Below are 230,686 nucleotides of genomic sequence, written 5' to 3' on the forward strand. Positions count from 1 at the left end.
CACCAACAGGATATTACTTACCGGCTGTTTAAGGTAGATGATTTTTATGTGGAGGCAAGGATCAATCCGCTTAGCTTCACCCGGCATTTTACCGCCTATGCTACACTGGAGGAAATTATGCCCCTCTATTCCGATGCACCATCGAATGACATCTGTGCCATAGAAGCGGCTTCTTAATAAAACATTTTGCAGCTTTTTCTAACTACCTGCCTGCTTCAGACCGGCTCTATAATCAATCTGCCCACACTTGGTTTTTTAGAACCCTTGCGTATTGTATTTGCTTGAACCCGCTTAGCGCGATATTGAAAAACAGGTAAATGACCGGCATTGACTGCATTCTCAATAAATACAAATCGTTTGTTTTTCAAATTTTCATACATTTATCCGGAATCTCGAAAACCTGAATAGGTTGGGCATTAGGGCTACCAATCGTCGTAACCTTTGCCTTATTAAATATTAATACCTTTTACTATTTGTAATTATGAGCCTGGATGTGATGCTGGCAGATATATTTCCTTCGGACCGGATAAAAATGAACCTGATCGATCTCGTAGCCTATGCTTCGGACGCCGGCTTTTACAACCTGCGTCCCAGGGCTGTAGTGTTACCGGTTTCGGAGGAGGAAGTGATTCGGTTATTTAAACTGGCTCATGAACAAAATATCCCGGTAGTTTTCAGAACAGGGGGTACCAGCCTTTCCGGGCAATCGGTTACGGATGGCATACTGGTAGATTTAAGCCAGTACTGGCGGAAAGCTACCGTGGAAAACGAGGGCGGCTCTATAAGGGTACAGCCGGGAGTAATAGGTGCAGTAGCAAACGTTTATTTAAAGAAGTTCGGCAGGAAGATCGGGCCTGATCCTGCAAGTATCAATGCTGCTATGATAGGTGGAATTATCTCCAATAATGCCAGCGGTATGTGTTGTGGGGTATCCAATAACTCCTATCACACCGTTCAATACCTGCGTTTCACCCTTCCCGACGGAAAAACCTATAGTACCGAAGTAAAAGAGGACTATGCACGTTTTTCTGAAGAATGCCCGCAATTGTCGGCTCAGCTGTCGGCTATCCGGCAGCAGGTTTTAGGCAATGAGCAGATCTATAGTAAGATCAGGAAAAAATATCTCACTAAAAATACAGTTGGTTATTCTGTCAATGCTTTTATTGATTTTGCCGAACCGTTAGACATATTGGCACATTTGCTGGTAGGGGCCGAAGGCACCCTGGGTTTTATATCAGAAGCGGTTATGCAAACCGTACCGGATTACCCCGAAAAAGCAACCGGTTTATTGTACTTCCCTGATATCTATACGGCCTGCCAGGCAATTGTTCCTATAAGTGATACGGGAGCTGTTGCTATCGAACTCATGGACCGGGCTTCGCTCAGGTCCGTGGAGCATGTGCCGGGTTTACCCACCATTATTAAAGATCTGCCCGAAGGAGCAGCGGCGCTCCTGGTGGAGTATGGCGCGCCTTCTAAAGACTACCTGAACGAAAGCCTGGCTGGTTTTCAACAACAGGCCGGTAATTTTTCTCTGTTGGAACCGGCGGCTTTTACCAGTATTCCGCAACAACAGGCGCTTTTATGGAAAGTGAGAAAAGGTATGTTCCCGTCGGTGGGTGCGGTGAGAAAAAGTGGCACTACAGTGATACTTGAAGATGTGGCGTTCCCGGTTGCGATGTTGGGAGACGCCATTGTTGACTTACAAAGCCTGTTTCGCAAGTTTGGCTATCACCAGGCTATCATATTCGGACATGCCAAAGACGGCAATATTCACTTTGTAGTTACCCAATCATTTAACAGTGAGACAGAAGTGCAGCGCTACGAACAGTTTATGGCTGAAATAGTGGAGCTGGTAGTAAACAGGTATGACGGAGCTTTAAAAGCAGAGCACGGCACGGGTAGAAATATGGCGCCCTTTGTGGAAACCGAATGGGGCGGAGCCATCTATGAGATCATGAAGACAGTGAAAAATCTTGTTGATCCTTATAATATTTTGAACCCCGGAGTGATCATCAATCCTGATCCACAGGCGCATATTACGCACTTAAAAGAGCTGCCTTCTGTAGAAAGCGAAGTGGACAAATGCATTGAATGTGGTTTTTGCGAGCATAAATGTCCCAGCAGGGATTTAACCCTGACACCAAGACGGCGTATCGTGGTGAGGCGTGAATTGGTTAAATTAAAGCAGGAGGGCAACGCAGATTATAAAAAACTACTGGATCAATACAAGTACCAGGGACTCGATACCTGTGCGGTTGATGGCTTATGTGCCACCGTATGCCCGGTGGATATCAATACCGGAGACCTGGTAAAACGCCTCCGGAAGGAGAATCACGCTGCCTGGAACAATAAGTTAGCGTTGATGACCAGTAAGAATTTTGGCGTTGTATTGAAAACTGTAAAAACTGCCGTTCGTTTGGGCACAGCGGTTAACCATACTTTTGGAGCGAATACGATGACCAAAGCCACCCGGATGATCAGAAAAATAGCACCGTCATTTCCTTTATGGTCACCCCAGCTTACCGGGGCTCCGTCAACCGGTTCAATAAATACAACCGGAATAGATGCCACAACCAAAGTGGTGTATTTTGCCAGTTGTATTTCCAGGGTTATGGGCGACAAGCTGCATCCTAAAGCCAGCATCATGGAGCGGTTTGTTAATGTATCTCATAAAGTGGGAGTGGGAGTGATACTGGCGGGCAACAGTGGTAAAAACTGTTGCGGGCAGATTTACTCATCCAAGGGCTTTACGGAAGCGCACTCACATATGGTAAATGCCACCATCAGCGAATTATGGGCGCATACCAATGAAGGAGCATATCCTGTTGTTTTAGATATAACTTCCTGTACCTATACACTATTAAATTGCAGATCTGCTTTGACAGACGAAAACAAGTTAAGATTTGATCAGATGCGGATCCTCGACAGCATCGATTACCTGTACGAGTATGTTTTGCCCAGGGCTGGAGCCGTAAAACGGAAAAATCACATCGCCCTGCATCCTGTTTGTTCTTCTTATAAAATACCGGGTTTGGATGATAAATTTAGGAAAGTGGCTGAGTTTTTTTCTCATAAGGTAACCATTCCAACATTTGCTGGTTGCTGCGGCATGGCTGGAGACAGGGGTTTTCTCTTTCCTGAGCTAACCCGGTCTGCAACTGCCCTGGAAGCAACAGATGTGGTGGACAGGAAATTGGAGGGCTGCTATTCCTCCTCAAAAACCTGTGAGATTGCGATGTCAGATAATACCAAAAAGAATTACCAGTCTATACTGAACCTGGCGGATGAATGCCTTGTTTTATAATCTTAATGATTTGAAATCTGCAATTTAACTTGATATTGAAAAATCCTGAACCTAGATGAAATGGTTTATTAGTTTACGTCTAAATAATTATTAGATATAAATAAACACAAATTACTGATTTTATTAGAATTAAAATTATTAAGTAAAGTATTATTACGTATGTCAACACTAGATATTGGGCATCGTTTATTTTGCGAAGAAAATTCCTGAGCAGAACAAGGCCTGCCCGTTAAGCCTCCATTTCGACCTGGCGGCATATCTGGGACATAGGTATATCGTCCGCCCCCTTCAATTAAAGACAACTGATAAAGGAGCTGATAAATTATCAAAATAGTAGTGGCATACTTATACGGCCTGCACAATGCACTGCTATTTTAATAACAGAGCCGGTTAACCATGCCGTCGGCTCTTCTTCCCGATTTCTTCCTGTTTTATACTTTTATTTCGTAACCTGAAATGGATGGGCCATCTCAGTGAGGTGGGAATATTGCGGGTTAACCATATATTTCGAAAGACTATAACTGGCGAATAGTTTGGCGTCCGATCTGTTGTTCATAAGTTCAGTATTAAATCAACTATAATTTTAAATGAAAAAATCTATTGTTTGCCTCTTTACATTAGCTCAGCTTCTTTGCCTGAAGCCTGATGTTTTCTCACAAAATGCGGCAACGGCCGGTGTTAGTAGCCCGGCCGGAGGGCCTGAAGTTGGACAAATACCACCACATCCGCCCCGGCTGCCTGAAGGAGCTATTCCTGCATTTCCCGGGGCATGGGGCGCCGGGATGTTTACTACCGGCGGACGGGGCGGTAAAGTGATAGCCGTTACCAATTTAAATGACAGTGGTCCCGGAAGCCTTAGGGCGGCATTGGAAGCGCAAGGACCGCGCATTGTGGTGTTCCGCGTTGCGGGTACTTTGAAAGTAAACGGCGATCTCAATATCAATCATCCAGATATTACCATTGCGGGGCAGTCGGCGCCTGGCGATGGCATCTGCATTGCAGGCACGCTTAATATTAACACCCATAATGTTATTATACGGCATTTGCGGGTACGGCGGGGTGTACCAACCGGCGGACAGGGAGATGATAATATCGGTGGCAATCCGCATCACCATATTATTATAGATCATTGCTCCACCAGCTGGGGAATGGATGAAAACATTTCCCTTTACAGGCACATGAGACCCTCGCTTGACGGAAAAACTCAGATCAAGGATCCTGCTGAAAACATCACCATTCAATGGACGATTTCCAGCGAGGCGCTGGATGCCAGAGGACATGCTTTTGGCGGCACCTGGGGCGGTAATCCTTCCACCTTCCATCACAACCTGTTTGCCAGCAACACTGCGAGAAATCCGTCGATAGGCATGTCGGGCATGTTTGATTTCAGGTATAATGTTGTTTTTAACTGGCGGCATCGTTCTATAGATGGAGGAGATGAAACCTCTACCGTCAACCTGATCAATAATTATTTCAAACCGGGTCCCGCGACCAACGAGGGCATGCGTGCCGTCTTTGCCCGAATAGAAGAGCGTAGCATGTATTCTCCCGGCAGCGCCTGGGCAGAAGGTGGCTGGTATCCAAAAGCAACGAATCGCCCTGGCAAATGGTATGTTGCCGGTAATATTATGCACGACAATAAGGAAGTAACGGACAATAACTGGGTGGGCATGCGCTCAAAAAACCCCGTTAAAGCAGGCGACAATAACCAGCAAAACCTGGCCAGGGTTAATACACCGTTCGAAGGATGGCCGGTAGCTCCACACCAACTGGCGGGTGATGTCTTTGGATCAGTGCTTGCAAAGGCAGGTGCTACTTTGCCAAAAAGAGATGCCGTTGACACCCGTGTTACAGAAATGGTGCGCACCGGTAAACCCACGACAGCAACCGGCATCATAAAAGATGTTTCTGAAGTGGGGGGATACCCCAATCTTAGTTTCGACCCGGCTAAAGTGCCTGTTGATACTGACGGCGATGGTATGCCGGATGAATGGGAAACTAAAAATGGCCTGGATCCAAAAAATGGTAAAGACGGCGCCCTGGACGCTGACGGCGATGGCTATACCAATGTAGAAGAATTCCTGAACGGAACAAATCCACAACAGAAGATCAATTACCGTAACCTGGGTAATAATATTGATACGATCAGCTAAGAAAACACTCTTCGCTTCACGTTATAAAACATATAAAATCCTCCTGTCGTTCCGCAATGGCAGGAGGATTTTTTAAGCACTACTTTTTGAGACTTGAAAAAGCGCCAAAAACAAAGTATCATAAAAAGCTGACACCAATGAGCCGAATAATAACCGGTAACCCGGGATTAGATTTAATAGGAATTATCGATTCCCGGAAAAACGATGAATAGTCCAATGATCCTATTTTCTGAAGCTGGTATCATTGTACTTTATATTACAGCATTGAAACTGCAGTCGTTACTGCACTGCCTCCACATGTTTAGCAGTGATATAGAGATTGCCTGCATCGTCCTTCCAAAAAGATCCCTTTGCTTTAATTTTTTGACCCACTTCGAACCTTTTAAAGGTGCCTCCTGATTTTTGTAAGTTGACTATGCTGATAGTTATGACATAGCTCTTATTATCCTTGTCGTTTATCGTTGCCATATAGCCGTCCTTTCCGTTTTCGATTTTTACAATTTCTCCGGTCACTTCCATTTCTTTCTGATCCGCCGTTTGAGCAGCCGCCGTCGCTTTTTTTTGATTATTACATGAAATCACTGTTCCCACTGTTATTAACAATCCTATCGATATAAAAAGATTTTTCATGACTTTTTTTTCAAAGATATAGGTTCAGCTAAATTCGTTGCACACAATTCTGTTAAACAATAATTGCACCGGCCATTCTTTCTACAGACCTTTCTTTTTTTGATACCAAACGATATTAAGAAATCGGCGATTGATCAACAGGTAGTTGATCTTAAGATAATCAGTAGCTGTTGAAAAAACCAAGCATGGTGGTAAGCGCTTCTTTGCTATGCATTCGCTCACCGTTATCAAGCGATTCTTTCGCCATAACAGCAGCTCTTTTACGCATATGGATCTCGTAATACGAAATAGCTTCCTGTAAGGAACTGAACTTATCTGATGTTACAGTTTGGCTTAGTTCAAGTGCGTCCAGCATAGCCATATTAACACCTTCGCCGGCAAAAGGCGGCATGACATGCGCTGCGTCGCCCAGCATCGTAAGATTGGGCAATGCATTCCAGGTCTGGTCCAGGGGGATACAATAAATCGGCCTGGGTATAAAGGGCAGAATCGTATGATTCAGTAATGCATCCCATACACTACTCCATCCCGCATATTCCTTTTTAAACCAGTTAAATACCTGGGTTCTATCCCAAAAGGCCAGGCCACTCTTCACAACCCAGTCGGGGTCTGCTTTAAAGCTTAAATAAAATCCTATTTCACCGTTGCCTTTTTGTCCCATCAAGATATTTTTCTCATTACCGAACGCCATTATTTTGCCTCCGTTCAGCATAGCGTAAATAACAGGTACATTTTGCCGGGCGTTCTCAATAGTTCCATCCAACATGGTAATGCCTGAGTAAAAAGCTTTACTATCGGTGATATAAGGCCGGATCTTTGAGTGGGCGCCGTCTGCAGCAATGACCACATCTGCCTCAACTATATTCCCATCTTTGAATTCCAGCTGCCATCCAGTATTCCGGGGCTTCATGCCAATAAAATGGCTGTTCCACATTACGGTACCGGGTTCTAAAGAGTTCAGCAAAATCTTCCTTAATGTGCCCCGGTCTATTTCGGGCCGGAAATGCGCATGCCCAAAGTTGCTCCCGGGCTTTATTTCGTGGTCGCTGTAAAATACTTCAGCCTGTTCATTCATTATCTTCTCCCGGTCAGCGCCAGGCAGAAAGTTATTTTTAAATGCGTCAAGGAGCCCGGCTTTTGTTAAAGCTGCTAATCCTGATTCATCATGCAGATCAAGCGGCGCTCCCTGCACCCGGGCATTTTTGTCCAGGTCTCTTTCATATACTTTTACATGGCAACCTTTTAATTGCAAGAGCTTAGCTAAAGTTAGTCCGCCAGGTCCGCCGCCAACAATGGCAACTTGTTTATTATCCAATAACATAATGCATCTTTTAAAATACGATGCAAATTACTTTAGCCCGAGAGCAGAAAATTGTATAAATCGGCCGTTTTGATTTTTGTTTAATTCTTTGGGAGAAACACCGGAAAGCTTTTTTACTTCACGGATAAAATGAGACTGATCGGCAAAATTTTGTTCCGGAAATAATTTCCCTTCTTTGATATGTTCAAATGAGGCACGGAACCGGAGGATATTGCAGTAATTTTTTACAGAGAGACCAAACCGGTCATTAAAATAGCGGTTGATCTGCCGGCTGCTCCAATACACTTTCTCTGATAATGTCTTTACAGATATGTCGCCTTTAGTGCTATACAGTAACTCAAACAGTTCCTCTTTCCTGGGATCTACTTCGGCCGGTAATAGCGATTGTATGTATGGGGTAGCTTTTTGACAGAAGAGATCAAAATCATTTAAAATAGTTTCGTTAAAACCCCAGAAATCAGTGGGCAGGAATTGAGCATAGTCTAATATACCGGCGATGCTATCTCCAAACAGGTATTCTATTGCAGGAAGCTTAAAGCTTATCGCAAACATCACTGTCTGGCTTTTAAGTATAGCTTGCTGCGGAAAGGTTTCAATACCTGATCGTATAATACGGAACAGATCAGTGGAAGACCGGAAGAAGGTAAGATCTGCCCGTCCATCGGGTAAAACAACAATTTCTTTATCGCAATTAGAAAGATTACGCAGTTCCCAAAAACTTTCTACGAACGCTGCGACAGACGGATCGGGCCGCTGTAAACGGAATTGGAGATCACTACTCATAATTGTGCTGGTAAATAAAAAGGCATACCAATACTTTTGTAAGCTAAAGTAAAGATAAAACCGGGAGAAGCCCGATAACCCTGTTGAACCGGCCGTTAAATGAATATTTCAATGGATGATCCGCAGTAACTGGGCAAATAAAAAAGAGGAGACTGATCTCCTCTCGTATATATAAAACCGATGGTTGCTTATCGGTCGCCTCTTGTATACTTTGTAACCAATTCGGTGTCGCCGGCATCGTTGGCATTGATATGGGTATAATGGATGCTATCTTTCAAAACAATACGATAGTGAACACCATTTTTATTACTCACTTCTGTTACACCATGTATTTCGTTATTCTTATAATCTCTTTTTACATTGTAAAGAACATTAGAAGGAAGCTGCTCCTCTTTGTAATAACGGATCGTCTGCAATAACCTGCCTTTAGCATCAATAGTTACACGTGTTTTAGTACCGTCGTTTTCAAAAAAAGCTTCATAGTTATTGCCGGCGTTGCTCCATGTAATATTATTTACATTTTTAAAAGTAGCGACAAAAGTTTGTTGCGCTTTTTCGTTTACCGCCGGTTCCGGAGTTGAAGCGGCAGCGTTGAAACTCACTGTTAAAAGAACCGCAGCAGATAAGATTAAATTTTTCATTGTATTTGTTTCGTTGTTTGTAGTTATCAATTGTTTCACAAACATACAATGAGCCAATGCCCCGGGTCAATAGCAAAAGGATGAACAGTAACAGTTTTACCGGCGAATAGCGGTTTTGTCGAGGCGAAAAGCATGGGACAATATTCATTTAAGCAAATCAGAGTGCCTTGCCAGCCTCCAAAAATCAGGAGGTACTTTTAAACGGTTGAAGCAGGACAACAGATAAAAGCAAAAGAAACCTGAAAGTAGGGTTTAATAATTACCGAACGGAAGCCTGGGTTTTGCTCATCTACTTTGCTTTCTCCCAGGATTTTATAGAACCATGCACTGGTTTCTCCGAACATAATACGACTACGGGAAAGCCTTGCTGTTTCAATTTTCCATGTTTCATATAGTGTGGTAGCGCCATTAGCGAGCCACCGTCCCAGGAGGAATAGCTTTTTTGAGTCGCTACTTTAAAAGCGGGATCTGCATATCCATTATTACCTAAAGCTCCCAATAAAGTATTAGACCCCAGCAGACATCAAGCACCCAGTAAACAATATGATAATATAAAATTAATCCTGGAATGCACAACCACTGCTTAGCTTCGCGGTGTTTATTAATATTGCCGGTATGAAAAGTCTATCGCTTTATCAGCTTTGAAGCAGCGATTCAACCTGGTAATATTATTTTAATGTATCGGTAATACTGATCGGTTTCGTTGTCAAAAAAGGAACGATTATATGCAAGGATACGCACAGTTGTTACACTATTATAAACCCAACTTTGTGGCACCAGACGAACAGATTTATTTGCTCCGAGAGCAGTTAAGACAGGCAGAAGAAGAATATATGCGCCTGTGGAACCAACATAAATTATTGAAGCTTTCTTACCGTTTTTTAAAGAGTGGAAAGATGAGTCACGATACTCTGGCACCAGCATCTATCAGTGACAATTTTCAGGCATTTCTTTATGGAACCGGGAGGGGGTTGCCACTGGAGTTTCAAAAGCCCGTGCGTAGAAGAAATAATAATAAAAAGAATGAAGCCGTATGCAAACTCGTAAAAAAGAAATAACTCTCACGCTAATTCCTTAAATTTGAATGATCTAACAGGCTGCTGACCTGTAACGATGCTTGCAAAAATGTTGTCCCTGAACAAGCTGATCAAACAATCGGCTGAAAGGGTATTATTTTCTACATTTTTGACTGTAATATGCCTGGGTCTTTGTGGGATATTATCCGATGGAGATGCTCAAGGCGGGTTGTTAAAGCTGCATCATAATGATGCCTCAATCTTTAGATCTCGCGGGTAATGCAGGTTGAAAATATTGAACAATTGCGTCAACATACATGCATCACATGAAGATAATTGTCGTAACACGATATAAAACCTGGAAACGAAAAACCCACTTTGTATATGAAGAGCCGTCGGGTATTCGAAAAAACAAAAAAATAATGACAAGGTTTGAAAAGGACAATCAACATGCTCTTTGCATTTTTATTATGCAGCCCCGTATGGGCATTATCAGATATAAAGCCGGTATATCTCCGGTGTAACTACAAAGTAAATCCATTTATTGACACCAAAATTCCCATGCTCAGCTGGGAGCTGGTATCCAATCAAAACAACCAGGTGCAGACCGCCTACCAGGTGATGGTAGCATCTTCATTGGCGTTACTCAACAATGAAACTCCTGATATCTGGAATAGCGGTAAAACAGAAGGCAATCAAACCAACCAGGTTGCTTACAATGGTAAGCCACTTTTTTCAGCCGGTATATACTATTGGAAAGTGCGTAGCTGGGATAAAGATCGGAATGCCGGTCCCTGGAGTATAGTAGCGTCATGGGAAACTGGACTTTTCAATAAGCTGGAATGGAAAGCTGATTGGATAGGATTTGAGTTGGACAGTTTAAATACTAATAAAGATTATCACCTGCCGCCTGCGCCTTACTTGAGAAGGGAAGTGAGGTTAAAAACCGGTATTAAGCGTGCCAGGCTATACGTTACTTCTTTAGGCCTAAACGAATTTTATGTCAATGGTACACGTATAGGTAGTGATTATTTTTTACCCGGTTGGACAGACTATAATAAAAGACTTTATTACCAGGTGTATGATGTTTCAAAGAACATTAAAGCGGGAGATAATGTTTTGGGTGCCGTTCTATCGCCGGGATGGTATGCGGGGTACGTGGGTTATGCATTGTTAGTAGGCAGTCCGCAGGTACGTGGCTTTTACGGGAACACGCCGCTTTTAAGAGCAAGTGTTTGGGTGGAATATCATAACGGTGAAAGAGAGATAATAGCAACAGATGGCTCCTGGAAAGCCAGTGACGGTGCTTTACGGGAAACAGATATATTGAATGGGGAAACCTATGACGCACGACGTGAAGTAAAAGGTTGGAGCCAAACGGGGTTTAATATGCTAGACTGGAAACCCGTTACAATTTACGCTGACAAAGCTGACAGGGAGTTACAGGTATATCCCGGAAATCCTGTCGCAATATTCGATACCCTTACTGCAAAGAAAATTACGAAAGCCAGGAATGGCAGGTATATTGTAGACTTTGGTCAGAATTTTTCAGGCATCATCAGACTGAATGTGAAAGGGAAAACGGGTGATAGCATCATTATCCGTTATGGAGAAATGTTACACCCCGATGGAAGGTTGATGACCGAAAACCTGAGAAGAGCAAGAGCTATCGATACCTACATAATAAAGGGCGATGAAAATATGGAAACCTGGTCTCCGCAGTTTACCTATCATGGTTTTCAGTTCGTAGAGATCGCGGGATTAAAATATCAGCCGACTATCGAGACCATTAAAGGTTTGGTATTAACCTCATCAACACCCGGTGCAGGAACCATGGAAACGGATAATGCCATGATCAATCAGCTTTATAAAAACATTGTATGGACCCAGCGGTCTAATTATTTTGATATCCCTACCGACTGTCCTCAAAGAGATGAACGCCTGGGGTGGACAGGTGACGCACAGGTTTATACACGGTCTGCCATTTATAATAATGATATCTCAGCTTTCTTTCTAAAATGGCTGCAGGATCTGAATGATGCGCAGTTTCCCAATGGCGCCTATCCCATATACGCACCCATGCCGCTTACGGTAAACGGCTTATCAGCCATACGATCAACAGACAGTTATTCGCCAGGCTGGATGGAAGCCGGAATCATTTGTGCCTATGAAATGTACCAGGCTTATGGTGATACCGGCATTATTAAAAAGTATTGGCCCGGCATGAAACGTTTTATGAGTTTTTTGGACCAAAAAGCAGGGGGAGACCATTTATTCAAAGAAAGGGCGTTTGAAGAAATATCGCCTAAAGGCGGATTTGGAGACTGGTTGTCTGTAGGAAAAAAAACATCACCCGACCTGCTGGCTTCTATTTATTACTTCTATTGCAGCAAGCTGATGGAAGAGATGGCGGCTGCCATTGGAGCCGACAAGGACAAACAACAACTACAACAAAATGCGCAACGGATCCGGGCAGCTTTTGTAAAACATTATACCGACGGGGCCGGCAATTTTAAAGTAAATCCTGAAATTTATGGGGATGTAACCGGTTATGTGGAATATAGCAAGGAGAAAGGGTTTCACGGACATACCCAAACAGCCTACGCCAATGCCATTTATATGGGATTGCTACCTGCCGATTTCATAAAGATTGCTGGTAATAGTCTTGCCGGCTTACTTAACGAAAATGATTGGAAACTGGCTACCGGGTTTCTGGGTGTAAAACCTTTGCTGCCGGCACTTTCATTAACGGGCCATACAGGGCTGGCCTACCACCTGCTACTATCAAAAGAATATCCATCCTGGGGTTTTGAAGTGATAAATGGAGCCACTACTATCTGGGAAAGATGGAATAGTTATATCAAAGAAAAAGGTTTCGAGAATAATGCAGGCATGAATTCATTCAACCATTATTCCTTCGGCTCGGTAAATGAATGGATGTTTGAATATATGGCCGGTATAAAACCCGCAGCGGCGGGTTTTAAAAAAATCATTATACGGCCTGAAATAGCCGATAGCAGCATCAACTATGTGAAGGCATCCTATCATTCCATAAATGGCAAAATTGAGTCATCCTGGAAGAAAGTAAACGGCAAACTGATAATGGATATAATTATACCTGTTAATACAAAAGCAAAAGTATTGATACCTGCCAGCTCCGTTGGCTCTGTTCGTGTAAAAGGAAAGAATGATATAATGTTGAAAAGCTCAGATGTCAGTAATAGGGTGGAAGCGGATTTAGGATCGGGTAAATATCAGTTTGAAGTCACTGGTTTCGCTACTCCTGAGTAGTACTTTAATGTCTTAAGCTGAAACTGAAAGAGGAGACCTCTATCTCCTCTTTTCTTGTATATATAAAAACCATGACGGTTGCTTATTTATCCCCTCGTGCATATTTCGCAACTAAGGCGGTATCACCAGCCTGGTTAGCATTGATATGCGTATAGCTTTCAGCGTCTTTCAAAACAATGCGATAGTGAACACCATTTTTATTGCTCACTTCTGTTACCCCGTGTATTTCGTTATTCTTATAATCATTTCTTACATGGTAAAGAACATTGGAAGGAAGCTGCTCCTCTTTGTAATACCGGATGGTTTGCAATAACTTACCTTTCGTATCAATAGTTACACGTGTTTTGATACCGTCGTTTTCAAAAAAAGCTTCATAGTTATTGCCGGTGTTGCTCCATGTAACATCATTTACATTTTTAAAAGTAGCTACAAAAGTTTGCTGCGCTTTTTCGTTCACCACCGGTTCAGCAATTGAAGCATTGGCGTTAAAGCTTACAGTTAAAAGAACCGCTGCAGATAAGATTAAATTTTTCATTGTATTTGTTTTGTTGTTTGTAGTTATTAATTGTTTCACAAACATACAATGAGGAGATGCCCTGGGTCAATAGCAAAAGGATGAATAGTAACAGTATTACCGGTGAATGGTAGTTTTGTCGAGGCGAAAAGCAGGGTATCTGCTAAACCCCGGGTACCTGCCGGCCGGCCAGGCGGGTTTCCGGGATAGACTTGAAATGATTTATAAAAGAAGTACAGCTAAAACTAAAATCGAGATGGCATCACATTCCCGGATATGGTTTGAGGCAATCTTAGCTAAATGCCGTTGCTCCATAGGAGCAACCTCGTTATAGCCTCATAATGGTTACAAATATTTTACGTGCCGTAGGTACGCAACCATTGCCTGTTCCATTTCATTGGCGATGGATCTTACAACACAATATATCTTCCCGTAGCTTTTAAACAGGCAGCCGCTACGGCATAAACGTTAATTCTAATAACATATTTCAATAAATAGGCCTACGGCATTTATATTAACCCGGTGCTATTCCAATTTTTGCTTCATTATCATTTTAAATTCTTGGCGTCTTGTACTTAGTTGTGCCAACAAAAACAATCCTGCAAGGAACGCTGGAATTCAGGGCAATAAATCTGAATTTTATCCGGGGCTACACTAGTTCCCGCTCTGGTGCCTTTTGAATGATCCTTAGTTTTGCAACGGCCTTTTTCTTCTTCTTTTTCTTTTTACCCCACCAGATGTAAAATCCTGTGATAGGAAGTGAGGCGGCTATTAAACCCGTAAAGAATACCAGGGTACGACCCGCAAACCCGCCAATACCACCTGTATGAATATCATAGGTCATTCTGTTCGCTTTTTCACCGGCATTGGCGTCTTTGTATAATCCCCAGTTAGAGGCGGTAAAACGCCGGGCGGTATATTGGTCAAAATACAGGTTATCTGCAGGAGCATATTTACCTTCTTTTAAATACATGATCACGTTGACAGAAGCGCTATCCGAATCGGGTAACCTTACCTGGTAATGCTCAACACCGGGGTAACTTTGTGTAGCGGTTTGAAGTATCTGATCAAGCGCCGGTCCGTCAGTGTTTACTCCGGGGTTTGCGGAAACGAATTTGGGAGGCGTGGGTCTTTCCTTACCACCGCTAAATAACCAGTACTCGGCTTTCATGACGCTTTCGAAGCTCCAGGCCAGGCCTGTGGCAACAATGAAAAACAACACCCAGCTGGCGTAAAAACCGAGCACTTTATGCAGATCATAGTTCAAACGCTTCGGAGACGCGTTCCACTTAACGGTATAGCTGCTTTTCCGGGCATTTTTGTTACGCGGCCACCAAAGAATAAGTCCGGAGATTACAATAACAGTGAAAAGAATCATACAAACAGCTACCACTACTTTACCTATTTGTTGCGGTAGCCATAAATACATATGACCACGTAAAATAAACCGGAAAAACTCGGTCTCCGTATTGCTGGTTTTTAATACCTCGCCGCTGTATGGATTCAGGTATACTGCCCAATAATAGGGATCACTACCTCTTTTAATAAAGTGTACAGTTACCGCACGATCTTTGGCGTAATAAATAATTCTTGTAGGTTTTTTACCCGGTAATTGCTTTGCGGCGATTTCACTTAACCGGGAAATAGGCAGGTAGGCACGGGATTCTTCTTGTACAGTAAGATAGGGTTGCGTCAATCTGGACAACTCTGGCTGGTAGGCATAAATCGCGCCGGTGAGCCCCATAATAAAAAACACCAGCCCGGACACCAGTCCGAGCCAGAGGTGAAACCATTGAATAATCTTCTTAAACCGGCTTTTAGAGTTTGAACGAGACACTGGCTATAAAATTTGATGGTTTTTGCGGCGTTCCGTTATTATTCCAGTAACGCTCGTTGGAAAGGTTATTCCCTTTCAACGCAAAACGGTATCGCTGTGTATCATAAAATACCGACCCGCTCAATAATGTGTAGCCGGGAACCTTAAAGCTATTTGCCCCATCGTACCAGGAGTCTCCCACATAATTCACACCGGCGCCAAAACCTAATCCTTTTACTTTGTTTTCGGGTATGGTATAACTTACCCAGAGATTACCGATATTTTTAGGACTAAAAATCACGTTTTTACCCTGCTGTGCTGCCGGGGCGTTACGGTAACGGTTTTCGTTAAAGCCATAGCCCGCAACAATATTCATACCGGGTATAGGATTGGCAATCACTTCGGCTTCCACACCGCGGCTGCGCTGAGTGCCGTCCTGGAAGGTGAATTCTTTGCCTTCAATTGTTTCTTTGCGAGTCGAGTTGGTAACGCTGATATCATATACGCTTACGCTTCCCGCCAATTTGGTGTTAAATAAGTCGAATTTTACACCGCCCTCCAATTGGTTCCCGTATTGCGGCTTTAATACCAGGATCGTATTATCCGGCTGTGGTGTCGGCGGAAGGTTTACAAAACCGTTCATATAATTACCAAATACGGATAATTTGTTTGGAATAACCTGGTATACCAATCCAAACTTAGGGGATAATGATGTTTGATCATAAGCCCCCGTATACAAACCCGTTAACACGTTAAAAGTGCCTTTGGTGGAATAGCGGTCTACCCGCAGGCTTAGCATGGCTAATAGATGGTCTGTAATATTGACTACGTCCGAGGCATAAATACTGGCATTTTTAGCCACAGTTGACGTAGTAATAAAACCCTGCCCGGATGAAATCGAGTCAATGGCAGGACGGCTCATACCGGGTACCGGCCGGTTTAAGTTAATAGTGCCAAAATTAACGGTGGCACGATACAGATCATTATAGTTATGGTTATAATCAATACCGACTACCATGCGGTTACGAATAGAACCGATCTTAAAATCTCCTATAAAATTTTGCTGTACTTCTATATTGCCAAAAGTTTCCGGGGTTTGGTTTCGCACCACACGGCTGACAGTTGAGTCGGTGATCATATTTAAAGCAGTCCAGTAGAGGTTCTTATAATAACCAACAGAGTACAGGTAATTGGTTTGTGATTTCCATTGATCGGAAATTTTATATTCTACCTGTGCCTGTATATTATTGATACCGTTATTTACATCGATACTGTTGTTGATATATGATTTTTTATAATCAAGTGGCAGGTCTTTGAAATTGCGCGCTGTGGTATTACCTATTCCAAATGAAACAACTGTATAATTTCCACGCGTCATTTCCATATCCAGTGTCAACTTCAGCCGGTCGTTCACCTGGTAAGAAAAAGTAGGAGCAATGGTATAGTTTTTATTAAATCCCTGGTCCTGGAAGCTTCCTTCCGATTGTGCAGCAGCATTGATGCGGAATAAGGCGGTTTTCTCTTTATTGATAGGTGTATTAATGTCTGCTGTTACGCGGCCAAATTCAAAGCTACCGCCGGCAACGCTGATCTCGCCGCCAAATTCTTCATAAGGGCGTTTGGTCACGTAATTATAAACACCGCCAAAAGTTACGTTCCGGTTACTTCCGAACAGCGTGCCGGATGGCCCTTTGATGGACTCTATACGCTCAAGAATTGCAGGGTTGAGCGGCACAATGGCGCTGGTAGCCATCCCATTTCTCATACCAATGGTGGTAGAAAAACCTCTCATGCTTAAACCCATCGATCCTCCTGCGGAGAAATTGGGTACAGAGCCGGGTATATTGCGATAGAGGTCGGTGCGTTCAATAATCAACTGCTCCTGTATCAAAGCACGGCCAACAACATTATAGACCTGCGGATTTTCCAGGTTTTTTAACGGCATACGTGCTACGTATTCGCTTGATTTATAAACAAATTTATTTTTGGAATTCGTTACAATCACTTCCTGCAACTGGCTATTGGATATACTGATCTGAAAATCAGCAGTCGTAGTTTGTCCGGAGTTAACGGTAACTGATTTTTTCAAAGTTTCATAACCGACAAAAGAAGCTTCCAGTTCATAGTCGCCGGCCGGTAGCTTATTGAGCGTATAAAAACCGGCCTCATCACTGATCACATTTCTGCTGGTGCCTACCAGGGTAATTGTTACATAGGGGGCTGGCTGGTTATCGCTGGTGATTACCCTTCCTTTTACAGTTCCCGACTGAGCTACAGCAGCACTACCCGCCATCATCAAAACAAATAACATCATCCATTGGTACCTAAACCCAGATCGTTTCATCAAAGTGATTTAAAGATTCTTAAAAAATTTTCCGAAGGTATCGAACCGCTGAAATAAGCATTTACGAAATGCGGAAATTTTAAAATGACATTGTAGAACATTATCAAACCGGAATCACCGGATTGGGGCGAAAAGCATCGCCTTTGCAGACAATGATTCTAAACTTTTGAAGAAATTTCACTTATGACCTGGTTGCAGTGGCGGTAACTTTTTGTATCCCTTTATCTTGAGCCGGGACTTCAATAGAAGCATTTTGAATATTTACTATTATTTAATAATAATCAATAAATTAAGCCCAACACCTCTATTAAAACTATCGATAACAATAAAGGAGACACCATTTGCTGCGACATTGTCTATTGTACCAATTACAGTAAATAACTTACCACCGGCCACTGCTTCTATATCATCGCTGAAAGACCAGAACCGGCTTTATTTGTTTTTGAAAGTTATCTTCGTATCAGACGGTAAAAATCAAAATAGCGTAGTAGGACAGGCTGAGACCGGCGAAATAAAGTTTTCTCAACTTTTACTTCAATATAAATGAATCTATTAAAAAAGGCTTTCCCATTGATTCTAATCCTGCTTTTTACAGCAGGAACGGGCGCAGCTCAAAAAGATTCCATTACTAAAGTATTTATTATACGTCATGCGGAAAAAGCTGATGACGGGTCAAAAGACCCGCCTTTATCAGAGGCAGGGAAAAACAGGGCCGCCGCTCTGGCTAAAACATTCTCAAAAACCCGTATCGATGGGATTTACAGCACACCTTATAAAACCAGGGAAACCGTGAGCGTTTTAAGCGCTCAGACTGGTGTATCTGTTGTAAACTATAATCCCATGGATACAGAAGCAATCTGGTCGCTGGTGCGCAATCAAAAAGGGAAAAACCTGTTATTTGCAGGGCATTCTAATACAGTTCCTTTAATATTGAACCGGCTCACCCAAAGCGAGGGGTACAAAGATTTACCGGAAACCAAATTTGATAATATCTGGATCCTTTTGCTAAAAGGTACTGAACTGGTAGACCTGATCCATTTAACCTATTGAATAGGGATTGCTTTCATCTGTAGTTACTGGCAGCTCATGTAAAAACAGGCTACCAGCCCGATAAGTATTTTCAAAATCCTGTTTAAAAGCATTTCTCCTTTATTAAAGAGCTCAGGCCTCTCCATTCCATTCCTTATAAAAGCGCTCCAAAAATGCTTCCAGGTAACCATGCCGTTCCAAAGCAATTTGTTTAGCGGTTGCCGTATTCATCAAATCTTTTAGCTTCAACAGCTTATCATAAAAATGTTGGAGGGTGGTCTGATCCGGCTGTTGAGGATTGTGAATCTCTCTTTGTTTGCTGCCACCAAAAGCAAAAACTCTGGCTAATCCAATAGCTCCAATAGCATCCAGTCTGTCGGCATCCTGTACAATTTTAGCTTCGATGGTCTCCGCTATTTTCCCCTTGCTAAAAGAAACCTGGGAAACAATGGCTGTAACCTGTGAAGTTACATGCTCAGGTACGTTCAATTGATTCAGCATCGCTGTTATTTGTTCTTCAGACCGGTCCACTCCATTATTGAGCTTATGGTCTCCCACATCATGCATCCAGGCAGCCAGCTCCGTCAGGAAAAGATTCGCATTTTCCTGGCGGGCTATTCGCAATGCCATTTTTACGACCCTTTCCAGGTGAAAAAAATCATGCCCCGTACCTTCACCCGAAAATTCCCGGTACACATAAGTTCTTACGGCGTCTAAAATTAACTGCTCATCCATAGCCGGTAAAGATAGGGCTCTGCAAAACAACCTGTACAATAACCACTCTCTTTTCAGGGACTAGCGATCTCTCTGGTATCCCTTTTCCTTTTCCTTTAAAAGCAGTGTTTTCAATGCGGCTACTTTTTCCGGTTTTTCATCGGCGAGGTTCCTGGTTTCCGCCAAATCCGTTTTGAGGTGGTACAATTGATCTACAGAAGCATTGCCCGATTGGGTTCGGGTTAATTCATAAAAAGCAGGAGATGCATTAGGAGCAATATATTTCCATTCGCCATCAGAAACAGAGAGTGATGTGGATGATTCTATAATGTATTGCCTGCCTGTATTACTGGTTCCTAACAAGGCTTTAAGCTGGTCCTGGCTGTCTGTAACCTGCGCGGGTAGCTGTTTTTGCCCTACTAATGCCGCAAAAGATGCCAAAAGGTCTACCTGGGAAATAAGCGCCCCGGATGTTCCGCTTTTTACGTGGGCGGGCCAGCTTACAATAAACGGCACCCGGGTACCGCCTTCAAAATTACTGTATTTTCCGCCCCGGGTATGCAGGGGTCCCCATGGCTTATGATCACCTAATAATGCTTCAGCTCCGTCCTGGTAGCCGTCATCTATCACCGGGCCATTATCACTGCTGATAACAAGGAGCGTGTTGTCGAACAAACCGTTCTCTTTTAAAGTCCTTATAATTTCGCCTACAGTCCAGTCAAACTGGAGGATCGCATCACCCCGGAATCCCATGCCGCTTTTTCCCGCAAAACGGCGATGTGGATACCTGGGAACATGAATATCATTGGTACCCACATAAAGGAAGAAGGGTTCTTTTGTATGCTTTTTAATAAAACCGGTTGCTCTTGCGGCAATAGTGTCCGCAATATATTCGTCCTGCCATAATGCTTTACCGCCACCTTTCATGTAACCAATACGGGAGATACCATTAACAATCGCCTGGTTATGTCCATGATTCGGTGAGGGCTTTAATTTAGTAAGCAGTTCAGGGCGATCTTTACCCAGGGGTTCGCCCGGGAAGGGTTCTTTATAGCTTACCGCAATAGGTGCAGAGGCATCATGATTAGCTACGCGCTGGTTCTCTACCCAAACGCAGGGTACCCGGTCGCCGGTAGCTGCCATCAGAAAGGAATAGTCAAATCCAATATCTACAGGCCCGGGGGTAATGAAGCCGTTCCAATTCTGGTCTCCTTGCTGATCTCCCAGGCCCAGGTGCCATTTGCCGATAGCCCCGGTTGTGTAACCAGCCTGGCGGAACATATCAGCCATGGTAAACTGCTCGGGGCTTATCACCATTCCCGCATCTCCTGTTGCAATTCCTGTTCCTTTTTTGCGCCAGTTGTATTCACCTGTAAAAATCGAATAACGGGAGGGGGTACAGGTAGATGCAGTTGTATGGGCATCTGAAAAAACCAGGCCTTTTCTAGTCACCTGATCGATATGGGGTGTATGAACAGCCTTTGCACCATAGCAACTTAGATCACCGTAGCCTATATCATCAGCGATGATCAGGATAACATTTTGTGGTTTTACATGATGTTGGCTATAGGAAAAAAAGGAGGATAACAATAGTCCTGCTATTAACGGGATCTGCTTATTTATTGTAAACATTAGGCCGGATACTTCGTGAGTGAATAAAAATTTATAACTACCAATTAATAGTTGGGTCGATACAAGACAAGCGATAAAACAAATGTAATTCTAAAAATATTGTTTTATCGCCTCAGACAGGTGCAAACGATTGCGCTTTTTATTTGTAACTTTTTACCTGGCTCAAACGATACACATAAGGAAAGCCGCCATCTGTATTAAAAAAGATATTACATGACGGTGCTCCGGGCCAAATTTCACCAAATGGTGAAATCCAGCATGATATTTTCTAATTTCGCTTTCTAAAAAGTTAACTGACTTGTCAGAACTGCTACATAACCAATATGCTATATAAGTACATCTTGCTGAGTTTAACGCTTGTTTTAAGCGCCTGCCTGCCCGTTTTTGCCCAAAAAGCCGCCATTACCGGTACTGTGAAAGACACCAGTTCGGGTATCAACCTGCTCAATGCCAGTGTGGTATTATTGAACGGAAAGGATTCTTTTATCCTGAAAGATACCCGCGTGGACAGAGAGGGTAAATTCTCTTTTCAAAACCTGTCGGACACCGCACAATACGTTTTGTTTTTTACCTACCCCCGGTACGTAGATTACTCTCATAAGGTAGACATGAAAAATAGTATTAAAGGCATATTGAATATGGATAATGTGAGCCTGATACCCAAAGAAAAGTTATTGGAGCAGGTGATTGTTTCCTCCAAGGCGGCTGCTATAAAAATAAAAGGAGACACTACCGAGTACCTGGCCGATAGCTTCAGGGTTCAGCCTAATGCCTCTGTGGAAGATCTCCTAAAAGAGTTACCGGGTTTACAGATTGACCAGTTTGGTAATATTACCGCACAGGGACAAAAGGTAAAAAAGGTTTTGGTAGATGGAGAAGAGTTTTTTAGTGATGATCCAACCCTGGTTACCCGCAACCTCCGTGCTGACATGATTGATAAAGTGCAGGTATTTGATAAAAAATCGGATGCCGCGGCTTTTACAGGTATAGAAGATGGCGTGAGAGACAAAACCATTAACCTGAAAATAAAAGAAGATAAAAATCATGGCCTTTTTGGCAAGGCCGAAGCCGGAGCGGGTACTAACGGGCGGTACAATGCGCAGGGCGTAGCCAATCTTTTTAAAGGCAAAAGGCGGATGTCCGCTTATGGAACTGTAAGTAATATTGGCCGTACAGGATTAGGTTCTGCAGATAAAGAAAAGATCGGGGACGATGACCAGGGTGGAGAAAACTATTCAGGAAAGGGCTTACCTAAAGCCATATCGGGAGGCGTACACTATGATAAAAAATGGAATACTGATAAAGAGTCTATCAACGGTAATTATAAATTAAATCTCCTGGATGTGGAAGGGGAGGAAGTGACCAATTCACAAAATAATATTCCTACAGGATTGATACTAAGTAACGCCAACAGTAATTTTAATAATTCGAGCGTTAGTCATAAAGCCAATGCTAAATACATTCTAAAATCTGATACCACTTCTACTTTTACGGTTTTCGCTGATGGTACTATCAGTAACAGTAAAAACTCCAACAATAGTCGTACGAACAACCTCAGAGGCGATAACACGCGGCTGTATGATAATACCAGCTCAGGGTTTAACGATTATGATATCAATACGTTAAACCTGAATCTGTCCTGGGAGAAAAAGCTGAAGAAATACGGGAGAACTATTTCCGTTTATTCGAGGAACAACTTCTCCAGCGATGCTTCAAAAGGGGAGAGCCGATCCAACAGCAATTTCTTTGACATAAACAATAACCCGGACAGCTCGGCCCTTCTGCATTTAAGGAGAATCATGAATGATGACTGGCGTACGTTAAGTTTGAATGTAAACTATACAGAACCCCTGACCTCAAAATTATCTTTGATAGTAAACTACACTTTTAATAACGAGGACAACAGGGACGATAAGCGATCTTTTAACCTGGCTGATCATCCCTCCGGTGATGTGATTGATACGGCTTTCAGTACCAAGATGAATGCAACGGTTTGGGGCAACCAGGCTGGCGCGGCATTGAATTATGCCTTCAAGAAAATGACCGTTAAAATAGGCAATAATGTAAAGCGGATAACTATGGATATCGAAGATAATTATACCTTGCTTCAGCTGAACCGGTCTTTCACCAATTGGTACCCCAGCGCCAGCTTTAACTATAAATTCAGCAATTACAAAGCCATTAACATCAGTTACAACGGCTCATCGCAAAATCCGGCACGTAACCAGCTGATGCCCTTTAGGTACAATAATTCCCAGCTCACTACTTATGAGACAAACACCCATCTGGAAAACAGTTTCAATAACAGCTTTAACGGTTACTTCTATGCAAGCAAAATTGTAACAAATGTCTATTACGGAGCTAATTTCAATTATACACTTACTTCCAACCCTATCACCCAATCTATCTTAGTAAATCCTTCAGGCGCTTATACTTACCGCTTTGTAAATATGGATGGGTATACGAATAATAACTATTATCTAAATACTTATTACTCTAAAAAAATTAAAGGAGTAGATATACAAACAGGAGTGGGCCTGAACTTTAGCGGGGGAACTTCTTACAGCCCTATTAATAATGAGATCAACAAACTCAACTATAATACGTCAGCCTTTGCTGTTGAGTTGCACAAAACAAAATTCAAAAGTTATTCCTTTTACTTATTGGCGCAGATTGGCTACACCATCAATAAGTCATCTTTACAGCCCGAAACAAAGAATAATTACCTTTTTACTACTGTTAACCCTTCGTTAGATGTATACTTCCTGAAGAAGTTCCAGTTGCATACCGATGCAGTATACCTGTGGCAGGAAAAGACACAGGCTTTTGCCAATGATTTTAACCGCACCATCTGGAACGCATGGATCGGCAGAAATCTTTTAAAGAACGATCAACTCACGGTAAAGATCTCCTGCAATGATATTCTAAACCAGAATAATGGTTATGAGCGAACAGCCACCAATACTTTTTTCTCGGAGAACCGGTATAGCACTATCCGCCGGTTCTTTATGATCGGTGCCACCTGGAGCTTTACAAAATTTAATAATCTTAAACAATAGGTGCTGATAACTGTATCAATTGCTATCACTTACCCAAATCAAATTCATGAAAAAAATTGCACTATATATTCTTCTGTCCTTTTCTTCGTTTCCCGTGCATGCACAATATGCAGCCTTCATCAATAGTGGCAAAATCCGATACGAGCGTAACGTAAACACATTTGCTGCAATGAATATTTTTCTCAGCGAGACTAAGCAGGTGCCTGAAGACCAGATACCTGCTTTTATGCAGAAATACCGCAGTACATCGCCCCAGTTCTGGAAAGATAGCTTTGATCTCTTTTTTAATAATAACTATAGTCTTTATCAGCCTGTAAATCCTGATATCGATTTTTCAAAAACCTTTGCCATTCCTGTTGCTTACAAAAACCAGGTATACAGCGATTTTGAACGGGCGGAAGTTACAACGGTAAAGCAGGCTTTTGAGAAATCTTTTTTTGTAAAAGATTCGTTGAAGAAAATCAAATGGAAATTAACGGATGAGACGAGGGAGATAGCGGGTTATCAATGTCACCGTGCCAACGCTTTATTTTTTGATTCCATTTATGTAGTTGCTTTTTATACCGACGAAATACTATCAAGGGGTGGGCCTGAGTCTTTCAATGGTTTGCCCGGGATGATTTTGGGATTAGCCATTCCACATCAGCACATTACTATTTTTGCTACCAGCGTCACCGGCTTTGACACGGCACCCGACAAATGGAAATTGCCGGTTCAGGGCAAAAATATTGTAACCAACAATAAAGACTTTAATGCGGTTACCTCCAAAATGCTAAAAGACTTTAATCTCACTTCACCCTGGGTGCAATTCTTTATGGACCTGTAACTCCTTAGTCTGGGGCTTGCTATATCGATTTTTCATATTTTTAAAAAATATTCAAAAAAGACAATCCTTTCAACACCCTAACATTTGTTTTGTTTGCAGATTATGATTTTATTGAACAATTTCTAACAAGATGTTTTCTTCGTTTAATACTCTTTAAGCAAAAACTTAAACCCATCTTCGCCGAGCATATACATTTGTAGCTTTCATAAAATTCATTTTAAAAGCTATATGAAGCATATTAATACGCCGATAAACCTAACTAACGCTGAACTGAAAAAATGGGTAAGTAAAATGGCTGAGCTTTGTAAACCATCACAGGTTTACTGGTGCAACGGCTCTGACGAAGAATATAACCGCTTATGCAATGAAATGGTAGAGACTGGGACCTTGATCCGTTTAAATCCTGAAAAAAGACCTAATTCCTTCCTGGCCCGTTCACACCCTTCCGATGTGGCAAGAGTAGAAGACCGCACTTATATCTGCTCTTTAGCGCCGGGTGATGCGGGGCCTACCAATAATTGGATGGCGCCGCGCGAGATGAAAGAAATACTGGAGCCTAAGCTGGACGGATGTATGCGGGGGCGCACCATGTATATCATTCCTTTTTGTATGGGTCCGATAGGTTCCCCTATTTCGCAGTTTGGCGTACAGATAACCGACGCTCCTTATGTTGTGGTCAACATGAACATTATGACACGTATGGGGGCAAGAGCACTGGAAGCAATGGGTAACCGGGAGTTCGTTCATTGTTTACATTCGGTAGGAATGCCGCTTACTGGCGGGCAGCAGGATGTGCCGTGGCCCTGTTCTCCTGACCCTAAAGACAAGTATATTGTTCACTTTCCGGAAGAGCGATTGATATGGAGTTATGGTTCTGGTTACGGCGGTAATGCTTTATTGGGTAAGAAATGCCTGGCGCTGCGTATCGCATCTACATTGGCCCGTGAACAAAACTGGCTGGCAGAACATATGCTGATATTAGGCGTAGAGTCTCCCGATGGCAAAAAGGATTATGTATGCGCAGCCTTCCCATCGGCCTGCGGCAAAACCAACTTTGCGATGATGATACCGCCCAAAGCCTTTACCGATGAAGGCTGGAAGGTAACTACCGTAGGCGATGACATTGCCTGGATCAAACCAGATGAACAGGGAAGGTTGCATGCCATTAACCCGGAGGCAGGTTTTTTTGGCGTAGCTCCGGGTACTAATTTCAAAACCAATCCGAATGCGATGGAAACCATCAGCGCCAACACTATTTTTACGAATGTGGCGCTTACCGACGATGGTGACGTTTGGTGGGAAGGTATGGACGGGGTTCCGCCTGCCCACGCTATTGATTGGCAAGGCAATGACTGGACACCGGCCAGTGAAACCAAAGCAGCCCATCCTAATGCGCGCTTTACAGCTCCCGCAGCCCAATGCCCGTCCATAGATAATCAGTTTGATGATCCCAGAGGTGTGCCTGTTTCAGCATTTATATTTGGTGGACGCCGTAACTCTGTAGTACCGTTGATCATGCAGTCTTTTAACTGGTCTTTTGGTGTTTATATGGCCGCCACCATGGGGTCGGAAATGACTGCCGCAGCTTTTGGAAACATCGGCGAAGTACGCAGAGATCCGTTCGCTATGTTACCTTTTTCGGGCTATCACATGGGCGATTATTTCGGACATTGGCTGAATTTTGGAAGACAGATACCCGAACCTCCGCGTATTTTTTCGGTCAACTGGTTCAGGAAAGAAGAAGATGGTTCATTCCTGTGGCCGGGCTTCGGTGAAAATATGCGGGTATTAAAATGGATAGTAGAAAGAGCTCGCGGTAAATCGAAAGGAGTGGAAATGCCTTTGGGCTGGATGCCTAAATATGAACATATCGACTGGCGCGGTATGGAGGACTTTACGGAGACCGATTTCGAAAATGTAATGAGCATTAACAGGGATCTCTGGATCAAAGAAATTGCATCGCAGGATGAATTGTTCTTTAAACTATATGATCGCCTGCCTAAAGAGATGACTTTTATCAGGGAGCTTCTATTGTCTAATCTCTGGAGGTCTAATAAAAAGCAGAAGAAAGCAGCACAGGCCTAATATATATATTATAATAAAATAGCCCACGGGTTTAAACCGCGGGCTATTTTATTATGTTTTACTTCAATTATACTCTTTCAAAATGATTGAAGAAGAAATCGCCTTCGATCTTTGCGTTCTCGTCGCTGTCACTTCCATGAATGGCGTTTGCTTCAATAGATTCTGCAAATACCTTACGGATAGTTCCTTCTGCTGCATTTGCAGGGTTAGTAGCTCCGATCAGGTCACGGAAAGAGGCTACCGCGTTTTCTTTCTCTAAGATTGCAGCAATAATGGGCCCGCGGCTCATAAATGCTACTAATTCACCGAAAAAGGGTCTTTCTTTATGTATGGCGTAAAACTCACCCGCTTTTTCAGCAGAAAGTTGGGTTAATTTCAGCGCTACCAGTTTAAATCCTTCCTTAGTGATGCGATCTAAAATAGCTCCTGCATGGCCATTTTCCATAGCGTCAGGTTTGATCATCGTAAATGTACGGTTACTCATATATTCATTTTTGGGTCGCAAAGGTAAAGAAACTTAATATTTCTTCATGACCTTAATTTGCCTATTTTTGCCGCACTTTTGTATGAAGCCTATACATAACATATTTCCATTGATAACGCAGCCTGCCCGGGTTGTTATTACCATGCATCAAAAACCTGATGGCGATGCCATGGGTTCGGCATTGGGTTTGTGCGGCTTTTTGAAAAGGCTTGGTCACGAAGTAGCCGTTATTTCTCCTACTAACTGGGCAAACTGGTTGAACTGGATGCCTGGTTGTGACGGCGTATTGAATTATGAAAAGCATCATGACCGCTCTGCTGAACTTTTAAGTAAGGCCGACTACCTTTTTTGCCTGGATTTCAATATTTTTCACCGCACTAAGAATCTGGCTCCGTTATTAGCCGATGCCACTTGTGTCAAAGTACTTATTGATCATCATGAACAACCTGATACAGCAAGTTTTAACTATGGCATCAGCGACATAACCAAGAGCTCTACCTGCGAAATGGTATATGATTTTATCGAAGCGAGCGGTAACGATAAGCTGATTGATGCCAATATTGCCAGATGCTTATATGCTGGGGTAGTTACAGACACAGGGTCTTTCCGGTTCTCTTCTACACATGCATCTGTGCATCAAATGGTGGCCAGACTAATGGAAACAGATTTTGATCATGCGCTCGTTCACAGTAATCTTTTTGATAACTTCCTGGAAAACAGGTTGAGGTTTATAGGACACGTATTAAGTAACCGGATGGAGTTTTTTTACGAGTATAATACGGCTTTGATATCCATTACCAAACAGGACTTGCTTAAATACTACATTAAAACGGGAGATACCGAAGGGCTGGTCAACTATCCAATGTCTGTGAAAGGCATAGAACTGGTAGGGTTTGTAATAGACAGGGATGAGGAGCGCAAATGGAGTTTTAGAAGTAAACGCCATTTTGATTGCAATACATTTGCGCGTAAATATTTTAACGGAGGCGGCCACTATAACGCATCAGGAGGAAATAGTAAAGACAGTTTAGCCCAAACAGTCGAATATTTCAAACAGACCATCAAAGAAAATGAACACCTGCTGGTCGAAGTAAAATCGTAAATTATAATTAACAATAACAACAAATGAAACGTTCACAAATCTTAGGAGCATTGGCTTTTGCAACATTAGCGTTTGCAGCCTGTAATAATGCTGACTACCAAACCAGCGCTAGCGGTGTAAAGTACAAAATCATCGACGGAGGAAGCAAAGACAGCTCTAAAGTTGGAGATGTTTTAAAAATGCATGTCATTCAGAAAATTGAAGGTGCGAAAGATACTGTACTGACAGATACTTATGGAAAACTACCTGCTTTCGTTAAAATTCAGGATGCGGCGATGCCCAACGCCTACGGCCCTGATGAGTTTTTCAAAAAACTAAAAAAAGGAGATAGTCTTGTTACTGTATTATATGTAGACTCTTTAATTAAAAAAGGATTGGCACAGGAAGCACAGTTGCCTCCGTTTATGAAAAAAGGTGATAAAATACTTTTAACATTTAAAGTATTGGAAGTATTTAAAAATGACAGTTTAGCTCAGGCTGACTATCAGAAAGAAATGGAAAAAGACGCTCCCCGTCAGAAGAAAGAGCAGGAAGAGATGATGAAAAAAATGATGAAGGATCAGGAGGACGCACGTAAAGCTGATGAAGCTGCACTTGAAAAATCCGGAGAAAAAGCGAAACAGGTTAAGGCGGTACAGGATTTTTTAACTGCTAAGAAATGGGCAGCTACCCAGACTTCAGTGGGTACCTTCGTAAAAATTGATCAACAAGGTACCGGTACGCAGGTTGCTGACGGTAAATTTGTTACGGTTAAGTATAATGGTAAAAAAGTAAGCAACGACAGTACGTTTGATGCAAACCAGTTTACGGTACAATTAGGTGTTCAGCCTTTTATCAAAGGTTTTGAAGATGGTTTAAGACAGTTCAAACAGGGTGGTAAAGGAACAATTGTTATACCTGGCTACCTGGCTTATGGCAAAGAAGGTAACGGTGGTGTTTTCAAACCATACGAGCCGTTATACTTCGATGTTGAGATTTTAGAGGTAAGCGACAAAGAGCCAGCTGCTCCACAAATGCCTACACCTCAGGCACACGGGCCAAACGACGGCCACAATCACTAATTCGTTAGACAAGAATAAATAAACAGGAGCCATCGCGAAAGCGGTGGCTTTTTTGTGCAGGATACAGCATGACAGTTTAGATAAATGCAACGGGTATTTTTAAATGTTGATGCCGATTGCGTGCCGGGATATGAAGCAACTCAATCATTCCGGCTGATCTATAAAACTATTCTGGTGAAATATATAGCGTTAATAATCTTTTTATGGGGCATAAGTCTGACTTCCTCATCTCAAAGGATAATGGAAAACCTGAACCGCGGCCTGGTTGCCATACCCGATGATAGTGGAAAAGTATTCGTTTCATGGCGCTTGCTGGCATCAGATCCCGACGCAATACGCTTCAATATTTACAGGAAAACCAATGGTTCGCCCGTCAAACTAAATCAGCAACCCATTTCCCAAACAACATCCTTCGTCGACGACTGGAAGGATACCATTTCTGAACGAACTTACATTGTAAGAACAGTTCTCCACAATACTGAATCAAAATCTGAAGATCACTTTGTATTAAAAAATGCATCCCGGCCTTACCTGTCCATCCCCCTTCAGATACCGCCGGGATATGCCGCGAACGACGGCTCTGTCGGGGACCTTGATGGTGACGGGGAATATGAGCTCATCGTGCATATTGCCGGCCGAGGTCATGATAACAGTCATGCCGGGTTTACCGACGAGCCATTAATACAGGCTTATAAATTAAACGGGCAATTATTATGGACCATTAACCTTGGTAAGAATATAAGAGAGGGCGCTCATTACACCCAGTTTATGGTATACGACCTGGATGGCGATGGGAAAGCAGAAATAGCCATGAAAACAGCAGATGGTTCTAAAGATGCCCGGGGAAGGGTGATTGGAGATGCAACCAAAGACTGGAGAAATGATAAAGGGTATATACTGGCTGGTCCTGAATATCTTTCGGTATTTAACGGATTAACGGGAGAATTAATTCATACCACTGATTTTATACCGTCACGTGCGCCAACGCTGAATCCAACAACTGCCGAACTAAAAGCGATCTGGGGTGATGGCTATGGCAATCGTATGGACCGTTTCCTGGCTGCTGTGGCGTACCTGGACGGCAAACATCCCAGCTTGATCATGTCGAGGGGATATTATACCCGTACGGTGATCGCCGCCTGGGACTTAAAGAACGGGAAGCTGGAAAAGCGCTGGGTCTTTGACAGCGATGAGCCGGGAAACAAAAAATACGCAGGACAGGGTAATCACAACCTTTCTGTGGCTGATGTAGACGGGGACGGAAAAGATGAAATTGTTTTTGGAGCCATGTGCATCGATGATAATGGTAAAGGGTTGTACTCTACCGGTTTGGGTCATGGTGATGCCTTGCATGTATCGGATCTGGATCCTTCGATTCCGGGCCTTGAGGTATTTGATATACAGGAGCGTTTCGATGATGCCGGTGCCAGTTTCAGATCGGCAGCAACGGGTGCCGTATACTGGAAAAAAGCTTCGGTGAAGGCCGGAGATGACGGCGAAGGACCCGGACGCGGCCTGGCGCTGGATGTAGATCCCAGGTATCCCGGTTTTGAATGCTGGGTAGCCGGTGCAGGTATACGGGGTATGTTCGACAGCAAAGGCAATAAAATAGCAGACCGTACTCCTTCCTGTAATATGGGTATTTACTGGGACGGTGATGTATTAAGCGAGTTATTGAATGGAACTGTTATTGATAAATGGGATTACCAAAACGCGAAACCTGTACGAATACTCAATACAGCCGACTTTCAATGCCGTAGTAACAATGGAACAAAGTCTAACCCGGTTTTATCAGCAGATATATTGGGCGACTGGAGAGAAGAAGTCATTTACCGCACGGCTGATAATAAGGAACTTCGTATCTTCTCAACAGCGATACCTACCGAACATAAATTCTATACGCTGATGCACGATCCGCAATATCGGGTCAGTATTGCCTGGCAAAATGTGGGCTATAACCAGCCTCCACATTTGGGCTTTTTTATGGGTGCCGGAATGAAGCCCCCGCCAAAGCCTGAGATTGTTTTTCCAAAGAAAGCCAGGTAGCTATCTTTATTATCATATTTATTACGCACCATCATGTTTATGAAAAAATTAGTGACCGGTATTTTAGCATTGGGCCTGGGTTTTCAGTTATTTGCGCAGCTTAAGGCTCAGTATACTGCTGATAAGGTGGCAGGCATGGAAGAAACCATTATGCAGGTTTTGGAAGCGAAGCATCGCTTAGAGAATAAAGCTTATCAAAAAGAGAACGAAGAGGTAAGAAAGGTGCAATATCTTATAGCAGTTAGAAAAATAAAAGCCGCCCCCGGATACCTTTCATTTATTGATAAAAGTATTACCGAACGCGAAAAGGAATTGTCAGGAAAATGGATGGACTATAAATATGTCTCTCCCTTGTCGTCTATACATCATAAAAGCAATATGATCAATAGATGGCAGTATCTGAAAATTGTAAGGTATTCAATATTTGAAGTGAAAGCTGATACTTTATTATCACTTGATAAGATTCCTTTTATGAGAGAGGCATATCAGAAAGAAGTAGCCCGCGAGCAGAAACGTTCTGCGGAAACAATAGAATTCCTGAGAAAGCGTTCCGTTCTTAAACTATAATTTTGGCCAGATAAGTTGTAAAATGACGCTATTGGTTGATCGCTGTAAATTAATTTGGCATTACAAATATTATGACAGCGCTGTTACTTATTCTTAAGTCAGCCAATCTAACAAGTTCTAAAACACATTATCAATTTCCGGGCGACTATACTGTTCCTGCGCATCGCTTATTTTCGGCAAACCAAAGTAGAAATATAAGCGCCGTTTAACCGGTGCATTGAAAATTGTATTTTCACTTTGGGGGCCTAATGCTTTTGTATTAGGACTTATATTTAAAGCGAGTTTGGTGCCCATTGCCGGTATAGCATCGAGAAAAGAGATATCTCCTTTAGGAAGTTCGGGGAAAGGCTTTGCACCGCTTAAACCGTAAAAGTTAAAAAGACGTACCGATAAATTTTCATCCTCACTGGCTACATAAAACCTTCCTTCTACCGTATTAAACTCCATCCAGGTAATATCACTAAAATAACCTTTAAACTCAGGGTATACCACCGGTGAATACCCGGTATGTGTGTTATTAAAAAAGTTCTGCCATACGTTAATGGGCGTACCGTGCATACGGTTCTTCCATTGGCGATAAGGTCCTTTGCCCAACCATTTGGCTGCCAGCACAAAATTTTCGGGATAACTAAAACTTACGCCGGCAAAGGGATAAGCTCCTTCAATTTGATACTCGTAGTCAAGTGACACCCAACCGTTCGCCTGCAGGGTCCATGTTATGGAGCGCATATTACCTTCGCAGGTGAAGATAGCAGAAGACTCCTTGCCGGTATTTTTAATAGCAACATTGGTAACCTTTGTATCGCCGTTCAGTAAAACAGGACCATTTTTGAAAGAAAGATTATCCATACCGGCTTTGGGATTTTTTATGCTTTCCAGCAAGCCTGTATTTTTATTGATGGTAACCTCTAGTCCATTATTCGTTAAGCTAATGAGTGAATCCATCTCTGTCGCCCGGGTAGGCTGTACTGCAAAATTCCAGATACCGGTCAGCAGATCATTATTCGTTTTTAGCTTCCAGCTCCATTGATACAATTCTTTGCCAAACCGGTCTTTGACTTTTAGAAGCAATGCATCGTAAGTACGAAAATTAGCAGGCAGGCTCAGTTGAAGCGGTCCTTTAGCCAAAGGCAGGATGGATGGGGCTTTCGAAAAACCAGTCTGCTCTACCGTATATCCGGTAAACACCATATCAAAGATACCGCGGAAATTAACTAATGCCCACTCATAAGTGCATTCGTTAAGGTTGGTGAAGTGATAACGATTTTCCAGTTCAACAACGCCATTAAAATTATGGGGTAATTCTTTCATCGATATTCTTACGGGGCTGAAAATCTCCCGCAATGCATAAAAGCTACCTTCTTTTTCGCGATGTGGGCCCAATATGCCGTCATTGGCATTCAAACCATTGGCATCAATAATATTACGCATGTCTGTACGTACCACACCCTCGTCTACAAAAGCCCACAAGAAACCACCGCCGCTTCTTTTAGCATTCCAATGCAACTCCCAAAAGTCGTACATAGCAGAACCTGCGCCGCCATCATCCTGGGCATGCAGGAACTCAGTAGGCATATAAATCAGGCTGTCGTTTAAAATGCTTTGCGTACTGTAATAATCTTCGTAGTGATTACAATCTATACCATTAAAATCGTTGCCGGGGCGATGATGCGGATGTATCACCGGGCGGCGTGAAAAATCCCAATTTGTGAATTCAGCATCTAATGCTCTATTCGTCCCCCCCTCGTTACCATTGGCCCAGAATATAATAGAAGGATGATTCAGATCCCTGGTGACCAGCTCTTTTACCAGGGGTGTTCCTGCCTCTGTATTGTAGGCTTTTTGCCAGCCCGCTAACTCATTAACTACATAAAGGCCCAACGAGTCGCACAGTTCCAGGAACCGTTTATCAGGAGGGTAATGAGAGCATCTCACCGCATTCATGTTCATTTCCTTAATTAGCTGAACATCCAGTAATTGGAGACTATCATTCAGTGTTCGTCCGGTTTCGGGCCAGAAGCAATGACGGTTAACACCTTTCATTTTCACCTGAACATCATTTACATAAATACCGTCCCCGGGTCGCACTTCTATAGTTCTGAATCCGAACTTCTCTTTTAGCTGGTAGATGGTTTTATTATTTTGTTTCAGGTAAACATGTGCGGTGTACAGGTTGGGCGTTTCGCTGGTCCATAGTTCCGGATTTTTTAAAGCAGATTGCAAAAGCACTGCAGAATCTCCTTTATTGACCCTGGCTGTTGTACTGGCAACTGTAATGCCTTTCGCATTTTTTATTTCGGTAACAATAGTGCCTTGCTGCAATAGATTTTTGGTATAGGCCATCATGCGAAAACTGCCGTCTGCTTTGGCGTCAATACCTACATAGTCGATATGTGCTTTATTAACCGCTTCCAGGTATACCGGTCTGAAAATGCCACCAAATACCCAATAGTCGGCTAATCTTTCCGCATTATTTACCGAAATGGTGGAAGACATTTTACTTACCTCTGCCTCCAGTAAATTATTACCGCCATAATGGAGCTGATCTGTGATATTGTACCGGAATCGATAAAACGCTCCCTGGTGTTTGGCTCCCGCTGATTGACCGTTTATTTTAACCTCAGTGTCCGTCATGCTGCCTTCAAACACGATGAATATCTCTTTTCCTTTCCAGGAAGCGGGTACATGGAACCGGTGCCGGTATTTGCCTTTTTCATCAGCAAAGCGGAAGTTCTTTCCATAGGTTTTATAATCGCGCCCATAGTTATAAGTGCCAAATCCCTGCTGCTCCCAGCAAGACGGGACCTGTATGGTCGTCCAATAGCCGCTGTTTCGTCCACCGGTACAAAAGAAGTCCCAGGCGACGGTATTATTGTTACCCGTGCCGGATAGGTATAACTTTTGTTTTTCCTGGGCAAAACCTGCCTGGCACATTAATGATACTATAAAATATATCAAAACGCAACGGATGCTACAATTCATTTACAACATAATAAAAGTGATCGTATAGTGCGGCAAAGCAGTTATTTACTTTATTCAATATCCAGAGCCCACCTTAAAGGAGAGCCCAGCTTTCTTGCCACTTTCAGCGAACAATCGTTATCAATAATGGTCGCTTACAGGCTAAAGTAGATAAGGTTGGCAACTCAGCCATCCTGATGTATCCTGAACCCATCTCTTATAATGTTAAGGAATAGCAGAAGTTTAATTATAATAAAAACTAATATAATAAATTTTGATAAAGAGTCATTTTTTGTGTTTTCATTACAAAATTTAACAATTATTAACTTTTTATTAAATCAATTTGTAATTTAGACGGGTGGGGTACAAACTGGAACAAGACTATCTATTACAAAATGAGGTTTCACAAGGCAATGAGCAGGCCTTTGCTATTTTGTTCGATCGCTATCATCAGCGCTTATTTCATTTTATTGTAAATCTGGTAAAGTCCAGGGAAGTGGCCGAAGAGTTGGTAATGGATGTATTTTTGAAGCTTTGGCTCTCCAGGGATATGATCAGCACTATTGAAAACTTTGATGGTTTCCTTTTCAAAATTGCATATAATAAAAGTATAGATTTTTTTCGCGCTGCCGCCAAAGACAAAACAGTGGCCGATATCATTTGGGAGCGGATACAGATTCCTGCCCAATCTTACGCGGACGCACCCTTGCTTATGCAGGAATACGAAACCAAGCTTCGCGAAGCTATTGATCTGCTTCCGCCAAAACGCAGGCAAGTATTTGACATGAGCAGAGAAGATGGTCTTTCTCACAACGAAATTGCGGATACCCTGGGTATTTCTAAAAATACAGTGGCCAATACTATAGTAGAGGCCAAACAATTTATAAAATCCTACCTCGAAAAGCATTACGGCCTTGCAGGCCTTGTAGTGTTATTAGCTTACCTTCTGAAAGAAAAATAATTTTTTTTCAGGGGTAGTAGTAGCCGGTTATTCTTTCGTTATTTATGATAAGCGGCGTCAGTTGCTTTAAAAAATGGAGCATAATAAGGATACATATTTCACCGTACTTATAGATAGGTATATGAATAATACCTGTTCCAGGGAAGAAATGGATGAAGTGCTGATGCTCGCCGAAAAAGATCCTCAGAAACTCTACGGGGCACTGAAAGAACATTGGCAGGGGCTGCAACCGGCAAAGAACGGAGAAATATTATCAGTTGCTCCTGTTTTTGATCAGGCTGCAAGTATAGAAGAGGCAGCTCATGCACAAACGCAGCAAGATACCGGGAGCGACGTTGATCTACGACGCAAAAAAATTGGGCGGAGATATCGGATGAGCATAGCAGCAATAGCCGTCATTACAATAGGAATAGCCGCGTACTTTCTGAATCATCAATCTGCTGATAGGGCAGTGGCTCAGCGGCAAGTAGTTGCAGATGTGGCTGCGCCAGCCGGAACTAAAGCCACAGTACGCCTGGCCAATGGACAGACAATCGTTCTTGACAGTTTATTGTCTGGTACTTTAGCGGTTCAGGAAGATGCTAAATTAATAAAGAACGCTGACGGGCAATTGGTTTATGAAGCTCAAGCTGATCCGGCAGATCATACACCTGTTTATAATACACTGGACAATCCAAAAGGCAGTCGCGTAGTGGATATGACCCTGGCAGATGGTACGCATGTATGGTTGAATGCCGGATCGTCCATCACTTTTCCTGTAGCGTTTACCGGCAGTGAAAGAAGGATACAGTTAAAAGGGGAGGCTTATTTAGATGTGAGCCACAATATGGCCAGACCTTTTATTGTGCAAACAGGAGACCTGATGATACGGGTATTGGGCACCGGATTTAATGTGGATGCTTACGGGGGAACAGAGCCGGTTAAAGTAACTTTATTAAAAGGGGCTGTAAAGCTTTCTAACAAAAACACAAGCAGCCTGCTGAAGCCCGGCCAGCAGGCCAGTGTAAAAGAACAAATAAGCGTCAGCAATAATGTAGACATGGATAATGTGCTGGCCTGGAAGAATAATAAGTTCATATTTGATAACAGTACTATACAACAAATAATGCGGCAATTGGAACGTTGGTATGATATTGAAGTAGTGTACCAGGGAGTACCAACCACCGAAGCATTTATAGGCTCAATATCAAGAGATGTAAAGCTTTCACAAATACTCTCATTGTTATCCGAAACTAATGCAGTGCATTTTGAACAACAGGGAAAAAAAGTGATAGTAAAACGATAGGCAGTGCGGTACACCAGGCCGAAGTGTAATATAAAATGAGATGAACCAATATTGCGGCCCTGCTATTCCGGATTACGATCCGTTATAATACAGTGTCAGCAAGCATTAGAGGGAGCTGTAGCGTTTTCATGAAAATAAAAAGGAAGAAAAATAATATGTCTACTATTTTGGTAGACTAAACAATAATAATATATTTGCATTGTCAAATTGCAAACAATACAACTAAACTTAAAGCAGGGTAGGCCCACAAAGCTTTTATATAAATTTTGACAACCAGCCCTTACTTCATAGGGAAGGATTCATAAAGAAAATTGACCAGGATAGTACACATCTGTTCAAACGGGTGCATCCAGCAAACAATTATACAGCACAACCTTGTTAACTATACCCCTTGGTGTATGGTAACGGGAGCTCAACGCAGATAATATCATTAATAAAAATATAGCCGGCATGTTACGAGCATGCCGGCCTTGGATCAGTTTCTAAAAAATTAAATAACGGCTAATTACTTATTTATTAAAAACCAACTGCAAAAGTATGATTTTTCTAACACGCGGTAATGGGCGGTATACTGCCACGACCCTGGTATGTCGAAGACGTCTCATTACGCTTAAAGTTCTGCAAAGAATGAAATTGACAATTCTGCTGCTGACAGCTGTTTTTCTGCAGGTATCGGCAAATGGTATTTCTCAAAACATTAACCTCCGGGTAAAAAATGTACCCCTGGAACAGGTTTTTAAATCGATCGAACAGCAAACAGGCTATGGTTTTTTATACACAACCAAAACCATGCAGGGCGCCGAAAAGGTAAGTCTCAACTGGAAAAATATTCCGTTACAACAAGCGCTGCAGCAGTTGCTCCGGAACCAGGGGATGAGTTTCAGCATTCCTGCCGGCGGCAATACGATCGTTATCAAGAAACAGGGAAAAGTTACAGAACCCGCATCGGTGCCAGTTATTCAACCTGCTGCTATAGCGCCTCCGGTGCAACAGTTTGTTGAAATAAAAGGTATTGTAAAAAGCGAAGATTCGGGTGAGCCGTTAATAGGCGCTACTGTAACAATTAAAGGTACCAAAACGGCGACTCTTACTGATATTAAGGGTGAATTTGCGATCAGTGCAACTCCGGGCACCATATTAGTTATTACTTATGTTGGATTTGTTGACAGGGAAATCACGGTTAGAAAATCCGACTTCTATGAAGTAAAATTAACGACCAGCCCCAACTCGGTTAATGAAACAGTTGTTACCGGGGTTTACGTCAGACCTAAATCTAACTTTACCGGCGCTTCCAGTTCTTTTACTTCAGAAGATATTTCGCGCGTAAGCAACTCCAATATACTGAATGCACTTCAATCACTTGATCCTTCTTTCCAGTTAATGGAGAACCTGAACCTGGGTTCTAACCCCAATGTGTTGCCGGATGTAGTATTGCGAAGTGGTAACAGTTTAATAGATCTGGGAGGTAATTCAACAGTTCCATTCGATTATGCCAACGGCGCCAATACACCGCTCTTTATACTGGATGGTTTTGAAGTGCCGCTACAGCGTATCAATGACCTGGATATGAATCGTATAGCTAAAGTAGATATCCTGAAAGATGCCGCCGCTACTTCAATTTATGGTTCCCGGGCCGCCAATGGCGTAATTGTAATTGAAACCGTCCGACCTAAAGAGGGAAAGTTAAGAGTGTCTTACATTGGTAACGTTTCTGCCGAAATTCCTGATCTGTCGAGTTATAACCTCTTAAATGCCAGGGAAAAGTTTGACCTTGAAAATAAAATTGATGCCTACTCATTTTACGACTGGAATTTCAGGGACGAGCAGCTAGGATTTTTTTATAACCAAAGACTGGCTGCAATTGAAAGAGGAGTCAATACAGACTGGATCTCTCAGCCGGTGCAAACGGGTATCGGAACCAAACATGCTGTTTATGTTGAAGGAGGAGCTAACGACGCATTATACGGCGTTAACCTTAGCTACAACCGTATCACCGGTGCAATGAAAGGCTCTGACCGTCAACTTATTTCGGGGAATACCTTCCTTTCTTACCGGGTTAAAAAATTTCAGTTCAGGAACGACCTGACCGTTAATGCTAACACCGCCAATAATTCGCCCTATGGCTCATTTACTCAATACACGCGGTTAAATCCTTACTGGACGCCCTACGACAGCGTTGGAAACCTGAAAGTGTATCTTGAAGATATAAGGGATAACGCAGGTAACCGGCTTACCAATTTTGACCAGTATGACAATCTGGATGGCTGGCCGTTGGGCAGGGCCACCAACCCGCTATATAATGCTTCATTAAATATAGTGGATAAAAAGACCTATCAAAATCTGGTTAACAATTTCTCTGCTCAATGGCAGGCTGCACAATGGCTCCGCTTCACCGGCCGTTTTGCCTACCAGTACCAGGCGGACGAAAGCGATATCTTTCTTCCTGCACAGCATACGTCTTTTGTATCGCGGCCTACATTTGAAAAAGGTTCCTATACAAAGGGATATGGTAAGAAGCAAAGTATGGAAGGTATGATAACCGCTGACATGAATAAGCTGATTGGTCAGCACCAGTTTTTTGCTACACTGGGAACTAACCTTCAGCAACTCAAATACAATACAGAAACTTTCCGGGTGGAAGGCTTCCCCAATCCGAGGCTGGATCAATTGGTACTGGGTAACCGTTTCCCACAGGATAGTAAACCAACGGGCACGGAAAGCCTCACAAGGTTGTTCGGGTTACTGAGCAATTTGAGCTACTCTTATGACAATCGGTATTTGCTGGACTTTTCATTCAGAACTGACGGCTCTTCGCAGTTCGGTTCACTGAAACGTTTCGCCCCGTTCTGGTCTGCAGGTGCCGGCTGGAACATCCACAATGAAACGCTCGTCAAAGAGCTCGGATTTGTTGATCGCCTGAAGCTACGTTACTCTTTTGGTTACACCGGTTCGCAGAACTTTGAAAGCTATAAAGCTATATCCACTAGCCAGTATTACACATCAAGTGACTACAGAGGTGTGATCGGCACCTACCTCCTGGGCTTTGGTAACGACGCACTGGCCTGGCAAAAAACAGCAAAGAGCAACTTCGGCGCAGACATATCATTATTTAAAAAGCTGGATATTACCGGTAACTACTTCATAGAAAAAACACAGGGCAGTATTGCCACGATCTCAACAGCTCCATCTACCGGTTTTGCCTCTTATGCGGAGAATATGGGAGATGTAGTAGGACGTGGCTGGGAGCTGTACCTGCGATACAACATTCTTAATAATAATGTAAAGCGTAATAACTTATCTGTTTTTGCCAACCTGTTTTCAGTAAAGAATAAAATTGAAAAAGTTTCCAGCACCATCGCTGCAATGAATGCAAGAGCCGATACCGCAAGATCGAGCAGACCGATTACCCGGTACGCCGAAGGGCAAAGTACATCAGCCATCTGGGCAGTACCTTCATTAGGTATAGACCCTGCTACAGGCTACGAGATCTTCGTTAAAAAAGATGGCAGCCTGAGCAATATCTATGATCCGCGCGACCAGGTAATTATCGGAGACAGCAGGCCCAAAATAGAAGGAACCTTTGGTACGAGCCTGGAGTTAAATGGTATTGGATTCAACGTATTTTTCCGGTTCCGTTATGGTGGACAAGCTTACAACCAAACATTGGTGGAACGTGTAGAGAATGTGGCTGCAGCTTACTATAATGTAGACCGAAGAGTATATGAGGATCGTTGGCAGCAACCCGGTGATGTAACGTTTTTTAAAGGCCAGGCGATTACCGAGCCAACCTATACCACTTCTCGTTTTGTACAAGATGATAACCTGATGGCATTGGAAAACCTGACAATGTATTACCGGTTCTCCGACGATTTAAATAAGAAACTGGGATTGGAAAATACAAGGATCAGCTTTTTTACTTCTGATGTATTCCGTGTTTCAAGTATCAGGAGAGAACGTGGCCTGGACTATCCTTTTGCAAAAACATTCAGCCTGCAGATTCAAACCTCATTCTAACATTATAATAAATTTTTACAATGTCTTTAAAAAATAATTCTAAAAAGTTGTTTGTACTGCTGATAGCAGCCGCTCTTGTTCAGGGTTTGACCGGCTGTAAAAAATGGCTGGAGGTAAACCCCGCTACCAGAATATCGGAGGATGAGCAATTTTCTTTACAACAAGGTTATTTTGATGCTCTTTTCGGCACTTATCAAAAAATGGCGGAGTTGAGTGCATATGGTGGTTTGGGCACCTATCGTTTTATCGACGTCTTAGCTCAGTACTATGAAAATAAATCAGGTCAAACCAACACTTTTTATGGCCAAACCGCCCGGTATGCTTACGCTTCTGATGTCAATTCGCAGCAAAATGTGCGTGCTTCCATCAATTCAATATGGTCGGGCTATTATGGGGCCATTGCTCAGGCCAACTACATATTGAAGAACGTGGCGCAGAGAAACGTGCTGACAGGTACCGCCCTTAATATTGTAAAAGGAGAGGCTTTAGCAATAAGGGGCGCTGTTCACTTTGATCTGTTACGCATGTTTGCACCAGCTTCGTTGAATGGTGCTAACGACACTGCCAGGGCCATTCCTTACATGGAACAGTTTACGATTTTACCCCAGGCAAGATTATCATTGAGCGAGGTGCTGACCAGATGTGAAAATGATTTGAAAGAGGCTGAGCAGTTACTGGCCGTATATCCGGCAATTGATCAGATTGCAGCCAACCAGGGCGCTACCTCTGCTGATCTGTTGCTGGCATATCGTCAAAATCATATTAACTACTGGGCTGCAAAAGCGATCCTGGCCCGTCTGTACTTGTTCAAAGGCGATAAGACAAATGCGTTGAAATATGCAACAGAAGTGATCAATAGCCACAACTTTAACTTCATCAATCCGGGCACCCTTTCTGTAGATGCAGCTACTGACGCTTCTGATCTCACGTTCACGCCTGAGCATATTTTTTCACTCAGTGTATCTAATCTTAAACTGGCAGCTGACCAGTATTTTAAAAGCTCACAAACAGCCGCAGCTGATGCAGATGATTTGTTTTCAACAAAAACCAAGCTAGCTGCCATGTATGAAGGAACGCTTCCTGATTATGGCACCGACATACGAAACCCCGACGCCGCCAAAAGTTTATGGAACCAGCTTACTACTACTATTGTATATTCTAAAAAATATTATTCAGACAGAACCGCCAATGTGAAGCAACGTTTGGTACCCATCGTTCGCCTGCCTGAGATGTATTATATAGCTGCGGAAGCGGCCCCAACCGTGGCTGCCGGCCTGGGTTATCTTAATGTGGTGAGGTTGGCCAGGCTGATACCTGCTTTAAGCATTGATGTAGTCAATACACCTGCATTACTCGATGCTGAACTACAAAAAGAATATCGTAAAGAATTGTACGGGGAAGGGCAACTATGGTTCTGGTATAAAAGAAAAAACATTACCACTATCCCTGACGGAGTCGGGAACCCAATGACGCAGGCTAAATATACTTTCCCGTTGCCACTGGGCGAAATTGAATTTGGAGTTAATTAATCCTGATCATTTACAAATATTATTTAATGAAAAAGACATACCTGAGAAGAATTGTTTATAGTGTTTTGCTGGCATTATCATTAACGTCCTGTAAAGAAGATCAATCGCTGGTATACAAGCAGGACGCGCGTATCTATTTTAGGGAAGGAGTTAGTGTAGAATACTCATTTACTGCAGAGCCGCCAAGCGTTATTACAGACACGCTCTTCATTCCTTTACGTATCATGGGTTCAGCTACCGATCGTGACAGAACATTTAAAATCATTATCGACGACAGCTCTACTGCAAAACCAGGCTATCATTTCCAGTTTGGTCCTTTGATTATCCCGGCCAATACCTACGAGCTTTCTTTACCGGTATATATATATCGCAGGGCCGGTCTGAAAGACAGCGTTGTAAATGCCTATTTAACCATAGGAGAATCAGTCGACTTTAAACCGGGCTATATCGATAAATCGAATTCCATAAACCCATATAATAAACAGCACTACCGAATATCCTTACATGATCAGCTGTTGAAGCCTTCTACCTGGGACACGCGCTGGGCGGCCTATTTCGGTACTTATTCAAAAACCAAGCACCAGTTTATCAATCAGATTTATGGCAGTGCCAGCTGGCCGGCTGTAAACTTCCCGCAGGATATCAACTTCGTGGTGCAAACTATGAAACTGGCTTTGTATAACTATGAGCAGGCCAATGGCCCTTTAATTGACGAAAATGGCGAGCGTGTTGTTTTCCTTTAACCCCAAATTATTAAAAATGAAAGCTGATTTTATAAAATACATTCAGATAGCAATACTAATGGCCGCTACGGCGCTCACCGGCTGCTACAAAGACAAGGGCAATTATGACTATAAAGACATTAACGAAATAAGGGTCACGGATATAAATGCCGCTCAACGCATTTATGTGAACCCCGATGACACGTTGCGGCTAAACCCCTCTATAGTTCAGTCACAGCCGTCTGATGATCTGTCCTATGCCTGGTTTATGTATAATAATTCCCCCAACAGCTCTTATGTAATGCCCCGGGATACTATTGCAAGAACGCCTAATCTTGCGTTTAGAGTAACCGGTGATTTATTTGTTTTGGGAGAAAACTACAGGGTAACACTAAAAGTTACAGACAACAAAACCGGTATTTCAGCGGTACGGCAGTATGATATAACAGTAGCCAATAAATACGCACAGGGATGGATGTTTTTAGAGGAAAAGCCTACAGGTGCTGATCTCTCAATGATATTGCCTGACAACAGCGTGGAACACAACATCTATTCCCTGTTAAATCCCACAGCAGCTTTGGGAAAACCCAAATCGATAACAGCTACAAATTTTGATGTAACCGATGATCTCTCAACACCTAACCGGCGTATATATATTCAAACTGAAAATGATGCTATAGAGTTGAGCAGCCTGACGCTGACTAAGAAATTTGATATCGGCTATCTTTTCTTTACCAGGCCCCAAACGGTAAAACCCTCCTTCATAGGCTGGGCTGCTTATATGTCCGGCTCCAATCCCTGGCAACGGATGGGTATTGCTATCAACAACGGGCAGGTACATACCAATATGGTGGGTGGTTTTCCGGGCATCAAAAAATGGGGTGAAGCTATTGTGAATCCGGCGGGTGTTTACGACTATGATATAGCACCCTATCTCGCGGGTGGCAGTACTTATGCAGCTACCTACCAGGTGATAGTGTATGATAAAAAATACAGGCGGTTTTATTCCGTAGGAATGAATGCGCTTACGGCCTTTCCGTCGGCAGCCAGTACGGTCTTTAACATGAATGACGTTGGTATGGACCTGCTGTTACTGGATTCTGCTAATGTCTTGGACCGTTACAATGCCGTAATGAAAGACGGTGAAACGCCTTACCTGTTACAATTCAGGACCGTAGTTTCAGCAGATGATCCGGTTGTTACAATCGCTAAAACAGCTATGAATGCCCCGGGTATTGTAAACGCCGCAGCGTTGGCCTCATCCACACTTACTCCCCATATTTTTTACGCAGTGGGAAACAAATTATTTAAATACGAGACTACGTCCAATATAACCACCGAAGCATTTAATCTTCCTGCAGCTGAAACGGTTACCAGAATAGACTATGTGCGAGCAGCTTCCGGTACAGGTTTGCAACGGTTGGTTGTCGCTACCTGGAACGGGACAGAGGGTAAGGTGTACTACTTTAACATTTCGCCGGTCGGAGACCTGGGCAGCAATTACACCCATGTATTCAACGGGTTCAAAAAGATAATCGATTTTGTTTATAAATATTAAAACACTCAAATGAAAAAAAATGCCATTTTAGCGCTCGCACTGCTGATAGCAGGAGGAATCAATGCCCAGAGCGGGGCCGGTTCAAAGGGCCAGATTTTCGGGGAGATCTTTGAAAAAGGGACTGAAGCCCAGAAAGACTCGTTGGTAAAAGCAATTGTCGCTGATGCCAAAGTCACCGAAAAAGAAGAAGACCTGCAACTCTATTATAATTTCCTGAGCTATCGCAAACAGACCGAAGATGCAGCAGCGGTTGAAAAGCGTGCCCTCAAATTGCATCCGAAAGGTAGGATGGCCAGGAGCAAGGAGATCTCCAAATATTATGATCTGAAAGAGCTGAAAGATAAAGAGAAGCTGTATAATACTATTCTGAAAAAATTCCCGATGAGTCAATTTCCTGAGGATGGAATTGTGTATGATTATGTTACGTCTGCTCTCGCCAGGGATTTAATGAAAGAAGGTAAAAAGGAACAAAGCCTGAAACTGCTCAATAATATGCAGGAGAAATTCTGGCGCGCCCAGGGCTATATTCCTATTGCAGAAGAGCTGCTGAAGCAAGGCGATACAGCCGCCGCAGTTCCTTTGATTCAGAAAAGTATTGACGATGCACTGGGCTTTATCAATAGCAATGACCAAAGCAATAAAGCAAAATTCGCAGCAGTAGGCTATCCGGGTTATGTTCAAACTTATGCAGCGGTTTTACTCGCCCGCGGCCAGTATAAAGAAGCGCTGGACTACCTGGAGCAAGCCAGGAAGATTGTACCGGATAGAACAAAAGATTTTGCACCGGGCTACGCTAAAGCACTACAAAAGGTAGGCAGGGATCTGGAAGCTTTCACTCAATATACGACCCTTTATAAAGATGGGCAGTTTGGATATGAAAAACCGTTGGAAGAGTTATACCTAAAGTTGAATAAGGGAGCACGCACAGGATTTGACGGCTATATTGATGGACTAAAAGCTGAATTAAATGATGATATCAAAAATCACCTGTCGCAGATCATCACCGAAAAGGAAACGCCTTCCTTCAAGCTGCGAAACCTGAAAGGAGAAATAGTGGATTCCAAATCTCTATTGGGTAAAGTAGTGGTACTCGATTTTTGGGCCACCTGGTGCAGCCCCTGTATTCGCTCATTCCCCGGTATGCAAAAGGCCGTAACAAAATATGAGAAAGATCCGGATGTGGTATTCTTATTTATCGATACCTGGGAGCGTGATGAAGATTATGAGAAAAAAGTAAATGAGTTTATCGACAAAAATAAATACACGTTCAATGTATTGTTTGACGACAAAAAGAATGACGATGAAATCGCGCCTAAATTTGGCATTAAAGGAATTCCTGCAAAATTTGTAATTGATAAAAAAGGAAAGACCCGCTTTTTCCTGACTGGTTCCTCTCCATACCCTGATTACATACTGATGGAATTGACTCAAATGATCGAAAGAGCTAAAAAAGGTTAAAATAATTAATTAAATATCTGGTGCTTTTTTCATGGGTCGGTTTTTTACTGGCCCATGAATATTTATACACTTCAATTCATATGAGCTTTATAAAAAATATTACGTTACTGTTGCTGGTTCCGCTGAAAGGCCCTGCTCAGGACCAGAGTATGCCGGTTGAGGGGCAGCTACAATCAGTTTATGCTAAAGTTGCTCCTGCATGTGTAAGATCTTATGGGATAGACTCGTTCTCAGGTGCGCAAAACAGCGCACAGTTTAGTGCCGTTGTTGTTAGTTCCGATGGTATCATACTAACTGTGGCTCACGCCGTCAAGCCTGGTCATTGGTATAAAATCAGTTTCCCGGATGGAAGAACCGGGACCGCGAGAGCGCTGGGACGAATTGCCACCGATCCACAAACGCTTCTCCCGGATGTGGCGATGATGCAAATGACCGGTAAAGGTCCCTGGCCTTTTGCTGAAATGGGGCGTAGTAGTTCACTGCATACCGGACACTATTGTTTCGGGATTTCTTATCCCGAAAGCCAGAACCTGCTGGCGCCAATGCTGAGACAGGGCCATATCATTCACGCATTAAACGAATGGGGGTTTGTGGAAAGTTCCTGTATTATGGAAACCGGCGATTCCGGCGGGCCTTTGTTTGATGAACAGGGGAAAGTGATTGGACTTCATTCGCGTATTGACAAAGCCGAAGGAGCCAATTATGAAGTGCCTATTGATACTTATAGAAAATACTTTACTGCATTGCAGGTAGTAAAAAATTATGACAGTCTTCCTGAAAAAACTGATCGGCTACAGGTCGACAAAATGAAGCCTGTTCTTACATCAAAAATGGAGGTACAGTCATCGGTCAATAACCTATTTGTAAAAACAAAGAGCGAAGCGGTTGTGACAATCTACAGCCCGGGAGACACCATTCTCGGAACAGTTTTTCAGTTAAAAAATGGAGCACAGGTTGTTGTCAGCAAAAGTAGCGAGGTGAGTGATTCTGCATTTATTAATTTCAAGGGTAGCAATATCCTTTTAAAACTGCTGAAGCGGGACAGGGCAACTGATCTCGTAGCATTCACTGTGTCACACCAGTTTTCGCAACCGGTTAGAGTGGACAGCTTAAAAGTACTACCTGTAACCGATAGCAGTTTGATTGGCCGGTTTCTATATACAGTATTACCTGGCAGTAAATCAAAGGCCAGTATTGGAGGATTGCTGGTAAAGGAATTGCCCAACAGGTTTAGTTCCGGAGGCTTCAATGCTAACCTGCAGGAGCTAAATGGTTGTCCTACCGTTGTTAAACTAGATTCGGGTGGTACTGCTGCCAAAGCCGGCTTAAAAGCGGGCGACTGCGTGATGCGTATTAATAATGTGAAGGTAAACGGGGCAAAGGATTTTAATAGCGAAATGATGAAATATTATCCGGGGGACAGCGTGTGTTTTACTATTGGAAGGCAATCAGATACATTAGCTCTTACATTTGTTCTTGTTCCACGTATGTTAAGAGAACAGCCTCACCCTATGAATCATTTCGAGGGCGGTAAATCTTTGCGCCGGGATGGTTTCAAAAATGTGATCCTGCATGATGCAAGAATCCGTTCCTACGAATGCGGAAGTCCCTTATACGACTTAAAAGGAGACCTGGTGGGATTGAATATTGCAAGATTTAGTCATACAACCACCATCGCTCTAAACCTTTCAGAGCTAATGTCGTTTATCAATACCATTCATTGAAGGATCATTAATCAGATGGGATAAGCGGTGACACTCTTGGTCTCTGATAAGGCAAAATAGCTGTTCACCGTAGTAATATTGGGAAGTTTTGCCAGTTTATAGCGGTAAAATTCGTGGTACTCCTCCATATCCCTGGTTGATATACGAAGAAGGAAATCGAAAGAACCGGTCATCTGGAAGCATTCCAGCACTTCAGGGAACTTCTTTACTGCTTTTTCGAATTGCTCAAGCACCTCTGTAGTATGTTGATTGAGCAGCACATGGCTGAATGTGAGAAGCCCTTTACCGATCTTTTTGCGATCAAGAACAGCAACGGATCTAAGGATCACACCTTCCTGTTTTAACCTGGATATACGGTCGTGGATCGTAGTAATGGAACGTCGTAAAGTTTGGGCAATCTGGCGATGCGTAACAGATGCATCCACCTGTAAGATCCTGAGTATTTGTTTATCCAGTTCATCTATCTCAAACATATTTTTTCACTTTAGTGTTTTATGTGCAATACCGAAAAAATTGCGAATTATATATAAATCACGAGCTCAAAGTGATTTATTTTTCGGTTTACGACGCAAATAATAAATAAAATTCCGGCATTTTACCCAAATATCAATACAAAAAATAAGTAAAAGATCTTTGAGCCGTGTTTTTGCATACCTCAAATACCCTTTCCATCACCAAAAACAAAAAAATAGCAAAAATCATGAGGCATTTATTTTTAACAGTTGTAGCATTTGCAAGTACTTTGTTGTGCTTTTCCCAGGTCAAACAGCCCGCTAAATGGAGCTTCTCCGCAAAGAAGATCAACGCAACCACCTATGAAATTCATCTAATGGCCAGCCTGGAAGGGGGTTGGCATATTTACTCGCAAACAACACCTGCGGGAGGGCCTGTAGCTACTAAACTTAAGTTTACCCCCAATCCTTTGATTACCGTTGAAGGTGTGTCAAAAGAAATAGGAAAATTAGAGAAAAAACATGAAGCCATATTCGGGATAGATGTAAAGCAGTTTTCAAATACTGTAGACTTTGTGCAGGTGGTGAAGTTAAAAGGAAAAGTAAAAACCAATATTACGGGCAGTATCGACTATATGACCTGCAATGACAGGGAATGCCTGCCACCCACCCAGCAAAAATTTTCTATCGCCCTACAATAAGTACCTTTTATGAAGAAAAGATTATTTGCATGCCTGGCTGTATGGTTACAATGCATCGTTTTTACAGCATCAGCAGCGGACACCACCGATATACGTTTTGAATATAAAGCTGAACGTATCAACGATAAAGAAGCGACGCTTTCGGTTACTGCCCGCCTGTCAACCGGTATTCAACTTTATGCAATACAGCAAAGCGACACGGACCTATTGTATTCAACCATTCTTTTTGATACTACGGCTACGAGGCACTACACCGGACCGGTAACCGAAAAAGGAGCAAAGCAGTCAGAGTATGACACATCAGTAAGTGCAACGGTTCATTTTTATACCGACTCTGTAGTCTGGCAGCAAAAAATCAATTTGGCAGAAAACGATAGTTTATTAAGCAGGGTACAGGTGAATTATTTGTATAAAAAAGGCGACGCTTATTTACCAGGTGAGGAAACCGGGAAATTTTATATCGAGCCGGTCTCAGTCGTTTCACCGGTTGCAGATATGGCCGATCGCTCACTGCTATGGATCTTTCTAACGGCATTTGGCGGTGGATTGCTGGCCTTATTAACGCCCTGTATTTACTCAATGATCCCGGTAACTGTCTCTTTTTTTACCAAGCGCAGCAAGACAAAGCTGGAAGGCAGAAAGAATGCAGTTATTTATTCCTTGTCCATTATATTCATATTTACATTTATAGGCTTTCTGATCACCCTGATCTGGGGGCCAACCGCTTTGAATGATATTTCCACGAATTGGATCTTTAACCTGTTTATTTTCCTGGTCTTCGTTGTATTTGGTATTTCTTTTTTAGGCGCTTTCGAAATAACCCTGCCTGCATCCTGGTCTAATAAGGCCGACTCCAAAGCCAACGCTTCCAGCTTTCTGGGTATATTCTTCATGGCGCTGGTACTGGTGGTAGTATCATTCAGTTGTACGGGTCCAATACTAGGTCTTTTGCTACCCGTCATTTTTAAAGGAGGATATGCCGGACCACTGGTTGGATTTTTTGGTTTTTCGCTGGCGCTTTCTATTCCATTTGCCTTATTTGCCTTCTTCCCATCCTGGTTAAATAGCTTGAGTAAACCGGGGGGGTGGATGAATACGATAAAAGTTACACTTGGATTTATTGAACTGGCCCTGGCGCTTAAATTCCTGTCTAATGCGGATCTGGCGAGGGGCTGGAGATTATTAGACCGGGAAATATTCATTGCCGCATGGATCGTAATCTTTATATTACTGGGTATTTACCTGCTTGGCAAGCTGAAGTTTCATCACGATGATGAATTGCCAAAAAATGATTTTGGCATACCCTACCTGTCTGTAACAAGGCTATTGTTTGCCACAACTTCCCTGATCTTCGCAGTATATATGATCCCCGGATTATGGGGTGCTCCTTTAAAAGGTATTTCAGCATTCGTTCCCCCAATGGGCACACAGGATTTCAATGCAGACGACCTGCCTTCCGGTTTTAATTTTTCATCAACAGGACGCACCGGCAATACGAATAGCCACAGCGCAGATGGTTTGCCTAAGCCGGAAAAGTACTATGAGGAGATGAGGAAGAATGAGCCGGATGTGGTGGTCAACAACGGTATGGTCACCTACTTTGATTATCATGAAGCGCTTGCGGTTTCGCGTAAATTAAAAAAGCCGTTGATGCTGGATTTTACGGGCATCAATTGTGTAAACTGCCGCAAAATGGAAGGCCAGGTATGGAGCGACCCAAAAGTAATGGAGCGTTTAAAAAATGATTTCGTGATCGTATCTCTTTACGTAGATGTACATAATGTTTACATACCTCAACAGGAACAATATTTTTCAAAAACATTAGACAGGCAGGTTGAAACATTGGGAGACCTGAATGCAGACATGCAGGTTACAAAGTTTGGTGCCAATACACAACCCTATTATTTCTTCCTGGATGGCAACGGGCAACGCTTGCGGCCTGATGGTTATGGCTATGACCCTGATATCAATAAATTCATCCGTTTGCTCGATGAAGTAAAGGCCACTTTTCAGAAAGGTAATCCATAATAATATTTTACCCTATCACATTAATAATATGAAAACGGCAATAGCTGAAACATCAAAAGATATAGAAGACTGCGGTTGTTATAACGGATCTGCAGGTAATGCAGAAGAGCAACTTAAAAATAAGTTAGCGCACCTTTGGCATATGGTAGGTAATACTCCCTTGCTGGAGATTTCTTATCGCTATAAGGGCAAATGCAGAAAAGTGTATGTGAAATGCGAGCATTATAATCTTACCGGTAGTATCAAAGACCGAATGGCACTTTATATTCTCCAAAAAGCATACTCGGAGAAATTAATTCAGCCAGGGAATACTATAGTAGAAGCAACCAGTGGCAACACAGGTATTGCTTTTTCTGCCATAGGCAGAGCGCTCGGTCACAACGTAAAGATCATTATGCCCAACTGGCTGAGTAAAGAGCGGGTAGACATTATAAGCAGCCTGGGCGCTGAAGTAATATTGATCAGTAAAGAGCAGGGTGGCTTTCTCGGAAGTATAAAATTGTCTGAAGAAATGGCGCAAACGGATACTTCGGTTTTCTTACCGCGTCAGTTCGAGAATCTATATAATTGTGAAGCACATGAAAAAACAACCGGCAAGGAAATATGGATGCAGCTACAGTCTATCGACAAAACGCCGGATGCATTTGTGGCAGGCGTAGGCACAGGCGGTACTATCATGGGAGTTGGTAACTATTTAAAAAGCCGCAATCCGCGTGTTCGCATTCATCCACTGGAGCCGGCTGAATCTCCCACCTTATCCACCGGCTATAAAGTAGGTTCTCATCGTATCCAGGGTATTTCTGACGAATTCATTCCAGCTATAGTAAAGCTGGATCAATTAGACAAAGTAGTTAAAGCATCAGACGGCGATTCTATTATCATGGCTCAGCAATTGTCCCGGAAACTGGGTTTGGCGGTAGGCATATCTTCGGGTGCTAACATGATAGGAGCGATTCAACTACAGGAGGAGCTGGGTGATCAGTCTGTAGTGGTAACTGTATTTAGCGATAGTAATAAAAAATACCTGAGTACCGACCTCATGAAAGAGGAACCGGTAAAAGCCGGCTATTATTCAACAGACGTTGAGTTGTTGGATTACCGGGGTATCGGAAGGTATTATTAACCTTAAATTACACAATCATGTCATACAACTGAGAGGCATTTTATAAGTTGTATGATTTACCGGGCAAGCATATCAGTTGGTTTGTTAGGTTCGGAATTGTTATTATGCCATAACCGGGATATACAAAATAACGGTTGTACCATTTTCACTGATGGTGGTGGAAATACCTGCATTTTTTCCCAACAAACTCATGCGTTCACGGCTGATGGTGCCTGACAGGGAGCGATGAGCAGCTTCACTAACCTCAGTTGTTTTTTTACCGCTGTCTGTTATAGATACCTTTACAATTTCATCTTTCAAAGAAAAATCAACATTAACCCGTCCTTCGCCAGAATTCAGGTCAATTCCATGTAGGATGGCATTTTCTACAAAAGGTTGTATCAACATGGGTGGTATCATTACCGCATCCCAGTCAGATCCCTGCTCCCGGTTAATATTGTATTCAAATGCATTTTCGAACCGCATTTGTTGAAGATTGAGATAGTTTTCCAGGGTTTCCATCTCTTCGCATAAGGGCACTAATCGTTCACGGCTTAATTCTAAACTGCTGCGGAGTAGCCGGCTGAAACGGTTCAAATATTTAATGGCAGCTTCTTTTTTATCCAGCCGCACAAAGCTTTGTACAGCAGCAAGCGTATTAAAAATAAAATGAGGCTCCATTTGAGTACGCAACAATTGCTGTTGTAATAATACCTTTTCCTTTTCCTGAACAGCGCGACGTTGGCGATAATTGTAGTAGAAAAAAAGCAGGCCCGATGCCAGCAAAACAGATACTAATATTACAATAACCAGCCATAGCCTGTTTTGCTGCAATTGTAGCTGGTTGATCTTCATATTTTCGTTTAGCGCCACAATTGACCTGTCTTTGGCCTGTAGCTGATAGAGCGCATTCATCTCTGTAACTGCCTGGGTATTTTCAGTTTCATAATTTCTTTTCTGTAAATCCAGAACCTCGCTCAAAAGGTTCAGCGCCCCTTTGTTATTTCCCTGCAGTTCGTATAAAGAAGCCAGGTTGCTTTTATAGATAACCTGTTGACCGATTGCTATGTCCTCAGGATGCTTATTCATCAACTGCGCTGCCTTCTGTAGGTAAAAGGAGGCCTGGCTGCCAGTTTTCAGCTCCACATACGCGCCACCAATATTCATGTAGTCAACAAAAAGATTGACAACAGCCGTGTTCGAGCCTGGCATGGCCTGGTACTTTTCCTCATCAATGGCACTTTTTAAAAGTTGATAGTGTAAAATAGAATCAGTTTGATGCATTGCTTCAAAATACTTCACCTTACATTCATATAGATAGCTGTCGTCGTAGCCATCAGGATATTGATGGTGCAGGATCTCCAGTTTCCTTAAATAAAAAGCAATACTATCGGCTGGCTTATGTTGCGCATTAAGCGTCTGGATAATTTGTACCAATACCCGTTGCTGGTTGATATTACCGGGTGGCAGCTGTGGCGATAATAGCAATACAGCACGATTCATTTGCTGAGCCAGCTCATATTGGTACAAAAGGGTATTGCTTTGTGCCGCAGATAAAAGCATAATGCTACGGCTAAGCGGAGAGAGGTTAATTGTACTGTCTGCCAATATAATTGTGGCTGCCTTGTTATAATAATAGTTGGCCTGATGCTCGGTAGTGTCGTTGCTTCGTATATTGCCCATGCCGTTATAAATACGTGCTTTTAATTCCAGGTTTCCCTGGGTAGGCTCAATCAGCTCCAGCGCTTTTGCTATATACCTTTCTCCCGAATCGCTACCTGCCATTGCGTACAAACGGGCAATATTGTAATTGGTTTTGGCGAAAAGTGTGGCATCCTTTTGAAGTTCGGTTGTATTGCTTAATGATAACCACACCTGTAGTAACGAATCATTGTTGGCAGGTGATGATTTTACGTCTTCCAACTCGCTTACCTGCCGCGTTAAAACCAGGATTAGAGGTGCCTCGTTGGCTTCATTTTTACAGGCGCAAAACAAAGCTACTATCAGGACGGAAAAAGCATAATAGGATCGTAATTTCATTCGGCAGGGAAAAGTTGGTTGAGAATAAAATTTTTTCTGCGAAGAGAAATGGGAATTTCCTCTTTACTCTTTAGCACAATATACTCCGACCGGTTTACGCCTGAAATATATTTTTTGTTAACCAGGTAAGATTGATGAGATCTTAAAAAATGAGGAGCTTTCAGCAATTCTTCATAAAACTTAAGTGGTTTAGACACCAGTTCTTTTTCCCCACTGTTTAAATAAAAAAAAGTATAAGGTCCATCTCCTTTACAATATACAATGTCCTGTACATTAATAATACGAACATGGTTAATTGAATGCAAGGCGATACTTTCCGGCAATACCACTTCCTCCTTTAATAATTGCTGTGTTAATGAGAGTTGCTGCATCCATTGCGAATTATTATCGCGGCGGCGGCGGTATCTTTCCAATCCCTCTTTTAATTCAACCTGGTCGATGGGCTTTAAAAGATAATCTAATGCCCCATATTTAATAGCACGTATAGCAAACTGATTGTAAGCAGTGATAAAGATAATATTCTCTGGAATGGGAGTTAGCTGTTTCAAGATATCAAAAGCAGTGCCATCGCGCAGCTGTATATCCATTAATATTACATCAGGCTGCTTTTCCTTTATAAGAGTAAGTGCTGTTTTTACACTATCACTCCAGCCAACCAGTTCAGTGCCTTCTTCCTGCTGCACGAGGTAAGTAATTTCTTTACGTACCGCGGGCTCATCTTCAATTATAGCTATAGTTATCATGCTTATTAATAGGTTGTAAAGATATTAACAGAGACGGGAGTGTGTACTTTTATTTTCACCATTAAGTGACGTATATCCGCAAAAATATTTTCGGGGCTATTCTTCCATGGGTTCAGCTCTTGAATTCACCCATTCCAGTTTGCCATTTTTAAAGCGCCACACATCATGCCACCAGCGCGCGCCGCCCCTGCAGGAGGTTGTAAGCTCTTTCTTTTTCTCGTCTACTGCTACATCACAAAGACAGCTGCATTTGACTTTTTCGTTATACTCCGGCTCCTGCAGCCGGTCAAATTGCTGGTATTTGGGATTATATAAGTAAATAACATATTGCTGATAAACACCCATTCCCGCGTCAGCAACCGAAAACCCTACATCGTCATAACCATCAAAATTATAGTCTGCAATATGACTTTGCCTGGCACCACCTGGTTGTATAATTTCTGGTAATATCAGCACGCTTACCGTTTTGTTTGGATACCTGAATATAAGGGTGTCATTATAAAAGTGATTAAATTCAACAAGGGTACCGTGAAGCAGGTATTTGCCAACACCATCATATTCTTCTTTTTTTTCCGGTTCCTCTAAATCGAATTTACGGTTGTCTCTGCCCCGCAGGTACCATGCGCCTGTAATATATCTCAGGCCCTCTCTCAAACTATAAGTACCTGAAGTTTTTCCATCAACAATCTCATTCCAAACATATACCTGCTCATCTGGTTGACCATACTCCCGGTCTGTACTATCGAGCTTATAGCTTTTTAGCCGGAGCGGAATAATGCCTTTTTGTCCTGAATATTGAACAAAGGCTCCTTTCCCTTTTGAACCGTAGTATACTTTAAGGCTAAAAGATGGTTTTGTTTTTGATTTCAGTAAAAATGGCTGAGCCATCGATTGTGTAAGGCTGCTATATATGATCAGTAATAACAGGATAATAGGTTTACTCATCAAATTTCGGTTTAAACTTTCTTTTACTTTTTTCTCTGTAGGTTATAATAAAAAATATTATTATAATAACAAGTATAGTTATTGCAATTGTGCCAATCAGCTGAAAGAAGATCCAGGAGAACTCCGCAGTATCTCCAATACAGTCAAGTGAATATCCCCAGAATGTTGTTACAGTAGCTCCTCCGGTCGCATTTATGCAGGCGCAGTACTCCGGTAACACCAATAACAGGTCGAATGCTACCAGTAACAGCAATAATGTGATTAAAATAATATTGACGACCTTAACAAATTTCATGAGCAAATATCAACGATACTGTTTTTGAATTCTGGCTTCGGGGTTGATACAAAAAAGATATAACGACAGCAGGAAAGTCCATTCTAATGGCTTCATAACAATGTAAGTAAAATTAGATGCTTTCACTGAATTGATCTTTTGAGACAGATTATAGCCATACCTGTCATAAAACTGCCTGATAGACTGATGGAAAGCCGGGGCTATGGCCTGTATATATTCTTCAAACGCATTAGCGATCATTAATTGCCGGTTGACAATTGCGGGCTGGCCATGTCTGATGCCCACTCTCAACGGTTTTACCAGCTTTGGATTACCCCGGGCTGCTACCGTACACAGGTAATGTCCGCGGTGATCAAGCGGCGGTGGATGCATTTTTTGTGAAAAGGTCCATGTGGTAGTGTCAGTGAAAACCTTTACCAGCGAGTTGAAATCCTGGCCCAGCAAAATAAGGATCAGGGTTATAATAAACCACACCGGCAGCAGCAACAGCAATGCCCAGGTTGCCTCATGATAACTGCCAGCCAACAGCGAATTACAATAACGGAGAAAGGAGTTTTTAAAAGTTCTTTGCCTGGCCAGCCTACGTTCTTCGTTTACCACGTTGGTAATTAATAGTATGCTGATCAATAAATTGAGCAGGGGAGCAGGTAGTAGCAGCGCAGTTCCATCATTACCTTTATATCTATCTATACTTCCAGTATCATGTGAGCCTACCTGTACTATTACCAAAACATTGACGATGCTACCCATAAATAACATTGCCAGCATTAATACCAATGTCAACGGTGGCATCTGTCGTCCCTTCACCCATATAAAGAACAGGGCTACATGGTATAATAAGAAAAAGGCCAGGAGACTCAGCGTATGTTGATCTCCAAATGGGGAATAACAATTATCTATCGGGTCGATGGCCTGTATATACGGACGATCATGTATCATCATCCCTAGTACAAATAAAGCAGAGAGCGCTATATACAATACCAATATTATTATTGCGCCCCCGGTTATATGAGGGAATTGTTTCTTTAGAAGCGTCAACGCGATAAGCGTACTTATTATTAATGCAATTGTGCCAAAGATCAATGTATCCACCATATCAATTGGCTTTTCCTTTTTTAACCAGGTGAATATATTTAAGGTCGCAATCTCCGAATTTCACATAATAATTCATGGCATTGCCTGTATTTTGAATAGTAATTTCATTTTCATATAATACGCCCTGAACTTCCTGGGGTAAAGCTATGTCTTCCTGTTCCTTTACTTCCTCTTCATCAAAATTTACGGCACCTTCATATTCGCTCCACTCAATATCCTTTAAAGTGATATAGTAACCGTCCTGCTTTTCATTGGGCGTTATTATAACATCGCCCTGTAATTGTTTTGTGTTGGTTTTTAACCGGTAATTAAATTGATTTTTATTTGAGTTTATATTTAATTCCATTTTGCAGCTGGTATGATCAGATTCCAATATATAGTCGCCCGCAATATCAAATAAGTATTCAACACTGTCTTGAGTAGTTGCACTGGCGGATGGGGCCTCAATCGCCGTATTTATTGTATCACGGGTATTAACAACAGTATCGTCCGGATCATTGATATGCTTTTCACCCGGCGATGTACAGCTGACTAAAAAAAGCAATACAGTGTACAGCAATAAGATTTTTTTAAGGGTCATACTCAAAGTTAGATGCATATTATAATGGCGCAAAAGGGTATGCATTTATAATAATTTATCAATCTGTTCTTTCCATTTAGAGTTGATGATTTCAAGTTCTGCAGTAAGTTTTCCTTTTTCATCATCGGGTAGGTTCTCTTTCGCCTCCATTAACCGCACAAGCCAGTCAGCATAAGCATTGGTCAACTCCGGACGTGCATCCTTATCATCTTTTTCTACCGCAGCTGAAAGTTCATTCTACAATTTTGGGAATCCAGCGATTATTTGGTTAACTGTATCATTGGAAGAAGAAGGTAGTTTAATACCCACTTCTGCAAAATAGTTTTTTGCATTAGTTTTCGAGCCACAACCTGACAAGATGATGCTCGTCAGTAATAATGCAAGAACCAGGCCTCCTAAAAATTTCATGTTGATTTATTTATGTGTTTGTAATTAGTGAACCGGCGCTGTCGAAGCAGCCCTGTTGCTATAAAGCAGGGTATCTATCTTATTCCCCATTATTTTACGGGATCCACGAATGACATGGAAGCCGGTTGCATTAACTATATTTCTTATAATAGGTTGTAATATTTGTGGTTGGTTATTGGGTTGCAGGTATACTAACAGGTTATTTTGCTTATCATAAATATCAAGTCTGTTAACATTTTTCACATTGAGTTCCAGGCGATCAATAGCATTAAAATGAATCAACAGATCTTGTTTTCCTTTTTGCCTGATTGTCATTTTCCTATCATCGATATCAACAGTCACTGTCGGATTCAAAAAGCGAAGTAAAATAAACAGGGGCGCTATTACCGCAATGCCAACAACAAAACCCGCTCCCTTGGCGCTACCCATACTGTTTACTTTATCTGCCATGCCATTAATGCCTCCAAAGAAAAAACTGGAAAGAGCGAAAATTACAATAAGGTAAATAATAGCTATGGTGATTGACCTGGGAATACTATGTTGTTTGAGATGATATGTTTTCATAACAATAGATAATATTAAGCATTAAAAGAAGATGAAATAAAAAAGAAGCAGGCTTTTTACCAGAAGGTTTTACATAGTCGCCCCGTCTGCCTTCTTCTTCAACCCAGCGATTGAGTTTTCGGGTTAATTGTAATAAAGCCAGGCTACCCGCATCCTGGTGATTGTTTGCGTACAATTTTAGTGAACTTGTATCTGTAATAGTTGTTGCAGCAACATGCTGCCTGCTGCCTGTTTACATCCTTACAAGCCGTCACCAGCCAACTACCTAGTAAAATAAAAGCTATTCGTTTCATTGGTGTCAGGGAAATGGGATCAATCTATCATTGACCAGGTCGTACTCATACAAACGATGAGTCTCTGAATCGAGATATAACCATTGAATAATATTAGAATGGGTACCCTGGTCATTAGAAAGCCCCAGCACTACATAATGTCTTCCTTTTTCATCTCTTTCCTCTATGGAGTAAACGAACGTTGTTTGTTCAGGCATTCCAAGGTGCAACAGTACCAGCGGTTGTTTGGAATATGCAATATAATATTCAACCAGGAGATAGAGATAATCTTTAAACTCATCCGTGTAGTCGGTGTTCTGCGCGTACCAGTATCGGATTGGTTTGGTATAATTTTTTCTAAAAGCGGCTACTTTGCCGTCTTTTATTTTCTTTGCACTCACCAGCCGCTCTTTAAAATCCAATCTGTCTCCATCACCTGCTATCCATATACTGTCCATTTTCCATTGTATGACCAGGGTATCTCCACGCAGGAAATCCAGTTTTCGTTCAACCAGGTCGTCATACACCAGGGATATCAGCCGGTTTTCCTTTCTTATATAAAAAAGAAAATAGTCTCCATTATCGTCCCGCTCGGCAAATGTTACCGTATCGGTAAATATTTTACCGACGGACACTTTGCTACCCGGACTCAGTTCGCTTTTGTATAGTACTTCAGATATGGCATCTTCGACCGGAAGAGAAATGACAGAGCTACTATCCACCGACTTCTTATTAGCGTCCTTATGCTGAACATTCTTACAGGAATAGAAGATTAACATCCCAAAAGGCAATATCCATTGTTTTATAAACAAAGTTTTCATTTGCCCAGTTTTCTTTTGCTTTCCATACTTTCCCAGAAATCCATCATACCTGCTTTGTTTTTGGGTTTTTCAAACCGGAAAGTAATAAAACTACCCTGTTCCTTGTTTCCTGATATAAACAAATGAGTTTCCCATCCGTCAGGCAAGGATAAATGCAAGGCCATACCTTCCTGCTTGTCTTCTCTTATACGACTTGTTTCCAGCTGATTTACCCGTGAAATGGCATTATTCATAACTGTTTTAAAAAGCGTATTGTCTTTTAAAAATTGCAGGTTATAAAGTAATGTTTCTTTGATTGCAGATGGATCCGTTTCCAATGCAGCTTTATATTTAATGGTCTTGCTAAAGTACAGATCCAGTTCTTCACATCCGCTTAATGTGGCCACAAACTTCGAACCGTCGCTCATGTGTACAATTTCGGTACAGGCTTCATTAAACCGGTCGTCTATTTCCAGCGTACTGTCTATCTTTAGGTTATTATCCTTTTTAAAGATCTGCTTTTTCATAGATGCCAGCGGGCAATAAACGTAACGGTCTTCTACGATCTTATTATCCCTGAAAGAAAAACTAACTGCTACATGTTTCAGATTGTCTTCGCCTTCACCATAAGATCGGGACATAGGGTTTTCATTGTAAGTAGCATATAATTTCCCGTCTTTTACCCGGTCTATTTCAAGGTGACCATAAGAGAATTTGCCACCTCCGAATAAAATATACTGATCAATGATCGAACGCTTGTCATCGAGCAGCACCACACGGTAATCGAAACCGTAAGCGTTACCTCCGCCACCTAACCCTTCATCTGTAAAAAGAAATACTGCATCAGGCCAGCCGTCTTTGTTAAAATCAGTAACCCATTTTTGAGAAGATTCAGCTGACAAACAAGATAAAAAATGTCCGTCTTTATCACGAAGACAGTTATCTCCGGGCTTGGTTATTCCTTCTCTGTCTTTCATTTCTATCTTTACTAATTGATCTCCTATTGTATGTAAAGTAACAGAATCCAATGCTTGTGCATGAGCACAACTAATAGAAGCTTGCAGAAAAATTATGATAAGTATTCTTAGTTGAATGTTCATGAGCGCATTAAAATTTTAGGGGTGTAATCATGGTCCTACCTATTGACAGCACTATTTATGGTGCTGTAATCTTTTAACAATTGCTTTTGCTTCTTCAGCTGAGTAATTCCCGCTGATATCGATACGACCTTTTGTTATGGGTTCTGCAACAAACGGCATCATGATTACTTTATGATCCGCTACCAGGGCAACCTGGTTTCCAACCTGATCTTTACTGAATTTTTCAAATTTAACGGCACCCACCTTATTAAACCGTATCTCTATAATTGATTCCTCGTGTGTCCCGGTTTTACATACTACTGAATCAAAATCTTTTGGCGTTAGCGATGGATTAGCTGCCAGTACTGTTAAAGTATAGTCATCATTCTTCTTTTCAATAGTATAAAATCCGTCCGGCCTGTTCACAGCAAAAGGCTTTAAAAGGGTAACTATTTCATCCGCTTTATTATTATTTATAGAATCCGGTATCGGGTCCTGGTCAGCAATTTTATTAGGATTCGTTTCTAAAAGAGGGGCCGGGCCTGTCACTATAAGAGGTATTCTTTCTTCTTCTTTTTTTTCTTCATATGTTACGAATCCCTGGTAACGATAGGGGGGGCGTGTACCTTCTCCGCAAACCACGTAAAAGATACTATTATCAGCACCATTGTCTTCTGTAAAATTTGCAGTATCCTTATTTTGTGGTACCAGTTTAATATACTTTCGAAGTAACCGGTCATCCTGGTATTGGTTGCTCCGGAAATATTCTTCGTTATCATCGGCCTGCCGGCTGATATATTCATTAGCGGCATCGTTAGATATATAGTTCAAGGAATCGGGTGATGGAAACAGACGATAGTGTTTATTGGCAAAAACAGCATGAACTGTTGTGGTTTTGGACTCATCGTACTGTTTCTTCCATTCCAGGATTTCCTGCCATTGTTTTTGTTCTTCTTTGTCGGGTACTTGTTTAATGAATCCTTCCTCACCGCCATAATTAGATAGCTGTAGTATAATTCTGCCATCAACCTTTGCAAATCTGGCAGCAAAATTTTCATACTCCCGTTTGGGTTTGTTAAATATTAGAATAAAATCATTGTATTTTTTTGCGGGCCCATATTGCCAGGATGGATTGGGCCTTCCCAAATCCCACCATACATTTTCTCTGATATAGGAGAGTGTGAAACGGGTTAACTGTTGATCGGTTTCATACACAAAAGGAGCATCAAAGCAATTGGCATCATCATTAAAAACTCTTTGCCGATTTTCTTCATTGAACTGTACAAATGTTTTACCCTCTTCAAAGCCCGCAAAATTCATCCGGGTACTGTCGCCCAGCGTACTATTATCATGAGCATACACTTCAAATAACTCAGGTTTGTCGGTTATGAATTGTAAATCATCGTCTTTAAAGCTGTAAGAACCAAATACCGCAGTTGAATATCCATACAACATAAAACGTCCATCGTTAAACAGGCAGACGCCGGAGTTACCGCCATATTTGCCGGCATACTGACGATAGCGATCCTGATTCGCATTTTGCGCAGGTGTTGCGGATACCATTATAAACAGGGAGATCAATAATAAAACTTGTTTCATACTGTTACTGAGTAGCGTTATAGTATTTCCGATGTCAAAATACTGTAAAAAATGTGATCCGTAAGCGTTATTTACAATCCGCTGAAAGCCGTTTATGAAACGTATTGATTAAAGTTATTGATCCAATTATACGTCAGGGATAAAGATATCTACAGCTCATAAGTCGAAATTATTGACTTTCCGATACATATATGGTTACAATACAATATTTTTATCGCGGCTTACTGCACAATGAAAGAGGTACAAATAACAGGATCGATCGTTTTATATAAGAATGACTATACAATAGTTGAAGCAGCTGTCAAAAGTTTTCTTTCGACGGGTTTAAATGTATTTCTCTTTTTGATAGATAATTCACCAGGCCGTGAACTCGAAGCTCTATCAGCAATTGATCCGGTGAGAATTCGTTACATCTTCAGCAACAGTAATCCGGGCTTTGGAGCAGCCCATAATACTGCCTTCCGCCACAGTGTTCAATTTAATGCTGCGTACCATTTGGTGTTTAATCCTGATGTCTATTTTGAGGCAGATACGTTGGAACAGCTTTATAATTATATGGAAGCGCACAGGAGCACCGGGCAGATAATGCCGCGGGTATTATATCCGGATGGAAGCCTACAATATCTGTGCAGGAAAAACCCAACTTTTTCCAATTTGTTTTCCCGCAGATTTTTTCCCAGGCAATTACGTGATATTCTGGCAAAGCGGATGGGAAAGTACGAATATAAAGATCATGACTATGGTCAACCCATTTACAACGTTCCGTTTCTGTCCGGATGCTTTATGTTTTTGAGAACGGAGGTTTTAAAACAGGTAGCAGGTTTTGACGAGCATTTTTTTCTTTACATGGAAGACGCCGATTTAACCAGGCGGATATTGCAAAGATCGCAAACTGTCTATTATCCCGCTGTTTCTATTTATCATCATTATACAAAAGGGTCTTATACCAATTTAAAACTAACCTGGTATCATTTGCGGAGCGCCATTACCTATTTTAATAAATGGGGCTGGCTTAACTTTAAAGGATAATGGCATCTGTCGTTCAAAGCAGCAAAGCCAACTCGCGCAACCCTTCTTCCAGTTGTTCTGCAGACAGGGCGCCATAGCTTAAACGTATGCCGTTTATAACTTTACCAAAACTATATTGGTCGGGAGTGATGATTCCGATACCTTTTTTTTGTAATTGCGTTGCTATATGAACCCAATTACATTTTCGGGAAGGAACGATCCAAAAAGCAAGGCCACCTTCAGGAATAGTGTAACAGGCCTTCTCACCGATATACTTTATCAGCAAGGCCTCCGTTAAGGCGCGCTTTGCCCGGTAATAATGAGTAGCTTTTTTTAGATGCTTCTTTATAGTGCCATCGTGAACCAATTGCAGCACCGCCTGTTCCATGATAGCATCTCCCTGCACATCGATGATCTTTCTTAAGGAGCCTATTTTTCCCATAAGCCCGGGAATGGTTGTTGCCAGATAGCCAATTCTCAATGCCGGTGCCACAACCTTACTCATAGTACCCACATACACGTATCTTATCAACTCGTCAAAACTGCATAGAGGTAACACGGGCCGGTAACCAAAATGAAACTCGTTATCATAGTCATCCTCAATAATGGTAAAGCCATATTTGTTGGACAGTTGAATGAGTTCCAGCCTCCGCTGAAGACTCATCGTTACCGTAGTAGGATACTGATGATGTGGGGTTGTATATAAAGCTTTGATCTTCCGACCCGATTGAAGCAGTTGCTTAACATCATGGGTCACCATCCCTTCTTTATCAACATTTACAGGAATCAACCGGGCTCCGGCCTGCTCAAAGGCTTTCCACGCAGGCTTGTATCCCGGATTTTCGACAACCACCCAATCTCCTTCTTTTAAAAGACATTGAGCTGTTAAGTACATTGCCATCTGGCTGCCTCTTGTAACGCATAGCTGTTGGGTGGCAACCTGCATGCCGCGGTTATGATTCAGCATACGACCCAATTCCTGCCTGAACTTCCAATCCCCCAATTCGCTCCCGTAGCCCATTAGTTGCCGGCGGGCTTTCCGGTTGAAAATTTGCCGGTAGGCCCTGGCCAGCTCAGCTATAGGTGCGATTTTACTGTCGGGATAGCCATCATCAAAGTGAATACGCGGAGACAAAGGTTCAGCAGCCATGCTATCTATTGCAACAGGTACTTTCAGATAATGCGACAAAAGGGGCAATTTGTCCGCCACGAAAGTTCCTTTCCTTTCTTTTGCTACCAGCCACTCTTCATTCAGCAACACCTGTAAAGCATCTACTATTGTATTCCGGTTGAGTTTCAGCTCCTCAGAGAGTTTCCTGCTTCCCGGCAGTGCGGTGCCCTGTTTCAGCCGGCCCGATTGAATGTCGGAGATAATAGCATCGGCGATTTGCAGATAAATGGGTTTATCGCAACCATAATTAATCTTCAGAGATAATTTCCAGGGCCTTAACATCTGGACTACCGGGTTTTATAAATTCTGTATCAGAACGGTAGTCCAAAGATAACCTAGTTTTGTATAGCAATAATGCAAGAAACAATTTTAATTACAATTATTATGACACAATCTATCTTTTATCATGCCGGCTGTCCTGTATGTATTAGTGCCGAAGAAGCTATTCTCGAACTGATCTCTTCTGATAAAATAGCCGTTGTGCACCTGGGTAACGCAAAAGAGAAAATAGCGGAAGCTGAAACAGCGGGTGTAAAATCGGTTCCGGCATTGGTACTTCCCAATGGGAATGTGCTGCATATCAATTTCGGAGCTTCTATTGAAGACCTGAAGTAATGGTTATACTCCTGTTCTGATACCAGTGCGGGAGTATTTTTTACCTTAATGACAGTTTTATTAATGAACCCTTTCGATCTTGTAATTTCCGATAAAGAACAGGTTGACTTCGATGAGATTTTCATGAGCGGTGCGAACCGGCAGCAGCTTCTTCAGCTTATTAAAGAGCATTTTTATGAAGCTGCTTTACGGGAATATGGTTTGACAATTAATAATAAGTTGTTACTATATGGTGAATCCGGTTGTGGCAAAACCCTTACCGCAAAAGCAATGGCCAAAGCCTTAGGCAAGGCGCTGTTGGTATTAAATTTAAGTAATATTATAAGCGCAAGAATTGGCGAAACCTCGCAGCATCTGAAACAGGTTTTTGATAAAGCATCGCGGGAACGCGCAGTTCTCTTTCTGGACGAATTTGACCAGATAGGAAAAGCGAGGACCAGCAATGACCGGGAAGTGGGTGAAATACGCAGGCTAACCAATACGCTTATCCAGCTGATTGATTATTATCCGGGTAATTCTTTGTTAATAGCGGCTACCAATCATAAAGCTATGATTGATCATGCCTTGTTAAGAAGATTTCAAATTACTATAAGCTACGATAGGCCCACCAATGCGGAGCTGGATCACTATTACGAACAGATAATAAGAGGATTCCCGGCCACATTGCGGTCCGTTAATCGTGTATATGGAATATCCTATGCTGAAGCAAGAGACTGTGTCCTCACCCAGGTAAAAAACAACCTTATTCGTCAACTGGAAAAAGAAAATAAGAACGCTATATGATAACCCGAAACTTACAAGCCATTAGCCAAAGAATAAAAAACGCATGTACAAAGGCAGGCCGTAATCCACACGAGGTTAAGATTCTGCTTGCTACGAAAACAGTAGCAGTCGATCGCATTCAATTAGCCCTGCAGGCGGGGTACACATTGATAGCTGAAAATAAAGTGCAGGAATTGTCACATAAATATACGGCTCTGCAGCAGTTTCATCCTACCCATCACTTTATAGGCCATTTACAAACGAATAAAATAAAAGATCTTCTAAGATATAATATAGCTTGTATTCAATCCATAGACCGCTTCGATCTTGCCTGCAAATTACACCAGCGACTACAGGCCCAGGAAAGAACCATGGATATATTGATACAAGTGAACACCTCTGCGGAGGAAAGCAAATTTGGTGTGGCCCCTGAAAGAACGATAGATCTGGTACAGCAAATCAGCAATTTAACCAGTTTGAAAATTAAGGGATTGATGACTATCGGCCTGTTATCGGCCGACAGGGAGCAGGCAAGGCCTTGTTTCCGGCTGCTGAAACAACTTCAACAACAGATCAGGGTTGTTAACATGCCGAATGTATCCATGAGTGAGCTCTCGATGGGCATGAGTGCCGACCTGGACATAGCGATCGAGGAAGGAGCCACTATTGTTAGAATCGGAACCGCTGTGTTTGGGGAAAGAAATTATCCCGACAGCTACTACTGGAACGAGTCGGCCACTATACAATAAAATTTTATCAGGCAACGAACCAATGCATATTCATTTTGTACAAAACGAAGTTTAGAAGCGCCGGAGCCTATAATCTGGTGCCCACGCTTTACACAAAGCTCTTCAGAGCATTCCATATGCGTGGCTATTTGCAATGAGCTTAAATCGTGGTTATACTACCAGCTTTTCAAAGTTTTATCAATATGAATCTTTGCCCGGTTCAGTAGCTCCAATAGACCTGCTCATCCTGTCAGGCGGGTCGTAAGGCTTGACATTTCACTAAAAAAGAGTGTCCCTATTTTGATGCTACGGTTGAAAAGAAATTAATTATTAAAGCTATAGATGCCGGAAAAGCCGTGGCAGGGGTTTGCCTGGGCGCACAATTGATCGACGCAGCTTTAGGGGCTCCGCATCGTCGGAGCTTTAAAAAGGAGAATGGTGTGTTTCGTATTCAGCTCACTGAAGCTGACTTTGAAGACGAAAAGACACACCATTTGGGTGCCTCTTTAGCGTGGCCACTGGCATGGCGATATGCCCGGTTTAGTAGCCAATAGTAAGGTATTAGCAACCAGTAAAGGCCGCCCAAGACAAATTATCGCCTACTCCAACCTTGTTTATGGGTTGCAAAGTCATATGAAATTACTCGGGAATTGATAACGATGCTAGTTAATGCGGAGACGACATCCTTAAGTGAGCATTATACCAGTAAGTTTGTACCAGCTGTCTATGCAATACTTCCCTATAATTTTACACCTATGAACGAAAAATCATGCGGCTTTCCTGATCAATTGATCGTCTCTTACACTTCTTTTTAAAATTAATGAAATATTATCCCATTAATACCTTTACTTCGCGTGGCAATTAGCCTCATCATCATGACAAAATGTTAGCTTGATTTTGAAGGTTATTTTTTTTGTTACCAAAACCCAATGCCATTCAGGCTTTCAACTTGCTTTGATTTTGTATTAACAATTTTTAAGAACTGTGGCACGGTATTTTATGTATTAGTATATCAACATAAGAAATTAACGCAAGTAGTCTAATGTATCGCATCTTTCAACCAGGTTTGCTTGATACTTTCAGTAACTGTGATAATCTGATAATTAAAAAATGAATCGAAGATATTTAAGAGCGTGTTAGTAGGGCTAATACGAAAACCCCAGCTATAAAGCTGGGGGAGGGCTTATACCTCCTGTTTCTACAGGAGGTCTTTTATAAAAACCTAATGAATGATAGGTTCTAAATTCTTCATTAGTAATTTTTTAAACAATTTCCATGCCTTTTAGCAGAAAAGAAACTTATTCGGTTTTTAATTTTATAATTGTATAAATAATAAACTATATATTATTAAATATCAATTATAAATACATTATTTTAATACATATATTGCGGATTATGAGGAGTGATAACGTTGAAATAATCAGCTGTATAATTTGATTGGCAGGCTTCAATAAAACAGCCAGGTCCCGACCAAAAGGTAACGAATTGCGGCGGCCCCGTCAAAATCAATATATAGCCTAGTCAATCCCTTTGTCTATTGATGTGAATGTATTTTAGATGCAGCCCTACCGGAGCTGTAAAAAAATAAGCCGAAACGATTATAATCTGACTGATTGTTACAGAAAGGCTGGCATGGCTGCTCACCATGGGCCGGGCAAAGCAATATCACCTGGTAATATTAAACATCTGTAAACATGGTCTTAATAGATTTATGGTAGCTCCGGTCTGTATGAGGAGGTTAAATCATATGTGATAATATTTTTATATCTGTTTGATAATAATCTCACCCTGTTATGTTTTTTATTATTTCCTTCTTAAAAAGATTTAAATCAAAACTTTGCCGATTTCAGCAGCACGAGTGAAGAGAAACGAAAAAGAGCCAGGTCGGCAAAGGATATTCCAGCCGCTATATTCAGGCAAATCAATAGCGGAGCCATCGAAACTAGCCAATCTTGTAGAATGGCCGGCGGTAGACCAGCGTATGTTGCTACAGTATCTTTTAATGGAAAATAAGCAGCTATCTTACCTGGCGCCTATTGTAAAAGCGATCGATCAATTAAAGAAGCAGACGGTTAATACGATCAACGAAGTTATTGGAAACGGGATCCTGGAAAAATGTCAGAAAAAAAGCGATCATGAATTTTTTCCGACGATAGCCACTCATAAAGCTGATGTAGTGCGTTGCTGGGCTACCTATACAATCGGTCATAATGCTGCCTTACCTCTTAAAAGCAATTCAGATCCCTCCCGGTACGTGCTGGATAGCGTAGGCAACTGGCTCAACGATGCCAGTAAATCAAAGCCCGATTTGTACAGCAACTTTGTCAGCGCTGGGAAAAAGAGAGCCCCCACAAGGCAACGGCATACATTATTAAGAAAGCCCTCCAGACCTTTAATAAATAACGACCCTTCATCAAGCCATCTTGAAACACCTGAGAAAGGCATAAAGTTTTTTTAAAAAAATATTATTATGTAGAACATAAATACGTATTTTCATCCTCTTCAAATACGCTTGTTATGAAAAGGAAGTTTTTTCCTGCCTTATTTTTGGGGGCATTGGCCATGGGCTGCATCTTTTGTCTTTCTCCCATGAACAGCGGGGCTCAACAGATTATCCAGCTGTATAATACCGTTCCTAATGCCATTGAATCAACAGAATTCATAGAAAACTGGGACACCACTTCTAATGGCAGGATACTGGTCAGGAATGTGACCCGCCCCACATTGACTGCTTATTTACCTGCAAAGGATAAGACCAATGGTACGGCAGTAATTATTTGCCCCGGCGGTGGTTACTCTTACCTGGTTATAAACCGGGAAGGCAGTGATGTTGCGGAAGTATTTGCCCGTAACGGGGTAGCAGCTTTTGTGTTAAAATACCGGCTGCCCAACGACCGGATAATGCGCGACAAAACCATCGGTCCGCTACAGGATGCGCAACAGGCCATGAAGCTGCTGAGAGAACGGGCCTCTGAATGGAATATCAACATTAACAGGATCGGTATTATCGGTTTTTCGGCTGGCGGGCACCTGGCTTCAACGGCTTCCACACATTTTACCACCGCCGTTACAGCCAACGAAAAAGGAACCAGTTTGCGACCCGACTTTTCTATACTGGTATACCCCGTTATCAGTTTTGGCGATAGCCTGAGCCATAAAGGTTCAAGAAGAGCGTTGCTTGGTAAAGATACTACCAGCTTACCGGCAACCAGGCTCTATTCCAACGAGCAACAGATCACAGCATCTACACCCCCAACCTTCTTATTGCATAGTTCAGACGATAAAATAGTGCCCGTTGGCAACAGCATTGCCTATTACCAGGCCTTAATCAGGGCGGGGGTAAAAGCCGAAATGCATATTTACAGCACCGGGGGGCATGGATATGGATTACTTAATAAAACCAATAAAGATGATTGGTTTCAACGATGTATGAACTGGATGCAGGCTAACCAATGGCTGCAACCTGAAAAATAAAGCAAGAGTATAAATATATTGTTATGAATCGGTCCCTGTTTTTTCTTATAATAACTACTTCAATGATTATTGCATCCTGCGAAACAGCAGAAAAAATCCCTGTTTTCGAATGGTCACAGTTAAGTCCCGTGCCCGATAAAGTAGGATTTGCGGGCTCATTCGCGGGTATAAGCAATAATCATCTTATTGTAGCCGGGGGGGCACAGTTTCCTGAAGGTACCCGGCCATGGTCGGGCGGAGTTAAGACCTGGAACGATAAAGTGCTCGCGTTAGCCAGCGATGTCAAAGGCTGGAAGGAGATAGGCAGGCTTCCCAGGGCGATGGGTTATGGTATTTCTCTTAACTGGAAAGATGGGGTTCTGTTAATAGGCGGAGCCAATCAAACCAAACATTTTCAGGATGTGTATTTTATAAGATATCAAAATGAACAATTATCTATTGATACATTGGCTTCCTTACCACACCCGCTTGCCAACTCCTGTGGGGTGATGATTGATAATATCGTATATGTAGCCGGCGGACTTTCATCTCCCGTTGCATCATCGGCTGAAAGCGCTTTTTGGGCGCTCGACCTTAACCAGCCCAGGGAACAGCAGCAATGGAAAAAGCTTCCTTCCTGGCCGGGCGAAGCAAGAATGCTGGGTGTAGCAGGACAGATCAATGGGGAATTCTACCTGTTAAGTGGAACCAGTTTATATATACCTGAGGGTGATTCAGTGGTGCACAGACGATATTTACGGGATAGTTTTGTTTTTAACACCGGTAAAGGATGGCGGAAAATTAAAGAACTGCCCCACCCGGTGGTAGCAGCGCCGACTCCGGCGTATACGAACGCGAATCAGCAGCTATTTATTTTTGGTGGCGACGATGGCAGCCGTGCAGAACAAAATACGATCCTCAAAGATAAACATCCCGGTTTTCGTACAGAAACGCTGATGTATGATGCACAGAAAGATAATTGGACTATTACGGGAGCGGTGTTTACGGATCGGCAACCCAATCCGGAGAACAATCCCGGTGCCAGTACCTGGGCGCCGGTAACAACTCCTCTGGTTGTATGGAACAAGCAGATTGTTATTCCCCAGGGAGAAGCCCGGCCGGGGGTTCGCACCAACAGGGTTTTAGCAGCCAATCCGCAGTAACCCTATTTTGAGCTTACAAGATTAAACAATATCATGGAACCATTAACAAAGGATACATGCAGGGGTAACTGGGGTACTCTTTTATTACCCATCAACCCCGATGATACTATCGACTTTTCGAGGCTTTCTCATGAGATAGATGTACTGATTGCCGCTCATGTTGACGGCATCTATTCTAACGGAACAGCCGGTGAATTTCACACTCAAACCGAAGCCGAGTTTGATCAGATTAGTCAGTTGCTAGCCGAAAAATGTAATGTAGCCGGGATGCCTTTCCAGATAGGTGTTTCACATTCTGTTCCGGCTATTGTACTGGACCGAATCCGGCGAACGCAAACATTAAAGCCTTCTGCTTACCAGGTTATACTACCCGATTGGGTGGCGGTAACCAACCAGGAAGCCCGGGGATTTCTCAACAGGATATCAGAAGCAGCCCATCCGGTTCCATTGGTATTATATAATCCACCGCATGCCAAAAGAGTGTTGCCACCGGCCGGTTATCAGGAATTGGTAGAGACTACTCCAGGACTGATCAGTGTGAAGCTACTAGATGGTGACGAGCAGTGGTACGAGCAAATGAAACCTCTGGCTGACCGGATTGCCGTATTTGTACCCGGGCATCATCTGGCTACGGGAGTTGAAAAAGGTGTGGCTGCGGGCGCCTATTCAAATGTCGCCTGTGTCCATCCTAAGGCCGCTCAGCAATGGTGGCAGATGATGCAAACGGATATAAATGAAGCTTTGCAGGTGCAAAATACAATCCAGTCGTTCTTTGATGCCTATATACTGCCTTATGCTAAAAAGAACTTCAGTAACCCTGCGTTGGATAAATTGTTGGCAGCTGTTGGAGCCTGGGCGCCTGTCGGTACACGGCTGAGATGGCCTTATCAATGGATCCCGGAAACAGATGTTGCGGATGTTCGTAAAGGGGCCCACCAGCATTTACCCGGTTGGTTTTTCGATGCCATTTAAATTGCTCATTTCCTGATTTTTTTTCTTGAAAAATTGTGTAATTTGAAATTAATTAATACATTTGTTATGTAGAACATAAGAACTAAACGAAGCTTGTAGATCAATAACCCCACGGACGGCCAATAGATACGAAAGATATTAACAGTAGAAGGAACTGCTTCTATAAAAAGAAGTATTGAAAAAAGATCAAACAGTATATCACTGCACTGCTCAACATCAGGCAGGTTGATAATTATTGATGGGCAGCAATGCCTGAATATATATGATTTGTTTATGAACCTTACACGTATCATCGAATTATTCTTAGCAGCAATAATGATTATCATTGCCCCGAAATCCTTCGGACAGGATATCCGTTTGAACCATAGAAATTTTATGATACCGGTTATTAAAGAGCGCGGTGTAATTATTGTATCGAGAAGCGAAATTGTAACTGATCATAATTCCCGTCCCCGTTATCTTAAACAATTGTCGTTAAACTTAAACGGCACAACCGATCTGAAAGATATCGTCAATATCAAAATTTATTGCAACTCTGATAGTACTTACCTGACTGAGGAAGTCGCATTAAAGGCCCCGCTTTTTAATAGTAGCCCAATCATTGCCGGTAACTCTATACTACTGAATGGAAACCTGAGATTATCCTCCAAAAAGAACTATATATGGATCGGTCTTGACATAAAGGAATCGGCGATAGTAGGCAATAAAATAAAAATTGGATTATCAGGGTTAGTACTTGACGATATAACCGTTGTAAAGGGTTTGTCCCAGCCCTTCACCTATCGTGTGGCTAGCGCTGTTCGGCAGTCCATGCAGGACAATGTGCATACATCGAGGATCCCGGGCCTGGCTACTGCACTTAACGGAGATCTGCTTGCTGTATACGATGCCCGGTATGAATCCCGACGGGATCTGCAGGGCGATATTGATATTGCCTTAAACAGAAGTACCGACAAGGGTATTACCTGGTTACCCATACAGAAGATCATTGATATGGGAAGGTTTAATGATCTGCCTGAGAAATTCAACGGCGTATCGGATCCGGCTATACTGGTGGATCAAAAAACAGGAAACATTTTTGTAGCAGGGCTGTGGATGCATGGCGTATTGGATGATAAAGGTAAATGGATTGAAGGGCTCACAGATACCAGCACCAACTGGAACCATCAATGGCGCAGCAAAGGTTCACAACCGGGCTTTGATATAAAGCAAACCTCGCAGTTCCTGATAGTAAAAAGTACCGATAACGGCAAAACCTGGTCGAAGCCGGTAAACCTTACCCGGATGTGTAAAAAAGAAGAGTGGTGGCTCTGGGCGCCTGCTCCCGGAAGTGGCTTTACCATGAATGACGGAACATTGGTTTTTCCAACGCAGGGGAGGGACAAAACCAGCAAGGCTTTTTCCACTATAACTTATAGCAAGGACGGAGGCAAAACCTGGGTAACCGGTACACCTGCTTATGATCTGTCAACGACAGAATGTATGGCTGCCCAGTTGTCGGATGGCTCTATTATGCTCAACATGCGAACAAATGCCAATAAGGATCTTGCCGGGACGGGCAATGGGCGCGCAGTAGCAGTAACAAAAGATATGGGGCGAACCTGGACGATGCATAAAACCTCGCGTAGTGCGCTTCCGGAGCCGGTATGTATGGCTAGTTTATATAAACATGTATACAAGGCTAAAGATGGCAGTAAAAAAAATGTACTGCTGTTTTTTAATCCTAATTCAACTACTAAAAGAAATCACTTAACATTAAAAGTGAGCCTGGACGACGGCAATACCTGGCCGGCTGAGAAATTTGTTTTACTGGATGAATTCAGTGGCAGTGGGTATTCCTGTATCACATCGGTTGATAATGATACAATAGGTATTATATACGAAGGCAGTCAGGCCCATCTGACTTTCGAAAAAATAAACATAAAAGAAATCATTCAATAAGAGGTAAGGTGCATGGGCTTTCTGCAACTTTCAGAAAACATAGATGCTGTTCTACCCACTCATAAAATACAAAAAATTAAGATGAATATAAAAAAACTCGAAGGGCTGCTTGCGGCAACGTTTAGTACATTTGACGAAAACAAAGAATTGAAACTGGACCTTGTTCCGCAAGTTGTAGAGAAGCTGATCGCTGACGGTGTAAAAGGCATTTTTGTGGGCGGCACCAATGGAGAGGGTTTAAGTCTTTCAACCGAAGAGCGTATGGCTATTACGGAAGCCTATGTGCAGGCCGCGAAAAAAAGAATACTGATATTTACTCATGTGGGACATAGTTCTATAAAAGAGGCACGTAAGCTGGCTGCCCATGCGCAGGAAGCAGGTGCAGACGCTATTTCTGCTGTGTCTGCCTTTTACTTTAAACCACAGTCTGCTGAAAACCTGGTCAACTGTATGGCCCAGATCGCAGCCGCAGCACCCGATCTTCCTTTTTACTATTATCATATACCCTCAGTAACAGGATTAACAATAGGGGTGATCGATTTCCTGAAACATGCAGAAACAAAAATTCCCAACCTGGTGGGTATCAAATACACCGCCAATACGCTACATGAATACCAGGATTGCCTGAATTATAAAAATGGCAAATACGATATTTTATTTGGATACGACGAGTTACTGTTACCCGCCCTGGCCATTGGTGCAAAAGCTGCAATAGGGAGCACCTACAGTTTTGCCGCTCCTATGTACCAGAGAGTAATAGAGCTTTTTAAACAAAAAAAGATAGAGGAAGCAGCAGCGGCTCAATTTGAATGTATAAAGATGATCAGGGCGCTGGGAAAATATGCTCCTATTCCTACTCAAAAACAAATTTTAAAATTAACCGGCCTGGATCTGGGCGGCTGCAGGCTGCCACTGGTGGCTTTGGATGAAGGTCAGTGCAACGACCTGAAGGCCTACCTGGAAGAAATATCATTTTTTGAAACCCTGGATCAGGCCCGGAAATTAAAGGTTGAGTCGGCCCTTGTTGCTTAGCAGGTCATCGTCATCAACCCGCCCTAAAAACGATATTGCATATGAATATTGAGAATCCTAAATACAAATGGACGGTAGTAGGCCTGCTCTGGTTCGTTGGGCTCCTCAACTACCTCGACCGCCAGATGCTTTCGACCATGCGGCCCGCCATGCAGATAGATATTGCCGAACTGCAAAGCGCAGAAACCTTTGGCATATTAATGTCGATCTTTTTATGGATCTATGGTTTTATGAGTCCTGTATCAGGACTTATAGCAGACCGGGTTAACCGGAAATGGCTGATCGTTTTCAGCCTCTTTATTTGGTCTGCCGTTACCTGTCTTATGGGTTTCGCTGATTCGTTTACCGAGCTAAAGTGGCTGCGTGGCATTATGGGCTTAAGCGAAGCGGTTTATATACCCGCAGCCCTGTCCCTGATAGCCGATTATCATACTTCCAAAACCAGGTCGCTGGCAATTGGTATTCACATGACCGGCCTATATTTTGGCCAGGCATTGGGCGGATTCGGCGCCACTTTCGCCAAAGAATATTCCTGGCACCAGACTTTTTATCTTTTCGGCCTGGTAGGTATTATTTATGCTATAGTATTGGCCATTCTCTTAAGAGAAAAGCGGGTAAAAGCCGCTGTAAGCACGATAGCAACAGAACCACGCAACACTAATATGTTAAAGGGTGTGGGATGGCTTTTGAGCAACCTGTCTTTTTGGGTGATACTATTTTATTTTGCAATGCCAAGCCTGCCCGGATGGGCTACCAAGAACTGGCTCCCCACCTTGTTTTCCGAAAGCCTGGGTATAGATATGGCTGTTGCAGGTCCTATTGCCACTATTACAATTGCGGCTTCCTCGTTCCTGGGTGTAATTATGGGAGGTATCATTTCAGATAAATGGGTTCAAAGAAATATAAAAGCCAGGGTATACACGAGCGCTATTGGCGTCTTTTTAACCATCCCGGCTATACTGATACTGGGCTTTGGGGATACCACTTTTGTATTGATACTTGCCGCCATCCTTTTTGGTGTTGGTTTTGGGATGTTCGATGCCAACAATATGCCCATTCTATGCCAGTTTGTGCCGGCAAGATACAGGGCAACGGCCTACGGACTGATGAATATGACAGGCGTATTTTTCGGAGCGTTTATAACCAGCGTGCTGGGCAAGTCGTCAGACGAAGGTCACCTCGGAAGAGACTTTGCATTAATGTCTGGGGTAGTACTTTTAATATTAATCATACAACTAGCCGTTTTAAAGCCGGCAGTTCAGGAAATGGAAGATTAATACCCGTTTGGAATGATTCAAAAAACAGGAATGGAAAACGATTGCTGCAGTTGCCGCTGCATAAAGTTTACAATATGATAATTCAATAAGGCATGTGATTTTTAGGAAGAAAGTATACCGGTATTTAATTTTGTAGAACATTAATACAAAATACAACTAATCCCGGATGCCGGTAACTAACTGTAGTGTTTTGTAGTCACCTGAGTTTTTATAAAGCATAATATTTTTTACATATGGAAATGGTTCGAAAACTGCACGTCATTTTATATGTGTGCCTATCTTGTAGTATATTACTGGGTTCCTGTGCCAAAGAACTTAATCAATATTACAACCCTAAAGGTTCCCTGGATAAGAATATTGTAGAAGTGCTGGAAGCAGATGGACGCTTCTCTTTATTTGTTAAAATGATCGAGAAAACAGGCCTCAGAAAAACACTGGGCGCTTCTGCCATGTACACCTGCCTGGCGCCTAACGATGAACAGGTTACTACCTATTTTTCAAAACAGGGCTATAGTGCTGTTGAATCAGTTCCGGATGCCATTTTAAGAAGATATATCAATTATCATTTTATTAATGGCATGTACTACGAGTATGATATCAATAAATTATACAACAGTGCCACTTCACTGATTAATAAATCGAGGGCAACCAATTTTAGTACCCGCACAGAGGGAACCATTCCAGGTAAACGTATCAGGCTTTTTTCCGGGCCGTTTTTACAGGGCCAGCAGGATGATTATATTACGCTTTATGGAACACCGGGCGGTGATAAAAAATTCCTGATCGAAGGTATTGTTATTGCAGAACCCGACAAAGATGCCAGCAACGGTGTAATACATGTATTAGGTGCTCCTTTAGAGATTGCACCGCGTACCGACGAAGCGTTGGCGTCAGATCCTGAAACATCCATCTTCAGCTCATGGATAGAAAAGCATGTTCAATTTGAGCTGGGGGAGAAGGATGAATTCGGATGGGTGGATACTACTTTGTACAAGTCCTTTTCATTTGGCCGGAACCTCGCCAATGAATCCGTATTATCAACGGTATTAGCGCCCACCGATGACGCGATCCGGGCTTACTTCCAACCTTATCTTCAGTATATCGATAATACGATCGATTCGGTGCCGAGGAGGGTAATGTATACCCTTATACGATCAGCTCTTATAGAAAACCTCTGGTATAAAAGCGATCTGAAAAGATTAGATCCGGATTGGAAATCGATTTCGGGCTATTCGCGTATCATCGTTGATGTTCCTTCTATTATATCCGGCTCACTTCGCGCCAGCAATAGCTTTATATATAAAGTGAACAAACTGATCGAGTCACCCGAGATGAGCAGCGTAGCCGGTGGCGTTTACCTGAGGTATAAAAAATACAGCCAGTGGTACTGGATGTTCTTATCTGCCGGCCTGAGCGAGGGCCTCTTCGATTGGCAGTATTACCAGCATAGTCCCAAAACCGTACTGATTCAATCTGATGAAGTATGGGGATTCCCCCTGGCTGAAGATATGCTGGAGGCAGACAGGTTATATCGTGTGCAACAATGCAAAGCAGGCATCTTTAATATTGATGTCAGGGCTGATGGCGGATTCAGGAAAAAATTCTACCCGACGAACTTTGGATATATTCTTTATGACAACGGAAAATTCTTTGACTATACCGGGAACAGCGTTAACCTGGTTTCACCTACGCCTGAATGGGAAGCTTCGAATGGTGCTATATATGGTATTGACGGCTTCCTGAAGCCACTCGATAAACTAAACGATACAATAACGGTATACAACCTGATGAAAAAGGACCCCGAACTTTCTCTTTATATTTCAGCACTCGACCGTTCAGGTATTGCTTCGCAGTTGCAGCTCACCGGGTTCTTTACCTATTCAGTGATCGCGCCCAGAAATGCAGCTATTACTGCAGCAGGTATCAATGTAGCAACGCTCAATGCAACTGAGCTAAGAAACTTTGTTCAGTCTTATATTATCCCCAACCGTTACATTTTTACTGACGGCGACTTTAACGGGCAAATTGCCAACAAGAACGGTGAGCTACTAACCGTAGGCGGCCAATGGGAGACCTTCGGAGTTACTAACACAGCGGGAAAAACAGTTAAACCCATTGTATCCAATACGCAGGGAAGTAATGGAGTAATCCACAAAATCAATAGTGTATTCTAAAAACTAAATGCTTTTCAAAATCATGAACGAAAACTTTTTCTATAAAGGTATATTGGTTTTGGCTCTTCTGGTAGCAGGTCTGGGATCTCAGGCGCAGGATGCTGCCGTTCTGAAGGGAGTAGTTTACGATAAGAAGGGAGGTAAACCGTTGACAGATGTATCTGTAATGATCGTAAACGCCAATAACCTTGCACTAAATGGTAATAAAACGAATGAGGAAGGAAAATTCGAGGTGGTAAATTCGAAAGGAGGCAGTAAGATCGTATTCTCGAATATGGGTTACCAAACCCAGGAAAAGGAGATAGGCGACAAAACCTTTTTTACTATCTATCTATCGGAAGACAGCAGCTCTATGGAGATAGTAAAAGTGGTTTCTACGGTGCAGAAGAAAGCCGACCTTGGTTTTTTAAGTATCGATAAAAGAGAGTTGTCCAGTGCTGTAGCTTCGGTTGACCTGGAAAATACCGAGAAGATGCCGGTTGTAAATGTGGAGCAGCTCTTACAAGGTATGGCGCCAGGTTTGCAGGTAGTATCAGCCAGCGGCGATCCAGGTGCAGCAGCCAGTATACGGATCAGGGGTATCTCCAGTATCTCGGGAATGAACGATCCCTTATGGATCGTTGATGGCGCTGAGATCATTGGTAACAATTACCAGGTAGCCAGTATCACCGATTTTGGATTCAGTCCCATTGGCGACCTGGATCCGTCAGATATTGCTTCAATCGACATTTTAAAAGATGCATCGGCAACTGCCTTATACGGATCAAGAGGGGCCAATGGTGTAATTGTTATTCAAACCAAAAGAGGTAAAAAGGGCAAGGCACAGTTACAGGTAAATACTAAATTCACCTTAACAGAAGTGCCTCGTACGATACCGATGTTGTCGGGCGATGAGCAACGTATTTATTATATTGAAAAAACTACAGGCGGGCTGGATAATGGAACTTCCTTTCCCGAGTTGAGAGGTGATCTGACCCGGTCTGATGCCTGGATATTTAATAATAATACGGACTGGACGGATGCTATAACCAGGAAGGGTATATTTCAGCAATATAATACCGCGTTAAGCGGAGGCGGCGACCGGATCAATTACTACTGGGGTTTAGGTTATGCCAACCAGTATGGAACCACCAAGGGAACGGGGTACGACCGGTTCAATACAAGATTCAACTTAAATTATAAGGTATCCGATAGATTCAAAGTTACAGCCGACCTGAACTATACGAATTCGTTAACGGATAAAAGAGGCCAGGAGCATCCTATCACCAATGGCAACCAGGAGCTCAACCCATTATTGTTGGCACGGCAAATTCCCGCCTATTTCCCGGTATACTCACGCAATGGATTAAATTATTTCCTCGACCGGAATATCACCATCTCTTCACACTCCAGGTACAACCCGCTCGCCCTCATAGACTATTCTACTTATTTTACAAGAGCCAATCGTTTTATGGCTTCTACCTCGGTAGATTTTAAAATACGGAGCAATATAGATTTCCGTGCACAGGTATCAACGGATTTCCGGGAATCGGCCGATGAATACTTCCTGCCAGGTTACGCAACAGATGCTTTACCTGGAGAGATATTATATAATGCTGGCTTGCAAACAGAAGGATACCAGCTAATGATCAACAGCAATAATCGCTTAACCTGGTCGGCTATAAAAAGGAAAGACCATCGTCTAACTTTTACCGGTGTACTCACTTACAATATAGACCGTAATAATTCTACTGAGATACAATATTATAATAGTGCCTCGCCTCAACTGAAATCGGCAGACGCCGCCGCAATTATATCAGCAGCTACGGGCAACTATGGAACTTCGAAATACCTGGGGATGTTTGTGCAGGGACATTACGCCATGAAAGATCGTTACTTCATCACAGTTACCGGAAAAACAGAAGGAGATTCAAGATATGGGGCCGATAATCCTTACTCTATTTTCCCGGCTATTGGCGGCGCCTGGGAAATAAGCAGAGAATCTTTTTTAGCGGACGCCGAATGGATCACTTTTATTAAACCGCGGTTTGCCTATGGTGTCACGGGAAATTTACCGCGATTGAATAACCTGTATGATATCGCCTATGGCACCGGAACCGGTTATCTCGGTCAAACCTATACCTATCCTTCTAAATTCGCCAATGACAATATAAGGGAAGAACGCACTACGGAATATAATATGGGTATAGACTGGAGCTTTTTTAAAGACCGGCTTACCGGGCAGCTGGATTTTTACTCCAGAACAACCAACAACCTGCTATTACAGGAGCGACTGTCGTCTACCTTAGGCTATTCATCTCAATATATCAATTTTGGTACCGTACGCAACTCGGGTTGGGAGCTAGGCGTCACCGGGATTATCCTGAAAGGCAGCGATACCAAACTGCGTTGGAAATCTTTTTTCAATATTGCCACTAACCGTAACAGGATTATAAAATTACCTGAGCTTTTTGATGCCAACGCATTTACCGTAAGCCAGTCTGGTTTTACCTCCAAGTTACAGGAAGGCGATGTAGTGGGCGCCTTCTATGGGTACCAGGCGTTGGGCGTATACTCCCGCGATGATGATGCTATTTTAAAAGATGCCGAAGGCAATACTATTTATGAGGCCGATGGTATTACGCCTAAGTATATGCGTTATGGTTCTTCTACCGGTCGCCAGTTTAAAGGAGGAGATATGATTTATTCCGACATCAACGGGGACGGGGTGATTAATGAACTGGACCGCGTGCAGATAGGTGATGCCAGCCCGCAGTTCTTTGGTGGCTGGAACAATACTTTCAACTACAGGAACTGGATCGTAACGCTAAACCTGCAATACCAAACCGGTAATGATATCATTAATGCTACCCGTCAATACATGGAACGAATGACTGTTTCTCACAACCAGTCGCAATCTGTATTAGCACGGTGGCGGCGCCAGGGAGATGTTACAGATATGCCAAGGGCCCAGCCGGATAATTCCTGGAATTCCGCTGCATCAACGCGCTGGGTAGAAGACGGATCTTACCTGCGTTTAAAGACAGTTTCTTTAACCTATACAGCCGGTAAAGAGCTGGTGAGAAAAATCGGGTTAGGTGTACGTCAACTCAGCTTTTTTGTTACGGGGTACAACCTGTATACCTGGACGCGCTACCTGGGATTGGACCCTGAGGTACCTATAACCGGTAGTGTGTATTTATTTGGTATTGATAATGCGACCACTGCTCCTCCAAGACAATATACACTGGGATTAAATATCGGGTTTTAGATAAACAAATATGATTTAACCGCTGGCAAAGCAAAAAAATAAACAGATGACAGCAAGAATAAAATACTGCCTACTGGTTTTAACAATTACCCTGTCTTTCTCCTGTAATAAACTACTGGAGGTGGATGTACCCGACAACCTCGTTCATAACGAATTCTGGCAAAACCGGGACCAGGTATTTGCTTCCTTAATGGGGTTATACACTTCTGTACAAGGTAACCTGAACTCGTACCAGGTATGGGGCGACTCGCGCTCCAGTCTTTATGAGCCTGGCCCGGGCGATGCTTTCACTACGAACCACGCTCAGTTCCTGTCGCATGATATTTACCCGGAGAACGGTTTGCTCTCCTGGAGTAATGTTTATAAATCGATCGGCTGGATTAACTCATTCATTAAAAATGCGCCACAGGGCTTAACCAATGACCCCACTTTTAAAGAAGAGGAGCTAAAAACAATGCTGGGGGAAGCCTATGGGCTAAGAGCACTGAATTATTTTTACCTGGTAAGAGCATTTAAAGAAGTACCCATCATTACAGAACCCTATGAGTCGGACAACCAGCAGGTAAATACCGTTGCTTCGGCCGAGTCTGCTGTATTGGAATTGATAGAAGCCGACCTGGCAGTTGCTTTGGCGCAGGCACCCGAAACATTTGAAGAAGTGACTTACCGTTACGGCAGGATCACTAAAAATGCAGTAAGAGCCCTATGGGCCGATGTAAAACTCTGGAAGAATGATTACCAGGGCGTATTAACCCTATGCGCGCCTTTGGATCAACAATATCAATCCAGGCTGTTAGCGCCATTGGAATGGTATAGCATTTTCAACCCCGGCAACGCTCAGGAGGCCATATTTGAATTGCAACATGTACAAACCGGACCTGCTTCACCGGTATATAATTGGTTCGCTAATTTTTCCACTACCGCAACAGGAGGTGCTACCTGGCTGGGCAATCCCGTTAACCTGATGCTGGCCAACTCGGAGATCTTATATCCAACGGCTCTGCCTGGCTATATCAGTTCAGATACCATCAGATTTAAAGACCTTGCCAGTTATCGTTTAGGACAGGCTATTGCGAACGGGTATGGCAATGGGGTAGAAGTGTATAAATTCCTGGGGCAACAGGCTTACCAGTTATCTTACCGGCCCAATAATGATCGCAGAACGGTAAATTATATTCTGTATCGCTACCGTGAGATCCTGCTGATGAAAGCAGAGGCGCTAGCCATGTTAAACCGGTACGCAGAGGCAGAAGAGATGATCAACCTGATCAGGGAACACTGCAATATTCCGAAACTGAACCCTGGCGAGGGCGGAGAAGGAGAAGAATTCTTTAGCAGGTTATTAATGGAAAGAGAAGCAGAACTTGGATTCGAAGGTAAAGAATGGTTTGCCGCTGTAAGGGTATCCAGGAGAGCGGGTTTGCAGAATGTACTGCTTAACAAATCAGCAACCAATAATTCTATGGGATACTCTTACCAGGTTACCCGGGCGAGACTGCTGAATCCGGAGAGCTGGTTTCTGCCTTATCATCGCACGGAGATTGAGAACAACCCGAAGCTTCAGCAAAAAGATTACTATAAGAATAAATAAACTGATCATGGTTAAAACCAATAGCATGAAACGTCTCTCTGTTATACTTATTGTATCCGTTATAGTGTTTGCAGGCAACTCCTGCAAGAGAGAAATGTCGGGTGCCCGCTACGATTCGAATGATGAAATGCAGATCATGGATTATATTGACACAAGACAGGACCTGAGCATTTTTAAAGAATTGACAGAATATGTCAAACAACGCAATGTTCTAAAAACTGCCGGGTCCTATACCGTGTTTATTCCCAATAATGCAGCTTTTGAACAGCTATTCAGGACCTTGTCTGAAACCGGCCAAACGGTAACGTCAATAAAAGACAAGAGCCCCGAGTTTTGGATCAATTATTTCAGGTATCATTTGCTGAATGAGAAGATCAATGCCAACGAATTCGAATTTGGCCCTTTACCAGCTCCAACGGTGTTCAACAACAAATACCTGATTGCCGATATCAGCGAATCTTATAATGCTATTAATTTAAATAATGCAGCCACTATTACCGAAAGCAATATTGAATTTACGAATGGCTATGTGAACATCATTAATAATGTCTTAAACCCTCCGGTAACATCGGTATACGAAACACTGAAGCAAAGCGGGAAGTACAATACGATGCTGAATATATTTGAAGAGACCGGTTACGCACGCTATTTGAAGGACAGCACTATAACCTTGTTTGTTGAAAGTGATGAAGCTTTGGCAAGAGCCCGCTTTAATAAGGCTGACGTGCCCAATATCGAAGACTGGGTAAAGTATCATATCCTGCCCGATTCCAGTTACTTTCTGAATATACTTAGTGGCAAAAGGTTTTATTCGTTGTATACCAAAGAGGCGCAAAGCTTCCAGGTAAATGTTTTTGGAAAGTACTTTATCAACGAAACTTTTCCCTTTGACCAATCCAAGGCATTGGGGATTGATAAGGTATGCAGCAATGGTATCTATCACACGGTGGATACTGTGCTTCAAATAGTAGCCGCCAAACCGGCAACCATCCGTTTTAATTTGTATCCACCCGGAAGTCCTTATGGCGCTCAAAACGTGTTTACAGAAGCGCCGGCTTCAATTGTGCTGAACACGGGTACTCAAAGCTATCACCAGAATAAGGAACCCAAAATTGTTGCATTCAATGCAATGCAGGTTGGCGATTACTTTTGGTTTACCGTGCCGGATGTACCCATAGGTAAGTACAGGATCAGGATGATACACCGGGGCGCAGCTACGCGCGGAAAGTTCCTGGTCATTTACAAGGATGTGCTGGTTGCTGAAAATATTAATATGGCTGTGAGCAACGGAACATTTGAAGAATGGAATTACCTGGTATATAACAATTGCGGAGAAATTAATGTAACAGAACGCTCGGATGTAACCCTCTATTTCGCATTTGCCGGATTTGGCAGCAATAATAGCCCTTCCTATTGCTGCGATATGCTCATGGATATGATAGATCTGATACCTGTAAACTAATATTTAAATAGCAGAAATGAAATACAGCTCAAAATATTTTAGAATGCTTACCTGGAGCGGCGTAGCGATACTGAGTAACTGGTTCAGTGATGCCAATGCCCAAACTGCCGATGACTCGCTGAATATCGTAAAAATGGATCAACTGGGAATACTGGCTCCGGCCGGTTCCATAAAATTCCCCCGGCAAAACGATGCCGTTTCATTTGCTGAATTACTGCCCGGAACACCGGGTGTTCAGGTTACCGAAACGGGCATTATTGCTGCGGCTCCGTTGCTAATGATCAGGGGCATTAATACAATCAACCTGAAAACAGGACCTACCATTTACATAGATGGTATCCCTGTAAAATATTCAAGAGAGCTATCTTCCTTTCTTTCCAACTATGAGCCAACCCGGTTTGGTTTTTTGAATATCAATGATATCAGATCCATTAATGTATTGAAAGATGCTAAAGATCTGTCGGCATTAGGTGGACGTGGCGCTAACGGGGCTATTTATCTTACTACAGATAGAGGAGAATTTGGTGGCACCAAAATTGAATTTACAGCTAATACCGGTTTTTTGCGCGCCAGTTATAAAACAAACAAGATGGGGGGCAACCAGTTTAAAACCTATCTTGCAGCTTATCTGAAAGAGAATGGTGCTTCAGATGACGATATTGCCGCTAACCCTATTTTCAATCCTTCATCAGCACCATACAACAACAATACCGATTGGGTGGATATGGTTACACGCCCCGGACGTTATAACGACTATCACGTCAAGCTAAAGGGTGGTTCGGGCGATGCCAACTATATGTTTAGTGTAGGTCATATGGGTCGCACCGGCACTATCGAAGAATCAAAATTTAACCGGACTACCATGAGGTTTAATCTGGATTATAAATTGTCTTCCAGGTTCGAGATTTCCAATAACCTGAGCTACTCCAATACAGGATCGAGGTATTCGGAAGAGGGATACAATTGGGGCGTACACCCATTTTTTACAGCAGTTACCAAAGCTCCTTTTATGAACAGTTATTCGTATAACGACGAAGGCGTTCAAACCAGGCTATTGGCCAATGTGGATGTATTAGGCAAAAGTAATCCCCTTGCATTAGTGCAGAATATGAGAAACAGCAATGAAGAGAACAGGGTAGATGGAATTATATCGGGCCTGTGGCATATTGAAAAAGGATTATCGCTGAACACTTCCTTATCCGTTAGTTATTATAATATGCGGGAAAGCCAATACAGACCTGCGCTGGGTATTGTAGCAGACAGGAACAGGATGAGGCAGAATGCCAACCGCAATTCCAGCGAGTTTACTTTTATCTGGAATAGCTATTTGCTTAAAACCGGTAGCTGGTCGGGCAATATCAACTACAAAGGACAAATAGGCGCATGGTTTGAAACGTATGAAGATAAAGCGTTGTATGCCCGTAAGATCAATGCAGGTACTGATGACTATGAAACATTGAAACAGGGTATTGTGGACAGTGCTTCCAATATCCGGTTCCGGTCTAATTTAAACCGGCTTTATTTCGATGGTAACCTTGATTTCTTTAACCGGTTATCCATATCCGCAAACGTAAATGCTGAGGGTTCCTCTAATTTCGGACCTAAAGGGCGATGGGCCTTGTATGGTGGAGCAGATCTGTTATTGGATCTGCTGGATCGCTCGAAACCCAACCAACTGGCATTACGTGCAGCAGTTGGCCGAACCGGTAATAATGATGTAAGAGGCTACTACCAGGATAACCTGTATTATGCGATCAGCTATTTTGGGTATGGCGGTGTATACCTGGGTAATGTAGCTAACGAATTGATCAAACCAGAATTTACCAATGCCATTGAGGCGGGTATCAGGCTAAGCCTGTTCAGGAGAAGACTGGATATTGATGCCGGATACTATCACCGTACCACAAAAAACCTGATAACCTTCCGTAATTATCCTATCGAACTGGGTATCGATCCGCAATTTGAAAATAGCGGTACTATCTCCGCAAAGGGTATCGAATTGTCGGTTATGGGGCGCATTATCGACAACAGTAAAATAACCTGGCGTCTATACGGCAACCTTTCTACATTGAAAAATACAGTCGATCAACTGGAGAATGGCGATATCATCAGGAGTATGTATAATGTTAGTGGCATTGCCCGGGAAGCAGAGACGATCGGCTCCTTTTATGGATACCGTATTAAAGGGGTGTTTCAATCGGCAGCGGATGTCAGTTTGAAAAAGGCCGATGGCACCGCATATAAACCCGGCGACTATATTGTAGAAGATCTGAATGGGGATGGTAAGATCAATGAACTCGACAGGCAAATCATCGGCAAGCCGCTACCAGACCTTTACGGCGGCTTTGGTACCGGTTTCCGCTATAAACATATTTCTTTGGATGCCGGCTTCTCTTTTGCTTATGGCCAGGACATTTATAATAGTTTTAAACAACAAATGAACTGGATGGGTGATTACTCCAACCAGTCGCCTGATGTAGCCGGAAGGTGGAAATCTGCCAGTGACCCCGGAAATGGTTTAAGCCGGGCGTCCTATGGAGATCCGTCTTCCAACGGAATGGCAGCAGACCTTTGGGTAGAAGATGGAGGGTATACCCGCCTGAAATACCTGACCCTGGGGTATGATCTCCCGCTTAAAACAAAATGGACTTTTATTAAAGGGATAAAAGTGAACATCACCGGTGAAAACCTGCTCACTTTAACCTCTTACAGTGGCCTGGATCCGGAAGTAATCTCCTCTTCGGATCCATTGCTGAGAGGGGTTGATTTTGGTGCATCACCTTTACCCAAATCCATTATACTCGGTGTAAAAGTTTCTTTATAAGAATAAAAAATATTGATATGAACCAGGAACATTTTTTTCTCAAAAAGATCAGCATTTTATGGGGGGGAGCCATGCTTGGGATTCTATGTATTTGCATTACGGGCTGCTCGGGCTTTTACGATGTAAATCCTTATTCAGTTGTAAAGGATGAGGACTTCAATAAAAACCGGGATGACCTGAATGCCGCGGCTATGGGTATGTATCAGCCGCTAACCCAGGAAGTACATAAGTTCCTACTGTGGGGAGATGCGCGTGCAGACATGGTTACAACCGGTCAAAAAGAACCCGACCCTTATATTAACGAGTTTGTGCTCAATGCGGTAAGCGTACAAAACCCTTACACCAATTATGCAGGCATTTATAAGACAATTGCACGTTGTAACAGGCAAATGGAAAAAGTATATGATGTGGCAAAACTGGATGACAGGATCCTCGACAGGGATGCCGGTGCCTTTTATGCGGAAGCCCTGCTTTTAAGATCCTATGCTTATTTTATACTGGCGAAGAACTTTAAGCAATTTCCTATTATTCTTTCAGATGTGGCAGAGAACTTTAAATATGTAAATGAGTCGGGAGATACAGTAATAAGAAAAGCCCAGTCGATGACCAATGCAGAGATCCGGAACGGGTTTTATTATATGAATAACCGGGAAGATATTTTTCGAATGATCTACAATGATGCCTTAACCGTCTTAGGCATTTTGCCTATTAACTATCAGTGGAACCGTAACACGCTTCCGGCACAGGAAAGATATGGCCGTGTATCGCAGGCAATGGCAGCAACTTTCGCTTCTGAGCTGGCGTTGTGGCTGGGTGATTACCAGGCTGCTTCAGCCTTTGCCAACTCACCGGTTCGCAATAATAACCATACATTGGGCACTTCCGGAACCTGGACCAACCAGTTTACCGGATCCTACGCTTCACTGCATTCTATGTTTTTACTGGGATACATGTATAACAATGCTTTTGAAGTAAACCGGCTGCAGGAATTTACTTCTTCAGTAGCGAAAGATGGCGGCAAATATTACCTGAAACCCGCTTCCCGGGTGATCAAAAATATTTTTTCGTACGAAGGAGGTGATATAAGAACTTCCTTCAGCTATAAAATAGTGAATGGTGATACCGTAATATGGAAGTATATAGGTTCTGACAACGTAGCCTCTATGCGGCCTGCTTTTCAAAGCGATGCCAGCTGGAACTTTTACAGGAGCGCCGATGCCTATCTTATTAAAGCTATGGCCGACCTGATGCTGAATGATTACGCCACGGCTTTCAATTTTGTGAATATGCTCAGGGTAGCAAGGGGATTAAAAGAACTGGATCCATTACAGACTAATTATCGCGACAAAGAATTTATGCTGGACCTGATTTTTAAAGAAAAAGCCAGGGAGAACGCTTTTGAAGGAAAACGATGGTATGACCTGATGTTATGGTCAAGGCTTTCGGGTAAGAATCAACTGGCCGATGCAGTTGCTGCCAAATACAGTTCACTCCAAAGTGAAAGCATAAAAGCACAATTACAAAACCAGGATAATTGGTATATACCTATCGATCCTTTGCTATGGTAAATAGCGGTTCAAATTATTCTAATCACTAAGCACAACGGTTCAAATATATAGTATGAAAAAGCTTATCATATTTATCATTCCAATCTGTTCACTTTTTTTAATCATGTTCACGAGTGGATGTTATAAGGAGCAACATTTTGATTTCCCCGGGCCTTTCGTGGATTCAAGTCGCGCGAATATAACCGATTCGCTTCCTTTTCCGTTTGATAAAAACCGCCAGGCAGGTGTTTGGCTGATGAAGGATGGCATGGCCGATCATGACAAGATTCTCTTTAAAGGCTTTACAGATTATAAGGCCATGAACGATACGGTATCCTGGGTAAAGGAGAGTTCGGGCATGCGGCTGATTCCGCACCGGAACTATTACCCGCTCAGTAATGCAGATCATCTGGGTGGTGATCCCAATAGCTATACCTACAACTGGGCTATGTCTAAATACTTTGTGCCCGTAGGAGCCGGAAAGAGCTTTTATATGTATGCAAAGGTTACGGTGGGCACCTTTAGTGGTACGGCAGCGGGCCTTGACTTAGGTCGTAGCTGGGAAACAGGGGGTAGCTTTATATTTGGATTCGATGGTAACAGCAACGTTGCACCTACCTTTTTCGTCGATCTGTATGGTAAACTGGGGGCATCCGTAAATCCAGATCTGGGTTGGCCCACAGCCAACGAAGTAATTGTACCAGGCGTACCTGCAGAAATGGAAGTAGTGATACATGACAACCTGTTTTATATGAAGATCAATGGTACATTATGTTTCCTTTTCAAGTTATCGCGTGAGAACCTATACTACTTTACCCCAACAATCAGACCCTGGAGAAATTTTATTACGGTACATGACTTTTACCTGGAAAGCAATGATATGTATACCGTTAACTATGCCATGCATGAAAATGAAAAGGAGTATGCACGTATACAGGCTCCGGCGCTGGCAAAGGCAGGCAATGAGAACCTGCTGCTTTTTGCAGAGGGCAGAACCAAACCACAAACAGCTTTTGAACGTGTGGCGCAGAACACCCTGCCAGTTGGCAACACAGATATTATTATGCGGAGATCTGTTAATAACGGCGAAACATGGGAGGATAATATCACAGTGATCGCGGGCGAAGGCTCAAACGACACTTATGGTTTTCCGCAGGTGGTTTCAACTGCTGATGGTAAAATTATTTTACATTACAACAAGCTAACAACCACTGTAGCAGCCAATGGCAGTTTTAGCTATCCTGCAGAACAAACGATGTTCCAGGTAATATCGGCCGACAATGGTGCTACCTGGTCACCGCCGGTTGATATTACAGCTCCCCTGAAAGATGTCAGCCGCGGATTTGTAAAAAGCAGTGCGGGTCATGGTATCCAATTACAATCGGCAGCCTACAATAACCGGTTGGTAATGCCCCTGATCTATGGCGGTACTTCCATTAAGATGGCCATATCAGATGATAATGGTACTACCTGGCGAAAGAGCCAGGATATTGGTGGTACCAATATCGTATCGGGTTCGGTAATAGAGCTGGCAGACAATCGCCTGATGTTAACCCTGTCGCACAGCAATACTGCACCGCAGAGCAAATTAGTTTGTTACAGCAGTGATGGGGGTGATACCTGGACAACGCCTGTAGCGATAGGGGCAGGTGTTGCAACATCCACCTTTGGTCATATGTATGGAGGAGTTACGTTAAAAGATAATGCCGGTAAACTGTACCTGATCAATCCGGTAGGCAGGGAAAAAGATCCGCAGGTGTACAACGGCCCCAACTATGGAGTTACACCAACCGTATTTGAAAGCAGCAATCATGGTGTATCATTTGTACAGACAGGAGTTTTGTTCAATAAAATAGCCTACAGAGGTTATGCGTCGCCCATTGGCAATATGGACGCGGTTTTTGCCAATGACGGAAAGGTAGTGGTTGCTGGAGAGGGTGGGGTAGAAAGCCCTCAGGAAGGTATTATTATTTACAGGAAATAAGTACAGGTAAATGCAGCTATTTAAATTATATCCCTATTTATTCACTATTCTTTTTCTGACCAGTGGCCTTAACTTGTATAGTCAACCCGTTAACAGGAAAATGAATGTGCTCTTTATCGTAGCCGATGACATGCGGCCGGATTTAGGATGTTATGGCAATAAAAAAGTGATCACCCCTAATATAGACAGGCTGGCGGACGGCAGCATCGTGTTCAACAATGCGTATTGCCAGCAGGCCGTTTGCAATCCTTCAAGAGCATCTGTATTAACGGGGCTTCGCCCGGATCAGACGGGTGTAACGGATCTGGTTACCCATTTCCGTACTAAGGTTCCCGATGCAGTTACTTTGCCACAGGCTTTTAAAAATGCGGGTTACACCACGATTGGGGTAGGAAAGATCTTTCATAATACTAAAAAGACAGTGGATACGGTTTCCTGGTCGTTACCCAATGCCGGAAATGTTTCTGTTAGCAATAAAGAATACTTCCTCGAAAGAAATAAAAAAGGAGGTAAAGCCGATGCTTTTGAATTTACCGAAGGGGAAGATGAGAAATACCCGGATGGGCAAATCGCAGGGGCGACCATTCAATTATTAAAACGATTTAAAGAATCAGGAGAACCTTTTTTTCTTGCCACAGGATTTAAAAAACCGCATCTTCCTTTTTGTGCTCCTCAGAAATACCTGGACTTATACCGGGATACCAGGTTTTCAGGTATCAGTAATAAAGAAAGACCTGCCGGGGCACCCGGTATAGCTTTTCATCAATGGCAGGAGCTCAGAGGGTATACGGATATCCCCGATCAGGGCCCGATAAGTGTACAAAAGGAACAAGACCTTATTAGGGCTCACTATGCGTGTATTAGCTATGTAGATGTACAGATTGGTAAGATCATGCAGGAATTGGATCGTTTAGGACTGAGAGAAAATACCATCGTTATTTTATGGGGTGATCACGGCTATCATTTGGGAGAGCAGGACCTCTGGTGTAAGTCCACGAACTTTGAGCTGGACACACGTATCCCATTAATAATATCGGCTCCGGAAATTACTCAAAAGACAGGTAAGACGAACGCAATAGTAGAAGCGGTAGATATTTACCCCACGCTGATCGATTTATGTGGTATTGTGTCCGCTTCTAAATTAAGTGGCAAAAGCCTGGCGCCATTACTGCTGAATCCGGGTATGAAATGGGATCATGTAGCCTACAGCCAGTTTTGCAGGCCCTATAAAGCGATTACCGCACAGCATCCTACTCATATGGGATACACCGTACGGGATAAAGATTTCAGGTATACGCTCTGGTACAACTTAAGTACCAATACTGTTGAAGCACGTGAACTGTATGATATGAGGCAATCGAACATTGAAACCGTAAATATTGCAGGACAAAAAAAATATCAGCAGGCAGAAAATAGGCTGACAAAAATGCTGGAAGCATATAAACAAAATCAATAGAACTATTTTAAAGGTCCACTAAATATTTCAAAAAATGATGAGATCAGGTATTATAACTATGATTGCTGTAGTATTAATGATGCCTTTGACAGGCTATACACAATCGAAGGGAGGCAACTCCAATATTTACAAATCGGTACTTTGGGAACAGGGCAAAGGCAAATATAAAAATTACCGGATCCCTGCAGTAATAGCTACTAAAAAAGGAACCGTGCTCGCATTTTGTGAAGCCAGGGAGGCCGGAGACACCGGCGATATCGACCTTTTGGTAAAACGCTCAAAGGATAATGGTAAAACATGGAGCGAAGAATCAGTAGTATGGAATGATGAGCAAAATACCTGCGGTAATCCATGTCCGGTTGTTGATATGGAAACAGGTCGTATCTGGCTGGTGACTTCCTGGAATGATGGTAAGGATCATGAAACAGCTATTGTTAATAAAACATCCAGATCCCCCCGTTTACCTTTTATATGCTATTCTGATGATGATGGCTTAAGCTGGTCAAAACCTGTTAGCATGGGAGCGGCAACCAGAGATACTTCCTGGGGCTGGTATGCAACCGGGCCTGGTATTGGTATACAGGTTAAAAACGGTGCCTACAAAGGAAGGTTAGTTATTCCTGCTAATCATAGCTACAACGATCCTGACGGTAAGATCAGGAAAGGACCTTATGGATATGGTGCTCATGTTTTGTATTCAGATGATCATGGTGCCAGCTGGAAAAAAAGCGAGTCTATAAAACCGGGATGTAACGAAAGCCAGGTAACCGAACTTGCAGATGGTACGCTGATGATGAATATGCGTTCTTATAACGAAAAGTTTTCAAGAGCGGTTAGCACCAGTAAAGACGGTGGCGCCACCTGGAGTGCTATAGGTCATGATTACCAGCTTACCGAATCCATCTGCCAGGCAAGTATCCTTAACTTTGGACAGGTGCAGGGAAAACCGGCCTATCTCTTTCTTAATCCCGCAGTGTCTGTCGGCAGGACGCATATGACTTTAAAAACCAGTTTCGATAATTGCCGGAGCTGGTCCAACAGTAAATTAGTTTACGCAGGCCCTTGCGGTTATTCCAGCTTGACCAGGCTGCCCAATGGCAGGGTAGGCATTTTTATTGAAGCCGGTAAGAAGAAATCTTACGAGAAAATGATCTTTGTTTCCTTCCCCGCTGAGACCCTGTTTACCGCAGGCGCTATGCTGCAGGAAAATGATATTTAAACTAATCTATCTGCAATTTACTATAATTTATGCTCCGTCTATTGGTTGTAGTTCTAATATTAGTCATAAAAACCTCATTGGCGCAACAACCTGTTGAGTCTGTTGTTTGGCCACAGGCAACACCGGGCGACGCCATTAAAGAGCATTTTGTATATGGATTAACGGTAGCCGCAGATGGTACCCTGTTGGCTTTTTCAGAAGGCAGGTTGAGCCCGGGCGATGCAAGTCCCCATCATATCGTATTAAAACGAAGCGCCGATAATGGCAAAAGCTGGCAGGCTTCCGCAATAGTGGTAAAAAGTAACGGCACCAGTTGTTATGCCAACCCAACACCGGTTGTAGATCAAAAGGGAACCATCCATTTGTTGTATGCAGAGAATTTCCGTAACGATTCTTCCGTATTGTATCATATAACCAGCAAGGATAACGGTACTACCTGGTCTGAACCAACCGTCTTAACTCGCTTATTTGACAGCGACTCTCAAAAAAGAGCTTTTCATCTGCCCGGCCCGGGTCACGGAATCCGGTTAAAAAATGGCCGCCTGCTGGTTCAGGTGTGGCATAGGCACAGTATCACCTATCCGCAAATTCAAAGAAACTATGGTGTATCCACTTTGTATAGCGATGATAATGGCCGAAGCTGGCAGAATAGTGGCTATGTACCCCTGTCAGATAGCTTGCAGGGAAATGAAAGTCGCCTGGTTACTTTGAGCAACGCTGATGTTTTGATGGACGCCAGGCCCAGCGGTGTTGCCAGGCAACAAAAAAGATTGATATCCGTAAGCAGGGACAGCGGTAAAACCTGGAGCCCGTTCTCCGAAAGTTCCAAAGTAGCTTTCACCGCGGTTGATATGGGGCTCAATACAATCCAGTACGGGAATAGCCGTTACCTGCTTTCCAGTTATCCATTGGGACCGGGCAGGCAAAACCTGGTATTACAGGCCAGCCGTGACCAGGGTAGCAGCTGGTATCAGCCAAAGTTAATTGCTAAAGGCAAGGTAAACTACTCAGATATAGCGGTTTTAAAAGATGGATCCATATTGGTTTTATATGGCAGGGGAACTCCGAAAGAAGTGGTAGCCTGCAGGTTATCTAAAGATTGGATAAGAACGCATTTGTTGGAGGTAGAAAGATAAAAAATGATATCTGCAAGCTCAGGTAATGTATCATTTCTTTTTGTCCTACATATTCATAAATAATTTTACTTTCGTTTTATTAAAAATTTTCAATATTTCGTATGGCTAATGGAAACCTCAGTAACGACATTCAAAGAATAGAGTCGGCAACAATGGCCGATATGGTGGAACTACGATTAAGAGAATTTTTAAAGAAAAAAGCTTTCAAGCCCGGGGATGCGCTTCCCAAAGAGCTGGAACTGGCTGAGGCACTGGATGTAAGCCGCAATGTAGTTAGAGAAGCGCTAAGCCGACTGCGGATGTTAGGGATGATCGAATCGAAGAAAAAAAGAGGAACCATTTTGGCCGAGCCCGATATTATGAACGGGTTTGAAAGAGTTATGGACCCTTTGTTACTGGATCAGAAAACCTTGCAGGACTTGTTTGAATTAAGACTGGTATTAGAGATGGGTTTGGCCGATCTTTTATTTGCACGGATCACCAGCAAAGGCATCGAAGAATTGGAAAAAATAGTAGAAAAAGAAGTAAATAAAATTCAGCAACCTTTCCGGTTGAAATTTGAAATTGACTTTCATAGCAAGCTATACCAGATGACCGGAAATGAAACTTTTTTCCGTTTTCAAAATATACTGTTACCTGTATTTGAATATGTGGTTAAGGAAGAACAAAAATTAACCGGTAAAGCCAAGGTTGGCAAAGTAACGCATCGTGATCTTTTGGAGTTGATCAAAAAAGGTAAACCGGAAGATTTCAGAAAGGGGATGAAAGAACACCTGGCTCCGCATTATGAAAGGGTCAATAAAAGAATAATGTTATAACACTCCAATTCGGTTAAAACCCGTGCGCATGGTAGTCATGTTCTACTGATCCATTGGCATAAAGTTTTAATATCGTATAACCTGGCGGTGTCTGTTTAAACCAACCCGGTCCTGCAGATTCATCACCTCCCGGTTCCCACCAATGACCGCTTACAGCGCCGGAGCTGCAGTAGGTTACTTTATTATAAATGGTTTCGTCCAGCAAGTGGTTATGCCCGCTAAGAAACAGTCTTACCTTATCCTTATGTTGATAAAACAGGTCTTTTAGCTTACGGAAATCACTATGTCCGCCACCCAGTAACTGAACAGTGGCGCTTAAAACAGGGTAATGCGACATCAGGGCCACATAATGACCAGCAGGTATCAATGCCAGTTCTTTTTCCAACCATTGCATCTGTTCTTCATCAAGCATAATGCCCTTATGATTACCATCCAGTATAATGAAATGCCAGTTGCCCCTTTGTACCCTGAAGTACCGGTGAGGCATATTTAATCTTTTACCCACGTAAGGCTTGCCATACATTTCGTCTTCCTGGTTGGGTGCCTTCCACCAGGGATCATGATTACCTATACAGGAGTAGATTTCATATTTTTTGTCAAGACTGCTCCAGCATTCATCCCAGATATTCCATAACTGGTGCACTCGGTCTCGTACTACGCTATTGTAGGAGGCGTCGTATATAGAGTCACCACCATTCAGGAAAAAATCAGGTTTATGTTTTTTTACGATCTGTCTCAGGCTGCTTTTAAAACGATTGGGTGCATCGTAATCGGGCCGAATATGTACATCTGTTATATGGGCAACAGTCCATAGTTTTTTTGAGTTGCCGGCTGCTTCAAGAGCATGTAAAGTGTTATTGCCGAGCGTAAGGCCACCGGCAACCATGGCCAGCGATTTTAGTGCATCCCGTCTTTCCATAATCAATACATTTGGTTACACGAATATACTTGTTTCTATAAACAGAGCTTGCAAGACCTGATCAAAGGGGTGCAATTCAAATTTTCGCTTATGCTATAGTTCCTTTTGTAGATCCTTTTGAGCCTGTCGGGAAATCTCCAGAGCGATCGTATCAATTCCTCTTTGTTTGAAACAGAATATATCACTGCTACGCAGCTCAGATAACTGAGGAGTTATTATGGCAGCCATTAATACGATGCCGCTATGCGGCAATGATCACAATAATAAAAGCAGCATAGCTGCGATATATCAGTAAAACAATAATCACAAAGGGGGTGGAGCTGCATCGCAGCTATATATTAATGATTCATGCATCCGCCCGGGGAAATCTCTACTATTTCCGAGACGCCTGCCCGTCCGGTCAGGCGGGCGTACCAGCACGGGCGGGCACTTCGGACGGCATGACTTTAGCGAAAATTTGAAATACACCTGATCAAAGAATAAAACAGCTAACTAAAAATTAATGATGATATGTTCCGAATATTTTTGAGAATAAAATGTACCTTCCTTGTGACACCGGCAATATATGGCTTAGGCGCACAATATTTTTTTACTTTAATGAAATCAAACAATGGATAATCTTCCGGCTAAAAAGACCAACGATCACCTCGCTAATGAACGAACTTTTCTCGCCTGGATAAGGACGGCGATCGGCATTATGGGTTTTGGATTTGTGGTGGTTAAGTTCTCGCTATTTGTGAAGCAGGTTTCTATAATGTTGGGCAGGGAAACCGCGATACAGCAAAAAGGTTATTCAGCCATTATCGGTGTTATATTGGTTGCCGTTGGTGCATTGACTTCATTGCTGGCTTTTATTAATTACAAAAAGGTGAAACGGCAGATCGAAACAGACACATATCATAGTTCACCTGCCTTAATCACGGGTATTACTTTTGGAATTATTCTCGTCAGCATGTTGCTTATATGGTATTTGATAAAGAGTGTTTAATACAAAAGGCCTTATCGATTTATTGCTATAAAATATAAAGGTACCCCCTTTAAGCATCTTTTTATAAGCCAATTAACCGTGAAAAGCTTTTTTTCACCCGATTCTTAATTTAGTTTTAAAATACCGTTTATCGTTTGTTTTAAGGCTTTATACTGAATTATTTAGCTTATTTTTGCCGGCTCTAGAATGGAACATTATTTTGAATTGCCCCTGAAATACAGGGAAGAAGATCGGATGCTGAAGGGAAGACTGGTAACTTTTGCTTATTCCTATAAGTTCTATATTATAATAGACGGGAAAGAACTGGTTTTTGAAAGAGATGATGAGCATAATTTCCGGGTTGTAGCAACAGAATCTCACCATGAAAACATGATAGACCGGGAATTGCTGGCGCATATTATTGAAGCGCTCGAACGACGGGCAGCCTGATTTTTCTGCAGCATTCGCAATGATTGGTCTACTGGCGTCATCGACCCCCAACGAAAAAGCTTTACCTGAATGGATGCTGCAAAATTCCATCGAAAAATTATTCATATCGACATGGATGCATTTTATGCATCTGTAGAACAAAGAGACTTTCCTGACTACAAGGGGAAACCACTGGTGGTGGGCGGTTTGCCTGAGGGGCGAGGCGGCGTAGTAGCTACAGCCAGTTATGAGGCCAGGAAGTTTGGGATACGATCAGCCATGCCGTCTAAAACGGCCCAACGTCTTTGTCCCCAGGCTATTTTTGTATTTCCCCGTTTTGATGCTTATAAGGCCGTTTCCAGCCATATCAGGGAAATTTTTCACCGTTATACTGACATTATCGAACCCTTATCTTTAGACGAAGCTTATCTTGACGTTACAAGCGACAAGCAAAATATTGGTTCCGCCCTCGACATTGCCAAACTGATCAAGCAAGCCATCAAAAGTGAGTTAGAACTGACTGCATCGGCAGGCATTTCGATTAATAAATTTGTGGCGAAAATTGCTTCTGATATGAACAAGCCGGATGGCCTAACCTTTATTGGCCCTTCGCGCGTTGAGCAATTTATGGAAGGCCTGGCAGTTGAAAAGTTTTATGGTGTGGGAAAAGTAACAGCTACGCGTATGAAAGCAATGGGATTGCATACCGGAGCAGATCTGAAAAAGCTGTCAGAAACAGAGATGATACAATATTTTGGCAAGCCGGGTAAATTTTATTACCAGATTGTCCGGGGTATCGACAACCGGGAGGTACAGCCGCAGCGCGAAACAAAGTCTGTAAGTGTAGAAGATACTTACCAGGAAGACCTCACCACCAGGGAAACCATGGCTCCGGAGTTGAGCATATTAACAGAAAGACTGGCCAAACGGCTACAGCGCTCTGGTTTGAAAGGCAAAACCGTAACAGTAAAATTTAAATTTCACGACTTTACATTGATCACCCGGAGCCTTTCAGCAAACAGTTTTATTAACGAAACAGAAGACATACAACAGGCCGTTATTACTATCCTGAACAATGCACCTATTGAAGGTAAAAGGATACGGCTATTGGGTGTAGGCCTCTCCAATTTTGAAAAAAATAAAGGCAGTGAAGATGAGATACAGCTAAAACTGTTTTAGGTAATGGTAACGGGTGCTGAAAGAGGTTCCGGCTCCTCATAGGGTTTGAAGTAAACAATAAACTCACTACCTTTTCCCAACTGGCTTTTTACCACAATACGCCCCCCGTTTTCATCAATAAATTGTTTGATCAGGAGTAACCCTAAACCCGTTCCTGCTTCTTCATTGGTTCCTGTTTGCGATATTATCCGGCCAGAAGCCTGGAACAATTTCTCCAGCTTTTTTTCTGTCATGCCCGTACCGGTATCGCAAATGTGAATGGCGGTATAATCCTGCCCAAAACTATATTTCACTTCAATCAAACCATTATCCGGAGTAAACTTGATGGCATTGCTGATGATATTTTGCAAAATGATCTGTACATGAGTGGGGGAAGCCGTAACAAATACCTCCTTATCGCATTGATGTTTTAGTACCTGCTTTTTTTGCCCGGCAGCAGCATTATATAATGAGAAAATTTTCTCTGTGGTTGCTGTAAGATCCACTTTTTCTGGTTGGGCATTGACGCCGGCCTGCAAACTTACTGCCCAAACAAGCAGGTTATTGATCAATTCAGAAACACTGATCACGTGCCGGTGAAAGTTTTCAAAAATAAAGTCTCTGTCTGCTTCTTCCAATACGCCCGACCGCAATAGTTCCATAGCCTGTATCACCGAAGTGAAAGGGCTGCGCAGATCGTGGCCAATCACCGATAAAATACGGTCTTTAACTGCGTTGATGGAAAGCAGCTTTTCTTTCTGCCGGGTAATTTCTTCATTACGCTCCTGCAACACACGGTTTAGCACTCTTTTATGACCAATATTTTGCTTCAAAAGGAGCAACATTGCTACTAATACCATCGAAAACAGCGAACCCAATACAATAACGAGCCGGTTCTTTTTTATCACCTGCTTATTCACCTCAATTTCTGTTTCGAGCTCCGCATTTTCACTTTTTTTCTCCTGCAGATGCAGGTAATTGATATTGTTATCCTTTTTTTCATTCAACAGGCTATCACGGTACGAACGGGCAATTTCCTTATAATGATAACCTTCTTTATAATTACCTAAAGCTGCGTAGCATTTTGAAAGAATATGAGCCGACCGTTCAATATCCCACTTGACATTTAATTTTCGGGCTAAATGGAAGCTTTGTTCGCCATTATTTAACGCAGCTTCATACCGCTTTAACTCATAAAGTGTTTGCGCCTTGCCGGAATAGGCAAAACTTTTTTCCCAGTCATCCTGGTAGTCTTTAAAATGTAGCGCAGAATCATAGAATACTAAAGCCTGTGCATAATTCTTTGCATTGTAGTTTAATTCTCCAATCCTGTTCAGCGACATTTGGGTGAGATGACCGTTTTTATTTTTAAGGGCCAGCCAAAGTGCCATACGCAGGTTCCCGAAGGCGCTATCAAATTTTTGAAGGTCGCCCTGGCAAAGCCCTATATTAAAATAGTTGGCAGCCATGCGTAAACTGTCCTTCGACCGCATGTTAATGATCAACGCCTTTTTAAATTCCTCAATAGCATCTTCAAACCTGTCTTGTCCCAGGTAAACCAATCCCCGCATGTTTACAGCATTAGCCAGGCCGGTAGGGTAGCTGATGTTCTTAATAATGGCTAACGACGAATCGGTATGAATCAATGATTCGAAGAACGAGCCCTTAATGTAATAAGCCTTGGCCAGGTTATTATGAGCTTTCGCAGTTTCTGTAGCTATTCCTGATTGTTTTGCTATCAATAAAGCCTGGTTGCATAAAAGTATAGCGCTGTCAGGATTTTTATAAAAGTATCCTTCAGCAAGCTTATTGACCGAGACTACCTTACCCGAGTCAGCAGGTTCACCCACCGGCTCTCCCCAGGCAGGCAATGCAATAACGAATGTAAGCAGTACAAAAAATATAGACAAGTAGTATTTGAACATGTAGAGAAGCAGTTGTTGAGAAGGAAAGAAGAAGTTATAGTGATCATGACTTCCGGTCATTCTATTTTATCAACGATAAAAACCAGTAATGCAAAAGAGGATGTCATAGCCTGTTATTGAAATTAATTACGCCGGTCTGGTAACCACCGGTTCTCATTATCAGTTTAATTTTGACACTTTGTAACAAAAATAGGTATATATAAGCTTAAGACCTTAATATATAAAGGGTAATTTGCAGAGTCCGGAAACAGTAATTAATATAACCGAGCCTGAACAGGAAGTAAACTATTGATCGCATTTCCCCGGGCTTAATTGATGCGATTGGGTTCCACATGCACCAATACATTGCCCAAATTGGGAATCTGATTTGTAAGGTAGTCTTTTAGCTGGTGAGCAATATCGTGCCCTTCCCGTACAGAGATGGCTCCGTTTACGATAGCATGAAGATCCACATGGTATCTCATTCCCGACTTACGAACAAAACATTTCTCAGTAGCCATAACTCCATCCACCTGCAGCGATTTTGCTCTTATTTCATCAACAAGGTCGTCGTAAACATGTTCATCCATAATTTCTCCCAGCGCCGGCCTGACTATATGGTAACAGTTGTATAAAATAAATGCTGATGCTGCGAGCGCCGCCCAGTCATCGGCTGTTTCATAACCTTTGCCCATTACCAGTGAAATGGTTATACCTATAAATGCGGTAATGGAAGTAATCGCATCGCTACGGTGATGCCATGCATCCGCCTTCAGCGATGAGCTATTGGTTTGCCTGCTTTTCCGGATAACGATCTGGTAAGAAATTTCTTTCCAGAGTATGATACCACCCAGTACGAATAAGGTCCAGGGTTCGGGCAACTCGTGAGGTGTATTAATATTCTGAATGCTTTCGTAAGCTATTATGGTAGCAGAAACTACTAGAAAAGCCACTACCAGGAAAGTGATCAGCGGTTCAATACGTCCATGTCCGTAGGGATGGTTCTCATCAGCGGGTCTTTTAGCATATTTGAGTCCAAGCAATACCAATACCGATGAAAATATGTCAGTTGTAGACTCAATTGCATCGGCAATCAGCGCATACGAATTGCCAAAAAAACCAGCAATGCCTTTTACTAATGCAAGAAGAGTATTTCCAGCAATACTAAAGTAAATGGTCTTTATAGCAGATTGCTCATTACTCATTTCAACAATATTTTGCGACGATAGAAGGATTACGGATAAACGGGCATGCAAGATAGGGCTTTGTGCAGTTAAAACCCTCAATAAGTAAATAACAGTTCTCCCATTAATTCCTTTTCGTTTTATGAAAAAGGAATTGTTTTTTTGCAGGAAACAATATAAAGTGAAGCTGGAATATTACCCCCACAATTTAAAATTCAGACACCCCTTTACTATTTCGAAGGGTACCAAAACTCATCAGCCCACATTAATAGTAATGTTAGAGCATTTTGGCATCCGGGGGTATGGGGAGGCGCCCGCCATCACTTATTATGATATCACCGTTGAAAAAATGATGGAGGACTTACAAGCCAAACATACCCTTATCGAAAGGTTTGCGTTTACCGAGCCCGACCGTTACTGGCATTTCCTGCATCATCTGTTACCTAAAAACCCATTTTTGGTGTGTGCGCTGGATATGGCCGCCTGGGATATTTTTGGAAAGATGTCGCGGAAACCTTTGTATCAGCTTTGGAAAGGAAATATTACCAAAAGCCCGTTAACCGATTATACTATCGGTATAGATACCATAGAGAAAATGACGGACAAACTGAAAGAACGTCCCTGGCCCATATATAAAATAAAAGTGGGTACGGCCGATGATATTGGTATTGTAAAGGCACTCCGCAACCAAACTGATGCAGTATTAAGAGTAGACGCCAATGCCGGCTGGGACCTGGAAACGGCCCTGCAACTGATCCCTCAGTTAAAAGATTTAGGGGTAGAACTGGTTGAACAGCCCCTGGCAAAGGATAACTGGGAGGGTATGAAAGTACTGTTTGAGCAATCAACACTACCGTTGATCGCCGACGAAAGCTGCGTGGCTGAGACGGACGTAGCGAAATGCGAAGGACATTTTCACGGGGTGAATATTAAACTCACCAAATGCAGTGGTATCACGCCGGCATTGCGAATGATACCCGATGCCCGTAAACGCAATTTAAAGGTAATGCTGGGATGCATGAATGAAAGTTCTGTTGGTTCTGCAGCCATGGCACATCTGGCGCCGTTGGTAGATTACCTGGATATGGATGGTCCGTTACTGCTGGGAGAAGATGTAGCTACAGGTATTGATTATGACAACGGAAAGATTATCTACAACGGGCTACCGGGTTTGGGTATAGGTTATAAAGGTTCCTTCAATAAATAAACAGATGGTTTCTTTTGTAGCCGGTTGAACATTAGCCAAGGGTTATTTTTTCTTGGAAGCTTTAGCCCTGGGATTATAATCCAGGCAAAGCCTGATCCAGTATGTAAGAGCTTTTGCGGTTTGCAATACTTCCGGTTCCACATAGCAATAACCCGGCAATTCCTTGCCTCTCATGATCATGGGCTGATAACCCGGCGCTTCAGCCAATAGGGTATTGAGCGCAGGATCATAACGGCACATGAGCCGGTTGCCGGCAACATTTACACACATTTTGCCATTTACCATAAAAGCCAGCCCGCTAAACATGGTCTTTTCTTCTACCACTATATCGGACTTTTGTTGCAGGTATTGCCTTACACGGTCGGCCAGGCGGGTATCGTATGCCATAAGTGATGATTGAGATAGCTAAAGTATGCAATTTAAGAATTAGAGATGAGCGATAGCAGACAGATATTGAACTTTACCGCAAAGACGCAAAGTCGCGAAGAAGGCAAATTATCGAAGTTCCTTGCGTCCCTGCGCCTTCGCGGTTAAAAAATTCATTTAGCTATCTTTACGCTACCCAACGGGGTACGTTCTACCTAACCCGCGAATCAGTATTTTTACCCATCGTTATGGATCAACGGGAAATCAATCGACAAAAAAACAGCCGTCTGTCGCTGGCGCTTATTGCATTAAACACATTACTGGTATTATGCCTGGTTGTAACGGGCAACCTTTCGGAAGATGAGTCAGCATTGAACCTATTGCTGGCCGGCATTATGGCTACGTTGCTGCTGGGTATTTTCGCCTTTAGCTATAAGGGCAAAGCCTACCGGTTCGGTAAGTGGTTGTTCGGTATTATACTATTGATTACGCTCGGCTACGGTGCTTTGATCTGGTATGCATTTCAGCTGGGTAAAGCTTTTCAGCATTAAAGAACAGCCATGAAGCTCAACGGCGTTAATAAATTATTTATAGCTATAGCCATTGGTTTAACAGGCCTGCATGTATACCGGGTGCTTCATTACCGGGCCTGGGATCGTTATTATTACTTTACCAATATCTGCACACCGACCGGTCATCCTGCTTATGTACGCGATGCTTACTTTATAACGGCAAATGGAGAGGGGCTTAGCACGATCCGCTACGATGAATCTAATCATTTTCAAACCAGCTGGAAGGAATTTTATTTTTTCCCCGAAACCCACGAAAAGGAGCGTTTACCCCAAAAACTGGTAGTAAAGTATGTGAGCTACCGCGAGAGAAAATTTTACAGGGACACCATCAGTCTGCCGGTTGATACAATAAAGTGGCTGACAGATCAGATACTAATGGAAAGAAAAGCCACGGATATTTACTACCGGGGCAGGGACGTGCAGGGAGTCACTTTTTTAGTAGGGATTGCCAATAATGGTAATATTTTGGTATGGTTGAAAGGAGAGGGTGTAGAACACTTGGTGATACGAACCCGAATAAAGCCTATCAGACCTGGTAAAGATGATACCTATTACGATGGCCAAACCATGACAACAGATGCTTATATAAAACTACATTTTAGGGGGTTGGATGATAGCCTCAAGGCCAGGATATATACAGGATGGCAAGCCGAAGCGAATTATAAAGATAGTTTATGATAAGGTAGTTGAAGGGCAGTCTGTAGATATCGTCCAAGGGATACCAGGATTATATCTATACGTAGTATTCAGCGCCGACACCTCACTCCGCACAGCCATTATCTGTTTAACCTTCCACCTTCTCCAGGTCACTTACTATTACATCTCGCCGTCCGTTGGCACAATTAGACAAAACAATGAACAATATAGTTCCCAGGTATTTAGTTTCTTCGTTTTAACAATAAATTATTGCTTCTAAAGCTTCAATGCATTGTTTGCTGAATGAAATATTGTACTACAGCTTAGAGAAGACGACGAATTGCCCCGGTAAATAGGAAGTTTATTCAAAACTACACCTGTACGTTACAAGTTATATCAGTCGAATCAATGAAATGACCAGTTATTATATCGTTGATGATATATGCTGGAATAATATAGTAATGGGAGAGAGCCCGCCCATTTTGCTAAAACGATTTAGTTATATTTTAAACACAAGACAACGCCAGTATGAAATTTGTACAAAAAAGTGCTTGCTTTATCGCCCTGTTTTTATTAGGAATAGGTCTTCTTTCTTCCTGCAAAGACAAGGATATCGTTTCAGGCCATCATGATCCGGGTAAGCCCACCGTATTCTCTGATTTTTCTCCTAAAGAAGGGGCCATCCGAACCCGTCTGTATATCAGCGGTGAAAATTTTGGTGATGATGTTTCCAAAATACGCGTATTTATTGGCGAGCGGGAGTTGAAAGTGATTGGTTCTACTGGTAAGCAGATTTATTGTTGGGTACCTGGTCAGACTACTACAGGCAAAGTAAGAGTAGTAATAGATGGCACAACACCTGTAGAGCACACTTTTGCAGAAGATTTCAATTATGTGATCAGTACCAACGTAGGTACACTCGTGGGAAAAGTGGATGAGAATAACAACTCCGGTATTATCGATGGCCCTTTTGAAATAGCGGGCTTTACCTATTCAGGCTATGTTACTTACGAACCTGGTAGTAACAGCGTTTTTGTAACTGAGATTGACCGCGCAGTAAGAAGAATAGATTTAGCAGGTCAGATGGTATCTACTTTAATTACCAATGGACAAGCCAGTTTTAATAAATTGCAAACAACTACTTTAAGTAGTGATACTGACACTTTATACCTGGTGGATGATAACGGCAACAGGAGCACTCCCAATAAAGTGGCGATAGCCTATTCATTGCGCTCAGAGAACTACCGCAGAGTGCATCCTATTATTTATGACGTGGGCGCTTTTGGTGTGGCACAGCATCCCGTAGACCGCGGCCTGTTTTACACGGTAACCAACGGCACACCTGTAAAAAAAGGTGTACCTAACGCAGAAACAGGTGAACTAATTCCAAAAGAACTGTTCCGGATTGGCGGAAACACTAATGGTACATTAATCTTCTTTCATCCCACCGGTAATTACGCCTACATTATGGTACAGAGTCGTATCTATAAAAGTATGTACAACTGGGAGAAAGAGGAACTGGAACCAGCCATCATTTTTGCAGGCGGTGAAATTGGTGATCTAGATGCGATAGGCACCTCTGCGCGCATCTACCGTGCCTACCAGGGAGTGTTTGTAAAAAACCCTGATTACGAAGGACAGCCTGATGAATATGATTTTTATTTCTGCGACCAGCATAATCATAGTATTCGCACACTGGCGCCTAATGGTATGGTCACCACATTTGCAGGTAAGGGAAGCCCTACCCCGGATGGAGAAAAAAGAGGTTATATCGATGGAAACCCCAGACTGGAAGCCCGTTTCGGCGAACCCACCGGCATTGACTACGACCCCGTACGCAAAATCTTTTACATAGCGGAGCGCTATAATAAACGCATACGTACGATAACCATAGAATAATAATACCTAACCATATCATTTTTTAACTGATTGCTGTGGGACAACAAAGCATAGCGCCTCCTGGTGCTGCATGTTCAGGCAATTGCAGATTATCAATTCATGAAAAAAATAATATTTATACTGATAGCAATGGTTGGGATAATGTCCTTGGGCCATACGCAGGATACAGCACGGGTTGCCGTAACAGTTTCCGGTACGGTCATAAATGAGCAGAAAGAGCCGCTTGTAGGCGTGACTGTTACAGTAAAGGATCAACCCGGGCTGGGCATTCCCACCAACGATAAAGGAGAATATACCATAAAGGCTAATAAATATCAATGGCTGGTTTTTACATCGGTGGGTTACGACCCCATGGAGGTGTTGATCAAAGATGAGCTCGTGCTGAATGTTACCTTAAAAACTGCTGATCAAAAAGCAATGGATGAAATTGTTGTTACTGCATTGGGCAGCCAAAAGAAGGTAACAGTAACAGGTGCTATAACCAGTGTTGATTTAACCACACTGAAAACGCCTACCTCAAGTATTACCAACGCGCTGGCGGGAAACGTGGCCGGTGTATTAGCCATGCAGGGAAGCGGTCAGCCAGGCAGTAATGCTTCGGAATTCTGGATCAGGGGCATCTCTACTTTTGGTGCCGGTACCGGCGCGCTCGTAATGGTGGACGGTTTTGAAAGATCGCTTACAGAGATCAATATTGAAGATATAGAAACATTCACCGTTTTAAAAGATGCATCCACCACCGCTATTTATGGATCGCGTGGCGCCAACGGGGTGGTACTGATCACTACGAAAAAAGGGAAGGCAGACAAAGTGTCGATCAACGGTAAATATGAGAGTTCTTACAGCAGGCGTACCTTCACTCCCAGGTTTGTAGATGGCAGCACTTATGCCAGCCTGGCCAATGAAGCACTTACCAATAGGAGTGAAGAAGCTTTTTACAGCCCGGATGACCTGCACCAGATCAGATATCAACTGGATCCGGACCTCTTTCCTGATATTAATTGGATGGATATGTTTCTGAGACCTGGTGCTTTTACTCAGCGGGCAACGCTCAATTTTGATGGTGGCGGCGCCCTGGCACGCTACTTTGTATCGGGCAGTTACATTAACGAAGGGGGTATGTACGAAACTGATGAAAACCTGAAAAGCTATAATACGAATGCGAATTACAAAAGATGGAACTACCGCGCTAATGTCGATATGAATCTTACTAAAACAACACTGGTTCGCATGGGCGTAAGTGGTTCTTTAGGAAAGCAAAACCTGCCCGGGGGAAACTACAGTGAGATCTGGGCTTCGCTGATGGGGCAAAACCCTATCTCCATCCCTATAAAATATACAACAGGGCAGGTAGCTTCAAGGGGTGGAGGCAATTTGCAAAATCCCTGGGTGTTAATCACCCAACAGGGATATATTGAAAACTGGGAGAACAAAGTACAGACCAATGTCACGCTTGAGCAGAATCTAAAATTCATTACACCCGGGTTGCGCTTTGTGGGACGTTTTGCATACGACAATAACAATAACAATTTTATTCGTCGTATGAAATGGCCCGAAGGCTGGATAGCCGAGCGACAGCGACTATCTTCCGGAGAACTTCGCCTTAACCGTACCATTGCCGAACAGTTAATGATTCAGCAGTCAAGCGCGTCCAGTGAAAGATGGGAAACTTTACAGGGAGAATTTCATTATACCAAAAATATTAAGCGTCACAATTTAGGTGGCGTATTGCAATACACCCAGGAGAAAAAAGTGAACACCGGTAGTTATGGGGCTGACATCATGCAGGGTATTGAACGCCGCAATCAACGTCTTGCCGGCCGTTTCACCTATAACTATCAGTCACGATACATGGTTGATTTTAATTTTGGGTATAACGGTTCTGAAAACTTCGCTACCGGTCACCAGTTTGGCTTCTTCCCGGCAGTTTCGGGTGCTTGGAACCTGGCAGAGGAACAGTTTATACAGGATAACCTGAAGTGGATGGATATGTTTAAATTCCGCTACTCCTATGGTAAGGTAGGTAACGATATCATGAGAGACGGTAACACTACGATCCGCTTTCCCTACCTCGCTGAATTTACCAGCGGCACCGGGTATAACTGGGGCGATATAGAAAGTAACAATACCTTTCCCGGCCTTTTATACAGCAGGATAGCTTCGACTGATATCACCTGGGAAGTAGCCACCAAGCACAACCTGGGTCTCGACTTTTCCTTATTTGGAGACAGGTTTGGCGGCGCTCTTGACTATTTCCACGAGCAGCGTGACGGTATTTACATGACACGTGATTTTATACCGGCAAGTGTAGGCATCATTTCAAGACCTCGTGCCAACCTGGGATCTACTTTAAGTAAGGGTTTTGACGGCCAGTTGAAATATTCACAGCAAATCAACAAAGTGAATTTCACTGTTCGCGGAACCATGGTATATAGCCGTAATGAAATATTGGAGGCAGATGAACAGTTCAGTAACTACCCATATAGAAAACGTGCCGGATACAGAGTAAACCAAAACAGGGGACTTGTTGCTTTGGGGCTTTTCAAAGACTATGAAGATATCCGCAACAGCCCTGTTCAAAACTTCGGGGGACCCAAAGTTGCGCCCGGTGATATTAAATACAAGGATATCAATGGAGATGGCGCCATTGATGACAATGATATTGTTGCTATTGGCGCTACCCGTTATCCCAATCTTACTTACGGTTTTGGGCTATCGGCCAACTGGAAAGGGTTTGATGCCAGTGTTTTGTTCCAGGGTGCCGGTAAATCATCTTTCTTTATCAATGGATATACCATTTACCCGTTTAACGAGGGAGATTGGGGTAACATTCTAACTGATTTAGTAGAATCCAATCGCTGGATACTTGGTGAAAACGAAGATCCTAATGCAGTGTATCCGAGATTGAGCTACAACGGCAATCCAAATAATTATCGCGCTTCCAGCTATTGGTTACGTGAGAGCTCCTACTTGAGACTGAAGACAATAGACGCAGGATATACCTTCCCTAAAGTTTTCACCAACAGAATGGGTATTAAAACTATGCGTTTGTACCTGCTGGGCACCAACCTGCTTACCTTCTCCAAATTCAAACTCTGGGATCCCGAGATGAACAGTACCAACGGTCAGCAATACCCGTTGTCTAAAACAATCACCATGGGTTTAACCTTAAACCTGTAATATAAAAAGCCATGACGAAAAGACAAATAACATTAGGTATTTTGCTGATAGCAGTGATCCCGGTTCTGAGCTCCTGCAAAAAGTATCTGAACGTAGAACATTACTTCGCCGACCGGCAAAGTGAAGAACGTATTTTCAAAAACAGAGATTATACAGAACAATGGCTGGCCAGTTGTTATAGTAAATTACTGAACTACAACCTTGAGATCGGACACCGGAACTATAATCTTACGAACTACTCGGATGATATGTTCTTTAACGAGTCGAGTGGTAACAATGGTTTGCAATACCGCCAGTTTAAATTCGGGGAGTATGATTATACCTGGCTACGACAGTCCTGGGGACAGTCATACGATGGCATCCGGCAGGCTTCTGTGATGCTGCACAGCATGGTTGAAGCCGGTACCTTCACCGCAGCCGAGGTTGCCGACTACAAGGCTCAGGCCCGGTTTATAAGAGCTTATCTCTATTGGCTGTTACTTCGAAAATACGGCCCCGTACCTATTATGCCTGATAAAGGCGTGAATTATGATGCACCTTATGAACAACTGTCCACACCCCGCAGTTCATACGATGAAGTGGTTAATTTTATATCAGAAGAAATGGCTGTTGCGGCGAAGGATCTTCCTTTAAAACGGGATAACCGAAATATTGCGCGGCCAACCCGCGGTGCTGCCTTAGCTACGCGCGCCAAAGCGCTTATTTATGCGGCCAGTCCTTTAGCGAACGGCAACACCGAAATGGCCGATTTTAAAGATGATGCAGGCCGGATACTCATCAGCCAGCAATACAGCGAAGAAAAGTGGGCTAAAGCAGCGGCAGCCGCTAAAGATGTAATCGACCTGAATCATTACCGCTTATACATAGCAGCTCCTAAGTTTAAAGGTACAACCGACTATCCGCCTACCATTTTTCCTCCGCATCACCCGGAATATTCAGATAAGAACTACCCCGAAGGATGGGCAAATATAGATCCTTTTGAATCTTACCGGGCTTTATTCAATGGCGATCTGTACGCGGGCGAGAACCCTGAAATGATCTTTACCCGGGGTGAAAACCAAACAGCAGAGGATTTTGGAATAATTGCCCTGGCCAGGCATCAGATGCCGCAAACTGGTGGCGGTTATAACTGTCATGGCATTACCTTGAAACAATGCGACGCTTACGCCATGAATGATGGCACGCCTTTTAACCGGCAGGCTATACTTCAAAAGTACGGCACTAATATGTTTGTACAGGCCAGTGAAGTCAACAACTTCAAACCCCTGATGGCCAACGTATGGAAGGAGTACGCCAACCGGGAGCCACGCTTTTATGCCTCAGTTGCCTATAGTGGTACATTATGGACTATGTCAAGCGCTGTTAACAATACCGCAGATGTTACCAATAAGCAAATCTTTTACTACCGTGGTGAAAATGAGGGTATGATCAACGGGGACCGTTGGTTGCCTACAGGTATCGGGATGATGAAATATATAAATCCAAAAGACAATGCTACCAGCAATGGGGGTAAGATCTTTCCTAAGGTAGAAATTACCATTCGTTATGCAGATATTTTGCTGATGTATGCAGAAGCATTGAATGAATTGGATGGCAACTATAATATTCCCGCCTGGAACGGTAGTGGCTCTCATGCCATCTCAAGGAATATTTCGGAAATGAAAAAAACGATTTCCCAGGTACGCATCCGCGCAGGAATTCCCGATCATGACATGTCTGTATATGGAAGTAAAGAAGAGCTGCGTAAAAAAATAAAACGGGAGCGCCAGATTGAACTGCTGGGCGAGAACCAGCGCTATTATGACCTGAGACGCTGGAAAGATGCCCCTGTTGATGAAGCAGAGCAGATATATGGCTACAATGTATTGATGACTAAAGACAGAGCAGCCGATTTTTATACGCCAATACGGGTACCACAGTTACAAACTACATTTTCGAAAAAAATGTATTTCTGGCCAATCGATTGGGATGAATTGCAAAAAAACAATCGGATGACCCAGGCACCAGGCTGGCCATCTTTCGATTAACTGAGAATGCAACAGCTGTGTTCATGGAATACAAAGGTTTTGTTGAAGGCAACAACCTAACAATTATAAAAGAATAACATCCACCGATTATAAAAGTCTTCATTTATCAAGGAAAAATGAAAGTCTTATCTGCAAGTGGCACATTCGACAAATTAAGATAAACATCTACGAATGAAAAAATTATACATAGGCACCGCAATAGCAGCACTGGCTTTTGGTTTTAGTGCCTGCAACAACGAATGGAAAGATGAACTCTATACTCAAATGGTATCGTTGAAAGCCAGAATAGGAAACGAGGGGGTATCGGAAGTGTATCTCCGGTATAATAAAAACGGAGAGGTAATTTATAACCTGCCTGTTATTGTGAGTGGGTCACAATCCAGTCACCAGGATATGTACGTAAAAATAGAAGTAGACCCTGATACACTTACTATTTTTAATAAAGAAAAATACCAGCAACGTACAGACCTTTACTTTAAACAATTACCGGATCAGTTCTACCAGCTAACTTCGCCTACCTGCTTTGTGCCTAAAGGCTCAATTACTGAAAATTATCCTATTAAGTTTAAGTTTGAAAACCTCGACCTGGTAGAGCGCTATGTATTGCCATTAACCATAAAAGACGATCCGTCCTACATCTCCAACTATCGAAAAGGATGGAGAAAAGCGCTGTTATACATCAGGCCATTCAACGATTTTTCAGGAAATTACGCGTCTACTTCCATGAATGTATATCTTGATGGACAGAATTCAAACCCCCTGGTGTCAAGCACAAGAACAGCCTGGGTGGTGGACGACAGATCGGTTTTCTTTTATGCCGGTGTTTTCGAGGAGCGTTCAGAAGCTCGTGCCGATTATAAAATAGTGATGGATTTTTCAGAACCCGTGGCCCAGCCTGATGGAACAAAAACCGGCACCTTAAATGTGTACGCGCCCAGCAACTCCATCAATTTTGAGCTTACAGCTCCCGCAACCTACCAGCTTCGTGAAGTAGTAGACCCTACCCGTAAAAACCTGGTGATGCAATATTGCACCGTGAACCTAAAATATAAATATGATGATATCAGCAGCGTTCCCGGGAAAAGGACAAGGTACAGGGCGGACGGTGCAATGACAATGGCCCGTCAGAAAAATATACTGATACCCGATGAGGATCAGGCGATACAATGGTAGGTAATCGTATTTGTAAAAATATTTTCTAATAAAGTTCCTATGCATGGTTCGCGCCGGTTTTACGGGCGCAGCCCGGCATAGGTTTTTGTTTTTTCAATACACGTTGGTTAAACGGTTTCGGAGGATCAAAAGCTTTTCAAACCTTCTCTTTAAAAATCACTGTATTGATAAAGCAACCTGCAAAGCACAAAAACAGTCTTTGAAAAAAGTTAGAGACCAACTATATTCATCTGCCATTTATTGGGTAACAGGGGAGTATGTTAAATACCAAACTCAAAAAAGAGAATGAATTAAAGCTGATAAAATTAACTTTACCGGTAATACTAAAATAATGCCCTAACGGGTAAGAGCATATTATGGAAAGAAGATCTTTTATAAAAAGTACCGGGCTATTAGCCGGTGGAACCTTAATGGGAGGTGTGGAATCCTTCGCCCAACATCAATCAAAGATTATAAAAATTGGCGTTGTCGGTTGCGGCGACAGGGGCAAGGGCATGATGCATGTGATACAGAACCTGAAAGATAGATTCAGGATTACGGCTATATGTGATGTACTCGACTTCAGGCTGGATGAGGCACGTAAAATAACAAAAGAAGCGCCTGTGGCAGCTTACAAAGACTATCACAAGCTAATGAATGATCAAAATATAGACGCTGTAGTGGTAGCAGTGCCGCTTAATATGCATTACCCGGTAGCAGAGGCGGTTTTGAAGGCCGACAAACATCTGTATCTCGAAAAAACAATGACCTTTGATATCGCACAGGCTTTGAAACTTGTACAGCTTTCCAAAGAACGTCCGAAGCAGGTAGTACAAGTTGGCCACCAGTATCGTTATTCACCGCTTTATTATAAAGTAAAGGATATGATAGCCAATGGTGTATTAGGCAAAGTGAACCAGATAGATTGTCGTTGGGACAGGAATGGTACCTGGCGCAGGCCTGTGCCAGATCCTTCGCTGGAGCGGCAGATTAACTGGAGAATGTATAAAGAATACTCGGGAGGATTAGTTGCTGAATTATTATCACACCAGATCGATTTTATTAACTGGGCTTTTGATACGCATCCCACCGAGTTCCATTCAACCGGCGGTATCGACATTTTTAAAGACGGTCGCGAAACCTATGACAATGTACAGGTCATGTTCCGTTATCCCGAAGCAGGCATTATCGGGAATTTTGGTTCTACCTGCGGCAACGCCTATGATGGTTATTTATTTAAAATAAAAGGAACAAAAGGTTCCATATCCTTGCTGACAGATAAAGGTGTCTTTTACCCCGAGAAAAATGCGGGACCTAAAAATGAGATTGTTGACGGGGTAACAGGCGCTTCAAAAATCACCTGGAATAAGGATGGTGGTGCACCTATTCTGCCAGAACCTACTAAAGATGGTACCTGGTATGCTTTAATAGATTTTCATAAAGCCGTAAAATCCGGAACTTTACCAGATTCTAACGTTTTCACCGGAGCCAGAACCGCTATATGTGTGCACCTCGCCAACCAGGCCTTATATAATAAGGAAATTCAATACTGGAAGAAAGCATATTCAGAATTGGATGCCTAATGTCTTATTTAAAATTAATTTTGATGCCCGGCAATGTTTCTGCCGGGCATTTGGCATTAACGATTAAGAATGGAACACATAAAAACCTGTAGGGTAACAATAAGTGATATCCCTGCATTGATGGAAATAGGAAGAAAAACCTTTCAGGAAACTTTTGCTACGAGTAATACGCCGGAGGATATGGAAAAGTACCTGGCAGAGAGTTTCTCGGAAAACAAATTGAGCAAGGAACTCAATAATGAAAATTCGCTGTTTTATTTCGCACTATTGAATGACTGCGTAACCGGGTACCTTAAAGTTAACCGGGGTATATCTCAGACAGAACTGCAGGATGAATGCAGTTTGGAAATTGAAAGAATTTATGTGTTACAGGAGTTTCAGGGTAAAAAAATAGGACAGGCATTGTATGAAAAAGCGATAGAATTGGCTGTTCAATACAAGGCAGAATATGTGTGGCTGGGCGTTTGGGAAGAAAACAAAAGGGCGCTAAGCTTTTATCAGAAGAATGGCTTTGTAGCTTTTAACCAGCATATTTTTAAACTTGGCAATGATGAGCAGACGGATATCATGATGAAAAAGATCCTGACTACAGAATAATTTTCCATTGCATCACTTTAAAGCAGATAGTTATGTATACGCCCAACCATTATAAGTTTAGCAATAACCAGGAGATGATTGCTTTTATGAAACGTTACTCTTTCGCAACTATTGTTACCAATATTGATCAAAAACCGGTAGCTACACAGCTACCTTTTGTCATAAAGGATAACGGAGACCGGCTATCATTGAGTTCACATTTTGCCCGGGCAAACGAGCAGGCTTTATATATTGATAAACAGCAGTCCTTAATTATCTTTTCTGAACCCCACGCCTATATTTCTCCGGCTCATTATGATAAAAAAGATAGTGTTCCTACCTGGGATTATATGGCGGTACATGCTTACGGGATAGCTACCACAATTGAAGATGAAGCCGGTAAATTGAAGCTATTGGAGCAGATGATAGGATTTTATGAGCCCGCTTACCAGGGGCAATGGAACGAATTACCAGATAAATTTAAAAATGGAATGCTAAAAGGAATCGTTGCTTTTGAATTGGAAGTAACAGAACTGCAGGGTCAGAAAAAGCTGAGCCAGAATAAAACTGCAGCTGAAAGACAAAGAATCATTGAGCAATTGCAGCACAGCGATTCTGGTGTAGCAAGAGATATTGCGGCCTATATAAGAGAAGTAGATTCCTAATAAAGTGTATGGGTTTTGAACAGCTTAATGCGGACTCATGCCACAGATAACACAAATATTGCAGGAGATACTTTACTTCCCCCGTCCTGGCGCCTTTACGGTCAAGCAAGCTATCGCCGCGCTCCATATAAGCGATAAGTATATCAGGAATAAGAAGGGTGGGGATACTAAAAAGCCGCTTTGTCAGGCGGCCTTCCAGTTTGATAGAAAAGTTATTGATCTTGCTGCACTTTCACAACTTTAGAGTACGATTTGGTGCCATCCTTATCAACCTGCGCAATACGAACATAATAAGGTTGATGGTCGTCGATAGCATCTCCCGATTTCGTACACCCATGTAATACGAATGCAGTAAAACCTACCGCGGCTAATCCCAATACCCAGGTCTTCTTACGAGACAGGTTAGAAAAAGGCATTAGTATTAAGCCTACGAGCGAAAAGCCAGCGAGAGGTAAAGCAGAATTGGAAGTCCACTGGTAACTCAAAACAATATCGCTGTTACCGTTGGCAGCTTGGGAGGCTATGATTCCAATTTTAGTAAATTGTTGTCCGTCGGTCGAAGCTTCTATTTCGAAATGGTCGTTAGAATTTTCTTTCTCCGTGGTCCAGCTTATACTTAACCGGTTATTTTTAGAGGATGCATTTACAGACCCGAATGTTACCGGTAACACAGCAGCCTCTTTCACCCAGTTAAACGCATCAACAGCCATATAGCGATAAGCTCCTCCAACCGTAAGCTGCAATTCATCGATAACGATGCCTGCATAATTTTGGCCATTCAGATTCGTAAGATCTATCAGGGTATAGCCATTTGTAGTGTCCGTTGAAGTGACAAACCCTGTAGTTTTGGTTTGCGTAAAACTATTAACACCTCTCGACTTCCCCGTTACAGTAAGGGTTCCTACTACGTTCTGAACAGCTGCATCAGCTGTGGCTAAGTATACCCAAAAGCGGTTTACTTTAAATAAATTCGAAGTTGTTTTAATGCTTAACGACGAATTGAGTACCGCATTAGGATCAAAAAGGCTGAGGGAGCCTGAATTATCAATGTAAGCATTATCATTTGCAGTGCCGTTCCAACCTGTATTGGGATAGCTTGTCTGGATAAAGAACCGGCCGGTATTAGAAACAATACTAAATATAACTCCATTATCAACAAATGTGGTGTTCTCATCAGTTTCCGACTCAAAATGTTCGGTAGTACTGGTTTGGGCAAATGAAAACGTAGCAACCAGCAAGCTGCCAATAGCTAATAGGAAATACTTTTTCATGGTGATGATTTAAAGGTGAGTCGCTGCAACAGAGGGGATGGCCAGTCTCTCTCATAAACAGCCGGCCAAAGTTATAAGAAAAATATTTATATCACCAAATGGTGAGTTAATATTTTGTAGTATAATATATGAAATGCAGGTTAGCAACAGATTAAGAGACATGAAGGTGCATCATAAATAAAAAACTCACTAGGATGTGAGTTAATCGAATTTATATATGAGGGAAATATATTTGATAAGATTTACCCTTCAGCTGCTGCTTTTATCGCAGCAATATCAATCTTTTTCATTGAAAGGAAGGACCTGGTAATACGGTCCAATTGTTCGGGGCTACCATTTCTCATCAGGTTTTCCATTTCTGCAGAAGTGATCTGCCAACTAAAGCCGAATTTGTCTTTTAACCAGCCGCACTGCTCCGATTCGGGAATGGCAGATAATTGGTTCCAGTAATAGTCGATCTCTGCCTGGTCTTCACAGGTTACCATCATTGAAACTGATTCATTAAATTCAAAACCGTGCTGATGAGCGCTATCCATAGCTGCCATCCAAGTGTCCTCCAGTTTAAAATCAGCAAACATAACCGTTCCGGCTTTATCCGGGTCCATTCCCTCGCTATAGTGGACGAGCATACCTTGTTCCGAGTTTTTAAATATAGAGCAGTAAAAATGAATGGCTTCCTCAGCTCTCCCTAAGGTCTTCCCGGTGAATATTAATGAAGGTACGATGGATGGCCGGGTAGCGCCGGATGGATCAGTGAGCATCAACTGCCAGCTAAGCCCATACTTATCCTGTACCCAACCATACTGCCGACTGAAGGAATATTCTCCTATTGGCATTAACGCTTTGCCTCCATCCATTAATTGTTGCCATGCTTTTTCCAAGCTTTCACGTGCGGCGCTCTCCTGTTCTTCCGGAGTCCCGTCAAAAGATAAGGGATCATAATTGATGATAAAAGACATAGACGGGTTAAACCTGAAAAGAGGTCCCGCATTGATGGCTATAAATGCTTGGTTCCAAAGCGTGAAGTGAACGATATCGCAATCACCAGAGGGTGTACCCCGAATCACAGATGCGTGAGTGATCTGCGATTGCGGAAAAACAGAAGTATAAAGATCGGCAGCTTCAAGAGCCTGCTTATCGAACCAAAGGTGTGGAATAATCTTCTGCATGGCTGGACTTTTAAATAAGAAGTTCAATAGTTATGCCATTAAAATTTTGAATTAATGATGTTCCGTGTCAGAAGAATATATGAGCTAATGATCTCACTTACTTTATACAGAACTTTGCTGTAGAATAAATTACATGTTGTTTAATTTAATATAGGCACTATAAAACACAAATTTTCAATATGTATACCAATTTATATTAAATTAAAATATAGGTAATAATTCAGGAAGATAAAATATTATTTAGTTCCAACGCATTATGAGCGGCGTACCCTTGCTCATCATTGTCGAAATATAAATAAACGTCCTTGCCTTCTTCTGACCATTTCCTGCATCGTTTAGCCCAGGTATTCAGTTGCCTTTTAGAATAGCTTCCCTGGTATTTATTAGCACTTGGACCATGTAGGCGTACATATATAAAATCAGCTGTGGACACCAAGGGTGATTGATGCCCGGCAAGTTCATAAATACAGAATGCACTATTGCTTTTGGTCATTTCTTCGTAAACTTCATCATTGTACCAGCTGGGTTCCCTAAATTCAAACACACACCGATGTTTCTTTGGTAAAGCAGCCAGAAAAGCTCTGAAGCGCTTTATGTTCAGCCGCCAGTTTGGAGGCAACTGAAATAGCAACGGACCTTCTTTATCCTTCAAATAGGCTACTCTTGATAAAAAAAGATCGATACTGTTAGGTTCAACTTTAAGCTTTTTCAGATGGGTGATATACCGGCTTACTTTTACGGCATAGGTGAAGGATGCCGGAGACTTTGAATTCCAATTTTTAAATGTGGCAGCGGCAGGCAAATGATAAAAAGAGTTATTAATCTCAACTGTATTAAAGCGCTGAGTATAATAATCGAACTCATCTTTATCCTTTAGACCCTCCGGATAAAAAGTGCCTTTCCAATGTTTATACTTCCAACCTGAAGTGCCAATATAGCATTTCCCTTTACTCATATTTCTAATCTTGCCTATAACCTGTTTAAATGTATCTTAATTACTCGAACTGTAGAAAAATGATGCCATCTTAACTACAGAAGCAAAACGATAACAGAAGGGAAATTCCTTCCCCAATAAGTACAAAAATTGCAATAGCGCGATGGCCAATGAACAAGTAACCTTTATAAATAGTCTTTACCCCTGACAACCAGCAACAGATCCTTTTCTATTATAAGGTAACCATAATCGTAACAGAAATAGTAAACCTGCCCCTTTGAGGTGGTGTATTGATGGGTCATCCACCGGAATTTAAAACCCAGATCAATTAGGTTGGATCTGAGGGTTTTAATCGTTTCCTGTTCCTTCGGCAGAAGTGATGCCAGTACCTGCCTGTTCTTTTTTAAATCGTTGTTGATATTACGAATGATTCCGCCGTTTACTCCATGTGCATGGTTGTTAAATGAATTTCGGCAGTAATCGTCGCAAAACTTCTTGTCACTTCGTCCTTTTACCTGCTTGCCACAGGCCAGGCAATTCTTAGGTTGCGTTTCCATAATCAGCATTTTGAGATAATTCTTAGGTTATAGGCGGGGTCTGATGCAAGCTATCAGATAGCCGGATCGCCGACCCCGGGAAAATATACCCGGAAGTTACGAAAATGATTACGTATTAAAAAAATACATCTATTGATTTTCAAGTCATTGATACGCAACAGCCATTTCAAACGTTTATAAGCGTTTATTGTCGTAAGTAAATGTTTAAAATACGACTAGGAGCTTTCAAAGATCGCATCTTTGTGTTGTCAATCAGCGGCGCCACTGAGAGATTGAAATAAAAAATTTTTAACCGTCCGTTTTAGCGGATACAAAACTTAAAGTTATGTACGCATTAAAAAACAAAGTTCAGTTAATTGGAAATTTGGGAGCAGCCCCGGAAGTTAAAACAATGGAAAGCGGCAAAAAAATGGTTCGCTTTAGTGTTGCCACCAGCGAAACCTATAAAAACAGCAAGGGCAAGCGGGTAAAAGAAACCCAATGGCATAATGTTGTGGCCTGGGGCCAGGTAGCCGAAATAGCCAATAAATATCTGGCCAAAGGAAAAGAAGTAGCTATTGAAGGAAAACTGATCAGTCGAAATTATACAGATAAGGCTGGCGTTAAAAAATACATTACTGAAGTACATGCCAACGAATTGTTAATGCTTGGAAGCAAAGCCGCGGAATAGTTGCGGGGCGTTCTGGTAAATTGATGAACAATAGTCTTAGAGCTAAATAGAAATGTTTCGATCGTAAAATGTTGGTAGAGGGAGCTAACCTATGACGACCACCAATGCAGCCCCGGCAATTTGCCGGGCTGCATTTTTAGCAGGAATATTAAAGTAAGTTTTATCTTACCCAAAAAAGGGAAACCTGGGTTAACAGATATCCCTACACAGAAGACAGACTTTAATAAGCAGTACTAAGTTGTTATTATTTGTGCTCAACGACTCATGCTACTGTTATATGATCGTATGATACTTTTATAGTAGTAGTTATTACGCCCAGGCATTTCAGCCTGGTCTTTACGCGAATAGTACCATTTAAAATTTCCCTGGTATACCTGATACAGCCATTCGCGTTGGAGTAAAAGATTTATAATTAAAACTACCTATATTGCTGTTGGCAGGGGCATTTCCTACCATATTTAATAAGAGCATCCTACAATAACTCCCAATGCTTTCGTAATTGCTCCCTTATTCTTTTCAATTACTTCAAAGCTGCTGATATGATAGGAAAAATCTTCTATTGCAATTAAGTCATCTTGCATATTGACATATTGCTTTTTGTCGGGCGATTTATCAACAGAAAATGGGAAATCAGCTTTTAAACGGTTTTAGTGCGGGTTCCGATTGCCTTTCTTATTTCATAATATTTTCCCATATCAGCCTCTATCACCTGAGCTTTCTTTTTGCCCTCACCTTTGCTATAATTGGACACCCCATTATTTCCCACCGCCGCCACAACGTCATTCCAGTGTTTGGTTAAAATAATAAAAGCATCCCGTAGTACCCGGTAATTGGCAGTGTAAAACCGTATGTCCTCAGCGACCATAAATGAAGGCGGCTTTGCGTCCAGGCAGGTTTGCCCGGCTTTTTCATCAGCATAGTTGAAAGATAGCCTGCCGGGAACATAATAATCCAGCTTATTACCCAAAACGTCCCCATAGTCCTTTTTATATAAAAGGCAACATCTGGTTAATTTGATTCCTCTTGTCGGTAATAGCTGTACTCTGTCCGTTCATACAGTCGACAGTCGAATTTGACACCACCTTACCATAGCTACTTGCGTTAACCCCGCCGCTGCCCGTGGCGGGGTTGGAGCTGATACCGCAGATTTATAGTGGATTTTGAGGCAGATTTTTACCTGTGCTGCCATGTCGAACGACAGCAGGCTTAAAGCAGATATAGTCAACATTCCCTTCATCTCTCTTAAGATTTCCCCAAAACTAACAGTCTGAAAGAAACAGGTAAACGCCAATCGATATTTACAGCTAACCGCTTAATATTTGTTATTCCTAAAAAATATTTCCCCAACAATGCTAACTGATACTTTCAATATAATCGCTCATCACCTGGCGCTTCCGGTCGGATACCGGTATCTTATCGCCATTGGTCATCTCCAAATATCCGTCTTTAAAGTATTTCCGAATGTAAGCCGTGTTGGCAAGATAGGATTGATGACAACGGATAAAAATGGTTTCCGGTAAAATGCTTTCATACTCTTTTAATATTTTACTTACCATTATTTTACTCCCGTCTCTTAAAAAAAAGGTCGTATAACCTTTATCGCTCTGACAATAAATAATATCATTTACAGCTACAATCTGTGTAAAGTCGAGGCTTTTCAAAGCAATTCTTTCAGTTGGAGTAATACCACTGTACCGTCCTGCTGCAATCGCTACCTGTTGTTGATTAAATTTATATGCCTGATCTTTTCTATAGCAGCAGTCTATGGTATCTTCAAAAACCGATGGATCTATCGGTTTCAGGAGGTAAGCGAATGCGCCTATGTTTAATGCATCAATAGCATACTGATTGTATGCTGTTATAAAAATAACATAGGCACTTGTTTCCAAATTACTTAACAAGGAAAAACTATTACCATCTTTGAGCTGGATATCGGCTAAAATCAATTCAGGCTGATATTTGGAAATTTCAATCTGGGCCTTACTGATCTCGGCCGAGTAACCCACCACTTGGAGGTAGGGTATTTTTTCTACCAAAGAAAGGATGTATTTTAAAATATTAAGCTCATCTTCCAGTATATATACTTTCATTGCACAGATTTAAGCGGTGATTAACGGAATAGTGATTTGAGCAACCCATCCAGATCGATCCTCCAGGGTGCTGGTCTCGAACCAGGCCTTTTTTTCCATTTGATTAAACAACAGATCCAATCTTTCCTGTATAATCACCTTAGAGAGCGATTTTTTGGGTGTAGTGAACTGCGTTTGTTGCGATTGCAAACCGGCTCCATTATCAATAATTTTTATACATAACTGGTTAGCATCAGAATTGAAATCAATACGAAGCATTCCATGATGATTGATATTCCTAAAGCCATGCTCTATACTATTTTCAACAAATGGCTGTAATAGCAAAGGAGGGATCATGACAGCCTCTACATCCACATTTCCTGTATTTATATCATATTTAAATTTGTCTTCGAACCGCATTTGCTGCAGATGTATATAGTTTTGTAAAGACACGATTTCTTCCGACAGTGTAATATATTCATTACGGTTTAATTCTAAAAAATTACGCATTAACTTTGAAAATGACACCAGGTAATTGTTGGCTTTTATCTTGTTATCACTGCTGATGAGCCCCTGCAAATTGCTTATAGCATTGTAAATAAAATGGGGATTCAGCTGCATCTGGCTTATTTTCTGTTCCAGGAGCAGTCTTTTATTTTCAATTTGTAATTGATCATTTTTCGCCTTTAAAATTTTCCTTTTGTAATTATTGTAAAGGTATAATCCCAGAATAGCAAGCAATATGGCTATAGCGATGAATATCCACCTTTGCTGAAAAATAATTTTCCGGTTTAATGCATTGGTCGTGTTCAATGCCTCAATGAGCTGGTCCTTCTTTTCGGTTTGGTACTCGGTATGTATGGCTTCAATTTTCTCATTTTCTATTCTTATTGTATTCCTGATATATATCTGTAATGCCGAATCGGAAGCTATCATGGCATTTTTATAGTCACCTTTCATCCTATACATATCTCTGAGGCCACTATAAAACGGAAGTAAACTGATATTGGGATCAAATTGGCCGGACCATTGAATACCCTTATTGTAATAATAAATAGCCGAGTCTATTTGACCGTCTTTATTAAAGCTGGTAGCCAGGTTATTGAACCAATAAGTAGAAAGCATATTGTTGCGGGAAAAGTATTCAAAAAAAACACGGCTTTTATCAAGCGCCTTTTTGGTTTGTCCCTTGAGTGCATACAAGTGCGACTCGTAATCATAAGTGCGCATTAATGCAATGCTGTCTTTAATATGGATTGCCAAGCTACGACTGCTATCCAGCGACTGACGCATGGCTAAAGTGTCTTTTCCGGATTCGGCCAGCATAAAAAAAATATCGTGATAGCGCTGCGCTATAATGGGGTGGGATTTGAAAGGATGGTTTTTGTAATAAAGATCTGTATACTCTTTTGCTTTTTCTGTGTTATGGTTATTATAATAGGCTTTGGCAAGCAGGTCGTACAACCTGTAAGTAAACGAGCTATTAGAAGTTTCGGCTTGTTTTATAACATTCAATATCCTGATCGCTAAATCCGAGGCCACAGTGCCTTGTTGATTGATAAGAATGCTCAGCTCCTGGTATTGTTTAAGTATAGTCCACTCGCCTGACCTCAGTGACATATCCATCCTGTCAAAGTATATAATAGCACTGTCGGGTTTATTTTGGAGTAAATAGTTGTATCCGCTGAAGTAGTTGAAATACAGTTCATTTTCTATGTCGGCTATTTTTACACTTTTAAGAACAGAATCCATTAGTGTCATTCGCCGGGACGTATTCATGGTGTCCATACTTAGAGCAATGTCAATGTATCGTCTTTCATTCGAAACCGAAAACTTTCTTTCCCTACTGGTGTATTTGCAGGATAGCGTAACTACCCATAAAACAAGAAACAGCGATGCTCGTATTGTGTTCCACATGGTGTGATCAACGAAGTTCAATTAGAAATTAAAATCCTCACAATATATTAAATACAATATTCATGTCCCTCAACCAGATTGTATTTGCCCGGGTTGTCAAGAAATATTCGCAACAGTACAGGTTATAACTGATATTTCCATCGAAATATCGGCTCTTATTATTTTATTATGCAAGCTTCGTATATTCACTGCATGAACGTATTACAGTTTACAATACCCGTTTCGCATGATAAATCTGTAATCAGCCAGGAGGAGCAGCTTCCTTATTTTTACCCTTATCTGCACCGTCATCTTGAGATTCAATTGACCTGGATCATAGAAGGTATAGGTAGTTTTGTGGCCGGAACTAATGTATATTCTTTTAATCCGGGAGATATCTTTTTTATTGGCGCCAACCAGCCGCATCTATTTAAAAGCGGACCGGAATACTTTACAGCCGACCCTGCCAAACAGATCCGTTCGCTTACTATTTTTTTTGACCCTACTGAAAAGCTAAAATTTCTTTTCGGTGCCCCGGAGATGAAGATGCTCAAAAATTTCCTGGATCGGCATAATAGTGGGTTTAAAATCCCAGACGCTCATAGAGATCATGTAGCCGACAAAATGCTGGCCCTGAACAGCGCCCGTAACGCTGACCGGCTCATTTATTTTTTTGAATTACTTCAGTATCTGAACGCTATCAACAAAGAGCTGGAACCCCTGTCAACCCGGGTCCCCGACAATGTGAGCGATACAGAGGGCATTCGTATAGGACAGGTTTATGATTATATCATGCAGCATTACCATAGCGATATACCCTTAGAAGATGTGGCAGCCGTATCGCATATGACGCCACAGGCTTTTTGCCGGTACTTTAAAAAACAAACCGGTAATACTTTTGTAGGGTTTTTAAATGAAGTCAGAATTAATGAAGCCTGTAAGAAACTGACTGCAGCCGATTTTGAAAGCGTTTCAACCGTTGCCTACACATCCGGGTTCAACAGTATCACTAACTTTAACCGTGTTTTTAAAACAGTAACCGGGAAGTCACCTTTGGAGTACCTGAAAGAATACCGGGAGGCCTCAGGCAATTAGTTGACACTTTACTTTAAGTTTGATAAAATATGGTTCAAAAAGGATAAATTATGTTTAGTGGCTGCGATAATGCGGTTCTATTTTTGCTCAAACAAATTTAAACGCTATGACATTTCAATGGAAAGGGGTGATGCCTGCCTTAACCACCAAGTTTACTGAAAATGATGAGTTGGATTTCGCTTTATTCGAAAAAAACCTGGATGCACAGCTGGCTGCAGGAATTGAAGGCGTTATTTTAGGTGGCACTTTGGGCGAGGCCAGCGTTTTGACAATCGAAGAGAAAGAACGCCTGATCAAATTCGCTATAGACAAAATACAGGGACGCGTACCTGTAATTTTAAATATTGCAGAAGGCAGTACCAAACTGGCTTTAGAACAGGCTGCGCTGGGAAAACAATGGGGTGTGGACGGTTTGATGATGCTTCCGCCCATGCGTTATGTTCCCGATCATCGTGAATTGGTTACTTATTTTAAGACGATAGCTGACAGCACTGATCTGCCCATCATGATCTATAATAACCCGGTTGATTATAAAACTCTGGTAACTTTGGATGCATTTGAAGAATTGACTGCCTGCAGCAATATCACGGCAGTTAAAGAAAGCACCAGGGATGTGTCGAATGTAACCCGTATGAAGACCAGGTTTGGCGATCGCTATGCTGTTCTTTGTGGAGTAGATACACTAACATTAGAGGAATTGGTAGCTGGCGCAGATGGATTGGTGGCGGGATTGGTTTGCGCATTTCCCGCTGAAACAGTGGCCTTATATAAACTGATCAAAGCTGGCCGCCTGGCAGAAGCTATAGAAATTTATAGATGGTTCCTTCCTTTACTGGAACTGGATATTCACGTAAAACTGGTACAGTATATTAAATTAGCCGAGCAACAAACAGGTATTGGAAGTGAATATGTGCGCGCACCCCGGCTTACATTAGTGGGAGAAGAAAGAGAGCGGATTCTTCATTTGATCAATAAAGGTATCTCGGATCGCCCTGATGTCAGCCACATTATTAATGGTAAAGAAGCGTTTATAGAGTCAGCTTTATTATAATGGTATTAATATTGTGGTTAGATATAACTGAATATTGAAATAGTTGGACTTAACCAATTTCTAATCAAATTACCGTCAAAAATGTTTCGGGATATAACTAAAGAAGAAATTAACAAGGTTATGGAAAGCGCATGGAGTGCTTTTCATGTTTACAGAAAACGCTCGCTCAGGGAAAGAGCCGACTTCATGCGAGCTATTGCAACGGAAATTGAAGCGCTGGGTGACGAATTAATTGCCGTAGCTGGTAAAGAAACCAACCTGCCGGAAGCCCGTTTAAAGGGTGAACGGGCGAGAACCATTTTTCAATTAAATTCTTACGCAACAGCCTGTGAAAAAGGAGAGTGGCTGGAAGCAAGGATTGATACAGCAGTACCAGACAAAAATCCTCCAAAGCCAGACATCCGTAAAATGCTGGTGCCTTTGGGACCTGTAGTGGTTTTTGGCGCCTCCAATTTTCCTTTTGCTTATTCCACGGCAGGTGGTGATACAGCAACTGCCTTTGCCGCAGGTTGCCCGGTAATTGTAAAAGCACATCCTGCACATGCTGAAACGAGTGAGCTGGTGGCTAAAGCAATTACAAGGGCTGTAGAAAAAGCCGGTTGGCCTGCCGGCATTTTTACACATGTGCATGGGACAGGTTTTGAAGTTGGACAGGCCTTAATAGAGCATCCTTATACAAAAGCGGTAGGCTTTACGGGTTCCTTCTCTGGCGGAAAGCAGTTGTTTGACTGGGCTAATGCAAGGAGAGAACCCATTCCCGTATTTGCAGAAATGAGCAGTATCAACCCCGTGTTTCTGTTGCCGGAAAAACTGAAAATTGCTGCTTCGGAAATTGCAAAACAATATGCCGGTTCTGTCACATTGGGGGTAGGACAGTTCTGTACCAATCCCGGCTTGTTGATAGGAGTGGAAGGAGAAGAACTAAGCCAGTTCACAGCCACATTGGCTGCCGAAATAGAAACCATTGCTCCGGCAACCATGTTGCACGACGGTATCAGCAAAAACTACAGCCAAAAAAGAGAGCAGGCATTGGCCCAAACCGGCGTTGATACAATATCAATATCAAAAGTTAAAGCTGCAGAAAATCAAGGGTCGCCTACTATCGCGTCTGTAAGTGCTGAAACTTTTATTAGCAACCCGGTATTGCACCAGGAAGTGTTCGGTCCCTATTCATTGATCATCCGGTGTAAAGATCTGCAGCAGATGCTTGAAGTGGCCCGGCATATCGAAGGTCAGTTAACGGCTACATTAATGGCTACCGAGGCAGATATTATCAATAACGCCGAGCTGGTAGATGCAGTTCAAAATCTTTGCGGCCGTTTTATTTTGAACGGTGTACCAACCGGTGTGGAAGTTTGTTTAAGCATGCAGCATGGCGGGCCATTCCCGGCTACCACCGACTCACGGTTTTCTTCAGTAGGTGCAGATGGCATCAAACGTTTTGCAAGGCCCGTAGCTTTTCAGAACTGGGTGAATGAATTGTTGCCAGATGAACTGAAAAATGAAAATCCTTTGGGAATCTGGAGAACAGTAAATGACGAGCTCATTAAAGAGCCTATTCATTAAAGACGTAAAAACCGGTAGGAAGGTTGGTTACTTCCCGATCCGTATGCCTATAAGTAATGAAACATATCTTTGATTGTGTAGACGCCCACACCTGCGGCAATCCCGTGCGATTGGTAAAAAAAGGCGGACCCGATTTGAAAGGGCATAATATGAGCGAAAAAAGACAACACTTTTTACGTGATTATGACTGGATCAGAACCGGATTGATGTTTGAACCACGTGGCCATGATATGATGAGCGGCAGTATTTTATACCCGCCCCATGATCCGGCCAATGATATCGCAGTATTGTTTATTGAAACCAGCGGCTGTTTACCCATGTGCGGCCATGGCACCATTGGCACTATTACCATCGCTATAGAAGAAGGATTGATACAGCCTAAAACTCCGGGTATTGTACGGATGGAAGCTCCGGCCGGCCTGGTGATGATCGGGTACAAACAGGTTGAAGGAAAAGTAAAAACGGTGAAACTGACCAATGTACCAGCCTTTTTGCACTCAGCAGAACTGATCGTAGATTGTCCTGAATTAGGCGAACTGATAGTAGATGTTGCTTACGGCGGTAATTTTTATGCCATTGTAGATGCTCAAAAAAACTACAAAGGTATAGATCACTATAACGCAGGTAAACTGATTGCCTGGGCAAGGGAGCTCCGTAAAAATATCAATGATCAATACGAATTTATACATCCCGATGATCCAACCATCAATGGCTGCTCCCATATCTTATGGACCGGGGATCCGATAGACAAAACTTCCACCGCACGCAATGCCGTATTTTATGGAGATAAAGCCATAGACCGGAGCCCCTGCGGAACGGGTACTTCAGCACGTATGGCCCAGTGGCATGCAAAGGGAAAGTTGAAAAAAGGAGATGAATTTGTACATGAAAGTATTATAGGCAGTAAGTTTATTGGCAGGATAGAGGAGGAGACTACTGTTGCCGGCAAGGCAGCTATAAGACCTTCAGTAGAAGGATGGGCCAGGCTGTATGGCTATAATACAATCTGGATTGATAAAGAAGATGATCCCTATGCGCATGGATTCCAGGTGATCTGATGAGTAATGAAGACATAAAACTATAGGACGATGAATGTTGTAATCATTGGTGGTGGTATCATCGGTTTGACCGGAGCCTATTATTTAAGAAAAGCGGGCCTGGAAGTCTCGGTGGTGGATAAAAACGATCTCACAGATGGCTGTTCATTTGGTAATATTGGCTATATATCGCCCTCTCATTTTGTTCCGCTGGCAACACCGGGCATTATAAAACAGGGTATGAAGTGGATGATGAGCTCTTCTTCGCCTTTCTACATTAAACCCCGTTTAAATGCAGACCTGGTAAGATGGGGACTGACTTTCCGTAAATCGGCGAATCAATCATTGGTGGAAAGAAATGCACCACATCTTAATAACCTGCTGCAGCTTTCGCGTCAGCAAATGACGGATCTGAAAAATGACCTGGAAGATTTTGATCTTTTAGAAAAAGGCGTTTTTATGCTTTACAAATCCGAGATCACCGGGCACCATGAGAAGGTAATGGCCGAACAGGCAAAGCAATTCGGACTTAAAACTGTTATTTGCAATAAACAACAGGTACAGGATTATGAGAGCGAGACAGAGGTAGATGTAGCGGGCGGTGTATTGTATCTCGACGATTGTCATGTAAATCCTGCCAAACTGATGCAGGCCCTATACAAACGTTTACGGGAAATAGGTGTTCATTTTTATTTGAATGCGGAGGTTACTGATTTTGAGAAAACCGGTAATAAAATTACATCGGTGGTTACCCATACACAGCCCATTCCTGCTGATGAGGTTATTATTGCCAATGGCTCCTGGATGGGTGAACTTTCGAAGCTCCTGGGCATAAGGATATTATTACAACCGGGCAAGGGGTATAGTATGGCATATGATCAGTTGGCTCATAACCTGCAGTATCCGTCTATACTGGTAGATGATCGCGTTGCTACGGCGCCCATTGGTCAATGGCTGCGCATTGGCGGTACTATGGAAATAAGTGGTCATAGTGACAATATACTTCCTAAAAGAGTTCAGTCAATTTATGACGCATTTAAAAAATACTATCCCAAAATGGATCTGGCTCAACCTGATACCCGCAAAGCCTGGTTTGGTTACCGGCCGGTCACGCCGGACGGTTTACCATATATTGGCAGGCATAATCAGTACGCGAACTTAACTTACGCCGGAGGACATGCTATGATGGGAGTAAGCTGCGCTACCGGAACAGGTATATTGCTTAACGAGATCATTCAACATAAAACTCCCAGTATTAATGTGGATGCTTTTGATCCGGGGAGATTTTAATCGGAGTCAAATAGCACTGAAAGAAATTCTGAATCCTACAAAACAACTTCTTCTCTCAAGCGAATTGATTTTGCTTTTCTCAGAAAGCACTGTTTAAATTGAGAAGACTGAATGAATGCTTTTAATTCTTCTTTTACTTTTTGTATAGCCTGTTCCTCGTTCAGTTGGCTATATACGCTTGTCGAAGGAGTAAGATAAACTTCCCTGGGATAGAAATGACCATCTTTTTCATTATAGACCGCGTCCTCCTTTCTGTTTTTTTCAGAACCCCTAATCCCCATAAAATACTGCGCTTGGTCAGTAGCTGGCGGGTTATCTTTCTTTAATAAAAAAACCTCGTAATACTGAACTCGACTATCAGGATTTTCTATGTCGCAAAGATTCTTTAACCATTCGCTAAACGTCGCAAATTTAGATGTATGGCGGGGAGGAGGTGGCGGGGGAGGCTCCTCTGTAGAATTTGCTGAAATAACTTCCTGAATACTTACCTCCTGCACTGTGTAGGGTTTTTCAATATTTTCCTTTTCATTATTGCAGGATGTATATAAAACCATAAACAATAGTGCACAGGGGATCGTGTTTTTCATTATCAGCAGAACTTAGGTTTACAATAGAATATAGTAGATACACTAATACTGTTCCTTCTCGTTCGGGAAATCGTTGGTTTTTACATCATTCACATATGATTTTACAGCCTCAGTTGCCTGCTCGAATATATTCAGGTACTGGCGCAGGAATTTGGGTTTAAACTCCGTATTAATGCCCAGCATATCATGCATCACCAAAACCTGCCCGTCGCAATGCTTTCCTGCTCCTATACCAATAACGGGGATATGTATACTTTCAGTAACTTCTTTGGCTAATTGAGCCGGTATCTTTTCCAATACCGTAGCAAAACAACCCGCTTCCTCCAGTAATTTTGCATCTTCTTTTAACTTGGCAGCCTCGGCTTCTTCTTTCGCGCGTACCGCATAGGTACCAAATTTGTAAATAGACTGGGGGGTAAGACCCAGATGTCCTATCACCGGAATTCCGGCAGATACTATTTTTTTAATTGATTCAATAGCCTCTTCACCTCCTTCGAGCTTAATGGCATGCGCCCCGGTTTCTTTCATGATTCGTATTGCCGAAGCCAATGCGATTTCAGAATTAGATTGATACGTACCAAAAGGAAGATCAACCACTACCAGGCATCGCTGTACGCCACGGATGACGGATGAAGCATGATAGATCATCTGATCCAGAGTAATGGGCAAAGTGGTTTCATGCCCGGCCATTACATTGGATGCCGAATCTCCCACTAATATCACATCAATACCTGCACTGTCAATGATGCGTGCAAATGAATAATCATATGCGGTGAGCATAGATATTTTTTCACCCGCCTGTTTCATCATCATCAGGGTATTGGTGGTAATACGTTTTACTTCTTTATTTATGGACACGATTATAAAAATTGAAAAGTGAAATTAGCATTTATTATGTTAGGAACTGGTTATTCCAGGCTTTTAATTACCTCATCATATAAGGCATGGGTCAAGCCGTCTGCCAATCCGATCTTAGGAACCAGTATTTCCTCGGCGCCTCCCCATTTTAATACATTAATATAAATGAGCAGGGCAGGAATAATCACATCGGCACGATCTTCCCGGAGTTTGTACGCGCTCATGCGTTCCTGCAAATTAAGACTGCTCATTTCTTTGTAAAAATCGCGTAGCAGCATTAGTGGCAGGGGACGCCCTTCTTTTCTTTTAGACAGCGAGAACACTTTGTTAATGTTACCGCCGCTACCAATACCCATCACTTTTTTAGCATCCTTCACCTGTGCTTTTATTGTATCCTTCATTTCCTCCCACTGTTCTTCCTTTACCTGCTGTTTTAAAAGACGGATGGTTCCTATATTAAAAGATTGCTTGAAGATCACTTTTTCATTCAGAAAAAAAGTAATTTCGGTGCTACCGCCACCTACATCTATATATAAATACAGTACATCTTTTTCCAAGCCCTCTGCAATATGTGTTTCATAAATAAGAGCGGCTTCCACATCGCCTGATATAATTTCTATATCGATACCCGTTTCCTTTTTTACCTTCTTTATGATTTCCTTTGAGTTCCGGGCATCCCGCATGGCTGACGTAGCACAGGCTTTCAGGTGTTTAATGTCATAGGCATCCAGTAAATTCCGGTAAGCCTTCATAGTAGATATTAGGCGACCTGCTCTTTCCTCCGATATCTCACCGGTGTCAAATACATCGAACCCCAAGCGCAGCGGTACCCGTATCAGGTTCGATTTGATGAATTCGGGTTGCTTTCTTTTACTAAGAAATACATCTGTGATTAATAACCTTGCTGCGTTACTTCCTATATCGATGGCTGCCAGTTTCATCCGTTCCTCTTTTATAAATTATAGCCTGATCAATAACCGGGTATACCAAAATACCCCGGGCTATCGGATCAAAAATATGAATATCTCAGTTCCTGTGACGCTGCAAATATCAGTAAGATTTATTAGCGAGATAATTATAAATTTCTTCCTGCGATCTTACTTCTTCCTTGTTCTTCCTTTTTACATACTCATTATTGAGTTCGTTATTCAAAATCCTTGCCTTAGTATTGTCTTTGAGCTGAATATTCAGAATATCGATTAATTCCTGTTTCAGGTCTTCGCTTTTAATAGGGCAGGTAGCTTCAACACGATGCTCAATATTACGAATCATCCAATCGGCTGAAGAAATATACACTTTGTGATCGCCACGATTATGAAAGACCCAAACACGGGCATGTTCCAGGTATTCGTCTATGATGCTGATGGCTTTTATGGGCTCTTTAAATTTTTTACTTTCTGACTGCATACAGAATATCCCTCTCACAATTAACTTAATAACTACCCCTGCTTTGGCGGCTTCTGTCAGTTTTTCGATCAACCTCGCATCGGCCATCGAATTCATTTTAAGGATAATTTCAGCTGCATGTCCTTTGCGCGCAGCGGCCATTTCGGCTTCAATTAGCTTATTCAATTCTGTTCGAATGAACCCCGGACTAGGTATTAAAGTTCTGCATTTTTCCAGGAAATGAAATCCCGTATCAGGCTTTTCAAGGAAATTAAAGATACGGTTCACATCTGCCATGATAAACCGGTTCGAGGTCAACAGGCAATGGTCGCCATACAGTTTGGCCGTTTTTTCATTTACATTACCGGTGCTCACAAAGCCATAATGATGCGTTTTGCTTTTGATCCGTTTCTTGATCACACAGATCTTGGCATGCACTTTCATGTCCTGGATGCCAGTTAAAACTTTAGCGCCTATGTCAGTAAGTACCTGCTGCCATTGCAAATTAGCTTCTTCATCGAAACGAGCCTTTAACTCCATCATTACCGTCACCTCTTTCCCGTTACGCACCGCATTTACCAGTGCATTTATAATTTTAGATTGCGAGGCCAGCCGATAACAGGCTATTTTTATAGAAACCACATCCGGATCAAATGCCGCCTCCCTGATCATATCAACAACCGGACTAAAACTGTGGTAAGGGAAATTCAACAATACATCGCGTTTCATCAACACATCTCCCACGCGCTCGTCCTGCAGCAGCGGATGTATAAAAGGTTGTTTACGCTTGGCTTTATGCGTGAAAACCTGCGAAGGAAAGTCCATAAAATGCCTGAAATTATGGATACTTCCTCCCGGCATCAGGTTATCCTTTTTTGTTAATCCCAGGCGTGCCAGCAGGTATTCAAGAAACCCTGGGTCCATATTCTCATCGTAAGCAAGACGAATGGGTTTACCTTTTTTACGGTTTTTAAGCCCTTTTTCCAGCTTTTGTATAATGGTAGTGGTATCAGAATTGTCAATATCCAGCTCAGCATCTCTCGTAAACTTAAAAATATGTGCCTGGAATTCGTCGTACCCCATAAAACTAAAAATATCGGGCAGGTTAAACTTAATGGCATCTTCAAGCAACATAATATCGTGTGTGCCCTCTTTTGATGGCAAAACGATAAAACGACTACCTACTGCAGTTACAGGAACTTCTATAATAGCATATTTCCTGTCAGCTTTATCAGAACTTTTAGACATCACTACTCCTAAAAAGATCGACTTATCTCTCAGGTTCGGAAATTTCTTGATGTTTTCAACCATCAGCGGCACCATATTAGCGCTCACTTCATTGTCGAAAAAGTCCAGTATAAATTTCTTTTGTTCTCCATTCAATTGCTTATCATTCTTAAGAAAAATATGCTGATTATTCATTTCTGCCAATACCTCGGCCCATACTTTCTCAAATGCCGCCTGGTGTTCTGCGTTGACACGCTGCACTTCATCCAAAATTCTCTGAGGATTTTTCTCGGCATGCATTTTCATCTTGGTTTCTATTTGCAGCATCCTTTTAAGTGACGCCACACGTACACGAAAGAATTCATCCCGGTTATTGGAAAAAATGCCCAGAAACTTAACCCGCTCTTTTAAAGGCACTGTATGATCCGATGCTTCCTGCAAAACCCTCTCGTTAAATGATAGCCAGCTAATATCTCTTGGAATAAGTTTCAACATTGTAATTTAAGTTTTCAATATATAAAAAATATCCGATAAATATAGGATACCCGCTTCTGCCTGATTGAAAACTAACTTTAAGTATTTATTATTTTTTTATATAAGAGAAGTTCCATGTAATAGTGTGTCTTTTCCTAATGAAAAACCTGCTATCCAGTGCAAAACCTTCACTAACAGCTATTGGTTTTAAATGCTTTTTTCCCTTACTTTGCACTCCACGGAGGGGTTCTTCGGACAAAAATTTAGCGAGTGGCAACAAAATTTTCTAAAGAAACATATTTATACTGGTATGAATTGATGCAATTGATTCGCCAGTTTGAACTTACAGCAGAAGAAAAGTATAAAATGGAAGGTAAAATACGCGGATTCTTTCACGCGTATGTGGGTCAGGAAGCTATTGCAGCAGGTTGCATGACCGCAACGAAACCTGATGACATGTTCATTACAGCTTATCGTGACCACGGATTAGCGATTGCTAAAGGTGTATCGGTTGATAGTTGTATGGCCGAATTGTACGGAAAAGCTACTGGTTGTGCAAAGGGTAAAGGAGGAAGTATGCACTTCTTTGGTAAAAAAGAAAATTTCTATGGAGGTCATGGTATCGTTGGTGCCCAGATCGGTACCGGTACAGGTTTGGCTTTTGCTGAACATTACAAAGATACCGACAATGTAGTACTTTGCTTTTTTGGAGACGGCGCTGCGAGGCAGGGCATTTTACACGAGAGCTTTAACCTGGCCATGCTTTGGAAATTGCCTGTAATTTACATTTGTGAGAACAATAACTATGCAATGGGTACCTCTGTTGAGCGTACCTCAAACGTAACTGATATTTATAAATTGGGTGCAGGTTTTGATATGCCATCGGCTGTGGTTGACGGCATGAGCCCTGAGTCGGTACACGATGCTATTGCTGAAGCAGTAAAACGTGCGCGTGAAAAAGGCGGTCCAACATTGTTGGAGATTAAAACCTACCGTTATAAAGGACACTCTATTAGTGATCCTCAAAAATACAGGACCAAGGATGAGGTAGATGAGTACAAATCCAAGGATCCTATCTCTATCCTGAAAAAGAATATCCTGGACAATAGCTATGCTACTGAAGAGGTATTGAATGAAATTGATGCCCGTTGTGAAGAAGTGGTTGCCAATTCTGTAAAATTTGCAGAAGAAAGTCCGCTGCCTAATGACGACGAAGTACTGAAGGATGTTTATATGGATCAGAACTATCCTTTCATTGTTGATTAATATTAAAATTTCTATCACTAATAAAATGGCAGATAACACAAACCAACAAGCTGGTAATGAAACGCTTGAACAAAACGAAACTGTTGAAAAAGCAAAGCAGGTTTGGAGCAAAAATGGCAAAAACATTTCTCTTTTCCTGGGCGTTGTGGTGGTTGCAGTGGGCGGTTTTTTTGCATACAAAAACTTTGTAAAAGGACCTAAAGAAGCCGAAGCAGCAGATAAAATCTATAAAGCTGAACAATATTATGAAATGGATTCTATCAACCTTGCTTTGAATGGTGATGGTGTAAATCCGGGTTTCATAAAAGTTGCTGACAATTACAGCGGTACCTCAAAAGGGAACCTTGCTAATTTTTATGCAGGTAGCTGTTATATTAAATTGAATCAGAATGAAAAAGCTGTTGAATATTTAAAAGATTTCAGCACCGACTCCAAACAAATTCAGCAGCGCGCTTATTTACTATTGGGAGACGCTTATGGTGACCTGGGTAAGGGAACTGAGGCCTTGGATTATTATAAAAAAGCAGCGAATCATTTTGAAGCAGACCCTCAACAAAGCTCTGATGCGTTGTTCAGAGGTGCTTTTTTAGCACAGCATGTGTTAAACAACAAAGACGAAGCAATTGCACTTTTTAAAGAATTAAAAGAAAAATATCCCCGTACACAGCAAGGTTTTGAAGCTGATAAGTACCTGGCACAGTTAGGGGTGTATAATGTTAATTAATAATGGCATCAACTGGTAACAGTAATTTATTAAATACCAATACTGGCATCTTTAAACAGGATGCCTTTATTGTTTTAGTAAAAACAGAATGGAACGCAAATATTGTAGACGAGCTGGAAGCCGGCTGTTTACGTATATTGAAGCAATATAATGCAAGGGTGGAGGTATTGATCGTGCCGGGTTGCGTAGAAATCCCTTTTGCCATTAACCGGCATTGGAACAAAGCCAAGCAACAATTCGACGAACCGCATGCTTACATCGCGCTTGGAGCAGTTATAAAGGGCGATACACCACACTTTGATTATGTATGCAAAATGGTAGCCGATGGTATTTTACAATTAAACCTGATGTTGCCCGTACCTACTATATTTGGCGTGTTAACGGTAAATACCGAAGAGCAGGCGGTCGAAAGAATAGGCGGCAAACACGGGCATAAGGGCGAGGAAGCTGCTATAACGGCGCTTAAAATGCTGGAATGATAAGAATGTACGATGTACATCCCTGGTGTACGTATAACGTAACCGTACATCAAACTTCGTACATACGTATCATGCTGTCATCAGTCAACTCTTAAACGGGTGCATAACATTTTTTTGAATTTTAGTATTTTTTTACCGCTGAGGCGCAAAATTTTACGCTAAGAACGCGGAGTTGCAGAAAAAATGTTATGTACCCCTCTTAAACTGTTAACTCAATTATGCACAACGTTCATATATTTATTCCCTGCTTTGTTGACCAGTTATATCCTGAAACGGGTTTTAATATGGTAAAGGTGCTGGAAAAGTTCGGTTGTACAGTTTATTACAACAGCAATCAAACCTGTTGTGGGCAACCGGCCTTTAATGCGGGTTTCCGGGATCAGTCAAAGGCCGTATGCAACAAGTTTATCAACGATTTTAAGGATGCTGAATATATAGTGGCGCCCAGCGCCAGCTGCGTCGGTTTCATTCGCAATTATTATCAGAAATTGTTTGATAACTCATCTCTGCATAATGAGGTGAAGTCAATGGCGGCCCGCACTTTCGAGTTTTCAGAATTCCTGCTTAATATACTAAAGGTGGATAATTGCGGCGCCGAATTAAATGGCCTTGCCACCTATCACGATAGCTGTGCCGCACTTCGCGAATGTAAAATAAAAGAGGGTCCGCGGCAATTACTGGGAAATGTAAAGGGACTGTATCTCACCGAAATGAATGATGTGGAAACCTGTTGTGGCTTTGGCGGTACTTTCGCTGTAAAGTTTCCCGGAATATCGGTAGGTATGGGGGAGCAAAAGGTAGAAAATGCCATTGCAACAGACGCCGACTATATCATTAGCACTGATCTTTCCTGCCTGATGCACCTGCAGGGATATATTAATGGAAAAGGTTACCGTATCAAACCTATGCACTTGGCCGATGTGTTGGCAAGTGGCTGGTAGCCTTTTACTTTTCTGTATTACGCGATTTCAGCTCCGCATTTATTTGTCCTAATCTCATAAAACTGGGGAGAAGAGAAAGCATGGCAACCGGAATTACAAAGATAATCATGTAGTTCCTGCTCTTCAATACAAGATAGAACAGGATCAGGCAGGCTACCAACATAACGATGCCCAGTCCAAAAGCTACCCCGGTAAGTGTTTTCTTTTGCTTAAGAAGCTCCTCTGTGGTTAAGTCAGTTACAACATTGCTCGCCTTTTTAGCCATTGTCTCATTTTTAGTTCGTGTTGTTAGTTAATGCTGCTTAAAGCCTGCTCAATATCGTAAATCACATCGTCCGGGTGTTCCAAACCCACTGAAATACGAATCAGACCAGGTGTAATGCCCACTTTAGAACGTTCTTCTTCACTTAATTTAGAATGGGTGGTGCTTGCCGGATGAGAAGCGATGCTACGCGAATCACCCAGGTTAGGCGTAAGTGATAATAATTGCAGTGCGTCCATAAATTTGCGGCCTGCCTCAACGCCCCCTTTTATTTCAAAACAAACAATACCGCCGCCAGCGCTCATTTGCTTTTTAGCTATTTCATGTTGAGGATGAGAAGGAAGAAAAGGATACTTCACCCATTCCAGTTGAGCATTCTTTTGCAGCTTCTCAGCAACCTTCAACGCATTGGCAGAATGACGGGTAATACGTACGTCTAATGTTTCAAGACTTTTGGTTAGTACCCAGGCATTAAAAGCGGAAAGAGTAGGACCCGAATTACGGCAAAACAGGTACACTTCGTTGATTAGTTCTTTTTTGCCGGCAATAACGCCACCTAAAACACGTCCCTGCCCATCAATCCATTTGGTGGCAGAATGAATCACCAGGTCAGCACCAAAATCAGCGGGGGTCTGCAAGAATGGAGTGGCAAAACAATTATCTACATTAAATATAAGGTTATGTTTCTTTGCTAATCGGCCTGCTTTTTCCAGGTCGATCAGCTCTAATTGCGGATTGGTGGGTGTTTCGAGGTAAAGCATTTTAGTATTCGGCTTTACCGAAGCTTCCCAGTTATCAATATCAGCTGCATCAACTAACGTAAATTCAATACCGAATTTCCCCAGAAACTTCGTAACAACGGTATTAGTACCGCCGAACATCGAACGGCAACACAGCAGGTGATCGCCTGTCTTCAAAAGCGCCATAAAGGAATTAAATACGGCTGCCATACCGCTCGCAACCGCAAAACCTGCTTCACACTTCTCTAACAACGCAATTTTATGCGCAAATTCATCCACGGTGGGATTGCTGTAGCGACTGTAAATATTATCGTCAGACTCATCTGCAAACGCAGCACGCATCGACTCAGCGTTTTCGAAAGTAAAGCTACTGGTCAAAAACAGGGGGGTAGAATGCTCCATTTGCTGAGTGCGTTCTGTTTGGGTTCTTACTGCAATGGTCGAGGGGTGGAGTGGTCGTTTGTTGCTCAACGTTTATTCTTTTAATTTCGGGTCTTTGATTGTTTTGCTATTCGAAACAAGTATCTATCAACTCGGTTGTTTAATAATTACCTGTGTTTTGATTTCGGCACCCGCTTTAACAAGGGTAATGGCTACCGAGCAATATTTGGTGATGGAGATCTCAACGGCACGTTTTGCTTTATCTTCATCTACATTACCAGTGATTTCAAAAATCATTTCAATATTTTTCCATAAAGACGGCTCCACATTGGGTTCACGTTCTCCGTTAACGGTTACCTCATAGTCAATAACTTCCTGGCGCTGTTTTTTCAAAATGCTGATCACATCAATACTGGAGCAGGCTGCCAATGCGTTCAGTAAAAGCTGCATAGGGCGTGCACCATATTCAAGACCGCCCATATTGGGGTTGGTATCGGTTTTCACTACTGTTCCATTCTCATTAATGGTATCAAAACCATATTCTCCACTTACCCTTTTCAATTTTACTGTATTCATCATTATAAGATTATTATTTAAAGGTTCTACTATGATCTATAAATTGATCCTTTTGCGCGTGCAAAAGTATTTCAATTAAGGCAGCTTTCCAACTAAGCAATAACCAAATTATCTATCAGCCTTACCGGTCCCAAAAATGCTGCAATCAGGGCTACCAGTGGCTTCTGTCCATCCCAATCATCCACGGGCTCCAAAGTGTATGCATCCGCTATACCTACATAATCTGTTATAAATCGCCTTTCATTTAATTTCAAAGTAGCAGCTTCTTTAATCCCCGCCATCGGTCCCGCTTTAAGCGCTCCTTTTAAGAACAATAATGTCTGGTAAATTGTTGGGGCCAGCTGTTTCTCCTCTTCGGATAGCCGGGCGTTGCGACTGCTCATCGCCAGTCCGTTTGTTTCGCGCATAGTTGGAACGATCGTCATTTCTATGGAGCCGAATGCAGGTGTTGTATCAATCAGCCTTTTGATTACCATACATTGCTGGTAATCTTTCTGGCCAAAAAACACAGCTTGAGGCTGCACGATTGAAAACAGCTTATCCACCACCTGGCAAACACCCTGGAAATGACCCGGGCGGAATGCACCTTCAAACAGGTTTTCAAGGGCTTTCAAATCATAAATTCTTGTTATTTCTCCATTTGGATACATTTCTTCAACCTCCGGATAAAATAGTACATCGCAACCTGCGTTCACCAATAGAGTTATATCTTTCTCAATCGTACGGGGATATTTTTCCAGATCCTTTTTATCATTGAACTGGGTAGGATTTACAAAAATACTTACTACACCCATATCGCAAGCGGTCTTACAGGTTTCCAGCAGGCTCAGGTGGCCCTTGTGTAACGCGCCCATCGTGGGCACAAACCCAACAGATAAACCTTTATCTTTTTGAATCTGCAAATAAGACTGAATGTCCGAAATCTTCTTAAATATTCTCATCTCTTTGTAATCATTTTTAACTGTTTAGAACGTGACCAAACGGTAAAACCGCTGGTTTTTCACAATGAATTTCCAACTATCGTTCATTAGTACAATCCATAATATAGGGCAGTTTGCCTATAAATATGTAACTTTGCAAACTTTAAAAATTGCTAAAGCATGTCAACAAAGAAAAGAATTTTATTTATTGCCAATGAAATGTCTCCCTATTTAGAGTTGACTGAATTTTCTGAAATTGTTAATAAACTGGCCATAAAAGCCAATGACAATGGTTTTGAGGTGCGTTGCATTATGCCGCGGTTTGGAGTTATTAACGAACGCAGACACAGGCTTCACGAGGTAGTTAGGCTTTCTGGTATCAATGTAACTGTTGATAACGACGACATGCCGTTACAAATCAAAGTGGCATCTCTGCCCAGCGCACGTCTTCAGGTTTATTTTTTGGAGAATGAGGAGTTGTTTAAAAGGAAAACCCTGTTTCATGATGACGAGGAAAAATGGTTTGCTGATAACGACCTGAGAACCGTTTTCTATTGTAAGGGAGCTCTCGAAACCGTGAAAAAATTTGGCTGGAGCCCTGATGTGATCCATTGCAGTGGCTGGATGACAGGGTTAATTCCGGCTTATCTGAAAACGATTTATAAAAAAGAACCCGTTTTCGCACATAGCAAAATCGTATACACTATTGGTGAGAACACTTTTAAAGAGAAGCTGGGCAAAGGATTTATACCCAAAGCGCTTATTCACCCTTCCCTGAAAGAAAAAGACCTGGAACCCTACAAAGACGGAACCAATGTAGCGCTGATGAGGGGAGGTGCTACTTACGCAGATGCTATTACTTTTGGTGCACCCAATGTGGATAAGAAATTATTGGCTGAGTTTACCAAAGTACGCGGTAAAAAAACGCTCCAGTTTAAAGAAGATTCTGATTTAACAGACTATTTACAACTGTATAACGATCTTGCGGAATAATTTTCAAAACTTACCGTATCAATTTTTCAAAAATATCTGTGTGAATAAATACATTGCATCAGCGCTGGGCATATGCACGTTGGCTATCGTTTTACTGGTTTCCTGTAACAAAATCAATCAGGCAACCGATATGGGACAGGATTTGATTCCCCCCGTTGATAATATCCATACGTTTGATACGACACTGGAGGTAGAAACGTATAATATGCTATCCGCTTTCGCTGATGATTCAGCCCGGAGTATAGCTTCTGATGATCAATATCTGGGTTTAATGACCGATCCCATCTTCGGGAAAACAGACGCCCGTATGTTCTTCCAGTTAGTACCTACAAGTGGAAAAACAAATTTGATTAACGTTCCGGGAAAAAGATATATTGACTCAGTAGTATTGCAGGTAGCTTATTTGGGCACTTATGGAGATACAACAACACCTCAGACAATCACTGTATCGGAACTTTCTACAGCTAATAACTTCAAGGCTAGCGGCAGTAATCGTGATTCTGCCTATTCGATAAGGGACAACAATTTTATCACTACCGATATATTGGGGTCCAGGCAAATTATACCACGATCTTTAAAGGACTCCAGTATCGACATCCGTGCAAAGGATACAGTACCCATTGGTAATACACTTCGTATAAAGCTGAACAATAGTTTTGGCCAGCGCCTGCTCGATTATGATACTACGGGTGTGAACGACGCCTACTCTACCGATTCAATATTTTTAACCAAGGTGGGTGGCCTTGCATTAACGTCGACCGGGGGTGGTAATGCTATTATGGGCTTTGATATAATCGATAATAGCAAAACAAGACTTATTGTATACTATCGCCACGATAATACCACTACAGCGGGTGATATAGATACCGCTGTGGCTTCCTACACTTTCGAGGGCAAGGTAGCATCTGCCAATTATATTGGCAGAGATCATAATGGCACCCAGCTTCAGGCTACTTCCGGTGACAATGTACCCGACGCTTTCGCTTATATTCAAAATAGCCCGGGTGCTTACACAAAAGTGAAAATACCAGGCCTTGCGGGAATGACCAACTGTGTCATCCACCTGGCGCAGTTACAAATGGAACAGGTATATGATCCGATGGATACACTTTTCAATGCGCCGCGACTTATGTTTCTCGATATGTTGGACGCAACCAGCAATAAATATAAAACGATACCTTATGCTATTGACAATAGTTCGTTTCAGGCGGCTAATGACCTGGCCACTGTTCTTAGCATCACACCTGCGGGTTACATATCATTCGGATCCTGGTATACTTTTAAGAAGGATCTTTCAAGCAATACCATAAAGGAATGGAAATTTAATTTAACACGTTATGCACAATATGTGGTGAAAGGAATGACGCCGGTATCTGATTTACGTCTGCATGCCAACTATTATACAGTTATCAACAACGGTAACGTCAATAGTAATGGCACAAGAGTCATCGTTCAAATAGCTTCCGGACCCGCTGCCGGCCGCGTACGCCTCGGGGGCGGTAATCACCCCACACAAAAAATGAAGCTGAGAATTGTTTACTCCAAAATCTAATACAACATTATAAATTTTATTAAAACGGGTGCGGATACTATATTTGCACCCTATTTATTTTATAGACTATAAACTCATTATTTCACAATGCCTTACTTATTTACTTCCGAGAGTGTTTCTGAAGGACACCCAGATAAAGTGGCGGACCAGATTTCTGACGCGCTGATTGACAATTTTCTTGCTTTTGATCCACAATCTAAGGTTGCCTGCGAAACACTGGTTACTACCGGTCAGGTAGTATTGGCCGGAGAAGTAAAGTCCAAAGCCTATTTGGATGTACAGGACATTGCCCGCAAAGTGATCAGCAAAATTGGTTACACCAAGAGCGAATATATGTTTGAAGCCAATTCGTGTGGTGTACTTTCAGCTATCCACGAGCAATCTTCTGATATTAACCAGGGTGTGGATCGTAAGAAGAAAGAAGAGCAGGGAGCGGGTGACCAGGGTATGATGTTTGGTTATGCTACCAACGAAACGGCTAATTATATGCCTTTAGCGTTAGACCTGGCTCATACTTTACTGATCGAATTAGCTGAGTTAAGAAGAGAGAACAAGCAAATCAAATACCTGCGCCCGGATTCCAAAAGCCAGGTTACTTTGGAATATGATGACAATAACAAACCAGTGAGAATTGATGCTATTGTTATCTCTACACAGCATGACGACTTTGATAAAGAAGAAAAAATGCTGGCAGCCATTGGCAACGATATTAAAAAGATCCTGATCCCACGCGTGATCAAAAAATATCCTCAGTATAAACATCTTTTTAACAATAAGATCAAATACCATATTAACCCGACTGGTAAGTTTGTTATAGGTGGACCACACGGTGATACCGGTTTAACAGGCCGTAAGATCATCGTAGATACCTACGGCGGTAAAGGCGCGCACGGTGGCGGTGCCTTCAGCGGTAAAGATCCCAGCAAGGTAGATAGAAGTGCTGCATACGCAACCCGACATATTGCAAAAAACCTGGTAGCTGCAGGCCTTGCGGATGAGGTATTAGTGCAGGTTTCTTATGCGATCGGTGTGGCCCAGCCAACCAGCATAAATGTAAATACCTACGGAACAGCGAAAGTTGATTTGACGGATGGAGAGATCAGCAAGATAGTTGAGGGCATTTTCGATATGCGTCCTTACTTCATTGAGCAAAGGTTGAAACTGCGTAACCCTATTTACAGCGAAACTGCTGCTTATGGTCATATGGGACGTGAAGCTAAGACAGTAGAAAAGGTATTTATTTCTCCTGATGGTAAGAAAGTTGCTAAAAAAGTAGAACTGTTTACCTGGGAAAAGCTAGACCATGTTGCAAAAGTTAAAAAAGCATTTAAGCTTAAATAAACAATGCTTAATTTATAGAGAGAGCCGCTTCTGAGTGAAGCGGCTCTTTTTTTAACAGGTTACGTTTTCAACCCTGACTTGTCTGCAGCGAACTTAAAACCCGGCCGGGTTTATTGTGTTACCAGGTAAAAATGACTTAGGCCGACTCGCTAAAACCGCTCGTCAAATAGTGCATAAACTGGTGAAAAATCATGACATATTCGGTAAATTTCAGGTATAAAAAGATTAAATTTGCCTGCATTGTAAATGCCATTTTACTTTAAATTTTAAGAACAGAAATAATTAGATGGAAGAGAATCTGGAGCCACAAGGAACACAGGATAATAACCGAATTATTCCCGTAAATATAGAAGAGCAGATGAAAACGGCCTATATCGATTACTCGATGAGCGTAATCGTAGGTCGTGCACTCCCGGATGTAAGAGATGGGTTAAAGCCCGTACATCGCCGGATATTATATGCGATGAATGAATTAGGGTTGAATGCCAACAAACCTTATAAGAAATCTGCCCGTGTGGTAGGGGAGGTATTGGGTAAATATCACCCGCACGGTGATAGTTCGGTATACGATGCCATGGTTCGTATGGCCCAGGAATGGAGCATGCGGTACAGAATGGTTGATGGACAGGGTAACTTTGGTAACCAGGATGGAGACGGACCGGCGGCTATGCGTTATACCGAGGTGAGACTACAGAAGCTGGCAGAACATATGCTGGATGATATTGAAAAAGACACGGTGGATTTTCAACTGAACTTCGACGATTCGGAAAAAGAACCTACCATCCTGCCAACACGTATACCGCAGTTACTGGTAAATGGTTCAAGTGGTATCGCAGTAGGTATGGCTACCAGCATTATGCCGCATAACCTGAGCGAGGTCATTGATGGCTGCGTTGCCTATATCGAAAATAATGATATTACGATCGACGAGCTGATGCAGCATGTAAAAGCTCCCGATTTCCCTACCGGTGGTATCATTTACGGTATGGAAGGTATTAAAGCCGGCATGCACACGGGTAGAGGCAGGGTGGTAGTACGCGGGCGTGTGCAGGTAGACACCAAACCCAGCGGACGCGAGCAGATAGTGATCACTGAGGTACCTTACCAGGTCAACCGCGATGCGTTAACTAACCGCATTGGTGAGCTGGTGAACAACAAGATCATCGAAGGTATTGTACACGTTAATAACGAATCGAACAAAGATGGTACCCGTGTCGTATTGGATCTGAAGCGTGATGCTATAGCTAACGTGGTGATCAACCAACTGTATAAGCACACCGATCTGCAAACTTCTTTTGGTATCAACAACGTAGCTATTGTTAAAGGTCGCCCCAGAGTATTGAGTGTAAAAGATATGATTTCTGAATTCGTAGAGTTCAGGCATGAGGTGGTAGTGCGTCGTACAAAATTCGAATTAAAAGAAGCTGAAAAAAGAGCTCATATTTTACAGGGATACTTAATTGCATTGGATCACCTGGACGAAGTGATTCGCCTGATCAGGAGCTCTGCAACACCTGATATCGCCAAAGAAAACCTGATCAACGCCGGCTGGGGATTAGACGAAATACAAGCCAAAGCCATACTGGAACTGCGTTTGCAGCGTTTAACCGGAATGGAGCGTGAGAAGATCAAAGAAGAGTACGAGGAGCTGATGAAGCTGATCGCTCACTTAAAAGATATTCTTTCTAATGAAACCTTACGCTTTGATATTATTAAAACCGAATTACTGGAGATCAAGCAAAAATTCGGAGACGAGCGTAATACAGAGATCACTTACCTGAATGATGAAGTAAGTATCAAAGACCTGATCAAGGAGGAAGATGTAGTTATTACTATTTCTCACTTAGGTTATATTAAACGTACCTCGGCAGATGAGTTCCGCGCACAAAAACGTGGCGGACGCGGCGTACGCGGCGGTAAAACCAGGGATGAAGATTATATTGAGCACCTGTTTGTAGCCTCTACACACCATACCCTGTTATTTTTTACAGAAAAAGGAAGATGCTATTGGTTGAACGTGTATGAGATTCCTGAAGGAGAAAAAACAGGTAAAGGACGTGCGATACAAAACCTGATGCAATTGCCGCCTGATGATAAGATCCGTGCGATCATTGATATCAAAGATCTGAAGGATGAAGAATTTGTAAAAGCGCATAATATACTCCTTTGTACTAAGAAGGGTATTATCAAAAAAACAAGCTTAAGCGACTTTAGCCGCCCGAGGCAGACCGGTGTAAACGCTATTACAATTGTTGAAGGCGATCAGTTGTTAGAAGCTAAACTAACAGACGGTACGTCGGAAATCATGCTGGCTGTGAAAAGTGGCCGTGCTATCCGCTTCTCCGAAGAAAAAGTGAGGGCAACCGGCCGTGGTGCTATTGGGGTTGGTGGTATTGAGGTAGATGATGAAAATGACGAGGTAATAGGCATGATTTGTGTATCAACAAACGCTGAAATTACGCCGGGTGTACTGGTTGTGAGTGAAAAAGGTTTTGGTAAAAGAACAGCGGTTGACGAGTACAGATTTACGAATCGTGGTGGTAAAGGTGTAAAAACCATTAACATAACGGATAAAACCGGTAATTTAGTCGGACTTTTAGATGTGTTTGAGAATGAGGACCTGTTAATAACCTGCAAAAGCGGTATTACTATAAGGATGCCGGTAAGTGGTATTAGTGAATTAGGCAGGGCAGCACAAGGTGTAAAACTGATCCGTATTGATGAAGGAGATGAGATAGCCGCTATCACCAAGGTTGACGAACAGGAAGAGGAGGAGATCGAAGAAACAGAAAATACGGAAGCCGGAACGCAGATTGAGGGTGCGACGGAGTCTCAGGACAATGCAACTTCTTCCGGAGATCAGCAATCTGATGATAATAACAATGAGGGTACAGAAGAATCAACCGAAGAAAATTAGCGTTTAAAAAATAGTAAAAATATATACGAATGAAAAAAGTTATTTTCCTGGCAACGATTGTTGCTTGTTCAACAACAGGAGCTTTTGCGCAGAAGTATGATGATATCAAAGGGCTTTTGGCACTGGGGCAAATCGCGAAGGCAAAAGAGTCTTACGACAAAAACTCTACTAATGAAAAATTCTTTACAAAGCCTGAAGGGTATATACTGAAAGCAGCGCTGTATTCGAGCCTGGCGCTGGACAGCAGTAAAGCTGCGGAAGCAGACAAAAACAGATCAGAAGCGGATGCAGCTCTGGCTAAGTATAAAGAAATGGAACCAGATATGAAATTAATGGAGGACCCTACTTACAAAAACACTCCTTATAATTTATATGCTGCTTATTTTAATGCCGGTATAGCCGATATCAACAATAAGGCTTATGAGCCAGCCTACGATAAGTTCAAAAAAACGGTTGACTATTCGGAACTTCTGATCGCTAAAAAGATCATGAACAAGCAAATGGATACTGCAGCGATCTATTACGCGGGTTTATTGGCAGAAAACACCAAGCATGCGGATGAGGCACAAAAGTATTATGCCCGCATTGCTGATGCTAAAATAAAGGAATATAATGAAGCATCTTACGAAAGTGTATACCAGGGCCTGGTTCGTTATTATGCAGGTAAAAGCGACAATGCAAATTTCGAAAAATACAAAGCCATCGGAAAAGAATTGTTTCCTCAAAGCGAATTTTTCACGTACTCAATGCTTGATTTTGCAGTAGGTGGAAGCTCTAATTTTAATGAAAGATTGGCAAGCCTGGAAAAGCATGTTGCCTCAAATCCTGAAGATTATAAAGCAAATATCACCCTGGCCGAAATCATTTATGATACATTAGATTCGAGAAAGGCTAATGCGGTACTTCCTGGTAATGCAGAAGAGCTGGAAGGCAAAATGCTGGCAGCTTTGAACAAAGCATCCAGCCTGAAACCTGAAGAAATGCAGCCTTATTTATTATTGGGTGATCACTATTTGTTAAAATCAGAAAAGTTCAGAGATGCCATGGTTACTGCTGAAACCAATGTGACCAAAAAAGGAGCAAAAGCAACAGCGGACGATAAGGCCCAGTTAGCAGAAGCTAAAAAAACCTACGGTGCTAATTACGAATTGGCAAAGAACAACTACGAAAAAGCAGCTGAGCTATTTGCAAAAATGCAGAACCTTGATGCAGGTCAAAAACGTAGCTACCGTGCTATTGCAGGCAACCTGGCTGAATATTATTCTTATAAAATCGAAGACTCAAAAGGTGCTGACAGAGACAAATACATTGCATTGGAAAAGAAATGGGATGATATCTTTAGTAAATTAAGATAGATCACCATCTTAAATAGATCAACCGCTCCGATTTGGGGCGGTTTTTTTATACTGTAACCCGAGAGAAAGCACTACTAACTACTATGTAACCCGATTGCAAACGATGACTTTATTTGCTTCTTATAATTTATGAAATATAAAAGAAAATATTTTATGAAACCGATTACAATTTATTTCCTAATATTGTGTTTCTTTTACACTGACGATTAAAGCTTGAACCACATTATTTAAAAGACAACAACAAATCAATATTCAATTATGAGCGTATTATTAGGCGATCAGGAGTACTTTAAAAGTATTCCCCAGATACAATATGAGGGTCCGGAAAGTGATAACCCATTAGCTTTTCGCTGGTATGATGCCAACAGGGTAGTGGCGGGAAAAACATTAAAAGAGCATTTTCGTTTTGCCTGTGCCTACTGGCATTCGTTCTGCAATGATGGTAACGATCCTTTTGGCCCGGGAACCCATGTGTTTGGATGGAACAGCAAAGCTGATGCGGTAGCAAGAGCCAAAGACAAGATGGATGCTGCTTTTGAGTTTATCACTAAAATGAACCTGCCGTTTTATTGTTTTCATGATATAGACCTGGTGGATTATGGAACGGATGTAAACGAGAATGATAAAAGATTACAGGCAGTAGTAGATTATGCCAAACAGAAGCAGGCCGATAGTGGTGTAAAATTATTATGGGGTACTGCCAACGTATTCTCTAATCCGCGTTATATGAACGGGGCTTCTACCAATCCTGATTTTCAGGTTTTGTCGCATGCAGCTGCCCAGGTAAAAGCGGCTATTGACGCCACTATAGAACTGGGTGGGGACGGTTATGTTTTCTGGGGTGGAAGAGAAGGCTATATGACCTTGCTCAATACCGATATGAAAAGGGAGAAGGAGCATTTTGCGCGTTTCCTGCATACAGCCAAAGATTATGCACGTAAAAATGGTTTTAAAGGAACTTTCCTGATCGAGCCGAAACCCATGGAGCCTACCAAGCACCAGTACGATTATGATTGCGAAACCGTAATCGGCTTCTTGCGCCAGTGGGACTTATTAGGCGATTTTAAGATCAATATAGAAGTAAATCATGCCACCCTTGCAGGACATACCTTCCAGCACGAACTGCAGGTGTCAGCTGATGCAGGTGTATTGGGATCTTTGGATGCCAACCGGGGGGATTACCAGAATGGCTGGGATACCGATCAGTTTCCCAACAATTTAAATGAATTAACGGAAGCGATGTTGATCTTCCTGGAAGCAGGCGGTTTGCAGGGTGGCGGAATTAATTTTGATGCGAAGATCCGTCGCGCGTCAACGGATCCTGCCGATTTGTTCTATGCGCATATTGGCGGTATGGATACATTTGCCAGGGCCTTGATCACGGCCGATAAGATCCTGTCCAATTCTGATTACCGTAAATTAAAGCAGGAGCGTTATGCTTCCTTTGATGGGGGTAAAGGAAAGGCTTTCGAGCAGGGTCAATTAACATTAGAAGATCTTCGTGCTTACGCTATTGAAACGGGTGAGCCTGCTGTAACAAGTGGCAAACAGGAGTACCTAGAGAATATTATTAACCGGTTTATATAGTTTAGAGATCATATTTCATTGTCGATGGTTCATGGCTTATAGGCTATGGACCATTCACATAAAATCAGAATAATGTTATTATTAGGCATCGATGTAGGTACTTCATCCATTAAAGTATCGGTAGTAGACGGCGCAACACAACAAACCATCGCAGCGGCGCAGTATCCGGAATCAGAGCGGGATATTATTTCTCTTCAATCCGGCTGGGCAGAGCAGTCTCCCGAACAATGGTGGAGCGATGTAAAGGAAGCTATCAAAAAAGTCAATCAATCGGGGAAATTTTATACAAAGGATATTGGAGCTATTGGCATTTCCTATCAGATGCATGGGCTGGTGCTATTAGATAAGGCCGGTAATGTGCTACGTAATAGTATTATCTGGTGCGACAGCCGGGCCGTACCTTATGGTGAAAAAGCCTTCCAGGAAATGGGAGAGGAGTACTGCCTCGGAAGACTTTTAAATTCTCCCGGTAATTTTACTGCTGCTAAACTAGCCTGGGTAAAAGAACAGGAGCCGGAACTATTTGAGCAGATCGATAAGATCATGCTTCCCGGTGATTTTATTGCACAACGGTTTACCGGGCAAATAACCACTACACCATCAGCACTATCTGAAGGTATCTTTTGGGATTTTTTGGAGAACCAGGTATCGCAAAAGTTGATGCAGCAGTTTGGTTTTAGTAGTGGTATTGTTCCCAACCTGCAACCGGTATTCTCCGATCATGGTCGTTTGACTAAAGAAACAGCTGATGAACTTTCATTAAAAGAAGGTATACCCGTTACCTATAAAGCAGGCGATCAGCCCAACAATGCGCTTTCCCTAAACGTATTCGAACCGGGAGATGTTGCGGCCACTGCAGGCACATCTGGTGTAATATATGGTGTAAGTGATGAGCTTACTTACGATCTGCAAAGCCGGGTGAATGGATTTGCTCATGTTAATCACCAACCTGATTTAACCCGTGTTGGTATTTTGCTCTGCATTAATGGTACCGGCATTCTGAATCGCTGGATCCGGAATCTTTCTGGAAATGTTTCCTATGCGCAGCTTAATGAAATGGCGGCCACGGTAAGGCCGGGCAGTGATGGATTAACTATTCTGCCTTTTGGTAACGGCGCCGAGCGTATGCTCAATAATAAAATAGTAGATGCCCATCTGCAAAATATCGACCTTAACAAACATACCACAGCCCACCTGGTGAGAGCCGCACAGGAAGGTATCGCTTTCGCATTCCGTTACGGGCTCGACATCATGCGTAGCAATGGCATGCAGCCTGCCGTGATAAAAGCGGGAAAAGCCAACATGTTTTTAAGCCCGGTATTTACCGAGGCTTTCGTAAACGCTACCCATGTACCGGTTGAATTGTATGACTGTGACGGCAGTGTGGGTGCCGCTTTGGGAGCAGGGATAGGGGCCGGGTATTACCGGCAGCCGGCAGACGCATTCCGGAAACGTCAACCCCTAAGCGTAGTAGAACCAACACAGGCTGCTTTGTATGATGAATTGTACGGAGCCTGGAAAGCAGAGCTGGAACAGAAATTAAATTCGGACTCGTTAATTTTACAGGAAGCTTAACGATACGCAATACGTATAGTATGGGTGCAACCGGAGAATTGATGACCCGATTTCCAAAGACTTTCATCTAAGAAGCCAAAAGATTTTGATAGAGTTTGTTTACCGGCATCTCTTTTTACCTACTTTTACGCACCTAATTTTATTTCCGTATGAAGAAGGGAAAAGAAGTAACGATATATGATATTGCCAGCGAGCTAAAAATATCTGTAGCTACTGTTAGCCGCGCTTTGAAGGATGATCCGGTAGTAAGCAAGAAAACCAAGAAGAAGATCTTCGAGCTGGCCGAAAAAATGGGGTATCGTACCAATCATTTTGCCCGCAGTCTTCGTACGCAGGAAACCAATACCATTGGGTTTATGATCCATGAGCTCAATAGTAATTTCGCTAATTCGGTATTATTGGGCGTAGAAAAAGTAACCACCGAAGCCGGCTATGACCTGATTATTGCCCACTCATCTGAGAGCTACGACAAAGAAGTGGCCAATGCCCGCAATCTTTTTAATAAACGGGTGGATGGGCTGATTGCCTCTTTATCTTTCGATACCAAACAATACGATCATTTCAAACAGTTTAAGGATAAAGGTGTACCGGTTATATTTTTCGACCGGGTTGAAAAAGGCAATGATAATACGGTAGTGGTGATCGATAACTATAAGGCGGGGTATGATGCTACCCAACATTTAATAGATCAGGGGTGCAGGAGAGTGGCGCATATTACATCCAACCTTAACCGTAATGTATACGCAGAGCGTTACCGGGGTTATAAAGATGCCCTGGCTGACAATGGTCTTGACCGGGACGAAAATCTCGTGTTAGTAGATAATCTAAGCGAAAAAGCTGGTATCGATTCGGCTCACAAGCTACTTAAGCAAAAGCGTAAGTTTGACGGGGCTTTTATCACCAACGATTTTGTGGCTGCCGCTTTTATTAAAACCCTGAAGGAAAACGGTATCAAAGTGCCGGAAGATGTAGCAGTAGTTGGTTTTAATAATGATGCTATCGCACATTTGATCGAGCCTTCTCTCACTACTATTAATTATCCCGGTATAGAAATGGGAGAGATCGCCGCCCGTACATTGATCAATCATATCAAAGGCGTCAGCAATTTACAACAGCTCAATACTTTGATCATTAATTCAGACCTGATCGTACGCGAATCATCGCAAAAGAAAAAGAAGGGCAAAGTATAAAGTACAAAACCATTAAGGAGTTAAGGTTAGTTAAGATTCATAATAATACCTCTTAATGTCCCTCAATACCTAAATGATTTAAGAAATGGAAACCAGTAAGGAGTTAAGATTAGTTAAGTTAGATGATAGGCGATAAATCAAGCTCTTAATGTGCCTTAATCACTTAATGGTTTAAAATAAAAACATTAAGGAGTTAAGAATAGTTAAGATTATAATGTTCGCTCTTGATGTGCCTTAATTCCTTAATGGTTTAAAACAATAACCACTCAATCATCCAGTAGCCGAAAATACTCATTTACCAGAGGCTTCATTGAGCGGGTAATATTATCGGTAAAGAAATTAATCAGTAATCCCTGAGGCTTCTGTAATAATTTCATATAGGTTAATAGTTGCGCCTCGTATACGGGATGCCACTGTTCAACCGCCTTTAATTCTACGACAACCGTATCATTCACAAGCAGATCCAACCGGAGCTCGGTATCCAGGATCATATTACCATAAGCAACGGGTACCATCACCTGGTGTATCACATCAAAGCCCTGCCTCCGGAGCTCGTATCGCAGGCATTGCTGGTAAACGCTTTCCAATAATCCGGGGCCTAATTCTTTATGTACCTGGATGGCGCAGCCGGTAATAGTATACGATAGTTGGGTTACTTCATGTTTCGTCATGGTGTTAGCTTGTAGGGTGATTCATTCGCTTGCCCTACAAATATCCCGATTTTTTAATTAAAGACTACCCGGTTGCTTTAGCCTGATTCTTCTCCCAAAACCAATAGATCGCCATTAAGTAAAAAGCATGTAACAACTGTGCTTCAATAGCGCTCCAGTTTTCAATAGAGCAGCTACCCAAAATAAGCAGGCTCATCAATGCTATAGATGCAAATAAGGTCAGTCTGATTTGAAAGCCTACCAGCAATGCCAGCCCCAGTGAGGCTTCTGCTATCGGTAAGAAATAACTGAAAGCACAATAAGGGCGGGAGGGATCGCCGATTTATCCATGGTGGTCACCATCCAGCTGCTAAAGCCGGCAAGCTTAGGCAGACGTACTAAACCGTGACCTAATAAAGAGATAGCTACCGGTAAACGCAGAAAGAAAAAAGCAGTTTTAAAATGATTCATATCGGTATTGAATTTAGAGGACAAATTAAATGGCTGTTTGATCAGGGGAGTGGTCCCTTGCTCACTTCCTTCCCATTCTTATACACTGCAAAGATCTCCCTGGTATTTTTTATGTCTTTGGATGGGTCGCTGTTTAATATGACCAGGTCCGCCACTTTAGCCGGCTCCAGCGTGCCATATTGTTGCTGAATCTTTAATGCCGTTGCCGCATTTTTCGTAGCCACGGTAATAGCTTCTAATGGTGTCAAACCGGCTTCTGTCATTAATTGCAGTTCCAGGTGTTCAGAGAAACCCTGTGCGCGTACCGGCGTAGCGCCACTATCTGTGCCCATAGCTATTAATACACCGGCTTTAAATAATTGTAACAGGTTTTGTTTCGCTGTTTCAAAAGCTTTCATGTTCGAAGCGTAGTTAGGCGCATTCTTCAAATCGTTCCGGTATTTTTCGGCAGTGATCATTTCATAAACGCCCGGCTCCAGCGATCTTTTAAAGAATTCATTATTGATCCATTCGGGTTGCTGACCATAGATATAAGCATATTCATCCAGCGACAAGGTCGGAATATAAATCACCTGCTTTGCTTTCATTTGGGTGATCGTTGAATCGTCGATTACATCGCTGCGCACACTATGGGCAATAATATCCACACCGTCGGCCACCAATTGTTTCAGATCGTTCAAATAATATACATGTGCAGCCACAGGCAGGTTCTTTTTATGAGCTTCCTGTATGATCGCTTTATAAATTTCCGGCTGCATTTTGGCCGCGTATTTCCCATTAAAATCATCTACCCAAATCTTTACCATATCCGGTTTTAGTTGCGCCAGGCTATCCACTTGCAAAACCACCTGGGCCGCGGTTGCCGGGCGAAAAACTTTATCCATGGCGAAACCCAGTGGTGGTGCACCATTGGGCGTACCAAAGCCATAACCGGCAGAATGGATTCTTGCGCCGGGGATTTCACCTTTTAATGAACGATCGCGCAAACCCGTTTCAAATAATAACGGACGATCCGTGCCCATGGCCATGATCTGCAGCACGCCATAGCTTTCATATTTTTTCAATTGAGCCAATATATTTCCCTCGGTGTAGTTCTCAGCTTTGGTGGTTGTTCCTTTTAATGTGCCGATATGCGAATGCGCTGAAATAAGCGCCGGCATGATCGTTTTGCCTTCCAGATTAATTACCGTAGCATTCTCATCCGTAATGTCGGAACCAATAGCTGTTATTTTACCGTCTTTGATCAGCAGTTTGGTGTCTTCAACAGGAGTGCCGCCATTGCCATCAATCAGCCTCACCTGTTCTAATAGGAGTACATCGCCGGTTGTATTATTTTTTTGGGGGTTATCGCCACACGAATGTAAAAGCATAACCAGCAGCAATAACCATAAATGAGCAGGAGAATTTTTCATCATTTAATTTATAAATAAACGGATAGATTTCCGGAGAACCCCACATTAATTATACTAAGATAAGGCCAGAGAGTATTTGTTGAAAAAACGCGACTGAGGTTTAAAATCTTTCCGATCATACCGGTCGAGAAAAATTGCATCAGCCGGCAAATAGTAACGCGTAACTATGTCTCTATATGTTTAAAATTAAACTTATTAAGGCAAATAAAAATGAGGCAACAAATGCTACCTCATTTCTGATTACATCAACGGGTGTATGCACCCCAAATATAAATGCCGCTTCAGCACTAGGCACTGCGTCTGCCAAAAATTAAAGACAGTACAAACAACACCAGGAACACAAAGAATAAAACTTTAGCGATACCGGCAGCAGTAGAAGCAATGCCTCCAAAACCAAACACCGCAGCAACAATTGCCACAATTAAAAAGATAATAGACCATCTAAGCATAATCGTAGGATTTAAGGGTTTACAAAAAGGTTTAATCACCTATAGACAAGAACTATTCCAATATTAGCCAGTAACAGGAGGGAAGAAACTCCGATCATATATTCCCGGTTATTTTCGTAACAACATTGATTGGCGCTAGACCTGCTGTTCTATAGTTATTTTCTCAATACTTTAAGAATAATTTTAAATTAATTTTAAAAAAATAAGTATTTCATTAGATATATTTCAAACTAAATGATTACATTTAATTACTAAACATGTAGAAGCCCGATTTTATTACACCCTTTAAACCAACTTAAATGAGCGCCAAAGACTCTAACCTGTCTAGCCCTGGTTTTCAGTATGACCTGGTGTCTGCAGTAACGCAGGATGCCTTAAACGCTAACCTGAAAGCATTCACTGCAGCTATCGGCGAAAAGGCTGAGCCATTTATCCAGTATTATAAGTACACCGACAGTTTTCATACTGAAGTCGCATTGATGACGGATGAAGAAGTACTGGCCATGACCGGCGGACAGGATATTTTTGCTATCCCCGACAAGGCACAAAGTGACTTGCCTGAATACAGTGCCTACAAAGCATTAGGAGATGCCATGGCAGCGGCCAACTTTGCTTATGCATTTAATGTTGGTTTCGGACTTCCTGCCGGCATAAGCCCGGCAAAAATGCCTGATATTATTTCCCTGTATTTCGATAGCTCGCGCGTTGAGGGAAAAGACCTGGATCAGACCGTAGAGTACAATTTATACTTTGCCTCTTTTGTTATCATGGAGATGGCCTATGGCGGCAAAGAGTGGAAGGTGCGTAAAACTGAACAACAGGATAATGAACCATGGATCTTCCGGTGGCTGGTAAACCTGAACCTGCAAATTAAGCCGGGCACCTCTTACAGCTCGCTGCCACCCAACGTACAGGAAAACCTTAAAAAGGTTTATAACATCAACCCCGAAAGCATGTTCAGCCTTCAGCAGTTATTGCTAGATCTGAACACGCCGCAACTGAACGCAGATTCTATAACCACCGTTATAAACGTACCGCCCAACAGCCCACTATATACCAGTTTATATGCTTTTTTAAACAGTTGCTGGTTTCCGTATATTGAAAATGGCGGCATTGTATTAACTAATTCGGTACAACCCGAAATTGACAATTACCCGGCTTCATCCATCATACCTACTGATCTCAACTTCGTTGTAACGCCTTATGCCGATGCTGCAAATTATGGCCTTTATACTTTGAATTATCTGGTCATGAGCCACCAGAACAAGATGCCCTCACCTATTCAGCCATTTAGCTGGAACTGGGTGGACGATAAGAGTGTACAAGGTGTAATGTCTGTAAGAAGAGCTGTTTTTGTGGATTACCTGAACCAGGTATTGTCGCCCTGCCTGAATCCCATATGCCCCAAAGTAGATGTGGTGCTGGACGATGCTATTTTTACCGTACCAGATGGGTCGATCAACCTGAAAGCAAACACCGATACGCTGCGTTATACACAAAACCAGGGAAACCCGTATTTGACATTTAGTTATAAGAGCGAGGACCAGGATGACGAATCCTTTGATTTGGTCCACAACGAAACACTCAAGGTTTGTGTGGAAGTGCATTCAGAGATCCGCTTTTTTGGCAACACGATAACCTGCGAAACGATGGCATCCGTTTATTACCGTAATATCCGGGAAGTAGCTGCCATTGATGTTTCTGATGTAACCCGGTACGAGCTGGCACAGAGGAATACCACGGTATTTACCTTGGATGCTGTGGGTACAGGCGTTATCGCTGGCAATAGTACCGCGGGACTGCTCCAGGTAAGCTGCCGTTCTACAAACGAAAATCTCATTCAAACCCAAGATGTCAATCTTCCCTATTATGGTGGGGATAACAGCTTTCTATCCAGGTACCTGACCCTCGGGAAAATTGGAGATTATGAAGCGCAGGTGACTGCATTAGCACAACAAATGAATGCATTGATGGATGCCTATACGCGGGATATTTCAAATATTATAGACGGGGAGATGGGCTTTGTATTTCCCGGGGCACAAACCTATTACTTCGCCGATCCGGCCTTCTCGGACCAGGGAGATCTTACTGTTCGTATTTCGTTTCAATAAGCTACTGGCAGTACTTATGCTGTCAGCCAGCCGGTGTTCTTCATTTTTAATTGCTTAATTACCTGAATATGTCTACAAAAATTTTTGCCTCATCAGAATTGATGAGTAATTATATGCAAGGGGAGATCATTGCGCCCGATAAAGAATTTGTTTCCATACAGTCTGAAAATGGAAACTCCTTATTATTTTCTATTGGAAGCGATGGTGTTTTTTACCTGACCGAAGAAACGGCCAACAGCGGCACGGGGTGGCAGAGAAGCAATTTGAGTAACGGGCTGAGCAGGTATTTTGAAGAGGGGAGCAGCATTGTTGCAAAAACCTTCGCCGTAGATCAAAACACTATCGACGGCTCATTTTCGGTAGTAGTAGCCGTAAACGCGGCAGGTGCTGATTATTTATTTATTGCCTCTGCTCATGCCAGGAACGATGATAGCAGCATCTCGCTGGAGTGGACCCAATTACCTTTTGATGTAAAGGGTAGTGAAAATACCGGAATAACTATATCCGGTGTATACATCCTGCAAACCGAAAAGGAACCGCTCATCGTGGTAAATGTAATACCGCCAGGAAAAAATACCGTCGAACGTTATTATATTGACAGCACAAAATCGGTGTCTGGTTTTTTATGGAATCTTTATACACTGCCCTTCAATTTAGATCCGGATGAGATAAGGATTTGTGGTGGCCGAAAGACGGGGGAGCAGCATGTAGGCGGCATCTACTGCCTGGGCAGTATCAGTGGAGTTCCGTCTTTGTATTACCAGCAAATTTTTAACCCGTATGATTTAGATCTTGCGGGTGAAACTACCCAGCTTAGTATACCCGATGCGCAAGCCCAGTGTATAGCCAGCACCCCTTCAGCAGTAATAAAAGACAATAAACATACCTATACCGATTTATATGTAAGCAGCCATAAGGGCGATCTTTATTTATTCACTGCAGATAACCAGGAAGAAAAATCCCTGGGTTTGAAGCTAATGACTAATGACCTTTTTGTATCTGCCATCAACCTTTATGCTTATACTACAAAGAACCAGGTGGTAGTATGGGGCCTCAATAAATCGCACGAGGTATTTTACACTGAATGTGATATTACAAAGGTTACCGATCCGGCGGCCTGGTCTTACCCGGTGCCTATCATGTCGGGGGTAGAACAGATTGCGCCCTATAAAAACAGGGTAAACGGCGGCAATACCTATTTTATGCATACCGGAACCGGTGCCTTAAAGAAAGCGGTACAGGACCCTTTAAGTACCAGCTGGACCACGCAGGACATCCTGCTTCCTTTAGATGCCCAAAGCAAAGCTCAAAAATGTGATTGCTATATGACCCGCATCACAGTGTGTGATGAGCAGGGTGTGCCGGTAAGCGGTGCAAAGCTCCGTATCAGTAGTGCTTACCGGGTACCGGTGTATATCAATGGGCTATATGGTGTATTGGATACGGCTCCTGTGAAGGTAACGGCGGATGCGCAGGGGGCAGTAAAACTGGTGCAGCGGGTAGCAGATCTGCAGGGCGCCCGGTTATGGGTGCAAAGCGAAGATGGTGCGGTAAACGTAGTGGTAAACCCCATGAACAATGCCATGGCGAAAGCGGCTACGCTTAATTCGGGAGCAGCCTTGCTAAACGCACAGGTAACAGATGATAAAGGCCAGCCGGTAAAACCGCTAATCAGCGTGGGCATGACTGTAGAAGAGCTGGATAGCGCGGCTGCATCCATTCAATCGCTGGTGAATGCCTATAATAACTACAATACAGGGCCGGTTGATGCAGCAAGAAAGGTTTCGGACGGTGTTGGCAGGCCAGGCTTCGCATTCAGTCCATCTGCAAAAATGTATACACTGGCCGTGCGGCCATCAGGCTACCAAATGAAAGTGGTGGAAACGGTAGGGGATACATTAGCGGATATCGGCAATGCTATTGTTGTAGCGGCCGGTGACCTGTGCAACTGGCTGCTGAATGCTACCGAATATGTGATCCAGATCATAGAAGACACCGCAGAAAAACTATGGCATTTTGTAACCACCATTGGCGGCAAAGTGTACACTTTTGTTATTGATACCGTTGAGAAGGCAATTGCTGCGCTGGAAGCGGTTTTCAACGCGTTAAAAACCAAGATCACCGAATTGATCCAGTTTTTAAAATTTATTTTTAGCTGGGATGATATTAAGCGCACCAATGATTTGTATGTAAACGTGATTAAAGTGAGTCTGAATTTTGGGGTTGAAAAAATCTGGGACATGAAGGGGGTGATTAATGATGGGATAGCGGGTGTTATAGCAAACATTAATAGCGCAGCGGGTATTACACCTTCAGCAGATGCAACGTTTATGAACCAGCCGCTTACTTATCAACAGGCAGATACCGATTATTCGGACAGTTACAAAGCCGCCAACACTTTTCTTCAAGACCATTTTATTAACAATATCGCCTATGGCCAGTTTACCGGGATAATAAAAAATATTGCTGAAGTAGCTGAAGATATTTTGGTGCCCTTGGTAGATGCTTTGAAAAAAGAAGGAAAAGTTTTTAAAATAGCCGCGGAAGCAATCAATCATCAATTATTAAGCAACGATCAGTATAAAACCATGTCTGTAGGCGACATTCTTAAGGTGCTGCTGGCAGTATTAGCAGATACGGTGCTGGCTTCTGCCGCCAATGTTGTCGATGCTTTGATCGATATCATTGTAGAAATATTTAACGATTGCATTACCCTTTTAACATCGCCTATTTGGATACCGGTTGTTTCCGATATATTGTATGCCATCTGGGATTACGAAATTGAATGGTCATTGCTGGATATTATTTGCCTGATAGGCTCCGTTCCTGCTACTTTGATCTATAAAATTGACAAAGACGCTGCGCCATTTACAGAAGACGATGGCTACAGCACGCAGCTTATTGAAGCTAAGAGTATGGAAGACCTTATTAAAGCATTTGGTACGGGTAGCTCCCCGGTTGATTATTCGAAAGAGTTTTATAGTATTATTACGCTGCCTCAAACTTTTAAAGAAACATTATTCATTTCAGGTCATATCATATCGGGAACCGCCTCGTTGATAAAGGGGCCACTGATACTTATAGAAGATGCCAGTGAATTGCCTTCAGTGCCTGTAATTACGGGGGCCAAAAATGTTTGTGATCTTGTAGCCACGGCAGGTTTCTTCGTGGTAGGGCAGCTGGCCAAGCCTTATCCGATAGCGAATGAGTCGATGTCCACTTTGTCTACGGGGCTTGCAGTTTGTGCATTCGCCAACAAGATTATATTTATGGCCGCCAAAAAAGTAGCCGGAAAAAGCCAGGCCGTAAAATGGGGCCTGGAAGAAATTAAGGCTGCTGTAGATCTTATATTAAGTTTAACCTCCGTAGTTCCGGTTGCTTATCATTACAGCGAGCTGGGCGATGTTGCATTCAATCAATTTCGTAAAATGGCTATTATGGACGACACGGCAAAGCTAACCGGTTATATTTCCAATATTGCCGGCGACATTGCAAAGTTTGATCCGGATCCGCTAACCAGTACTGTGGTGGCCATATCCAGCAGTGTGCTATCGCTGATGAACGGGAGTTTGCAATATGCTGAAAGTTTTAGCATCGATTAAAGAAGGCAGGAAGTAGGGACAGGGGCATAGAAAGCTATTTTTTATGCCGCTGTTTTTTTGATATGGATGTATAGGGGTTTGAATCTCTTAAAATTCTACTTAACATAATATAAATTATAGGACAAAACGATGGCTGCGTTTTGGCCGGACAGTTAATGCAGCCAGGTGACGTTTGTCCTATAACAATATTATGTTAAATAATCTATCAGCTTTTGTACTGCTATTGAGCATTTAATTTTCGATCAGTTCGGCTCTTCCGGTTTGTCCTATAATTAGTCGTTATGTCTGCGGGCTGCAAATCAGGTTTACAGCCTGCAAACAAACTCACATAACATTGAAAATTTGGTTTTGGAAAAATGCTTTAATGCAGCCCTTGCCCCTTGGGTAAATAGCCGTAAAGGCAGGCGCTTCATGGGCTGGTAAAAATTCCTGTGTCGAACTGAAAACTTACACAGCAAGTTTTTACTGCACCCATGTTCACGCCGTGTTTGTAGCGTCTTTAAAATTTTTGCCTTTTTGCCAACGCTTCTTTTTTCTCTTTTTTATGGTCGCTCGCTGGCCTGTAAACCTGCAATATGCCTGCTGTCTATAATTACAGGTTTCCAGTCTGGCACTCGCGGTTTGTGTTTATCGTTCTTTTGCCTTGATGCAAAAGAACCAAAAAATCAAGGCTGTGAAAAAATTGGCTAAAAATTGCACAGGAAGCCTAAACCCGCCGAACTCGCCGCAAAAGTTCGTTATAAAATTATAGAGCGTGCTGGGCTCAAACAGCGGCGGCTTTTCCGTGCCAAAGCACGGACGGCTTCCTGCACCATTTTCTTAACGCCATTTTTTCAAAGGCCGGTCCTACACGACGCCTACAAGTCGCTAACGGCGTCCAAAGTGCAATGGCTGAGCGTTTCGATGGCGTTGGTAAATACTTTGATCTGCCAGGTAGAAAAATGGTGCAAAACAGGTTTTATATCATTCATATACACAGTAAGCAATATCAACAAATCCGGGCGTGGGGTGTAATCAAAGTCGCGTTGATTGATACTAATGCTACGGGCTTTGTCTAAATTTAGGAAGCATAAAATTACTTCTCGAGTATCGCCATTGTCAGCTAGAAACTTTAACCGATCTTTTGAAACCTCTTCTGGTAGCGGTTTATAGCTCAATTGCTTTAACTTATTAGTTAATGTGGCTTTGGCTTCTGCTTGAATGCGTTCTTCTCCGGTCATTAGCCTAAAGTTCCACTTTTTTGCGCATTCCAGCAATCTCTACTTAACATAATGTAAGCCCCCTACACAATCTCAATCTTTTCCCTTTGAAACCGTTCTTGTAAGGCTTCATATTTTTGTTCTTTGGCAATTGTGATGATAAGCTGGCCTTTTTCACAGGCGATCTCTACCACATGGCCGGGTTTAAAACCGCTGTCCTGAAGCCATTTGCCGGCCAGCCGTAATGCCGGGAATGAGGTGGTTGTTCTGCTGTTGATGCCTCTGAACGCATAGCGGCATACCGTCATGCGGCGGATGGGTTTGGTAATGCGGGGTGTTTTTAGTGTTTGCATAGCTTAGCTTTTTTGTTGGTACAAAGCAACTGCCGTCATGTATTGTTTCCTACAAAAATTGATTGTGTGTTACACCCAAAAAGCTTGTATTTTATGTATCTTTAGGCTTGCATAATCTAATTTGAAAAAACTAAATTTGCTCCTATGACAACACATACTGCTATGCCGAACCATAAAGTACACGAAGGCCGCAACATTAAACGTTTCCGCGAAATGCTGGGTATAAAACAAGATGCCCTGGCTTTTGACCTCAACATGAGCCAGCAGGCCGTATCCTTGCTGGAGCAGAAGGAAACGATTGATACTCCCCTACTCCAGCAGATTTCTGCTGTGCTGAAAATACCTGTAGAGGCAATCCAAAATTTTGATGAAGAGCAGGCGATCACTATAATTTCCAGCACTTTTAATGACAATGCTCAAGTAGGTACTGTAATCAATAATTACAATCCTATTGATAAGCTGATGCAATTGCATGAGGAGAAAATAGCGCTATATGAAAGGATGTTGAAAGAAAAGGATGAGATGATGGCAAGGTTGGAGCAATTAATCAACAATAAGTAAATTAAAGTAAAACGAGGAAGCCCTCGTTTTTTTGTCTTCTCTAATGAACAGGAAACGGATGAACAGAATTGTGTTTTTTTCCAAAGAAGATGGATCGGCACCTCATTTTCTAACAAAGGCTGAAGCGTTATTGACCAATCTTGATCTTGAATCAAGATCAGAAATTAATGACTTGTTGGAACTATATCATATAAAGCTCTATTTTGATTCTGGTTTGTTTCTGCTAACGTGGAATGATGATAAGAAGAAGGCTTTTATAGAGATTATAAAAAAGGCCTTTGAGCAGTTAAAATGCTATATGCTTGCGCTTCCTGGTACAGATATAATAAGTGTAATTAAAAGTTTGGATTCTCAGGAATATTTAAAATCATTCTGGAGATTAATTAATGACTTAAGTATCTATAAAAAGATAGACCGGGCAGATTTTGTTCAAATCCTTGAAAGCAAACCTGCACAAATTAGAAAAGTGCTTTTGTATAAAAATCTTGTTGAGCATTTTCATAACGAAATAAAAAGCTTCTTATTCAACTATGATGAAGCTGCAGAATTATTGTTATCTAAATTTGAACAAGAACACAGGCATAAAGCGCCGGCTTATAATTTCCCCAATTCCTTAAGCAATACAGATAAAGAAAATATAATAGAAAAGTACATTGACGGTGAAAATGCCAATTTGAATTATCTACAATTGATAGAGCAGTCAAAAGAGTCAAATGACCTCAAGCTTTCACCTAAAACAAGGCTGAAAGCAAAGAAAAAATCAGAAGCTTTAAATAATGAAATATTAGAGAGTACTAAAGATCATTTATGGTGTATAGGTGTGGATATAGGTTTAGATTCGGGAATGAAAGAGTTTGCCGAATATTCTTACGAGGGTGATGTTTTTAGAGCAACATATAGCCGTGACTATCTTGATACGATAACCTCAGATACAGAACTTTTTCAAGTTTTCGGACATCCATTTTGCTATATTGATGAGCATGGGTTAGCGACTTTGGTTAACAAAGAAAGTGAAATGGACGTTATGGAAAGAATATTCATGAAGTCTAAAAATGCTTATCCTGACGGCATTGTATTTAAAAGAAAAGCTTTTTTAGCACAGGGGCAAATAGTACTATTAAACAATTATTTAAACCCCAAAAAGAACTCTGTAGAACAGGTTGTTAGCTCGTTTATCACACAGCACCTTAACATACATTACCGAGTACAGCATTTGCGCTTTCGGCCGTCTGGCTCACACTTATCATTTTTAGAGAAAATAAGGGTTTTAGCACCCGAGTTTGAGTCATTGTTACGGCAGTATGAAGCTTATGTAAATGATGGCTCTATTGACTTTGAACTTTTAGAATTAAATTCTACTCCCATTCGCCTTGGTGAAATACGCAGCCTGGTGAGCAAGAAATACATTTATGCCAACAGCAAATCTATAGACAGACTTTTGTATTTATTTTTCTCAGATCAAAGCTCACTTTATTATACGGATAAATATGAAGACAAATACACTAATCTGTACGATCTTTTAAAAAACGAAAATGTAAATATTACTGATTTTGAAAGCTATCAGCAGTATGAAATTAATAAACTGATCGAAGAAGATTACTTATCAATAGGTGCTGATAATACTGTTAGCATAAAAAAGGAAACATTATTATATATCGTAAGCAAACTTTACAAGGATGAAGTATTAAACTACTGGCACCATAAAAAGCCGGTTCGCGATATGATTGACGAACTTATAAATGAAAAGCAATTAGTTGCAGAGAGTTCACTGTTCACCAGACAAGAAATAAGTTTTTACAACTACTATCTCAATAAAAAGGAGTTTACAAATGGTATTGATCTAAGGAACAGATATCTTCATGGCTCAAACTCTCCTTCTGAAAAAGAGCATCAATCCGATTATTATATTCTAATGAAACTGATTATACTCACTACGCTTAAAATCGAAAATGACTTACTCATAAACGACTTTGCGGCTAAACATTTAGCTTAAATATTACTCACTTTAAATATATTTTTTATGTTATAAACCAAAAGGTTACGACCTTTTGGTTTATAACGCATCCCGGTCTCTGCCCAAGAACATTAACCAATCTTTCTTACCTTTTTTAAAGGAGTTCATCAATTGTTTCTCGATTGGAAATGGCCCCAACTCGAAATAGTAAATAATTGGTAAAACCGCTATAAAGACAAATTCTTTAAATAGACGACAATATGTATCCATTTTAAAAGCAAAAATCCATTTAAATGGATATATTTTGCTATTTTGCTCAGCAACTGAGTTTAAAAGGATCATCAAAACTATGTAAATGCGTTTATGGAATTTGAATTACACAGTTATCGTTTTGCACAAGAGATCATAGAACATAGAAATTATACCGGAGCTTTTCAGGAAATAACTGGTGTAGTGAGGCAATGCCCGCTGTTCACATTTCCCAATAAATCGAATAAGAATCGACGACTAGATGTAGTACAACAACTCTTTAATACATTTTTTGATCGTAGGTTTGCCTGCGATCTGGGTTGGTTGTTTCATCCAAATGCTACCAGTATCCAAGGTTCTGGACTTGCTGCTGATTACCGAAAAATTTTTAATGGATTAAGGATACAAGCCGAAGTTCAATTTGGCAATATGTCCCGTTGGTATAGCGACATTTTTAAGTTCCAGACTGCCTATTCACAAGATCTGATCGATATGGGCTTGTGTATTGTACCAATGTCATCTATTGCTAACAGGATGGATTCGAATGTTACGAATTTTGAGCGATGTGTAAGAGAATTACCATCGGCTAAGCTATCCATTACGTTGCCTATACTATTAATTGGTATGGAAATGGAAGCAGGAACTCCCATTGTAGATACATCGACCTCAGGCATAGCCAGGGCCAACGGGCTCATCGCCGGTGATATAAGGAATATAACAGCTAGAGGAAAAACTGCCAACCGATACAGGATCGTAAACGGCTTTCTTAACGGAGCGCCGGTGAATACAATTTACGAATCTTCAGACACTGGGCCAGTAGCCAGCCTGGCTGATCCTGAAGAATAAATGATAGGAAATAGATCCACAATCGGCTATACCAATTGTGGATCAGGTAATGCTATATGAACTACGCGTTCCTGCAAAACGGAATTAAATATGGTGCCAATGAGAATGCCAACGAACATATCTAAATGATTATCGAGGATACGTTTATTATCCATTTTACCCTTGTCGTTCTTAAGCTCTCTTTCAATAAATGAAGCTATCAAATCGGTGTCCTTAAGTTCACTTTCAAGCAATGTTCTAAACTCATTGGCGTACCGGGATAGTTCATCGGTCAAAAATATGGGACCCATAAGATCTCTATTCACATTGCTCCAGTTCAGTTGAACCTCATTTTCATTTACACCTTGTATAAACGTCTGAAAACGGGTTAAAGATGCAGGCAGACCTTCTACTGCTAACTCTTCTATCAATTCATACGCTCGTTCAAACAATTCCAGATCTAATTGTTTAGCCTTAATGGCCTTTGAAGTACCATAGAAAAAGTTGACACGCCAGCTGGTTGTCCTTGTTTCTCTGTTATGATAATTCTTAAGTTCAAATCGAACACCGCTACCAAATCGAAGGCCAGGTATGGCCAAACAGAATGATCTGCTCCATGGGTAGTGTGCTCCTGCGTTCTCCGGCACTGTTGTTATTGCTTGTTCGGTACCTAAAACAAGTCGTTCTCTTACTTGTTCCGAGTTTGTGAGCAATACTTCGCCAATTGGTGTTTCCTGCATAGCCTGGGCTATATAAAAAGTAAGCGCTGGCGGTATTGCATTTCCGATCATTTTTATTTTGCCGGCATAGGTATTACTGAAGTATTGATAGTTTATAGGGAACGATTGCAGACATCCTCTTTCACGTATTGTTAAGCGTCTGATATTTTGTTGGGCATCCTCAATGATAATACTCTCACGTGAAACCCGGGTACATAAAGCCGTTACTGTTCTTGACGGCCTATCCTGACGATCAGGAAAACTCATTCTGTTATATACAGGATGATAAGTCTTTGCATCCCGATTGATCCGTTGTTCTTCGGCTGTTAAGTTCGCTTCTAGCAGATGATCGGTCATACGCTCTTCCTCCAAAGTGAAACCATACACAGGATCTGTATAAGGAATAGTTGACAAACTTCTCAATACATCACCTAAAGTAACTCTAGGTGTCCTATTTTTATAGGCATCCAATAAGTGAAATGGCAAACGGCCTGCGATCATTCTTTTCCTATCTTGAGGTACACCAAAGTCAGACGAATTGTAAACCTTAATATCTCCAAAAAGATGCGCAAACTGGTGTAATGATCCTTCAGGAGCAAGTTCTTTTTCCAGAATTCCGGCAACTCTTGGTACATTTTCCATAGCCCAATAAATCGGCTGCATGTGCTCGACCACTTCCAGGAATTTACGTATGTCCACTAACCCATCGTTTATATCTCCTTTGCCCCCTCTATTAGCTAAAGAGAATTGCGTGCAAGGCGGGCTTCCGACCACATAATTGACAAGTTCCGGATCAGGTAACATTGCCAACTCAAGGGTACGTATATTTACCTCTTGGTGTGCTGAGTTGAAGTTCTTATTGTGCGTGTTATTGGCATCTTTCCACCATTCGTACGACGAAAGCACCTCAATGCCAGCCATTTTAAGACCCAATGTCCATCCCCCAATACCGCTGTACAGATCTATAGCTGCCATACTCTTAACTATTTATTTGATTTTATTTTTCGTAGATCCTTCTTATTCGTTCTTACATGATCGATCTTTTCTTTCGATACAGTCAAGATATACTCAAAGTCATCCTCTTCAACTAACATGGAGGAGATCTCATCGCTTAGGTAAATTCGTTTCAACTCATCTGTTGATATACCGAACAGCCGGGACACAGTCTGTATTATATCAAACACCCTTTTTTTAGGAAATTTATCCTCATTTTCAATTTTGCTTAAAACAGAAACATCCATATCTAGCTCGTGCGCAAGTTTACGTTGCGGCCAACCTTCTTTTTCTCTTAATGCTTTGATATAGGACCCAAGGCTTTTCATAAAACAAATATCTTGACTTTTTTTTATTTGACAAAAAATATCAAGTATTTTTTTATTAATACGTTTCAAGTAGGGCTATTATTTTTTCAACTTCGATTTCTGGCTGCTTTTTTATTTCACATTCCCATAGAACAAGCACTTTCCAATTAGCTTGCTCCAACTCTTCTCTTTTTTTGTTATCACGCGCTACATTCTTATGGAACTTTTCGGCCCAAAATTCAGTGTTGGATCTTGGCATAGGCAAATTGCAATGAGGGCACCGATGCCAATAACATCCATTGACGAAAACGGCAACTTTCTTTTTCAAAAATACTATGTCAGGTTTACCTGGTATTGTTGGATGAAGCCTATAGCCCTTGTAGCCTTTCTGCCAAAGTAGTTTTCTGACAATGAGTTCTGGCTTAGTATTTTTTGCCTTTATTGAGCTCATTATATGGGATGCTCCTTCGGAAGAAGGATGGGGAGATCGCTTATCTCGTATGTATTTCTTTTCACTCATTATACTGTTAACCGATCACTACCAATCCCTATTAAAATAAATGGACAAGGATTACCAACACCTCTATTTAATCTCAACAGCAATTTATCCATATGAGTAGTAGCTGCTCCATATTTAGAATAGTATATGGTAGACGCTATTTTATCTAATAATGCATCCTTAGGTAAATCAAGATGATTCCCTATATTCTTTTTGGCGGTGTCGGAAAGAGAAATTCTACTGTTTAATTGCGGTAATGTGAATGGATATATACCCTCCAAAAACCTACGGATTACATTATACAACTCTTTTTGAAGACTGGCTCCTCTTGTAATTATTATGCCTATGCTTAGCTCACCTATCTGATGTAACTTCCTAAAATTCTCCAGATCACGGTCATAGAATGGGTCTTTATTATTCCATTCTATTTCCAATCCAATATTTCCTTGTTGAAACGACTTATAATGATCTACCTCATGACTTTCCGATGTAAGTACCCTGCCTCTTACATGATGTTCACTTTCGATTTTGGTCTTGGTCCATGCATTTTGTACCAATAAACCTCCTAAGCTTTGAGTGATAGAACTGAGGCCACCGCCACCTTGGATTATTTGATCTTCTCTTATGCTGAAATGATTCAGTATAGCCGTTAATTCGGTTGTAGCATCATTAAAGTGATCTTTTATTATTGAGTCTGCAAATCTCGTAAAATATACTTCATATCCGGGTATGTTCAAAACCCGCTCATTTTTATAATAATTGGACATTAAGGGCGATTTCTTAGTATAGTGCCCGAAGGTAAATAAAAGTTCTTACATTGTTATGTGCTTCCGCGCGACGGATAGGGTCCCTCAGGCCCTATATAGTTTTTTGAAACAGAACAGTTATCACTAACACTAAAGCTACAAGGTTGCCAGTGCTGCATGCTACCCTTAGGTACTATTCGGGGCGACCCACAAAAATAAAGCAATAGAATTTGCAGACACATTATTTTTCATGAGAACTTGTCCCCTTCCCTGCTATTAATCGCGTTATGCACCGCTTCAAAAGTCAAAATTTTAAAGGATCGGCTATTGTAACATAACGCGAAATTATAGGACAAAACGATGGCTGCTTTTTGGCCGGACAGATAATGCAGCCAGGTGGCGTTTGTCCTATAACAATATTATGTTAAGTAATATATCAGCATTTCGGCTCCGTGTCAGCGTTACAGATTTTCGATCAATTCGGCTCATACGGTTTGTCCTATAATTAGTCGTTATGTCTGCGGGCTGCAAATCAGGTTTGCAGCCCGCATCGAATTCATACAACATTGAAACTTTGAATTTGGAAACGAATTTAATGCAGCCCTTGCCCCTTGGGTAAATAGCCGTAAAGGCAGGCGCTTCATGGGCTGGTAAAAATTCCTGTGTCGAACTGAAAACTTACACAGGATTTTTTACTGCACCCATGTTCACGCCGCGTTTGTAGCATCTTTAAAATTTTTGCCTTTTTGCCAACGCTTCTTTGTGGTCGCTCGCTGGCCTGTAAAAATGCAATATGCCTGTAGGTCTTAATTACATTTTTCCAGGCGGGCGCTCGCGGAGCTTGTTCATTTTCCACTTTTTGCTTGTCCAAAAAGTGGAGCAAAAAAGACCCCGGAAATCGGTTGCCAGGGCGATTTCCGGATGGAATATCTATTGAGCGGTGTGCTAGGCCCATCAACTGTGGAATATAATTGCTTGACGGATGCAGGCCAATCTTTACTTAACATAATGTATGCCACTTACACAATCTCGATTTGTTCCCTTTGAAACCGCTCTTGCAAGGCTTCATATTTTTGTTCTTTAGCAATGGTGATGGTAAGCCTGCCTTTTTCGCAGGCTATTTCTACCACATGGCCGGGCTTAAAACCGCTATCCTGTAGCCATTTTCCGGCCAGCCGCAATGCCGGGAATGATGTGGTTGTTCTGCTGTTGACGCCCCTGAATGCATAGCGGCATACCGTCATGCGGCGGATGGGTTTGGTAATGCGGTGTGTTTTTACTGTTTGCATAGCTTAGCTTTTTGTTGGTACAAAGCAACAGCTGCCGGGTTTTGTGTCCTACAAAAATTGATTGTGTGTTACACCTAAAAAGCTTGTATTTTATGTATCTTTAGGCTTGCAAAATCTAATTTGAAAAAACTAAATTTGCTCCTATGACAACACATACTGCTATGCCGAACCACAAAGTACACGAAGGCCGCAACATTAAACGTTTTCGCGAAATGCTGGGTATAAAACAAGATGCCCTGGCTTTTGACCTTAATATGAGCCAGCAGGCCGTATCCTTGCTGGAGCAGAAAGAAACGATCGATACTCCCCTACTTCAAAAAATATCTACCCTATTGAAAATACCGGTGGAGGCAATCCAGAATTTTGATGAGGAGCAGGCGGTGAATATTATTGCTAATACGTTTAACGAGAAGTCTTTTGAGAATGCCTTTGCAAACAATTGTACTTTCAATTTTAATCCACTTGATAAAATGGTGGAATTGTATGAACGTATGCTACAACAGCAAAGGGAGATGATTGATGAGTTAAAGAAACTAGTGGAAAGAAAATAATTTTATTATTTAGGGCGTGCCCCTGCCCTATTTGTTGTTGATATTTTAGTGGCAGGGTCGGGCTATCTGCTGCTACTCCGCCACAAATCCCGCCGCACAAAGCCTTCAGCGGGGTATTCGCTGCTATCCCTCACGCAGAAGAAGTACAGGTTCGATAGCATGATTAATATTTAAAACCTAATTGAACAAAATGCCAGGTAACGCTAGATTATTCCAAGAATCAATAACCCGTGAACTTACTGTTGTAAAAGACAGGGTGAGAAATTTAATAGGTGATGCTCATTGGGGGGAAGAAGGCCGGTTTAAAGAAGCCGTGTTGAAAAATGTGTTACGGCAATTTCTACCTAAAAACTTATCTGTAGGCACAGGCTTCATTTTAAAAGCTACTGGTGAGAATGATTATGACAATGTGTTATCATCCCAATTAGATATTATTGTTTATGATAATACCCTGCCGGTACTTTTTTCAGAAGGTGATTTTGTGATTACAACTTTGAAAAATGTAAAAGCAATTATCGAAGTAAAATCCAGGCTTACACCAACCATGCTTAGGCATGCTATAGAGCAGTTTGAGCATTCAATAAGCGATTTTGAAGGTCAAATTAACCGGCCCTTTTTTAGTGTAGCAGGACGTCAAAGGCCAATACCAAGTAAGACCAAAATATTTACTGGTATTTTTGCATTCGAGTTTGATGGAAATATAGATTCCCATTCAATAGATACTAGCTTAATTGATTCAAGAAGGTTAGTTAACCATATCTCTTTAGGTGAAGATTATTTTATTAAACATTGGAAGCAAACTGATGCAGGACATCTTGTCAGGAGAGTGGACTGCGCGGCCGATTTTTATAATGTATATAACCTTTACAATCTTTCTTTTTCCTATTTCATATCCAATCTTATAGATATTACTTCCGGCGGGCTGAACGACAGGTACTGGTTTTCTTTTCCTATAGAAGGCACAAAAGAAATGCAAAGGAATAGAACCATTTGTCTAAACCCTCAAAGGCGATGAATTGTATTTTTTGTAAAGGTCCTTCTGATGATTCGGTTAGTGTAGAACACATTATTCCCAAATCGTTAGGCAATACTCAATTTATTTTAGAGAAAGGATGGGTTTGCGATAAATGCAATAATTATTTCGCTATAAAAATCGAACAGCCATTGCTTCAAATGCCTTTCTTTATGCAGTATAGGCATGACTTAAATGTAAAGAGTAAAAAGGGTAAAATTCCAAGTAAAAAAGGCTTCCTTCTCGACGAAAACATATCGGAAGCTGTCTTACATAAAGATAAAAACAAACAAGAAAGACTTGAAATAGAGCCAAGCGTAATAAATGAAATATTAACAAGCGGTATAGAAGAAATCCCTCTTATTACCGTAACCTATGCAGTGCCGGTAGCAAATGAATTGGTTTCAAAATTATTAGCCAAAATGGGGATTGAATCTATAGCGCATACTGCGATGACAAACGGTTATGACGAATTTTATTATAACCAAGAAAGTTTGGACAATATTAAACGATATGTCAGGCGCGGAAAAAGAAATGAATTCTGGCCTTATGTAACCCGTAGTATCCAAATATCAACAGGCGGTGAGTTAAAAGATATAGTATCGGCATTAAAGGGACTTAACGGGAGTCTTATAATAGTTACCTCCGATCAGCAATTGCTTTTTCAGTTTCTTTTTGCAAATACTGAATTTACCATAGATCTACTCAATCCAGGCACAGAATTTATTTTACATTTTTTTTCTGTAAATGAAAATAGAAGCTTCATTGTTGAAAATGCGTTGGATAAGTTGTAGTCTAATAATCTAAATGTGCAATTATTGTTTTAAGCACCATCTCTATATTTTTTTCGATATCACACTCCCAACAGACTAACACCTTCCAACCTAGCTGCTGTAATGCTTCCTGGTGTTTTTGATCCCTGCTAATATTCTTTAATAGTTTTTCTTTCCAGAATGTCGAATTGGTATTTGGTATTCTGCCTTCGCGGCAATCGGCATGATAATGCCAAAAACAACCATGTACAAAGATGGCTGTTTTGTATTTGGGTAATACAATATCTGGTTTTCCAGGCAGTTTTTTATTATGAATGCGGTAGCGGTAGCCTAATGCAAAAAGAGCTTTGCGGAGCATAATTTCAGGTTTAGTATCCTTCGACCTGATCTTGCTCATTACTTCACTCCGCTTCTCTTTCGACCATATATCTGCCATTATTGTTTCCTTGCAAATGTTTTATCCAATTCCTTATAAAGTAACAAAGCATTTTGAAACTCTGATTTTATTTTTTCATACAGATGATTGGTTATAATCCGTATAGAATCTTTTTCCTCCATAGTCAATTTAGGATAAGCAAACTCTCCCTCATTTATGTGTTTTCTAATTTTGGTCCACCTGTCAAAAAACTTTTCCTTTTGATTATTTCTTTCGCAAATATGTGACAGGTGCTCTTCCCAGGTAGTATATCCACTATCCACCTTCTTCGTTCTTGAATTACATTTTGAGCATACTGGTACTATGTTTCCCGGATGGTGCAAACCATACTCGTTTCTGTTAAACATAATCAAGTGCTCCATTTGCAACTTAGTTTCCTTATCGCCACAATATGCACATTCATTTTGAAATATTTCATCTCTTATTTTCTCCCAATCCCGCTTCCCTTTTCCATTTCCAGTATTAAAACCGCTACCCCAGTAATATTCTCCAAGACTTGTAAGAAAAGCTCTAATTGCAGTATTGGCAATATCAGCAGGTGTATTATATAATGCCATTATTTACTTTATAATAGTTAATCAAGGTCCTTCGTATTTCTTTAGCTATCAGCTCAGCTTTTGCAGTTGGCACACCATTACTGATTAATTTAAATTTATGCGTTAATGGAATGTCAGCCGGTAAAACGTACTCGTCTGGCACTGTCTGTAGCCGCAGCCCTTCTCTTACAGTCAAGCGCCTAGGCTTAGTGGGATGAAGGTGAACTTCGTTATTACCATAAGCAACCGTGGGGCTATAACGGAATCTATGTAACCGTTTGAACGACTTCCGGTTTGTATCCCCCTCCTCAATTTGGGTAAAGCGGTCAGATTTAGGAATAAAATGCTCACATTGATTGGGATGATTGTCTGTTAAATCACCTATAACATTATCAATAAAAAGCCGTTTGTTTATATTCTGCGTAAATTCCTTTACGTCATTTCCAAATCTCCATTTCTTTGGCCAGTTCAGCCCTTTAGGATTTTCAAAAAGTGGTTTAGGCCATCTGAAAATCAGTTTATCTGAATGATTAAATTTTAAGATTGTATTGTCAAATTCTAATACATAGCCAGCTTTTTCAAGCGTGCTAATTATGGCTTTTTTAAATGCTACTAAAGCAATTCTTGGTCTGTCTTGTGGATGACCGTACTCAAGCACATTCAACAAATCATGCCAAACAAAATATCCTTCTTGCTCAATACTTTTAACAAAAGCATCAAATGATACCCGGTGTTTTTTTGTTTTATACAAGCCTTCAACATTTTCAAAAAATAAAAAATCAGGTTTTATTTTAGAAATTATGGTAAAATAGCTATGGATCAAACGCCCTCTCTCCCCTTCTATACCTCCGTTTTTTCCTCCTGCAGAGTAGTCTTGACAAGGTGGTCCTCCAATAATTCCTGATACCTGTTTATAGCTTTTTTGAAGCCTGGCTTGCTCTAGCGGGCAGGAGGCATCTGTGGGCTTGGTTATGTCATTATGGGTTACCAGATTTTTTCTTACATAGTAGTTGTTAGAATTCTGAAAGTAACTACGAAGGCCTTCGTTGTATGCTTTAATAAAGAACGGCTGAATTTCCACCGCCTCCATCACCTGGAAGCCATTATTAATGAATCCGATGTCTAAAAAGCCACCACCGGAAAAAAGTGATAATATGTTGAATGTTTTATTGTTCATGTTCTGTCCTTTCTAGTACTCCGTTTACCAATTGCAATTTTTGATTCTTATCAAAAACTATAACACCTGTCTTTAGTTCTTGAATAGTTAGTTTACGCTTGGCATGTCCATCCTCTATGAAACTAATTAGGTTTTCTGACCCTAAAATTTGAAAATTTTCATTATTTTCTGGTTTTTGTTTATTATAAAGGTCTTTATAACTAAATGCTGCTTTTGCTTTATAATCGTCAATATTCAAGTGATACTTATATTGTAATGTATATGATGCAGCACCATTTTCAGTTAACTCATATTGAAGTTTGCTTTCAATTGTTAATTTGTCGGATATGGCGTACGAAAATAGTTTTTCATATTGCGGGAGCTTAATTTTTAAATCATAAAGTTTTATGTACTTACCCTGTCTAGAAGTGTACAACCCAAAGTCTTTTATTTCTTGTCGGGAATCTGGATCTTCACATAGTTCGAAAACTAAAGTTATTACTTCGACTTCCTCTTCAATATTACCAATTAAGTTAAGATCAATTCTACCTTTATTATTCAAATAATTATTGTACAGAGAGTCAAAATAACGCCCTTTCAGCCTGCAGACTCTTCTTATTTGATGATCAAAAATTTGTCCGTCTTCTTGAAAAATGAACTTGGGGAACTTTATGGGGCCAGAAATATCATGTGACTGAATAAATTCTGCTACACCTTTTCCTGCAACTTTTGAGTATTGTGCTTTAAGCTCATCATAATACAAATCTTTTCCAGCAGGCAATAATAATGATACATCATCATCTAGATCGGTTCCAATATCAATTTTACATTTCCCCAAATCATTAAACATACATAAATCCAAAACTTGCAAATCAGCAAAAAATATATTGGGCGTCGCAATATCTATATTTATAGTTTCGTATTCATTTTCCCCTATTTTTAAAAAATAGTCAATATATATTTTTTTCTTGCCATTCTCTACTACAATTTCAAACTTATGTTCTTGTTTATTATGTTTACCAAAATTGATTTGAAAAAATTCACCAAGTTTTGCTTTCCGCTTATTAGTTTTTCCTCTCAATAATAAGTCACACAATTGACCAATTAGTATATAATACTGTCCGTTTGCTTCCCAGATGTCTCCGGGGGCTATTGGCAAATGTTTTTTATTGATACTGTAATCAAAAAGTTCGTATGTATTAAGCCCTTTTAATTCTTTACCGACTTCAGGTAAACCTGGATGATCCACTAAATAATCTCCATTAAAAAATGAAGTTAATCCCGCAATGAACTTAAAGTCATTTAACTCTCTAGAGTCAAATTCATTACGAATAGATAGTTCATTCCAGTATTTAATAGCGTCATAAGCTGAAATGCCTTCTTCGTGTGATTTGTCGATTATATACTTAATGTTCTTTTGGTTTTTAAGTACGATTTTAAGAGTATCCTCTGCACTTTTAACAGTTTTAACGCGTAATGAATTAAATACTTCTGCATATGCAGATTGCGCTAGAGCTAAAGCAATATCATCAATACTATTCGCGCCATTTTTTGAAATTTCCTGGACAAAATAGTCTTCATAATTGATTAAAGAAACAGGGCTAGCAGTGCTAGTATATAAACAGCAAATATGATTGAACCTTTCATCATTTTTATGTTCCTTAATTAAATCATTTATTAACTCTTTACCTTCTTGCATCCCACCTCCCAAGCTCTTGTCAATAATTGATAAGCAAAAATGGCTGTGAGTTTGTGAGATTGCAGCTTCAACTTCAGATTTGAATTCGTCCCATTCCGCATGAGTTGGCCGCTCTTTTCTAATTATTATTTTACATTCCTTTATTGATTGGATGGTTTCTAGTATTTCTTTATATTTGGGAACAGCTTCATGAATAAAAATGCCATTTTTTAAGAAGATGGATTTCAACTTATTGTCTTCATCAGCTTTTATAGCATCGGTAAGAAATCCTAACGGAGCCTTAATAATTTCTTCATGCCCTATTTTCTCTAAATATTTATCAAGATAGTCTGTTCCTATTTTTTCAAAGGTTTCATTGTCATGATTTTGAATATTATTCCACTTATCATTGAAATCTCTTAATTGTGAAGATAGTTCTGTATATTCTTTAAATTCCAGCTCGCCCAATATTTGAGAGCGTTTTTCTTCTGAAATTGTATAAATGCCACCTAAGATTAATTTAGGATCTTCTATATAAGAAAATTCATTCTCAATAATTAGAATTGTAAAGGCTTTTAGCGTTTTTATAAGCTCTTGCAGTTTATTCATTATCCTCAGCAGGTTGGTTTAAGCGTATTTCAAAAATATAACGGTTGCCATATTCATTCTTCATTGGTAATAATTCAATATCCCCCCCAAAAGATTTCAAGAACTGCCTCACAATATACAATCCCATACCCCGGCCATCTTCCTTTCCGGAAACCAATTCATTAAATAAAATATGCTGATACTTATCTAGCACACCTGTGCCCGTATCATGGAACTGCAAAGTGTTGGAAGAAGTGGATTTTATCACAATAGAATCATGTTCGGTTCTTTGATACTTCACATTAGCTTTTGATTGTTTTTGGCGTTGCCTGATCCAATATATGGAGTTATCTATCAGGTTATAGAAAACGTGTAGTAAAGCACCTTTAGGAACTTCCCAGGTATTATTGACCGATGAAATATCAACTTCAACTTTATGCCTTTTTAACCTGAATTTGAACCGCTCAACAATAATAGCTAATTCATCCTTTACATCAGTGGCAACCAAAGCTCTATTGCCTTCACTTTTAATAAATGTTTTATCCAGGAAAGAATAAAATTTATCCAGGTCACCCATTTTTTTGAACAAATGTTCAAACTTATTCTTAACAGGTTTTAAATGCGTTTTATTAATATCATACAGCTCATTTTCCAGGAAATAATTTTCAATAAAACGGAAGTGTTCATCATATTTCTTTTCCTCCTCTTCAGAGCTGCTTAATAAGGAATGCAGTTCATGGGTAATTATTTCTGTAACCAATCCATTGGCCATTAGTTTGTAGTTGTTATAAGCCTCTGTTTTGATTCTTACTTGCTCTTGCTTGGCAACTTCCAGCAATTGATTGGCGCTTCTCAGCGATCTTGTAGTGTCATCAATATTTTGTTCAAAATTTAGTGCAACCGGCTCCAATTTTTCAAATACCCTTTTTACAGAAGCAATTTTTTCTTCCGAATCAAGATCAATATTATCTTTTATGGCTGTAATAGCTTGTTGTATTGCCACAAGGTTCTGCTTAGCAGATTCAAATATTACTTTTGCCTTATCTACTTCCTCCTGGATTTGTTCATCTGTATTTTCAGGTATCCAGCCAATCTCCAGACTTAAGAAGCGTTTGGTTAGCTCCACAGCCAATTTTGAGAAATTGGGAGAAAAAATCTCCAGGATTTCATTCAAGACCACTCTTAAAGACTCCGCATAGATGTTTTGCGTCAAATGTTCTCTTGAGCTAGTCTCATAAATATATTCCTGTTTCTTATCATTAATTTTTATAAAACCAATTACATTGCCTAGTTCAAATCTGTAAAACTGTTGCCCAGAGGTTCTTTTTTGTTGTAACTCTAACCAGTCGTTCTCTTTATTACCTATAGTAGCTATTCTAAAAGAGTTCCGGTATAGCTTTATGCCGTTATTAGCTTCAAGAAAAGGTCTTATATCATAATTAATCCTGGTTTTAGCATCTATATATTTATTTTCTACCGCCGATTTCCTCGCCATGCTCATCAGCGTATTATCTCTTTTGAAAGAGTAGATTTTGCCATCCAGCGGTGCAAGTTTTAATATTGCTTCAATAAAGCCATTTGTATTAATAGATTTATCTTTTTTCTTCCACCTTCTTAACGCTTCAGATAAAAGAAAACTTTCGGAGAGATTCATTTCATATTCAGCCTGATATTTTTTATATAATTTTTGATATTCCGATGGAGAGCGTTTCCAATCCTGATATAACACAGTACCCAATTCTCTGTGATGGATTCTTTCTATAAACCAAGGACGGATATCAAGCTTTAAATCAAATTTTAAATCAACTGGTTTACCTGACTCATCAAAAATAAAATTCGATGTAAATGAGTGAATCGATTCCGCAACACTCAATGCTTGATAATTAAAGTCAAGTTTAACAGGTTTTTTATCGATTGATATGTCAATATTAATCAAGCTCTTTTTTTCCTCAAATGGAGAGTAGAGAAATCCAAGTGCAGTTTGTAATTCGCTTTTAACAACTAACTTCTTACCAAGGCTTTTACCCACATTACCAAACAAGTCTATCGCAAACTCTTCTTTTTCTTCAGTGTATCTGTCGAAATCAACTGGAGTGTCTGTATCGCCTATTAGCCATAATCTGGTATAGCCATTTGATTCTGCAGAATCTTCTCGCCATTCAGGTGCATCAAATTGATTATTGTTTATAAATTCAGACCACTGTACTTCAATAATATTTATGTTTTTAGTGCCTTCTTCTAAGCTTTCTACTATCAATGTAGGGGCTATGCGTTGTGCAGCCAATCTGCCAATACCTTTATCCCCTAAGATGAGTTTATCATCGTCAGAATAAGAAGAGTCTTGTTTTTCCTCTTTCTTTAAGGTTGAACCTACTTCAAAAAAGCCTTTCTGTAATACATCATAAGACATTCCCTTCCCATCATCCTCAATGACAACAATTCCATTTGGGGATTTTTCTTTGAGCCTTGTTAATATAACGGATGGTATTTCTACATTACTTCTTTTTTTATCAAAATTGTCAATCGCTGAAAGAAATTGTATATAAACATTTTCTGCTTTTGCGTCATACGAATTCTTTATTAATTCAGTAATAGCGACTTCATCTGAAGTAATTAACTCATAGCCTAAATGCCGCAGGATTCTAGGGTTGTATGTAAATTTCATATGTATTTAGCTTCACTTAAATAGACCATCTAGTATAAACTTATTACAGATAGGGTTAATATGCAAAAATAGGTAAACTTTTTTGACTCTAACATTCTCTATTTCAGCTATTTCATACCTCTGTCGATTAGAAATTGTAAATTAACTTTTCCAAGTTAATCTTATATTCAAAATTGCTTTGGCTGTTATTAACATATGTTTATTAAGTTATCTCTCCCCGCGTGAGGGATAGCAGCGGTAGCCCACAGCCACGGCCCTTAGCCGTGGCGAGGACTACAAGCGGATAGCCCGGCCCCGGTATGGGGCTTTGGGAGCAGCGCTTTATTACATTCGCCAAGGCTATAAGGTGTACCTTGCTGCACTTTTGCCCATCGGCCCCATACCGGGGACACGCCCTCAAAGAATAAAATGACAACAAAAGTACTGCGGCTCCCCTCGTCGTCTGCCTCCGGTACCCGCTTTTTTGCATCAATGGGGCACATCAAATTTAAATGCTAATTTTGTTAGTATATGATGCAGCGATCCGGCAGTGCAGACTTACCCCTTCATAACGGCCAGGTGCCGCCCTGGCTGGCTGCGCGCATGGCGGCATTGGGCAAGGCGATTGTGGAAGAAATTATCGCCGGCCAGGGTAAAAGCGCCCTGCTGTCTAAGCTAAGCGACCCCTTCTGGTTCCAGAGCCTGGGCGCGGTGATGGGTATGGACTGGCATTCGTCGGGCATTACTACCTCGGTAATGGGGGCTTTAAAAAGCAGCATCAACCCGCTGGCCAGGGAGCTGGGCATCTGCATCTGCGGCGGTAAGGGCCGCCACTCGCGGAACACGCCCCAGGATATCCTGCGCTTTGCCGAAACCACCGGCCTGAACGCGCCCGACCTGGTGCGCAGCAGCAAGCTGAGCGCCAAGGTGGATAATACGGCCGTGCAGGATGGCTTTCAACTGTACCAGCATCATTTCATATTGAGCGACGAGGGCCAGTGGACGGTGATCCAGCAAGGCATGCGCGACAGCAGCGCTACGGCCCGGCGGTATCATTGGCACTCCCCATCGGTACAATCGTTTACCGAAACGCCGCATACCAGCATTTACGGGGCCAACCAGGGTACGATCCTCAACCTGACCGATCAACTGGCGCGGCCTTTAAAAACCGCTATGATGGAAGTGGCTACTGAAAACCCGGACCGGATGCTGCCGGAGATCGCTAAGATGCGGCACCTGGTAATGCCTAGCCACCACGATGTAAGGGCAAAGGATGTGGACCTGAAGCGCCTGGGCGCGGTGCTCTGGCTGGCACAGGAAAAGCAAGTGCAGAACTTTGAAGAGCTGCTGTTGCTGGAAGGCCTGGGCCCGAAAACCTTGCAGTCGCTGGCGCTGGTGAGCGAGGTGATCTACGGGCAGCCCACACAGTTTAAGGATCCGGCGCGTTTTTCCTTTGCCCATGGCGGCAAGGACGGGCATCCCTTCCCGGTGCCTACGCGGGTGTATGATGAAACGATCGACACTTTACAGCAGGCCATAAACAGAGCTAAGCTGGGCCGGCAGGATAAAATGCAGGCGATACAATCGCTGTCGAAAATAACAGACCGGCTGTCCGAAGACTTTATACCAGATGGCAGTATTGACGAGGTGATCGCTCACGAAAGGGCGGAATCCTGGAAATATAGCGGACGAACGGTTTTTGGTAAAGCGAAGCGGCCGCAGGGACGGCAGTTGGATTTGTTTGATGACCAAGGATAGTAAGTGTGTATTTGAAAAAGTTACCAAAATTTGGTAACTTTACGTCAAAAAGAAACGTTATGGGACGCAATACCTCTGTATCATTGGGCGATTACTTTGAAGATTTCGTAGAGCATAGCATTGCAGCAGGCAGGTATAGCAATGCCAGTGAGGTAATAAGGGCTGGCCTGCGATTGCTGGAAGAGGAAGAAAATAAAGTGCAGGCGCTTAAAAATGCCATTGAAGAAGGCATTAATAGCGGCGTTGCTAAAAATTTTGATGCTAAAAAACATTTAGCCCAATTAAAATTGGCAAAGAGAAAAGATGGCTAAATATGTATTAACGAATAAAGCAGTTGAAGACCTTACCCAGATTTGGGATTATACTTATGAAGTGTGGTCAGAAAACCAGGCAGATAAGTATTATGAGTTAATTATTGCTGCCTTTGAGGAAATTGCTGAAAACCCTGCGTTGGGTAAAAGCTATGCAGCGCTGTCAAAAGAAATATTGGGGTTTAAAGTAGGCAAGCATATCATCTTTTACACAATATTGAAACCCGATGAAGTTCAAATTGTAAGAATTCTTCATTCAAGAATGGACTTAAAAAACAGACTGAGAGAATAATTGTGTTATTTTAGAGCAATACCTCAATAAAATTATTACATAACCCTCTTGTACACCGGCAATAAAAACGATTATGGCAGCCCCCAAGGAAAAGCTTGCAACAGCACTTTAAGTTTTAAATAGCCAGTGAAAATAAAAACCGAATGGATAAAAAAATTATGGATACCAGGAATCAACCCAACCCAATGAAACGCCGCGACTTTTTACAAAAAACGGCTGTACTTGCAGCTTCTGCAATCTTTTTACCGGCTTTGGGCAATCGCGCCTATAGTGCTACCAATGCTATTAAAAATAAAAGCGCCATTCCAACCGTAAAACTCAATAACGGTTTACTGATGCCCGTGTTGGGCTTTGGTACCTATTCATTAAAAGGTGATATATGCCAGCGTTCTGTGGCTGATGCTATTGCTGTAGGGTATCGCCTTTTTGATACGGCCACCAGGTACGGAAACGAAGCATTTGTTGGTGCAGGAATCAAACAAAGCGGCATCAAAAGAGAAAACCTTTTTATCACCTCAAAAGTTTGGGTTGATGATTCGGGGTATGAAAAGACAAAAACGGCTTTTGAAACCTCCTTAAAAAAACTGGGCACCGATTATTTAGATCTATATCTTATTCACCGGCCCAGGGGGGATTTTAAAGGCTCATGGAAAATGATGGAAGAGCTGCACAAAGCCGGTAAAATAAAAGCGATCGGTATCAGTAATTTTACCCCGGCTCAATATAAAGACCTGATGTCGGTGGCTACCATAAAACCCGCAGTCAACCAAATTGAAACGCATGCTTTCTTCCACGAGATGGACTCCTATAACGATTTGAAGAAAAACGGCGTACAAATGGAAGCCTGGGCACCCTTTGCAGAGGGCAGAAACGGGCTTTTCACCAATGAAACTTTGGCAGCCATCGGCAGGAAACACCATAAAACCACTGCCCAGGTAAGTTTAAGGTGGCATTACCAACGTGGTGTAGTGGCTATACCCAGAACGGTGCAAAAAGCACATATGATGGAGAATTTAAACATTTTCGACTTTAAGTTAACTCCGGCTGAAATGAAAGCCATTGCAGCTTTAGATCTGAATACCTCTCAGTTTCCGGAATGGACCTAAACCTACCGGAGCTGTTCCTTTATCCGCCTTATCTTTTATCAGGAAGAACTGAAAACTGAATACGTGCTGTTTCAGCAGCAAGTATAGTTTTCTGGTAAGCTCTGGCATGCCCTGTAAAGAAAGCACCAGGCTCCTACCCCCACATGATTTTAAATGGTAAAACCACGTCCTGTTATACTTAGTAACTGAATTAGTTGAAACCTGTGATCAGGATTTTGTGATCAAAAAAAAACGATCACAAAAATCTGATCACAAAACATTTTTTGAAAGAGGATAAACTAAAACAACAAAGGGCATCCACTTCTCCAGGACCAGTCAATTTGTTAACACACAAAGTGTAAACAGTACAAAGTGTTAACAAGCCTGGTGTTAACAAAATCAACCATTGCCAAATCGTGGGTAATTAGTCTAGCTTCGTAAAGCTTAAATACTGTACAAACCGCGGTTGGTCCGACCGGTTGATGCTGGCGGCATGGGGTAAGGTTTGCAGCCATACCACAATGTCGCCCTGGCGGCCGGGCACAGGTATGGCACCTGCTTCCCGCTCAATGGCATGCTGTGCTGCTACCGGATCGGCAAACTGCTGCTGGTAAGCCTCGTACTTTTGATGAAAGCCAGGAATAAGGCGCAACGGCCCCCGCTCTTCGGGCGTATCATCCAGGTAAATAAGCCCCTGTATATAATATTCAGGCGGGCGGCTGTGGTCGATATCCCAATGCAAGGCATGATGCCTGAACTGCCAATGTTCCGTTTCCGGCGGGTTATAGCTTACCTTATCAGTATTGGCTGCTATGTTGGGGGTTTCATACAGCTCTGCAAACAGCTGTTTTACGGCCGGGTGTCTTCGAATGGTTTCCATATCGGGTTGCTGGTATACCTGCAACATCAGGCCATGCCAGTCGCTATGATTGGGGTACCAGGTAGTCGCATTGTTGAGGTCGATGCCCTGGTAATCGCAGATAAACTGTTTCACCCGTTCACAGTGTTCAATGGGTACCAATCCGCCAATACGCAGATAGCCCTGCTCCTGCCAATGCTGCCATTGCTCCGGGCTGAGGATAGGTTGGGCTAACAGTTCCGTTTCCGCAGTTGTTACGCCATCAAAAAGGCGAGCGGCCTTGGCTACCGCATCTGCACCACGGGTGTCCTGCAGCCATTGGTGGAAATCATCAACTGAGCGGCATTCGCTATACAGGTAGCGGAAGGTTTCGAACTTGCCCAACCCGTGCAGGGCCAGCCAACGGTTTTCCGTTTTTTCATAATCTGGCATGGGTTGCTGGTGCGGCTTGCCGGCTTTTACATCAAGGTGGGCAGTTACAAAGTAATCAATGAATTCGTTATTGGTCATGGCAGCACGAATATAACGGTTAGCCGTGAGAAGCCTGCATTCTACGATAAATCGTGAGATGGTTAAAGCTAACCTCAAACTGAAGTCCTGATTTACTGACATTTTCTCTTAGTTAACAGCTGAGCTGTTAACAGATGACCCGCCCTGAAAACAAGGCCATTATATGGGGCCGAAAAATGCATTCGATCGCCTGATTAATATGTACATTTATAATATCATTAAATGTGATCAGCATTGACCCAACCCGCCATCATACCAATTATTGAACAAAACCCAAAGGCTTATCGACTTTTTGCGCCCATTGTAGCATTGTTGATCGCTGCCAATATTGCGGCCGATTATTTATATACCCTCTTTCAAAACACGGCCTTTTATCTATCGGAATCAGCGCTTTTCAGCAGCTACTGGATCTTATTTGTTCCATTGGTATTATTACAATGGAGATGGATGAGTTCGGTTGAAAAGAGATACCTGCAACTATCTATTACGCTATTGATAGCAGCCTTACACCTGGTAACCTATCCGGGATTGATAAGATTATTGTCTGCGCTTTTTTACGATCATACTTTTGCCTATTGGCCAAGCTTTCAATTCGGGCTTTCCGCCTACCTGGTGCAGTCGCTGGTTATTTATGGTTATGGCTTTGCAGTGATGGCATCGAAAAAAAGCATACAATCGGCGGCAGAAACCATTGAGGCTGCCCGTGTAGAACCAGCTGTTTTTCTGCAAACTTTGCTGGTTAAGGATGGTGCAAATACACAAACACTACTGGTGGTAAATGATATCCAGTATTTTTCGGCCAGTCCTCCTTATGTAACGATCCATCTTTCTCATAAAAAATACCTGCATACAGCCACTTTAAAAGCACTGGAGGCGCAACTGGATAACGGCATATTTGTACGCATTCATAAATCCTGCCTGCTTAACATCAATACTATTGTATCGGTGCAATCACGCAAAAATGGCGACTATGATGTAAAGCTGACAGATCAAACCATTTTAAGAGTAAGCCGTAACTACGCCGCAAATCTCAAGGAAAAATGGCCGGCGAGGCCTCAGGTGAGCTTAAAATAAACGCAGCTTACCACATTCCATTTGTTCGTCACCTGGTTTGCCGCTCATATTTGTTCTAAAAAACAGGAATCATGAAAAAATGGATATTGGAATTAACGACGGCATTGTGCTCTTTGGTATTCAGTTGTGGTTCACCGGTCAAACCCTCTGCACCGAAAACAGGCGAATTGATTGGCGGTGGTTGCGATGGTTGTGAGCTGATGTATGTTAATCTGCCAGAGCAAATAGCTTCAGCAGATAGCAGCCCCGCCTGGAACGGCGAGGGCCAACCCTTAAAAATTTCTGGTACCGTACTAAAAGCGGATGGCAAAACACCTGCGCCTGATGTGATCATTTACTACTGGCAAACCGATAACGAGGGCCATTATGCCAACCTGGAGGGACTGGATCCCCGGGCTAAACGCCACGGCTATATACGCGGCTGGCTCAAAACCGGTACTGACGGCAGGTACGCGCTGTATACGATCAGGCCCGCACCCTATCCTAACGATTCCTTACCGGCGCATATTCATTTATCGATAAAAGAACCCAAGCTGCCCAATGAGTATTACACTGATGAGATCAATTTTGACGATGATCCTCTGCTGAAACCCTATTTTAAAAAACATCCGCCTGAACACCGGGGCGGCAGCGGCGTGGTGCGCGTGAAGTTGCAAGGCAGTTTGCAGGAAGCTGAGCATGATATTGAATTGGGAAAGAATATTCCGGGGTATCCGGGTAAATAGTGTGCGACCTCATTGCCTTTTGTGGGTATGAATGTGAACCAGGAGCTGTCACTGTAATCTGTCAACTTCCCTCACCTCCCCTTCATCAGCACATAATCATAAGGAATGGTCTGGCTCAGATCGGCCAGGTACCAAACGCCCGGATCACCGGCATACTGCACAAAGTCGTAAGCTATATCCAGTGGCATTTGAATATTGCCCAGGTTCTCACCCTGTTTGTTAAAGGCACATACCATGGCTGTTACCCGAGCTATTTCTCCACCATTGGTTCCATCTGGCCGTAAAGCCGCATTATAAGCTTTACCAATGCGGATGTAAGCATTATGATCTTTTAATAATTCCCCCACCTTTCCTTTATAATAATGCAAAATAGCATCCTGCGCTTCTTCATTATCAGGCTGTTGGCTGGCCGGTTCCAATTTGGTATAATCAAAGTGGCGGGCACGTTCGTAATCGTCCTTTACACCATCGGGTATAAAGTCTCCACGCTCTATGGCGGCCTTCCACATGACGGTATCCAATAATACCTGGGGTGCAGACTGTGCTACATCAGTGATACCGGCTGCGGCTTCAGCTGCTGCCTTAAGGGGTGCTGCAGCATCTGCCTCATCGGCTTCCGAATTCTCAAAAGAGCCGGGAAATAACCACATCCTCACCGAAGCCAGATGTTCGGGTACATGGTTCCAGCCAATAACAAATTGAATGAACAATAATAAGGCGACCAATAATACCAGAAACGCGCGAAATAGTTTTTTAAACAGCTTTCCCCTGCTCAGGCCTTTATTACGCGGTGTCTCAAACTGGTCTGTAAAAAACTGTCGGTTGCCCTGTATAAAAGCTTTTACAGCATCCTGCGCAAAGGCATAGTCGCTTTGCTGGTAGCTGTAGTTAAGGTACCGGCCTGGTTTTGCAGGGTGTGGGTATTCATATCGCACCATAAAAATGCGCCGGGTTGATGGCATATCTCCGTCCCGCCCAAAACCCGGACTAATATGTAAGGTTCGCTTATCACCATCAGCACCCAGGCTTATTTCGTAAAAGTATAAATGATGTACCACATCATCCAGCCGCTCGTATACTGCTTTCTCCAATTGCTCCCAATCCACCTGCCTGAATAGCTGCCAGGCTGCATCGCCCGAAAGGGAATTTATAATTTCCTCCTGCTGCTCAAAAGGATCCTGCAAGGCTACCGTAAAACGCATAAGGTTCTGTTTAAGCCTTCAAATATAAGACTAGCCATAAATGCAAAGCCTTTGATTTATGATTCGCAAAAGAGCTGTTTAGATTCGTTGACAGAATTTAGTTGACAGATGACAGTTAACAGATGACAGCTCGTACATCGTACACCAGGCATCCTACATTATTCACCATTTCTTATTCACTTCTTCCCCTGGCTCAGTTGACAGATCACAGTTGACAGATGACAGCTCGTACTTCTTATATCGTACATCGTACATCATAGCTTGCTCACTTCTTCCCCCAGCTCAACACCTGTCCTACCCGGGTAACTGCTGTAGCGCGGTAACCATTGGCTTCGCGGTGCAAAGGCAAATCCCCCTTCAGCTGATAGGGTAATAATAGATTCAATGGCATACCAGATTCAGAACGCAACACAAGTTTAGTTACCTGTCCCTGTTTCCAGCTTAGCTCTACTATTTCAAAGCCGCCACGGGCCCTTAATCCTTTTACAATTCCTTCAGGCCATGCAGCAGGCAGTGCGGGTAATACCTGTATCTCTCCCGCATGGCTTTGCAGCAGCATTTCAGCAATGCCCGCAGGGTATCCCAGGTTACCGTCAATCTGGAAAGGCGGGTGCGCACAAAGCAGGTTTTCATATATACCGCCTCCATTATCATAATTGACATTACCTGAGCCTGCCAGTTTTATAAAATTATTGAGGATCTTATATGCATGATCTCCATCCTGCAGGCGGGCCCAGAAATTCATTTTCCAGGCCATCGACCAGCCGGTAGATGCATCGCCACGGGCGATCAAAGTTTTTTTAGCGGCTGCAATCAAATCCGGAGTGTGCGTAACCGAAAACTGGCGGCCCGGGTGCAATCCAAATAAATGAGACACATGCCGGTGCTGGTCCTTCGGATCATCCCTATCAGTTTCCCATTCCTGCAACTGTCCCCATTTGCCTATTTTAGGCGCCAGCAAGCGGCTTCTCAATTCGCTGATATGGCGTGCATATGCGGTATCGATTTTCAAGATGGCTGCCGCTTCCGTGTAATTGGTAAAAAGGTCATAAACGATCTGCTGATCATGGCTTACACCATCTTCGTGCGGACCATGTTCGGGCGACCAGCCATTGGGCGCCACAACGGTCCCGTCGGGCCTGCGTTTGAGGTGATCGTCCCAGAACTCCGTGATCTCCTTTAAGATAGGGTAAGCAAATTGTCGCAAATACACTGTATCCTGTAGAAAAGCATAGTGTTCCCATAAAGCCTGTGCATACCATGCGCTACCGGGTGTATTCCATAAAAAGCTCTCCCCTCCAAAAATATTGTTCTCCGTTTTAACTGTCCAGCCTCTTACACCCGGATATTCTTTTTGAGTATTTGCCTTTTTAACTTCGCGCATACTATTGATATAGTCCAGGTAAGGATGATGCATATCCGGGAGATTGGTAGGCAGCGCCAGCCAGTAATTCATTTGTATATTGATATTGGAATGATAGTCTGAGCGCCAGGGCGGGTTATTGCTGTCGTTCCAGATACCTTGCAGATTAGCTGGTAAACCACCTCGGCGAGAAGAGCTGATAAGCAGGTAACGGCCATATTGAAACAGCAGGGCTTCCAGGGCGGGATCGGTGCCTGCTTTATACTGTAATACCCTATCCCTCGCAGGCAGGTTGCTGCCCGATTTTGTAACGGGTCCTAATTGTAAAGAAGTACGTTTAAACCAGCTTTGGTAATCTTTTATATGTTCTTGTTGCAAACGGCTCAGCGTTTTGGGAGCCGCCTCATCCAGCCTTTTTTGAACAACGGGTAAAGGATTGGCTCCTCTCCATCCCTGGCTGCGCTGGTTGCTGTAATTAGTAGCGGCTGCCAGCAACAGGGTAAAGCCATCAGCTTTATCGATACGTATCACCGGCACGCCTTCTTTTTCGATAACCTTAACGGTGCCGCCCACATGCTTCAGCTCCAGCCTCGCCGCATACTGCAAACCATTTTCCAATATACCTGTAACCTGAAGACCTTTGTTAGATGCGACCACGACAGCCTGATGCATATCGGTAAGACGGATATCACCGGAGTAAGCTCCCTTTTTACTGGCTGTAAAATGCACTGCTACTACCTGCTGCGGGTGGCTTGCGAAGTAAGTACGGGTAAAACGGATATCATTTTTTTCATAACTTACCCGGGCAAGCGCTGTATTCAGGTCCAGCTCCCTCCTATAATGGGTAAAAGCTGTTATTGAATCATCCAGGTTGATCCATACATCTCCAAAAGCCTGGTAAGCTCCCGTTTCCTGCTCATCACCGGTCCATAAACTGCTTTCATTAAACTGAACACGCTCGCGACCTACGCCACCAAATACCATCGCGCCCAGGCTGCCATTGCCGATGGGATAGGCCTGGGTCATCCAGTCGGTGGCTGGCCGGTTGTCCCATATAACCAGGGATCCTGCATTTATTTGTGCACTTAACAAACGGGCAGCTACCAGCAGGCAACCTATCATCCAAATTTTCTTCATATTGCAATTTTATAGCCATAGTGTTGGGCTATTGGCCAGCTGCAAAATAAGGATTTATAGGTGAATAGGGAAGGATGATGTATGCCAGATGTAAGATGTACGCGGTACGAAGTACGACTATCGTCTGTCAAATAAAAATGTGATTATTGAATAAATTTTAAAACTCATCGCTAATGCGAGGAGCTTTCATCCGGCATCAAACATCCCGAATCAGCTGTCCCCGTTCCATCATCCGGTATCTGATATCTGTCATTCGGCACTATCCCTCATCCCCCAGCCGCTCAATAACAGCTTCGATCTTTTTATTAACGGCATCAATCTCTGCATCAAAGCCCGGGGAATCTTCAGCTATGGCCCGGTACATGAGCTCATAGCTTTTTATTCTCAACTCACAATATTCTTTTAATAAAACATTTCTTTTTAACAGATGCTCCGGCAGGTGCAGCTGATCAAAACTTTTCACCAATGCCAGGTTCTGGTTCCAGTAGTTAAGCCCCTCGTCGCGCAGTGAAAAAAGTTTTTCCTCCCTGGGTGTATCATCCGGTAATTTAAATACAGATAAGGCAAAGGTTTCGGTGTCTGTAAATTCTTTGATGCCTTTTTCATAAATAACCAGGTCGTTAGGTAAATTCTTATACACTCCGAAACTAACACCTAAAACCAGCAGACTTACCAGCGCAATAGGCTTCCACTGCGGGGATGGCTCTTCGGTATTTCTAAATCCGGGTAAAAATCCAAATCCTATGATGAAGCCACTTATCAACCCGCCAATATGGGCCGCATTATCGATACCACCTTTTAAACCGTAGAGGAGATTGTAGCCTACAAAAATGCTGATGCTGGTGAGTAACGACCTCCTGGCTTCCTTCTCAATAAGATCGCTGGTAAGCATTGCTAAAAACACACCATACATACCGAATATAGCGCCTGAGGCACCGGCGCTGATCGTAAGATCGTGCCACCAAAGACTGGTAACACTGGCGGCAATACCTGCCAGCAGATAGGCAGCTAAAAACCGGGCTTTGCCCAGGTAGGGCTCCAGAAGCCCTCCTATATACACTAACGCATACATATTCAGCAGCAAATGCAGTATACCTATATGCACAAAACAATTGGTCAGTAAACGCCACCATTGTCCTTCCAGTGTAACAGGTTTAAAATTGGCACCCCAGCGCACCAGGCTTTCACCGTCGGGTGTTAGTACAGACACACCGGCGGCAATCATTCCTATAAACACCAGTATATTCAGGTTGATCAGTATAGGCGTGATAAAGAAACCGGGTGCCGGTACAAATATTGACAACAGGTTCTTAAAAGATTGTGATTTTGTCGGGGCTTCATCCGCAGACATCGTTTCATCCTCGCTTGGCTGCTGTATTCCGGCTGGCTGGTTTGTGTTATTTTGATTATCGGACAACGCGTCCAGTTGCACCAAAAATGTAGCCACCAGATCTTTATTCTTTCCTGAATCGATGGTTTCGTAAGCCGTAGAGTGACTGCTGATACAGGCCCGTCCGTCAGCCACTTTTACGTTCAATACTCCATTCCACGAAAAAGCACCATTACCGGTATAAGCCGTAAACCCATTGTCACCCGCATACCCTATAGTGAGGCTCATATGGGCCGCCGCCTCGCGGGCCTTTGAAATAAACTCCCGGGGCTTTAGTGCTCCCAGTGCCCGCTCCTCCGTATAAGAGGAATTTGATCCTGTTGTCATCGTGATTAGTTTGAACTGGTTGCCGAATTTGCAGTTGTGCAGGGTTAGCCTTTCTCATCTCCCAATGCCAATTGCAGTATGTAAATATAACACGATTTGCAATAGGCTGCAAAAGTCTGGTTCAACAAGGTTGGCCGCTGGTGCGATATTTGCCATTTTACCCGCGATTGATCACAAAACCCTTAACCCGATGAAGTATATAAAAATTAAAGGAGCGCGTCAAAACAATCTCAGGAACTTATCGTTGCAAATCCCGAAAAACCAGATCAGTGTATTTACAGGGGTTTCGGGCTCGGGCAAGTCCTCTTTAGTATTTGAAACCATTGGGGCCGAAGCGCAAAGGCAGATCAACGAAACGCAAAGCAGTTTTGTACGCAACCGGCTACAACACCTGGGGGTGGCCGATGTAGACCATATTGCGCACCTGAATGTACCTGTGATCATTGATCAAAAAAGACTGGGCGGCAATGCCCGTTCTACCGTAGGCACGGCTACTGATATTTATGCATCTTTAAGGCTGCTTTTCTCCCGCCTGGGGCAACCCTTTGCAGGCTACTCCAATGTATTTTCATTCAACCATCCCCAGGGTATGTGTACAGCCTGCGAAGGTTTAGGTTTTGTAAGCGCTATTAATACCGATGCGCTTATTGATCAAACCCAGTCATTGAATGAGGGCGCTATCCGGTTTCCTACTTTTCAACCCGGCGGCTATCGCTGGCTGCGGTATACCTTATCGGGTTATTTTGACAACGATAAAAACCTCCAGGATTATACACCGGAAGAATGGGACCTGCTCCTGCACGCAGATACCCACAAACCACCTCACCCCTCACCCGGTTGGGGCAAAACTATGCAGTACCAGGGACTATTGCCCCGCCTCCAGCGCGATTTCCTGAAAAAAGATTCCAAAGAATTAAAGCTGCGACAGCAGGAACTGGCATCCATCGTCACCACGCAAACCTGCCCTTCCTGCAGGGGACAAAGATTAAACGAAACTATACTATCCTGCCGGATCAACAAACTCAATATTGCAGACTGTGCCGCTATGCCAATTGATGAGCTGCTGACTTTTATACAGGGACTTCATGCCCCGGCTTATGACACCGTTCTGCAGGAGCTCTTAAAGAAACTACAGAATATGGTTACCATCGGCTTACAATATCTCATATTAAACCGCGCCACCAACAGCCTTTCCGGGGGCGAATCGCAACGCATTAAAATGGTGCGGCACCTGGGCAATAGCCTTGAAAACCTATTATACATTTTTGATGAGCCCAGTATTGGCCTGCATCCAAAAGACCTGGATAATCTAACTACTATTATTAAGGGCATTAAAGCCAAAGAAAACACCGTATTAATTGTGGAGCACGATCCCGACCTGGTGAAGATAGCTGATCATGTTGTAGACATGGGGCCCGGCTCGGGAGCAAAGGGTGGTACCATTGTATACCAGGGTAACTTTAAAGAGCTGGCCAAGTCTAACGGGAAAACAGGTGTTTATTTTGCCGCGCCACGTAGCATCAACAAAAAACCCAGACAGCCTTCAGGATGGATCCAATTAAAAAATGGCAATCTCCACAATCTTAAAAATATTTCGGTGGCCATTCCACAGCAGGTGCTCACCGTAGTAACCGGTGTTGCCGGCTCGGGCAAAAGTACCTTAATGAGCAAAGTGCTGCCACAGCAATACCCGCAGGTGAAGATCATCGACCAGTCGCCTATGCGCGGCAGTATTCGCTCTAACCTGCTGACCTACCTGGGCATTGCCGACCAGGCGCGGCAATTATTTGCCAGAGCTAATAAGGTCAGCGCAGCTTTATTCAGCAGCAATAGCGAAGGTGCCTGCCCTAATTGCAGGGGACAGGGGATTGCAAAGATTGACCTGGCTTTTATGGACGATATAGAAGCTCCCTGTGAAGTATGCGCAGGCAGCGGATTCAAGCCGGAAGTGCTAATGTATACTTACCAGGGAAAAAATATCGTAGAAGTATTGCAGCTAACCATTGCCCAGGCCCGAATATTTTTTGCAGACATTCCTTTCATTTCCGGGCTGGATATATTGATTGAACTCGGTATGGATTACATGACCCTGGGGGAACGGCTTAGTGATTTCTCGGGTGGCGAAAGACAACGCCTGAAACTAAGCCGCGAGCTTAATGAAGATAACAGCCTGTTGGTATTAGATGAACCCAGCACAGGACTACATCCCTCCGATACAAAAAAATTAATGGGATTGTTGAACCAACTGGTAGACAAGGGTAATACGCTGGTGGTGATTGAACATAACCTGGATATTATTGCGCAGGCAGACTGGGTTATTGATATAGGACCCGGCGCCGGTAAACAAGGCGGTGAACTGGTATTTGGCGGCCCGGTTAAGGAGTTATTACAACATACCGATTCCGCTACAGCATCTTATTTAAATAAGCATTTGAAGGGTAACTAGCAGATGATGCAGCAATATACCGGGAAGGCGTTGCTCTGTCTTCTTTCCCGCTGCCGCCATCTTTTTAAAGTTTTCATGCTCCTTGTTTTTAGCACATTGATTGGCCTAACTTTATAGCATCGATCAACAAAACACAATTCATGAAACTAAGAGGAGTACTGGCATTGTTACTACTGGCGCAAATGGCAGCTGCGCAGGACACGATCCGTTTCGACAAAGCGCTGGCGGTGCAGTCGGGCAGCAGGTATGGCCGGGAAGCAATTTATACCGATTGGCTCAGCTATCAATTGTTCCATAACCTGCTGCAACCTGCAGCGGGTACACCTTTTAGTAAAACCGGCGACGGCGATTCTATTGTATGGCGCACCGTTACTGCCGATGAAAACGGGCGGTTCCGCGTATTCAGCCGTCGCAATTTTCAACGCAGCAATAACCCCTTTCTTAATCCTGGCGCTGTAGACCGTGGCGCCGATTATTTATATATCACTTACAATGCTCCCCAACAACAGGCCGCCCTGCTACGCATACAGGGAAGTGCCGGTTTGTATGTTAATGGAGCTCCGCACATGGGCGATCCTTACAGCGCGGGCTATATGCATATTCCCGTACTGCTCAAAAAAGGAAGGAACGAGATCTATATAAGAGGCGCCAATGTACTGCCCGAGCTGATACCGGTGCAACAGGCGCTTCATTTGCATACGGATGATGTAACTGCGCCTCATATTGTTCTTAATAAACATAATAGCAAATTGAAAGTAGCGCTGGTAGTCAGTAATGCAGGCCCGCTGCCCGCTGCGGATCTTTCCATAACGTCTACAGTGCAGGGTAAGGCATTAACCAGCACTGTAGGTGCTATTCCCGGTCTTGCAACAAGAAAGATATTTTTTGAGGTAGATGCATCGGCCGTTAAGCAGAAAGGAAACTATGATTGTGCCCTGGTGTTGAAGCAGGGCAATAAAACGATACACAGCGCCCTAATTATATTGGAAGCAGTACAACCTAATGAGCATTACAGCAGCACGTTTATAAGCGGTATAGATGGCAGCCTGCAATACTACGCTACTACACCGCAATCCGGGAATAGCGGTGAGAACCAGGCACTTTTTCTTTCAGTGCACGGCGCGGGTGTAGAAGCTATAGGCCAGGCAAGGGCCTATAAACCTAAAGACTGGGGCAACCTGGTGGCAGCTACCAACCGGCGGCCTCGTGGCTTTAACTGGGAAGACTGGGGAAGGCTGGATGCCATGGAGGTATTGCAGATCGCCAAAGACAAATTCAAGCCCGATCCGTCGAAGATCTATCTCACCGGCCATTCTATGGGTGGTCATGGTACCTGGTTTCTGGGTGCTACTTATCCTGATAAATGGGCCGCCATTGGTCCGGCAGCCGGCTACGCATCATTAAAAGATTATGGATCGGCTGATGGCCGTATACCTGATAGTGCCAGAACCGAGGTAGAGCGCCTTTTACTTCGTTCGGGCAACCAGAGCGATGTTCCTAAGCTGGCCAACAACTACCAGCCACTGGGCGTTTACATCTTACACGGCGATAGCGACCGGGTAGTACCCGTTACCTACGCACGGCAAATGCGAAAAGTATTGGGTGACTTTCATAAGGACTTCAGCTATTATGAATACCCGGGGGGTGAGCATTGGTTTGGCGACCAGAGCGTGGACTGGCCTCCTATGTTCGACTATTTTAAATGGCACCAGCGCCAGCCCGACTCTTTAACTAACACGATCGATTTTACCACCAGCAGCCCGGGCATATCCGCTACTCATCACTGGGCAACTATATACCAGCAACAGTACCCGCTGCAATACAGCAGGATTCAACTGAGCCGCAACCGGGCGTCAGCAAGCATTTCAGGCGCTACTCAAAACGTTGCCTTACTTCAACTCTCGTTGAATGATTTCCCGGCAGGCACCAGCATCAACATCCGGTTGGATAGCACACCGGTTTTATCTTACACTACCCTATCATCGAACGACAACCTGTACCTGGGTAAAACCAATTCCGGATGGGCTTTTACCAAACCACCGGTAGCTTCTGATAAAAATCCACTTCGGTATGGCACATTTAAAGAAGCATTTAATAAAAGGATGGTATTTGTGGTGGGCACCAGGGGCACGGCAGAAGAAAACCAAACTAACCGCAACAAAGCTATTTATGATGCAGAAAGCTGGTACTACAGGGGCAACGGAGCAGTAGACATCATCAGCGATACCGAATACCAACCCTCCCGCTATGCAGGCAGAAATATTATTATTTATGGCAATGCCGATAATAACAATGCCTGGAAAATGTTGTTAAGCGAAAGCCCGCTGCAGGTTAAAAGAAACCAGTTAACAGCAGGCGATCAAAAATGGACGGGCGATAACCTGGCCACTTATTTTGTATGGCCGCAAAAAGACCCGGCATTGCTGGTTGGGGTCATTGCTGCAACCGGTGTAAAAGGAATGAAAGCAGCTTATGCCAATCAATATTTTGCGGGTGGCAGTGGCTTCCCTGATTTTATGATCTTCTCCGATCAGATGCTGAAAGATGGCGCAGCCGGTGTTAAACTGGCCGGTTTCTTCGATAATCACTGGCGTTTAACCAAAGATGAAATGGCGGCATCAAAGGACTAAACTGCAAATCGGCATGGGTTCGCAACCTGGCTGTGTTTGTAAAGCGAATATTCAGTCATTAACAGGGTATTGGGCATAAGAAAACAATTTTGCCTAATACACGGCATACCCGCGACATGACTACATGAAAAAGAAATACCAGGAATGCAGATCAATAAAACCCCTATAAATTGGAGCTCCACTTTTTAGGCTTTGCTCCAAAATGCTTCTCAAATAACCTTCCAAAATAACTTAGGTTACTAAAACCTAACTGATAACCGGTTTCAGAAACAGACAAATGCTCATCTTTTAAAAGTCTTGCCGCCTCCTGCATACGGAGAAACTGGTGGTATTCGTAAATCCCCTTTCCAAAAACCTGGGTAAAAAGCTTTCGGAGTTTGAGCCTGTTTACCCCACTGATTTTTACCAGTTCATTTTGTGTAAATGGTTTGTCCAGCGAAGAGGCAATCTTATTCCTTACTCGGTACACAGCTTCTATTTCATCGTTGCGGAGATTTTGGTGAGAAACCTCCTGCCTGTTCAGTAAATTTTTGAACAGAAAATAAAGCAACTCTAAGGCTCTTAATTTATAATAAGCTTCAGGAAGGATGGTTGCTGATGAAGTATTAACAACTTCGCTAAAAACAGTGGCCATTTCCGGCGACATAAACTCTTCAATCAAAAGCGTTTTTTCGTCATTAAAAAGATATTCAAATTGATGTTGACTCTTACCCAGGAAATTCTTCAGGTAATCCAGATCTATTAAAATGGTGATCTGCCGGATGGTTATTCCCTTTGGAAATAGGATCTCGCTTTTCAAATGCAAAGGAGTAATCCGCACATGAGGCTGTTCCTGTAACAATTTAGTTCCCCGCGATGACTTGTTAAAAGAATGGCCGGATATGTTTTGAAAGGAAATCAGCAGGCCTCTTCTAATTATGTCAATTGATTTCCTGCTGTACGAAAAAGTTTTCCCCGCAGTTACCGATCGAACCATTACCAACATTTCGGGGAGCAAATTTATGATCCGCACTTCATTTAGCTGCAGCTCATTCATCCCATCACCGTGTGCTGAAACAGGGATGCCCATCTTTGCAGCCCAATAAAGCATCTCTTGCCTGTTTTCATGATCAAACATATCTTCCGGACTATTTTTATGTCTTTTTAAGCTATTTTATTCCTGAATGTAAAATTAGCTTTGCCATGTCAAACCATAAAAATTTACATAAATGAAAAAAGAAATTCTTATATCAGGTGGAGGCATTGCAGGATTAACAGCAGCCAAACTACTTTCACAGCAAGGACATCATGTAACAGTGATCGACAGGGCACCATCTTTCACAAAAGCAGGGTTCCTTATTTCCCTGAAAAGTTTTGGCGTTAAAATTATGGATGAGCTGGGGCTAACAGCAAAACTCCTGCGTGAATCGTCGCCTTCTGAGTATGCTGCTTTTACTGAATCAAATGATCAGGTCATTCAACAGATCAGCTATGAAAAGATGAACAAAAATACCGAACGCTCTGTGCTGATTTCGCGTGGCAGCCTTCATCATGTTTTATTTGAAAATATAAAAGACGAAGTAAAGGTGCTGCTAAATACAACCATTAGCCGGCTGGCTCAAAAAGGAAATACCACAATTGTTACATTGTCTGATGGAAAAGAGATCACGGCAGACCTGGTAATTGTATCAGAGGGCTTGCGTTCATCTACAAGGGGACAATATTTTAAAGGTTGCAAAGTGGAAGATTTCAATACCCTGTATATGGGTGGCCAATTGAAATTTCTTCACGGTTATACTGTCGGCTCCTTCAAAATTTATATCGATGTGAATAAAATGCTTTCTATCTATCCGGTTGCCCCGGATGAAATTGCCATTCAATGCTATATTCATCACGAAGGAGAATTAGCAACAAGCAGCTTAAATGCTGCTGAGCTGTTAGGAAGTTCGTTCAGTGAGTACAGCCAAGAAATACGGGATTTACTTAGCCGCTTTATAGCAAATGGATTAATGTTCGTTGACAAAATGGGTATGGTAAATGCCCCTGACCTGGTAAATGGCAATCTTGTTTTATTAGGTGATGCGGGTTACTGTCCCACTGCGCTCTCTGGCATGGGGGCATCACTATCCATCTATGGGGCTAAAGCATTAGCATATTTCATAGGCAAAACACCGGAAAATATATCATCTGCCTGCAAAAACTACAATACATTAATGCAACCGATCATTCAAAAATTCCAGGGAAATGCAAAAAAAAATGCGGCCTCTTTTATCCCCTCAAATGAAGAACGGCTGAATCAGTTCGTCCATTCTTTCCGGTCAGCATCTGATGAGGATTTACAAAAAATAATGACCGATCCAATTTTATTAACGGAAGATCAATTAAACTTCAAAACAAGCTAAGGTAGTTGGTAAGCCAACTACCCAAGACACCAGATAAAATGTCTTTACAGTGTACCAGGTGGTCTCACCGGTCTCCGGGTTTGTTTCTTCGCTAAAAAATTTACCTGTCATCCCACGCCTATTTGTCACCGCATATTTAATCATTCTGTTTGCAGCAATATAGGCTACTTCACTTTAGTAGGGCGCACTTCTATTTTGCTTGGTAAAACATTAGGGTTCATTTTCAACAGATCTACTACGATTTGTCCAAGATCAGCGGGTTGAATTTTCCATGCATCTTCCTCATTTGGAATATGCCCGTTAAACTCGGAGCTCACTGAGCCAGGCATAATCGTTGTACATTTTATACCGTAACTGCGCAGATCGAGCATCGCCGCCTGCGTAAACCCAACCACCCCAAATTTTGATGCATTATATCCTGCTGCCTGGGCAAAGAAATTGGTTCCAGCCAGTGAAGCCATGGAGATGTAATAACCCTTATTTTGTTTTAACTGGTCAACGGTTGCTTTTAAAGTATGAAATACGCCAGTCAGGTTGGTATCGATCATGGCATTCCAGTCCTCCAGTGTCAGCTCGTCGACCGGGGCAAACTTCCCTATACCCGCATTTGCAATCACCACATCCAACTTACCAAATGTCTTTATGACCTGCTCAACTGCCCGGACTTCATCTTCAAAGTTTCTTACATCGGCTTGCAAGACTAAAACATTTTCACTTCCCAGAGTTTGCTTAGCCACTTCTGCAGCCTGGATATTTCGACCGGATATGGCGACTTTAACTCCATTCTCCATTAAAGCTCTGGCTATTCCCAATCCTATACCCTTTGTTCCTCCTGTTATGTAGGCTACTTTGTTTTCTATGTTTTGCATCATTATTTATTTTATCATTATTTTTTACCGCTACAGCTCTGAAGCTAACCTTTTTACGCCACCACTTCTTCCTTATTCTTTATTTTTTGCTGCAGTTCCTTAATCGTCATATTATACATCACACTATGCCGGTTATTTACTCTTTGCACCAGGTGCACATGGGCAATATAATCCTGCACAATCTGTATCTTATCACTAGGCGTTACCACCAGTAATTGCAAGTGTAATTGTTTACAAAGCTCCATCAGGTAGGTAGCCTTATCCTCATCCTGGTTACTAAAGCTTTCATCTACGGCTATAAAACGCAGGCTGCGGCTGTTTTTCCCTTCGCGGGTAATACCAAACTGGTAGGCTATGGCACTACACAATATGGTATAAGTTAATTGCGCCTTCTCCCCTCCCGATAACTGCCCCATCTGGCGATAGGTTTTCTTCAGCTCATTGGTATTCCTGTATTTCTCATCGGCCCAAAACTCAAACCAGTTACGCACATCCATTACACGGGCACGATAGCTTTCACTTTCATCCAGGCTATCGATAAGCGGTTGTACTTTCTGGCGGAAGTGAAGGGCCTTATCTTCAAACTTACTTTGTTGCCAGTTGGCAGCTTGCGGCAAAGCATCCAGTAACGCGTTGCGGAAAGCCTTAATGGTTGCATCAGGCACCGATCGTTTACCCAGCTGAATATAAGTATCGGGCAGACGGTTAAAGTTAATAACCCCTAAAGATTGGTTGAGTTTGTTCACGCTGTTATTGATCTCCCGCTCCCATTTCTCCATCTCCTCGTTGAGTCCGCCAATTTTGTACGTTATTGTGTCGTTGATGAAATTCTCAAAGTCTCTTCTGTATTTGGGCAGGTTCTCTGTTTCCAGTTTATCCAGCCATTCTTTAAACTCTTCGGCATAAACGGCCTCCTCCGGTAAATACTGTACATCACTATACCAGTCTGGAAAGCGCTGCAGCAATGTGGGTGAAGGGTTTTTAATCTGGCTGATGCTGCGGTTTAAATGCGTTTCCGTTTTATGCAGTTGTTGTTGAATCGAAGCAGCTTCAGCATCCAGCTTTTCTTTAAATAAGCGATAAGTTTCTTCAATCGTGTCCAGCGTAACGCCACCCAAAGCTATGGCATGCTGCTGCTGAAACTGCAACAACTCATCTTTATTTTCGGGTGTAATGTGCTGCAATAAAATCTGCAAGGTAGTTTTGAGTTGCATTCTTCCGTTAACACGATTTTCCAAGGTGGTCACTTCACCATTAGCAGATAGCCATTTCTTTTCCGCTTCGGCGCGTTGTGCCATCACTTCATCGAGCTGAGCCGTTAGGGCCTGTAGCTGGTTATTGCTTTGGCTCAGTTCTTTGATCTGCTCCTCTGTTTTATGTAAGCCCCTTTGGAAACCTGCCACATCTAACAAAGCGAATCCACCATGCTCCTGCAGGCGACTTAAGGCATAAAACTGTTTCTGTAAACGTCCTGCCCGACTGCGGCAACGCTCTATAATTTCAGCCGTATTGGCCAGCTCATCCGTTAGCTTATTCCGGCGCATGATCAGCGCTTCTTTTTTACGCTCATTGTTCCAGCCCATTACATAACGGCCAGCGTCATTCACGCCCGGACGGTCATCCTTTTCATGTCGATTACGGTTTTTAACCAGACCATTAAGTGTAATGGCTTTATCATATCGCTCCAGGGTCTTTTCATCGTTCAGGCATACATAAGAAAATTGTTGTATCACCTGTTGCTGTACCCACTCAGATAGTGTATGATCGGGATGAAAATCCAGCTTGTAAAAAACCGTCTGGTCTTCCGCCAGGGCGGGTATCGTGTCCTTTACGTGGTAGTACACCAGCCTTGCGCCGATATTGGTTTGGTTGATATAGCGGGTTACTCTCTTATAGTGCTTATCGGGGACCAGCAACCGCAAAGAAAAGCCATGCAACAACTTCTCTAAAGCCGGCTGCCAATGCAGCTCTTCCGGTTTTACCTGTACCAGCTCGCCTGCAAAAGGCAGGTCAGCAGTTTCCAGCCTCAATGCATTACACAATTCTCTTCGCACATTGACCAGGTGAGCCGGTATATTACTTTTGCTGTGCAATAAAATATTCAGCTCTCTTTCCAGCTGCTCCCGCTCATCATTTGCTTTCCGGTGTTGGTTCTTCGCATCAAAATCATCATCTTCATTCAGGCGGTTTTCCCGGTCCAGCCTCATAGCGGCTCTGGCCGTTTCTTTCTGTATCCGCTTATAGCTTTCTTCGTCGGAGGCTGTTTTATCCTCCAAATGCAATGTAGTACACCATTCGGTAAACAGGGCCAGGTTCGCTTCCGCTTCCTTCTTCTTTACTTGCAGCTCTTTTAACTCCTGCTCTAGTTGCTTTAAACGCTGACCCGCTTTATTTTGCTCGATCTGGTTGCGGGTAGTTCGTTCTTCTTCGTGTAACCGGTCTATGGTTTCTTTAAGATCCGCGGCATGTTGTTCCAGTGTTTTGATGTTGCTGGCATCTTCTTCCAATGCCTCCTGTAACAAAGCATCCTGGGTATAGCTTTTCCAGATACTGGCGGTTTGCACCGATTGCTGTATCGTTTTCTGTTGATCCTGCAGGTTTTTAAACCCGGTGTAATGCTCGTGCACCGGTTGCAGCAAACGTATCTGCTCTTCTGCTTTTTCTATATTACGCTGCGCATCCAGCAAGGTAGCCAGGTGTTTTTTCAGCTCCTGGAAAGCCGACTCCATATCCCGGGGTTCCAGCATGTGGGTGCGGATGAAATCGTCCAGGTTGCCCAGTACTTTAATACCTACTGTCTGATTGAACAAGGTCAGGGCCTGAATGCTCTGCATACCCAACACATCTACCATGCGGTTGGCGTATTTGCTGGCTGCATCAAACCATTCTACCTGTTTCCGGCTGCCTTTATTGTATTGCTGGTCTATCCTGCGTTTCCAGGCATTGCCCAGGTCAAAAGGTTTAAAATCCGTTTCAATGCGCAGGCTTTTATGGGCAATGCCAAACCGCTTCTGCATATCGCCATTGGTAAAATACCGTACCTGGAACAGGGTTACTTCCTGCTGCGCCTCATTGGTGAAGTTGGCAAGCAGTATACTGTAGGCCTCATCCCGGTTTTCACGGAGATAAAGGGTTTTGGTGACACCCGTATCTGAGTTAATGGTACCATAGCCACCCATCACATAGGTATCTTCGGTACGGTCGCCCTTTTTTTCACTACCACTACTCTGGTTGTAAAAACGGTATCTTTTTTCGGGAACGATCAGGGTAAGCAGTGCATCCACGAAAGTGGTTTTACCGCTACCGTTGGCCCCGGTTAACAGGCTGGTTTCACCATTAGGCATAATGGTATGTATCTGCTCATCAAAAGTGCCCCAGTTAAACACTTCCATGTATTGTAACCGGAACCCGCTCTTCTCATTATCCGTGCTGAATACGCTTAGCTGCATGTGCTGTCAGTTGCTGTTTAAAATCTTCTAAAATTTCACTGTCTACCCGGGCCTTGATGATCTTTTTGATCCTGAACTTCTGTTCGTCTGCCACATCATGATTTTCCGATCGCTCCAAAAACCCGTTTTCTTCTGCCCTGTCGATGAGCCTGTCAATGTCCTTAAGCATCTTTACCCGGCTGGCATTCTCCTTAAAAAACAGTTCGGCGTATTCTTTTATCTCGCGTCGTTTTTTGATCAGTTCCCGGTGGGTGGCTTCACCTACTTCAAACTCGGCCATCATATCGCGCAGCAATACTAGCATCACACTTTCATCATAGGTAAGGCTGCGGCGCTGGGCCCAGCTTACACCGGTGGTATCTTCTTCGGTAATGCTATGTTTAATATAAGCATAGCCGTCCTGCTCGTCCAGCACCAGGGTTAAGCCCAGTTGCTGTAAAAAGCCTGTCAATTCGGCCCTGTATTGCACCAGTTTTTCCCAGCTGCTTTTTTCCAGGTACTCTACGGGCCCCTTCAGCAGTTTTATAAATACGGGGGTGAATGCATGTATTGTATCCGCCATCTTCCATTCTTATTTGCTAAATAATAAATAAGGTACTTCCACAAATTTGGTCGCTTCTTTATTAAGTGGTATCAATTCTACCGCGGTGCCAATGATCTGTACCCTTTTTGATTTTTCTTTTAAGAAGCTGTAATACCCTATCACTTCGGCCAGGCCATTGTCTAAAGAGGTCGCTTCTACAATTTCTTTTAAGGTAGCCGTCTGCTTGTCTTTCAGTACCTGCTCCACCTTATTCCACAGCATTTTTTTGTCGATAAAAGCCGTGTTCAGCAAACGGTTGAACCGTTCCATATCGGCTATCTTTTCCACCGCGGCAACCGGTTGCTTTAAAGTAGCAGCTGATCTTTTTTCTTCCAGCGCCAGCTTCCGGTCCATTATTATTTTTATTTCGGCAGGTTCTTCTACCTGCAGGCCTGCATCGATTGGCTCCTCCTCCATCAGGTCAAATACCAGCTCTTTAATGCTACTGATCTGTTGCCTTAACCGGCGATGGCGGGCAATTTCTTTTTCGGTAATAATGCGGCTCAGCTTTTCAGCCATTTTATCATTGGCGTCATATACCGATTTACCCTGCTCCAGCAGGAAGGATTTAATGTTTTGCAGGAAGTCGGTATCTGCTTCCAGCTCCCGGTCCTGCAGCAATAGCAGCAACTGCTCGGTTAGGTTACGCCATTCCTCCTGCCCGTTGCGGGAGATCAAAAAGTCCCAGAAAGCATAAAAGCTCTTGCCCTGGTTGCTGCTGCGCAGCGCATCGTACGATTCGAAGGCAAAGCCTACAATGGTACCCTTATGCTGTTCGGCTTTGGTATGTTGTTCAACAATATTGCGATGGATCTGCTTGAAATTATCTTCTACTTCCCTGAAATCGCCGATCAGCTCATAACAAAGCTTAATAAACAGGTCAAGCCGCTCCTGTACCTGCGCATTATTATAGCGTTGAGGCGCTACACCCAGCTCCAGGGCTTTTATTTCCTTGTCAATTTCCGCCCTCCGGTCTTTCAGTATCTGTAATTTCTTCTCCTTATCGTCCTCGGTATTTTCAACCATATCGCGCAAAGAGCCAAAGAGCATTTTAAACCGGCTTTCCGTCCCCACATGGTTTTGCCCCAGTTGCAGGTTCTGCATCCATTGAAATACTTTTTCGGTATAGGCGCTCAGCTGGTAATTGGTATTGCCTTCGGTATCGGGGTAATCCTGCAGTATGCGTTTTTGTACCCAGCTCACCAGGTACTTGCGGCTGCGGCTTTCTTCGTCCTCGCCAAATTCTATACGGGCTTCTTCCAGGTCCTCGGTACCATCGTCATGCTGGCTCAGGGTTTCTGCCAACAGGGGTACCAATTGCTCTTCCTTTACCACCATGCGGCGATTTTCTTTAAACACCGTATATAAAAATGGTAATACCCAGCCGGCATTGCGCAGTCGCAGCATTTGCAAAGCCGGGGAAGATTGTATTAAAAAGTTTATGTTTTCGCTTGTCATGCCCTGTTTCTCACTTTATCGGGGTACGCAAAATAAGATAATATGGGGATTATGAAAGGAGAAGCTATGCACATATTAGCCACGTGGCGGGATGTCGTGAGTTGACAAATGACAGGTTAGTGCATGACAGATGACAGTTAGAAGCAGACGAGTCGAAAGATGACAGTTGACAGGATCAAGGTGATCCAAGGCATGGATGACAGATCATTGATTGTTCACCGGCTGTCGGCTATGAACTATCAGCTATCGCCAATTAACAAAAAAAAGCCAGGGTAGACACCCTAGCCGTTGCTAACCTATGAAAAACAGTATGAAGGTACAACCTTACTAATAACTTTTGAAATATTTTTTTAACTTTTTTTTATTTACTTGCAACAGCAGTTAAAATTCTCAGGGCTGTTCATTTTGATTGACTTGCTGTGTTTTTAAGTATATAGCGATAATCCTCTTCACTTCCATCAAAGAATATAAATCGTCAAAAACACAGAAGGCAACAATAATGATAAGGCTTCAATAGAGAGAAACTTGTGAATGAAGTTCGTTTTAAGTAAAAGAGCGTATAAAATAAATTGCCAACTGGTTCTATTTTCGTAGTGATCCACTTTGAGTTACTCCTCAATCTCCACTACGTTAAACACCTATTCATGTAAACCATAATACTCAAAAGTGCTCGATATAACTTTTTTTAGGGACAACTCTTCCACCATTTTCTCTCTCGAAAGCCTACCCATTTTCTCTCTACTATCTTTATCTGAAAGCAATTTGCCCAGTGCTTCGGCTAAGGCTACATGATCTTTAGCTGGTACCAGATAACCATTTACTTCATGCTCTACGCACTCCTTACAACCGGGTACGTTAGTGGTAACAATAGGTCGGCCAACCGCCATTGCTTCAATCAGGGATTTGGGTAGTCCCTCCCGGTAAGAAGGTAAACAAACAATATCGGCTTCTTCAAGTAAAGGGCGAACATCTTTTTGGTGGCCTATCCATTCAATATAACCTGGTATCAACATTCTTTGAAGCTCGCTTTCAGATATACCTGACGGATTATGGTCGTCAATATCACCGGCAAGAACAAAAACTGCTTTATTTTCCCAATTTATTTTTAACAAATTGGCGGCGTCAATAAACTCTACAATCCCCTTATCATAGAGCATTCTTGCCGTTACCACAACTTTTATCCTACCGGTAGTAACGGGTTGCTTATAAGAAAAAATCGTTTCATCTACACCAGCCCCTTTTATCAGCTTGTAATTACCTCTATCGAGGAAGCCCATAGTCTTATACAAACTAATATCGTCCGGATTTTGAAATATAAACTGCACGTTGCCAGAATAAGCAAGTTGCATCAAACCCTTTAATATCTTCTGTACCAACCCGTTTCTTCCGTTTATAAAATTATAACCCAGGCCACTTATAGCGTTAAAAATTTTAAAGTTCTTTCCTCTGTTAAGCCTGGCGGCAAGGGACCCATACAAAACCGGCTTGATCGTTACATTATGGATAATGTTGGGCTGATATTTGGCAAAAAGGTTCGTTAGGTGAGCAATAACTTTCAATTCCTTTAAGGGGTTTTTACCGGCCCGATCGAAGTCAACGTTAAGAAAATGAATACCACATTCTTCAATTTCAGACCGCCTCCCTGTGTCCCGTGCCAGCAAAAAAACATCAAATCCCTTATTTTTCATGGCAATAGCCAGTGGTAAACGATGGGATATAAAAAACCAATCAACATTTACAACATAAAAAATCTTCTTCTTTTCACTCATGAAACTGCTGGTGTATTTTTTTTGAACCAGTCAAAAGTACGCTCAAGTCCAGCTTCCACAGAAACGGTAGGTTCATAATTAATAAGAGCAGCCGCTTTAGCTATTGACGCCAAACTATGCTTCACGTCGCCTTTTCGCTCGGGACCGTATAGAGGAACCTGATTTGTGCCAGCAAGAAGAGCAATGCTATTCCATAAAGCGTTTAATGTAGTTTTTTGTCCGTATGCGATGTTGACCACCTCATGTTGTTGCACGGATTCCGAAAAAAAACTTTTAACATTTGCCTGAACCACGTTATCAATATACGTAAAGTCCCGGCTAGTCTCCCCGTCGCCGTTGATAGTTGGCTGAAGATCTTCAACCGCAGACTGCATAAATAGCGGAATCACGGCGGCGTACGGTCCCGAGGGATTCTGTCGGGGACCAAATACATTAAAGTATCTCAAACCTACTGTATGGAAATTGTACAATCTGGAGAATACGTCAGCATACAGCTCGTTGACGTATTTAGTAACAGCATAGGGTGATAAAGGTGCTCCTATAGTATCCTCTAATTTTGGCAAGTTTGGATGATCGCCATATGTGCTGGAGCTTGCTGCGTACACCATCCTGATAACGCCCGAATCTTTAGCAGCAGTCAGTACGTTCAAAAAGCCGCTGATATTCACCGCGTTCGTGGTGACAGGATCGTTAACTGACCTTGGTACTGATCCCAAAGCCGCCTGGTGACTAACAAAATCTATTCCTTCGCAACTTGCTTTACAAATATCCATATCTCTGATATCGCCTTCTATAAATTCAAAAGCTGAGTTGTGTTGAAAATCTTTAAGATTAGCTGCTGAACCAGTAGCTAAATTATCCAGTACTCGAACTTTTTCTGCGCCGGCGTTTATGAGGTATTCAACAAGATGGGAGCCAATAAAACCCGCTCCCCCGGTAATTAAGAAGCTCTTATCAGAAATATTCGCTGTAGATAAAGATGTCATTCAATTGTATTTATTCAGTATTTGCTTATAGCCTTGCCGTTGCGATTGACTTTTCGAACACTCCTTTCACATCGTATATAACCGGACCAGTTTTTATATTTAGTGACTTAAATTCACTGTGCCCTACAGCAGCAATAATACCAGAATAAATCTCAGGCTTAAGATCGGCCAAGAGGTCAATCTGATATTCATGAGCGACTTCTTCAGGGCTGGCCCATGGATCGTACACGTCCACTTCAACCCCAAAGGACAGTAGCTCTTTAATAATATCAATAACCTTGCTGTTCCGGATATCAGGGCAATTTTCTTTAAAGGTTATACCCAATACCAGTATTTTAGCCCCTTTAATTTTAATATCATTTTGAATCAGTAGTTTGATCAATTCGTTGGCTACATATGCGCCCATGCTATCATTCATTCTCCGGCCAGCAAGTATAATTTCAGGATTATATCCTGCCTCCATTGCTTTTTGGGCGATATAAAACGGATCCACGCCGATACAGTGTCCTCCCACCAGGCCTGGCCTGAAGGGTAAAAAATTCCACTTAGTTCCAGCCGCTTCCAACACTTCTGTAGTATCTATCTTCAGAAGGTTGAAGATCTTAGCCAGTTCATTTACGAATGCGATATTAATATCTCTCTGCGCGTTTTCAATCACTTTGGCAGCCTCTGCCACCTTAATGGATGATGCTTGAAAGGTTCCTGCTTCTATAATACTGGAATAAAGAGCGTCGATTTCTGCTGCAATTTCCGGAGTAGAGCCCGAAGTTACTTTACGTATTTTAGTCACTGTATGCAACTTGTCTCCAGGATTAATACGTTCGGGAGAGTACCCGCAAAAAAAGCCGGTATTAAATTTTAAACCTGAAATTCTTTCCAAAATGGGGACACAAAACTCTTCAGTAACCCCAGGATATACTGTTGACTCATATATAACAATATCCCCTTCTTTCAATACGGAAGCTACAGCTTCGGAAGCTTTTTTAATAGGCGTAAGGTCGGGGTTATTGTGTTTATCTACAGGAGTAGGAACAGTTACTATATAAATTTGCGCCCCTTTAGCGTCGGTAATATCCGAGGAGTAGCTAAGCTTATCAGCGGCCATCAACCCGTTTTTGTCAATTTCCAGGGTTCGGTCAAAAAAGCTTTTTAACTCTTCAATCCGGTTTTTACTGATATCAATTCCAATGGTATTGAACTTCTTGCCAAACTCTGCAGCAAGAGGCAGGCCCACATAGCCCAGGCCAATAACAGCAATGGTTTTCATGTTCTGCATATAAAATTATTGGCCGCAAAGGTAAGGGATTAGTTATTTCTCTGCGAGAGTAACTCCTCATAAAGTTTTATATGTCTATCAATCATTATTCCCATATCAAATTGTTTCACATACTCTAGGCCTGTCGCAGACATATCTTCAGCCAGTTTGGGATTATTGATTATCTTCTGAATTTTATCAGCTAAGTCCCGTGCGTTACCTTTTTCGAAAAGAAATCTTTTATCTGGAACGATATCGTTAATTCCAGGTACATCAGAGCCGAGAAAGGGCTTGCCGGAAGCTAAGGATTCTAATGTAACACCCGACATACCTTCATAATCGGAAGAAAGCACATTAATATCTACCGACTTCATTAACGAAGAAATATCTGTGCGAAAACCAAGGAAATGAATTCTATCCAGTGTATTTTGTTGCTTTGAATATTCTTCGACTTTGCTCATCATATCACCTTCACCGGCTAAAAGAACATGGTAATTATCATTTAAATACTTTAAAGAAGTAATAAGTGTTTTTTGATCTTTTGGATACCTGAAGCTGGCAACCATGAGAATTGTATAGGAGTTTGGGGGTATTTTAAACAGTTTAGTTAAATTTTCTTTACCCAATTCCTGAGCTTCAAAAATAAATCTCAGATCAACTCCGTTAGGTATTACGCTTACAGGAGGGGTTATTTTTATATTTTTAATTAGGTTTCGTTTCACTTCATTAGAAATTGCTATTACAGCATCATATGACTTGTACGCTATTCTATCGATCATTTTTAATACTACATTTTTTCTCCTTTTATTATAATTGCTATGTTCAGTATAAACTAATATGCCATTTTTTCTGTTTCTCAAAGCAACCGAAGACCAGTAAAGTGATGGGAAAAGATGTGTATGAACAATATCAAAGTTATTGCTATCAATAATTTTTTTTATCCTAAAAATAAGCAATGGATTATACAAGTTAGAAGCTTTTAAATCAATAATCGGAATACTTAATTCTTTTATAGCATCAATATAAGCAGACACCGATAAAGACTGGTTTAGGAGTAATAACGTAGGCCGAACACCTTTCGCAATAAAAAAAGGTATTGTCGTCTTAATTAAATTTTCTGCACCGCCTTTGGCTAAGGCATTGGTAATGATTAGTAATTTCAAATTTGAAATAAAATTGAGAATTGAATAGTATGACAGTTATTGAGCAGTAACAACTAATTCTATTTTTTAAATCGAGAGAATACTTTAGTGTTTGCAATGCGATAAACTGGTTGTCCTCTACGGGCTTTTATTATTGTTTCTTCACCTTTTAAAGAATTTTTTACATTATCCACTTCAACTCGTGCTTTTCCTCCGCTATAAGTGCTTATATCGCCGTTATTATTTTTCATATCAATGACTTTTTCAATATCTACATTGGCTTCATACTGAATATAACAGTTTTTATAACTAAAAAGAGGCAGTGTATTGCCAGGGCTTTTTACAGTTACAGGACTTTCCCACATAAACCCTGCACTATTCAATGCACTACTTGTAATTGGCTTAAGTGTTATATTGCAATTGTTAAAATAAAACTGATCCATTCTATTATTCGCCGTCGCGACATACCCTCTGCTGGCATTTACAACATTGCAATTATTTATATTAATTCGAACAGCTACAGATACTGATGACACCTGAAATCCAACAGCATTATTAAGACTGTTGCAATTCTCGAACCGATAGCTGGCATAATCACCTTTTATTACTTTACCTACGTTTTTTCCAGTAGTCGCAACAAATCCATAATGTTTGTTTTTTTCAGCAACACATGCGATCGTGGTAATATTTCCTGAATTTTCATACCAAAAACCTGCGTTGTACTCTCTTCCTCCATACAGTACGGAGCCGTCATGCCCGTTACTTGCGCGACAGTTATCGAATAAGATGTTACTTGAATTATTTTCAGTAACAAACCCTATTCGGGTGTAATCATCAGCCTTGCAATTCCTAACCTGTACGGAGCTACATCCATTAAAATAATAGCCATCACCAAAGTTTCCGTTGCTGTTTATTGCAGAACAGTAATTTATTTGAATGTTAGATGACGCCTCCAGGCGCAGGCCGCTTTGAGGAGAGTTTCGAAATATACAATTTTGAATCTGTATGTTACGACTACCGTAAACAAATAACGGAGTGCCCCCGTCGATCACTTCCCTCTTTGTTGTAACTTTTACAGACCCGTCAAAAGTAATATTATTGAGAGATAAATTATTTTGGTTTCTGATAAGACAAAAGTCAAATTTTGATAATTTCTGCTGTGCCTTCCTTTTGATAACAGTACCGTTCTCTCCAGAAAGGTTGCATAGAATAGTTATTGAAGATACCAAGTACGTTCCTTTTGGTAAATAAACAGAAGCACTCCTAACTTTCGCAGCATTGATGGCTTCCTGAACTGCTTTAGTGTCATCACTCAAGCCATTTCCTTTAGCCCCATAATCTTTAATATTTATAATACGTGTTTGGCTAAAAATGTTCGTTACAATAAAAAAGACCAAATAAACTACGAATAGAATTCTTACCATACTATTTTTTAGATTTAATTTTACTATCATACAGGCCATCGTATTTTGCACTACAAGCACTGATACTGTATTTCTTCTCAAATGCATTGAGACAATTTACTTTAATATGATCTCTATTAGGTGCGTGTAAATTACGATATAACGCATTATAATAAGATTCAGTACTCATATCACTGCTTAAAAACCCCGTCACCCCGTCTTCTATTACTTCTGTAATTCCACCTACAGGAGTACAGGTTGGGATACAGCCAGCAGAGAAAGCCTCTATTAGGGACATAGGCAACCCTTCATATACGCTCGAAAGACAAAAAGCATCAGAAAGAAGTAAATAATCCCCAACATTGTTTTTATCACCTACAAACAAAATTTGTTCAGATGAACCAATGAGTTCGTTTAATTCCTTAAAGAGTACCTGATCTCTAATACCTCCAACAATCAATAACCTTATTTTTTTTTCATGTCTACTATTATATAAGTTCACTGCACCAATTAAAAGTTTTTGGTTTTTAACTTCTACGATCCTGCCAATGTGAACGAGCAAATACTCTGTCTCTTTTTTCGAAAATTCTTTTTCTACATTTGTGAAAAATTTAGTAGATACAACTTGTGGACATCCATTTTCAATAAGAATATCATTATTTAGCTTGTAGTAAGCTCGATAAGTATGGCTCCCATCTTTCGATATTGTAACAGGAATCACGCTGTCTTTCTTATATAATCGACGACGAATAGTTTTAATGAACTTATTCGGACACTCTTTCTCCGCTTTACTATGAATTGTGTGAACAAAGAGACCAGCGCTTGATACTATGTAAGGCAATCCATACTCAAATGCATTGATATGGGTGTGAACGATATCTGGGGTTATCGCTTTTAGCGTTGAATACAGCTTAAAAAGGGTAATTAGGCTAAAACCAGGACGCTTTCCAAGTGAAACATACTTCACTTTGGAATCAAGCTCTGATAAGAATGTACTGTGATCATTCTTATTATCAAACAGAGAAACTAAGTGGACAGAGTATTGCTCTTTTGTACTCAACTCATTACATATGTTTACTGTAAAGCGTTCGGCGCCACCTTTTTTTAGCGATGGAACAATATGAACTATAGTCTTTTTCATTGATTTACATCTGTTAACAAATTATTTCCTACAAGCAGTTCCTAATCTTCTTCTCCTGATAATTGTTAACTGCATTAAAAAATTCCAAATACCTAAGGCTTCTAATAATGCTATAAAGCCCAACAAGGGGATGCGATGCCTTGGCCCTTGCAACTCGGTAAATGACCCATAGAACACTGTTAAAAGAATCGTCATAATTAAAAAAGGCATTAGTACTCGGAAATAACGTCTTAAAAATAAATACAACCCATACAATGTTAATGGAATAAACATCCAATGTAAAATGGTCGCAAGTGATATAAACCAATATGCGGGGTCTACCTGAAAAGGAACGGGAGTCAACAAATATCTTATGATACCCAGTACAATGTTAGGTGATGGTCCCAAGGCAGCCAACTGCACTGAAAACAACTTGATAACTATTATGAAGAAACCAATCGGCATAACGATCAATATCGCCCCTTGAACAACCAGTTTTTTCCAACGCGATTTTATTCGATAGGCATAGCCTGATAAAAAAAACACAATAGTTGTTACCACTATGAAATATGAAAAATAAAATCGGATTATTTGGAAAACTAAAAGTATGACAATAAGGAAAACAAGATTTAATATATTAAAACCATTCCTCTTTAGCTTAATAATATTATATAAAGCAGCAGTCGTTAAAAACAGAACAAAAGTGTCTTTTAAATTAATAAAACTCGACCACGACATCAAATCCCAATGTAGAAGTAACAGAAGAAACGCAAACTTAGAGAATCTCTTATCAATACCTGCAAGAATTAGTATTTTGTAAAACAATACAGCGCCAAATACGGAAACAAGCACATTCATTAAAACAGGAGCATAATAACTAACTCCAAAAAGATGCATCGCAATTACATTATAAATGTAATACCCAAAATGCATTCCCCTGGCCAGGGCTCCCATTTCCAGATAGCCTTCTTTACTAAAAAAATAGCCGAATGAGGTTGCCTTGTCGTATGCTATCAATGACCCTTCATAATAAGTCAAATCATCTACTAAAACAATTGGCATTTGATGACACAGAAACGTAAAATAAAAAATAAAAAGACCAAACTTCAAAATCGTAACAAGCATAGCTCCCCCTCCATTTCCCAAGACCTTATAAATAAAAAAAAAGGCTAGTCCCATTGCGATGATCAGCGATACGAAAAAATCTGTATAATTATTTACAAAGTTCATACACTAATAATTGCGTATTTACGCATATAATTCCATCTCTTTATAACAATCAAAAATACTACAATATAACAAAGAAAAGGCTAAAGGCACTTCTCATACACACACGCTTATAAAAAGCTTTAGATTCATACATGTAAATTTTGACCGGCCTGCCTAAATTGTTGGTTTAATCAATATAATAAGATTTCATCGAAGAACAAATTTTCAATCAAAACCGTTCAATTAAAGCATCTTTCAATTTGGGAACACGGATGTTGTCAATTAAAAACCTAATTCAATATATTAGTAATATACCCTTCGCAAGGGTTCTCCTTACTTACAATTTTACATGGATTTCCTACAACAATTGAGTTACTGGGAACATCCACATTGACATACGAATTAGGTGCAATTAATACATTTGAACCTACATGAATGTTCCCTACTATTACGGCACCGGTTCCTATCCATACATTATCACTAATTGTTGGATACCCTCGAAGTTTACCGCGATTAGCTTGTCCAATAGTAACTAAATGGGCAATATTGCAATTTTTACCTATTCTAGCTTTGCTATTAATGACTATGGTTCCAAAATGGCCTATGTAAAACCCCTCACCTATTTCTGTATTATAAGGAATTTGATACCCATATCGTCTTGAACATCTATGTAATAAAAGAATAAAAACAAACCACCTTGGCGTATACTTTTTACTTTTTTTCGCTTGGCGTAAATAATACATATACCTAAAGCCAGCTGTTTTAAAGAGTCCCTTAAGAAAACCTTTAACCCCTTTTAAACCTCCGTAGCGATATAGATCAGATTCTATAATTTTGTTCATACTTTTTATTTTGACACCAAAAAGCTACTTTCAAACATGACTCCACTTTTAACACAAAAAAATTACAAGTATTTGAAAATAAATAAATTACATAAAAATCTCTAATTTTAAACAATATAATGATAATCGTCAACATGATGCGAAAGGCCCCAATCCCAAACACTGTTTTCCTATTATAATCAATATTTACGTCTGGGATAAAATCCCTTAAGCATAAACAAGACATAGATTAGAGCAGGCACCTTAATTTTTTTTAGTAGACGGGAACGTAATGCACAATTATGGAACCGAGTCCATTTGTTCATAAGCCCTTTGGGGGGTATCCCGAAGCTTTTTGCAATTTCGATAATTTCGGTTTCAATTTTTTTAACTTCAGGAGTGATTATATCATCCATATCCTGGAGAATATACTGGAAATCTGCCTGAGCTGTGAAAATGTATCCGTCAAGGTATTTAATTAAATTTTCTTTATTATGATTTTTTAACAGCCCCGTAATCTCCTGCATTAATTTTTGAATACTTTGTAATAAAGTGTTGGCTTTAGTATAACGATTATCAAAAATAGAAATGTGCCGATTGATGTCTAATCTTATGAGTATATCCGGTGAAGTAGAATACTTAAAACATCGTAATTTTATTTGCGGGGATAGTAACATGCGGATATGCATTTCCGGATCCTGCAGTCGTTGGAGATGCTCATCAAAGCCATTTAGGCTGCCCAAAAAATCCCTTTGCCAAAATGTATTGGATATAGTCCAAGGCAAATCATTTTTTAAAAATCTTTTTAAAAAAAAATTCACCTTATCAACCGATAGCAGAAACATACACTTGTGAATATTGTAACGTACACTCTTAATAAAAGGCTGTCCAGGATTTTTGATAAAATAAGCTTCATTAAAAACAAACAAATTGCTTACAAGATCTTTCCGGATTGCCTTCACCCGATTCAATAAACAATTTTGGGTCAATAGATCATCCGCATCTAAAAACATAATGTACTCCCCTTTTGCCAAAGAAATCCCTATATTTCTGCAAACAGAGCCTCCTTTATTCTGCTTAAACGTTGTCCGGCAATACAACCGTACCCGGAGCTCGTCCTGGTATAAATCTTTTACCAATTCATACGAACCATCCGTGGAACCATCATCGACAATAATCATCTCCCAATTTGTATAAGTTTGATTGATGACAGAGTCGATCGTCTCCTGAATGTAGCCTTTCTTATTATATAATGGGCAAATTATGGATATATTTAACATTAAGAATTTGAATTATAATACCTGGAAGTTCCAAAAGCCGTTTGTGGATTAATTGTTATGATGATAAATCATTTTTTCTTTTTAGCGTTTTTGTTATTTGTATTGGAATCAAAGATTTGAAAATCCCTATTTTTTCTGAACGGGTTTTTGCCAATTTCATCGAGGTTTTTAATAAAAAAAAAGTGTCAACTCTATGATCCTTTATTTTAAGAGATAATTTATTTTTCAATAAACTTAAACCGCTCTTAAAATACATTATCCGGGTAAATTCATCTGGTGATTTTTCATACAATTCTTTATACAAATTATAAGCTGTAATACTTTTTTCTTTTAATGATTTTAAACTAAACACCCCACCATTATGAATATTGTATACGCCCAGCGCTTCTTTCAGGTAATAACCTTTTCCGATTTTCAGTAGTTCATAAAATAAATGAACATCCCTTCCATAGCTATATTTATCAACAAGCACACATATTTCGGGAATATTTCTAAAAAGAGAAGTCAGTGTCTTAGTGATCCATGCTTTAGATGAATCCAATAAAGTGAAAGTAAAACCTTTATCATCTTCTTGATTTTTAGCAACTATTGAAGAAAGTATCATGGTGTTTCTTTGAGTTTTTGTCACATTCAAAGCAATATATCCACCTGTTATTACTGAATAATCATTGTTTTTTTCCAAAAAATCTACTTGCTTTTGCAATTTTAAAGGGTCTGTCCAATAATCATCGCCTTCGCAAAGGGCGATGTATTTACCTTTGGCCCGGGGAAAGTTATATTTAATATTAATTCCTCTAACCCCTTTAGAATACTGGTTTTCTGCCTGTATAATAGGTTTTATAATATCTGGATATTTTTGTTGATACTCCCGGATAATATCAGACGTACCATCTGTAGAAGCGTCATCATGAATCAGTACTTCAAAATCAAAACTACATTGTTGTATCATAAATCCATCCAAACATTGTCGAATATAAGGAGCGTGATTATATGTGATGCATGAAATTGAAACCGTCATTATTTGAGAATTTTAGCCTTTATTTTTTCAAAAGCTTTTTGAGAAGTAGCGTCTAATTCATGATTGATATTCTTATATTTTTCTATCAATAATTCTTTATTATCCTCCAACAATTTTATTTTACTGTCTAAATCTGAAAGAAAGTTTTCATCGTCTATCTTCACATTATAATCCAGTAAATCTAATTCTTCCATCAATCCCCGATGCTTAGGATGATTTTCTAGCGCAATTACAGGTGTATTGAAACCAATAGGCAATATTTGACCATGGCCACGCATAGCTAAAACAAATTCTGCATACTTATAGTAACCTATCATTTTATCCGAATGATCAAATGCAAACTTTCCAAAATCCAAAACTTCTGTATTATCGATTCCTGAACTTATTTCCTTAGAAATGGATACATCGTCTATAACATGTGGAGCAAAAATTACTTTATACTTCTTAGACAAATCTTTAGTAATCTCTCTCATTTCATTTATAAACTTTTCTACTTTTTGCTCTGAACCAAATCTATTAATTGGCTTATCGTTCGCCAATTGTATTATAATATATTTTTTTTCTTCTAACCTTTCATATTCAGTATTCAAATCTATATGAAAGCCCGGATCAGGAATAACCTCGGCATCAATACCAGTTTGATTAAAAAGACGATTGTAGCTTCCATCATTTCTAACTGAGAAAAAAGAAGCATTTGCAAGTGTTTCTTTAAGATGTATTTTTCCTCTTTCAGGAATTCCGCCTTCTTCTATCCAATAATTATATCCCACCCCATATACGATATAAGGGATTTTTATTTGGCGTATTAATTCTTTATCTATTAACCAAAACCAGCCATTGGGCCAATGGGCGCCATGAATAATCCCCCCCCCACCAATTACTAACAAATCATATTTTTTATTTATAACTTCATTAATGTAATATTCATCAAAGTTTCTTCCCTGGATATTGGTATTTCCAATATAATCAATATCCAAATAGTTTCTTAATAGATTCTTGACCCCGATGCCTAAAGCATAATCACCAATATTATAATTTAAACAATACGCATGTAAAACTCTCATTATTATTTATTATTTATTATTTATTATTTATTGTCTCTCCAGTAGTGCCTCGATGTTATCTGGAGCAAATACAGGAATTTTCAGATTTTTATAAACTTCATATCTCTCTTTGTAAGAATCATCAATGAAAATTGCATCGTGGTGGGCTATATACTCATATTTGAAGTGTGTTTCCTTTAAGTGAATTATATTATCAAAAATTTTATTAAGATGATATTTTTCTAGGCTTTCATTAATATCATAAGCATGTTTTGTTATTAAGTAAATTTTTTTCCCATAATTAATACATTGAAATATAAATGACAATAAAGTTATATTCACGTTGTTTCTAATAATCAAACAATCATCAAAATCTACATATATATGATTATAGTCTATTTTTAGTTTATATTTGTTATCCAGTGCCCTATCTAATTCTATTTCGTAATTATTAACAAATAATTCCACATCATAATCAAATGCATCGAACAAACTTAGTAATGAGAAATTAACTCCGATATTTCTGTGCAAACTTGATGAACCTCCAAATCTAGCAGCAATTTCCAGTAGAGTGAAAACACCTTCATTATTAAGTTTTAGTTGAACAAACCAAGCTCCACGAAATTTTATTTTTGAATTAATTGTTTCTACAATCTTTTTGATTTCATCCTCTTTCTCTAAAAACATTATAGTATTTACACTAATACCATTTAAAACCCTTTTTCGTAGTCTTGGACCATAAAACCGAAGATTACCGTACCTATCAGTAAAACAATCTACAGTTAACTCTTCACCAGGTAAATATTCTAGTATTAATGAATTGGGATATTTTAAAAACTGTTGTTCTAACTCTTCTTTAGAGTTAACTCTCGAAGCTCCTCTTGAGCCATAACCAATGTCCGGTTTCATGAATAATGGAAAATCTTCAACCTGTACATTTTCTTTTGTATATATACGAGGGCAAGGAACAACACTACTCAGTAAACTATACGTTTTTTTCTTAGACAAACAAATTTGATTGACCTCATTGGATGAGCCAATAATTTTACAATTTATTTTATCTCGAATTTCAGAAAATTTAGCTATTACAGAATCCATAGCAGGATATATAGCGTCTATTTGGTGTTCTTCAATTATTTTATTGATTGCAGAAACAAAATCCTCATCATCAAAGAATGGAACATTCCCAATATAATTTTCAAAGATAAATTTCCCGTGATCATCTACGCTATTGGCCCCAAACAATTTAAAGTGTCTTGAATATTTCAATGAACGGTAGATTTCTAAAGCAATTTCGGAACCACAAGGGAATACTAATATGTTTAATTCCATTTTATTCTAATTATTTTGCACTCTTAGCATTAAACGACAAATTAAATCGACTTCTTCCAACGTTAAATCATAATACAATGGTAAACATAAAACCCGTTGAGATATATCATCTGTTACAGCAAGAGATTGAGACTCTAAGTAAGGTAACGAAGAAGCCAACGATGGATAAAAGTATCTACGGGTAAAAATTTCGTTACCATCTAATTTGGTTTTGATTTCTAATAATAATTCTTCACTTTCTAAAACAATGGGATAATAGGCGTAGTTGATGGTTGCGTCTTTGTGCCATATCGGTTTTACGGCTTTAAGGTATTTCAGTTTTTCATCATACCCCCAGGTCAATTCTTTACGCTTTTGATGTATGCGTTTGATATATTTTAAATTGACCAATCCCATCGCAGCGTGGAACTCTGAATTCTTTCCGTTTAATCCCAATTCGGCAAAAGAGTCAAAACCTGATATCCCGAAGTTACGGATATATGCCATTTTCTTCAATAAAGCTGCATCTTGGCTTATTACCAACCCGCCTTCGGTACTGTGGTAGAGTTTGGTAGCATGAAGCGAGCAAATTGAAATATCACCATATTCAAAAACTGATTTCCCGTTGATCTCTACTCCAAAAGCATGGGCAGCGTCATAAATAACTTTCAGCTTATGTTTTTTTGCTATTTTTTCGATTGCCACTACATCACAAGGGTTGCCATACACGTGCGTGGCAAGAATGGCAGAAGTATTTTCTGTAATTGCGGCTTCAATTTTAGATGGATTTATATTTAAGGAATATTCATCAATATCCACAAATACCGGAGTACAGCCTTCCCATACAATAGAACTTGTTGTTGCAACAAAAGAAAAAGGCGTGGTAATGATTTCACCTTTTAAGTCCAATGCTTTAATCGCCATTTGGAGTGCCACAGTTCCATTGGTAACAAATAATAGATGTTTGAGTTTCAAATGCTGTTTGAGCTTCATTTCCAGGTCAGACGCTAAAGGCCCCATATTGGTCAGCCATTGACGTTGCCAGATGCCATCAATATATTTTTTGAATTCTTCTACAGGAGGAAGGAAAGGTTTGGTTACGGGAATCATTTTCTTAAAATTATCTGCTTAAATTCAATTATCGCCTGTGATTTAACAAAAAAGTTTATACCCAAATATAAACCTAAATATAGGGTAGAAACAATCAAAATCTGCATAAAGTTACTTAACCTATAAACAGGCAGTATTTGGTAATGGGTAATTAATCCCAAAACTAAACCAATAAAAATGGCTAAGGCAATAATAGGAACTAAATCTTTAAGCTGTTGCCAACCCGAATAATCAATTAACTTACCACTATAATGCATATTGATCCAAAGCGCAAGAACTGAGTTTATTACCTGGAAATATAGCAATCCATAGATGCCAAAAAAAACAGCAATCACAATACCTGCAGTAATGATTATCTTCTTGATAATTTCTAATTTGAAAAACAAGTCGGTTCTCCCCTTTACCTTTAAAATATTCAGATTATAGGTGTGAAAAGGATATAAAATCCCCGATACGCATAAAAGCTGAAAATAGGGCACTGCTGGCAACCATTTTTCTGTCAGCAAAAGGCTAAAGATTGGTCGCGCCTCTAAAACCAATAATATCATTATCGGCGCTACCAAAAAAATAACCTGTAGCATTAATTTTTTGTATGCTTCTTTCAGCCGCTCATTGTCATTCTGAATTTTAGAAAAAACAGGAAAGGTAACCTTGTTTAATGCTGATGTTATATTCGATATTGGCAACATTCGTAATTTACTGGCTTGGGTATAATATCCCAATTCAGAAACCAGGAAAAATTTACCAATAATTATATTATATGCATAGGTATAAACCTGATCAAGTAGCCCGGAAAATGTCAGCTTATACCCATACAAAAAATGAGATCTAAGTAATCGCTTATCAATAATAAATGAGGGTGACCATCCGGCAAACACCCAATGCTGAATGGTAAATATCGTTGTTTGTGTTAAGTACATCCATACCAGGCTCCAGACACCCCAACCCATTTTGGCAAGTGTTACCCCCACTATTCCTCCAACGACAACTGAAGGGATCTGCATCATCATCTGGACTTTAAAGCGCATATCTTTCGTTAGCCTGGTTGTTTGCACGCTCATAAACGCCTGTATAATAAACGTAACAGCATACAAGCGCAACAAGGATGAAAGAATAGGCTGTTTAAAGAAATCCGCGATGAGCGGACTACAGAAGAACACAATAGCGTAAACCAGTACACTAAAAATCAGGTTCATCCAGAATACTGTAGAATAGTCAAGCTGCCCCGCATCTGCTTTATGTATGAGAGAAGAAGTCATTCCACTATCTACCAAACTACCGCCAATAGCAATAAAGACCATAATCATCCCGATAAGGCCAAATTCTGATGGCAATAATATACGCGCTAATACAATTTGCACGACAAAGCTAATTAACTGTACACTAATTTGTTGGGTAAATGTCCAGAAAACACCATGTACTGCCTGCTTGCGTAATGACATATTATTTTTTATTTTATCAACAATTCAATGTAATACCCACCCTGCTTTTACTGTCTAGTGTTATATCAATTGTGAAGTGTCAGGGCGACATTTGTTGCGAAAAAATATGCTTGACACGACACTCGTGATTTATGCTTTTTAAGGGGGGAAAATAAACCGCCCTGGCAAGCCACCGCTTTCCTGGTATCTATAAAGGTGTGCTCATTTTCTTACATCACCTGTTTTTTCGATCATAAAATAACCGCCGGTTTTACGGCTGCCTTTCCTTTCAATTAATTTCATTGCTACTAATTGCGCAATTTGCCGCTCCATTGTTTTTATCGGGCGATGGTTCAATATTACCAATAATTGCCTGGCCTGCGCCCCCGCATTGTTCAAAATAGCTGAAACTAAGGAACTTAATCCCTCATTTAATCCACTATTTGCTATTGCTGCAAAACCGTTACGAGAAAGTCTTCCCCGATAGCTTTAAACCCGCTATGAGCAGATTTTTCTTCCTCAAAATAATTCATAATACGCCCAATCCCGGAACCGTATTTTTTCATCCAGCCTAAATTTTAAAAACTCGGCGATCGCTTTATTTCTTGGGGTTGATTTGTAATGATTCTTCGATAAGTCCTCAACCAAAATGCAGTCGGACAATTTACGGGGATTGTAAAATTCAATTTTATCATCAAACATTTTTAAAACAGAATGGGAATCAACACGGTAATCGCGATGGATGATCATATTCAGCACAATCTCGCGGACGGCTTCCAATGGGTACTGCCATTTCTGGATGTTTTGCGCGTTGCCGGTAATAACCAGGGCGATATTAATATGCTTTTTTACAAAGTCCAATACCTTCTCCACCTGTGTAATAATGTCTGCCTGTGTGCGGGGAGCATCTTTATTAGTAAAAATATTCTGAAACCCGCCCAACTCAATATTGGAAGCAATAGAATCGCGACTTTTGAACATTAAGTACGCTGCATTGACCGGCTTTTCTTCCCTGATTAAATTATATTTTAATAAAAAAGGCAAAGGCACTTCAGTAATAGTCATTCCCCGCACTTTCATAAACTTTATACGATGCTGCACCTTATCTAAAGAAATATCATCCAGGTTGTGCAAATGGTCGGGGTATGCGTCTCTGCTTGTATTAAGCGGTTGTAAATGCATATTTACTACTCCCGACACCGCAAGCTGATGATTCACGTTTTTTACCCGTTTGTAGTATTTTTCCCTTACAGAAACCGGCTTTACAGAATACTCCTGGATTGTCAGCAACGCAATGGTTTTGTCCTCATTTTTGATCTCCACATCAGAAATAATAACAGGGGCCATTTTATTTTTAATTTCATTGGACCACTGTGCAATAGTTTCCTTGCCTAATCCAAGCCCGTTCATTTCTCCGCTGTCTGAAATATAAACCGCTCCCCCTTTAGCATTACAAAAAGTGCCTAAAGCGATGGTCACATCAACGCCGAAAAAAGACTTGAACTCCGAGGTTTCAGCTTCTCCCCGTTCAATGATATGCCGGATATTTTGCTTCATTATTTTTTACACTACCAGGTATTTCCAGGCGGATTATTTTCGCACGCTGCCAGGAATGTTTTGCAATCGTGCTGCAATCCGCCGGTTTGCCCATCCATCGTGCTTACAATATGTGAACACAGGTAAAGTATCCATCAAATCATTCTCCGTTTCTTCCTTCCATGGATAAGATATACCTGATTTTTTACCCCTACCCGCTCAATAATATCCACTACTTTCGGGCATTCTAATGCGTTAACGGTAATGGCTCCATTTCCATTGAGAAATCCACCAAGTTTCAATAATATAACGATGATGGCGACCTTCCATCATTACTACAACTTATTCAATTATTACTTTCAATGAGGTGAAAGAATACCCCTGTTAATTTGCAGAACTCAGGCAACTTCTGTTAAAGCATCACGAAGCAATTTCTTGCCGCTGAGAAATAATGTCACCAGAAATATTGCTATAAACCCACCGATAATGACTCCTTTAATTTTACCCAATCTAGACTTAGCCAATGGCAATATGGGCTCATCTACTATCTGTATCAGGGGGCGTTCTTTCAGCAAGGCCATTTTACCCGCCTCTAAGTTTTGCATCAGCGTGCTTAGCACATTCTGGTTAATTTCTGCATCCACCCGGCTGTTTTGTATAGGTACAATGCGTTGTGCCATGCGGGTAGGATTTTGATTAGGCGTAGCATCGGCCACCACTGCCGCTTTACTAATGGAACCGCTCAACCTGCTTTGTACCGAATCTACTTTTTTTTGCAGGATAGCCACGTTTTCTTCAGCACTTTTAGTTTTCGTGGTAAGGTAAAAATCATTTACATTACTTACCAAGGCCTCGTTAAATTTCTTCGAAAACAACTCATCGGGGCTACTTACCTCAACAAGTATGATACTCAGATTTTTATCTTTTTTCTCAATATTTAAAAAATTTTTATTTAAATCATTAACCACTCTGGAAATAATGCTATCCTGTAAACGTTTCTGACTATCGTTTTTGATATTTGAATTATCGGCAACAAAACGAAACTGCTTTAGCGCCGGGTTTTCATTCCATAACTCCCGGTAACCCTTAAAACCATCGATAAACTGGTCAATTAACAGCTTATTAGGATTATTGTTGCCAGATTGTAAGGGACTAAGCAGGGTTTTAGCCAACATTCGCCTGGAGCGGTATAATTCGATAATATTATCTTCTTCAAATAAGCCCCCCTGGTTGCCAACGCCCAAACCAAATGCATTTGCCAAACCGGCATAAGCGCCTAAACCGCCTGATATCCCACCTTCTTCCAGTACAAAACTTGTAGTAGCAGTGTATACGGGCTTATCTAAAATAGCATAAGTTAAACCGGCAGCCCCCCCAAGTAAACCCCAAGTACCAATAATATACCACTTAGAGAGAAAATACCTGATCCAATCCCTGATAGTTAGAATTAAATCTTTCAGTGATATATCCTCATTTTTTAAATTAGTCTCGCTTGTCATTTTTTACTGGCTGTTCGGTTTTCTATTATTTTAATATAGCAAAAATTAGGGCTGCTAGAGAAGCTACACCCGTGCCCAGCCCCACCCAGGCCTGGGCGGACAAGCGCTCCTTAACGGGTTTTTGCGGTATAGAAATCTCAGCACCCGGCTTCACACCCGGGTAATTATTAAAAAATAGTACCTTCCGGGTGCCCTGCACAGAACCATTGGCCTGGCTAATAAACGAACCTCTTTTTAACGCCTGGTCTGTAAAACCTCCGGCACTATTAATATAGTATTTAAAAGATTTGCCCGGAACATATACCACATTAATAGGTCTTAATACCTCGCCGGATACTTTAACGGTTTGTAACAGGCTGGGCACACGAATAATATCCCCCTCTTCCAGCACCAGGTCGTAACGGGACTGTGGGTTTTTTAAAATATTATCCAGTTGAATGCCTACCAGATCAGACCTTAAATTGATGGCAGATAATGCTGTGCCGCTGGAAAAATCGTTCAGGCGCTGCAGGTTGGCTTTCTGAATTCGCTCTTCCTCTGCGTCATTGTTGGCATTGAGCGAGGTTTCTGTGCCCGGGCGTTTTAAAGAAGCGCCCTCGCTATAAGCAAAAGCAGTTAAACCTCCGGCCCTGTTGATAATATCAGAAATCCGTTCATTTTTATTTTGAATGGTATACAAACCTGGCCTCAATACTTCACCCAGTATCTGCACCTGTTTCAGGGAAGCACGGCCTTCTGCAGCACGTATCGTTACAATATCATAAGGTTGTAATACAAAGCCCGAATCAGACAAACTCAAATCCTTGTTTACCGTAGTATGAAACACTTCGGCTACCCGAACATCTTTTTGTGTCATATCTGCTCCCTTTATCCGGCGAGCTACCTCCACATTTAGCGGGTTAGCCCCCAACCTAAAGCCCCCCGCCATCTGAACCAGGTCTTCTACTTTCATATTTTCTGAAAAATTAAAAGTACCGCCACGTCTTACTTCTCCATTGATAGTCACATTATACCCATCACGCAGATCGAAGACGGAGGATATATTAACGATGTCATTTTTGTGTAATGGGAGATCTGCGTTCCCGCCGGTCATAACATCAGCCACATTAAATGGTAAGATGGTGGTGGTATTATCTGCATTGGTACGGATGATATACCCCCTTTCTTTAAAAGTATCGCCTGAAAGGCTGTCGGCTAAAATAACCAACTGACTAATAGTCATACCCGGTTTAAACTCATACATACCCGGACGGGCTACCGGTCCGACGATATCCACCTTATTTTCAAAACGCTCAAATATTGGATCTACAAATACTTTATCACCGTTTTTAGGGTAAAAATCAGGATACTCCATCAATTGTTTTACCACTATTTTCTGCGCACTTTCGGTATTCTGGATAATTTTTACTCTTGCCTTATAGGCCATATCCGAAAAGCCACCTGCATAACGAAGCACATCAGCCAGAGATTCGGAAGGCCTGATTTCATAAATCGCTGACCGCTTCACTTCGCCCAGCACATCTACCCGTATTTGATAAATTGGTATATGAATAATATCCTGGTCTTCGAGTCGTACATTGTCCGCTGGTACACCATTGATCAGAAAATCATACAGGTCGATGGTAGCGACGACCTGGCTCCCTCTAATCACCTGGATATTCCGGAACGAGCCTTTTTCGTTAGGACCACCGGCCATGTAAAGAGCGTTAAAAACGCTTGTCAGCGAAGAGACGGTGTACGTTCCGGGTTTGGTTACTTCACCCGACATAATTACACGTATACTACGAATATTGCCAAGATTGATGGTCAAATTAGTACGACCAGAACGAAGCCCGGGATAGACACCAGACATTTGCGACCTAATTTTGCTG

181 protein-coding genes (2 of these 181 only partly in view) are annotated in these 230,686 nt (G+C 41.9%); 94 read left to right on the top strand and 87 right to left on the bottom strand.

The window, feature by feature from the left end; translation table 11 throughout:
- From U0035_RS02045 to U0035_RS02055, 3 genes are all read left to right on the top strand, one after another.
- On the top strand, positions 1-177 hold the 3' portion of the coding sequence (locus U0035_RS02045; protein ID WP_114792516.1) for a hypothetical protein. The gene continues 81 nt to the left of window position 1, outside the view; 177 of the gene's 258 nt are visible here — the last part of the coding sequence; its start codon lies beyond the left edge, outside the window; the stop codon is at positions 175-177.
- 304 nt (positions 178-481) lie between these two features.
- Positions 482-3,307: an FAD-binding and (Fe-S)-binding domain-containing protein gene (locus U0035_RS02050; protein ID WP_114792517.1), complete on the top strand. Its 2,826-nt coding sequence runs from the start codon at positions 482-484 to the stop codon at positions 3,305-3,307.
- 587 nt (positions 3,308-3,894) lie between these two features.
- Entirely contained in the window at positions 3,895-5,460 is a 1,566-nt protein-coding gene (locus U0035_RS02055; protein ID WP_114792518.1) for a pectate lyase family protein, read from the top strand.
- Positions 5,461-5,739: 279 nt separating this feature from the next.
- Here the strand turns inward: U0035_RS02055 and U0035_RS02060 are convergent, their stop codons facing one another.
- The 4 genes from U0035_RS02060 to U0035_RS02075 all read right to left on the bottom strand — a co-directional run bounded on the left by U0035_RS02060 (position 5,740) and on the right by U0035_RS02075 (position 8,835).
- Positions 5,740-6,090 (bottom strand): hypothetical protein, encoded by a 351-nt coding sequence (locus tag U0035_RS02060; protein ID WP_114792519.1) that lies wholly within the window; start codon positions 6,088-6,090, stop codon positions 5,740-5,742.
- Positions 6,091-6,250: 160 nt separating this feature from the next.
- Complete coding sequence (locus U0035_RS02065) at positions 6,251-7,411, bottom strand: FAD-dependent oxidoreductase (RefSeq protein ID WP_114792520.1); 1,161 nt, start codon at positions 7,409-7,411, stop codon at positions 6,251-6,253.
- A gap of 27 nt (positions 7,412-7,438) precedes the next feature.
- Positions 7,439-8,194 (bottom strand): helix-turn-helix domain-containing protein, encoded by a 756-nt coding sequence (locus tag U0035_RS02070; RefSeq protein ID WP_114792521.1) that lies wholly within the window; start codon positions 8,192-8,194, stop codon positions 7,439-7,441.
- 188 nt (positions 8,195-8,382) lie between these two features.
- The gene (locus tag U0035_RS02075; protein WP_114792522.1) at positions 8,383-8,835 is read right to left on the bottom strand and encodes a hypothetical protein; all 453 of its coding nucleotides are present in this window, start codon (positions 8,833-8,835) and stop codon (positions 8,383-8,385) included.
- A 725-nt stretch (positions 8,836-9,560) separates the two neighbouring features.
- Between U0035_RS02075 and U0035_RS02080 the strand changes: the two genes are divergently transcribed.
- Both U0035_RS02080 and U0035_RS02085 read left to right on the top strand, forming a co-directional pair.
- Entirely contained in the window at positions 9,561-9,893 is a 333-nt protein-coding gene (locus U0035_RS02080; protein WP_114792524.1) for a hypothetical protein, read from the top strand.
- 390 nt (positions 9,894-10,283) lie between these two features.
- A complete protein-coding gene (locus U0035_RS02085) occupies positions 10,284-13,142 on the top strand; it encodes an alpha-L-rhamnosidase (RefSeq protein ID WP_211316518.1) in 2,859 nt (952 codons plus the stop codon).
- 82 nt (positions 13,143-13,224) lie between these two features.
- Here U0035_RS02085 and U0035_RS02090 read toward each other — a convergent pair whose 3' ends face one another.
- The 3 genes from U0035_RS02090 to U0035_RS02100 form a co-directional block, all read right to left on the bottom strand.
- Positions 13,225-13,677, bottom strand: coding sequence for a hypothetical protein (locus U0035_RS02090; protein ID WP_114792526.1), 453 nt, complete (start codon positions 13,675-13,677; stop codon positions 13,225-13,227).
- A 628-nt stretch (positions 13,678-14,305) separates the two neighbouring features.
- Positions 14,306-15,493 carry a PepSY-associated TM helix domain-containing protein gene (locus U0035_RS02095; protein ID WP_114792528.1) on the bottom strand — a complete coding sequence of 396 codons (1,188 nt, stop codon included), beginning with the start codon at positions 15,491-15,493 and terminating at the stop codon, positions 14,306-14,308.
- Entirely contained in the window at positions 15,474-17,816 is a 2,343-nt protein-coding gene (locus U0035_RS02100) for a TonB-dependent receptor (protein ID WP_114792529.1), read from the bottom strand. The genes U0035_RS02095 and U0035_RS02100 overlap by 20 nt, the downstream gene beginning before the upstream one ends.
- Before the next feature lie 543 nt (positions 17,817-18,359).
- Here U0035_RS02100 and U0035_RS02105 point away from each other — a divergent pair.
- Complete coding sequence (locus tag U0035_RS02105) at positions 18,360-18,866, top strand: SixA phosphatase family protein (protein ID WP_114792531.1); 507 nt, start codon at positions 18,360-18,362, stop codon at positions 18,864-18,866.
- A 111-nt stretch (positions 18,867-18,977) separates the two neighbouring features.
- On the opposite strand, the gene U0035_RS02110 is transcribed toward U0035_RS02105, so the two are convergent.
- Together U0035_RS02110 and U0035_RS02115 are read right to left on the bottom strand one after the other, a co-directional pair.
- Entirely contained in the window at positions 18,978-19,580 is a 603-nt protein-coding gene (locus U0035_RS02110; RefSeq protein ID WP_114792532.1) for an HD domain-containing protein, read from the bottom strand.
- Between the two features lie 60 nt (positions 19,581-19,640).
- Positions 19,641-21,191: a sulfatase family protein gene (locus U0035_RS02115; RefSeq protein ID WP_114792533.1), complete on the bottom strand. Its 1,551-nt coding sequence runs from the start codon at positions 21,189-21,191 to the stop codon at positions 19,641-19,643.
- Positions 21,192-21,514: 323 nt separating this feature from the next.
- Here U0035_RS02115 and U0035_RS02120 point away from each other — a divergent pair, with 323 nt between their 5' ends.
- From U0035_RS02120 to U0035_RS02130, 3 genes are all read left to right on the top strand, one after another.
- Positions 21,515-24,250: a TonB-dependent receptor gene (locus U0035_RS02120; RefSeq protein ID WP_114792534.1), complete on the top strand. Its 2,736-nt coding sequence runs from the start codon at positions 21,515-21,517 to the stop codon at positions 24,248-24,250.
- Positions 24,251-24,296: 46 nt separating this feature from the next.
- Positions 24,297-25,076 carry a GLPGLI family protein gene (locus tag U0035_RS02125; RefSeq protein ID WP_114792535.1) on the top strand — a complete coding sequence of 260 codons (780 nt, stop codon included), beginning with the start codon at positions 24,297-24,299 and terminating at the stop codon, positions 25,074-25,076.
- 228 nt (positions 25,077-25,304) lie between these two features.
- Entirely contained in the window at positions 25,305-27,161 is a 1,857-nt protein-coding gene (locus U0035_RS02130) for a phosphoenolpyruvate carboxykinase (GTP) (RefSeq protein WP_114792536.1), read from the top strand.
- Between the two features lie 67 nt (positions 27,162-27,228).
- Here U0035_RS02130 and U0035_RS02135 read toward each other — a convergent pair whose 3' ends face one another.
- Positions 27,229-27,645, bottom strand: coding sequence for a nucleoside-diphosphate kinase (locus U0035_RS02135; RefSeq protein ID WP_114792537.1), 417 nt, complete (start codon positions 27,643-27,645; stop codon positions 27,229-27,231).
- Between the two features lie 82 nt (positions 27,646-27,727).
- Here U0035_RS02135 and U0035_RS02140 point away from each other — a divergent pair, with 82 nt between their 5' ends.
- From U0035_RS02140 to U0035_RS02155, 4 genes are all read left to right on the top strand, one after another.
- Positions 27,728-28,747, top strand: a complete 1,020-nt coding sequence (locus tag U0035_RS02140; RefSeq protein WP_245957809.1) for a DHH family phosphoesterase — start codon at positions 27,728-27,730, stop codon at positions 28,745-28,747.
- Between the two features lie 23 nt (positions 28,748-28,770).
- Positions 28,771-29,808: an FKBP-type peptidyl-prolyl cis-trans isomerase gene (locus U0035_RS02145; RefSeq protein WP_114792538.1), complete on the top strand. Its 1,038-nt coding sequence runs from the start codon at positions 28,771-28,773 to the stop codon at positions 29,806-29,808.
- 84 nt (positions 29,809-29,892) lie between these two features.
- The gene (locus tag U0035_RS02150) at positions 29,893-31,854 is read left to right on the top strand and encodes a rhamnogalacturonan lyase (protein ID WP_327138719.1); all 1,962 of its coding nucleotides are present in this window, start codon (positions 29,893-29,895) and stop codon (positions 31,852-31,854) included.
- Between the two features lie 39 nt (positions 31,855-31,893).
- A complete protein-coding gene (locus U0035_RS02155) occupies positions 31,894-32,421 on the top strand; it encodes a hypothetical protein (RefSeq protein ID WP_162817978.1) in 528 nt (175 codons plus the stop codon).
- A gap of 117 nt (positions 32,422-32,538) precedes the next feature.
- On the opposite strand, the gene U0035_RS02160 is transcribed toward U0035_RS02155, so the two are convergent.
- Positions 32,539-35,403 (bottom strand): glycoside hydrolase family 2 TIM barrel-domain containing protein, encoded by a 2,865-nt coding sequence (locus U0035_RS02160; protein WP_114792540.1) that lies wholly within the window; start codon positions 35,401-35,403, stop codon positions 32,539-32,541.
- A gap of 337 nt (positions 35,404-35,740) precedes the next feature.
- Here U0035_RS02160 and U0035_RS02165 point away from each other — a divergent pair, with 337 nt between their 5' ends.
- From U0035_RS02165 to U0035_RS02200, 8 genes are all read left to right on the top strand, one after another.
- A complete protein-coding gene (locus U0035_RS02165; RefSeq protein WP_114792541.1) occupies positions 35,741-36,343 on the top strand; it encodes an RNA polymerase sigma factor in 603 nt (200 codons plus the stop codon).
- A gap of 121 nt (positions 36,344-36,464) precedes the next feature.
- Complete coding sequence (locus tag U0035_RS02170) at positions 36,465-37,628, top strand: FecR family protein (RefSeq protein ID WP_162817979.1); 1,164 nt, start codon at positions 36,465-36,467, stop codon at positions 37,626-37,628.
- A 627-nt stretch (positions 37,629-38,255) separates the two neighbouring features.
- Positions 38,256-41,642, top strand: a complete 3,387-nt coding sequence (locus U0035_RS02175; RefSeq protein WP_162817980.1) for a SusC/RagA family TonB-linked outer membrane protein — start codon at positions 38,256-38,258, stop codon at positions 41,640-41,642.
- Positions 41,643-41,662: 20 nt separating this feature from the next.
- Positions 41,663-43,171, top strand: a complete 1,509-nt coding sequence (locus tag U0035_RS02180; protein ID WP_114792544.1) for a RagB/SusD family nutrient uptake outer membrane protein — start codon at positions 41,663-41,665, stop codon at positions 43,169-43,171.
- A 26-nt stretch (positions 43,172-43,197) separates the two neighbouring features.
- Complete coding sequence (locus tag U0035_RS02185) at positions 43,198-43,914, top strand: DUF4843 domain-containing protein (RefSeq protein WP_114792545.1); 717 nt, start codon at positions 43,198-43,200, stop codon at positions 43,912-43,914.
- Between the two features lie 16 nt (positions 43,915-43,930).
- Positions 43,931-45,451, top strand: coding sequence for a PKD-like family lipoprotein (locus U0035_RS02190; protein WP_162817981.1), 1,521 nt, complete (start codon positions 43,931-43,933; stop codon positions 45,449-45,451).
- Between the two features lie 9 nt (positions 45,452-45,460).
- Positions 45,461-46,909, top strand: coding sequence for a redoxin domain-containing protein (locus U0035_RS02195; protein WP_114792547.1), 1,449 nt, complete (start codon positions 45,461-45,463; stop codon positions 46,907-46,909).
- 80 nt (positions 46,910-46,989) lie between these two features.
- Positions 46,990-48,633, top strand: coding sequence for a trypsin-like peptidase domain-containing protein (locus tag U0035_RS02200; protein ID WP_114792548.1), 1,644 nt, complete (start codon positions 46,990-46,992; stop codon positions 48,631-48,633).
- 11 nt (positions 48,634-48,644) lie between these two features.
- Here U0035_RS02200 and U0035_RS02205 read toward each other — a convergent pair whose 3' ends face one another.
- The gene (locus tag U0035_RS02205; protein ID WP_114792549.1) at positions 48,645-49,106 is read right to left on the bottom strand and encodes an Lrp/AsnC family transcriptional regulator; all 462 of its coding nucleotides are present in this window, start codon (positions 49,104-49,106) and stop codon (positions 48,645-48,647) included.
- Positions 49,107-49,333: 227 nt separating this feature from the next.
- Here U0035_RS02205 and U0035_RS02210 point away from each other — a divergent pair, with 227 nt between their 5' ends.
- The 3 genes from U0035_RS02210 to U0035_RS02220 are packed head-to-tail and all read left to right on the top strand — an operon-like array spanning position 49,334 to position 52,937.
- Positions 49,334-49,786: a protein-disulfide reductase DsbD domain-containing protein gene (locus U0035_RS02210; RefSeq protein ID WP_114792550.1), complete on the top strand. Its 453-nt coding sequence runs from the start codon at positions 49,334-49,336 to the stop codon at positions 49,784-49,786.
- Positions 49,787-49,795: 9 nt separating this feature from the next.
- Positions 49,796-51,814 carry a protein-disulfide reductase DsbD family protein gene (locus U0035_RS02215; protein ID WP_114792551.1) on the top strand — a complete coding sequence of 673 codons (2,019 nt, stop codon included), beginning with the start codon at positions 49,796-49,798 and terminating at the stop codon, positions 51,812-51,814.
- 28 nt (positions 51,815-51,842) lie between these two features.
- Complete coding sequence (locus tag U0035_RS02220) at positions 51,843-52,937, top strand: PLP-dependent cysteine synthase family protein (RefSeq protein ID WP_114792552.1); 1,095 nt, start codon at positions 51,843-51,845, stop codon at positions 52,935-52,937.
- 102 nt (positions 52,938-53,039) lie between these two features.
- Here U0035_RS02220 and U0035_RS02225 read toward each other — a convergent pair whose 3' ends face one another.
- The 11 genes from U0035_RS02225 to U0035_RS02275 all read right to left on the bottom strand — a co-directional run bounded on the left by U0035_RS02225 (position 53,040) and on the right by U0035_RS02275 (position 63,336).
- Positions 53,040-54,956, bottom strand: a complete 1,917-nt coding sequence (locus tag U0035_RS02225; protein WP_114792553.1) for a sensor histidine kinase — start codon at positions 54,954-54,956, stop codon at positions 53,040-53,042.
- On the bottom strand, positions 54,953-55,699 hold the full coding sequence (locus U0035_RS02230) for a LytR/AlgR family response regulator transcription factor (RefSeq protein WP_114792554.1): 747 nt from the start codon (positions 55,697-55,699) through the stop codon (positions 54,953-54,955). The genes U0035_RS02225 and U0035_RS02230 overlap by 4 nt, the downstream gene beginning before the upstream one ends.
- A gap of 96 nt (positions 55,700-55,795) precedes the next feature.
- Positions 55,796-56,644, bottom strand: a complete 849-nt coding sequence (locus U0035_RS02235; RefSeq protein ID WP_114792555.1) for an XAC2610-related protein — start codon at positions 56,642-56,644, stop codon at positions 55,796-55,798.
- Positions 56,637-56,939 (bottom strand): hypothetical protein, encoded by a 303-nt coding sequence (locus U0035_RS02240; protein ID WP_114792556.1) that lies wholly within the window; start codon positions 56,937-56,939, stop codon positions 56,637-56,639. The genes U0035_RS02235 and U0035_RS02240 overlap by 8 nt, the downstream gene beginning before the upstream one ends.
- A gap of 9 nt (positions 56,940-56,948) precedes the next feature.
- Positions 56,949-58,034 carry a DUF6688 domain-containing protein gene (locus U0035_RS02245; RefSeq protein WP_211316519.1) on the bottom strand — a complete coding sequence of 362 codons (1,086 nt, stop codon included), beginning with the start codon at positions 58,032-58,034 and terminating at the stop codon, positions 56,949-56,951.
- 1 nt (position 58,035) lies between these two features.
- Positions 58,036-58,614, bottom strand: a complete 579-nt coding sequence (locus U0035_RS02250) for a hypothetical protein (protein ID WP_162817982.1) — start codon at positions 58,612-58,614, stop codon at positions 58,036-58,038.
- A gap of 432 nt (positions 58,615-59,046) precedes the next feature.
- The gene (locus U0035_RS02255) at positions 59,047-59,586 is read right to left on the bottom strand and encodes a hypothetical protein (protein ID WP_114792558.1); all 540 of its coding nucleotides are present in this window, start codon (positions 59,584-59,586) and stop codon (positions 59,047-59,049) included.
- Positions 59,558-59,761, bottom strand: a complete 204-nt coding sequence (locus tag U0035_RS02260; RefSeq protein WP_114792559.1) for a hypothetical protein — start codon at positions 59,759-59,761, stop codon at positions 59,558-59,560. Before U0035_RS02260 ends, U0035_RS02255 begins: the two co-directional genes overlap by 29 nt.
- Positions 59,762-59,884: 123 nt before the next feature.
- A complete protein-coding gene (locus U0035_RS02265) occupies positions 59,885-60,679 on the bottom strand; it encodes a hypothetical protein (protein WP_114792560.1) in 795 nt (264 codons plus the stop codon).
- Positions 60,676-61,758 carry a hypothetical protein gene (locus tag U0035_RS02270; RefSeq protein WP_114792561.1) on the bottom strand — a complete coding sequence of 361 codons (1,083 nt, stop codon included), beginning with the start codon at positions 61,756-61,758 and terminating at the stop codon, positions 60,676-60,678. The genes U0035_RS02265 and U0035_RS02270 overlap by 4 nt, the downstream gene beginning before the upstream one ends.
- A gap of 51 nt (positions 61,759-61,809) precedes the next feature.
- Positions 61,810-63,336 carry a SecDF P1 head subdomain-containing protein gene (locus tag U0035_RS02275; protein ID WP_114792562.1) on the bottom strand — a complete coding sequence of 509 codons (1,527 nt, stop codon included), beginning with the start codon at positions 63,334-63,336 and terminating at the stop codon, positions 61,810-61,812.
- Between the two features lie 231 nt (positions 63,337-63,567).
- Here U0035_RS02275 and U0035_RS02280 point away from each other — a divergent pair, with 231 nt between their 5' ends.
- On the top strand, positions 63,568-64,365 hold the full coding sequence (locus U0035_RS02280; protein WP_114792563.1) for a glycosyltransferase: 798 nt from the start codon (positions 63,568-63,570) through the stop codon (positions 64,363-64,365).
- 13 nt (positions 64,366-64,378) lie between these two features.
- Here U0035_RS02280 and pdxR read toward each other — a convergent pair whose 3' ends face one another.
- Positions 64,379-65,797: a MocR-like pyridoxine biosynthesis transcription factor PdxR gene (gene pdxR / locus U0035_RS02285; protein ID WP_114792564.1), complete on the bottom strand. Its 1,419-nt coding sequence runs from the start codon at positions 65,795-65,797 to the stop codon at positions 64,379-64,381.
- A 102-nt stretch (positions 65,798-65,899) separates the two neighbouring features.
- Here pdxR and U0035_RS02290 point away from each other — a divergent pair, with 102 nt between their 5' ends.
- The 21 genes from U0035_RS02290 to U0035_RS02390 all read left to right on the top strand — a co-directional run bounded on the left by U0035_RS02290 (position 65,900) and on the right by U0035_RS02390 (position 96,919).
- Entirely contained in the window at positions 65,900-66,130 is a 231-nt protein-coding gene (locus U0035_RS02290; RefSeq protein ID WP_114792630.1) for a thioredoxin domain-containing protein, read from the top strand.
- Between the two features lie 48 nt (positions 66,131-66,178).
- A complete protein-coding gene (locus tag U0035_RS02295; protein WP_245957810.1) occupies positions 66,179-66,913 on the top strand; it encodes an AAA family ATPase in 735 nt (244 codons plus the stop codon).
- Entirely contained in the window at positions 66,910-67,641 is a 732-nt protein-coding gene (locus tag U0035_RS02300; protein ID WP_114792565.1) for a YggS family pyridoxal phosphate-dependent enzyme, read from the top strand. The genes U0035_RS02295 and U0035_RS02300 overlap by 4 nt, the downstream gene beginning before the upstream one ends.
- A gap of 1,816 nt (positions 67,642-69,457) precedes the next feature.
- Complete coding sequence (locus U0035_RS02305) at positions 69,458-70,078, top strand: hypothetical protein (RefSeq protein WP_327138720.1); 621 nt, start codon at positions 69,458-69,460, stop codon at positions 70,076-70,078.
- Between the two features lie 59 nt (positions 70,079-70,137).
- A complete protein-coding gene (locus U0035_RS02310) occupies positions 70,138-71,094 on the top strand; it encodes an alpha/beta hydrolase (protein ID WP_245957811.1) in 957 nt (318 codons plus the stop codon).
- Positions 71,095-71,156: 62 nt separating this feature from the next.
- Positions 71,157-72,236 (top strand): galactose oxidase, encoded by a 1,080-nt coding sequence (locus tag U0035_RS02315; protein ID WP_114792566.1) that lies wholly within the window; start codon positions 71,157-71,159, stop codon positions 72,234-72,236.
- A gap of 33 nt (positions 72,237-72,269) precedes the next feature.
- Positions 72,270-73,208 (top strand): dihydrodipicolinate synthase family protein, encoded by a 939-nt coding sequence (locus U0035_RS02320; protein WP_114792567.1) that lies wholly within the window; start codon positions 72,270-72,272, stop codon positions 73,206-73,208.
- Positions 73,209-73,481: 273 nt separating this feature from the next.
- Positions 73,482-75,149: a sialidase family protein gene (locus U0035_RS02325; protein WP_114792633.1), complete on the top strand. Its 1,668-nt coding sequence runs from the start codon at positions 73,482-73,484 to the stop codon at positions 75,147-75,149.
- Between the two features lie 81 nt (positions 75,150-75,230).
- Positions 75,231-76,181, top strand: a complete 951-nt coding sequence (locus U0035_RS02330) for a dihydrodipicolinate synthase family protein (RefSeq protein ID WP_114792634.1) — start codon at positions 75,231-75,233, stop codon at positions 76,179-76,181.
- A gap of 41 nt (positions 76,182-76,222) precedes the next feature.
- Entirely contained in the window at positions 76,223-77,458 is a 1,236-nt protein-coding gene (locus U0035_RS02335) for an MFS transporter (protein ID WP_114792568.1), read from the top strand.
- Positions 77,459-77,697: 239 nt separating this feature from the next.
- Entirely contained in the window at positions 77,698-79,632 is a 1,935-nt protein-coding gene (locus U0035_RS02340; RefSeq protein WP_245957812.1) for a fasciclin domain-containing protein, read from the top strand.
- 22 nt (positions 79,633-79,654) lie between these two features.
- Positions 79,655-82,882: a SusC/RagA family TonB-linked outer membrane protein gene (locus U0035_RS02345; RefSeq protein WP_114792635.1), complete on the top strand. Its 3,228-nt coding sequence runs from the start codon at positions 79,655-79,657 to the stop codon at positions 82,880-82,882.
- Positions 82,883-82,928: 46 nt separating this feature from the next.
- Positions 82,929-84,473, top strand: coding sequence for a RagB/SusD family nutrient uptake outer membrane protein (locus U0035_RS02350; RefSeq protein WP_114792570.1), 1,545 nt, complete (start codon positions 82,929-82,931; stop codon positions 84,471-84,473).
- Between the two features lie 25 nt (positions 84,474-84,498).
- Positions 84,499-85,935: a fasciclin domain-containing protein gene (locus tag U0035_RS02355; protein WP_245957813.1), complete on the top strand. Its 1,437-nt coding sequence runs from the start codon at positions 84,499-84,501 to the stop codon at positions 85,933-85,935.
- Between the two features lie 16 nt (positions 85,936-85,951).
- Positions 85,952-88,759, top strand: coding sequence for a SusC/RagA family TonB-linked outer membrane protein (locus U0035_RS02360; RefSeq protein WP_114792572.1), 2,808 nt, complete (start codon positions 85,952-85,954; stop codon positions 88,757-88,759).
- Positions 88,760-88,776: 17 nt separating this feature from the next.
- The gene (locus tag U0035_RS02365) at positions 88,777-90,327 is read left to right on the top strand and encodes a RagB/SusD family nutrient uptake outer membrane protein (protein WP_114792573.1); all 1,551 of its coding nucleotides are present in this window, start codon (positions 88,777-88,779) and stop codon (positions 90,325-90,327) included.
- Between the two features lie 52 nt (positions 90,328-90,379).
- Positions 90,380-92,290 (top strand): exo-alpha-sialidase, encoded by a 1,911-nt coding sequence (locus U0035_RS02370; RefSeq protein ID WP_114792574.1) that lies wholly within the window; start codon positions 90,380-90,382, stop codon positions 92,288-92,290.
- 10 nt (positions 92,291-92,300) lie between these two features.
- Positions 92,301-93,746 carry a sulfatase gene (locus U0035_RS02375; RefSeq protein WP_245957814.1) on the top strand — a complete coding sequence of 482 codons (1,446 nt, stop codon included), beginning with the start codon at positions 92,301-92,303 and terminating at the stop codon, positions 93,744-93,746.
- Between the two features lie 34 nt (positions 93,747-93,780).
- Entirely contained in the window at positions 93,781-94,965 is a 1,185-nt protein-coding gene (locus tag U0035_RS02380) for a sialidase family protein (RefSeq protein WP_114792576.1), read from the top strand.
- Between the two features lie 29 nt (positions 94,966-94,994).
- Positions 94,995-96,101 carry a sialidase family protein gene (locus tag U0035_RS02385; protein ID WP_114792577.1) on the top strand — a complete coding sequence of 369 codons (1,107 nt, stop codon included), beginning with the start codon at positions 94,995-94,997 and terminating at the stop codon, positions 96,099-96,101.
- A 101-nt stretch (positions 96,102-96,202) separates the two neighbouring features.
- Positions 96,203-96,919, top strand: a complete 717-nt coding sequence (locus U0035_RS02390) for a FadR/GntR family transcriptional regulator (RefSeq protein ID WP_114792578.1) — start codon at positions 96,203-96,205, stop codon at positions 96,917-96,919.
- Positions 96,920-96,932: 13 nt separating this feature from the next.
- Here the strand turns inward: U0035_RS02390 and U0035_RS02395 are convergent, their stop codons facing one another.
- Complete coding sequence (locus U0035_RS02395; RefSeq protein ID WP_114792579.1) at positions 96,933-97,838, bottom strand: metallophosphoesterase family protein; 906 nt, start codon at positions 97,836-97,838, stop codon at positions 96,933-96,935.
- A gap of 610 nt (positions 97,839-98,448) precedes the next feature.
- Here U0035_RS02395 and U0035_RS02400 point away from each other — a divergent pair.
- From U0035_RS02400 to dinB, 3 genes are all read left to right on the top strand, one after another.
- Positions 98,449-98,826 carry a YidH family protein gene (locus U0035_RS02400; RefSeq protein ID WP_114792580.1) on the top strand — a complete coding sequence of 126 codons (378 nt, stop codon included), beginning with the start codon at positions 98,449-98,451 and terminating at the stop codon, positions 98,824-98,826.
- Positions 98,827-99,012: 186 nt separating this feature from the next.
- Positions 99,013-99,255: a hypothetical protein gene (locus tag U0035_RS02405; RefSeq protein ID WP_114792581.1), complete on the top strand. Its 243-nt coding sequence runs from the start codon at positions 99,013-99,015 to the stop codon at positions 99,253-99,255.
- 69 nt (positions 99,256-99,324) lie between these two features.
- Positions 99,325-100,413, top strand: a complete 1,089-nt coding sequence (dinB, locus tag U0035_RS02410) for a DNA polymerase IV (protein WP_114792582.1) — start codon at positions 99,325-99,327, stop codon at positions 100,411-100,413.
- On the opposite strand, the gene U0035_RS02415 is transcribed toward dinB, so the two are convergent.
- Together U0035_RS02415 and U0035_RS02420 are read right to left on the bottom strand one after the other, a co-directional pair.
- Positions 100,410-102,377, bottom strand: a complete 1,968-nt coding sequence (locus U0035_RS02415) for a tetratricopeptide repeat-containing sensor histidine kinase (protein WP_114792583.1) — start codon at positions 102,375-102,377, stop codon at positions 100,410-100,412. The two genes, dinB and U0035_RS02415, sit on opposite strands and share 4 nt — an antisense overlap.
- Before the next feature lie 248 nt (positions 102,378-102,625).
- A complete protein-coding gene (locus U0035_RS02420) occupies positions 102,626-103,501 on the bottom strand; it encodes a cation diffusion facilitator family transporter (protein ID WP_114792584.1) in 876 nt (291 codons plus the stop codon).
- 121 nt (positions 103,502-103,622) lie between these two features.
- On the opposite strand from U0035_RS02420, the gene U0035_RS02425 reads away from it, so the two are divergent.
- On the top strand, positions 103,623-104,687 hold the full coding sequence (locus tag U0035_RS02425) for a dipeptide epimerase (protein WP_245957815.1): 1,065 nt from the start codon (positions 103,623-103,625) through the stop codon (positions 104,685-104,687).
- A gap of 42 nt (positions 104,688-104,729) precedes the next feature.
- Here U0035_RS02425 and U0035_RS02430 read toward each other — a convergent pair whose 3' ends face one another.
- On the bottom strand, positions 104,730-105,074 hold the full coding sequence (locus U0035_RS02430; RefSeq protein WP_114792585.1) for a TfoX/Sxy family protein: 345 nt from the start codon (positions 105,072-105,074) through the stop codon (positions 104,730-104,732).
- Between the two features lie 227 nt (positions 105,075-105,301).
- On the opposite strand from U0035_RS02430, the gene U0035_RS02435 reads away from it, so the two are divergent.
- The 9 genes from U0035_RS02435 (at position 105,302) to U0035_RS02475 (ending at position 117,343) form a co-directional block, all read left to right on the top strand.
- Entirely contained in the window at positions 105,302-105,604 is a 303-nt protein-coding gene (locus tag U0035_RS02435; RefSeq protein ID WP_114792586.1) for a hypothetical protein, read from the top strand.
- Positions 105,605-105,613: 9 nt separating this feature from the next.
- Complete coding sequence (locus U0035_RS02440; RefSeq protein WP_114792587.1) at positions 105,614-106,303, top strand: DUF2931 family protein; 690 nt, start codon at positions 105,614-105,616, stop codon at positions 106,301-106,303.
- 486 nt (positions 106,304-106,789) lie between these two features.
- Positions 106,790-108,160 carry an IPT/TIG domain-containing protein gene (locus U0035_RS02445; protein ID WP_114792588.1) on the top strand — a complete coding sequence of 457 codons (1,371 nt, stop codon included), beginning with the start codon at positions 106,790-106,792 and terminating at the stop codon, positions 108,158-108,160.
- Positions 108,161-108,259: 99 nt separating this feature from the next.
- Positions 108,260-111,340: a SusC/RagA family TonB-linked outer membrane protein gene (locus tag U0035_RS02450; protein ID WP_114792637.1), complete on the top strand. Its 3,081-nt coding sequence runs from the start codon at positions 108,260-108,262 to the stop codon at positions 111,338-111,340.
- Positions 111,341-111,351: 11 nt separating this feature from the next.
- On the top strand, positions 111,352-113,367 hold the full coding sequence (locus U0035_RS02455; protein ID WP_114792589.1) for a RagB/SusD family nutrient uptake outer membrane protein: 2,016 nt from the start codon (positions 111,352-111,354) through the stop codon (positions 113,365-113,367).
- A 171-nt stretch (positions 113,368-113,538) separates the two neighbouring features.
- Positions 113,539-114,540: a DUF4973 domain-containing protein gene (locus U0035_RS02460; protein WP_114792590.1), complete on the top strand. Its 1,002-nt coding sequence runs from the start codon at positions 113,539-113,541 to the stop codon at positions 114,538-114,540.
- A gap of 356 nt (positions 114,541-114,896) precedes the next feature.
- Complete coding sequence (locus U0035_RS02465; RefSeq protein ID WP_114792592.1) at positions 114,897-116,102, top strand: Gfo/Idh/MocA family protein; 1,206 nt, start codon at positions 114,897-114,899, stop codon at positions 116,100-116,102.
- 69 nt (positions 116,103-116,171) lie between these two features.
- Positions 116,172-116,699: a GNAT family N-acetyltransferase gene (locus U0035_RS02470; protein ID WP_114792593.1), complete on the top strand. Its 528-nt coding sequence runs from the start codon at positions 116,172-116,174 to the stop codon at positions 116,697-116,699.
- Positions 116,700-116,731: 32 nt separating this feature from the next.
- Entirely contained in the window at positions 116,732-117,343 is a 612-nt protein-coding gene (locus U0035_RS02475; RefSeq protein ID WP_114792594.1) for an FMN-binding negative transcriptional regulator, read from the top strand.
- 212 nt (positions 117,344-117,555) lie between these two features.
- Here the strand turns inward: U0035_RS02475 and U0035_RS02480 are convergent, their stop codons facing one another.
- The 4 genes from U0035_RS02480 to U0035_RS02495 form a co-directional block, all read right to left on the bottom strand.
- Positions 117,556-118,614, bottom strand: coding sequence for a hypothetical protein (locus U0035_RS02480; RefSeq protein ID WP_114792596.1), 1,059 nt, complete (start codon positions 118,612-118,614; stop codon positions 117,556-117,558).
- A 242-nt stretch (positions 118,615-118,856) separates the two neighbouring features.
- Positions 118,857-119,783 (bottom strand): VOC family protein, encoded by a 927-nt coding sequence (locus U0035_RS02485; RefSeq protein ID WP_114792597.1) that lies wholly within the window; start codon positions 119,781-119,783, stop codon positions 118,857-118,859.
- 220 nt (positions 119,784-120,003) lie between these two features.
- Entirely contained in the window at positions 120,004-120,738 is a 735-nt protein-coding gene (locus tag U0035_RS02490; RefSeq protein ID WP_114792598.1) for a DUF72 domain-containing protein, read from the bottom strand.
- Between the two features lie 164 nt (positions 120,739-120,902).
- The gene (locus U0035_RS02495; protein ID WP_114792599.1) at positions 120,903-121,274 is read right to left on the bottom strand and encodes a hypothetical protein; all 372 of its coding nucleotides are present in this window, start codon (positions 121,272-121,274) and stop codon (positions 120,903-120,905) included.
- Positions 121,275-121,599: 325 nt separating this feature from the next.
- On the opposite strand from U0035_RS02495, the gene U0035_RS02500 reads away from it, so the two are divergent.
- Entirely contained in the window at positions 121,600-121,944 is a 345-nt protein-coding gene (locus tag U0035_RS02500; protein ID WP_114792600.1) for a single-stranded DNA-binding protein, read from the top strand.
- Between the two features lie 458 nt (positions 121,945-122,402).
- On the opposite strand, the gene U0035_RS02505 is transcribed toward U0035_RS02500, so the two are convergent.
- The 4 genes from U0035_RS02505 to U0035_RS02520 all read right to left on the bottom strand — a co-directional run bounded on the left by U0035_RS02505 (position 122,403) and on the right by U0035_RS02520 (position 125,774).
- Positions 122,403-122,525 (bottom strand): hypothetical protein, encoded by a 123-nt coding sequence (locus U0035_RS02505; RefSeq protein WP_262510950.1) that lies wholly within the window; start codon positions 122,523-122,525, stop codon positions 122,403-122,405.
- 56 nt (positions 122,526-122,581) lie between these two features.
- Positions 122,582-122,911 (bottom strand): hypothetical protein, encoded by a 330-nt coding sequence (locus tag U0035_RS02510; RefSeq protein WP_114792601.1) that lies wholly within the window; start codon positions 122,909-122,911, stop codon positions 122,582-122,584.
- A gap of 385 nt (positions 122,912-123,296) precedes the next feature.
- Positions 123,297-124,034, bottom strand: coding sequence for a LytR/AlgR family response regulator transcription factor (locus tag U0035_RS02515; RefSeq protein ID WP_114792602.1), 738 nt, complete (start codon positions 124,032-124,034; stop codon positions 123,297-123,299).
- A 9-nt stretch (positions 124,035-124,043) separates the two neighbouring features.
- Positions 124,044-125,774: a sensor histidine kinase gene (locus U0035_RS02520; RefSeq protein ID WP_162817983.1), complete on the bottom strand. Its 1,731-nt coding sequence runs from the start codon at positions 125,772-125,774 to the stop codon at positions 124,044-124,046.
- Positions 125,775-126,122: 348 nt separating this feature from the next.
- On the opposite strand from U0035_RS02520, the gene U0035_RS02525 reads away from it, so the two are divergent.
- The 5 genes from U0035_RS02525 (at position 126,123) to U0035_RS02545 (ending at position 131,948) form a co-directional block, all read left to right on the top strand.
- A complete protein-coding gene (locus U0035_RS02525) occupies positions 126,123-127,004 on the top strand; it encodes an AraC family transcriptional regulator (protein WP_114792604.1) in 882 nt (293 codons plus the stop codon).
- Between the two features lie 106 nt (positions 127,005-127,110).
- Positions 127,111-128,055, top strand: coding sequence for a dihydrodipicolinate synthase family protein (locus tag U0035_RS02530; RefSeq protein ID WP_114792605.1), 945 nt, complete (start codon positions 127,111-127,113; stop codon positions 128,053-128,055).
- An 81-nt stretch (positions 128,056-128,136) separates the two neighbouring features.
- Positions 128,137-129,621, top strand: a complete 1,485-nt coding sequence (locus tag U0035_RS02535; RefSeq protein WP_114792606.1) for an aldehyde dehydrogenase (NADP(+)) — start codon at positions 128,137-128,139, stop codon at positions 129,619-129,621.
- Positions 129,622-129,677: 56 nt separating this feature from the next.
- A complete protein-coding gene (locus U0035_RS02540; protein ID WP_114792607.1) occupies positions 129,678-130,679 on the top strand; it encodes a 4-hydroxyproline epimerase in 1,002 nt (333 codons plus the stop codon).
- A 30-nt stretch (positions 130,680-130,709) separates the two neighbouring features.
- Positions 130,710-131,948, top strand: a complete 1,239-nt coding sequence (locus tag U0035_RS02545) for an NAD(P)/FAD-dependent oxidoreductase (protein ID WP_114792608.1) — start codon at positions 130,710-130,712, stop codon at positions 131,946-131,948.
- 35 nt (positions 131,949-131,983) lie between these two features.
- Here the strand turns inward: U0035_RS02545 and U0035_RS02550 are convergent, their stop codons facing one another.
- From U0035_RS02550 to ppk1, 4 genes are all read right to left on the bottom strand, one after another.
- The gene (locus U0035_RS02550) at positions 131,984-132,535 is read right to left on the bottom strand and encodes a hypothetical protein (RefSeq protein ID WP_114792609.1); all 552 of its coding nucleotides are present in this window, start codon (positions 132,533-132,535) and stop codon (positions 131,984-131,986) included.
- Positions 132,536-132,577: 42 nt separating this feature from the next.
- Positions 132,578-133,393, bottom strand: a complete 816-nt coding sequence (gene panB / locus U0035_RS02555; protein ID WP_114792610.1) for a 3-methyl-2-oxobutanoate hydroxymethyltransferase — start codon at positions 133,391-133,393, stop codon at positions 132,578-132,580.
- A 50-nt stretch (positions 133,394-133,443) separates the two neighbouring features.
- A complete protein-coding gene (locus U0035_RS02560) occupies positions 133,444-134,334 on the bottom strand; it encodes a Ppx/GppA phosphatase family protein (RefSeq protein ID WP_114792611.1) in 891 nt (296 codons plus the stop codon).
- Positions 134,335-134,443: 109 nt separating this feature from the next.
- On the bottom strand, positions 134,444-136,501 hold the full coding sequence (gene ppk1, locus U0035_RS02565; RefSeq protein WP_114792612.1) for a polyphosphate kinase 1: 2,058 nt from the start codon (positions 136,499-136,501) through the stop codon (positions 134,444-134,446).
- 249 nt (positions 136,502-136,750) lie between these two features.
- Here ppk1 and pdhA point away from each other — a divergent pair, with 249 nt between their 5' ends.
- From pdhA to U0035_RS02585, 4 genes are all read left to right on the top strand, one after another.
- On the top strand, positions 136,751-137,746 hold the full coding sequence (pdhA, locus tag U0035_RS02570; RefSeq protein WP_114792613.1) for a pyruvate dehydrogenase (acetyl-transferring) E1 component subunit alpha: 996 nt from the start codon (positions 136,751-136,753) through the stop codon (positions 137,744-137,746).
- 25 nt (positions 137,747-137,771) lie between these two features.
- Positions 137,772-138,470, top strand: coding sequence for a tetratricopeptide repeat protein (locus U0035_RS02575; RefSeq protein ID WP_114792614.1), 699 nt, complete (start codon positions 137,772-137,774; stop codon positions 138,468-138,470).
- A gap of 2 nt (positions 138,471-138,472) precedes the next feature.
- Positions 138,473-138,949, top strand: coding sequence for a 6,7-dimethyl-8-ribityllumazine synthase (gene ribH, locus U0035_RS02580; RefSeq protein WP_114792615.1), 477 nt, complete (start codon positions 138,473-138,475; stop codon positions 138,947-138,949).
- Between the two features lie 218 nt (positions 138,950-139,167).
- On the top strand, positions 139,168-139,890 hold the full coding sequence (locus U0035_RS02585; RefSeq protein ID WP_114792616.1) for a (Fe-S)-binding protein: 723 nt from the start codon (positions 139,168-139,170) through the stop codon (positions 139,888-139,890).
- Positions 139,891-139,894: 4 nt separating this feature from the next.
- On the opposite strand, the gene U0035_RS02590 is transcribed toward U0035_RS02585, so the two are convergent.
- From U0035_RS02590 to panC, 4 genes are all read right to left on the bottom strand, one after another.
- Positions 139,895-140,155 carry a hypothetical protein gene (locus tag U0035_RS02590; RefSeq protein ID WP_114792617.1) on the bottom strand — a complete coding sequence of 87 codons (261 nt, stop codon included), beginning with the start codon at positions 140,153-140,155 and terminating at the stop codon, positions 139,895-139,897.
- Positions 140,156-140,178: 23 nt separating this feature from the next.
- Complete coding sequence (locus tag U0035_RS02595) at positions 140,179-141,363, bottom strand: trans-sulfuration enzyme family protein (protein WP_114792618.1); 1,185 nt, start codon at positions 141,361-141,363, stop codon at positions 140,179-140,181.
- A gap of 57 nt (positions 141,364-141,420) precedes the next feature.
- Complete coding sequence (locus tag U0035_RS02600; protein WP_245957816.1) at positions 141,421-141,852, bottom strand: OsmC family protein; 432 nt, start codon at positions 141,850-141,852, stop codon at positions 141,421-141,423.
- A gap of 89 nt (positions 141,853-141,941) precedes the next feature.
- Positions 141,942-142,790: a pantoate--beta-alanine ligase gene (gene panC / locus U0035_RS02605; RefSeq protein ID WP_114792619.1), complete on the bottom strand. Its 849-nt coding sequence runs from the start codon at positions 142,788-142,790 to the stop codon at positions 141,942-141,944.
- Between the two features lie 159 nt (positions 142,791-142,949).
- Here panC and U0035_RS02610 point away from each other — a divergent pair, with 159 nt between their 5' ends.
- The 8 genes from U0035_RS02610 (at position 142,950) to U0035_RS02645 (ending at position 155,279) form a co-directional block, all read left to right on the top strand.
- Entirely contained in the window at positions 142,950-143,762 is an 813-nt protein-coding gene (locus tag U0035_RS02610; protein WP_114792620.1) for a glycogen/starch synthase, read from the top strand.
- 40 nt (positions 143,763-143,802) lie between these two features.
- Positions 143,803-145,314, top strand: a complete 1,512-nt coding sequence (locus U0035_RS02615) for a DUF4270 family protein (RefSeq protein ID WP_114792621.1) — start codon at positions 143,803-143,805, stop codon at positions 145,312-145,314.
- An 87-nt stretch (positions 145,315-145,401) separates the two neighbouring features.
- Entirely contained in the window at positions 145,402-146,655 is a 1,254-nt protein-coding gene (gene metK, locus U0035_RS02620) for a methionine adenosyltransferase (RefSeq protein ID WP_114792622.1), read from the top strand.
- A 286-nt stretch (positions 146,656-146,941) separates the two neighbouring features.
- Positions 146,942-149,572: a DNA gyrase subunit A gene (gene gyrA, locus U0035_RS02625; protein WP_114792623.1), complete on the top strand. Its 2,631-nt coding sequence runs from the start codon at positions 146,942-146,944 to the stop codon at positions 149,570-149,572.
- Between the two features lie 29 nt (positions 149,573-149,601).
- Complete coding sequence (locus U0035_RS02630) at positions 149,602-150,927, top strand: hypothetical protein (RefSeq protein ID WP_114792624.1); 1,326 nt, start codon at positions 149,602-149,604, stop codon at positions 150,925-150,927.
- A 258-nt stretch (positions 150,928-151,185) separates the two neighbouring features.
- Complete coding sequence (gene xylA / locus U0035_RS02635; protein WP_327138721.1) at positions 151,186-152,514, top strand: xylose isomerase; 1,329 nt, start codon at positions 151,186-151,188, stop codon at positions 152,512-152,514.
- A gap of 72 nt (positions 152,515-152,586) precedes the next feature.
- Entirely contained in the window at positions 152,587-154,089 is a 1,503-nt protein-coding gene (locus U0035_RS02640; RefSeq protein ID WP_114793100.1) for a xylulokinase, read from the top strand.
- Between the two features lie 149 nt (positions 154,090-154,238).
- Positions 154,239-155,279 (top strand): LacI family DNA-binding transcriptional regulator, encoded by a 1,041-nt coding sequence (locus U0035_RS02645; RefSeq protein WP_114793101.1) that lies wholly within the window; start codon positions 154,239-154,241, stop codon positions 155,277-155,279.
- A gap of 266 nt (positions 155,280-155,545) precedes the next feature.
- Here U0035_RS02645 and U0035_RS02650 read toward each other — a convergent pair whose 3' ends face one another.
- The 5 genes from U0035_RS02650 to U0035_RS02670 all read right to left on the bottom strand — a co-directional run bounded on the left by U0035_RS02650 (position 155,546) and on the right by U0035_RS02670 (position 158,261).
- Entirely contained in the window at positions 155,546-155,950 is a 405-nt protein-coding gene (locus U0035_RS02650) for a GxxExxY protein (RefSeq protein ID WP_114793102.1), read from the bottom strand.
- Positions 155,951-156,014: 64 nt separating this feature from the next.
- A complete protein-coding gene (locus U0035_RS02655; RefSeq protein WP_262510954.1) occupies positions 156,015-156,146 on the bottom strand; it encodes a hypothetical protein in 132 nt (43 codons plus the stop codon).
- Between the two features lie 74 nt (positions 156,147-156,220).
- Positions 156,221-156,400, bottom strand: a complete 180-nt coding sequence (locus U0035_RS02660; RefSeq protein WP_211316555.1) for a hypothetical protein — start codon at positions 156,398-156,400, stop codon at positions 156,221-156,223.
- A 41-nt stretch (positions 156,401-156,441) separates the two neighbouring features.
- Positions 156,442-157,815: an amidohydrolase family protein gene (locus U0035_RS02665; protein ID WP_114793103.1), complete on the bottom strand. Its 1,374-nt coding sequence runs from the start codon at positions 157,813-157,815 to the stop codon at positions 156,442-156,444.
- A 284-nt stretch (positions 157,816-158,099) separates the two neighbouring features.
- On the bottom strand, positions 158,100-158,261 hold the full coding sequence (locus tag U0035_RS02670; protein ID WP_114793104.1) for a DUF1328 domain-containing protein: 162 nt from the start codon (positions 158,259-158,261) through the stop codon (positions 158,100-158,102).
- Between the two features lie 299 nt (positions 158,262-158,560).
- On the opposite strand from U0035_RS02670, the gene U0035_RS02675 reads away from it, so the two are divergent.
- Positions 158,561-160,372, top strand: coding sequence for a hypothetical protein (locus tag U0035_RS02675; protein ID WP_114793105.1), 1,812 nt, complete (start codon positions 158,561-158,563; stop codon positions 160,370-160,372).
- Positions 160,373-160,440: 68 nt separating this feature from the next.
- Positions 160,441-163,974, top strand: coding sequence for a hypothetical protein (locus U0035_RS02680; protein WP_162818015.1), 3,534 nt, complete (start codon positions 160,441-160,443; stop codon positions 163,972-163,974).
- 857 nt (positions 163,975-164,831) lie between these two features.
- Here the strand turns inward: U0035_RS02680 and U0035_RS02685 are convergent.
- Positions 164,832-165,194, bottom strand: coding sequence for a hypothetical protein (locus U0035_RS02685; protein WP_114793107.1), 363 nt, complete (start codon positions 165,192-165,194; stop codon positions 164,832-164,834).
- Positions 165,195-165,256: 62 nt separating this feature from the next.
- On the bottom strand, positions 165,257-165,526 hold the full coding sequence (locus tag U0035_RS02690) for a SymE family type I addiction module toxin (RefSeq protein WP_114793108.1): 270 nt from the start codon (positions 165,524-165,526) through the stop codon (positions 165,257-165,259).
- A 144-nt stretch (positions 165,527-165,670) separates the two neighbouring features.
- Here U0035_RS02690 and U0035_RS02695 point away from each other — a divergent pair, with 144 nt between their 5' ends.
- The 3 genes from U0035_RS02695 to U0035_RS02705 all read left to right on the top strand — a co-directional run bounded on the left by U0035_RS02695 (position 165,671) and on the right by U0035_RS02705 (position 169,136).
- Positions 165,671-166,087, top strand: coding sequence for a helix-turn-helix domain-containing protein (locus U0035_RS02695; protein ID WP_245957838.1), 417 nt, complete (start codon positions 165,671-165,673; stop codon positions 166,085-166,087).
- A gap of 58 nt (positions 166,088-166,145) precedes the next feature.
- Positions 166,146-168,080, top strand: a complete 1,935-nt coding sequence (locus tag U0035_RS02700) for a hypothetical protein (protein ID WP_162818016.1) — start codon at positions 166,146-166,148, stop codon at positions 168,078-168,080.
- A gap of 324 nt (positions 168,081-168,404) precedes the next feature.
- Entirely contained in the window at positions 168,405-169,136 is a 732-nt protein-coding gene (locus U0035_RS02705) for a BglII/BstYI family type II restriction endonuclease (RefSeq protein WP_114793111.1), read from the top strand.
- 26 nt (positions 169,137-169,162) lie between these two features.
- Here U0035_RS02705 and U0035_RS02710 read toward each other — a convergent pair whose 3' ends face one another.
- From U0035_RS02710 to U0035_RS02730, 5 genes are all read right to left on the bottom strand, one after another.
- Complete coding sequence (locus U0035_RS02710; RefSeq protein ID WP_114793112.1) at positions 169,163-170,809, bottom strand: DNA cytosine methyltransferase; 1,647 nt, start codon at positions 170,807-170,809, stop codon at positions 169,163-169,165.
- A gap of 8 nt (positions 170,810-170,817) precedes the next feature.
- Positions 170,818-171,225, bottom strand: coding sequence for a helix-turn-helix domain-containing protein (locus tag U0035_RS02715; RefSeq protein ID WP_114793113.1), 408 nt, complete (start codon positions 171,223-171,225; stop codon positions 170,818-170,820).
- A complete protein-coding gene (locus U0035_RS02720) occupies positions 171,212-171,655 on the bottom strand; it encodes a very short patch repair endonuclease (protein WP_114793114.1) in 444 nt (147 codons plus the stop codon). The genes U0035_RS02715 and U0035_RS02720 overlap by 14 nt, the downstream gene beginning before the upstream one ends.
- A complete protein-coding gene (locus U0035_RS02725) occupies positions 171,655-172,401 on the bottom strand; it encodes a BglII/BstYI family type II restriction endonuclease (protein ID WP_114793115.1) in 747 nt (248 codons plus the stop codon). Before U0035_RS02725 ends, U0035_RS02720 begins: the two co-directional genes overlap by 1 nt.
- Before the next feature lie 998 nt (positions 172,402-173,399).
- Positions 173,400-173,669 (bottom strand): SymE family type I addiction module toxin, encoded by a 270-nt coding sequence (locus U0035_RS02730; RefSeq protein ID WP_114793117.1) that lies wholly within the window; start codon positions 173,667-173,669, stop codon positions 173,400-173,402.
- Between the two features lie 143 nt (positions 173,670-173,812).
- On the opposite strand from U0035_RS02730, the gene U0035_RS02735 reads away from it, so the two are divergent.
- The 3 genes from U0035_RS02735 (at position 173,813) to U0035_RS02745 (ending at position 176,026) form a co-directional block, all read left to right on the top strand.
- Positions 173,813-174,220 carry a helix-turn-helix domain-containing protein gene (locus tag U0035_RS02735; protein WP_245957839.1) on the top strand — a complete coding sequence of 136 codons (408 nt, stop codon included), beginning with the start codon at positions 173,813-173,815 and terminating at the stop codon, positions 174,218-174,220.
- A 190-nt stretch (positions 174,221-174,410) separates the two neighbouring features.
- Positions 174,411-175,235: a DUF6602 domain-containing protein gene (locus U0035_RS02740; RefSeq protein WP_114793118.1), complete on the top strand. Its 825-nt coding sequence runs from the start codon at positions 174,411-174,413 to the stop codon at positions 175,233-175,235.
- Complete coding sequence (locus U0035_RS02745; RefSeq protein WP_114793119.1) at positions 175,232-176,026, top strand: HNH endonuclease; 795 nt, start codon at positions 175,232-175,234, stop codon at positions 176,024-176,026. Before U0035_RS02740 ends, U0035_RS02745 begins: the two co-directional genes overlap by 4 nt.
- 1 nt (position 176,027) lies before the next feature.
- On the opposite strand, the gene U0035_RS02750 is transcribed toward U0035_RS02745, so the two are convergent.
- The 5 genes from U0035_RS02750 to U0035_RS02770 are packed head-to-tail and all read right to left on the bottom strand — an operon-like array spanning position 176,028 to position 183,064.
- Positions 176,028-176,441, bottom strand: a complete 414-nt coding sequence (locus U0035_RS02750) for a very short patch repair endonuclease (RefSeq protein ID WP_114793120.1) — start codon at positions 176,439-176,441, stop codon at positions 176,028-176,030.
- The gene (locus U0035_RS02755; RefSeq protein WP_114793121.1) at positions 176,441-176,998 is read right to left on the bottom strand and encodes an HNH endonuclease; all 558 of its coding nucleotides are present in this window, start codon (positions 176,996-176,998) and stop codon (positions 176,441-176,443) included. Before U0035_RS02755 ends, U0035_RS02750 begins: the two co-directional genes overlap by 1 nt.
- Positions 176,985-178,154 (bottom strand): DNA cytosine methyltransferase, encoded by a 1,170-nt coding sequence (locus U0035_RS02760; RefSeq protein ID WP_114793122.1) that lies wholly within the window; start codon positions 178,152-178,154, stop codon positions 176,985-176,987. The genes U0035_RS02755 and U0035_RS02760 overlap by 14 nt, the downstream gene beginning before the upstream one ends.
- Positions 178,144-180,420, bottom strand: a complete 2,277-nt coding sequence (locus U0035_RS02765) for a hypothetical protein (RefSeq protein ID WP_114793123.1) — start codon at positions 180,418-180,420, stop codon at positions 178,144-178,146. The genes U0035_RS02760 and U0035_RS02765 overlap by 11 nt, the downstream gene beginning before the upstream one ends.
- Positions 180,413-183,064, bottom strand: coding sequence for an ATP-binding protein (locus U0035_RS02770; RefSeq protein ID WP_114793124.1), 2,652 nt, complete (start codon positions 183,062-183,064; stop codon positions 180,413-180,415). The genes U0035_RS02765 and U0035_RS02770 overlap by 8 nt, the downstream gene beginning before the upstream one ends.
- A gap of 582 nt (positions 183,065-183,646) precedes the next feature.
- On the opposite strand from U0035_RS02770, the gene U0035_RS02775 reads away from it, so the two are divergent.
- The 4 genes from U0035_RS02775 to U0035_RS02790 all read left to right on the top strand — a co-directional run bounded on the left by U0035_RS02775 (position 183,647) and on the right by U0035_RS02790 (position 186,510).
- Complete coding sequence (locus tag U0035_RS02775; protein WP_245957842.1) at positions 183,647-184,801, top strand: DUF763 domain-containing protein; 1,155 nt, start codon at positions 183,647-183,649, stop codon at positions 184,799-184,801.
- A 59-nt stretch (positions 184,802-184,860) separates the two neighbouring features.
- The gene (locus U0035_RS02780) at positions 184,861-185,112 is read left to right on the top strand and encodes a type II toxin-antitoxin system ParD family antitoxin (protein WP_114793126.1); all 252 of its coding nucleotides are present in this window, start codon (positions 184,861-184,863) and stop codon (positions 185,110-185,112) included.
- Positions 185,105-185,404 carry a type II toxin-antitoxin system RelE/ParE family toxin gene (locus tag U0035_RS02785; RefSeq protein WP_114793127.1) on the top strand — a complete coding sequence of 100 codons (300 nt, stop codon included), beginning with the start codon at positions 185,105-185,107 and terminating at the stop codon, positions 185,402-185,404. Before U0035_RS02780 ends, U0035_RS02785 begins: the two co-directional genes overlap by 8 nt.
- 143 nt (positions 185,405-185,547) lie before the next feature.
- Complete coding sequence (locus U0035_RS02790) at positions 185,548-186,510, top strand: aldo/keto reductase (protein WP_211316556.1); 963 nt, start codon at positions 185,548-185,550, stop codon at positions 186,508-186,510.
- 403 nt (positions 186,511-186,913) lie between these two features.
- Here the strand turns inward: U0035_RS02790 and U0035_RS02795 are convergent, their stop codons facing one another.
- Complete coding sequence (locus U0035_RS02795) at positions 186,914-187,960, bottom strand: phytanoyl-CoA dioxygenase family protein (RefSeq protein ID WP_114793128.1); 1,047 nt, start codon at positions 187,958-187,960, stop codon at positions 186,914-186,916.
- A gap of 132 nt (positions 187,961-188,092) precedes the next feature.
- On the opposite strand from U0035_RS02795, the gene U0035_RS02800 reads away from it, so the two are divergent.
- Both U0035_RS02800 and U0035_RS02805 read left to right on the top strand, forming a co-directional pair.
- Positions 188,093-188,932, top strand: coding sequence for a LytTR family DNA-binding domain-containing protein (locus U0035_RS02800; RefSeq protein ID WP_114793129.1), 840 nt, complete (start codon positions 188,093-188,095; stop codon positions 188,930-188,932).
- Positions 188,933-189,003: 71 nt separating this feature from the next.
- Positions 189,004-189,657: a dioxygenase family protein gene (locus tag U0035_RS02805; RefSeq protein ID WP_114793130.1), complete on the top strand. Its 654-nt coding sequence runs from the start codon at positions 189,004-189,006 to the stop codon at positions 189,655-189,657.
- Positions 189,658-189,728: 71 nt separating this feature from the next.
- Here U0035_RS02805 and U0035_RS02810 read toward each other — a convergent pair whose 3' ends face one another.
- The 3 genes from U0035_RS02810 to U0035_RS02820 form a co-directional block, all read right to left on the bottom strand.
- The gene (locus U0035_RS02810) at positions 189,729-190,859 is read right to left on the bottom strand and encodes a hypothetical protein (RefSeq protein WP_211316557.1); all 1,131 of its coding nucleotides are present in this window, start codon (positions 190,857-190,859) and stop codon (positions 189,729-189,731) included.
- Positions 190,860-191,124: 265 nt separating this feature from the next.
- Positions 191,125-193,359, bottom strand: a complete 2,235-nt coding sequence (locus U0035_RS02815; protein WP_114793131.1) for a glycoside hydrolase family 95 protein — start codon at positions 193,357-193,359, stop codon at positions 191,125-191,127.
- Between the two features lie 259 nt (positions 193,360-193,618).
- A complete protein-coding gene (locus U0035_RS02820; protein WP_211316558.1) occupies positions 193,619-195,076 on the bottom strand; it encodes a rhomboid family intramembrane serine protease in 1,458 nt (485 codons plus the stop codon).
- A gap of 190 nt (positions 195,077-195,266) precedes the next feature.
- On the opposite strand from U0035_RS02820, the gene U0035_RS02825 reads away from it, so the two are divergent.
- Positions 195,267-197,522: an ATP-binding cassette domain-containing protein gene (locus U0035_RS02825; protein ID WP_114793169.1), complete on the top strand. Its 2,256-nt coding sequence runs from the start codon at positions 195,267-195,269 to the stop codon at positions 197,520-197,522.
- A gap of 140 nt (positions 197,523-197,662) precedes the next feature.
- Positions 197,663-200,152: a carboxylesterase family protein gene (locus U0035_RS02830; RefSeq protein ID WP_114793132.1), complete on the top strand. Its 2,490-nt coding sequence runs from the start codon at positions 197,663-197,665 to the stop codon at positions 200,150-200,152.
- A 163-nt stretch (positions 200,153-200,315) separates the two neighbouring features.
- Here U0035_RS02830 and U0035_RS02835 read toward each other — a convergent pair whose 3' ends face one another.
- Entirely contained in the window at positions 200,316-201,269 is a 954-nt protein-coding gene (locus U0035_RS02835; RefSeq protein WP_114793133.1) for a helix-turn-helix domain-containing protein, read from the bottom strand.
- A gap of 91 nt (positions 201,270-201,360) precedes the next feature.
- Between U0035_RS02835 and U0035_RS02840 the strand changes: the two genes are divergently transcribed.
- Complete coding sequence (locus tag U0035_RS02840; RefSeq protein WP_114793134.1) at positions 201,361-202,533, top strand: FAD-dependent monooxygenase; 1,173 nt, start codon at positions 201,361-201,363, stop codon at positions 202,531-202,533.
- Between the two features lie 164 nt (positions 202,534-202,697).
- Here U0035_RS02840 and U0035_RS02845 read toward each other — a convergent pair whose 3' ends face one another.
- The 21 genes from U0035_RS02845 to U0035_RS02945 form a co-directional block, all read right to left on the bottom strand.
- Positions 202,698-203,405 carry an SDR family oxidoreductase gene (locus U0035_RS02845; protein WP_327138722.1) on the bottom strand — a complete coding sequence of 236 codons (708 nt, stop codon included), beginning with the start codon at positions 203,403-203,405 and terminating at the stop codon, positions 202,698-202,700.
- Positions 203,406-203,455: 50 nt separating this feature from the next.
- Positions 203,456-206,851 (bottom strand): ATP-binding protein, encoded by a 3,396-nt coding sequence (locus U0035_RS02850; protein WP_114793136.1) that lies wholly within the window; start codon positions 206,849-206,851, stop codon positions 203,456-203,458.
- Complete coding sequence (locus U0035_RS02855; RefSeq protein ID WP_114793137.1) at positions 206,823-207,413, bottom strand: DUF4194 domain-containing protein; 591 nt, start codon at positions 207,411-207,413, stop codon at positions 206,823-206,825. Before U0035_RS02855 ends, U0035_RS02850 begins: the two co-directional genes overlap by 29 nt.
- A gap of 9 nt (positions 207,414-207,422) precedes the next feature.
- The gene (locus U0035_RS02860) at positions 207,423-208,892 is read right to left on the bottom strand and encodes a DUF3375 domain-containing protein (protein ID WP_114793138.1); all 1,470 of its coding nucleotides are present in this window, start codon (positions 208,890-208,892) and stop codon (positions 207,423-207,425) included.
- A gap of 638 nt (positions 208,893-209,530) precedes the next feature.
- Positions 209,531-210,661 (bottom strand): glycosyltransferase family 4 protein, encoded by a 1,131-nt coding sequence (locus U0035_RS02865; protein WP_114793139.1) that lies wholly within the window; start codon positions 210,659-210,661, stop codon positions 209,531-209,533.
- Positions 210,658-211,647 carry an SDR family oxidoreductase gene (locus U0035_RS02870; protein ID WP_114793140.1) on the bottom strand — a complete coding sequence of 330 codons (990 nt, stop codon included), beginning with the start codon at positions 211,645-211,647 and terminating at the stop codon, positions 210,658-210,660. The genes U0035_RS02865 and U0035_RS02870 overlap by 4 nt, the downstream gene beginning before the upstream one ends.
- A gap of 25 nt (positions 211,648-211,672) precedes the next feature.
- Positions 211,673-212,923, bottom strand: coding sequence for a nucleotide sugar dehydrogenase (locus U0035_RS02875; protein WP_211316559.1), 1,251 nt, complete (start codon positions 212,921-212,923; stop codon positions 211,673-211,675).
- A 29-nt stretch (positions 212,924-212,952) separates the two neighbouring features.
- Complete coding sequence (locus U0035_RS02880) at positions 212,953-214,065, bottom strand: glycosyltransferase (protein WP_114793142.1); 1,113 nt, start codon at positions 214,063-214,065, stop codon at positions 212,953-212,955.
- A 59-nt stretch (positions 214,066-214,124) separates the two neighbouring features.
- Positions 214,125-215,498, bottom strand: a complete 1,374-nt coding sequence (locus tag U0035_RS02885) for a glycosyl hydrolase family 28-related protein (protein WP_162818017.1) — start codon at positions 215,496-215,498, stop codon at positions 214,125-214,127.
- On the bottom strand, positions 215,470-216,588 hold the full coding sequence (locus U0035_RS02890) for a glycosyltransferase family 4 protein (protein ID WP_114793144.1): 1,119 nt from the start codon (positions 216,586-216,588) through the stop codon (positions 215,470-215,472). The genes U0035_RS02885 and U0035_RS02890 overlap by 29 nt, the downstream gene beginning before the upstream one ends.
- Positions 216,589-216,609: 21 nt before the next feature.
- Entirely contained in the window at positions 216,610-217,797 is a 1,188-nt protein-coding gene (locus tag U0035_RS02895) for an oligosaccharide repeat unit polymerase (RefSeq protein ID WP_114793145.1), read from the bottom strand.
- 269 nt (positions 217,798-218,066) lie between these two features.
- A complete protein-coding gene (locus tag U0035_RS02900) occupies positions 218,067-218,618 on the bottom strand; it encodes a serine O-acetyltransferase (RefSeq protein WP_114793146.1) in 552 nt (183 codons plus the stop codon).
- A 179-nt stretch (positions 218,619-218,797) separates the two neighbouring features.
- Positions 218,798-219,877 carry a glycosyltransferase family 2 protein gene (locus tag U0035_RS02905; protein WP_114793147.1) on the bottom strand — a complete coding sequence of 360 codons (1,080 nt, stop codon included), beginning with the start codon at positions 219,875-219,877 and terminating at the stop codon, positions 218,798-218,800.
- A gap of 55 nt (positions 219,878-219,932) precedes the next feature.
- Positions 219,933-220,895 (bottom strand): glycosyltransferase family 2 protein, encoded by a 963-nt coding sequence (locus U0035_RS02910; RefSeq protein WP_114793148.1) that lies wholly within the window; start codon positions 220,893-220,895, stop codon positions 219,933-219,935.
- The gene (locus tag U0035_RS02915; RefSeq protein ID WP_114793149.1) at positions 220,895-221,959 is read right to left on the bottom strand and encodes a polysaccharide pyruvyl transferase family protein; all 1,065 of its coding nucleotides are present in this window, start codon (positions 221,957-221,959) and stop codon (positions 220,895-220,897) included. Before U0035_RS02915 ends, U0035_RS02910 begins: the two co-directional genes overlap by 1 nt.
- Before the next feature lie 27 nt (positions 221,960-221,986).
- The gene (locus U0035_RS02920) at positions 221,987-223,270 is read right to left on the bottom strand and encodes an ATP-grasp domain-containing protein (RefSeq protein WP_114793150.1); all 1,284 of its coding nucleotides are present in this window, start codon (positions 223,268-223,270) and stop codon (positions 221,987-221,989) included.
- A gap of 6 nt (positions 223,271-223,276) precedes the next feature.
- Entirely contained in the window at positions 223,277-224,359 is a 1,083-nt protein-coding gene (locus U0035_RS02925; protein ID WP_114793151.1) for a DegT/DnrJ/EryC1/StrS family aminotransferase, read from the bottom strand.
- Positions 224,356-225,801 carry a lipopolysaccharide biosynthesis protein gene (locus U0035_RS02930; RefSeq protein WP_114793152.1) on the bottom strand — a complete coding sequence of 482 codons (1,446 nt, stop codon included), beginning with the start codon at positions 225,799-225,801 and terminating at the stop codon, positions 224,356-224,358. The genes U0035_RS02925 and U0035_RS02930 overlap by 4 nt, the downstream gene beginning before the upstream one ends.
- Positions 225,802-226,299: 498 nt before the next feature.
- Positions 226,300-227,337 (bottom strand): RNA/DNA-binding domain-containing protein, encoded by a 1,038-nt coding sequence (locus U0035_RS02935; RefSeq protein WP_114793153.1) that lies wholly within the window; start codon positions 227,335-227,337, stop codon positions 226,300-226,302.
- A gap of 377 nt (positions 227,338-227,714) precedes the next feature.
- Entirely contained in the window at positions 227,715-228,815 is a 1,101-nt protein-coding gene (locus tag U0035_RS02940) for a GumC domain-containing protein (RefSeq protein ID WP_114793154.1), read from the bottom strand.
- A 25-nt stretch (positions 228,816-228,840) separates the two neighbouring features.
- Positions 228,841-230,686, bottom strand: the 3' portion of a protein-coding gene (locus U0035_RS02945; protein WP_245957840.1) for an SLBB domain-containing protein. Its footprint extends 719 nt past the window's final position; the window shows 1,846 of its 2,565 coding nt (coding positions 720-2,565); its start codon lies off the right edge, out of view; its stop codon occupies positions 228,841-228,843.

The organism is Niabella yanshanensis, from assembly GCF_034424215.1.
Classification (GTDB): domain Bacteria; phylum Bacteroidota; class Bacteroidia; order Chitinophagales; family Chitinophagaceae; genus Niabella; species Niabella yanshanensis.

Excerpts from the sequence above, each read along its gene's own strand:
- U0035_RS02240 (WP_114792556.1), bottom strand. The coding sequence starts at position 56,939 with ATGAAATTTGTTAAGGTCGTCAATATTATTTTAATCACATTATTGCTG.
- xylA (WP_327138721.1), top strand. The coding sequence starts at position 151,186 with ATGAGCGTATTATTAGGCGATCAGGAGTACTTTAAAAGTATTCCCCAG.
- U0035_RS02205 (WP_114792549.1), bottom strand. The coding sequence starts at position 49,106 with ATGTTTGAGATAGATGAACTGGATAAACAAATACTCAGGATCTTACAG.
- U0035_RS02650 (WP_114793102.1), bottom strand. The coding sequence starts at position 155,950 with ATGACGAAACATGAAGTAACCCAACTATCGTATACTATTACCGGCTGC.
- U0035_RS02720 (WP_114793114.1), bottom strand. The coding sequence starts at position 171,655 with ATGAGTGAAAAGAAATACATACGAGATAAGCGATCTCCCCATCCTTCT.
- U0035_RS02125 (WP_114792535.1), top strand. The coding sequence starts at position 24,297 with ATGAAAAAAATTGCACTATATATTCTTCTGTCCTTTTCTTCGTTTCCC.
- U0035_RS02750 (WP_114793120.1), bottom strand. The coding sequence starts at position 176,441 with ATGGCAGATATATGGTCGAAAGAGAAGCGGAGTGAAGTAATGAGCAAG.
- U0035_RS02665 (WP_114793103.1), bottom strand. The coding sequence starts at position 157,815 with ATGATGAAAAATTCTCCTGCTCATTTATGGTTATTGCTGCTGGTTATG.
- U0035_RS02365 (WP_114792573.1), top strand. The coding sequence starts at position 88,777 with ATGAACCAGGAACATTTTTTTCTCAAAAAGATCAGCATTTTATGGGGG.
- U0035_RS02710 (WP_114793112.1), bottom strand. The coding sequence starts at position 170,809 with ATGGCAGCTATAGATCTGTACAGCGGTATTGGGGGATGGACATTGGGT.
- U0035_RS02675 (WP_114793105.1), top strand. The coding sequence starts at position 158,561 with ATGAGCGCCAAAGACTCTAACCTGTCTAGCCCTGGTTTTCAGTATGAC.
- U0035_RS02275 (WP_114792562.1), bottom strand. The coding sequence starts at position 63,336 with ATGAAACAAGTTTTATTATTGATCTCCCTGTTTATAATGGTATCCGCA.
- U0035_RS02755 (WP_114793121.1), bottom strand. The coding sequence starts at position 176,998 with ATGGCATTATATAATACACCTGCTGATATTGCCAATACTGCAATTAGA.
- U0035_RS02210 (WP_114792550.1), top strand. The coding sequence starts at position 49,334 with ATGAGGCATTTATTTTTAACAGTTGTAGCATTTGCAAGTACTTTGTTG.
- U0035_RS02925 (WP_114793151.1), bottom strand. The coding sequence starts at position 224,359 with ATGATTCCCGTAACCAAACCTTTCCTTCCTCCTGTAGAAGAATTCAAA.
- U0035_RS02175 (WP_162817980.1), top strand. The coding sequence starts at position 38,256 with ATGAAATTGACAATTCTGCTGCTGACAGCTGTTTTTCTGCAGGTATCG.
- U0035_RS02415 (WP_114792583.1), bottom strand. The coding sequence starts at position 102,377 with ATGACCGGAAGTCATGATCACTATAACTTCTTCTTTCCTTCTCAACAA.
- U0035_RS02155 (WP_162817978.1), top strand. The coding sequence starts at position 31,894 with ATGAAAAAATTAGTGACCGGTATTTTAGCATTGGGCCTGGGTTTTCAG.
- U0035_RS02355 (WP_245957813.1), top strand. The coding sequence starts at position 84,499 with ATGAAACGTCTCTCTGTTATACTTATTGTATCCGTTATAGTGTTTGCA.
- U0035_RS02940 (WP_114793154.1), bottom strand. The coding sequence starts at position 228,815 with ATGACAAGCGAGACTAATTTAAAAAATGAGGATATATCACTGAAAGAT.
- U0035_RS02180 (WP_114792544.1), top strand. The coding sequence starts at position 41,663 with ATGTCTTTAAAAAATAATTCTAAAAAGTTGTTTGTACTGCTGATAGCA.
- dinB (WP_114792582.1), top strand. The coding sequence starts at position 99,325 with ATGGATGCTGCAAAATTCCATCGAAAAATTATTCATATCGACATGGAT.
- U0035_RS02890 (WP_114793144.1), bottom strand. The coding sequence starts at position 216,588 with ATGAAAAAGACTATAGTTCATATTGTTCCATCGCTAAAAAAAGGTGGC.
- U0035_RS02585 (WP_114792616.1), top strand. The coding sequence starts at position 139,168 with ATGCACAACGTTCATATATTTATTCCCTGCTTTGTTGACCAGTTATAT.
- U0035_RS02250 (WP_162817982.1), bottom strand. The coding sequence starts at position 58,614 with ATGACCCTTAAAAAAATCTTATTGCTGTACACTGTATTGCTTTTTTTA.
- U0035_RS02145 (WP_114792538.1), top strand. The coding sequence starts at position 28,771 with ATGAAACGTTCACAAATCTTAGGAGCATTGGCTTTTGCAACATTAGCG.
- U0035_RS02610 (WP_114792620.1), top strand. The coding sequence starts at position 142,950 with ATGTCAACAAAGAAAAGAATTTTATTTATTGCCAATGAAATGTCTCCC.
- metK (WP_114792622.1), top strand. The coding sequence starts at position 145,402 with ATGCCTTACTTATTTACTTCCGAGAGTGTTTCTGAAGGACACCCAGAT.
- ribH (WP_114792615.1), top strand. The coding sequence starts at position 138,473 with ATGGCATCAACTGGTAACAGTAATTTATTAAATACCAATACTGGCATC.
- U0035_RS02340 (WP_245957812.1), top strand. The coding sequence starts at position 77,698 with ATGGTTCGAAAACTGCACGTCATTTTATATGTGTGCCTATCTTGTAGT.
- U0035_RS02360 (WP_114792572.1), top strand. The coding sequence starts at position 85,952 with ATGAAATACAGCTCAAAATATTTTAGAATGCTTACCTGGAGCGGCGTA.
- U0035_RS02855 (WP_114793137.1), bottom strand. The coding sequence starts at position 207,413 with ATGGCGGATACAATACATGCATTCACCCCCGTATTTATAAAACTGCTG.
- U0035_RS02865 (WP_114793139.1), bottom strand. The coding sequence starts at position 210,661 with ATGAGTGAAAAGAAGAAGATTTTTTATGTTGTAAATGTTGATTGGTTT.
- U0035_RS02460 (WP_114792590.1), top strand. The coding sequence starts at position 113,539 with ATGAAAAAATTATACATAGGCACCGCAATAGCAGCACTGGCTTTTGGT.
- U0035_RS02100 (WP_114792529.1), bottom strand. The coding sequence starts at position 17,816 with ATGAAACGATCTGGGTTTAGGTACCAATGGATGATGTTATTTGTTTTG.
- U0035_RS02120 (WP_114792534.1), top strand. The coding sequence starts at position 21,515 with ATGCTATATAAGTACATCTTGCTGAGTTTAACGCTTGTTTTAAGCGCC.
- U0035_RS02775 (WP_245957842.1), top strand. The coding sequence starts at position 183,647 with ATGGCGGCATTGGGCAAGGCGATTGTGGAAGAAATTATCGCCGGCCAG.
- U0035_RS02700 (WP_162818016.1), top strand. The coding sequence starts at position 166,146 with ATGAACAGAATTGTGTTTTTTTCCAAAGAAGATGGATCGGCACCTCAT.
- panC (WP_114792619.1), bottom strand. The coding sequence starts at position 142,790 with ATGAGAATATTTAAGAAGATTTCGGACATTCAGTCTTATTTGCAGATT.
- U0035_RS02200 (WP_114792548.1), top strand. The coding sequence starts at position 46,990 with ATGAGCTTTATAAAAAATATTACGTTACTGTTGCTGGTTCCGCTGAAA.
- U0035_RS02055 (WP_114792518.1), top strand. The coding sequence starts at position 3,895 with ATGAAAAAATCTATTGTTTGCCTCTTTACATTAGCTCAGCTTCTTTGC.
- U0035_RS02050 (WP_114792517.1), top strand. The coding sequence starts at position 482 with ATGAGCCTGGATGTGATGCTGGCAGATATATTTCCTTCGGACCGGATA.
- U0035_RS02655 (WP_262510954.1), bottom strand. The coding sequence starts at position 156,146 with ATGAGCCTGCTTATTTTGGGTAGCTGCTCTATTGAAAACTGGAGCGCT.
- gyrA (WP_114792623.1), top strand. The coding sequence starts at position 146,942 with ATGGAAGAGAATCTGGAGCCACAAGGAACACAGGATAATAACCGAATT.
- U0035_RS02905 (WP_114793147.1), bottom strand. The coding sequence starts at position 219,877 with ATGTTAAATATATCCATAATTTGCCCATTATATAATAAGAAAGGCTAC.
- U0035_RS02730 (WP_114793117.1), bottom strand. The coding sequence starts at position 173,669 with ATGCAAACAGTAAAAACACACCGCATTACCAAACCCATCCGCCGCATG.
- U0035_RS02230 (WP_114792554.1), bottom strand. The coding sequence starts at position 55,699 with ATGATAACTATAGCTATAATTGAAGATGAGCCCGCGGTACGTAAAGAA.
- U0035_RS02445 (WP_114792588.1), top strand. The coding sequence starts at position 106,790 with ATGAAATTTGTACAAAAAAGTGCTTGCTTTATCGCCCTGTTTTTATTA.
- U0035_RS02430 (WP_114792585.1), bottom strand. The coding sequence starts at position 105,074 with ATGGCATACGATACCCGCCTGGCCGACCGTGTAAGGCAATACCTGCAA.
- U0035_RS02910 (WP_114793148.1), bottom strand. The coding sequence starts at position 220,895 with ATGACGGTTTCAATTTCATGCATCACATATAATCACGCTCCTTATATT.
- U0035_RS02505 (WP_262510950.1), bottom strand. The coding sequence starts at position 122,525 with ATGCAAGATGACTTAATTGCAATAGAAGATTTTTCCTATCATATCAGC.
- U0035_RS02820 (WP_211316558.1), bottom strand. The coding sequence starts at position 195,076 with ATGACAACAGGATCAAATTCCTCTTATACGGAGGAGCGGGCACTGGGA.
- U0035_RS02725 (WP_114793115.1), bottom strand. The coding sequence starts at position 172,401 with ATGTCCAATTATTATAAAAATGAGCGGGTTTTGAACATACCCGGATAT.
- U0035_RS02110 (WP_114792532.1), bottom strand. The coding sequence starts at position 19,580 with ATGGATGAGCAGTTAATTTTAGACGCCGTAAGAACTTATGTGTACCGG.
- U0035_RS02395 (WP_114792579.1), bottom strand. The coding sequence starts at position 97,838 with ATGGAAAGACGGGATGCACTAAAATCGCTGGCCATGGTTGCCGGTGGC.
- U0035_RS02060 (WP_114792519.1), bottom strand. The coding sequence starts at position 6,090 with ATGAAAAATCTTTTTATATCGATAGGATTGTTAATAACAGTGGGAACA.
- U0035_RS02070 (WP_114792521.1), bottom strand. The coding sequence starts at position 8,194 with ATGAGTAGTGATCTCCAATTCCGTTTACAGCGGCCCGATCCGTCTGTC.
- U0035_RS02850 (WP_114793136.1), bottom strand. The coding sequence starts at position 206,851 with ATGCAGCTAAGCGTATTCAGCACGGATAATGAGAAGAGCGGGTTCCGG.
- U0035_RS02265 (WP_114792560.1), bottom strand. The coding sequence starts at position 60,679 with ATGAAAACTTTGTTTATAAAACAATGGATATTGCCTTTTGGGATGTTA.
- U0035_RS02450 (WP_114792637.1), top strand. The coding sequence starts at position 108,260 with ATGAAAAAAATAATATTTATACTGATAGCAATGGTTGGGATAATGTCC.
- U0035_RS02735 (WP_245957839.1), top strand. The coding sequence starts at position 173,813 with ATGACAACACATACTGCTATGCCGAACCACAAAGTACACGAAGGCCGC.
- U0035_RS02115 (WP_114792533.1), bottom strand. The coding sequence starts at position 21,191 with ATGTTTACAATAAATAAGCAGATCCCGTTAATAGCAGGACTATTGTTA.
- U0035_RS02470 (WP_114792593.1), top strand. The coding sequence starts at position 116,172 with ATGGAACACATAAAAACCTGTAGGGTAACAATAAGTGATATCCCTGCA.
- U0035_RS02075 (WP_114792522.1), bottom strand. The coding sequence starts at position 8,835 with ATGAAAAATTTAATCTTATCTGCTGCGGTTCTTTTAACAGTGAGTTTC.
- U0035_RS02315 (WP_114792566.1), top strand. The coding sequence starts at position 71,157 with ATGATTATTGCATCCTGCGAAACAGCAGAAAAAATCCCTGTTTTCGAA.
- U0035_RS02065 (WP_114792520.1), bottom strand. The coding sequence starts at position 7,411 with ATGTTATTGGATAATAAACAAGTTGCCATTGTTGGCGGCGGACCTGGC.
- U0035_RS02630 (WP_114792624.1), top strand. The coding sequence starts at position 149,602 with ATGAAAAAAGTTATTTTCCTGGCAACGATTGTTGCTTGTTCAACAACA.
- U0035_RS02745 (WP_114793119.1), top strand. The coding sequence starts at position 175,232 with ATGAATTGTATTTTTTGTAAAGGTCCTTCTGATGATTCGGTTAGTGTA.
- U0035_RS02435 (WP_114792586.1), top strand. The coding sequence starts at position 105,302 with ATGGATCAACGGGAAATCAATCGACAAAAAAACAGCCGTCTGTCGCTG.
- U0035_RS02885 (WP_162818017.1), bottom strand. The coding sequence starts at position 215,498 with ATGATAGTAAAATTAAATCTAAAAAATAGTATGGTAAGAATTCTATTC.
- U0035_RS02680 (WP_162818015.1), top strand. The coding sequence starts at position 160,441 with ATGTCTACAAAAATTTTTGCCTCATCAGAATTGATGAGTAATTATATG.
- U0035_RS02875 (WP_211316559.1), bottom strand. The coding sequence starts at position 212,923 with ATGCAGAACATGAAAACCATTGCTGTTATTGGCCTGGGCTATGTGGGC.
- U0035_RS02350 (WP_114792570.1), top strand. The coding sequence starts at position 82,929 with ATGACAGCAAGAATAAAATACTGCCTACTGGTTTTAACAATTACCCTG.
- U0035_RS02390 (WP_114792578.1), top strand. The coding sequence starts at position 96,203 with ATGGCTAATGGAAACCTCAGTAACGACATTCAAAGAATAGAGTCGGCA.
- U0035_RS02500 (WP_114792600.1), top strand. The coding sequence starts at position 121,600 with ATGTACGCATTAAAAAACAAAGTTCAGTTAATTGGAAATTTGGGAGCA.
- U0035_RS02670 (WP_114793104.1), bottom strand. The coding sequence starts at position 158,261 with ATGCTTAGATGGTCTATTATCTTTTTAATTGTGGCAATTGTTGCTGCG.
- U0035_RS02105 (WP_114792531.1), top strand. The coding sequence starts at position 18,360 with ATGAATCTATTAAAAAAGGCTTTCCCATTGATTCTAATCCTGCTTTTT.
- U0035_RS02160 (WP_114792540.1), bottom strand. The coding sequence starts at position 35,403 with ATGAATTGTAGCATCCGTTGCGTTTTGATATATTTTATAGTATCATTA.
- U0035_RS02600 (WP_245957816.1), bottom strand. The coding sequence starts at position 141,852 with ATGATGAATACAGTAAAATTGAAAAGGGTAAGTGGAGAATATGGTTTT.
- U0035_RS02690 (WP_114793108.1), bottom strand. The coding sequence starts at position 165,526 with ATGCAAACACTAAAAACACCCCGCATTACCAAACCCATCCGCCGCATG.
- U0035_RS02840 (WP_114793134.1), top strand. The coding sequence starts at position 201,361 with ATGAAAAAAGAAATTCTTATATCAGGTGGAGGCATTGCAGGATTAACA.
- U0035_RS02495 (WP_114792599.1), bottom strand. The coding sequence starts at position 121,274 with ATGGAAACGCAACCTAAGAATTGCCTGGCCTGTGGCAAGCAGGTAAAA.
- U0035_RS02935 (WP_114793153.1), bottom strand. The coding sequence starts at position 227,337 with ATGAAGCAAAATATCCGGCATATCATTGAACGGGGAGAAGCTGAAACC.
- U0035_RS02930 (WP_114793152.1), bottom strand. The coding sequence starts at position 225,801 with ATGTCATTACGCAAGCAGGCAGTACATGGTGTTTTCTGGACATTTACC.
- U0035_RS02190 (WP_162817981.1), top strand. The coding sequence starts at position 43,931 with ATGAAAGCTGATTTTATAAAATACATTCAGATAGCAATACTAATGGCC.
- U0035_RS02150 (WP_327138719.1), top strand. The coding sequence starts at position 29,893 with ATGCAACGGGTATTTTTAAATGTTGATGCCGATTGCGTGCCGGGATAT.
- U0035_RS02375 (WP_245957814.1), top strand. The coding sequence starts at position 92,301 with ATGCAGCTATTTAAATTATATCCCTATTTATTCACTATTCTTTTTCTG.
- U0035_RS02330 (WP_114792634.1), top strand. The coding sequence starts at position 75,231 with ATGAATATAAAAAAACTCGAAGGGCTGCTTGCGGCAACGTTTAGTACA.
- U0035_RS02475 (WP_114792594.1), top strand. The coding sequence starts at position 116,732 with ATGTATACGCCCAACCATTATAAGTTTAGCAATAACCAGGAGATGATT.
- U0035_RS02770 (WP_114793124.1), bottom strand. The coding sequence starts at position 183,064 with ATGAAATTTACATACAACCCTAGAATCCTGCGGCATTTAGGCTATGAG.
- U0035_RS02080 (WP_114792524.1), top strand. The coding sequence starts at position 9,561 with ATGCAAGGATACGCACAGTTGTTACACTATTATAAACCCAACTTTGTG.
- U0035_RS02405 (WP_114792581.1), top strand. The coding sequence starts at position 99,013 with ATGGAACATTATTTTGAATTGCCCCTGAAATACAGGGAAGAAGATCGG.
- U0035_RS02220 (WP_114792552.1), top strand. The coding sequence starts at position 51,843 with ATGAAAACGGCAATAGCTGAAACATCAAAAGATATAGAAGACTGCGGT.
- U0035_RS02830 (WP_114793132.1), top strand. The coding sequence starts at position 197,663 with ATGAAACTAAGAGGAGTACTGGCATTGTTACTACTGGCGCAAATGGCA.
- U0035_RS02310 (WP_245957811.1), top strand. The coding sequence starts at position 70,138 with ATGAAAAGGAAGTTTTTTCCTGCCTTATTTTTGGGGGCATTGGCCATG.
- U0035_RS02170 (WP_162817979.1), top strand. The coding sequence starts at position 36,465 with ATGAATAATACCTGTTCCAGGGAAGAAATGGATGAAGTGCTGATGCTC.
- U0035_RS02645 (WP_114793101.1), top strand. The coding sequence starts at position 154,239 with ATGAAGAAGGGAAAAGAAGTAACGATATATGATATTGCCAGCGAGCTA.
- U0035_RS02225 (WP_114792553.1), bottom strand. The coding sequence starts at position 54,956 with ATGAAATTACGATCCTATTATGCTTTTTCCGTCCTGATAGTAGCTTTG.
- U0035_RS02815 (WP_114793131.1), bottom strand. The coding sequence starts at position 193,359 with ATGAAGAAAATTTGGATGATAGGTTGCCTGCTGGTAGCTGCCCGTTTG.
- U0035_RS02530 (WP_114792605.1), top strand. The coding sequence starts at position 127,111 with ATGACATTTCAATGGAAAGGGGTGATGCCTGCCTTAACCACCAAGTTT.
- U0035_RS02325 (WP_114792633.1), top strand. The coding sequence starts at position 73,482 with ATGAACCTTACACGTATCATCGAATTATTCTTAGCAGCAATAATGATT.
- U0035_RS02215 (WP_114792551.1), top strand. The coding sequence starts at position 49,796 with ATGAAGAAAAGATTATTTGCATGCCTGGCTGTATGGTTACAATGCATC.
- U0035_RS02825 (WP_114793169.1), top strand. The coding sequence starts at position 195,267 with ATGAAGTATATAAAAATTAAAGGAGCGCGTCAAAACAATCTCAGGAAC.
- U0035_RS02380 (WP_114792576.1), top strand. The coding sequence starts at position 93,781 with ATGATGAGATCAGGTATTATAACTATGATTGCTGTAGTATTAATGATG.
- U0035_RS02535 (WP_114792606.1), top strand. The coding sequence starts at position 128,137 with ATGTTTCGGGATATAACTAAAGAAGAAATTAACAAGGTTATGGAAAGC.
- ppk1 (WP_114792612.1), bottom strand. The coding sequence starts at position 136,501 with ATGTTGAAACTTATTCCAAGAGATATTAGCTGGCTATCATTTAACGAG.
- U0035_RS02560 (WP_114792611.1), bottom strand. The coding sequence starts at position 134,334 with ATGAAACTGGCAGCCATCGATATAGGAAGTAACGCAGCAAGGTTATTA.
- U0035_RS02465 (WP_114792592.1), top strand. The coding sequence starts at position 114,897 with ATGGAAAGAAGATCTTTTATAAAAAGTACCGGGCTATTAGCCGGTGGA.
- U0035_RS02515 (WP_114792602.1), bottom strand. The coding sequence starts at position 124,034 with ATGAAAGTATATATACTGGAAGATGAGCTTAATATTTTAAAATACATC.
- U0035_RS02090 (WP_114792526.1), bottom strand. The coding sequence starts at position 13,677 with ATGAAAAATTTAATCTTATCTGCAGCGGTTCTTTTAACTGTAAGCTTT.
- U0035_RS02425 (WP_245957815.1), top strand. The coding sequence starts at position 103,623 with ATGAAAAAGGAATTGTTTTTTTGCAGGAAACAATATAAAGTGAAGCTG.
- U0035_RS02525 (WP_114792604.1), top strand. The coding sequence starts at position 126,123 with ATGAACGTATTACAGTTTACAATACCCGTTTCGCATGATAAATCTGTA.
- U0035_RS02520 (WP_162817983.1), bottom strand. The coding sequence starts at position 125,774 with ATGACACTAATGGATTCTGTTCTTAAAAGTGTAAAAATAGCCGACATA.
- U0035_RS02370 (WP_114792574.1), top strand. The coding sequence starts at position 90,380 with ATGAAAAAGCTTATCATATTTATCATTCCAATCTGTTCACTTTTTTTA.
- U0035_RS02545 (WP_114792608.1), top strand. The coding sequence starts at position 130,710 with ATGAATGTTGTAATCATTGGTGGTGGTATCATCGGTTTGACCGGAGCC.
- U0035_RS02760 (WP_114793122.1), bottom strand. The coding sequence starts at position 178,154 with ATGAACAATAAAACATTCAACATATTATCACTTTTTTCCGGTGGTGGC.
- U0035_RS02270 (WP_114792561.1), bottom strand. The coding sequence starts at position 61,758 with ATGAACATTCAACTAAGAATACTTATCATAATTTTTCTGCAAGCTTCT.
- U0035_RS02705 (WP_114793111.1), top strand. The coding sequence starts at position 168,405 with ATGGAATTTGAATTACACAGTTATCGTTTTGCACAAGAGATCATAGAA.
- U0035_RS02420 (WP_114792584.1), bottom strand. The coding sequence starts at position 103,501 with ATGAGTAATGAGCAATCTGCTATAAAGACCATTTACTTTAGTATTGCT.
- U0035_RS02785 (WP_114793127.1), top strand. The coding sequence starts at position 185,105 with ATGGCTAAATATGTATTAACGAATAAAGCAGTTGAAGACCTTACCCAG.
- U0035_RS02455 (WP_114792589.1), top strand. The coding sequence starts at position 111,352 with ATGACGAAAAGACAAATAACATTAGGTATTTTGCTGATAGCAGTGATC.
- U0035_RS02900 (WP_114793146.1), bottom strand. The coding sequence starts at position 218,618 with ATGAACAAAATTATAGAATCTGATCTATATCGCTACGGAGGTTTAAAA.
- U0035_RS02385 (WP_114792577.1), top strand. The coding sequence starts at position 94,995 with ATGCTCCGTCTATTGGTTGTAGTTCTAATATTAGTCATAAAAACCTCA.
- U0035_RS02235 (WP_114792555.1), bottom strand. The coding sequence starts at position 56,644 with ATGAGTAAACCTATTATCCTGTTATTACTGATCATATATAGCAGCCTT.
- U0035_RS02135 (WP_114792537.1), bottom strand. The coding sequence starts at position 27,645 with ATGAGTAACCGTACATTTACGATGATCAAACCTGACGCTATGGAAAAT.
- U0035_RS02810 (WP_211316557.1), bottom strand. The coding sequence starts at position 190,859 with ATGCGTTTTACGGTAGCCTTGCAGGATCCTTTTGAGCAGCAGGAGGAA.
- U0035_RS02805 (WP_114793130.1), top strand. The coding sequence starts at position 189,004 with ATGAAAAAATGGATATTGGAATTAACGACGGCATTGTGCTCTTTGGTA.
- U0035_RS02685 (WP_114793107.1), bottom strand. The coding sequence starts at position 165,194 with ATGACCGGAGAAGAACGCATTCAAGCAGAAGCCAAAGCCACATTAACT.
- U0035_RS02245 (WP_211316519.1), bottom strand. The coding sequence starts at position 58,034 with ATGGTGGATACATTGATCTTTGGCACAATTGCATTAATAATAAGTACG.
- U0035_RS02920 (WP_114793150.1), bottom strand. The coding sequence starts at position 223,270 with ATGGAATTAAACATATTAGTATTCCCTTGTGGTTCCGAAATTGCTTTA.
- U0035_RS02795 (WP_114793128.1), bottom strand. The coding sequence starts at position 187,960 with ATGTCAGTAAATCAGGACTTCAGTTTGAGGTTAGCTTTAACCATCTCA.
- U0035_RS02845 (WP_327138722.1), bottom strand. The coding sequence starts at position 203,405 with ATGATGCAAAACATAGAAAACAAAGTAGCCTACATAACAGGAGGAACA.
- U0035_RS02765 (WP_114793123.1), bottom strand. The coding sequence starts at position 180,420 with ATGAATAAACTGCAAGAGCTTATAAAAACGCTAAAAGCCTTTACAATT.
- U0035_RS02290 (WP_114792630.1), top strand. The coding sequence starts at position 65,900 with ATGACACAATCTATCTTTTATCATGCCGGCTGTCCTGTATGTATTAGT.
- U0035_RS02660 (WP_211316555.1), bottom strand. The coding sequence starts at position 156,400 with ATGAATCATTTTAAAACTGCTTTTTTCTTTCTGCGTTTACCGGTAGCT.
- U0035_RS02835 (WP_114793133.1), bottom strand. The coding sequence starts at position 201,269 with ATGTTTGATCATGAAAACAGGCAAGAGATGCTTTATTGGGCTGCAAAG.
- U0035_RS02640 (WP_114793100.1), top strand. The coding sequence starts at position 152,587 with ATGTTATTATTAGGCATCGATGTAGGTACTTCATCCATTAAAGTATCG.
- U0035_RS02185 (WP_114792545.1), top strand. The coding sequence starts at position 43,198 with ATGAAAAAGACATACCTGAGAAGAATTGTTTATAGTGTTTTGCTGGCA.
- U0035_RS02780 (WP_114793126.1), top strand. The coding sequence starts at position 184,861 with ATGGGACGCAATACCTCTGTATCATTGGGCGATTACTTTGAAGATTTC.
- U0035_RS02440 (WP_114792587.1), top strand. The coding sequence starts at position 105,614 with ATGAAGCTCAACGGCGTTAATAAATTATTTATAGCTATAGCCATTGGT.
- U0035_RS02345 (WP_114792635.1), top strand. The coding sequence starts at position 79,655 with ATGAACGAAAACTTTTTCTATAAAGGTATATTGGTTTTGGCTCTTCTG.
- U0035_RS02860 (WP_114793138.1), bottom strand. The coding sequence starts at position 208,892 with ATGACAAGCGAAAACATAAACTTTTTAATACAATCTTCCCCGGCTTTG.
- U0035_RS02695 (WP_245957838.1), top strand. The coding sequence starts at position 165,671 with ATGACAACACATACTGCTATGCCGAACCATAAAGTACACGAAGGCCGC.
- U0035_RS02300 (WP_114792565.1), top strand. The coding sequence starts at position 66,910 with ATGATAACCCGAAACTTACAAGCCATTAGCCAAAGAATAAAAAACGCA.
- U0035_RS02140 (WP_245957809.1), top strand. The coding sequence starts at position 27,728 with ATGAAGCCTATACATAACATATTTCCATTGATAACGCAGCCTGCCCGG.
- U0035_RS02400 (WP_114792580.1), top strand. The coding sequence starts at position 98,449 with ATGGATAATCTTCCGGCTAAAAAGACCAACGATCACCTCGCTAATGAA.
- U0035_RS02320 (WP_114792567.1), top strand. The coding sequence starts at position 72,270 with ATGGAACCATTAACAAAGGATACATGCAGGGGTAACTGGGGTACTCTT.
- U0035_RS02740 (WP_114793118.1), top strand. The coding sequence starts at position 174,411 with ATGCCAGGTAACGCTAGATTATTCCAAGAATCAATAACCCGTGAACTT.
- U0035_RS02485 (WP_114792597.1), bottom strand. The coding sequence starts at position 119,783 with ATGCAGAAGATTATTCCACACCTTTGGTTCGATAAGCAGGCTCTTGAA.
- U0035_RS02255 (WP_114792558.1), bottom strand. The coding sequence starts at position 59,586 with ATGAAAACATATCATCTCAAACAACATAGTATTCCCAGGTCAATCACC.
- U0035_RS02590 (WP_114792617.1), bottom strand. The coding sequence starts at position 140,155 with ATGGCTAAAAAGGCGAGCAATGTTGTAACTGACTTAACCACAGAGGAG.
- U0035_RS02915 (WP_114793149.1), bottom strand. The coding sequence starts at position 221,959 with ATGAGAGTTTTACATGCGTATTGTTTAAATTATAATATTGGTGATTAT.
- U0035_RS02870 (WP_114793140.1), bottom strand. The coding sequence starts at position 211,647 with ATGACATCTTTATCTACAGCGAATATTTCTGATAAGAGCTTCTTAATT.
- U0035_RS02335 (WP_114792568.1), top strand. The coding sequence starts at position 76,223 with ATGAATATTGAGAATCCTAAATACAAATGGACGGTAGTAGGCCTGCTC.
- U0035_RS02895 (WP_114793145.1), bottom strand. The coding sequence starts at position 217,797 with ATGAACTTTGTAAATAATTATACAGATTTTTTCGTATCGCTGATCATC.
- U0035_RS02575 (WP_114792614.1), top strand. The coding sequence starts at position 137,772 with ATGGCAGATAACACAAACCAACAAGCTGGTAATGAAACGCTTGAACAA.
- U0035_RS02790 (WP_211316556.1), top strand. The coding sequence starts at position 185,548 with ATGGATAAAAAAATTATGGATACCAGGAATCAACCCAACCCAATGAAA.
- U0035_RS02550 (WP_114792609.1), bottom strand. The coding sequence starts at position 132,535 with ATGAAAAACACGATCCCCTGTGCACTATTGTTTATGGTTTTATATACA.
- U0035_RS02130 (WP_114792536.1), top strand. The coding sequence starts at position 25,305 with ATGAAGCATATTAATACGCCGATAAACCTAACTAACGCTGAACTGAAA.
- U0035_RS02195 (WP_114792547.1), top strand. The coding sequence starts at position 45,461 with ATGAAAAAAAATGCCATTTTAGCGCTCGCACTGCTGATAGCAGGAGGA.
- U0035_RS02295 (WP_245957810.1), top strand. The coding sequence starts at position 66,179 with ATGACAGTTTTATTAATGAACCCTTTCGATCTTGTAATTTCCGATAAA.
- U0035_RS02490 (WP_114792598.1), bottom strand. The coding sequence starts at position 120,738 with ATGAGTAAAGGGAAATGCTATATTGGCACTTCAGGTTGGAAGTATAAA.
- U0035_RS02480 (WP_114792596.1), bottom strand. The coding sequence starts at position 118,614 with ATGAAAAAGTATTTCCTATTAGCTATTGGCAGCTTGCTGGTTGCTACG.
- U0035_RS02540 (WP_114792607.1), top strand. The coding sequence starts at position 129,678 with ATGAAACATATCTTTGATTGTGTAGACGCCCACACCTGCGGCAATCCC.
- U0035_RS02280 (WP_114792563.1), top strand. The coding sequence starts at position 63,568 with ATGAAAGAGGTACAAATAACAGGATCGATCGTTTTATATAAGAATGAC.
- pdxR (WP_114792564.1), bottom strand. The coding sequence starts at position 65,797 with ATGTTAAGGCCCTGGAAATTATCTCTGAAGATTAATTATGGTTGCGAT.